This is a genomic window from Actinotalea alkalitolerans (assembly GCF_023369855.1).
Classification (GTDB): Bacteria; Actinomycetota; Actinomycetes; order Actinomycetales; family Cellulomonadaceae; genus Actinotalea.
Window position 1 is genome coordinate 173,015 of record NZ_JAMBPP010000004.1, and the last position, 185,151, is coordinate 358,165.

The window sequence follows — 185,151 nt, forward strand, 5'->3', positions numbered from 1 at the left end:
CCGGCATCAACGTCGGACGCGGCGGGGACGACACGCTGTTCGCGCTGGCCGCCGGTGCGGTGCAGTTCGGTGTGCGCCGCGGCCGCAAGGTCATCGACATCGTGACGGCTGACGCCTGACCCGATCCTCTTGACGAAGGGGCGCACCGGCACCGGTGCGCCCCTTCGTCGTCCTCCAGCACGTCCCTGACCGTCGAGAAAGGAGCACCTCGTGGCCACTTTCGTCGACCGCGTCGTCCTGCACGCATCCGGCGGGGACGGCGGGCACGGTGTCGCCTCGATCCGCCGCGAGAAGTTCAAGCCCCTAGCAGGTCCGGACGGCGGCAACGGCGGCAGCGGGGGCAGCGTGATCCTCGAGGTCGACCCGCAGGTCACCACCTTGCTCGACTACCACCACTCGCCGCACCGCCACGCACCGTCGGGCACCCAGGGCATGGGCGACCACCGGTCCGGATCCACCGGCGCGGACCTCGTCCTGACCGTACCGGACGGCACGGTGGTGAAGTCCCTGGACGGGAAGGTGCTTGCCGACCTGGTCGGCGCCGGTGCTCGCTACGTCGTCGCGTCGGGCGGGCGTGGCGGGCTGGGCAACGCTGCCCTCGCCTCGCCCCGTCGCAAGGCCCCTGGGTTCGCGCTCCTGGGCGAGCCGGGGACCTCGCAGGACGTCCTGCTGGAGCTCAAGACGATCGCCGACGTCGCGCTCGTCGGCTACCCGAGCGCGGGAAAGTCGAGCCTCGTCGCGGCCATCTCCGCTGCGCGACCCAAGGTCGCCGAGTACCCGTTCACCACGCTGGTGCCCAACCTCGGCGTGGTGCAGGCGGGCTCGGCGCGCTACACGGTGGCCGACGTCCCCGGCCTGATCCCGGGTGCGAGCGAGGGCAAGGGACTGGGGCTGGAGTTCCTGCGCCACATCGAGCGGTGCGCCGTGATCGTCCACGTGCTGGACTGCGCGACCCTCGAGCCTGACCGCGACCCGATCAGCGACCTGGAGGTCATCGAGGCCGAGCTCGCCGCCTACGCCGGAGACCTGGGCATCACGGGCGGGAGGGTGCCCCTGACCGAGCGCCCCCGCATGGTCGTCCTGAACAAGGTGGACGTGCCCGAGGCTCGTGAGCTCGCCGAGCTCGTACGCCCCGACCTCGAGGCCCGCGGGCTGCGTGTCTTCGAGATCTCCGCGGTGAGCCACGAGGGGCTGCGTCCGTTGACGTTCGCGCTGGCCGAGATGGTGGCCAGGTCGCGCGCCGACGCGCCGGCCGACGCCCCGACCCGCACCGTCCTGCGTCCGCAGGCCGTGGACGACGCCGGGTTCACGGTGACCCGCCACGAGAGCGGTGGACGGGTCTGGTTCCAGGTGCTGGGCAGCAAGCCCGAGCGCTGGGTGCGCCAGACGCAGTTCTCGAACGACGAGGCCGTGGGCTACCTCGCGGACCGTCTGGCCCGTCTGGGTGTCGAGGAGAAGCTCTTCGCCGCGGGTGCGGTCGCCGGGGCCGAGGTCGTCATCGGGCCGGAGAGCGATGCCGTCGTCTTCGACTGGGAGCCCACTCTGCTGACCGGTTCGGAGCTGCTGGGCGGTCCCCGTGGTACCGACCTACGCCTGGACGACTCCTCGCGGCCGACCCGGACGGACAAGCGCAACGAGTACAAGGAGCGGATGGACGCCAAGGCCGAGGCCCGCGCGGAGCTGTGGACCGAGCGGCAGAGCGGGATCTGGACCGATCCGGAGAAGGAGCAGTGACGCTCGGGCGTCGAGGACTGGCCACCGCCCCCCGGGTCGTGGTCAAGGTCGGGTCCTCGTCGCTCACCGGTACGGACGGTCGGCTCGACGAGGACGCCCTGCGTGCGCTGGTCGACGTGCTGGCCGCACGGCGATCGGCCGGCGGCCAGGTGGTCCTGGTGACCTCGGGCGCGATCGCCGCAGGGCTGGGTCCGCTGGGCCTGACGAGTCGTCCTCGTGACCTCGCCACGGCCCAGGCGACGGCTTCGGTCGGCCAGGGCCTGCTCGTGGCGCGCTACACCGCGGCGTTCGCCGCGCACGACCTGCGGGTCGGTCAGGTGCTGCTGACCGCCGAGGACACCGTCCGGCGTGGTCACTACCGCAACGCCCAGCGCGCCCTGGACCGGCTCCTGGCACTCGGGGTGGTGCCGATCGTCAACGAGAACGACACGGTCGCCACCGACGAGATCCGCTTCGGTGACAACGATCGCCTCGCAGCCCTTGTCTCGCACCTGGTGCGGGCCGACGCGATGGTGCTGCTGACCGATGTCGACGGCCTGTACACCGGCCCGCCCTCGGCGCCGGGCTCTCGTCGTATCGAGACGGTGAACGGCCCGACCGACCTCGAGGGCGTCGTGGTCAGCGCGCGGGGGAGCGCGGTCGGCACCGGCGGCATGGTGACCAAGCTGGCGTCGGTCACCATCGCGACAGGCTCGGGCATCCCCGTCGTGCTCACCTCGGCCGCCCAGGCCGCCGAGGCGCTCGCGGGCCAGTCCGTCGGCACCTGGTTCGCCGCGACCGGTCGGCGGGTCTCGACGCGCATGCTGTGGCTCGCCCACGCGGCTCACGCCGAGGGCCGCCTGGTCCTGGACGACGGCGCGGTGCGGGCGGTCGTCGAGCGACGGACGTCTCTGCTGCCCGCCGGGATCACCGCGGTCGAGGGCTCGTTCGAGGCAGGGGACCCGGTCGAGCTGGTGTCGGCAGCGGGTCTCGTGGTCGCGCGCGGCCTGGTGGCCTTCGGCTCGGTCGAGCTGCCCGACCTGCTCGGCAGCTCGACCCACGAGCTGCGCGAGCGGCTCGGTGCCGGGTACGACCGCGAGGTCGTCCACCGCGACGACCTGGTGCTCGTGCGACCTCGCCGCTAGGCCTATCCTGCGGCCATGGAACCGACCGCACCCCACCATCCTGACCGTCCTGATCACGAACGCGACGCGGTCCCGGACGAGGTGCGCGATGCGGTGCTGGAGGTCGCACGTCGCGCGCAGGTCGCGGCACGCGAGCTCGCGTCCGCGACCCGCGCCACCAAGGACGCGGCCCTGCACGCCATGGCCGACCACCTCGTGGCCGCCTCGCCGGAGATCGTCATGGCGAACGCCGTCGACCTCGAGCGGGGCAGGGCCGCAGGTACCTCCGAAGGGCTGCTCGACAGGTTGGCCCTGACCCCGGACAGGGTCGCGGCCATCGCGGACGCGCTGCGAGAGCTCGCGGCGTTGCCCGACCCGGTCGGTGAGGTCGTCCGTGGGTCGACCCTGCCGAACGGGCTGCGGCTGCGTCAGGTCCGCGTGCCGATGGGTGTGGTCGGCATGATCTACGAGGCGCGGCCCAACGTCACTGCCGATGCTGCGGGGCTCGCCCTCAAGAGCGGCAACGCGGCCGTCCTGCGTGGAGGCTCGGCAGCCTCGGGCTCGAACACGGTGATCGTCAAGGTGCTCTCCGACGCACTGGTCTCGGTCGGCCTGCCGGCCGACGCGGTGCAGTCGATCGACGAGCACGGGCGTGCCGGTGCGGTGGCGCTCATGCACGCCCGCGGCCTGGTCGACCTGCTGGTCCCGCGGGGTGGGGCGGACCTGATCCGAACGGTCGTGCAGGAGGCGACCGTGCCGGTCGTCGAGACGGGGACGGGCAACTGCCACGTGTACGTGGACGCCTCGGCCGACCCCGCGGTCGCCCTCCCGATCGTGATGAACTCCAAGACCCACCGGGTCGGGGTGTGCAACGCCGCCGAGACGCTCCTGGTGCACACCGACGCAGCAGCGGGGTTCCTTCCGGGGGCGCTGCGCGCCCTGGCGGAGGCGGGGGTCGTGCTGCACGGCGACCCGCGGACGGCCGAGCTGGCACCGGTGGGGGTCGACGTCGTCCCGGCCACGGACGAGGACTGGGCGACCGAGTACCTGTCGCTGGACCTCGCGGTGCGGGTCGTGACCGACCTCGAGGCGGCGATCGAGCACATCCGGACCTGGTCCTCGGGTCACACCGAGGCGATCGTGACGCGTGATCTGGCCGCCTCCGAGCGGTTCGTCGCGGCCCTGGACTCCGCAGCGATCATGGTCAACGCCTCGACCCGGTTCACCGACGGAGCGCAGTTCGGCCTCGGGGCGGAGATCGGCATCTCGACGCAGAAGATGCACGCCCGAGGGCCGATGGGGCTGCCCGAGCTGACCACGACGAAGTGGATCGTCAACGGCGACGGACAGATCCGGACCTGACCTCGGCGGACGTCGTCCCAGAGCGAACATCCGGCCCACGGGTCACCCGTACGGTCCATGGCGTGGGCCTCGTCCCGTCGTCCGGACGTGCGACACTGGGAGCACCGCCGTGCCCCGTCGCGCACGCGGTGAGCCGAACCACCAGGAGGTCGATGTGCACGCTGCCCTGCTCGCTGCGGAGGAGTCGGCGGAGGCCGTTCAGCACCTTCCCATGGTGCCCGAGGCCTACGGCCTGGTCGCCTTCGGAGGACTGATGGTCCTGCTCGCCGTCACCTACGCGTTCCGGAGCGTCGGCGCACGCCACTGAACGACCAGGAGGACGACTGCGGATGACTGAGCACCGGGCCCGGATCGGGGTGATGGGCGGGACCTTCGACCCCGTCCACCACGGCCACCTGGTCGCCGCGAGCGAGTCCGCAGCCCGGTTCGCCCTGGACGAGGTGGTGTTCGTCCCGACCGGTCGACCGTCCACCAAGCAGCACCCGGGTGTCACGGCGGCGGAGCACCGGTACCTGATGACAGTCATCGCGACGGCGTCGAACCCTCGCTTCACGGTGAGCCGGGTGGACATCGATCGGCCGGGACTCACCTACACGGTCGACACCTTGACCGACCTCCGAGCGCAGCGCCCTGACGCGGACCTGTTCTTCATCACCGGGGCGGACGCCGTCGAGCAGATCCTGACCTGGAAGGATGCCGAGCGGCTCTGGGGCATGGCGCACTTCGTGGCGGTCACCCGTCCGGGTCACACCTTGAGCCTCGACGGGTTGCCGACCGAGGCTGTCAGCCTGCTGGAGGTCCCGGCGCTGGCGATCTCGTCGACCGACTGCCGTGAGAGGGTGCGGGCCGACAAGCCCGCCTGGTACCTGGTTCCGGACGGGGTCGTCCAGTACATCGCCAAGCATGGTCTCTATCGGGGTGAGGATGTCTGACCAGCAGGAGTGGGGGGAGCGCCGGCGCCGGCGCGAGACCGAGCGACTTCGCGCACTGGCGGACGCCGAGCAGCAGCAGGCGGCGTCCTCCTCGACGTCGGGCGCCGGGGCGCAGGCTGGAGACCCAGGAGCACCTTCGTACCCGGCCGCGCCGCCGGCGCTGCCGTCGCGTCCTCTCTCTCGCCGGGAGCTGCGCGAACGTGCCGAGGCCGCGGCGTCGCAGGCGAGCCCTGCGCAGGAGCCCGACCCCGGGCCTCGCGCGCCCGTCGAACGACCGACGGCACAGCGCACCGCACCGGAGCAGGCGACCGTGCAGCGCCCGGCGATGGAGCGACTCACGCCGGAGCGGCCGTGGACGGACCGGTCGCAGAGCGGGGTCGCCGATCGTGCCCCGACGGAGCAGGCGGCCCGCCCGACCTCTCGCCGTGCGCTCAGGGCCCCGACGGCGCCCGCGGCGGACCGGCGTGACGCGGGCGAACGGTTGACCCCTGGCGTCCAGCCCCCACCCGTGACCGGCGGGATCCGACGCGTGTCGCCCGCGGGCAACCTCTCGTCGGTCGAGTCGGTGGGTACGCCCGGCCAGGCGAGCGGGCCGGCGGCGGCAGCGCGTGAGGGGGACCGTGGTGGCGCCCAGCACGGTGCCTCCCACCCGGCAGCCCGGTCGGCGGTCGCCTTCTCCCCGCAGGCCAGGGCGCAGGCGGTCCGGGCACAGGCCGCTCGCGCCCAGGCCGAGCGTGAGCAGGCTGCCCGCGAGAACGCCGAGCGGGCACAGGCCCAACGCGTCGACATCCAGCGGGCCGGGGCGGAGCGGGCCGAGGCAGAGCGCCTCCAGGCCGAGCGACTCCGGGTCGAGCGCGTCCAGCGCGCACAGCGGTCCGCAGGGCAGCGCGCCGAGCCGGACGGTGACGCCGCCGGTGGGCACGACCGCTCTGCTCGGCTCGGGGGTGCGCACCCCCAGCACCCCGACGTCCGACGCGCAGAGCCCCCGGTCGATCCGAGGAAGACATGGACCGGCCGGCAGGGGACCGAGGACCGTCCCGCGGCCCCGCGGGGGGGCGAGCGCCCGGGTGCGGCGCCGGCGATCCCGGGGCAGCGTCCCGCACCGTCCGAGCCGACCGACGGCGCCGGTGTCGCCACCCCGGAACCTGCGCCGACCTCGCGCCGTTTCGCCGTTCCCGGAGCACCTCCGGGCGGCTCGCGCCCGGCGCCCGGCGGTCGTTCGAGCTCAGCCGGGGTGCGCCCCGCAGCCTCGGGAGCCGCGTTCAGTACCGGGAGCCCGGGGCCGACTCCCGTCGCGGCCCCCGCGGTGGCCCGACCGACACCCGGCATGTCCAGCACCTCGGGTGCCGGGGTCCCGGCCGCGACCCGGTGGGACACCGCGACTGGGGCGTCGTGGATGCCGACAGCGCCGTCCGCGACGGACCGGACCACCCGGGACGGCGCGACGGGCCGGCTCCAGCCCGTCGTCCTGGTCCCCGCCGACGCCACTCCCCGGGTCGGTGAGACCCTCGGTGTCCTCAGCATGCCCGACCCCGACCCGCCGACGCCGGACTGGCCGACGGTCGAGCCGGCCACGACGAGCGGCCCGGTCTTCCCGACGCTGCCGGCCCAGCGCCCCACGCAGGGCGACCACGACGACGAGCAGGAGGTGCACGAGGACGACACCTCCGGGCGCCGCCACCCGTACACGTGGTTCCACATGCTCGCGCTGATCGTGGTGGCCTTCGTCCTGGGCATGCTGATCTTCATGCTCATCCTGCGGGACTCACCTCCCACGGCTGCTCCGACCGATGCGACGGCGGCGGCGATCCTCGCCCTCGACGTGACCGACCAACGAACTGGGGACTAGTGCCAGCCACCGAACGCGCTCTCGACATCGCCCTCGCAGCCGCCCGGGCGGCCTCCGCGCTCAAGGCCGACGAGATCATCGCCCTGGATGTCAGCGAGAGGCTCGTCCTGACCGATGTCTTCCTGATCGCCTCGGCGAGCAACGAGCGTCAGGTCTCCGCGATCGTCGACGCCGTCGAGGAGGCGCTGCGAAAGAAGGACGTCAAGGCCATCCGGCGGGAAGGACTGCGCGAGGCTCGCTGGGTCCTGCTGGACTTCGGCGACGTCGTCGTGCACGTGCAGCACTCGGACGATCGTGTCTACTACGCCCTCGAGCGCCTGTGGGCGGACTGCCCTGTCATCGACCTCCCCGAGGACGCGCGAGGCGGCGACGGGTCGGTGGAGCCTTCCGAGTGACCGCGGGGACGGTGCTGCTCTGGCGGCACGGGCGGACGGCGTTCAACGCCCAGGCCCGGCTCCAGGGCCAGGTCGACATCGAGCTCGACGAGGTCGGCCGGTGGCAGGCCTCCGAGGCCGCCGCCGAGCTCGCCCGCCGGGTGCGGCCCGACCGGATCGTCGCGTCCGACCTCGTGCGTGCGGCCGGTACGGCACGGGCGCTGGCGCAGGTGACGGGGCTTGAGGTCCACCTCGACCCGAGGCTGCGCGAGCGCAACTTCGGCGCCTGGGAGGGTCTGACGGGTCCCGAGATCGCCGAGCGGTGGCCCGAGCAGTACGCGGCGTGGCGGTCGGGGAACGACCCCGAGCGCACCGGTGCCGAGAGTCGCGCGCAGGTGGCCGAGCGGATGGCCTCTGCCGTGATCGCGCACAGCGCCGACCTGTCCGAGGACCAGACCCTCGCCGTGGTCTCGCACGGTGCGGCGATCACGCTGGGCATCACGACCCTGCTGGGCCTCGACCCGCACGGCTGGCGCGGGGTCGTGGGCCTGCACAACGCGCACTGGGCGGTGCTGCACGCGAGCACCGGCCACAGCGTGCCTGCCTGGCGACTCGGTGGGCACAACATCGGCCCGTCGGTCCACGTCAGCGACTGGAACGCGGGGCGTCGGTCGGAGTCGCTCCCGAGCAGCACCGAGGACGCGTTGCGGTCCTGACCTGAACCCGAGCCCGACGGGGTGACGTGACGGACCTCTCAGCGATCCGTCCGGGGTTGTGCACGGTGACGATTGGATCTGTCGCCCGACTTCCGCCTAGACTGCAGTTCGCCCTCCGGGGCAGCGGGGCTGTGGCGCAGCTGGTAGCGCACCTGCATGGCATGCAGGGGGTCAGGGGTTCGAGTCCCCTCAGCTCCACCGTACGAGCCGTCCTTCGGGGCGGCTCGTGGTGTTTCCAGGCTCGTCCTCGGGTGTACGTGCGGTGCGGTTGCTCGGGTGGTAGGCAGGGGCGATGTGGTTCGACACCTGGGCCGATCTCGGTCGTGTGCTCGCGGTGGGTTCGGCCGCGTACGTGACGCTCGTGCTGGTCCTGAGGTTCTCGGGCAAGCGCACCCTCTCGAAGCTCAACGCCTTCGACCTGGTCGTCACCGTGGCCCTGGGCTCGACCCTCGCGACGATCCTGCTCAGCGCGGACGTGTCCTGGGCAGAGGGTGCCGTGGCGCTGGTGCTCCTCGCCGTCCTGCAGCTGACGGTCTCGGCCACATCGGCCCGGATGCCGCGCGTGCGCTCCGCGGTCACGGCCCGACCCACCGTGCTGCTGCGTGACGGGGAGCCGCTCCAGAGCGCGCTCCGCAGGCAGCGGATCACCCTCGACGAGCTGCGGCAGGCTGCCCGCAGCACCGGTGTCGGCGGGCTGGACCAGGTCTGGGCGATCGTCCTGGAGAGCGACGGCACCCTGAGCGTGATCACCCGGTCGCAGCGGGGGGACGGCTCAGCCCTCGACGGACTGGCGTAGCGCCGACGCGCGGCGGTCAGGTCCTGCCCTGCCCGGGTGATCCAGGAAGTACGCGCCCACGGCGCCCGCCAGGGTCGCGAAGACCGCGACCGAGTACACCGCGAGCACCACTTCGAGGACGCGGCCGAACCCGTCCTGCGCGCCCCACGCCTGCCCCGTGACGGTGGCGAGCGCAGCAGAGTGCAGGGCGTCGCCATACGCCTCGTCGGGGCCCAGGAGGAACAGCAGCTGGCTGCTGGACAGCACGACCACCCCGGTGACCACGGCCAACCAGCCGATCCGGCCGGTGAGCAGACGGCCCGCCGAGCGGGAACCACGGACAGCGCTGGTCAGCACACCACCGACGCGGGCGACGCGCGTCAGACGCAGCAGGCTGATGGCTCTCGCGAACCTCAGGAACGGCACTGCGAGGAAGAGAACCTGCCACCAGTTGCGGCGCCAGAAGAGCCGCTGGTCCTTGGCGATGTACGCGCGCAGTGCCAGCTCGGCGACGAAGACCGACCAGAGCACCCAGCCGACCACCGCGAGGATGCTCGTGAGCCGGGGCCCCGTCGCGAGGTTCTGACCGAGCACCACGAAGAGCAGCACCAGGCCAAGGGCTCCCATCGGGGTGTCCAGGCGCCGAGCCAGTGCATCGGCCTCGCTCAGGTCTCGGCGTGGCGCGCTCTCGTCCACCATGCCTCCTCGTGCTGTCGTCGGGTTCTGGCACCCCACCCTCGTACGAGCGGCCAGGTTCCGCGAGGCCGCCACCGGGTCGCGTTCCTCGCGCTGCGGGCTAGCGTGGGAGCACGGCGAGGTCAGGGGGCGGGCGACATGGGATCGCGTGCGGTGCCGAGGTGGTCGGCCCGTCGGGTGCTCGAGCTGCGGATCCACGGCGTCGACAACGCCGCCCCGCACACCACCCTGGACCTGGGAGCCCGGGACGTCGAGCGGGTCGCAGGCGACGAGCTGGGCAGCTTCTGGCGTCCCACCCGGCGGGCCTTGCTCAGGACGGGCCCCGACCACCCGGGTCATGTCCCGCCCGGGGTGATCCGCGAGGTGTACTCGTGGGGTGGTCTGTCCCGCACGACGCCGCTCGCGGGGACCGGGGCACCTACTCCGGCCCAGGCCCTCGTGGGTGGGTTCGTCCGCCTGGGCTGGGCACTCATGCTGCCGTTCGGTCTGCTCAACGTGGCGTTCTGGAGTCGTCGTCTGGAGCCCGGAGGCCAGGCGAGCGGTTGGCAGGACGGGGTCGGCGCCGCAGCGACGCGTCTCTTCGCGCTCCTGCTCACCCTGCTCCTGGTCTCGACGGTCGGGGTGGTCGCCCTGGACCTGCTGGCGACGCAGTGCTTCGCGGGCGGGCAGCTCGCGTGCGAGCGCGTCCCGGGTGGCCTCGAGGCGCTCGCGTCGGCGACGCACGGTCAGCGCCTTGCGGTGGCGGGCCTGGTACCGGTCGCCGTGCTGGGCCTGGTCGCTCTGCTGTCGATGGTCTCCCGCACCCGGTACGAGCAGCTCGTGACCGTGCCGTCAGGTGGCGGCGCCAGGTCGCAGCCGCCGCTCGCCACGCACGGGTTCTGGTCGAGCGCGTGCCTCACCGCGGCGACGGCACGCCTGCACCTCGCCGGAGGGCTCTTCCTGGTGGTGCTGTCCACCGCATGGCACCAGGTGGTGGTGGCGGTCCACGGCTGCACGGCCGGTGCGGTCCTCGTCTGCGGGGTGGGCGTGCTCTCCTCTCCCTCGGCGGTGCCCTTCGGCCTGACCGCGGCTCTCGCGCTCGCGGGCCTGCTCGTGGTGGGGGTGGTGGTGGCCTCGCGTGCCTCGTGCCACCTGGCACGTCCCGGCGGGGCCGGTGCACGTGGGGTGGAGCGGCGGGCGAGCGTCGTCCTGGCGTTCGGCTCGCTGCTGATCGTCGCCCAGACCGTGCTCCTGGTCGTCGTGCCGCACGACGTGGGCGACACCGCGTTGCAGGGCTCCGCCGGCGTCCCGGTCGTGCTGACGGTGGCGATGCTCGGGATCGCGGTCCCGGCGTTGCGGTGGCGCGGAAGGGCGGGCCGCCGTCACGAGGCCTGGGGTGGTCGGGCACCGGGCGTCGTGCTGATCCTCGCCCTGGGCTCGGCTCTCGCCCTGTCCAGCCTCGTGGTCGTCGCAGCGGGCGACTGGCTCAACGGGCGCCGACCGGCGGGGGACCTGGCGCGCCAGGGCGACTCCCTCCTGGTGGTCCCACCGGTGCTGCTGTGGTTCGGGGTGGCCGCGCTGGTGGCCCTGGTCGGCGTCGGTGCGGTCGTCGGAGTCGCTGCGGCCCGTACCGCCCGCACCCTCGAGCCGGCGGGCAGCCTGGTCGATGCGGGCGCGGGGCCCGCGGCCGGGCGCAAGGGGGCTCGTGGCACCGCATCGTCGAGGTTCCTCGGGCGCGCGGGGGCTGGTGCGGCTCTCGGGCGGGCCCGACGTTCGGCTGCCCTCGCCCACCGCGCCGAACCCCTGCTGGGTGTCCTGGCGCTCGCCGTCGGGCTGAGCGTGGTCGTGGCGCTCGCGCTCGCGGCGACCGTCGGGCAGGGGGGCGACGGGCGACCCCTGGCGGGGGTCGCGGACCGTGCCGTGGCGGGAGCGAGCCTCCCGGGTCAGGTGGTGGGCGTGCTGGTCGACGTGGCGCTGTGGAGTGTCGGTGCGGTGGCGGCGCTGGTCGCGGTGTCGCTGGTCGGCGGGGTGATGATCGCCAGGAACCGCCCGCTGGGAGTGGTGTGGGACATCGTCTGCGTCCTGCCGCGTGCCGGGCACCCCTTCGGTCCTCCGTGCTACGCCGAGCGGGCGGTACCCGAGCTCGTCCATCGCTACGACGCCGCGCTGCGCGAGGGGTCGGGCAGCGGGAGGGTCGTGGTCAGCGCGCACAGCATGGGAGCCGTCCTGGCCGTCGCGAGCGTCATCGCGGCCCGGGTCGAGCTGGGGGCCGCTGCGGTGCGGCGCCTGGCGCTGCTGACCTACGGCACCCAGCTCGGGCCCTGGGCCGGTCGGCTCCTGCCTGAGCTCGTCGGGCCGGCTGCGACCGGCGCCGCTCCCGTCCGAGGCGCCCGGCTCTTCGCGCCCGACCCCTGGACGGACCTCGATGTCGCTCGAGGGCGACCTCGCGCCGTCACGGCCTCAGACGACCGCACGTGGACCCTGGTGGGTCTGCTGAGCGGGCGTGCGGGGTTGCGCTGGGTCAACCTGTGGCGCCGCACCGACCCCCTCGGGCTTCCCGTCGAACCCCGGTGCACCGACGCGCCGGGGGTGCGAGGGGTCGACCGTGCCGCCGAAGAGGTCGAGACCAGCGGGTACCTGCCGGTGGTCGCCGGGCACGGGGGTTACCCGCGGACGGCGGCCTACCGGACCGCGATGGAGGATCTGCTCAGAACGTTCTAGGGTCGCGGTGCAGGGACCGACCACCACCGGAGCCGTCGTGAACCACCCCGTCCGAATCGGTGTGCAGATCCAGCCGCAGCATGCCGACTACTCCCAGATCCGCCGTGCGGTCGCCGCCGCCGAGGAGGCGGGGGTCGACGTGTGCTTCAACTGGGACCACTTCTTCCCGCTGCACGGCGAGGCCGACGGCAAGCACTTCGAGTGCTGGACGATGCTCGCCGCGTGGGCCGAGGCCACCGAACGGGTCGAGATCGGCGCGCTGGTCTCGTGCAACAGCTACCGCAATCCCGAGCTCCTGGCCGACATGGCCCGGACCGTCGACCACATCAGCGGGGGACGACTGATCCTGGGCATCGGCTCGGGGTGGTTCGAGAGGGACTACGACGAGTACGGCTACGAGTTCGGGACGGCCGGGAGCCGGCTCGACGACCTGGCTCGGGCGATGCCGCGGATCCGGGCCCGGTGGGCGGCGCTCAACCCCGCACCCACCCGGGAGATCCCCGTGCTGATCGGGGGCGGGGGTGAGCGCAAGACCCTGCGGATCGTGGCCGAGCACGCCACCACGTGGCACAGCTTCGGGGACCTGGCCACCTTCACCCGCAAGAGCTCGGTCCTGGACGACTGGTGCGCGCAGGTGGGACGGGACCCCCACGAGATCGAGCGGTCCGTCGGCACCGGGGCGATGAGTTCCCCGGGGCCTGCGGCCGAGGCCTTCCGCCAGGCCGGCGTCGGGCTGTTCACGGTCGACGTGTCCGGGCCCGTCTACGACCTCGGGCCGCTGCGCGAGTGGATCGCGTGGCGTGATGAGGTCAACGCCTGAGAGAGCCGGCTGGCGGTCGGGTCGCCCGGTGTTCGCCCAGAGCGAACATGCCTGAGGGTTCGTGCCCCTGCCGAGCGGTGCCCGCCGGACGATAGGAGAGGGGAGGAGGACGGTCATGGAACAGCCAGCGGATCGCCGCCCGTCGGGCTCGGCCGGTCTCGGCCATCGCCTTGCCCGGTGGCTGCTCGTCGTCCTGGCGGTGCTGGTCCCCGCGGCGCTCTTCGGTGTGACCACCGCGCGGGCCGAGGCATCCCTCGGCCCGCACCTGGCGCGGTACGAGGTCACCACCGACCACCTGGTGACCGTCGACCTCGGACCGTTGGGCACGCTCGTCATCGACTCGCCACTCCCGTTGACGCTCGGCGCCCGGGTGGTGGTCCAGGAGATCCCCCGTGACGTGACCGCGGTCGAGCAGGCCGACACGCTCGCCGCGCTCGGGACCGACCTGGAGAGCTACGTGCAGTTCTTCAGCGGTCCGCAGGCTGCGCTGGACGTCGCCGTGCGCGCACTGGTGACCGATGCTGTCCGCCGCACCGTCCTGGCAGCTCTCGCCGTCGCGATCGGTGCCGGGCTGGTGCGCGTACTGCTGGGCCGTGCACGACGTGAGGAGCTGGAGGCGAGACTCGCCCCTCACCGTCGTGACACGGTCCTGGCCACCGGCATCGTCCTGGTCCTCGCTGCCACGGTCACTTCGAGCGACCGAGCCGAGCCGAGGCTGCCCGACGGCGCCCTGGCCTCGCGGGTGTTCGACGACACCCCGCTGGAAGGTGCGCGCCTGACCGGTCGGCTCGCCGGCGTCATCGACACCTACGGCGGCTACGTCGTGGAGGCGTACCTGGACAACGAGACCTTCTACGACCAGGCCAGGAGCAACCTCCAGGTCGCGTGGGAGGCGCGTGCTGCCGCAGATGCCGAGCTCGGCGCCCTGCGCGCCGCGATCCGCGACGGGAGCCCCCTCCCCGCCCCGAGCCCGCCCCCTCCCGCGACCGGCGAGCAGGACGAGGTGGACGGCCCGACGCCCGCACCGACGTCGAGCCCGAGCCCGACCCAGGGTGCGGAGGACGGAGACGACGACGCCGTGCCTCGGCAGGAGGCAGGAGCGCAGGGGACCGGCGCGGCGGAGGGCGACCAGGCGGTCGAGGCCTCCGACGGCCCTGAGGTCGAGCCGGTGACCCTGCTGGTCGTCTCCGACCTGCACTGCAACGTGGGGATGGCACGCGTCATCCGGGAGGCTGCCGAGCTCGGGGAGGTCGACGTGATCCTCAACGCGGGCGACACCACCGTCAACGGCACCGCGGTCGAGTCCTACTGCATCACCGCCTTCGCGGGCGCGGTCCCGCCGGGGGTGACGATGGTCGTCTCGGACGGCAACCACGACAGCGTCGAGACCTCGGCGCAGGAGCGCCGCGCGGGGATGACCGTCCTGGACGGGAAGGTCGTCGAGGTCGCCGGCCTGCGCATCCTGGGCGACAGCGACCCGAACGCCACCCGCATCGGTATCGGGACGAGCCCCGTCGGCGACGAGTCCGCAGGCCAGATGGGACGCCGGCTCGCCGAGGCCGCGTGCGCCGATCCCGACGGCGTCGACCTGCTCCTGGTGCACACCCCCTCGGTCGGGAGCTACCCGCTCGGTACGGGATGCGTCCCGGCGCAGGTCTCCGGGCACGCCCACCGCAGGATCGGACCGGTGTCCATGGGCGAGGGGGTGCGGTACGTGAGCTCGAGCACCGCGGGAGCGGCACACGGGCAGCCGACGGTGGGTCCGCTCAACGGCATCGCCGAGATGACGATCCTGAGGTTCGACCCGCAGAGCAGGCGCTTCCTGGACTACCGCCTGATCCGGGTCCACCCGGACGCCGCGGTGGACGTCGGCCTCGCACTGCGCTGGCCCGGGACCTCCGACCCGTGGCTGCGCCGCGGCATCCGGTGAGCACCGTCGTGCCTGGACGTCGCACCCAGGTACAGCGCGTACCGTGTCCTGACACCGGGTGGGACGAGCGACCGCCCTTGACCTTCCGTGACCGCAAGGAGCTCCGTGCGTCAGCGTCCGGCCGGGGGCCGTCGTCCCCTCCGCCTCCTGTGGTCGGTGCTCGTCGGAGCGTCGGCCCTGATCATCGTCCTCGCCGGCCCGTCCGCGGCTCATGACGTCCTCGAGTCGAGCGTCCCGGCGGCCGGCGCGGTCCTGACGGAGCAGCCGACCCAGGTGCTGCTCACGTACTCCGCGCAGCAGCTCGACCTCGGCGCGGGCGTGCAGGTGACCGGTGCGGACGGTGCGGGGTGGGCCGACGGCGACGTGGTCATCGCGGACCGCACGCTGACCCAGCCCCTGCGCGAAGGGATGCCCGCGGGCGTCTACACCGTGCAGTGGAGGTCGGTCTCGAGCGACGGTCACGCGATCGACGGTGACTTCACCTTCACCCTCGACCTCCCTGCGCCGACGGTCGAGGAGCCCGCCCCGACACCCGAGACGCAGGCGGGGACGGACGCCCAGGCCCCGGCGCCGACGCAGGAGCCCGAGCAGGAGACGATCTCACCGGTGGTCCCGGGCACCCCTGACGGGCCGTCGACCATGAGCCCGCTCCTGGTCGTCGGTCTCGTGCTGGGTGCGAGCGCGGCCGCGGTCACCGTCCTGGTGCTGCTGCGACGCAAGGGTGAGCGGTGAGTACCCAGGAGACCCCCGAGCGGCGGACGGGGGAGCCTGCACCGGTCGACCATCGCCATGCCTGGCGGTGGGTCGCGACCGTGATCGGCGTCCTGGTCCTGGGCATGGTGGCCGGGCCCTGGGCCTATGCCCGCTGGATCGCCCCGGACGCGCCCGGACCGTTCGCGCTCAGCACACCAGCTCCTGTCGAGGAGACCGAGGCACCGGTCGACGATCCTGACGACGACGTCGTCGAGGGGACATGGGTGGTGGGGGAGGGCTCGCAGGCCGGCTACCGGCTCGCCGAGGTGCTCTCGGGGCAGCCGGTCACCGTGGTGGGCCGTGGCAGCGAGGTCAGCGGCACCGTGGTCGTCGCCGGCGGGCAGCTGGTCGAGGCCCAGATCGTCGTCGGGGTCGCCTCGATCTCGACCGACGAGTCGGCGCGTGACGCCTACTTCCGCCGCGCGCTGGACACCAGCACGTACCCGGAGTCGACCTTCGTCCTGGACACGCCGGTGGACCTGGGCCCGCTGGCGTCGCAGGGGACCGCCGTCGAGCTGCAGGCCGTGGGGACGTTGACGCTGCGTGGTGTCGCCCGGCAGGTCACCGCGAGCCTGGAGGTCCAGCGCACCGCCGACGGCGTCGAGGTCGCGGGCCAGGTCCCGCTGACCCTGGCGGATCACGGTCTGACCGCACCGGACCTGGGTTCGGTCACGGTCGAGCCGACCGGCTCGGTCGAGCTGCACCTGCTGCTCACGCGCTGAGCACCGCGACGGCTGCTCCGTCCGCGCGGCCACCCGTATCTTCGGGTGTCCGAACTTTCGTTTGCCCCGGGAGCACGGGCAGGGTAGACAGACCCCATGCTCAGGCGCCGGCTCGCCAGTCTGCTGGTTCTCGCCGGCTGCGCCTCGGTCGGCTGCAGCGCCTCGGTGGACGCTGCGGAGCCGTCCGCCTCCCGCTCCTCGGCGGTGCCCGTGGTGCTGACCACCTTCACCGTCCTGGCCGACATGGTGCAGGTGGTGGGAGGACCGCAGGTGCAGGTCGAGTCCCTCCTCGAGGTGGGACGGGAGGTGCACGGGTACGAGCCCACCCCGGCGGACCTGCGGCGCGCCGCGGGGGCCGATCTCCTGATCGCGAACGGACTGGGGCTCGAGGGGTGGCTCGACGGCCTCCTCGCGCCCCTCGACCTTCCTCGGGTGACCCTGACCGACAGGATCGAGCCGATCCTCGTGCGGTCCGGGGAGTACGAGGGACTGGCGAACCCCCACGCATGGATGTCACCGGTGGTCGGCCAGCAGTACGTCGAGGCGATCGCCGACGCCCTCGCGACGCTCGCCCCCCGTCACAGCCGGCTCTTCGCCGAGCGGGCCGAGGCGTACTCGGTGACCCTCGACGAGCTCCATGACCAGACGGTCGAGCGGCTCGCGACGGTGCCGACGAGTGCGCGGGTCCTGGTCACCTGCGAGGGTGCCTTCTCCTACCTGGCCCGTGACGCCGGTCTCGAGGAGGTCTACCTGTGGGCGGTCAACGCCGACCGGCAGGGAACCCCCCGGCAGGTGGCGGACGCGATCACGACGGTGCGTGACCGCGGCGTCCCCGCGGTGTTCTGCGAGTCGACCGTCTCCTCGACCGGGCAGGAGCAGGTCGCCCGCGAGTCGGGCGCCACCTTCGGTGGCGTGCTGTACGTGGACTCGCTGTCCGAGGCGGACGGCCCCGTCCCCACCTACCTGGACCTGCTGCGCCACGACGTCGAGGTCATCGTCGCAGGCCTGACCCGGTCCCAGGAGGTGGTGGGGTGACCCCGGCGCTCCAGGTTCGCGGGCTGACCGTGCGCTATCGCGAGGTGCTGGCCCTGGACGACGTCCATCTCGCCGTGGCGCCCGGAGAGGCCTGCGGGCTGGTCGGGATGAACGGCTCGGGCAAGTCGACCCTCTTCAGGGCGGTGCTCGGACTGGTCCCCACGAGCCGCGGCGACGTCGAGGTGCTGGGTGGGTCCCCGCAGCACGCCCGGGCTCGGGGAGAGGTGGGCTACGTCCCCCAGACCGACGACGTCGACCGGGACTTCCCGGTCAGCGTGGCCGACGTCGTGCTCATGGGTCGCTACCACCTGATGGGGTGGCGCAGGCGTCCGCGCGCGGCGGACCACGCCGCGGTCGAGGCAGCCCTGGACCGGGTTCGGCTCACCGAGCTCGCGGGCCGGCAGATCGGCCGGCTCTCCGGGGGGCAGCGCCAACGAGTGCTGCTGGCACGCGCCCTGGCCCAGCAGGCCCGGGTGCTGCTGCTCGACGAGCCGTTCACCGGGGTCGACGCCGCGTCCGAGGCCGCGGTGAGCAGCGTCCTGCGCGAGCTCGTCGCCGACGGCTGCAGCGTGCTGCTCTCGACCCACGACCTGGCGACGCTGCCCGACCTGTGCGAGCGGTCGGTGCTGCTGCACCGGCGTGTGCTCGCCGAGGGACCGACGGCTCAGGTGCTCACCCCGGAGAACCTCGCGCTCGCCTTCGGCCTGGGTACGCCCGGGAGCGCCCGGAGGGGGACGGGAGCACGGTGAACCTCGACCTGGTGACCGAGGCGTTCGGGTTCGCCTTCATGCAGAGGGCCCTGCTCGTGACCGTCGTCGCGAGCATCGTGTGCGCGCTGCTGAGCTGCTGGCTGGTCCTGATCGGGTGGTCGCTGATGGGCGACGCCGTCTCCCACGCGGTGCTCCCGGGAGTCGTCCTGTCCTACCTGTTCGGTCTGCCCTTCGCCGTCGGGGCGTTCGTCTTCGGGATCGGTGCCGTGGCGTTGATCGGCACGGTGCGCGAGACCACCCGGCTCAAGGAGGACGCCGCCATCGGCGTGGTCTTCACCACGGTCTTCGCGTTCGGGGTCGTGCTGGTCTCGGTCACCCCGAGCCAGGTCGACCTGTCCCACATCCTGTTCGGGAACGTGCTGGGTGTCTCGGACGTCGACATCGTCCAGGTGCTCGTCCTGGGTGCGGTGGCCTTCGCGGTGCTCGTCCTGCTCCGTCGCGACCTGACGCTGTACTCGTTCGACCGCGTGCACGCGCACGTCATCGGCCTGCGGGCGCGGCGGACCGGCGCGATCCTGCTGGGACTCCTCGCACTCACCGTGGTCGTGGCGCTCCAGGCCGTGGGCGTGGTGCTCGCGGTCGCGATGCTGATCACCCCGGGAGCGACCGCCTTCCTGCTGACCGACCGGATCTCCCGGATGCTGCTGATCGCCCCGACCATCGCCGTGGCGTGCGCGGTCGTCGGCATCTGGGCGAGCTACGCGCTCGACGCTGCGAGCGCGGGTCTGGTGGTGGTGTGCCAGGGGCTCGCCTTCACCCTGGCCTACCTGTTCTCGCCGACCCAGGGGCTGCTGCGGCGGCACGGTGCGCTCAGGGCGGGTGGGCGCGGCCGGCAGCGGGCTCCCCTCTCCCTCACCGCCGCGGAGGGCACCGGGGTGGGTTCCGTGCTGCCGAGCGCGGAGACCGACGGGACACGGGCTCCGTGAGCTCGGCTCCACGAGCGGAACCGAGCCGCGCGGGCCAGGACTGCCTCAAGGCGATCTGGTCGGCTCAGGAGTGGACCTCCGCACCGGTCGCCACCTCCCAGGTGGCCGAGCGGCTCGGTGTCGGCGCACCGACCGTCTCGGAGACCGTGCAGCGGCTGGTCGGGCAGGGGCTCGTGGAGCACCGACGCTACGGTCCGGTCACGTTGACCCCGGCAGGGCGGGTGGTGGCCCTGAGGATGGTGCGGCGGCACCGACTGATCGAGACGTGGCTGGTCGAGCACCTCGGGTACGGCTGGGACGAGGTGCACGACGAGGCCGAGGTGCTCGAGCACGCGGTGTCCGACCTGTTCGTGGAACGGCTCGACGCGCTCCTCGGCCGACCCGTCCGTGACCCGCACGGCGACCCCGTCCCGTCGGCCGACGGACAGGTCGTGCTGCCGGACGCCGTGCCGCTGGCCGGCCTCGCCCCCGGGCAGCGCGGCACGGTGGCACGGGTCTCGGACGCCGACCCGGCGGTCCTGCGCGAGTGCAGGGCGGCGGGGATCGGGCTCGACGTGGTCGTCACCGCGCCCACCGACCTGTCCCTCGCGGCACAGCAGGCCGTCCGGGTCGTGCCGCAGGACTAGTCGTTCCGGCCCGGCGGGTATTGCCCTCCCATGAAGCGTGCATAGTCGCCGACCGCAGGTTACGCTTGCGTAGGTTCGTCGAACCGGATGTGCTGCCGACGGCACGCGTCACCCCCACAGCTAGTCCCACGAGCACCCCACGGCTAGCCCTGACAGAGTGGAAACGCACCGTATGGAAGCCAGCACCGCTTCGCACGACTCTGCCTCCTCGACCGTCACCAGGACCAGTCCGCGCGAGCGGCAGGTGAGCGAGTTCACCGCCCTGACCCGGACGGTCCAGGAAGCCGGTCTGATGCGTCGTCGGTACGGCTACTACTGGACCCGGTTCGTGGTGCTGACAGCGCTGCTGGCCAGCATCGGCGTCGCGTTCGTGCTGATCGGGGACTCATGGTGGCAGCTCGCGCTGGCCGCGGTGCTCGCCCTGGTGCTGGGGCAGGTCATGTTCCTCGGGCACGACGCCGCGCACCGGCAGATCTTCTCCTCGGGCAAGTGGAACGACTGGGCCAGTCTCGTCCTGGCCAATCTCTACGCGGGGATGAGCTACGGCTGGTGGCAGCACAAGCACAGCCGTCACCACGCCAAGCCCAACCAGATCGGTGCTGACGGCGACATCGACAACGGTGTCCTGGTCTTCACCACCGACAGCCTTCCCGCCGCACGGACCGGGCTCGCCGGCTGGTTCGCGCAGCGCCAGGGATGGCTGTTCTTCCCGTTGCTCCTCCTCGAGGGCCTGAACCTGCACATCTCGGGGGTCAAGACGATCTTCGGTCGAGGTGAGGTCAAGCGCCGTCCGATCGAGATCGCGTTCGTGACCCTGCGCCTCGGGGGCTATCTCGGTCTGGTGTTCTGGCTGCTCCCGGTCGGGATGGCGTTCGCCTTCATCGGGGTCCAGCTCGCCCTGTTCGGCCTGTACATGGGCGCTGTCTTCGCCCCCAACCACAAGGGCATGCCGATCGTCCCCCCGGACGCCAAGATCGACTTCCTGCGCCGTCAGGTGCTGATGAGCCGCAACGTCAAGGGTGGCCCGGTCGTCGACGAGTTCATGGGTGGGCTGAACTACCAGATCGAGCACCACCTCTTCCCCAACATGGCCCGCCCCCACCTGCGTGAGGTCCAGCCCATCGTGCGCGAGTTCTGCGCCTCTCGGGGGATCTCGTACACCGAGACCACCATGGTGAAGTCGTACGGCATCGTGATCCGCTACCTCAACAGGGTGGGACTGGCAGCTCGCGACCCGTTCCAGTGCCCGTTGACGGCGGAGTACCGCTCGGCGCGCTGATCCCCCTGCCGGGCAGCCCCGGACACCTGCCTCGGCCCAGGTCCACCACGGACCTGGGCCGACGTGCGTCCACCGACGGTAGCCTGGGCGGGTGCAGACGCAGGACGCCCAGACGGCCACCGACCCATCGACCCCGCACGTACCGGCAGCGACCGAGGCCGGCGGGGGCCCGCCCCTCTCGCCCTTCCGCTACACCGCGGACCTCGCGGCGCAGATCGAGCTCCGCTGGCAGGACCGTTGGGACGAGCGCGGCACGTTCCACACGCCCAACCCGTCCGGCCCGCTCACCGATGCTGCGGGGGAGCACGCGGACTCCGGGTCGCCGTCCTTCTTCATCATGGACATGTTCCCGTACCCCTCCGGCGCCGGGCTCCACGTGGGCCACCCGCTGGGCTACATCGCGACCGACGTGGTGGGACGCCACCGGCGCATGTGCGGCGACAACGTGCTGCACGCCCTGGGCTACGACGCGTTCGGACTGCCTGCCGAGCAGTACGCCGTCCAGACCGGCCAGCACCCCCGGGTGACCACCGAGGCGAACATCGCCACGATGCGCCGTCAGCTGCGCAGGCTCGGACTGGCCCACGACCCCCGGCGCACCTTCGCGACCACGGACTCCGACTACGTCCGCTGGACGCAGTGGATCTTCCTGCAGGTCTTCGGCTCCTGGTACGACGCGCAGGCCCCGCGCCCCGACGGCGGCACGGGTCGCGCGCGCCCGGTGAGCGAGCTGGTCGAGCAGTACGAGCAGGGCCTGCGGGCGACGCCCGACGGGCGTCCGTGGTCCGAGCTGGACGACGTCGAGCGTCGACGCGTCGTCGACGCCCAGCGGCTGGCCTACATGTCCGAGACCCCGGTCAACTGGTGCCCAGGTCTGGGCACCGTGCTGGCGAACGAGGAGGTCACGGTCGACGGGCGCTCCGAGCGCGGCAACTACCCGGTGTTCAGGCGGAGCCTGCGGCAGTGGAACATGCGGATCACCGCCTACGCCGACCGTCTGGCCGACGACCTCGACCTGATCGACTGGCCGGACAAGGTCCGTGCGATGCAGCGCAACTGGATCGGACGGTCCGAGGGCGCGCAGGTGACGTTCGAGGTGATCGGTGGGGCCGAGCTGGGGGTCTTCACGACCCGCCCGGACACCTTGTTCGGCGCGACCTTCATGGTCGTCGCCCCGGAGCACCCGCTGCTGGACGAGGTGCCGCCGGCCTGGCCCGACGGCACCCACAGCACGTGGACCGTCGGGCACGCGACGCCGATCGCGGCCGTCGCGGCCTACCGGGCGGAGGCCGCCGGCAGGTCGGCCGTGGAGCGGCAGGCCGACACCTCCAAGTCCGGGGTGTTCACCGGGCACCTGGCGATCAACCCGGTCGACGGTCGACCGATCCCGGTCTTCACCGCCGACTACGTGCTGATGGGCTACGGGACGGGCGCCATCATGGCCGTGCCCGGTGGGGACGAGCGGGACTTCGCCTTCGCCCAGGCGTTCGAGCTACCGGTGGTGCACACCGTGGCCCCTCCCGAGGGTTTCGAGGGCGGTGCCTGGACCGGGGACGGGTTGGTCGTCAACTCCACCTCGGCCGAGCTGTCCCTGGACGGCCTGGACGTGGCCACAGCCAAGGCCACCGTCGTGGAGTGGCTCGAGGCCCGAGGGCTGGGCACCGGTACGGTCACCTACCGGCTGCGGGACTGGCTCTTCAGCCGGCAGCGGTACTGGGGCGAGCCCTTCCCGATCGTCTACGACGAGCACGACCTGCCGATCGCGCTGCCCGACGAGCTGCTGCCGGTGGACCTGCCCGAGGTCCCGGACTACTCCCCGCGGACCTTCGCGCCCGACGACGCCCAGTCCACCCCCGAACCCCCTCTGGGACGCAACGAGGAGTGGGTCTCGGTGACGCTGGACCTGGGGGACGGGCCCCGGACCTACCGCCGCGACACCAACACGATGCCCAACTGGGCCGGCTCCTGCTGGTACTACCTGAACTACCTGGACCCGTCCCGGCGCGACGTGGTCGTCGACGCCGAGCTCGAGCGGTACTGGATGGGTCCAGGTCACAACGCGCAGACCGGGCCGAGCGGCGGGGTGGACCTGTACGTGGGTGGCGTCGAGCACGCCGTCCTGCACCTGCTCTACGCCCGGTTCTGGCACAAGGTGCTCTACGACCTGGGGCACGTCTCGAGCGTCGAACCGTTCCGGACGCTGTTCAACCAGGGCTACATCCAGGCCTACGCCTACGCCGACGCGCGTGGCCAGTACGTCCCGGCGGCTGAGGTCGTGGAGGACCAGGGCGTCGCGAGCGGGTACTCGTGGCAGGGCCAAGAGGTCTTCCGCGAGTACGGCAAGATCGGCAAGTCGCTCAAGAACAGCGTGACCCCCGACGAGATCTACGAGGCGTACGGTGCCGACACCTTCCGGCTCTACGAGATGTCCATGGGTCCGCTGGACCTGTCGCGACCGTGGGAGACCCGCGCGGTGGTCGGTTCGCAGCGCTTCCTCCAGCGGCTGTGGCGCAACGTGGTCGACGAGACCACCGGTGAGGTCACGGTCGTCGACGCCGAGCCGGACCTCGCCACGGCCCGCCTGCTGCACCGGACCATCGACGAGGTCCGGACCGAGATGGACGGCATGCGGTTCAACACCGCCATCGCCCGCCTCATCGTCCTGAACAACCATCTGACCTCGTTGGCGCAGGTCCCGCGCACGGTCGCCGAGCGGCTCGTGCTGATGGTCGCCCCGCTCGCGCCGCACATCGCCGAGGAGCTCTGGGAGCTGCTCGGACACCCGCAGAGCCTCGTCCGCGAGCCGTACCCGGTCGCCGACCCGGCGCTGCTGGTCCAGGAGACCGTGACGTGCGTCGTGCAGGTCCAGGGCAAGGTGCGCGACCGGATCGAGGTCTCGCCCGACATCGACCCCGACGAGCTCCGCGCCCTCGCCCTGGCGACACCGGGCGTCCAGCGCTCGCTGGACGGCCGAGGGATCCGCACCGTGATCGTGCGGGCACCCAAGCTCGTCAACGTGGTCCCGGACTAGGCGTGGTCAGCCCGGGAGAGGGTCGGCACGTCGCGGTCGTCACCGACTCGACCGCGTCGCTCCCGCCCGGGCTGATCGGCCACCCGTGCCTGACGGTGGTCCCGCTGTACGTCGTGGTGGACGGTGTGACCTACCGCGAGGGGGTCGACCTCGCGCCCGACCAGCTGCTCGAGGCGTTGCGGTCCGGAGCCCGGGTGAGCACCTCGCAGCCAGGCCCGGAGGTCTTCGCGCGCGCCTACGCACGCGCTGCTGCGCGCGGTGCCCGGGAGATCGTCTCGGTGCACCTCTCGGGAGACCTCTCGGGAACGGTCGACTCCGCGGGGCTGGCCGCCCAGACGACCGGTGTCCCGGTCAAGGTGGTGGACTCGCGCACGGTGGGCATGGGTCTGGGGTTCGCGGTGCTCGCCGCGGTGCTCGCCGCGACCGAGGGGTCCGACACGGGATCGGCCGCGCACGGTGCCGCGGTGGCTCGTGCAGCGAGGTCGCATGCCACCTCGAGCACGGTGCACTTCGCGGTCGACACCCTCGAGCACCTGCGGCGCGGAGGACGCCTTGGCGCCGTCTCGGCAGCGGTGGGGACGGTGCTGGGCCTTCGACCCGTGCTGGCGGTCGTCGGGGGACGCATCGATGTCGTGGAGAAGGTCCGGACCAGTGAGCGGGCGCGCACCCGGGTGGTCGAGCTTGCCGCGCAGGACGTCGCGGTGCGGCGAAGCCACTGCGACGTGGCCGTCCATCACGTCGGTGACCCCGACCTGGGCCGGCTCGTGGCTGACCGTCTGGTCGCCGTGTGCGGGAACCGGCTCGGACGGGTCGAGGTCGCCGAGATCAGCGCAGTGGTCGCGGCGCACGTGGGGCCAGGTCTGGTCGCCGTGGTCGTCACCGACACCGTCGCGTGAGGACCACAGCGCTTCGGCGCGCGAGGTGCTCCACAGCAGGTCCGGTCGTGGTGCGCCCGGGCTGACCGTCCTGCCTAGCGTCGGGTCGTGGCCGACGACCAGCACGACAAGGAGCACATCCGTTCTCGCCTCGTCGGGCTGGGGGTGCCCGGGCCGCCCGTCGGCGGTTGGGTCCCGCAGCGTCCTGTCGGCGGTGCGGTCGCACGGCCGATCACACCCTTGTCGGGTCCGGACGGCGGGACGACCGGTCCCGAGGTCACCGGCCCGGGCTCCGACCTGCGGTCACGGGCCCTCGCGGGAGCGGTGGCCGCCTACACGGCAGCGCACGGACACCCGCTCGAGCACGACGACGCCCAGGCGCGCGTCGGGCGGGCGCGGTGGTCGCTCCGCCCGCGCGCGGCGGTGGCAGCGGCTCTGGTCCTCGTGCTGCTGGGGGCCGCGGTCGTCTGGCGTGCCACGGCACAGGTGCCGACACTGGTGGTCGGTGAGAGCACCGCCCTCCCGGCCCTGCCGGTGCCCGACGCCCCCGCGGTCGGCGACCGGTTCCAGGACGGTCAGGCGGGGAGCGGCTCCGGGCCGGACGAGCAGGTCCCGGACGTGGTCGTCCACGTCGTGGGCAGGGTGCTCAGCCCGGGAGTCGTGCACCTCCCGGCCGGGTCCCGACTGGCTGACGCCCTCGAGGCCGCTGGAGGGCCGACGCCCGAGGCCGATCTCGCCGCGGTCAACCTGGCGCGAGTCGTCACGGACGGCGAGCAGGTCCACGTGCCGGCCCCGGGCGAGGCTCCACCCGTCCAGCAGCCGGCTGCGCCGGGGGCCGGCGACCAGGCGACGGAGGCCGGCGCTGCGTTGGACCTCAACACGGCGGACGCGGTGCAGCTCGACGTCCTCCCAGGGATCGGACCGGTCCTGGCGCAGCGCATCGTCGACTGGCGCGCACAGAACGGTCCGTTCACCTCGGTCGAGGAGCTCGGTGAGGTCAGCGGCATCGGGCCACGACTGCTCGAGGGCCTGCGGTCCGCGGTACGGACATGAGCGAGCCACCGGTTCCCGCAGACCTGCGGATGATCCCCGCCGCTGTGGCGGGATGGCTCGGCGCCGCGTGGGGTGTCGGCGCGTCGTGGGGATCGGTGAGGGTGGTCTCGCTCCTCGTGGCCGTGGTCGTCATCCTCCTCGGTGCGGTTCACGCCGTGGGCCGGGGGACGCCCCGCAGTGGTTCGGTGCGCATGGGCCGACCACGCAGGGTCACCGCCACCGCCTGGCTCGCGCTCGTCGCGCTCGCGGTGGTCCTGGCATCGTGCGCCGCCCAGCTGTCCACACGGGAGCGTGGTCTGCTCGCCGACCTCGTCGAGGGACGCGCCACCGCGACGGTGGTCGGTGTCGTGCGTTCGGACCCTGCCGTGATGGCACGTGACCGGCCCTGGGGACCCGTCCTCGGCCCGCCCGAGGTGGACGGGTACCGCATGACCGTCTCGGTCGAGCAGGTGACCGGCCGGGGTCGGTCCGGCGGCGCGGCGGCTGCTGTGCTCGTGCTCGCCGACGACCCCGAGGGTTCCCCGGACTACGGCTCCCAGGTCCAGGTGACGGGACGACTGGCACCTGTCGACCCGGGTTCGGACGTCCAGGGTCTGCTCGTGGCCACGAGCGTGGACCTCCTCGACCCGCCCGGGCCGGGCCACCGACGGGTGAACTCCGTCCGGGCGGCACTCCTCGAGGTGACTGCGGACCTGCCTGCCGACGCGCGAGGCCTGGTCCCGGGAGCCTCGATCGGCGACACCTCGCGACTGCCGTCGGACCTGGACGAGGCGATGAGGGCGACGAGCCTCACCCACATCACGGCGGTCTCGGGCGGGCACTTCGCCGTGGTCAGCCTGGCGGTGCTCTCGGTCACCGCGCTGCTCAGGCTGCCGCGATGGGCGCGTGCCGTCACATCGGCGTCGGCGCTGTGCGCCTTCGTGGTACTGGTGCGACCCGAGCCGAGCGTCGTCCGAGCGGCCGCGATGGGTGCGGTCTCGCTGATCGGGCTGGTCCTGGGTCGGCCCTCGCGGGCGGCACCGGCCCTGGCCTCGGCCGTCGTGGTCCTGCTGGTCCTCGACCCGTGGCTCGCACGGACCTACGGGTTCGTCCTGTCCGTGCTGGCGACGGCGGCTCTGGTGCTGCTCGCCCCGCCGCTCGCCGAGGTCCTCACCCGTTCGATGCCGAGGTGGGCGGCGTACGCGTTGTCGGTCCCGGTCGCTGCGCAGGCCGTGTGCGCACCGGTGGTGCTGCTCCTCGAGCCGGCGGTGGGTCTGTACGCGGTGCCGGCGAACCTGCTGGCCACCCCGGCGCTGCTGCCGGCGACGCTCTTCGGCGTCGCGGCCGCCGTGACGGCACCGTGGGCTCCCGCGGTCGCGGTCGCGCTCGCCCACGTCGCAGCGGTCGCCACGTGGTGGATCGCGCTGGTCGCGCGATCCGCAGCTGGTCTGCCCGGCGCACGGCTCGACTGGCCAGGCGACCTGATGGGTGTTCTTGCCCTGGTGCTGGTCACCGCCGTCGTCCTGGCGCTCGTGCTGTCGCGGGGCCGGGCGCTGGGCCGGCTCGGCGAGCATCGCACGGTGGGTGCGCTGGTGATGTGCGCCGTGCTCCTGCTGGTACCCCCGGTGCGGGGCCGTGTGCTGGAGGCCCTGCCTTCTGGGTGGCCGCCTGACCAGTGGCAGGCCGTGATGTGCGACGTCGGGCAGGGGGACGCCCTCGTGGTCCGGTCGGGACCGCGTGCTGCGGTGGTCGTCGACGTCGGTCCGCCGGGGGCCGCCGCCGACGAGTGCCTCGATCGGCTGGGTGTGAGCACGATCGACCTGCTCGTGCTGACCCACCACCACGCTGACCATGTCGGCGGGCTCGAGCCGGTCCTGGCCGGTCGGGAGGTCGTCCTGGCCGTGGTCAGCCCCCTGGGTGAGCCCGCGAGTCAGGCGGGTGCGACCCTCGAGGCCCTCGCGAGAGCCGGCGTCCCCACCGTGACCGGCCTGTCCGCACGAGCGCTCGCGGATGGTGACGAGCGTGACGACGGATCCGGGAGGCGGGCGACGGCGCGCTCGGGCGGCCGGGCCGGCTCGGTCGCCTGGCAGGTCCTGTGGCCCCATCGGGTTCCTCCGACAGGTGGTGCGGCGGGTGCCGAGAGCAGTGTCGCCAACGACGCGAGCGTGGTCGTCATGCTGCAGGGACCCGTCCTGGGTGTCCTTGCCCTGGGTGATCTCGAGCCCGACGCCCAGACCGCGCTGCTGCGCGACCTCCGGGCGCAGGGGATCGAGAGGCCCGCCGAGGTGGTCAAGGTCGCCCACCACGGCTCCTCACGGCAGTCGGCCGACCTGGCCCGGCTGCTCTCGCCGGTGGTCGCACTGATCGGTGCGGGGGAGGGGAACACCTACGGTCACCCGAGCCCGACGGCGATCGGCCTGTACGAGTCCACCGGCGCTGTGGTCCTGAGCACCGACCGGTGCGGGACCGTCGCGGTGTCCGACCGGGGCGGTGCTCTCGAGGTCGCCGGCACCTGTGTGTGACGGGCCGCCGTGCGCACACCTGCCGGTGGGGTCGCTGTCGGCCGCGCGTGGGAGGCTGTGCGCATGCCCCCTGGGATCCGTCGCCCTGCGTCGCCGTCGGCCCGCACCGCCTCCTGGGACGAGGTGACGGTCGCTCCTGTCGTGCTCGTGACGGGCAGTGAGCTGCTGCTCGCCGAGCGTGCGGTCGACCGGTTGATCGCTCAGGCGCGTACCGCCGAGCCGTCGCTCGAGGTGACGCGGATCGAGGCGGCCGGCTACCAGCCCGGCCAGCTGCGGGTCGCTACCAGCCCGTCGCTGTTCGACGAGGCGCGGGTGGTGGTCGTCGAGGGTCTCCAGAGTGCGACGGAGGTCGCCCTCGCCGAGGTCGCCGCTCAGCTCCTCGAGCCCTCCGAGGACGTCGTGCTGATCCTTCAGCACGGCGGTGGCGTTCGCGGCAAGAAGACCCTCGACGCGATCCGTGCCGCAGGGGCGGTGCTGGTGCAGTGCGACCCGATCAAGCGCGATGCGGACAAGGTGGCGTTCGCGGCGGCCGAGCTCGCACGTGCGGGCCGCAAGGCTGAGCCTGCCGCGCTGCGTGCGCTGGTCGAGGCCTGCGGCAACGACCTCCGTGATCTCGCCGCAGCGTGCTCGCAGTTGGTCGCCGACACCAGTGGTCGTGTCACGGCCGAGATGGTCAGCCAGTACCACGGCGGCAGGGTCGAGGCGACGGGTTTCCGTGTCGCTGACGCAGCCGTCGACGGTCGGTCCGGCGATGCCGTCGCACTTCTCCGGCACGCGTTGGCCACAGGCTCGGACCCGGTCCCGGTGGTCGCGGCTCTCGCGGCGAAGCTGCGCACGCTGGCCAAGGTCGCGGCCGCGCGTGGCCGAGGCATCGACCCGGTACGGGACCTCGGTCTGGCGCCGTGGCAGGTGGACCGCGCTCGCAAGGACCTGGTCGGCTGGACGCCCGAGGCGTTGGCCGAGGCGATCTCTGCGGTCGCTCAGGCCGACGCCGAGGTCAAGGGTGCCGGACGTGATCCTGTGTTCGCCGTGGAACGTGCCGTGCTGCGCGTGGCCGCCGCCGCCTCCTGAGGGCACCGCTGGGTCACCTGAGGCACTGCTGGGTCAACCGGGCCACCACTGCGCGCTCCCTCACCACAGGGGTGTCTGCGCGCCGTCACTGACCCGAGGTCCTTGGCGGGCGGCGTCCCCCTGCCACCCGGCCCCGGCCTGGCCTGCACGCGGAGCGCAGGTCTGACCGACCCGCGCCCACCTGTGCGCACCCGTGCCCACCCGCACCCAGGGTGCGTCCCGACGGCTGGGCGACGACGCCTGATCATGTGCCCGGAGTCATTCTGGATGTGACAGGCGAGATCCGGCTCGTCGAGCAACCGCGTCGGTGGCAGACATCGTTCACGGTCGATACGCGCGGATTATCCCTAAATCACCTCAAAAGTGCACCGGGAACTCGTCAAGTTACCAGGTCAGGAGTGGTGCATTTCCGGAGGAATGCTGTCATAGTGGTCATGACAACGCGATGCCGACGCGTCGCCATCTACCCGAGGAGAACACCATGTCCCGCATCGCCAAGACCTTCGCAGCGTCCGCCCTCGCACTCGGCCTGGCCTTCGCGGGTGCTGCCGTCGCGATACCTGCCGAGGCGGACCTCATCAACGCCGGTCCGGCAGGGTGCTGCCGCAACTGACGGCGGGTCGCACGGTGCATCCGATCCCGCCGAGGAACATTTCACCCGGACGGGCGACGTGGGAGCGGTGCGTCCGGCCGGAGTCACGGCTAGAGTTACCGACTGTGACTGAACTCTCAGAGCGTCTCCATGCAGAGCGCACCCGCGCAGGGCTGTCTCAGACCGCACTCGCCGGTGACGACTTCTCGCCGAGCTACATCTCGCTGATCGAGGCAGGGCGGCGGGTCCCCACCGACGGCGCTCTGAAGATCCTCGCGGACCGTCTCGGGACCACGTCGGACTACCTCCGTTACGGCGACAAGGCCCCCAGCGAGGAGAGGGCACGCCTGGAGATCGGCTTCGCCAAGCTCGCCCTGGCGAACGGTTCGCCGGAGGAGGCGCGCGACAGGCTCGAGCAGCTCGACCTGTCGACGATCGCACCTCGGCACCATCCTGAGGCGTTGCACGCGCTCGCCCGCGCCCATGAGGCGATGGGTGATCTCGAGCGGTCCGTCGAGATCCTCGAGCCGCTGCTCGCCGATGCCCGCACGAAGGGCCGCTGGCTCGACGCCGCGGTGCTCGCGACCGACCTCGTCGGCTCGTACCTCGAGGCGGGCGACCTCCACCACAGCGTCGAGCTCGGCGAGCAGGTGCTTGCCGAGCTCGAGCGGGAAGGTGTCTCAGGGACGGACGAGCACCTGCGTCTCGCGTCGACCCTTCTGTGGGCCTACCACCAGCGCGGCGACCTGCTCTTCGCCGCGCACCGGGCGGCCTCCCTGCTGAGGTTGGTCGACACGACGGGGACCCCTCGCGGGCGCGGGAGCATCTACTGGAACGCGGCGCTCATCGCCGAGGCCCGTCAGGACTACCACGAGGCCCAGCGACTCACCGAGCGGGCACTGGCCTATCTCTCCGAGGCCGCGTCGAGCCGCGACGTCCCACGCCTGCGGCAGGTCTACGGCTGGCTGCTCCTGCGGACCGATCCGCCTCGGCCCACCGAGGCGCTCGAGCACCTCGGCACCGCCGCTGAAGAGCTTGCCGTGGTGGGCTCCGAGGTCGATGTCGCGAAGTGCGACATCGAGCGAGGCCGTGCCTATCTGATGCTCGGTGAGCCGGCGGCAGCCCAGCGGGCGGCGCAGGATGCGCTCGAGCGGCTCGGGGAGAGCCCACGGCTCGACTCGTGCGACGCCCACATGGTCCTGGGCGACGCCTTGCTCGCCCTCGGCGACGACGAGGGCGCCAAGCGCTCCCTCCAGTGGGCCGCCGACATGCTCGGCATGATGGCGGCGAACAGGCAGTCGGCCGTCGTGTGGCGTGCGCTGGGAGACAGGATGCTGCGCCACCACGATGTCGCCGGTGCGGCCAACGCCTACGAGCGGGCGTTGAGCGAGGTTGGGGTTCGTCGCGCGATCACGCCGGTTCCGCCGACGCCGGTCGCGGACCGGTCCGACCAGCAGCAGGCCACCCGCTAGCGCCGGCCGCGCGCGCCGACCCGGCGTGCGCGGACCGCGGACCCGTGATCCGCACGAGGGCACAGGGCGCCGGTGACGTCGGCACGCAGGGGGAGTCGACGTCGCGGCGTGGTGCTCACGGTGGAGAGCGGCACCTCGGACCGGACGGCCGCATGACGCGAAGGCGTGCGAGACAGAGGACGAGACAGCGAAGGCGTCACCCGATGGGTGACGCCTTCGCTGTCTCGTCCGTGGTGCCGAGCTGCCTGGGCAGCCGACGGCTCAGAGGCCGGCGACCTGCTTGGCGAGTGCCGACTTGCGGTTGGCCGCCTGGTTCTCGTGGATGACGCCCTTGCTCACGGCCTTGTCGAGCTTGGTCGACGCCTCGCGGAGAGCGGTGGATGCGGCGTCCTTGTCACCGGCCGAGACGGCCTCCTTCACCCGACGCACGTGCGTCTTGAGCTCGGACTTGACCGCCTTGTTGCGCAGGCGGGCGATCTCGTTGGTACGGATGCGCTTGATCTGGGACTTGATGTTCGCCACGTGTGGACTTCCTATGTGTGTTCGCCGGAGCGATCTGACAGGTCGTAGAGGGCGTGCTCAGCCCCGGGACTGGGGCGTGGGGACACCCGCGGGAAGGAGCTGGGCTAGTGCCCGCCGACCTGGGCGGACACGCGAATCACGATAGTAGCAGTCGGACCACGACCCCAGCGACCTCCGCCTCTCGTCGGATCCGCCGGTGCTAGTCGAGGACGAAGGTGATCTCGAGCATGACCTGATAGGTCGTGATCTCCCCGTCGGTGACCTCGACCTTCTGCTCCTTGACCCAGGCCCCCTGCACGTTGCGCAGGGTCTGGGTGGCACGTGCGATCCCTTCGCGGATCGCGTCGTCGAAGCTGGTCTGCGAGCGCGAGCTGATCTGCGTGACGCGTGCGACGGTCGACATGACGCCTCCAGTGGTGTGACTGATCAACGGACCTCCAGCGTCCGCCCGGCGGCGCACGGCTGCAACAGGAGGCGTGCGGGGCCGGTGGCTGCTCCCCACGCGGGTCGTGGGACCATGGACGGGACGACCGGCGCACCGTGGTGCACCTGTCGCCGACCGCCACGACCTGCGAGCCACCCCGAGCCTGGAGCGAGCCCCCGTTGTCCCCGATCCCCAGCGCAGCGCTGAACGCGCGCATCCAGCCCGCGGCGACGCCGCCCGAGCTGCTGCGCAACTTCTGCATCATCGCCCACATCGACCACGGCAAGTCCACCTTGGCCGACCGCATGCTGCAGCTGACGGGTGTGGTCGACGACCGCGCGATGCGAGCCCAGTACCTGGACCGGATGGACATCGAGCGCGAGCGTGGCATCACGATCAAGTCGCAGGCCGTCCGCATGCCCTGGGGGGTCACCGGTCCCACGGGCGAGGTCGCGGCCTACGCCTTGAACATGATCGACACCCCTGGGCACGTGGACTTCACCTACGAGGTGTCGCGGTCGCTGGCCGCCTGCGAGGGCGCGGTCCTCCTGGTGGATGCCGCTCAGGGCATCGAGGCTCAGACACTTGCCAACCTGTACCTGGCGATGGAGAACGACCTCCAGATCATCCCGGTCCTGAACAAGATCGACCTGCCCGCGGCCCAGCCCGAGAAGTACGCCGAGGAGATTGCTGGTCTGGTCGGCGGGGACCCGGCCGACGTCCTGCGGGTCTCGGGCAAGACCGGAGCGGGCGTCCTGGAGCTGCTCGACCGCATCGTCGAGCTCGTCCCGGCGCCGCAGGGTGACGCCGCGGCACCGGCGCGCGCGATGATCTTCGACTCGGTGTACGACTCGTACCGGGGAGTGGTGACCTACGTCCGTGTGGTCGACGGCCACCTGAGCCCCCGAGAGAAGATCGTGATGATGTCCACCCGGGCGACCCACGAGCTGCTCGAGATCGGGGTGATCTCACCCGAGCCGTCGCCCACCAAGGGGCTGGGTGTCGGAGAGGTCGGCTACCTGATCACCGGGGTCAAGGACGTGCGGCAGTCCAAGGTCGGCGACACGGTCACCAACGCGAGCAAGCCCGCGGCCTCGGCCCTCGCCGAGTACCACGACCCGCGCCCGATGGTCTTCTCCGGTCTGTACCCGCTCGACGGCTCGGACTACCCGGTGCTGCGCGACGCGCTGGACAAGCTCAAGCTCAACGACGCGGCCCTGGTCTACGAGCCCGAGACGTCGGTGGCGCTGGGCTTCGGCTTCCGTGTCGGCTTCCTCGGTCTGCTGCACCTGGAGATCGTGCGGGAGCGGCTCGAGCGAGAGTTCGACCTCGCGCTGATCTCCACCGCCCCGAACGTGGTCTACGAGGTGACCATGGAAGACCGCGGGGTGATCACGGTGACCAACCCGAGCGAGTTCCCGGGCGGGAAGATCGCCGAGGTCCGCGAGCCGGTCGTCAAGGCGACGATCCTGTGCCCGAGCGAGTTCATCGGGTCGGTGATGGAGCTCTGCCAGACGCGCCGAGGTGACCTGCAGGGGATGGACTACCTCTCTGCCGAGCGGGTGGAGATGCGCTACATGCTGCCTCTCGCCGAGATCGTCTTCGACTTCTTCGACCAGCTGAAGTCCAAGACCCGCGGCTACGCCTCGCTGGACTACGAGCCGGTCGGCGAGCAGGCCGCGGCGCTCGTCAAGGTCGACATCCTGCTCCAGGGTGAGCAGGTGGACGCCTTCAGCGCGATCGTGCACAAGGACAAGGCGTACGCCTACGGCGTGATGATGGCCGGCAAGCTCAAGGACCTCATCCCGCGCCAGCAGTTCGAGGTGCCCATCCAGGCTGCGATCGGGGCGCGCGTGATCGCGCGCGAGACGATCCGCGCGATGCGCAAGGACGTCCTGGCCAAGTGCTACGGCGGTGACATCAGTCGCAAGCGCAAGCTCCTCGAGAAGCAGAAGGAGGGCAAGAAGCGCATGAAGACCATCGGTCGGGTGGACGTCCCGCAGGAGGCCTTCATCGCAGCCCTGTCCTCGGACGACTCGGGCAAGGACGCCAAGGCCAAGAAGTGAGCTCGTGAGTCCTGCGCTGCCCGATGGCGAGCCCGTGCCGCTGGACGGCGCGCTGCCCGCCTGGGTGCGACCCACGGCCGAGGTGGGTCCAGATCCGCACCGGGGGGTGGACCCACAGCTCGGGGTCTACGTGCACGTGCCGTTCTGCACGGTTCGCTGTGGCTACTGCGACTTCAACACGTACACCGCGAGCGAGCTCGGCGGGGGCGCGAGCCAGTCCGAGTACGCCGCGACCGCAGTCCGTGAGGTCGAGCTCGCCGCCCGTGTGCTGGACGAGGCCGGCCGGGGTGGCCGACCGGTCAGCACGGTCTTCGTCGGTGGGGGGACTCCCACGGTGCTGCCGGTCGACGACCTCGCGCGGGTGCTCGACGCGATCAGCGGCGCATGGGGACTGGCACCGGGGGCAGAGATCACGACCGAGGCCAACCCGGACTCGGTCACTCCCGCCTCGCTCGGGCAGCTCGCCGCCGCAGGGTTCACCCGCGTGTCCTTCGGCATGCAGTCCGCGGTGCCCCACGTGCTCGCCACCCTGGAGCGCACCCACGACCCGGACCGCGTCCCCGAGGCCGTGCGGTGGGCCAAGGACGCCGGCCTGTCGGTGTCCCTGGATCTCATCTACGGCACACCGGGTGAGTCGCTGCACGACTGGCGCCGCTCGGTGGAGGCGGCCGTGGCCTGCGAGGTCGACCACGTCTCCGCCTATGCCCTGGTCGTGGAGCCCGGGACCCGGATGGCTGCGCAGGTGCGGCGGGGTGTCCTGACGCTGCCGGACCCGGACGACCAGGCGACCAAGTACGAGCTCGTCGACGACCTGCTGACCGCGGCCGGCCTCGCGTGGTACGAGGTGAGCAACTGGGCCCGGACCCCCGAGGACGCCTGCCGTCACAACCTGGCCTACTGGCGGGGCGCGGACTGGTGGGGCGTGGGCCCGGGAGCGCACTCCCATGTCGGGGCGGGGGAGCGCGCGGTGCGCTGGTGGAACGTCAAGCACCCGCGGGCCTATGCGGGTCGGCTCGCCACGGGTCTGAGCCCTGCTGCGGGACGCGAGCTCCTGGGGTCCCCAGACGTGCGCCTCGAGCGGGTGATGCTGGGTGTCCGGATCCGCGACGGGCTGGATCTTGCCGAGCTCTCGGCGAGCGGGCGGACCGCGGTCGCCGGGCTGGTGGCGGACGGGCTGCTCGAGGGTGTCGCGGCGATCCGAGGGCGTGCGGTCCTGACCCGCCGGGGCAGGCTGCTGGCCGATGCGGTCGTCCGTGCGCTGACCGACTGACGTCGCCACCAGGGGTGGTCGCCAGCAGACCGGTCCGGGCGCGCCGAGGGCCGGCGACCGTGCGGTCGCCGGCCCTCGGCTGACGTGCGAGTGCTCAGCGCCTCACTTGATGAGGCGGATGTTCACCGGGTAGCGGTAGGCCTCGCCCTTGTTCGCTGCGACGGCGGCCATGATCATGAAGACCACCGCGACGATGAACGCCAGGAAGAGGATCGAGCCGATCCCGAGCGTGATCACCGAGATGATCGTGATGGCCACCGAGGCGATGAGCAGCGTGATCTGGAAGTTCAGCGCCTCCTTGGCCTGCTCCTCGAGGAACTGTCCGCGGCCCTTGAACACCAGCCACACCACCAGGGGCGGCACGATCGACAGGCCGATCAGCGGCAGGATGTGCGCCAGGGTCGCCCAGAGGCGCTGGTCGGAGTCGCTCAGCGGGGCGCCGGCGACCGTCGAGCCATAGGCCGGGGCGGGGGGAGGTGCGCCGTACTGGCCGCCGGGTGCCTGGTAGGCCGGGGGCGGCGCAGGAGCCGCCGGAGCCTCGTAGGCGGGGGGTGCCGGGGGTGGCGGCGTCTCGGGGGCCGGGGGCGGCGGCGGGGTGGGGTCGCCGCTGGGCTGCTGGTCGTCAGGAGGGGTCGTCGTCATGTCACTTCACCAGTTCGAGTGAGAAGGGGTACTTGTAGGCCTGCCCGCGGTTGACCGCCTGGTAGCCCATCACCGAGAAGATCACGGCGAGTACCCAGATCACGAAGTTCAGGAAGCTCGTGAACGGGATCACGAAGCTGAGGAACGACAGTGCCAGGTAGCCGATGAGCAGCGTGATCTGGAAGTTCAAGGCGGTCCGTGCCTCCTGGGCGACGAACGCGCTGCGGTCCTTGTAGACCAGCCAGATGATCAACGACGGGAGGAAGCCGAGGATGCCACCGAGGTGGGCGAACCCGGCCCACTGACGGACCTCGGCGTCGCTGAGCGGCGCGGCGGGGCCGGACGGCCCCGCGGGGGGTGGGGGCGGGTACGAGTCGGACATGTCGTGGGCCTTTCGGGTGGACCGGAATGCACCAGCGTGGTGCACAGAGGGTGCAGCGCAGGTGCGTTGCGTCACAGTGCATCCGAACACTAGCGAAAACGGACAGCACCGTGGGGTCGCCCGGGTGGCGCGCCGTCGATCATCCGGTGACGAAGTCGATGAGCTCCTCGACCCGGCCGAGCAGTGCGGGCTCCAGGTCGCGGTAGTCACGCACGACTCCCAGGATCCGCTGCCACGCGCGGGCGACGTCGGCCTGGTCCTGCGAGGGCCACCCGAGCTCGGCCAGGATGCCGCGCTTCCACTCGGTCCCGCGGTCGATCCTCGGCCACGCGACCAGACCGACCCGTTCAGGACGGACCGCCTGCCACACGTCGACGTAGGGGTGCCCCAGCACCAGCAGCGTTCCGGCCGGGGCCACGTGCATCGCCTCTGACGCGATCCGGCTCTCCTTCGAGCCCGGGACGAGATGGTCCACCAGCACACCCAGCCGACGTCCGGCGTCGGGCGCGAAGTCCCGGACCGCGGCGGCGAGGTCGTCGACGCCGTCGAGCATCTCGACCACGACCCCCTCGACCCGCAGGTCGTCTCCCCACACCTTCTCGACGAGCTCGGCGTCGTGCTTGCCCTCGACCCAGATGCGGCTGCCCCGGGCGACCCGCGCGCGCCGGTCGGCGACCGCCCGTGAGCCCGACGCCGTCCGAGCGGGTGGTGACGGTGCGGGAGGTCCCGAGGGCGCGGGGGTGAGCTCGACGGGACGTCCCTCGACCCAGAACCCGGGACCGAGCGGGAACGTGCGGGTCGCACCGCGCCGGTCCTCCAGGACCACGACCCGCATGCCACCCGAGACCTCGACCCGGACGACGGCGCCGACCCAACCCGTCGTCACCTCCTCGACCACCAGGCCAGGGGTCGCGGGCGTCGGTGCCGAGACCGGGCCGTGGCGGGCGGGCCCCCCTGCGAGCACGTCACGGCCGTACCTGTCCGACATCGATCCTCCTGAGGTGCCCGACGGCGGGTCGGTCGGTGCCCGACCGATGATGCCAGGACCCGACGTCGTGGGCATGCACGCGTGGACGGTGCCTGGGCAGCATGACCGCCCCGTCGGTGGTCCGTCGTAGGATTGGCACTCGAGGTCGTCGAGTGCCATCGGCGGGAGCGCCGCACCCGACCGCGTCGACGACCTCCCGGGAACGACGGACGGCGTGAGGAGGTGCGATGAGCGAGGACCGCAGGCTCGAGGTGCTCCGGGCGATCGTCGAGGACTACGTCCAGACACGTGAGCCCGTCGGCTCGCGGGTGCTCGTCGAGCGCCACGCCCTCGGGGTCTCCCCGGCGACCATCCGCAACGACATGGCCGCCCTCGAGGAGGGCGGCTTCATCGCGCAGCCGCACACCTCCGCCGGTCGTGTGCCGACCGACAAGGGCTACCGCCTCTTCGTGGACCGCCTCTCCACGGTCAAGGCGCTGTCGAGCCCTGAGAAGCGCGCGATCCAGGTCTTCCTCGAGGACGCGGTCGACCTCGACGACGTCGTGGACCGCTCGGTGCGGCTGCTCGCCCAGCTGACCCAGCAGGTCGCCGTCGTGCAGTACCCGTCTCTGCGGCGTTCCGCGCTGCGGCACCTCGAGCTGGTGCCCGTCGGCGACACACGGTTGCTCGTGGTGATCATCACCGACACCGGCCGGGTCGAGCAGCGCACCCTGGAGCTGACCTCGGCCGTGCCCGAGCAGGTCGTCCACGAGCTGCGCGCGCGGCTGAACGTCGCCGTGGCCGGGCGTCGGCTCGCAGACGCCCGGGCGCCGCTCGAGGAGATCGTCCATGCCTTCGGGGTCGTCGAGCAGCCGTTGGTCACCTCGGTGATCACCGTGGTCGAGGATGCCCTGGCGGAGGAGAGCGAGGAGCGCATCGTGATGGCCGGCACGGCCAACCTCGCGCGCAGCGGCACCGACTTCACCCAGACCATCCGACCAGTTCTCGAGGCGCTCGAGGAACAGGTCGTGCTCCTGCGGTTGTTGACCGAGATGGCGGAGGACTCCGCCGGTGTCACGGTGCGGATCGGCCGTGAGACGCAGCACGCCGGGCTCGCGGAGACCTCCATCGTCGCCGCGGGGTACGGGGCCGACGGGGAGACCGTGGCTCGCATCGGCTCGCTCGGCCCGACCCGGATGGACTACGCCGGGACCATCGCGTCGGTGCGAGCCGTCGCGAGGTACCTCTCGCGGATCCTTGCGAGCTGACCCGGAGCGACCAGACAGAGACCGTTCGTCCGCCCTTCGACCGGTGGGCCCTGCAGCCCGCACGTCCGCGACCGTCAGCAGAGAGTGACCAGTGAGCAGCAACTACTACGAGATCCTCGGCGTCAGTCCTGAGGCGAGCACCGACGACATCAAGAAGGCCTACCGTCGACTCGCCCGACAGCTGCACCCCGACGTCGCCACGGGCGACGGTGCGGAGGACCGCTTCAAGGACGTCTCACGCGCGTACGAGGTGCTGTCCAACCCCGAGAAGCGACAGATGTACGACCGCGGCGCAGACCCGGCGGCCCCGGGAGGCGGCAGCTTCGGTGCAGGCTTCGGCTTCCAGGACATCTTCGAGACCTTCTTCGGCGCCGGTGGGGGTGCGGCCCAGCGCGGCCCCGTGCCCCGGGCGCGCCGCGGGCAGGACGCCCTGGTCCGGCTGGACCTCGACCTCGCCGAGGCCACCTTCGGCGTGCACCGGGAGATCCAGGTCGACACCGCGGTGGTCTGCACCACCTGCAACGGGAGCTGCTGCCGCCCGGGGACGGCGCCACGCACCTGCGAGGTGTGCGCCGGACGCGGTGTGGTGCAGCGGGTGGCGCGCTCGTTCCTGGGTCAGGTCATGACCTCGTCTCCCTGCGCCGCGTGCCACGGCTACGGCACGGTGATCCCGGAACCCTGCCCGGAGTGCTCGGGCGAGGGTCGGGTGCGCAGCCGCCGGACGCTGAACGTCGACGTCCCCGCCGGGGTCGACACGGGGACACGCATCAAGCTGACCGGGCAGGGCGAGGTCGGTCCTGCCGGCGGTCCACCCGGGGATGTCTACCTCGAGGTGCGAGAACGCCGCCACGAGACGTTCGTGCGTCGCGGTGACGACCTGCACTGCACGCTCGAGCTGCCGATGACGGCTGCGGCCCTGGGGACAGTGCTCGAGCTCGACACGCTCGACGGCACGCGTGAGATCGACGTCCGTCCGGGAACCCAGCCCGGAGAGGTGCTGGTGCAGAAGGGTCTCGGGGTCGGCCGGCTGCACGTCGGCGGCCGCGGCGACCTCCACGTCCACGTCGAGGTCCAGGTGCCCACGATCCTCGACGAGGAGCAGGAGCGGCTGCTGCGCGAGCTCGCCACCCTGCGCGGTGAGGAGCGTCCTGCCTCGCGCTTCAGCCCGGCCAGCCCAGGGGTCTTCGCCAAGCTGCGCGACAAGTTCGCCGGTCGGTGAGCCGGCCCGGATGAGTGCACCTGTCTTCCTGGCTGATCCCGGGCGCCTGGACGGCTCACGGCCCGGGGACCAGTACGTGCTCGAGGGCGGTGAGGCACGGCACGCCGGGGTGGTCCAGCGTCGTCGAGCGGGGGAGCGGGTCGACGTCGTGGACAGCGCAGGCGTCCGTCTGCACTGCCGGATCTCCACGGTCGAACCCGGTCGGCTCGTGCTCGACATCGAGCAGCGCACCGATGAGCCCACCCACGGGGTGCACCTGGTGCTGGTGCAGGCGCTGGCCAAGGGGGACCGGGACGAGATGGCCATCGAGGCGTCGACCGAGGTCGGTGTCGATGCCGTGATCCCGTGGCAGGCGGGCCGGTCGGTGGTGGTGTGGCGTGGAGAGCGTGCAGCCAAGAGCCGCGCACGCTGGCTCGCGAGAGTCCGGCAGGCAGCCAAGCAGTCACGACGCGCCTTCGTCCCCGAGGTGGGTCACGCGGTGGACACGCCCGGCCTGGTCGCCCTGGTCGAGGCTGCAGTGGCCACGGGTGGTCGAGCCCTCGTCCTGCACGAGGAGGCACGCCTCCCTCTCGCCGCGGTGGACCTGCCGTCCGACGTCCGGCCGACCGACGACGCCGCCCCGCGCGAGGTGCTGGTCGTCGTCGGCCCCGAAGGGGGCATCTCGGCCGACGAGGTCGAGGCGCTCGTCGGGGCAGGGGCCCTCGCGGTGCGGCTGGGGCCGCACGTCCTGCGCACCTCGACGGCCGGTCCGGTGGCGGTCGCCCTGCTCGCCGAACGGCTCGGGCGCTGGACCTGAGCGCGCCTGACCGTCTCAGCCGACCGTGAAGTCGACCTCGACGAGGTTGAGGTAGGGGCCGAGGGTGCTCTCCCCGTCGGAGATGTCGGCCTCCCACACCTGCACCGTGTAGCTCCCGGGGGCGAGCTCGACGTCCTGGCTGTACGGACCGATCTCACCGTTGGCCCCCGCCGTGGTGAAGCCCTCCTGGACGGTCTCCTCGGTGCCGGCCACGAGCACCCTCCACTGCAGGGTCGCCTCGTAGGCGGTGCCCTCGCCCGAGATCGTCACGACCGGTCCCGTGACGGTCTCGCCCGGGGTCGGGGAGACGATCGAGTTCGGACCGTTGACGACGGGTCCTTCCGTGGCGGTCGGCGGGTCGGTCGGTTCGCTGGTCTCCTCGACGTCCGTCGGACTGGGCGAGGGCGTGTCGGTCGCGGTCGTCGTCGGCTCAGGGGACGGCTCGGCTCCCGGGTCGGCACCGGTCTGGCAGCCGGTCAGCAGGACCGCGCTGACGAGCAGCGCAGCGGCCGACCGTGCCGAGGGGAGAAGGGTGCGCACGGTGTGCTCCGTTCGTCGAGGCGATCTGGTCGCCCATCCTCGCAGGCTGTCGGCCCCGGACGGCGCTAGCCTGGCGGGATGTCGCCGATGAGCTCGCCTGACCCGATCACCTCGCCCGACTGCCTGTTCTGCCGCATCGTCGCGGGGGAGCTGCCCTCCACGGTGGTGGCGCGCCGTGAACGCACGGTGGCCTTCCAGGACATCGACCCCCAGGCGCCGATGCACGTCCTGGTGGTCCCGCGCGACCACTACGGTGACGTCGCCCAGCTGGCCGCGTCAGCCCCTGACGTCCTGGCCGAGGTCGTCTCCCTCGCCCAGGAGGTCGCGACCTCGGAGGCGGACGGGCAGTTCCGGCTCGTGTTCAACACGGGGACCGAGGCCGGGCAGTCGGTGTTCCACGCGCACGCGCACGTGATCGGCGGCGCGGCGCTGGGGTGGACCCCGGCCTAGGATGGGGCAGGGATGTGCCGCACCGGCCACCCGTCGACCACGAGGAGACCCAGGCCTGCGGGCCGTACCCATGGCACAGAGCAGCTTCGCCGGGCGTGAGCCGGGCGTCATCGACGTCGAGAACCGGATCGTCCTGCCTGCCCACCTCCCCGCGGTCGCTCTGCTCGGCCCGGGCGACGAGGTGCTGCTCGCGGTCGAGCGGGGCTTCCCGACCGTGCGGATCCATGCGCGGGGCGACGAGATCACCCTCGTCGGACCCGCCGGGGACGTCGGTCTGGCCTCACGGCTGCTCGACGAGCTGCTCGAGGTCGCCGCATCGGGCACCCAGCTGAGCGCCGAGGTGGTCGACCGATCGGTGGCGATGCTCACCGCGGCCCCGTCGAGCCGACCCGCCGAGGTGCTGACCCAGAACATCCTGTCGAGCCGCGGCCGCACCATCCGGCCCAAGACCGTGGGGCAGAAGGCCTACGTCGACGCGATCGACCGCCACACCATCACGTTCGGCATCGGCCCCGCGGGCACCGGCAAGACGTACCTCGCGATGGCCAAGGCCGTCCAGGCCCTGCAGGCCAAGCAGGTCAACCGGATCGTGCTGACCCGCCCCGCGGTCGAGGCGGGGGAACGGCTCGGCTTCCTGCCGGGCAGCCTGAGCGACAAGATCGACCCGTACCTGAGGCCGCTCTACGACGCGCTCCACGACATGGTCGATCCCGACTCGATCCCGCGTCTGATGGAGGCCGGCACGGTCGAGGTGGCGCCCCTGGCGTACATGCGCGGGCGGACGCTCAACGACGCCTTCATCATCCTGGACGAGGCGCAGAACACCTCGACCGACCAGATGAAGATGTTCCTGACGCGGTTGGGCTTCGGCTCGCGGGTGGTGGTCACCGGTGACGTCACCCAGGTGGACCTGCCGGGGGGCACGACGTCGGGCCTGCGGGTGGTCGAGGGGATCCTGGGGACGCTCGAGGACGTCGCCTTCTGCCGGCTCACGTCCGCCGACGTCGTCCGGCACCGGCTGGTCGGGGAGATCATCGACGCCTACGCACTGTGGGACACCCGGCGGGAGAGCACCCGATGAGCATCGAGGTCAACAACGAGTCCGGGCACGAGGTCGACGAGGTGGAGTTCGCTGCGCTCGGCCGCCACGTGCTCGACGCGATGAACGTGCACCCGCAGACCGACCTGTCGATCCTGCTGGTCGGGACGGACGTGATGACCGAGCTGCACGTGCAGTGGATGGACGAGCCGGGCCCCACGGACGTGCTCTCCTTCCCGATGGACGAGCTGCGACCCGGGAGCGCGGACGAGCCGACGCCGGCGGGACTGCTCGGTGACGTCGTGCTGTGCCCCGAGGTCGCCGCAGCTCAGGCGCGCGAGGCCGGCCACTCGACCACCGAGGAGCTCCTGCTCCTGACCACGCACGGCATCTTGCACCTCCTCGGCTACGACCATGCCGAGCCCGAGGAGGAGAAGGAGATGTTCGCGCTGCAGCGCCAGCTCCTGCTCACCTTCCTCGCCTCACGATGACCGGCGTACCCGTCGGTCTCCTGGGGGCTGTCGCGGGCCTGAGCCTGCTGCTCGCAGCCGCGCTGAGTGCGGGGCAGACGGCGGTGCTCCGGCTGGGTCGCGCGGCCCTGGGCGAGATGGTCGCCGCGGACCTCTCCGGGACGGCCCGGCTGCGTCGGGTGATGAGCGAGCCCCGCCGGGTGGCTGCCTCCGCGGCGACGGTCCGGGTGGTGCTCGAGTCGTCGGTGGCCGTGTGCGTGACACTGATGGTCGCCTCGACCGGACTGGTGTGGTGGGGGGTCGTGCTCGCAGCGGTCGGTGTCGTGGGAGCCGCAGCGCTGACCGTCGTGCGGCTGGGCCCCCGGACCCTCGGTCGGCACCATCCCGGGGCGACCGCGCGGGTGAGCGCCGGGCTGCTCCTGGTGGCCGACCGTCTGGTGGGTCTCCTGCGGCCTGGCGGGTCTCGTCCCCCGCAGGACCTCACCGACGAAGAGGTTCGCGCCATGGTCGACCGGGTCAGCGAGTCCGAGCACATCGAGGACGACGAGCGTGAGATGTTCCGCTCGGTGCTCGAGCTCGGTGACACGTTGACCCGCGCGGTGATGGTCCCGCGGACCGAGATGATCACCCTCGCCGCCGGCACACCGGTCCGCAAGGCGCTGGGGCTGTTCCTGCGGTCCGGGTACTCGCGGGTGCCTGTGGTCGGCGAGACGGTCGACGAGGTGGTGGGGGTCCTGTACCTCAAGGACGTGGTCCGCCACCGGCACCTGCAGCCGGGCTCCGACGACGACCCGGTCGACCCGCTGCTGCGCCCGGTGGTGTACGTCCCCGAGTCCAAGCCGGTCGACGAGCTCCTGCGCGACATGCAGCAGGGCGCCTCGCACATCGCGCTGGTCGTCGACGAGTACGGGGGCATCGCTGGCCTGGTGACCATCGAGGACGCGCTCGAGGAGATCGTGGGCGAGCTGACCGACGAGCACGACCGCTCCGGGCCGGAGGTCGAGGACCTCGGCGACGGCGCCTTCCGGGTGCCCGCGCGGCTCCCGGTCGACGAGCTGGGCGAGCTCTTCGACCTCGTCCTGGACGACGACGACGTCGACACCGCAGGGGGACTGCTGGCCAAGGCGCTCGGTAAGGTCCCTCTGGTCGGGTCGCAGGCCGGGGTCGCCGGCCTCGTCCTGACCGCCGACCGGGTCGAGGGCCGCCGCAAGCAGGTGTCCACGCTGCTCGTGCGCCAGGCACCGGCTGACGACCAGCACCACGACCAGCCCTCGACCACCTCGCAAGGAGCCTCACGATGACCGAGCAGCCCGCACCCTCCTCCTTCAGGTCGGGGTTCGTGTGCGTCGTCGGGCGCCCCAACGCCGGGAAGTCGACGTTGACGAACGCGATCGTCGGCCAGAAGGTCGCGATCACCTCAGGTCGGCCCCAGACGACGCGGCACGTGATCCGCGGCATCGTCCACCGGCCCGACGCCCAGATCGTGCTGGTCGACACCCCGGGGCTGCACAGGCCGCGCACCCTGCTCGGCGAACGCCTCAACGCGCTGGTCAAGGACACCCTGACCGAGGTCGACGCGGTGGTCTTCTGCCTGCCCTCGGACCAGAAGATCGGGCCGGGGGACCGGTTCATCGCCCAGCAGCTGACCGAGCTGGCCCAGGGCCGGACGGCGCCGCCGGTCATCGCGGTGGCCACCAAGGCCGACGCGGTCGGTCGGGGCAGGCTCGCGGAGCACCTGCTCGAGATCTCCGCTCTCGGGGAGTGGACGGACATCGTGCCGGTCAGCGCCGTCGACGGCTACCAGGTGGACACCCTGCTCGACGTCCTGGTCGCGAACCTTCCGCAGGGCCCCGCGCTCTACCCGGACGGTGAGCTCACCGACGAGCCGGAGGCGGTGATGGTGGCCGAGCTGGTGCGTGAGGCAGCCCTGGAGGGGGTGCGCGACGAGCTGCCCCACTCCCTCGCGGTGGTGGTCGACGAGATCACCCCGCGGCACGCCGAGGGTGACGACCCGGCGACCTCCGTACCGACGATGCTGGACGTCCGGGTGCACCTGTTCGTCGAGCGGGACAGCCAGAAGGCGATCATCATCGGCAAGGGCGGGAGCCGGCTCCGTGACGTCGGCAGCCAGGCCCGCCAGGGCATCGAGGCGCTCCTCGGGTCACGTGTCTACCTGGACCTGCACGTCAAGGTGCTCAAGGACTGGCAGCGCGACCCCAAGCAGCTGCGTCGGCTCGGGTTCTGAGTGAGGACGCGACGGGTCGCGAGGGCGCCCCGGTACTGCACCAGCAGGAACTAGACTCCGGCGGGTGCGGTACCGGATCGCTGTCTCGAGCGCAGTCGGCGTGGTGGTCCTCGGTCTCCTCGGTGTGGTGGCAGGGCCTGGCTGGGACCCGGTCCCGCTGACCGAGTCGATCGACGTCGAGACCTCCGACACACGCATCGGCGGTGTCCAGGACGCGGTGCCCGAGGGGACCTACGAGGTGACGACCCGGCTCGTCACGGTCCCGTTGGCCGGCTCGGAGGTCGAGGCGCTCATCAGCGAGCCGGTCGGAGCACCTGAGGGACGCGCCGCGGTGGTCTTCGTGCACGGTGCAGGCACCGGGCAGTACCGCGACGCCTTCGTGGACCACGGCCACGCGCTGGCCAGTGCGGGGATCGTCACGATGGTGCCGAACAAGCGCCTCGAGTCCTACACGGTGCGCTCGCGGGACTACGCGGCGATGGCCAACGACTACCTGCGCAGCGTCGAGCTGCTGCGTGACTGGCCGGGCGTCGACCCCGACCGGGTCGGCGTGTACGGCGAGAGCGAGGGCGGCTGGATCGTCCCGGTCATGGCTGCCGACAACCCGTCGGTGTCGTTCTCGGTCCTGGTGGCGACCGCCGTCGTCCCACCGCGGCAGCAGGCGGCGTTCGCGGTCGACTCGTACCTGCGCAGCACCGGGGTGCCCGCCGAGATCCTCCGGGCGATCCCTCGGTTCGTGGGGATGAACTTCCCTGGCGGCGGGTTCGAGTACGGACGGTTCGACGTGACCCCCTTCCAGCAGCGGATGCGTCAGCCTGCGCTCATCGTCTACGGCACGGGGGACGCTGCGATGCCCACCGTCCAGGGCGCGCTCCAGCTCATCGACGACCTGGGGACCGCGGGGAACGAGAGCTGGACGGTCCGGTACTACGAGGGTGCCAACCACGGCATCCGCGTCGACGGCGACCTGGTCCCAGAGTTCACCCGTGACCTGATCAGCTGGGTGCAGGGCCTGCCCGGCACCGCGCAGGCTGATCCGAGGGTCGCCGGCGCGGAGCCGTACCAGCGGTTCGTCGCTGCGCCTGTCGACCGTCCACGGTGGTACGCCGAGGGGGACCTGATCGTCGCGGCTCTGGGTGCCACGGCGGCTGCCCTGGCCCTCGGCCCGATCATCTGGGTGGTCCGTCGTCTGCGGGGACGCCGCGAGCGGACCCTCGCCGAGGGAGTGACCGGTCCGCTCGTCACGATGGCCGCCGGGTGCGTCCTGACCTTCGTGCTGCTCGTGGTCTACCTGTTCGTGGTGGCGAACCTCGCGCAGAACTACCGCACGAGCACCGTGGTGGTGCAGGGCGGCTGGTTGCTCATCCGGGTGCTCGGCATCGCGACGGTCGTCGCCGGCTCGGTCCTGGTGTTCCGGGTCCTGGACGGCCGGCGGACCAACGGTGTGCCCGCCGCGCTGACCACCTCGGGCGAGTGGACCCTCGCCGGTTCGGTGGGTGGGTCGGTCGCTCTTCTGGTGCAGCTCGCCTACTGGGGCGTCTTTCCCGCCTTCGCGTGACGCTGGACACGTCGCGGCCCCTGGGAAGTCGAGGACACCGGGGCCGCGGTCGCGCTACGGTCTTGCCGGCAGGCGCCCCCCGACGCTCGCCTCGGCCTTCCGGATCAGGTGCCCCGGCAGGTCGCCCCCTGCCAGCACGACGACGCCCGACCGGCGTGTCCGAGGAGCCGACGACATGAGCCCCGAAACGTTCACCGCGCAGCAGGCGGCCGACCCCGCGACGCCCGCGCAGGTGCTGGCCGACATCGCGGAGCAGCGACCTGACCTGCGCCCTGCCGTCGCGAGCAACCCGTCCGCCTACCCCGACCTGCTCGCCTGGCTGGGCTCGCTGCGCGACGCGGCGGTTGACGGAGCGCTCCAGGCCCGCTCGCGACGCGAGAGCCTGGGCATCGGTCTGCCGGTCGCCGCCGCCCCGGTCTGGGTCCCTGGGGCCGAGAGCCTTTCGCCGGTCCAGGGTGAGGCGCCCGGAACGCCTCTCGGCGGTGACCCGGGCACGCCCGTCGCTCCGTACGGCGGCTACGTCGCCGCACCCGCCCCGGCGTGGTCCTCGCCCGAGCACGGGGGACCGGCCGGCTCGTGGGCGGGGCAGAGCGGTCACGGTGGTCCCCCGGTCGCGTCGGGCGGCGGCTCGCGCCGGACGGTGCTGGTCGTGGTGGGGGTGCTCGCGGTCGTGCTGGTCCTCGCGGTCCTGGCGGTGGTCGGTGTGGTCCGGCTCATCGCGTCGGCCATGCCCGGCACCTCGTACGGCGACGACCCCGCGCTGGACGCGCTGTGGGACGCGTGCGCCGACGAGGAGTGGCAGGCGTGCGACGACCTGTTCCTCGAGTCGCCCTTGGGGTCGGAGTACGAGCGCTTCGGCGACACCTGCGGCGACCGGACCGGTGGGGGGCCCTCGTGCTCGGAGCAGATGGCCGGTCCTGCCCCCACGAGCACCGACGTCGACGCCTACGGAGACGACCCCGACCTCGACGTGCTGTGGGACGCGTGCGCCGCGGGTGACGGGCAGGCCTGTGATGACCTCTACCTCGAGGCTCCTCTCGGGTCGCAGTACGAGGACTTCGGGGACACCTGCGGTGGGACGAGCGACGGGTCGAGCTTCTGCGCCGGGTCGGCCGACGCCGGGGGCACGAGCTCGGAGGGCACGGCCGACGGGTACGGTGACGACCCGGTGCTGGACGTGCTGTGGGACGCGTGCGCCGCGGGTGACGGGCAGGCCTGCGACGACCTCTACTTCGACTCGCCGTGGGGGTCGCAGTACGAAGAGTTCGGGGACACCTGCGGAGGCCGCGAGGAGGGGGGCACGATGTGCGCGCCGTGAGCGGGGACTGGGGCCTCAGGGCGCCGCGGGGTACAGTGGCCGGGTGCGCGTGACCCAGCAGCATGGGCTGCTCCTTCGTCGCCGCGGCGGGGCCTGACAGACCGGTCCCTCGTCGCGGTGGTCGGTGTGCCGGTCGGTCCCCAGAGACAGCCCACCCCGAAGGACAGAACCGATGACCTCCAGCCCGTCAGACCGCACCACCCCTTCCTACGCCGAGCGCACCGCGCAACGGTCCTCACCGATGCCGGTGCACAAGTACCGTCCGTACCACGAGCAGCTCTCGGTCGAGCTGCCCGACCGCACCTGGCCGGGGCGCCACGCGCAGAGCGCTCCCCGCTGGTGCGCCGTGGACCTGCGCGACGGCAACCAGGCGCTGATCGAGCCGATGAACCCCGAGCGCAAGCTCCGCATGTTCGAGCTGCTCGTCGAGATGGGCTACAAGGAGATCGAGGTCGGGTTCCCGTCGGCCTCGCAGACGGACTTCGACTTCGTCCGGATGCTGATCGACGAGGACAGGATCCCCGACGACGTGGTGATCCAGGTGCTCACCCAGTCCCGTGAGCACCTGATCGAGCGCACGTACGAGTCGATCGCCGGGGCACGGCAGGCCATCGTCCACCTGTACAACTCGACCTCGGTGCTGCAGCGCGAGGTCGTGTTCCGTACCGACGAGGACGGCATCGTCGACATCGCCCTGGAGGGCGCGCGGCTCTGCCGCAAGTTCGAGGAGACCATCCCGCAGACCGAGGTCTACTACGAGTACTCGCCCGAGTCCTACACCGGGACCGAGCTCGAGTTCGCTGCCCGGATCTGCAACGCCGTCCTGGACGTCTTCGAGCCGACGCCCGAGCGGAAGGTCATCATCAACCTGCCGGCGACCGTCGAGATGGCGACGCCCAACGTGTACGCCGACTCGATCGAGTGGATGAGCCGCCACCTCAACCACCGCGAGAACGTGGTGCTGTCCCTGCACCCGCACAACGACAGGGGCACCGGTGTCGCGGCCGCCGAGCTGGGCTACCTGGCCGGGGCTGACCGGATCGAGGGCTGCCTCTTCGGCAACGGCGAGCGCACCGGCAACGTCTGCCTGGTCACCCTGGGGATGAACCTGCTCAGCCAGGGGATCGACCCGCAGATCGACTTCAGCGACATCGACCGCATCCGTCGCACGGTCGAGTACTGCAACCAGCTGCCCGTGGCCGAGCGCCACCCCTACGGCGGTGACCTGGTATTCACGGCGTTCTCAGGCTCCCACCAGGACGCCATCAAGAAGGGCTTCGACTCGATGGCCGCCCGGGCCGTGGAGGCCGGGTGCGGGATCGACGACCTCGTCTGGGCCGTTCCGTACCTGCCGATCGACCCGCGCGACGTGGGCCGCTCCTACGAGGCGGTGATCCGCGTCAACTCCCAGTCGGGCAAGGGCGGCATGGCCTACCTGCTCAAGACCGAGCGTCACCTGGACCTTCCACGCCGGCTGCAGATCGAGTTCTCGCGGGCGGTCCAGGCGTACACCGACACGCACGGGCAGGAGGTGTCCGCGGACGACCTGTGGCGCATCTTCACCGACGAGTACCTGCCGGCCGAGCCGGGCGGCGACCTTGCGCCGTGGGGCCGGTTCGCTCTGCGCGGGAGCCGTACCGACAGCGGTGAGGACGGGCCCGACCGGCTCTCGGTCGACCTGGTCGACGCGGGTGAGCGTCGCACGGTCGAGGGGGTGGGTACCGGCCCGATCGACGGCTTCGTCCGGGCCCTGGGCACCCTCGGCGTTCAGGTCGAGGTGCTCGACTATGCCGAGCACGCACTGTCGACCGGGGAGGACGCCACCGCGGCGGCGTACGTCGAGTGCGCCGTCGGCGACCAGGTCCTGTGGGGCGTCGGCATCGACCCGTCCATCACCACGGCCTCGTTCAAGGCGATCATCTCGGCCGTCAACCGCGCGATGCGCTGACCGGGTTCACCGGCCGTTCTCCCGTCGCCGGTAGGCGCGTCGGATGGCCTTCTGCCGTCCGGCGATCTCGGCTCGCAGGCGCGCGTCGGTGCGCGCTGCCTGGTGCTCGATCTCCCGCTGGAGCTTGCGGTAGCTCGTCAGGCGACGCTCGGGGAGAGCTCCTGACCGCACGGCGGCGAGCACGGCGCAGTCGGGCTCGGTGCGGTGGGTGCAGTCGGTGAAGCGGCACCCGCGCGCGAGCTCGGGGACCTCGGCGAAGACCTCGTCGAGGTCCTCGCGACCGCTCAGCCCGATCACCCGCATCCCTGGGGTGTCGAGCACCGCTCCACCGTCGGGAGCGAGGTGGAGCTCGCGGGTCACGGTCGTGTGCCGACCCTTGCCGTCGGAGCGCAGGCCAGCGGTCGCCATGACCGGGTGGTCGGCGCCTGCGACCAGGGCGTTGAGCAGGGTCGACTTGCCTGCGCCCGAGGCGCCGACCAGCGCCAAGGTCGAGCCTGCTGCCAGTCGTCCGTGCAGCGCGGTCAGGCCCTCGCCGTCGACCGCGGAGGTGGAGAGCACCTCGATCCCCGGCGTCAGCATCCCGACCGTGGCGGCGATCGCCCGCGGGTCGGGTACCAGGTCCGACTTGGTCAGCACGACGACCGGCTGGGCCCCCGAGGCCCACGCCAGGGCCAGGAGCCGCTCGAGGCGTCCTGGCACCGGGGCGGGGAGCATCCCTTCGACCACGGCGACGACGTCCGCGTTCGCGGCGAGCACCTGCTGCCGGGAGGAGCCCGCGACGACCTGAGCTCGGCTCAGGACGGTTCGGCGGGGGAGCACGGCATCGATGGTCGCCGTCGCCGTCCTGCCGTCCGGTGGGGACTCCGACGTGACCAGCACCCAGTCACCCGTCACCGGGGACTCGGCCGGGTCGTTCGCGGCCGCGCGGGCGAGCTCGGGAGCCCAGGTCGCCCGCTGGTGGACCAGGCCGTGCCCCCCCGCGAGGAGGAGGTCGCAGGATCCCGGTCCCGACCGGGTGACGCGCGCAGGTGCCGGTGGCGGCACCGTGTGCGGGCGCCCTTGCAGGGCCGTCTCCAGGACGAGGGACCAGGAACGGTCCCAGCCGAGGGGTTGCAGAGCAGCGGGGAGGGGGCGTAGGTCAGACACCTGGGTTCCTTCGGGTGGGCCCCGGTGCGCAGGAGGTCAGCGACAGGGGGCGGGGGAGGTGAGGGGCACGGTGCGGGTCTCCACAGCCATGGTCGGTACCTCCCGTCCTGAGTCGCTGTCGTGGGTGTCGTGCAGGTCTTCCCGACGGTAGTCCTGCGCCCGAGGACCTGTCTCCGGGTTTTCTCGTGGGTCCGCCGGGCGGCTGAGGTCCGGTCCCGACGGGTCGCGGCGGGGCTGGTCTGCTGGCGCGCCCCGTGGGCTGATGTCCCTGCGGAGAGGGACAATGGGCGGGTGAGTCTCTACCGTGACGAGGGCATCGTGCTGCGCGTCCAGAAGCTGGGCGAGGCCGATCGCATCGTCACGCTGCTGACCCGGCACCACGGGAAGGTGCGTGCCGTCGGCAAGGGGGTCCGCCGGACGTCCTCGCGGTTCGGGTCGCGCCTCGAACCCTTCATGGTCAACGACCTGCAGCTGCACACCGGGCGGAGCCTGGACATCGTCACGCAGGTCGAGACCATCGGTCCGTACGGCAGGTCGATCTGTCGGGACTACGCCCTCTACACCGCCGGGACCGCGATGCTCGAGACGGCCGACCGCCTGGTCGAGACCGAGCACGAACCTTCGGTCCAGCAGTACCTCCTGCTGGTCGCCGCAGTCAGGTCGCTGGCCGACCGGGCGCACGCCCCGGGCCTGGTCCTGGACTCCTACCTGCTGCGAGCCCTGGCGGTGGCGGGGTGGGCGCCGTCCTTCACCGACTGCGCCCGGTGCGGTGCCCCCGGTCCGCAGAGGTCCTTCGCGGTGGGCTCGGGTGGTGCGGTGTGCCCAGGGTGCCGTCCGCCGGGCGCCGCGTCGCCGGCGGGTGAGACGTTCGCACTGCTTGCGGCGCTCCTCACGGGTGACTGGCCGGTGGCTGATGCGAGCCACGAACGGCATCGTCGCGAGGCGAGCGGACTGGTCGCGGCCTTCCTGCAGTTCCACCTCGAGCGCACGCTGCGCTCGCTGCGCATGGTGGAGCGCGTGTGAGCCGGCGGACGGACCGCGCCGGGCGGGCGCTCCCCACGCACGTGGTCGTCCCCCCTCCGCCGCACCCTTCGGGGGAGCGCGCGCCCCGGGTGCCGGCCGATCTCGTGCCGCAGCACGTGGCGATCGTCATGGACGGCAACGGGCGGTGGGCCAACGCCCGTGGGCTGCCGCGTACCGCGGGTCATGCGGCCGGTGAGGCAGCGTTGCTCGACGTCGTCGCCGGTGCCATCGAGGTCGGGGTCAAGCACGTCTCCGCCTACGCCTTCTCGACCGAGAACTGGAAGCGGTCGCCCGAGGAGGTCCGCTTCCTGATGGGCTTCAACCGGGACGTCCTGCGCCGGCAGCGCGACACGATGCACTCCTGGGGGGTTCGGGTGCGCTGGGCCGGACGGCGTCCGCGGCTGTGGCGCTCGGTGATCACCGAGCTCGAGACCGCCGAGGACCTGACCCGCGGCAACGACGTGTGCACCCTGACGATGTGCGTCAACTACGGTGGACGGGCCGAGGTCGCCGATGCTGCCCGGGCGATCGCCCGCGAGGTGGCCGCGGGCCGGCTCAACCCGGACCGGGTCGACGAACGGACGGTCGCGCGCTTCCTGGACGAGCCGGACCTGCCCGACGTCGACCTGTTCCTGCGGACCTCAGGCGAGCAGCGCACCTCGAACTTCATGATCTGGCAGGCGGCGTACGCCGAGCTGATCTTCCTCGAGGAGTACTGGCCCGACGTGGATCGCCGGCACCTGTGGCGGGCGGTCGAGACCTTCGCCAGCCGGGATCGACGCTACGGCGGTGCGGTCGACACACCGGAGGTCGGGTCGTAGCGTCGCACCCATGACACTTGGTGTGGCGATGGTGACGTTCGACGCACGTGACGCGCGCTCGTTGGCAGGGTGGTGGGCTCGGCAGGTCGGCGGGGAGGTCCTGGTCGACGACGACGCGGAGTTCGTGGTGGTCGACCCCGGACCTGCGGGTGGGCCGCGACTGGCCTTCCAGCGGGTCGCCGAGCCCACGGTCGGCAAGAACCGCATCCACCTGGACCTCGAGACGGGGGATCGTGAGCTCGAGGTGGAACGGCTGCTGGGTGACGGAGCCCTCGAGGTCGCACGTCACGAGACGGCGGGGTTCGGGTGGGTCGTCCTCGCCGATCCCGAGGGCAACCAGTTCTGCGTCTCGCAGCGGCACTGACCTGCTCGTAGGTCGGTCCGTGGGGGTCGGAGGCCTTCTCTCGACCCTAGGGTCGAGAGGAGGAGACGACGTCGGTCGCGGGGTCGATGGCCTGCCGTGGCCTCCCGGGTCCGTCGACCGTCGCGCGACGCCGGCGGATGACCACGGTCGTGCCTGCACCGAGCAGCGCCAGCACGGCTGCCAGTGCCCACGGTGACTGCGCGGCCAACGCCACACCGCCGACGAGAGCTGCTGTCCCGCCGCCCGCCCACACGAGCGCCCAGGCGAACCAGCCCGGCACGCACCACATCGTGTACCGGAGCCACGCGATCCTCAGCAGGCCGGCGGCACCGTTGACCGCGGTCTGGAACCCGACCGTCAGGAACGACAGCGGGATGATCGGCATCCCGCGGCGCCTGATCGCTGCGACCGCGCGATGGGTTCGCTCACCGTCGAAGCGTTCGCGCCAACGGCTGCGCAGGACACCCGCGGCGATGCCGCGCCCGGTCCAGTAGGTGGCCTGGGAGCGTAGGGCCGCTCCGAGGACGAAGAAGAGGTAGATCGCGAGGAACGGCCAGTCCTCGATCCACCCGGGCATCAGCTGCCCTCGCGGCGGTGCCCTTCGGCAGCGCAGCGGGCGCAGGTGCCGAACAGCTCCATCGTGTGGTCGATGTCCTCGAAACCGTGCTGGGCCCCCATCTGGGCCGCCCACGTCTCCACGCTGGGTCCGTCGATCTCGACCGTCGCCCCGCAGACCCGGCACATCAGGTGGTGGTGGTGCCCGCGTCGGACGCACCGGCGGTACACCGACTCACCGTCCGCGGTCCGCAGGACGTCCACCTCACCCCCGTCGGCCAGGGACTGGAGCGTCCGGTAGACGGTCGCCAGACCGACCCCCTCGCCGCGGTCGCGGAGGATCTCGTGCAGCTGCTGCGCGCTGCGGAAGTCCTCGACGGCGTCCAGCACGTCCGCGACGGCCGAACGCTGCCGGGTCATGCGTTGCATCAACGGTCTCCTCAGGGAACGAGCTCCACGTCGTCGGCGACCTGGAGGTGGGGGTCTTCGGGGAGGTTGTGACGCCGCCCTCGTACCAGGATAGGCCGCAGGACGGACACCACGGCGTACAGCACGATCGCGAGCACCACGATCGTGGCGCCGGGGGCGGCGTCCTGCCAGTACGTGATGCTCAGGCCCCCGACGCAGACGGTCACCCCGATCGCCATCGCGGTGATCATCGTGCGGTGGAACGAGGTCGTCACGATCTGCGCGACCGCGACCGGCACGATCATCAGGGCGCTGACGAGCAGCAGACCCACGACCCGCATCGCGACGGTGACGGTCAGCGCGGCGATCACCGCGATCAGCAGGTTGAGCGCGCGGACGGGGATGCCTGAAGCGCGTGCGAACTCCTCGTCGTGGGAGACCGCGAACAGGGCGGTGCGCAGGCCCACCCCCACGCCCACGACGAGCACGGACAGGACCACGGTGAGGACCAGGTCTCCCTGGGAGACGGTCGAGATGGAACCGAAGAGGTACCCCATGAGGTTGGCGTTGGTCCCGCCCGCCTGGGAGATGATCAGGACGCCACCGGCGATGCCGCCGTAGAAGAGCAGGGCGAGCGCGACGTCGCCGCTGGTCCGGCCGCGCTCACGGACCAGCTCGATGGCCACCGCGCCGATGATCGCCGCGACGACGGCGCCGGGCACCGCGAGGGCGTCGTGCGGGGTGAGGCCCATGATGTTTCCCACGAGCCAACCGAGCGCGACGCCGGTCAGCGCGACGTGCCCGATGCCGTCCCCGAGCAGCGAGAGCCGCCGCTGCACCAGGTAGGTGCCCATGACGGGTGCGGCGAGCCCCACCAGGAGGGCGGCGAGGAGGGCCCGCTGCATCAGGGGGTCGCCGAGCATCCCGACGACCTCGTCCACGACGGTCATCCTCGCCACCTGACGTCCGGCTGCAGGACCACCGGACCGGTGTCAGCCGCGGCGAGGTCACCGTGCGGGTGCTCGTGGTCGTGGTCCGGTGCCGCGTGCTCACCCACGGGTCGCGGTGGCGGACCGTCGTGGACGATCGCCCCGTGACGCAGCACGACGGCGCGGCGGATCAGCGGTGCCAGGACCCCGAGCTCGTGAAGCACGACCAGGATGGTGGTGCCGGAGTCGACCAGGCGTCCGAGCGCGGCCGCGAAGGCGTGCTGGCTGGGCAGGTCGACCCCTGAGACGGGCTCGTCCAGGAGCAGCAGGTCGGGGGAGCGGACCAGTGCCCGGGCGATGAGCACCCGCTGCTGCTGACCGCCCGAGAGCTCGCGCACCGCGCGGTCGGCGACGTGCGCGAGGCCGACGAGCTCGAGGGCCTCGTGGGCGCGGGCGCGGGCGTCCCGGGCGGGGCGCAGCCGTCGGCCGTGCAGGCTGCCCGAGACGACGACCTCGCGGGCCGTCGCGGGGATCCCCGTGGCTGCGCCCGCCCGCTGGGGGACGTATCCGACGCGATGCCAGGGGACCGACCGACCGAGCGGGCTGCCCAGCAGCTCCACGGTGCCCCGCTCGGTGGGGACGACACCCACCAGGGAACGGACCAGGGTCGACTTGCCGGATCCGTTGGCGCCCAGCAGACCGACGACCTCACCGTCGGCGACGGTGAGGTCGATGTCGTGCAGGATCGTGGCGCCGCCGAGGCTGACCCGCAGCCCGGCGGCACGGACCGCAGCGGTCATGCGCAGCCGAGGCCGGCGCGCAGCGCAGCGAGGTTGGACTCCATGACCTCACGGTAGTCCGTCATGTCCTCGGCGAGCGTCTCGATGGGGTCCAGCACCCCGGTGTCGACGCCCAGGTCACGGGCCAGGATCTGGGTGACCTGCGGGTTGACGGCCGACTCGGCGTAGATCGTCGTCACCCCGTGCTCGCGGACGACGTCGCCGATCTCCCGGAGCCTGGCGGGCGAGGGCTCGGTCTCGGGGTCGATCCCGGCGATACCCACGTGCTGCAGGCCGAACCGGTCCAGGAGGTATCCGAAGGCGGCGTGCGGCGTGACCACAATCCCCCGCTCGCACTGGGCCAGGCCCTCGGCGAACTCCTGGTCGAGAGAGCTCAGGTCGGCCTCGAGGGCGTCCGCCCGGTCGAGGAAGGTCTGCGCGTGCTCGGGGGCGGCTGCACCCAGCACCCGGGCGACCTCGTGGCCCACGGCTGCCAGACGCTCGACGTCGAGCCAGAAGTGGGGGTCGAGCACCTCGCCGTCCGCGGCGTGCTCCTCCTCGGCGACCTCCTCCTCGGCGTGCTCCTCGCCCTCGTGGCCGTGCTCGTCCTCGGCGTGCTCCTCGCCCTCGTGACCGTGCTCGTCCTCGGCGTGCTCGTCGTCCCCGTGGTCGTGGTCGTGCAGGTCCCCGCCGCCGGTGTAGGGAACGAGACGGGCGGCCTGAGCCGTGTCCAGGAGGTGCTCGGGCTCACGCGAGACGATCGCCTCGTCGACCGCCGCCTGGAAGCCCGAGAGGTACACCACGACGTCCGCCTCCGAGACGGTACGGACCTGACGCGGCGAGAGCTCGAGGTCGTGGGGGTCGGCCCCCTCGGGGGTCATCGAGGAGACCGAGACGAGGTCGCCGCCCACCTGCTGGACGACGTACTCGAGGGGGTAGAAGGAGGCGAGCACCTCGAGCGTGTCCTGCTCGACCGCCTCGGTGTCCTGCGCGGGTGACTGCGGTGCCTGGCCTCCCGATGCCTCCGGCGTGCTTCCGCAGGCGGACAGGGTGAGGGCGCCGGCGGCGAGCAGCGCGAGCAGGGGGTACCGACGGGGGATCGACATGAGGATCATTCTCGTAGCCGATGAGAACGATTGTCAAACGCGCACGGGAGTCGCGCGGGTAGCCTGTGGCGACGACCGTGCCCGGCCGCCACACGCGGCAGGGGGTCGATCCTGTCCGCGCGAGCCACGTGCGGACCCGCCGATCTCTGGAGTGATCCCGTTGGCTGCAGCCCCGTCCCGTCTCGACGCCATCACGAACCTCGCCAAGCGACGGGGCTTCGTCTTCCCCTGCGGAGAGATCTACGGCGGTACGCGGTCCGCCTGGGACTACGGCCCCCTGGGCGTCGAGCTCAAGGAGAACATCAAGCGCCAGTGGTGGCGGGCGATGGTCACCGGCCGCGAGGACATCGTCGGGCTCGACTCCTCGGTCATCCTGCCGCGTCAGGTCTGGGTCGCCTCGGGCCACGTGGGGGTGTTCACCGACCCGCTCACCGAGTGCCTCAGCTGCCACAAGCGCTACCGCGAGGACCAGATGCTCGAGGAGTTCGAGGAGAAGAAGGGTCGTGCCCCCGAGAACGGGCTCGGCGACATCGCGTGCCCGAACTGCGGAACCCGCGGCCGCTGGACCGAGCCCCGTGACTTCAACATGATGCTCAAGACCCACCTCGGACCTGTCGAGGACGAGTCGGGCCTGCACTACCTGCGTCCGGAGACCGCGCAGGGCATCTTCGTCAACTTCGGCCAGGTCATGGCGACCTCCCGCAAGAAGCCCCCGTTCGGCATCGGGCAGATCGGCAAGTCCTTCCGCAACGAGATCACCCCGGGGAACTTCATCTTCCGTACCCGGGAGTTCGAGCAGATGGAGATGGAGTTCTTCGTCGAGCCTGGCACCGACGCAGAGTGGCACCAGTACTGGATCGACACCCGGACCGACTGGTACGTCGACCTCGGGCTCTCGCGGGACAACCTGCGCCTGTACGAGCACCCGGCCGAGAAGCTCTCCCACTACTCGACCCGGACCGTTGACATCGAGTACCGGTTCGGGTTCCAGGGCAGCGAGTGGGGCGAGCTCGAGGGCGTCGCCAACCGCACGGACTTCGACCTCAAGACCCACTCCGAGCACTCCGGCACCGACCTGTCCTACTTCGACCAGGCCAAGAACGAGCGCTGGGTGCCCTACGTGATCGAGCCCGCAGCGGGCCTGACCCGGTCGCTGATGGCCTTCCTGGTCGAGGCGTACGCCGAGGACGAGGCCCCCAACACCAAGGGCGGTGTGGACAAGCGGACCGTGCTCAAGCTCGACCCGCGGTTGGCCCCGGTCAAGGCCGCGGTGCTGCCGCTGTCCCGCCACGAGGACCTCTCACCGGTGGCCCGCGACCTGGCCGCCGAGCTGCGGCGCAGCTGGAACGTCGAGTTCGACGACGCCGGGGCGATCGGTCGCCGGTACCGGCGACAGGACGAGATCGGCACGCCGTTCTGCATCACCGTCGACTTCGACAGCCTCCAGGACCAGGCCGTGACCATCAGGTCGCGCGACACCATGGCCCAGGAGCGGGTGAGCCTGGACCAGGTCACGACCTACCTGGCCACACGCCTGGTGGGTGCCTGAGACGACGGCGGGCGACCGGGGGATGACGACGTCGGCGCACGGCCACGGGCCGGCCCCCCGTGCCACGCCGAGGGTGCGGCTGGTGCTGGCCCTGTCGGTCCTGCCCGCCCTGGTCCTGACGATCATCGGCCTGGTCACCCTGTGGCCCGGTGCCGACGACCGGGTCGACCGCATCCCCACGGTCGCCGAGGGAGGGTCGTACCTGCGGGCCGACGTCACGCGGGTGCTGCCTGAGGCGGGGCTGCTCGAGGTCGAGGTCGACGGTCTGGTCGAGCTGGCCTACGTCCCGCCCGAGGCCATCGCGGGAGGCGTCGAGGCCGGTGACCGGATCAAGCTGCTGTCGATCCCCCAGGCCCCCGACGACGGCGTGGCGTACGTGTTCGTCGACCACGTGCGCGACCTGCCGATCGGTGCGCTGGCCATCGCCTACGCGGCGCTGGTCGCGCTGGTGGCGCGGTGGCGCGGTCTGGCGGCCCTGGTCGGTCTCGTGGTCGCCCTGGGTCTGATCGCGGTCTTCACGCTTCCTGCTCTGCTCGCCGGGTACAACGCGCTCTACGTGGGTGTGGTGACCGCGTCTGCCGCGATGTTCGTGGTGCTCTACCTGGCCCACGGGTTCAGTGCGCGCACCACGACCGCGCTGCTGGGCACCCTCCTGGGGCTCGGCCTCACCGCCGTGCTGGCCGGCTGGGCCACCGGGGCCGCGCGGCTGACCGGGATGACCGGTGAGGACGCCCTGGTCCTGCCCTCCTTCGCCCCCGAGGCCGATCTGCGCGGCGTGGTGCTGTGCGGCATCATCCTGGCCGGGCTGGGCGTGCTCAACGACGTCACGATCACCCAGGCCTCGGCGGTCTGGGAGCTCAAGACCATCGCGCCGCACCTGTCGCCGGTCGAGCTGTTCCGGCGTGGCATGCGCATCGGGCGCGACCACATCGCCTCGACGGTCTACACGATCGCCTTCGCCTACGTGGGAGCCGCGCTGCCGGTCATGCTGCTGGTCAGCCTCTACGACCAGCCGCTGGGCGACACGCTGACCGCCGGCGAGGTGGCCGAGGAGGTGGTACGGACCCTCGTCGGTTCGATCGGTCTGGTCGCGGCGATCCCGCTGACCACGGCCATCGCGGTCGCGGTCGTCAGTGCAGGTGGCCGTGGGCAGGCGGCGCAGTCTGACGCCGTCGACCATGTCCGTGCACCGGGTCCGGCGCAGGAGCCGGCCCCGCGGTGACGACGACCGCGGCGATGAGGGTGGTCAGCGGGATGGCGAGCACCAGGCCGATCGACCCGACCAAGGTCCTGGCGATCTCCTCGGCGAACTCCCCGCTGCTGATGGTCTGCAGGAACGGCAGCTGGTACACCTGCAGCAGCAGCAGGATCGGCAGCGCCGCGCCAGCGTAGGCGAAGGCGATCGTGTAGACCGTCGAGGCGATGTGGTCCCGCCCGATGCGCATGCCCTGGGAGAACAGCGCACCGCGGGAGGCTGCCGGGTCGGCCGAGCGCAGCTCCCACACCGCGGAGGCCTGGGTGATCGTGACGTCGTTGAGCACGCCCAGCCCGGCCAGGACGACCCCGCACAGGAACAGGCCGCGCAGTGCCGTCCCGTCGAGCTGACCGGTGAGCATCGCGAGCCGGTAGCTGTCCTCGGTCGAGATGCCGGTCAGTCGCGCGGTGCTGGCCGCGGCCACTCCCAGAGCCGCGGTGACCGCCAGGCCCGCCATCGTGCCGAGCAGCGCGGTGGTGGTGCGTCGGGAGAACCCGTGGGCCAGGTAGAGGACGGCGAACATGATCGCCGAGGACCCGACCAGGCCGACCGTGAGCGCATCCCGCCCCTCCAGCAGGGCAGGCAGCATGAAGGTCGCGATGACCCCGAACGCCAGGGCCAGCCCGATCAAGGCCCGCAGGCCTCGCAGGCCCGCGACCGCCGTGACCACCAGGGCGAAGGCCCCGGCCAGGACACCGAGCGGGACGGTGCGTGCGAAGTCGTACCAGGCCCAGACCTCGGGCTCGGTCTCGGTGGCGAGGTAGCGGGCGAGGACGACCCTGGTGCCTGGCCCGAGGTCCGTGACCCCGAGGTTCACCGGGGCCCACACCTCGACGACCTCGCCGGTGGCGTCCGACGAGGTGACCTCGACCTCGACCAGCGTGCAGCGCACCCGGTCGGGGATGTCACCGTCCGGGGTGCGGTCCTCGGTCTCCCCGGCGCAGGACTCCGTGGTCGCGCTCAGGACCCGGCCCGTGGGGTACTCGGTGTCCACCGCGACGATCCCGGTGGACGGCGCCTGGGCGCTGGGCCACAGCAGCACGAGGCCGGCGGCGGTGGCGATCGCCAGGGGCAGCAGGATGGCGGCCAGCACGAGGCCCACCCGGTCCGGCCCGCGGGCGTCCGAGGTCGCCGAGGCTGGTCCGGGACGGGTCGTGGACCCGTCGGGGTCGAGGTCGTTCGTCGTCCGGGACACCCGCAGATCATTCCCGTGCGCGGGGGGCACGTCCAGGCCGACAGGCGGCGCGCCCGGTCCCGCACGCGCCGACGATGGGAGACTGGAGGGGTGACGACCCTCTCGGCGGCCGACCAGGCGCCCTCTCGTGCCGCTGCGGCGACGCCCGGCGCAGTGCTCCCTGCGCTCCGGATCGGACCCCTGACCATCGACACGCCGGTGGTCCTGGCACCCATGGCAGGCGTGACCAACCGGGCGTTCCGTCGGCTGTGCCGTGAGCACGGGGCCGGCCTGTACGTCGCGGAGATGGTGACCTCCCGGGCACTGGTCGAGCGCACCCCCGAGTCCATGCGGATCATCCGGCACGACGACGACGAGCGGCCGCGCTCGGTCCAGGTGTACGGCGTGGACCCGGCCACCGTGGGGGCCGCGGTGCACCTGCTCGCCGGCGAGGACCGCGCCGACCACGTGGACCTCAACTTCGGCTGCCCCGTGCCCAAGGTGACCCGCAAGGGTGGCGGGGCCGTGCTGCCCTGGAAGCGGGACCTGTTCGGGGCGATCGTCGAGGCGGCGGTCCGTGCGGCAGCGCCGCACGGGGTCCCGGTCACGGTCAAGATGCGCAAGGGCATCGACGAGGAGCACCTGACCTACCTCGAGGCGGGGCTCCGTGCCCAGGACGCCGGGGTGGCGGCGGTCGCGCTGCACGCACGGACCGCGGCGGACTACTACTCGGGCACGGCCGACTGGGAGTCGATCGCACGGCTCAAGGCTGCGGTGACCGACATCCCGGTGCTCGGCAACGGGGACATCTGGTCCGCGGAGGACGCCCTGGCGATGGTCGAGCAGACCGGGTGCGACGGCGTGGTCGTGGGACGCGGCTGCCAGGGTCGACCGTGGCTCTTCGCCGACCTCGCGGCGGCCTTCCACGGCTCGTCGGCGCGGGTGCGGCCCGGGATGGCCGAGGTCGCCACGGCGGTCCGTCGGCACGCCGAGCTGATGATCGAGGAGTTCGACGACGAGTCCAAGGCCCTGCGAGAGATGCGCAAGCACATGGCCTGGTACTTCAAGGGCTACGTGGTGGGCGGTGAGCTGAGGGCGAGGTTGGGGTTGGTGAGCACCCTCGGACAGCTCGAGGACCTCCTGGCCGAGCTCGACCTGGACCAGCCGTACCCGGGCGCGGGGGCTGAGGGGCAGCGGGGCCGGGCCGGGTCGCCCAAGAAGCCGTCCCTGCCCTACGGGTGGCTCGACTCACGTGAGCTCAGCGAGTCCTTCCAGCAGGCCCTGCAGGAGGCCGAGCTCAGCGTCTCGGGCGGGTGAGGGGCCGCCCGGCCCTACCTCGTCGGCTCCCCGGCTAGCCTGAGCGCCGTGCCCCGACGCCCGCGTGCAGGTCCCGGCGACCGGGACGGCGCTGTCGACGTCGTGCTGGTCGAGGCGGACGGTTCCATGGGTCCCGACCCTGCGGATGTGGCCGGTTCGCTCCCTCCAGGTGAGCGCGGCCGGTCCTCGGCCCGGCACGGTGGACGCGGGCGGGCCCGGGGTCTGGTCGTCCTGTCCGTGGTGGTGGCCCTCGTGGTGGGCGCCGGCTGGGTCCAGGACCGTGCCGAGCAGGGGCGGCTCGCTGCGCTCGCGCAGGTACCCGGCCTCGTGCCGCCGCTGGAAGGACCGCTCGAGGAGGTCTGGCGCACGACCCCGGGGACCTGGCAGATGATCGCCGGGGGGATGGTCGTCCGGGTCGACCCGCGTGGGGTGACCGCGATCGATCCGGTGACCGGCCGTGAACGCTGGACCCGGGCATGGCCCGAGGCCCAACCCTCTGACCTGACCTGCGGGACAGACGCCGTCGAGCCGGACGGCATGTGGCGAGCCGGAGGTGCCCTGCTGGAGGCTGACCACGTGTGGTGCGTCGTCCTGACGCCGGAGCCCGGTGTCGAGGCCGCGGTCCTCGCGCCTCCCGTCGTCGTGGTGCTGGATGCCCTGACCGGCGAGCAGGTGACCAGCTGGGACCTCGAGGGCACCCCCGTGCTGAGTCAGAAGGTCGGCCAGGACCTGGTCGTCGGGTTGCGAACCGAGCAGGGACGGCTGCGTGTCGTCCGTCACGACATCGCCACCGGTGAGCGCCGCTGGGAGTTCGTGAGCGACCAGGACGGGGCGATCGGCGAGCACGAGAGCGCCGGATGGTCGTTCGACGGCATCACGCTCGTCTGGTCCGGGTCGACGGAGATCGCCGTCGACCTCACCGACGGCAGCGTGGTCGAGGGGGGCGAGGTGCCCTCCGGCCTCTGGCCCGAGGAGTCGGCCGACCTCCCCGGTGGCGGGGTCGTCGAGTGGTCCTTCGGGGGCGAGACGTTCCGCAGCAGGGTTCTCGACCTCGACGGACAGCTGCTGTTCGAGATCGACGGGACGGTCTTCCCCGTCCCGGTCACCGACGGGTCGGTGCCGGAGATCCTGCTGGTCCTCCAGTGGGGCGTGAGCCCGACAGGTGAGGGACCTGGGGTGACCGGTGTGGACTCCGCCACCGGTGAGCAGGTCTGGGTGTCGCCCGTGGTGCCGGGATACCCGGTCGTGCAGATCGACGGGCTGGTCCTGCTACGGGGTGAGTCATCGGTCGACGCGGTCGACGTCACGGACGGGACAGGTCTGTGGACAGTGCCGACCTCCCCGACGTCGTTCTGGCTGCCCGTGAGCGACGGCCGCACCGTCCTGCTCCCGGCTCTCGCCGAGGACGGGACCGGGGACCGCGTGGTGGCTGCTGTCGACCTGCGCACGGGTCAGGAGCGGTGGCGCACCGACCTCCCCAAGAGGACGCAGATGCTCACCGCCGTCGGCGGGCGCCTGATCGCACTGACCGCTGGCGATCTGGTCGGTCTCGGCTGAACGACCTCGCCCGGGTGCCTGTGTGGCGTCCACCGAGGGGGTGCACGGCCTAGGGTCGGAGCATGCGTCAGCACCCGACGGCGGGGCCGGGCGCCGAGCACGTCGTCGAGGTCGAGCTGGTCGAGGACGACAGCACAGGTCCACCCGACGAGCGAGCCGGCGACGGTCCGCCGGGCGCTGCGCCCCGGTCGGTGGCAGGGAACGCCCCCGGGGCCGGCCGCGAGAGGTCGGGACGCCGCGGGGGCCTCCGGGCCCGGCACGGCGTGGTCGCTGTGGTGGCCCTCGCGCTCGTCCTGGCCACGGTGGTGCAGGTCCGGCAGGAGGCCGCGTCACGGGCGGCCCTGGCCGCCGTCCCCGGAGTGCTGTCACCCATGGTGTCGCCGCCCCGAGAGCTCTGGCGGGTCGCCTCGGTCGACGGGCAGGCCGAGGTCGCCGGCGACCTCCTGCTGCTCACGGACAGCGCAGGTGCGCGGCTGCGGGCGGTCGACCCGTCGAACGGTCAGGAGCGCTGGCAGCACGACTGGGGTCAGGCACGACCCGGCTCGGGAGGAGGGTCCTGCAGCGACGTCGCAGGCTTCGGCACCGCCACGGGTCCCTCGTACGCCAGGGGTCAGGAGACGCACGCGCAGGACGTCGCGCCCAGGATCCTGTGCCTGCGGGCGCAGCCCGAGTTCGCCGGCAACCTCATCGGGCTGTTCCCCCCGACGGTCGTGGTCGTGCTGTCGGGCACGGACGGCGAGGTCGTGGCGCGACGTGAGGTCCGTGGCAACCTCCTGCTCGTGCGGAGGATCGGTGATGACCTCCTGCTGGCATGGGCCGGGTCGGAGGGTGGGGTGACAGTGGTGCGGCAGGACCTCCGTACCGGGGAGGACCTGTGGGTCCACCGCAGCGAGCCGGGTGTGCTGGGGTCGGAGGGCGGGGCGCAGTTCGACGTCGTCCTCCACGAGGACGTGCTGACCCTCACCTCGCGAGGAGCGTTCTCGGTAGAGATCGCCGACGGCGCACCCCTCGGCCCGGCGGACGAGGCGCCGCGGCCGGGTCCTGACGACCTGACCTGGGTGTATGCCCAGACGGTGCTCCCTGATGGCCACCTGGTGCGGTGGGGCGCCCGGACCGCGACCTTCTCGACGGTCGAGGTGACCGCACCCGACGGGCGGGCCGTCCTGCGGGTGACGGGTGACCCCGCCTGGCCTCTCCCGCACGACGGCTCGGTCCCCGACGTCCTGGTGGTGGTCGCCTGGGACCGATCGGCCCTCGAGGGGTACGACGTGAGGTCGGGTGATCTGCTCTGGTCGGTCGAGGCGGCGTCGACCACCGACCCGGTCGCCCAGCTCGACGGGCGCCTGTTCCTGGTCGAGGACGACCAGGTTCGTGCGGTCGACGTGCACGACGGCACGACCGTGTGGCGGGCCGCCGTCGATCCGTTGCTCGCCTGGTCGGTCGCGACCGACGGGCGATCGCTGCTGGTGCCGGTTCCCCGGGGGCAGGGCGGGTCTGCTCAGCTCGCGGCCCTGCGCCTGGACGACGGGACCGAGCGGTGGCGCACCGAGCTGCCCCGCGGTACGCAACGCCTTGCGGTGGCGGCAGACCGCCTGGTCGCCGTGACCGGGAGCGTCGTCGTCGGTCTCGGCTGACCGCCGCCCTTCGGTCAGGTCAGGCGAGCCCAGACGGTCGTGTCGGCCGGGACGAGCACTGCGTCGTCGTCGGCCAGGGGGAGGTCTTGCGAGGCGTGCAGCAGCTGCAGGTCGGCTGGCAGGCGCAGCAGGTCCGGACCGAAGTTCGTGACCACCAGGACGTCGCGGTTGACGAACGCGAGCACCGAGCTCTCGGCTGAGCTCGGCAGACCGTCGACCCATGCCAGGGAGCCGGTGCCCAGACGGAACTCGCGGCGCAGGCGCAGCGCTGAGCGGTAGACCTCGTAGGTGGAGCCGGCGACGCCGCGCTGGGTGTCGAGCGCGTAGCGGGAGAAGGAGTCAGGCTGGGAGAGCCACGTCCGGCCGGAGGCGGAGAAGCCCAGCCCCGGCTCGCCGGAGGCCCAGGGGAGCGGGACGCGGCAGCCGTCCCGGCCACGCTCGGTGTAGCCCGAGCGCCACCAGGCCGGGTCCTGCCGCTCCTCGTCGTCCAGGGTGGTGTGCTCGGGCAGGCCCAGCTCCTCGCCCTGGTACAGGTAGGCCGAGCCGGGCAGCGCGAGCATCAGCAGCGTCGCCGCGCGAGCGCGACGCAGGCCCAGCGCCTCGTCGGGCTGCGGGTCGGCCGCGCCGATCCCGTTGGGCTTGGAGCCCGGGACCTCGAGCCCGAGCCTGCTGGCGTGCCGCACGACGTCGTGGTTGGAGAGCACCCAGGTGGTCGGCGCCCCGACCTCGTCGCTCGCGACCAGCGAGGCGTTGACCACCGTGCGCAGGTCCGGTGCACGCCAGAGCGTCGTGAGGAAGGAGAAGTTGAAGGCCTGGTGCATCTCGTCGGGACGGACGTAGCGGGCCAGGCGGCTCAACGGCTCGACCCAGGCCTCGGCCACCAGCGCGCGGTCGCCGTCGTACTCGGCCAGGACGGTGTGCCAGGCACGGTAGATGTCGTGGACACCCTCCTGGTCCCACATCGGGCCGGCGTTGCCCGCACCCGTCGAGCCGTCCTCGGAGCCGGCGATCCCTTCGTGGGCGCCGTCGATCATCGACGAGGTCCCGTCCCAGTCGGGCAGGCCGTCCTCCTTGACCATGCCGTGGGCCACGTCCACGCGGAAGCCGTCGACCCCACGGTCGAGCCAGAAGCGCAGGACGGCCTCGAACTCCGTCCGTACCTCGGGGTTGCGCCAGTCCAGGTCCGGCTGGCTGGTGTCGAACAGGTGCAGGTACCACTGGCCCGCGGTGCCATCAGGCTCGGTGACCCGTGTCCAGGCCGCCCCGCCGAAGACCGACGTCCAGTTGTTGGGCGGCTGCGAGCCCCCGGGACCGGTGCCGTCGCGGAAGATGTACCGCGCACGCTCGGGGCTCTCGGGTGCCGCGGCGAGAGCGGCCTGGAACCACTCGTGATCGGCCGAGGTGTGGTTCGGCACCAGGTCGACGATGACGCGGATGCCCAGGCCGTGCGCCCGGGCGAGCATCGCGTCGAAGTCCTCGAGGGTGCCGAAGAGCGGATCGACGTCGCGGTAGTCGGCCACGTCGTAGCCCGCGTCGTGCTGGGGGGAGCGGTAGAACGGCGACAGCCAGATCGCGTCGACCCCGAGCCGTGCGAGGTGGTCGAGCCGACTGGTCACACCGGGGAGGTCGCCGATGCCGTCCCCGTCGCCGTCGGCGAACGAGCGCGGGTAGACCTGGTAGATCACCGCGTGGCGCCACCACTCGGTCCGCCCCGTTCGGGGCGGGTGCACCAGGGTCGTGGTGGTAGGCGCAGCGGACGTGGTGGGTGAGGGCGTGAGCGTCACGTCGATCCAGTCTGGGTCGGGTTCGGGGTGCGGTGGGGGGCGCGCAGGCGGAGGTCGGGTGCCGGCTGCGGGGCGCAGGGTCTACGCGCCACCGTACGGCGTGGGCGTGGGCTGCGTCTCATGGACCGGGGACGGGTGCCGTCCCGGTCGACCTGCGGACGATGAGCTCGGGGTGGAACAACAGCTCGGCGCGCGGCACGCGCGTCCCGCTGATCTCGGACACGAGGGCGTTGACCGCTGCCTGCCCCATGCCCAGCACGGGCTGGCGGACGGTGGTCAGCGGCGGGTCGGTGAAGGCGATGAGCGGTGAGTCGTCGTAGCCGACCACGGAGATGTCCTCGGGGACGCGCAGACCGCGGGCCCGAGCAGCGCGGATGGCGCCCAGCGCCATGAGGTCGGAGCCGCAGATGATCGCGGTGTGGCCGGAGTCGATGAGCTCGCCCCCGGCGGCCTGCCCCCCCTCGACCGTGAACAGCGTCGTCACCACGTGGGTGGGGACCTCGGTCGCGCCCTCGCGCTCCATCGCTGCAGTGAACGCAGCGAGCTTGCGGCGTGCCGGTGTGTAGCGGTCCGGACCGATGGCCAGACCGATCCGCCGGTGTCCCAGCGAGGTCAGGTGCCGCACGGCGAGGTCGACCGCGACGGCGTCGTCGGCCGAGATGCTGGGCGCGTCGATCCCCTCGGCGTGGCCGTTGACCAGGACGATCGGCAGCCCTCGGCTGCGCAGCCGGTGATAGCGGTCGTGGGTCGCGGTGGTGTCGGCGTGACGCCCCGAGACGAACACGATGCCGTCGACGCCGTGCTCGAGGAGCATCTCGACGTACTCGTCCTCGGTGGTGCCACCGGGGGACTGCGTGCACAGCAGAGGGGTGTACCCGCTGTCCGAGAGTGAGGTCTCCACGACCTGGGCGAGTGCCGGGAAGACGGGGTTGCCGAGCTCGGGGACGATGAGCCCGACGAGACCCTTGGACCGTGTCCGCAGCTTCTCGGGCCGGTCGTAGCCCAGGACGTCGAGGGCTGCTAGCACGGACTTGCGCGTCTGCGTGGCCACGCCGGCCTTGCCGTTGAGCACCCGGGAGACGGTCGCCGTGCTGACGCCGGCCTGGTCGGCCAGATCCTTCAGTCGGGTGCGCACGGGCGGAAGCGTAGTGGACACGGGACCTCCTCGTCCTAGACATCCAGGCCCCGCGACCACTCGCGAAAGCGTTGCCTGAAAGTTACCGTAACGGCTTGCAAAGCGCGAACAACTCCGGTTAGCGTCACCGCATCAGGGCTGAGGTCGGCGGGGTCACCCGGCGGTCGAGGCCGAGAACCATGCGACTCATCTGGAGAACCCGATGCGACGGAGCATCCCCCTGGTGGCGGTAGCCCTCGGCGCCGCACTCACCCTCACCGCTTGCGGCGGCGACACCACCGAGACCCCCGAGGCTGCGCCCGAGGAGACCTCGACCGAGGCTCCTGCCGAGGGCGGCGCTCTCACCATCTGGGTCGACGAGACACGCCAGGCGGCGGTCCAGTCCGCCGCGACGGCGTACGAGGAGGAGACCGGCGGGACCGTCGAGCTCGTCCTGAAGAACTTCGAGGACATCCGGACCGACTTCCTCGCCCAGGTTCCCACCGGTGAGGGTCCCGACATCACCGTCGGGGCGCACGACTGGCTCGGCGAGATGACCGTGAACGGCGTCGTCGCCCCCATCGAGCTCGGCGACCTCGTCGACGCCTTCGAGCCCGTGTCGGTCGAGGCCTTCACCCAGGACGGTCAGGTGTACGGCCTGCCCTACGCGGTCGAGAACATCGGCCTGATCCGCAACACGGCGCTGGCCGCTGAGGCCCCCGCCACCTGGGACGACGCCGTCGCTGCCGGCCAGGCCGCGGGGACGACCTACCCGATCCTCATCCACCTGGGTGAGGAGGGCGACCCGTACCACATGTACCCGCTGCAGACCTCCTTCGGGGCCCCGGTCTTCGTCCAGAACGAGGACGGCTCCTACGCCCCCGAGCTCGCGCTCGGCGGCCCCGAGGGCACAGCCTTCGCCGAGTGGCTCGCAGCGCAGGGCGCGGCTGGCGTCCTCGACACGGCCGTGACCTACGACGTCGCCGTCGAGGCCTTCGCCAACGGCGAGTCGCCGTTCATCATCGCCGGGCCGTGGACCCTCGACTCCTTCGGGGACCTCGATCTCGCAGTCGACCCCATCCCGAGCGCAGGCGGCCAGCCCGCCCAGCCCTTCGTGGGCGTGGCCGGCTTCTACGTGAGCGCGCAGAGCGACAACGCGCTGCTCGCCAACGACTTCCTGGTCAACTACATGTCGACCGAGGAGGCCCAGCTCGCCCTGTACGAGGCCGGCAACCGCCCGCCGGCCCTGATCGCGGCGGCCGACACCGCGTCCGCCGACCCGATCACCGCGGGCTTCCGTGAGGTCGGCGCCGACGCCGTGCCGATGCCGTCGATCCCCGAGATGGGTTCGGTCTGGGCCTTCTGGGGAGTCACCGAGGCCGGCATCGTCTCGGGTGCCCAGGAGCCGGTCGCGGCCTGGGAGAAGATGGTCTCCGACATCCAGGGTGCGCTCGACTCCTGAGTCGAGGCCCGAGACCCGCGCGTCGCGCGGGACTGTACGACCGTGCGGCGCGCACCCGGTGGACCACCACCGGGTGCGCGCCGCACGCGGACCGCAACCCTGGCCCGTGCACCCCCGGTGCGGCGACGGCGCCGCCCCGACCACCTGCAGGACGCCGCCCGGTGGGTGGGGCGTCAGGCAACGCCCCACGACGACGCAGGACGTGGCTCGACGGCCCCCTGCACGGAGGTTTCGATGAGCTCGAACCAGGCCCCGCAGCTCCGGCCCCCGCAGGCCGGTCCCGGCGGCCCCGACGTGCGGACGTCGCACGCGACCAACTTCTCCAAGGGCTTCGTGGTCAAGCTCCTGCTGCTGGGCATGGTCAACGCCCTGGGCGTCTACGGGGTCCTCGCGGCCTGGGGAGCGGAGTCCTACGGGATCCTGTGGGCCATGGTCGCGCTGCTCGTGGCGGCCAACTACGTGTACTTCAGCAAGCGCGCCCTGCCGCTCAAGTACATCCTCCCCGGTCTGGCCTTCCTGCTCGTCTACCAGGTCTTCGTGGTCTTCTACACGGGCTACATCGCGTTCACGAACTACGGTGACGGCCACAACTCGGTCAAGGGCGACGCGATCGAGTTCCTGCTGATCTCCAACGAGCGTCGGCTCGAGGGCTCGGCCTCCTACCCGCTGACCGTGATCCGCGACGGGGAGGAGCTCGGCTTCGCGATCCTCACCCAGGGTGACGTGGTGCGGGTCGGCCGCGCCGAGCAGCCCCTCCAGGACGCGCCGGACGCCGTCGTCAGCGACGGCGTGGTCACCGAGGTCCCCGGCTACGAGATCCTGCCGCGCGGCGAGGTGCTGCAGCGCTCGGACGACGTGACCCGGCTGCGCGTGCCGCTGTCCGAGGACCCCGAGGACGGGTCGATCCGGACGCAGGACGCCCGCGCCGGCTACGTGTACGTCTCGACCCTGGAGTACGACGAGTCCGCCGACACGATGACCGACACCGTCGCCGGCACCGTCTACCGACCCAACGAGCGCGGTCAGTTCGAGGCCGAGGACGGTTCCCGGCTGCCTGTCGGCTGGCGCGTGACGGTCGGTGCGGAGAACTTCACCACGGCCTTCGCCGACCCCCGGTACTCGACCCCGTTCGTCAAGATCTTCGCCTGGACGGTCGCCTTCGCCGCACTGTCCGTGGTCACCACGTTCCTGCTGGGCCTGGCGTTGGCGATGGTCTTCAACGACCCCAGGCTGCGCGGCCGCAAGATCTACCGGTCGCTGCTCATCCTCCCGTACGCCTTCCCGGGCTTCCTGGCGGCACTGCTGTGGTCCGGCCTGCTAAACCGACGCTACGGCTTCATCAACGACGTGATCCTCAACGGCGCGCAGATCGGCTGGTTGACCGACCCGTGGTTGGCCAAGCTGTCGGTGCTGGGGGTCAACCTCTGGCTCGGCTTCCCCTACATGTTCCTCATCTGCACCGGGGCCCTGCAGTCCATCCCGCAGGACGTCACCGAGGCCGCGAAGATCGACGGTGCGGGCCGCATCCGTACCTGGCGCTCGGTGGTGATGCCGCTGCTGCTCGTCTCGACCGCCCCGCTGCTGATCTCCTCCTTCGCCTTCAACTTCAACAACTTCACCTTGATCTACCTGCTCACCGGGGGAGGTCCCCGGTTCTCCGACGCCTCGGTCCCGCTGGGCCACACCGACATCCTGATCTCGATGGTGTACTCGATCTCGGGCATCGACGGGAACGCCCCGAGGAACTACGGGCTCGCCAGCGCGCTGTCGATCGTGATCTTCGTGATCGTGGCCACGATCTCGGCCATCGCCTTCCGTCAGACCCGCAAGCTCGAGGAGATCAACTGACATGGCCGCCACCACAGACCAGCCAGTCGTCCTCCGGAACCGGATGAGCACCCGACGGTGGTTCTCCGAGCTCGGCTGGCGGCACATCGTCGGTGTGATCGCCGTCGCCTACGCGGGTTTCCCGCTGATCTACGTGCTCTCGGCCTCGGTCAGCTCGCGCGGGACGCTGACCGGCTCCAACCGTCTCTTCAGCGAGGTCGGCACCAGCAACTTCGCGGCGCTCAACGAGACGTACTTCTGGCACTGGATGGGCAACACCCTGATCATCGCGACGGCGACCGGGATCGGCACCGTCCTGATGGGGGCGGCCGCGGCCTACGCGTTCTCCCGGTTCCGGTTCACCGGCCGCCGCGGGGGGCTGACCGCGCTGCTGGTGATCCAGATGTTCCCGCAGATGCTCGCCTTCGTGGCGATCTTCCTCCTGCTGCTGGGACTGGGCAACGTGGTGCCGGTCCTGGGGCTCAACAGCAAGCTCGCGCTGATCTGCGTCTACCTCGGCGGCGCGCTGGGGGTGAACACATTCCTGATGTACGGGTTCTTCAACACCGTGCCCCGCGAGCTCGACGAGGCAGCCAAGCTCGACGGCGCCTCGCACGCGCAGATCTACTGGACGATCATCCTGCGGCTAGTCACCCCGATCCTGGCGGTGGTCGGGCTGCTCTCCTTCATCAGCTCCTTCGGGGAGTTCATCATCGCCCGGATCATCCTCCAGACCGAGAGCAACTGGACCCTCGCTGTGGGGCTGTACGGCTGGGTCTCCGCGCTGCTCGAGGCCAACTGGGGCCTGTTCGCCGCGGGCGCCGTGATCTCGGCGGTCCCGGTGATCCTGCTCTTCCTCTTCCTGCAGAAGTACATCGTGGGTGGGCTCACGGCGGGCTCCGTCAAGGGATGACCGTGCGGCACCTGCTCGACGAGCCCCACCACGACGGCAGCGCCCTGTACGTCCCGTTCGGGACCCCGGCCCTGGGCGACGTGGTCCCGGTGCGGCTCCGTGTGCCGTCGTCGTGCACCGAGACCGGGGTGCACCTGCGCACGGTGCACGACGGTGAGCCGGTGATGTCCACGGCACGGCTCGAGCGGGTCACCCCGCACGAGCGCTGGTACGTCGCGGACGTCGTGGTGCACAACCCGGTGACCGGCTACCGCTTCCTGCTCGACGAGCCCTCGGGGTACCGCTGGCTCAACGGCCGGGGCGTGCACGCCCGGGACGTCACCGACGCCGCCGACTTCCGGCTCATGGTGCACGAACCGGCCCCCGCGTGGAGCGCGGACGCCGTGGTGTACCAGGTGTTCCCCGACCGCTTCGCGCGCTCGGGGGCCGTTCGTGAGGTCCCCGACTGGGCCGAGCCGGCAGAGTGGTCCGACGAACCGGTCGGTGCGGGGCCGAGCACGCCGCGCCAGCTCTACGGCGGTGACCTCGCGGGGATCGAGGAGCACCTCGACCACCTCGAGCGGCTGGGCGTGGACGTGCTGTACCTCACGCCGTTCTTCCCCTCACGCTCCAACCACCGCTACGACGCCACCTCCTTCGACCACGTCGACCCCGTGCTGGGCGGTGACGAGGCCCTCGCCTCGTTGTCCCGGGCGGTGCATGCCCGTGGCCTGCGACTGATGGGCGACCTGACCACCAACCACACCGGTGCGGGCCACGAGTGGTTCCAGCGGGCGCAGGCCGACCGCAGCAGTCAGGAGGCGACGTTCTACCTCTGGACCGACGAGCCCCCGGGCTACGTGGGCTGGCTCGGCCACGACTCGCTGCCCAAGCTGGATCACCGCGCGCCGGAGCTCGCGGCCCGCCTGGTCCAGGGACCGGACTCGGTGATCGGACGCTGGCTGCGACCGCCCTACGCGCTGGACGGGTGGCGGATCGACGTGGCGAACATGACCGGCCGGTGGGGCGCCACCGACCTGACCCACGACGTGGCGCGGACCATCCGGTCCACCATGACCGAGGTCGCGCCGGACGCGCTGCTGGTCAGTGAGCACTTCCACGACTCGAGCGGTGACCTGCCCGGGGACGGCTGGCACGTCACGATGAACTACTCGGCCTTCACCCGCCCCGTGTGGGCCTGGCTGGCCTCGCCGGACAACCCGCGAACAGCCCTCGGCCTGCCGACGTCCTACGCCCGTCGCCCCGGTGCGACGGTGGTGGAGACGATGCGGGACTTCGACGCGGTGCACCCCTGGCGCACCGCGTCCCGCCAGTGGAACATGCTCGGCTCGCACGACACCCCACGGCTGCGGACGCTGGTCGAGGACCCGGCGCTGGTCGAGGTCGCCGTGGGTCTGCTGATGACCTACCCCGGGACGCCGGTGATCTTCGCCGGCGACGAGGTCGGTGCGACAGGGACGAACGGTGAGCACGGGCGGGTCACGATGCCGTGGGACGAGCCCGGGCGCTGGGACGGTGCGACCTTCGAGGTCTACCGCGCGCTGATCGCCCTTCGCCGGTCCTCGGCCGCCCTGCGCGCCGGTGGTCTGCGCTGGGCCGTCGTGGCCGACGACGCCCTGGGGTTCCTGCGTGAGACGGCCGACGAGCGGGTGCTGGTCGTGGTGGCCCGGGCTGCGTGGGAGGGCGTCGACCTCCCCGCGCACCTTCTCGGGTCGGGCCGGGCGCCGCAGACCCTCTACGGGCAGACCGACCTGCACGTGGGGGAGACCCTGCGGGTGCCGGGCGAGGGTCCGGGCGTCGGCGTGTGGCGGCTGTGAGGCGCCGGCGGGGTCCGGTCGGGGCACGTCGCACCTGGTGACTAGGGTTGGCCCCGTGCCATCACCAGCGCGGCCTGGCGCCGGGCCCACCGGCGCGCCGAACCTGATCGAGCCCGTCGACGCGGGGTACACCTCAGCCGACCGCGACCGTTGGCTCGACGAGGCCCCCAAGAGCAAGCAGCGGACCCCCTTCGAGCGTGACCGGGCGCGCATCCTGCACTCGTCCGCGCTCCGGCGCCTGGGCGCCAAGACGCAGGTGCTCGGGCCCTCGACGGACGACTTCGTGCGTACCCGACTGACCCACACCCTGGAGGTGGCGCAGGTCGGCCGCGAGCTCGGCAAGGCCCTGGGGTGTGATCCCGACGTGGTGGACGCAGCCTGCCTCGCCCACGACCTCGGGCACCCGCCCTTCGGGCACAACGGTGAACGGGCGCTGGCCGACGCCGCAGCAGCGATCGGTGGGTTCGAGGGCAACGCGCAGACGCTGCGGCTGCTCACCCGGCTGGAGCCCAAGGTCACCGACCCGGTCACCGGTCGGGCGGTGGGTCTCAACCTCACCCGGGCGAGTCTGGACGCCTCGGTCAAGTACCCCTGGACCGCGCCCGACGCCCCCGAGCGCACCGACGGCCTGCGCACGCTCAAGTTCGGCGTGTACGACGACGACGCCGAGGTCTTCAGCTGGCTGCGACGTGGTGCCCCGCGGCGCGTCCGCTGTCTCGAGGCCCAGGTGATGGACCTGGCCGACGACGTCTCCTACTCGGTCCACGACGTGGAGGACGCGGTCGTGGGTGGCCGGCTCGAGCTCGACGTGCTCGACGACGCCGAGGTGCGGGCACGCGTCGTGGCGGAGGTGCACGCCTGGTACGGCCGGGCGGTCGACGACGCCGAGCTCGGCGCAGCGATGGAGCGGCTGTCCGCGCTGACCTCGTGGGTGCGCGGCTACGACGGCTCGCGCCGCGCGCTCGCCGCGCTCAAGGACATGACCAGCCAGCTCATCGGGCGTTTCTGCGGCGAGGCGATCGCCGCGACCCGTGAGCGCTACGGCGACGGCACGCTGACCCGCTACGCGGCCCAGCTCGTGGTCCCCCCGCAGACGCTCGCGGAGATCCTCGTGCTCAAGGGGCTGGCCGTGACCTACGTGATGGGGCCGCGCGAGCACGAGCCGCTCTACCAGCGGCAGCGCGAGATCCTGCAGGACCTCGTCCAGGTGCTCGCCGAGCGGGCGCCGGTGTCGCTCGAGATCCCGTTCGCCGCCGACTGGGCCGACGCCGCCGACGACGGCGCGCGGCTCCGGGTCGTGGTCGACCAGGTGGCCTCGCTGACCGACGTCAGCGCCGCCGAGTGGCACGCCCGGCTGGTCCACCCGCCGCGTCGCTGACCGTCCACCACGGCAGCGACGTCGGCCTCGGGCGCAGCCGGCAGCGCCTAGACTCACGCCGTGGCAGGACGGATCCGACGCGAGGACGTGGGCGTCGTCCGCGAGCGTGCGCCGATCGAGGAGATCGTCGGGGAGCACGTCACCCTCAAGCCTGCCGGGGTCGGCTCGATGAAGGGTCTGTGCCCCTTCCACGACGAGCGCTCACCCTCGTTCCACGTGCGGCCCCAGGTGGGGTTGTGGCACTGCTTCGGTTGCGGCGAGGGCGGCGACGTCATCTCCTTCCTGCAGAAGATCGACGGCCTGGGCTTCACCGAGGCCGTCGAGTACCTGGCCGGCCGGGTCGGCGTCCAGCTGCGGTACGAGGAGGGCGGCGCGGTCCGTCCTGGGGACGAGCCGGGACGTCGTCAGCGGCTGCTCGAGGCTCACCGGGCGGCGGCCGCGTACTACGCCGAGCAGCTGCTGACCCCTGGAGCGGCCGTGGGGCGCACCTTCCTCGCCGAGCGTGGCTTCGACCGGTCGGCCGCTGAGCAGTTCGGGGTCGGCTTCGCACCCCAGGGCTGGGACCACCTGCTGCGTCACCTGCGGGGACGGGGCTACACCGAGGCCGAGCTCACCGCGACGGGCCTGATGAGCCAGGGGAACCGAGGGCAGTACGACAGGTTCCGTGGCCGGCTGGTCTGGCCGATCCGGGATGTGACCGGCGACGTCGTCGGGTTCGGTGCGCGGAAGCTGCTCGAGGAGGACCAGGGGCCCAAGTACCTCAACTCCCCGGAGACAGCGCTGTACAAGAAGGCGCAGGTGCTCTACGGCATCGACCTCGCCAAGCGGGAGATCGCACGGCACAAGCAGGTCGTGGTGGTCGAGGGCTACACCGACGTGATGGCCGCGCACCTGTCCGGGGTTCCCACTGCGGTCGCGACCTGCGGCACGGCCTTCGGTCCCGACCACGCGCGGGTCGTGCGGCGTCTGGTGGGCGACACCTCGGTCGGTGGTGGTGTCCAGCTCGCCTCGGGCGCCTCGACCGGCGGTGAGATCATCTTCACCTTCGACGGTGACGCCGCCGGACGCAAGGCCGCGCTGCGTGCCTTCTCCGAGGACCAGCGCTTCTACGCCCAGACCTTCGTGGCCATCGAGGAGAGCGGGATGGACCCGTGCGAGCTGCGACAGGCCCGCGGGCCCGAGGCGGTGCGGGCGCTGGTCGCCGGTCGCCAGCCGCTGTTCGAGTTCGTCATCCGCTCGACCATCGGCGCGCACGACCTCGAGACCGCCGAGGGGCGTGTCGCGGCGTTGCGCTCGGCCGCGCCCGTGGTGGGGAGCATCCGGGACGAGGCCCTGCGGCCTGAGTACGCACGGCTGCTCGCCGGATGGCTGGGCATGGACTTCGAGGGTGTCCGGCGGCAGGTCGCCGCGGCAGGCAGGGCCGGCGGCGGTGGACGTGAGCAGGTCTCGGGTGCCCGCCGCAGCGACCCGACGATGCCGGGCCCGGGTGAGCGCCCGGCGACCTCCGGTGGAGTCGACGGCGGCGCGCCCGGCCGGCCTATCGCTCCCGACCGCACGGACCCCGTCGCCAAGCTCGAGCGCAACGCCCTGGAGGCCGTGCTCCAGCACCCGCGTTACGTCGAGGCGTCGGCCTTCGACGCGCTCGCTGGCGACGCCTTCAGCGTTCCTGCCTTCCGGGCGGTGCACGAGGCCATCCGCGCGGCCGGTGGCGTCGGGTCCTCGACCGGTGCCGATGCGGCCGACGGCGGTGCGTGGGTCGAGCGCGTGCGCGAGGAGGCGGCCGGGACGGTCGCACCCCTGGTGACCGAGCTCGCCGTGACCCCTCTCCCGGAGGACCGTCCCGACGCGGTCGAGGACTACGTCCGGGGGATCGTGCGCAAGCTGGTGGACCTCGGGCTCACGCGCGAGATCGCTGATGCGCGGGGCCACCTTCAGCGGATGGACCCGGTGCGTGAGGCTGACGCCTACGGCGCAGCATTCGCCGAGCTGGTGGCGCTCGAGGGGCGACGTCGATCGCTGCGCGAGGCCGACTGACCCGTTCGTTCAGGAGACAGTGATCCGCGCGGCCGTCCCGGTGACGCGCACCCGGACGTCGTCCGCGGCGACATCGACCAGCAGCCGGCTCGGGGAGCCCATGTCCTCACCTTGGACCACCGTCACGCGGGCGGGGAGCGCGAGTGCGCCGAGCGTCCTCAGGTACCCGCCGAAGGCTGCGGCCGCAGCACCGGTGGCCGGGTCCTCGACCACACCTCCGGGCGGGAACGGGTCGCGAGCGTGGAAGAGCACGGCGGTCTCGGCGTGCACGAGGTGCACGGTGGTCCACCCTTCGGTGGCCATGAGCGCGTCGAGCGCCGGGTAGTCGTAGTCGAGGGCCGCCAGGCGTGCGCGGTCGCGAACGCTGAGCACCAGGTGGTCGTTGCCGGCGTTCGCGACGTGCACGGGGTAGACCGGGTCGAGGTCCGCGGCCTCCCACCGCAGGGCGCGGAGCGTGGACGCCACCTGCCCGGGGGACGCGGGCTGCGACCGTGTGGGCGCGCTGGTGAGGGTCGCGAGCAGCTCGCCCGTCGCGGCGGTCGCCGTCTCGACGACGATCGGCCCGGCGAGGGTGGTGAAGGTCAGGGTGCCGGGGCCGTCCCGATCGGCCAGGGCGACAGCGGTGGCCACGGTCGCGTGCCCGCAGAACACCACCTCGGCACGCGGGCTGAAGAACCGGAGCGGGACCGTGCCGTCCGTCGCCGTCGACCCGACGAACGCGGTCTCCGAGTACCCGACCTCGGCGGCGAGAGCGAGCCGTTCCGCGCGGTCGAGCGCGGAGGCGTCCAGGACGACCCCTGCGGGGTTGCCGCCGACCCCGTCGCGGGTGAACGCCGCGTAGCGCAGCACGGTGATCCCGGCCGTGCCGCCGGTGATCGACGCTGGCGTCTCCATCCAGGGATGGTAGAGCTTCATCGGTCGAGGGTGCGGTCAGGTCACCATCTCGGCGTACACGACGATGTTGTCCACGTAGTGCCGGGTGCTCGTGTCGAAGTCACCGCCGCACGAGATCAGCCGGAGACCGGCATGGTCGATGTCCCCGTAGACCTTGGCGGTCGGGAACTCGTCCTTCGCGTGCTGGCTGACCTCGGTCACCCGGAACGTCGCGACGGTGCCGTCGGTCCGGTGCACCCGGACCGTGTCGTCGACAGCGAGCGCACCGAGTCGGTGGAAGACCCCGGGCCCGGTCACCCAGTCGATGTGACCGGCGATGATCGCGGGGCCGAGCTCGCCCGGGGTGGGGGCACCGGTGTACCAGCCGGCCGGGAACGCTCCGGGTGGCACCTCCAGGCTGCCGTCCTCCTCCAGCCCGAGGTCCATCAGCTCGGAGTCGACCTCGATCGCCGGGATCTCGACCCGCACCGGCACCGACGCGGCCATGACGGCCGGCTCGGGTGGTGCCACAGGCTCGGCGGGCGCCGTGGGTGCCTCGGTGACCTTCGTGACGGTGTCGTCGCCAGGTTGCCGAGCCGGCGGTACCTCGGACGTCGGACCGCCCTGCCCTGCGCTGCATGCGCCGACCACCAGCAGAAGGGTGGCCGTCAGGCAGCCGATGGTGCGGTGCCGCCTGCGTGCCGCACGACGGCCCTGTCGTGGCGGGCGCGTGTCCGGCGAGCTCAGGTGCATGGGTCTCACGTGTCGAGGTGGCATGGTCGACGTGTGCGGGCGGCGATCCATGCGACGAGGCCGAGGCCCGACATCGTGACGGCGACAAGAGCGGACGTCTCGACCCGGGCGGGTGTGGTGCTCGATCCGTCGCCGGTCGCGACCCCGCCCCGAGGGGTGGCCGTGACCTGGGGGCCGGGCGCCGTGCTGGTCGCACCGTCCGGCGTGCCAGGCGGGACCGCGGTGCCGGTGGGGGGTGTGTCGCCGGGCGCGGGCGCGGGCTCAGGTGATGGGGGAACGACTGCCGCGCATCCCGGGAGGGTGATGACGTTGTTGATCAGGGTCACCTGGCCGGTCTGTGCGAGCGCGCGCCCCTCGAGGGTAGCGCCCGCACCGAAGGAGATGGTCGCTTCCGCGAGGATCGTCCCGGCGAACCGGCTGCCGGCCTCGATGGTCGCCGAGGTCGGGACGCGCCAGTAGACGTTGCAGGCGGTCGCCCCGTCGACGAAGGTGATCGAGCTGGCTGCGCCCGCGAGGAGGGTGGACAGGGAGCGGAAGATGAAGACGGCCTCCGGGTCGCCGTTGCCGTCGAGCGTCAGCTCACCGTTGAGCTCGATGACGCCGCCCGTGTCATAGACGCCGGGCTCGAGCGTGACGCCGCCGAGCTCGACACCGCCCAGCAGGTCGGGCTGCTGCGAGGAGGCAGAGCCGTAGGCGGTCACGAGGTCGGTCTTGGCCTGCTGGGTCACCGCGTCACCGCCGTGGTTCACCCCGTCCACGAGGGTGATCGTCCCCAGACCGGTGATGCTGGTCGTCGCGAAGCTCCCGATGTCACCTCCGAGCGTCGTCACACCCGTGTTGGTCACGCCGGCGCCCGCGAGGACGACGAAGGTCGAGGCGGCGCCGAGCGGTACTGGGGTCCCGAGCGCTGCGTGGGCGGCCGAGGGAACCGTCGCGAGTGCGGCCGCCAGGGCGAGAGCGGCGAGCGGTGTGGCGCGGATGACGCGGCTCGAACGGTCAGGAACGGGAACAGGTACGGGCACGGGATGTCCTTGTGAGGGAGGGCTGCGGCGTCGACGTCATGCTGACTCGAGCACCGCGGAGAGGGTCGGCGTCCGGCATCGTCGCCGTGAAGGAGGACGTCGGGAGGTGGAGGCGGAGAGTGGCTGTCGCAGGGCGATCAGTAGTGCCTCGAGAGAGCCTGCCTGCGCCGGACAGCGCCGCAACGACGCGGCGGAGAAAGGATGCCCATGCCTCCCCTGGACCGCCGGATCGCCACGGGCGCCGCAGCAGCGGCGCTGAGCCTCGCCCTCGTCGCCTGCACGGCTGACTCGGCCCCCGCCACCGATGATGCCGGCACCGACGGGAGCCCTGCCTCGGTCGAGCTCCGACTGGCCTGGTGGGGCTCGGACGCCCGCCACCAGGTGACGCAGGAGGTGCTCGATCTCTTCGAGGCCGAGTACCCGCACATCTCGGTGACCCCTGACTTCTCGGACTGGGACGGGTACTGGGACCGGCTCGCGACGGCGACCGCCGCGGGGGACATGCCCGACGTGCTCCAGATGGACGGCCAGTACCTCGCGACCTATGCCGAGCGCGGCGCCCTGACGGACCTGTACGGGCTGGAGTCCTTCACCTCCTCGCAGATCGACGAGGACGCCCTGGCGAGCGGTGAGGTCGGCGGTTCCCTGTACGGGGTCGTCAACGCCGTCAACAGCTGGGCGGTCATCGCCAACCGCACCCTGATCGAGGAGGCCGGGCTCGAGATGCCCGACGACACGACGTGGACCTGGCAGGACCTCGCAGACCTCTCGATCGCCCTCAGCGCTGCCACCGGGCCGACCGTGCACGGCCTGCAGGACTACGGGCTGACTCAGGGCACGATCGATCAGTGGTCCCGTCAGCACGGAGAGTCCTTGTGGACACCCGATGGTGGGTTCGGCGTGAGCGAGGACACGCTGGTCGAGTACTGGGAGCTTGCCCTGGAGCTCATCGAGGCCGGTGGTCTGCCCTCCCCGTCGGAGCAGGTCGAGCAGGCCTCCGCGACCCAGGACCAGAGCGGCACCGCGACCAACACCGCGGCGCTCGGCTTCTGGTGGTCCAACCAGCTCAGCGCGCTCTCGACGGCCAGCGGCCAGGACCTGACGCTGCTCCGACCGCCGCTCTCCCCGGACGGCCAGCGCGGCATCTGGTACCGACCATCGCAGTTCTGGTCGGTCTCGGCGAGCACCGCCCACCCCGAGGAGGCCGGGCTCCTGGTGGACTTCCTGGTCAACTCGACCGCTGCCGGTGAGGTCCTGCTCGCTGAGCGGGGGACACCCGGCAACGTCGAGGTGCGTCGTGCCATCGCCCCCCTGCTGGGAGACCAGGACCGGGCGATTGCCGAGTACCTCGATGACATCGGCGACGAGCTCGACGGTGTCGCCGAGCTCGCCCCGGCAGGGTCGTCGGAGTTCGAGAGCGTCCTGGTGCGGTACAGCTCGCAGGTGTACTTCGGCTCGATGACCCCGCAGGACGCGGCCGCCGGCCTGATCGCCGAGGTCGAGACGATGCTCGGGAGTGCCTGAGCGGCACCGCGAGCCAGGCCCGGAGACCAGAGCGCCCCGGTCGGTGCAGCGAACACCGGCCGGGGCTAGTCCCGCACCACTGAGTATGGAGCGGGACCTCGTCCAGCATGCCATGTGCGAGCGAGCACGCCCGACCACTGGTCGGCGCGCGGTCCTGGCGCCCCGGACGTAGTCTGCCTGGACCCTGCACACCCGGAGGACACCGTGGGACTCATCTCCGCCCTGCTCAAGGGCGCACTGCTCAAGAAGATCTTCGTGGCGGTCGCTGGACGCCAGGACCGCCGACGGCGCTGAGCGGCACGGGGCTGCAGGGCCTCGTCGGTGCCACGGCTCCCGGTCGTGGGGATCAGCAGACGATCAGGTCCGCGAGCTCCCTCGTCCGGGCGATGACCTCGGCGTTGCGCTGGTCGGAGCCCAGAGAGCGCTCGCGAGCATCCTCGGGCGACCGCCCGAAGCGCTCGTGCCGGGCCACGAGCCGCTCCATCCGGACGTCCTCGTCCGGAGCGACGTACCAGCACTCGTCGAGCAGGGACCGCACGGCCGCCCACGGGCCGTCAGGCACCAGGAGGTAGTTCCCCTCCGTGATCACCAGGGGGACGTCCTGCGGCACGGGGATGGAGCCGGCGATCGCCTCCTCGATCGAGCGGTCGAAGTGCGGCGCGTAGACGACAGGTTCGTCCGCTGCCCGCAGTCGACGCAGCAGAGCGACGTACCCCAGGGCGTCGAACGTGTCCGGCGCGCCCTTGCGGTCCCGGCGCCCCAGACGTGTCAGCTCGGCCTCGGCCAGGTGGAAGCCGTCCATGCTCACCAGGCGAGCGACGTCGGCGAGCTCGAGAGCGAGGGCTTCGGCGATCGTCGACTTCCCGGCCCCCGGGGGCCCGGTGATACCCAGGATCCGGCGCCCGCCGTCCGCGGCGAGCCGCCGCGCCCGCGCCAGCAGCGCGGGGTCGAGTGGTACTGCCTGGTCCTTCCCGGTCATCGTGACCCTCCTGCTGTGACGGTCCGGAGCCGTGGGTCCTTCGTCCAGGATCGTGGCCCGATGTGGCTGACCTTGAGCGAGGCCACGGCCACGGCGTGGTGCAGGGCCTCGACGGGCTCGACCCCGTCGGCGACGGCGAACGCGTAGGCCCCGTGCAGCACGTCGCCCGCGCCAAGGCTGTCGCGGGCACGGACCGTGGGGACAGGGACGGTGCCGGCGGCACCACGGGTCCACCAGCGCACCGGCTCGGCACCCGCTGACGCGGCGACGAGCACGGGGCCATGGGTGAGCTGCTCGGCGCCCGGCGTGGACCCGTCGGGGAGCCTGAAGACCGCTGAGCAGATCACCATCGTGGCCAGCGGGAGCAGGTCGGACAGCACCGGCTTCCAGCTGCCGGCATCCAGGACCACCGGCACTCCCGCGTCGTGAGCCACCCGGGCAGCGGCCAGGGCGAGGCGCGGGTGGTGCCCGTCGACGAGCACGACGTCGGCCCGCTGCACCAGGTCCGGCAGCACCGCCGGGACATCGACCTTCACCCCGGAGGCGTTGCGTGACACCACGGAGCGCTCACCCGTGGAGTCGACCACGGTGACGGCGGACAGCGGCGGTCGGCTGCGGCCGGTGGCGTCGGCGTCGACGAGCTCGACCCCGCACTCGTCGAGGTCGCCGTGGATCACGGCAGCGAGCGGGCCTCCACCGATCACGCTGAGCAGGGTCGCCCTGCCGCCCAGCGCCGCGAAGGTCACGGCCGCGTTGGTCGCGGGTCCACCGGCCGCGACGTCCGCGCGCGTGGAGACCACCTTCTCGTCGCGTCCCGGAGCCCGGTCGACCCGCTGGACCACGTCCACTGTCGCCAGGCCGACGAACAGCCCGCGAGGACCGGTCACCGCGGCGACTCCTGCTCCGGGAGGCCGTGGTCGGTCGCGCCGTCCGGTCCGGGCAGGGCCCGGCTCGTGGGCTCGCCCTGGACACCGGGCCGGTCCCGGCGACCGGCGCGCTCGTCGAAGTGGCTCCGACCGCCGACCTCGTCGGGTGTGGCTGCTCCGGTCATGATCGCCACGGCATCGGCCATCGTGTGGGTGCGTGGACTGACGACTGCCACCCGTGAGCCGAGGCGATGGATGTGGATGCGGTCGGCGATGTCGAAGACCTGCGGCATGTTGTGCGAGATCAGCACCACGGGCAGGCCCCGGCCGCTGATCCGCCGGATCAGGTCGAGCACCATGCCCGACTCGCGCACACCCAGCGCGGCCGTCGGCTCGTCCATGATCACCAGCCGGGTGCCGAAGGCTGCGGCCCTGGCAACGGCCACGCTCTGCCGCTGCCCGCCCGACAGGCTCTCCACGGGCTGGCGCACGTCCGGGATCCGCACACCCAGGGCGTCGAGCTGATGCTTGGCCTCGGTGCGCATCGCTCGGGCGTCGACCACGCGCAGCAGCGTACCGAGCAGCCCGGGGCGGCGGATCTCACGACCCAGGAACAGGTTGGAGGCGATGTCCAGGGCGGGTGCGACCGCGAGGTCCTGGTAGACCGTCTCGATCCCCTGGCCACGCGCCTCGAGAGGGGAGCGGAAGTGGACCGGGTGCCCCTCGAGCAGGATCTCGCCCTGGTCGGGGATCAGCGCACCGGACAGTGCCTTGACCAGGGTGGACTTGCCCGCACCGTTGTCACCGATGACGGCGAGCACCTCACCGGGCATCAGCTCGAAGTCCGCGTCGACCATGGCGCGCACGTGCCCGAAGGACTTGGTCAGCCTGCGGGCCTCGAGCACCGGGGTGGGACGGTCGTCCGTGTGCGTCGCGGCGTCGTCACGGCTCATCGAGCGGCCCTCCTTCGTGAGACCTGGTCCAGCGAGACGGCCACGATCACCAGGACACCTGTGGCGAGGTCCTGGTAGAGGTTGTCGATGCCTGCCTGGGTCAGTCCCGAGCGCAGGACGCCCACGATCAGTGTGCCGATCAAGGTGCCGATGACGCTGCCCCGCCCGCCGAACAGGCTCGTGCCCCCGATGACGACGGCCGTGATGCTGTCGAGGTTCGCGGTCTGGTAGGCGTTGGGGTCGGCGTTGGGGATGCGCCCCAGCGCCTGCCACGCGGCGATGCCGTACAGCGCTCCGGCGGCCATGTAGACCGACAGGATCGTCCGGGAGACCTTGATGCCCGCCAGCCGGGCGGCCTCGGGGGCGTTGCCCACGGCGTACACGTGCCGGCCCCAGGCGGTGCGGCTCAGGGCGAACCAGAAGACGGCGAACACGACGATCAGCAGCAGCGTGCCCCAGGTGATGCGTACGCCTCCCACGACGGTGCCTTGCCCCCAGAAGCGCAGCAGCGGATCGGTCACCGGGTAGCTGCGCGACTCGGCGTAGAGCCGGGCCAGCGCGAACACGACCGTGAGCATGCCGAGGGTGACGATGAACGGGGGGAGTCCCAGGCGGGTGACCAGCAGACCGCTGACCGTGCCGAGCACGACGGTGATGGTCAGACCGAGCACCAGGGCGAGCAGCGGATCGCCGCCACCCACGACGTACTTGGCCATGACGATCGTCCCCAGCACGGCGATCGCGCCGTTGGCCAGGTCGATGCCCGCGGTGAGGATGATGAGGGTCTGCCCCAGGGCCAGCGTCCCGATGACGATCGACTGCTGGAGGATCAGCGAGGCGTTGCCCGCTGTCGCGAAGGTGTCGGTGGTCAGGGTGAAGATCGCCACTGCTGCGACGAGTGCGGCGAGTGGCCCCAGCAGCGGGTTGCGCAGTGCGCGGCCCAGTGCCTCGCGGCGTTCGGTCGGGCCGGGTACCGATGGCGGGGGGTCGGCGGCGGTGGCGTCGGTCATCTGTCGTCCCTCTCTCGTGCCGGGTGTACGCAGCGTGGCGCGGACCCGTGGTGGGCGGGTGACCTGCTCACCCGCCCACCACGATCGGCGCTGGGCGTCACGGCGACATCCCTGCCGGCGTCACCGTGATGCTCGCCCTCGCGGTGTCAGCCCCAGCAGTTCTCCAGGCCCCACGCGGTGTCCTCCGACTCGATGCCGTCGACCGGCTCGTCGGTGATCACGACGCTGCCGGTGTCGACGAAGCCGGACGGCGGCTCACCGCCCTCGGCAGCCTGGATGATGGCATCGATCCCCTGACGCACCATCTCGGCGGGGAACTGCATCACGGTGGCCGCGTACCTGCCGTCGGCGACGTCCTGCACACCCTGGCAGCCGCCGTCGATCGACCCGATCGTCACCTGGTCGGTGAGTCCGCGCGCCTCGATGGCGGCGTAGCCGCCGCGGGCTGCGGGCTCGTTGATCGTGTAGACCGCGTTGACGTCCGGGTTGCGCTGGAGGAGGTTCTCCATTGCCGTCTGGGCCGTGTTCTGGTCACCCTGGGTGTTCTCCATGCCGAGGATCGCCGGGTCACCCTCCTCGAGCCCGAAGCCTTCGAGGAAGCCGTCGTGGCGGAAGGTGTCGACCGTGCCCCCCGCGGTGCCGTCGAGCATGATGAGCCGCGGCTCCTCGTCACCCAGCACGGCCCGGACGTAGGCGCCCTGGAGCCGCCCCGCCTCGTAGTTGTCTGTGGCGAAGGTGGCGTCCACGGCGTCCTCGGGCTCGGTCGCGGTGTCGAGCGCGATGACCACGATGCCCTGGGCGCGGGCCTGCTCGATCGCCCCGAGCACCCCGGTGGAGTTGTTGGGGGTGATCATGATGCCGTCGACACCCTGGGCGATGAGGTTCTCCATCGCCTGCACCTGGCCCTCGTTGTCGCCGTCGAACTCACCCGCGAGGGCGGTGATCTGGATGCCCTGCTCCTGGGCGTACTCCGCTGCGACCTCACGCATGGTGACGAAGAACGGGTTGGTCTCGGTCTTGGTGATGAGGCCGATGCTGATGTCTCCGCCGTCGCCAGGGGCCGCCTGGGTCCCGTCGGCGTCGGCGGGTGGGTCGTCGCCGCCACATGCGCTCAACCCGAGCGCGAGTACCGCGACGGCCGCTGCGGCGACCACCCGGCCCCTTGCACGTCGTGCTGGTCCACTGCTCGTCAGCTGCTTCGATCTCACGGAGCGCTCCTTTGCGTCCTGTGTGCCTGTGGGTCACACCACCGGGTGGATAGGGCTGAGTCAAGCAGGGTGAAGTCTGTGGCGCAAGCGTTTGCGCAATCGCTTTCTCGGGCACAATGCAGGGGTGACCACCATCACTGACGTGGCTCGGCGCGCGGGCGTCTCGGCGTCGACCGTCTCGCACGTGCTCAACGGCACCCGGTTCGTCGCCGCGCCGACCCGCGACCGCGTGCTCGAGGCCGTCGAAGCCCTCGACTACGTGCTGAACCACCAGGCGCGAGCGCTGGTGCGCTCACAGACGCAGCAGATCGGTGTCGCGATGTCGGCGCTGACGAACCTGTACTTCGGTGAGGTCGTCCACGCGATCGAGGAGGCCGCGAGCGCTGCGGGCTACACCATCGTGCTGGCCGACACCCACGAGGACCCCAGCACCGAGGAGCGTGTCGTGGGGGCCCTGCGGGAGCGTCGTCTCGACGGCCTGCTCCTCGCCCCGTCCGCGGGCTCGGCGTCGGTCCTGGACCGCCTGGCCAGGTCGGGTCTGCCGACGGTCCTGGTGGACCGCTCACCCGACGACCGGTTCGACTCGGTGTGCACCGAGAACGCCGCACCCATGGCCGAGCTCGTGGTCCACCTGGCCGAGCTCGGCCACCGGCGCATCGCGATGGTCGCGGGCATGCCCGGGCTGACCACGAGCGAGGAGCGGGTGGCCGGCTACCTGCAGGGTCTGGAGACCGCCGGCCTGCGGCGGGCACCTGAGCTCCTGGTCACCGGAGGGTCCGACGCCCGGCAGACCGCGCTGGCGGTGACCGCCCTGCTCGCGCAGGCGACGCCTCCCACGGCGATCGTCGCGGCCAGCAACACGATGGTCATCGCGACCATGCGCACCCTGCGTGCCCACGGCCTGAGCGTCCCCGGGGATGTCGCCGTCGTCGGGTTCGACGACTTCGAGTGGGCCGACGTGTTCTCCCCACGGCTGACGACGGTCGCCCAGGACACCACGTCGATCGGGCAGACGGCCGTCGACCTCCTGCTGCAACGGATGACCGGGACCGCCCGCGCGCCGCAGGCCCTGCGGGTCCCGGCATTGGTGCGCCACCGCGAGTCGTGCGGCTGCGCACCGGACACCGAGGCCGCAGTGCCCTGAGGGCCTCATCCGTGGGTCGGGACTCGGACGGCCCGATCCGCCGGCACGGGGGTGGCACGCCGCAGGCCCTTCCACAGCAGGTACCCGACCATCCACATCTCCCCGACGGCGGCCGGGACGGTGAGGGCGAACGACGCACCGGAGAGACCAGGTGCATGGGCGACGTAGGTGCCCAGGACGTAGCCGATGCCGCCCGCGACGAGGACCCGTCCGAGCGCTCGCGGCACGAAGCCGGACCGCATCGCGCACCAGCCCATCGGGATCAGCCACAGGCCGAAGAACAGGCCACCCAGGTCCCACGTTGTTCCGCTCAGCTCGTACAGCAGCTGGGTGGCGGCGGGGCCGTCGACGCCCCGTGAGCCATCGCTGAGCGCCACGTCCAGAGCCGTGGCCGTGAAGGCTGTCGCGACCAGGATCAGGACGGCGTTGACGAGTCCGAACGCGGCGATCGCCCCGGCGGCGAACGAGCTGACACCTCGGAAGAGCATGAAGAACCACACCGCCGCCAGGGCCTGGGTCAGCACGACCGTCAGGTCCATCGCGATCCCGAGGCGGGCGAGCGTCGTCTGCTCGACGAGGTTCGCAGTCGTCGCCACCGCGTCATCAGGGACGTAGAGCTGCTGGCGGATGACGAGGTAGGCGAGCATGCCGGAGACGGCGAGCCCCAGGTAGGAGAGGCCGGCCAGGCGGGCCGGGCGGGTCGGGATGGTCATGACTGCTCCTCAAGGGTGTGGTCGGGCGTGCTGGGGGGAGGCGGCGGCGTGGTGCCGGCGCCCTGAGCGGACGGAGGGTTCGCTTCTGAAGGTGGGCGTTCGAGTGCTGGGTCAGGTGGTCGGGCTCGGGGGGTCGTACTGGAAGACCTCGTCGAGCGTCCGGCCGAGGACGTGGGAGATCTGGAAGGCGAGCTCGAGCGTGGGGGAGTAGCGCCCGTGCTCGATCGCGATGACGGTCTGGCGGGTCACGCCGATCCGTCGGGCGAGCTCGGCCTGGGTGATCTCCCCGGCCTCGACCCGCAGTGCGCGGATCCGGTTGGTGACCCTGGTGGGCTTCGGGGTCATCAGAAGCCGCGCCGGTAGAGGCGGATCCTCGTGGTGGTCTCGGCGATCGCTCCGAGGGTGCCGACCACGAAGAGCAGGTTGCCGATCCAGAACGTGTCGGCGTCGAGCATCGCCAGCACGAGTGCTCCGACGAAGCCGGCACCGAGCACGGCGACCAGTGCCTGGTCGCCGCGGAGGCTGATCTCCTTGTCCCGGGCATCGGGCTCGGTCTCGACGTCGGGGAGGCGCACGGTCGTGTCGCCGTGCCCTACCCGGCAGAACGCGACGATGTGCCGGACGATCGTCGTGGTGATCGTCCCGGCGATCGTGAGGACGATCGTCAGGGCGACGGTCCCGAGCACCGAGACGCCCAGTGTCCACAGCATCGGCACGACCCACTCGACCTGGTCCACCGGCTGTCCGGCCAGGCGCACCGCCATGAGGGTCAGGTAGGTGCCGGACGTCAGGACCACCGTGACGAGGTAGGCCCAGACGGACCACTCGGTGCTCGTCATCACGACGGGCTCGTCGTCCTCGTCGGGGGTGAGATCGGCGTCCTGCATGATCGCTCCGATGTTAAGAATGCTTGACATCGCGAACGTAGTCCCGGCCCCGGAGCATGTCAAGAATCTTTGACCTACCTCGCTCGTCGACCAGCAGGTGCGGGAGCTGGTCGTGGTCGATCGGTCAGAGCAGGTCGAGGTCCTTCGCCGCGGCGGCGCGGGCTCGCTCAGCGATCGCGAGGGCCGCGCTCGCGGCCTCGCTCCCGCTCGCGGCCTCGGCCAGACGCTCCGCGACCGCGTCCTCCTCCCGCTCGGCCTCCACGAGGCGACGGCGCAGGTCCGCGGCTCGCTGCGTCAGGCGGGTCCGGCGTCGGGTCAGGTCCTCGATCCGCGCCTGGGCGTCGTCGAGATCGTGGCGGGCGACCGCAAGGTCCGCCTCGGCGTGTGCGAGGGCCTCACGCGCCGCCTCCCGTCGCTCTGCCCGTCGCTGCTCCTCCCGACGTCGGCGGGCCTCGTCCTCGGTCCTGCGCTGCTCCGCCTCGGCCTCCCGGCGTCGACGTCGCGAGGCGAGCTCGTCGTCGGTGCCGGTCGGGCCGGACTCGCGCCCGGTCGTGCTCCGCGTAGGAGCACGCGGCGCACGGGCCTCAGGTTCCTTGGACGGCGTGGCGCCGCCGCCGGGCAGCGCGATCGCGCCCGTCACGTCGACAGGTTCGAAGCCGGTGCTCGACAAGGATCGCAGCAGGCGACCGGAACGCACGGCGTCGGCCGCGGCAGCGTCCGCCATGCCGGCCCGCAGAGTCGCCTCGACGTCGCGGGCGACCGTCTCGCTCAGCCGTTGCCCGGCCTGCGCGGCGACGGCCTGCGCCTCTCGACGGACGGCCGCCACGAGACGGTGCCGCTGCCGGTCGAGCTCGCGGAGGTCGTCCCTCGAGAGGGCGGCCTGAGCCTCCTGCAGGGCCGTGCCGAGCGCGAGCAGCTGCTCGACCTGGTCGCGCCTGGCCCGCACGAGCTGGTTGACCGCCCACGCCGCCGTCGACGGCCGGCCGAGCCGCCGAACCTGGGTGGCCAGCTCTCGGTCGCCGTCGGCCCGCAGCGCCTTCGCGCGCGCATCGCGGGCCGCGATGAACTCGGGGAGGGGCACCGCGTACAGCTCGTCTGCGACCTCCGTCACGTCCATGGCCGTCCATCCTCGAGGCACCATCGCCGGGTGCCGTCGTCGGAACCGCGTCCTCAGCGGCTTGGCGTTGACGGAACCCTAGGACGGGGTGCCACCTGGAGCACACCGTCTGTCGGCACGCGGGTCGGCCGGACGTCCATCCGGTCCGCGCTCGGACGGCCCCGTTGCCGCCCCGCGGAGTCGGTCCTCGGTCTAGGGTCGAGCGACATGAACCAGGGCTGGCATCACCCGGGCGTGATGGGTGTTCTCGTCGCGGCGTCGGCGGCGTTGATCGTGACCGGGTGCGCGAGTCAGCCCTCGGCCCCCGCGGGCGCTCCGGCCGCGTCGGAGTCCCTGCAGGCCGACGAGCCGACGTCGGGCGTGGCCGAGCTCCAGGACGGCGCCCCGCCCCTGGCAGACGGGACGCTCCTGACCCACGAGCCTGAGGCGCTGGCCGAGGGCACGACCGCGTACCGCCTGACCAGTGGCGAGTACATCGTCCTCGACGTCACCCAGCCGTTGCCCGAGGTCGTCCGCGAGGACCTCGCGGCCCCGGTGCGCGACGGCGTCGAGGCCAGCCCGTCGAGCCAGGGCACCACCCCCGCCACGGCGGCGGTGATCGAGTCGCTCGAGCGCGCGGAGTCCACCGGCAGGACCGTCGTCCTCCTGTCCAAGGAGTACTCACCGCTCAACCCCGGCGAGGAACCAGGATGGATCTACTTCGGCCTGGCGAAGGTCGACGGGGAGTTCCGGATGGTGTCCGGCGAGGTGGCGTCCACGACCCGTGACGCCGCGCACGACGCGAGTCAGGCGTGGATCTCCTCCCGGCCGGACCCGGCGGCGCACGACCTTGTCGACGCGACAGCCGAGTAGCCGGCGAGGACCTCGTCGTCGGGGATCAGGCCCGCGACCGTCAGGTACCAGTCGCTGACGTGCGCCCAGGAGCAGCGGCAGTCGGTGGGACGGGCCACGGTCAGGTCGAGCCACGCTTCCGTCGACTTGGCCGCGGAGACAAGAGAGGGCCCTCGAGTGGGGCCCTGACCTGCGAAGACACTGTGCTCCCGCGACTGGACTCGAACCAGTAACCGGCACCTCCGGCCGTGACTGGTGCAACCAGCCACGATATGCTCCTGACCTGTGGTCTTATCGACCAGAGGCGGTGCACCGAGAGGCACCGAAAGGCACCGGATGCACCCCTGATTGGGCACGTATTGGGCACGAATCGGGCACGGAGGAGCAGTGATGGGTGGCAAGCGAGGGTTCGGGGCGATCCGCCGACTGCCGTCCGGTGCCTACCAGGCGCGGTACACCGGACCCGACGGGCTCCGGCACCAGGCGCCGTGGAGCTTCGCGACGAAGGAGCACGCCGACGTCTGGCTCGCCGGGCAGCGGACCGACATCTCCCGAGGGGTGTGGACCCCGCCTGGTGTACCCGGGCCCGACGAGGTTGCTCTGACGTTCGGCACCTATGCCGAGGCATGGGTGGCGGGCAGGGACCTGAAGCCTCGGACCCGGGCGCACTACGAGAGCATCTTGGCGACGCGCCTCGTTCCCGCGTTCGGGAAGCGGCCGCTGGACGCGATCAGGCCGTCCGACGTCCGGCTATGGCACGCCACCACTGACGCGACCAAGCCGACGATCCGGGCGCACTCCTACGCCCTGCTGCGGACGATCTTTGCCACGGCGGTCGCTGATGACCTCGTCCCCACGAACCCCTGCCGGATCGTCGGCGCCGGGACGACCAGGCGCGCCGGCAAGACGCGGCCGGCCTCGTTGGCCGAGCTCGAGGTCCTGGTTGCGGCGATGCCCGAGCGGTTGCGCCTGATGGTCCTGCTCGGAGCGTGGTGCGCGCTGAGGTTCGGCGAGCTGGCCGAGCTGCGCCGCATGGACGTCGACCTCAAGCGGGGCATCGTGCGGGTCCGCAGGGGAGTGGTGCGGGTCAGCACCGAGGTCATCGTGGGCACACCCAAGTCGACCGCCGGCGTCCGCGACGTCGCGGTTCCGCCACACCTGATGTCGGCGGTCCGGGCGCATCTGAATGCCCATGTCGGCGCGGAGACGGACGCGTTGCTCTTCCCGGCCAGCGACGGCCGGAACATGAGCCCGAACAGCCTCTACTGGCACTACTACCCAGCCCGTGTCGCGGCTGGGCGCCCGGACCTGCGCTTCCACGACCTGCGCCACACCGGCGCGGTGCTCGCCGCGTCAACGGGTGCCACCTTGGCCGAGCTGATGGCCCGACTCGGCCACTCGACCCCGGCGGCCGCGATGAAGTACCAGCACGCCGCTGCCGATCGCGACCGGGTGATCGCCGACGCGCTCTCTCGCCTCGCCTCGGCGCCGCCGTCGGGCTGATCTCAACCCCCGGTCGCTGCGCTTGGATGGGGTTCTGTCACCGGTCGGTGGCGGGCTGTTCGCGCCGCCACGATGTGGCGGCGGGTGCGGTGACGACTGCATCTGGATCGCGCCCCACGCGGTCCGCGTGACGGGAAGGCCGCAGTCGGCCAAGATGGTGACGTGACCAGCGACGCTCCCGCCTCGACCACTCCGGCAACCCGCCGGGTCGGGGTGATGCTCCCGCGCGACCTGCCCGCCGCCGAGGTGCTGCCCTTCGCGCGCCGCGCCGACGAGCTCGGGTTCGACGAGCTCTGGGTCGTGGAGGACCTCGGCTTCCGCGGCGGCGTCGCGCAGGCCTCGGCCGTGCTCGCCGTCACCGACCGCATCACGGTCGGGATCGGCATCGCGCCGGCCGCCGCGCGCCACCCCGCGTTCGCCGCGATGGAGATCGCGACGCTCGGCCAGCTCTTCCCCGGCCGCGTCATCGCCGGCATCGGTCACGGCATGCCCGACTGGATGCGCAGCCTCGGCGCCTGGCCCGCGAGTCCGCTGACGCTCCTAGAGGAGACCACGACGGCGGTGCGCTCCGTGCTGCGCGGCACCCCCGTCCCCCCGGGTCGCTACGTGACGGTCGACCACGAGGAGTTCCTCGAGCTGCCCGACGTCGTCCCGCCCCTCGTCCTCGGCGTGCGCGGTCCGCGGTCGCTCGCCCTGTCGGGCCGGGTCGCGGACGGCACCCTGCTCGCCGAACCCGCACCGCCCACCTACATCCGCGCCGCCCTCGGCCACATCGCGGCCGACGGACCGCACGAACTCATCACCTACGACGTCGCGCACGTGGACGACGATGGCGACGCCGCCCTCGAAGCCGTCCGCCCCGGGCTCGCCTACGTCGGCGAGCCCGACTGGGCCCCGCACCTGGTCAACCTGGACCTCGCCGAGGATCTCGCCGAGCTGCGCGGTCGGTGCGACTCGCCCGCCGCATTCGCCGCGGCCCTCCCGCTCGCGTGGGTCGACGCGCTCAGCCTGGCCGGCACGCCCGAGGCGGTGAGCGCGAAAATCGCCGCGCGGCACGACGCCGGCGCGACCAGCATCGTTCTCACACCCGTCGGCGAGGACCGCCTCGGACAGCTGGAGCAGCTTGCGCGCGTGCTCTGACACGCGGCGCCCTCGGTGGTTCGACCCTGAGCCCGTGGCAGATGCCACGGAGTTCGCGCTGCGACTCGATCGCGTCGCCCCGGCCACCGACCGTGACGCGCTGATGCAGCGCTACGCACCGCTGCCAGAGCCGACTTACTCCACGGCCACGCCCGCACAACAGGCGGCGGTCGACAGCAACCTGCCCTCCCAGCGCGTGGCGATGGTCGTTGAGCGGCTCGACGCGATCAGCGATCAGCGCTCCGACGTCGACCCAGGCCCCCGCGCTGCCGCCGCGTACGCGATGACGTTCGACCGGTCCGTCATCCACGACCCAACCTCGTTCGAACCGGCTGCTGACGGACTGCGCCTTGGGAAAGTTCGTGAAGTATCGCTCACCGGCGAGGGCGGCGACGACCCAGCACTAACTTGGTCATCGCCGCCCTGCCCGGGTATCAGCGGTTGGGGGTGTAGCCGGTGCGGTCGGCGTCGGTGATCTGACGCAAGGGCCGAGCGGGGTTGCCCGCGACGACGGTAGCGGCGGGAACGTCGCGTGTCACGACGCTTCCGCCGCCGATGATCGCCCCGTCACCGATGCTCACGCCGGGCAGGATGGTGACGCCGCCGGCGATCCAGACACCATTGCCGATGGTGATGGGGTTGGCCTGGCAGGCGCCAGCGACTCGCTCAGCGAGGTCCAGGACGTGGTTAGAGGTGTAGAGGCCGACTTTGGGTCCGATGAGGACGTCATCACCGATGGTGATGGGGGCGCCGTCGAGCATCACGCAGTCAAAGTTGGCGAAGAAGCGTTGCCCGAGGTGGATGTTCTTGCCGAACTCGCACCGAAAGGTGGGCTCGAAGTGTGCGCCCGCGCCGAAGCTGCCCAGCACTTCGCGCAGCAGGCGTTCGCGGTCCTCCTGCGGTTTGCCGAAGGTGGCGTTGTAGGCGGTGGTGGCCAGGGTCGCCTCCTGACGGGCCTGGATCAGCTCTGCGGTCAGGTCGTCGTAGACGGCTCCGGTGGCGATGTGGGCAAGCTGCTCAGCCAGCGTGGACACGGCTCTCCTCTTCTTGAGGTCTTGGTCTGTTGTGTCAGGAGCCGTCGCGCAGGTCGCCCAGGCGCGTGGCGGTGAAGGCGACGTCGCTGAAGCGCACGTCGCACTCCTGACCGTTGGGGCTCTGGGCCTCGAACCCGATCTGCGGCGCGCTCACGCCGAGGTTGAAGGCGCGGATGAAAGAGAAGACCTTGCCGTCGGTGGAGGCGTGGAAGGCCCAGACGTCATCGATGCGGGCGATGCGCAGCCACACGCGATCGGCGGGGACCAAGAAGCCGTTGGCGTCGTCGCTGAGCTCGCGGGTGACGACCGAGACGACCATCGCCTCCCCTTGGGGGGAGTACTCAAAGCACAACTTCGCCCAGTGGCGCTCGTCAGCCCAGATCAGCAGGACGCCGGCGTCGAAGGTCTGGGTGAACTGGACCTGGACTCGGGCGGTGAGGGTGAAGTCACCCGCAGGCGGTGTTCCCAGCAGGGTGACCGCGTTCATGAGGGACTGCGCAGCGATCCCGCCCTGGCCGGAAGGGTCCACGAACAGGTCGCTGCAGGGCTTGGCGCTGACCTCCACCCCGGTCGGGGTGGTGCGCCAGGGCCACGGTTCGGACTCTTGCAGGGCAAACGGCACTCCAGGCACACGCGTCCCGGTCACGAGCTCGTCTCTTTTCCTCGGGGAATCGTGGTGGGTTAGGGGCTCTTGGTGAACTTCATCGTGGGGTGGGGCACGATGCGTCGTACGGCCGAGAGAGCGTACATCTGCTCGCCCTGGAACCGCTCGTATGCGTCGCTGTCGGCAACCTCCACCCGGATGAGGTAGTCCACCTCCCCGTAGGTTCGGCGTACTTCGGTGACCTCCTGGAAGGCGGTGATGTGATCGTGACTGGATACGCGACGTCCGAGCTTGGCGGCTTTGGCCACCGTCTCTCCTTCGAGATCGGTGACCTCGACCAGACCGACCTACGACCGATCATCGACGAGCTCTCCGAGGTCGTCGAACATTTCCCACCAATCCGGAGGTAGGTCCAGCACGCACACTGGCGCGCTGAAAGCGGCATGACGGGACGCTCGTCGAACCTCACACCGGCGCCGATGTGCTTCATGTTCCGGGCGCAGTCCGAGGAGTCGCGAGGAACGCGGAGCAGGTTGCAGCGGTGCCGATGCCGATGAGCCAGAGGTCGACGGGCGCGTCCCATCCGGCGAGGAGCCGGGCCCACCAGGCGACGTCTCCGTCGGGTTCGGCGCCGGCGAACAGGACGCAGCCGACGTAGGCGAGCAGGATCATCGCTGCTGCGGGGAACGACGCTCGGCGGGCGATGAGGGCACAGACGCCAGCGGTGACGGCCAGGGTGCGCAGGCCAGCGAGGACTTGGGGTGGTGCGAGCTCGGCCAGGGCGCCGGCTGTGACGAGCAGCAGGGTCTGGGACAGCAGGAGTCCGACTCCGAGCGTGAGTCGCAGTGTGCGCATCGGGCGGGGTGAGAGGGCCTCGAGGTGAGGGTCGGCTGGGCGCACGGCGAGTGCGATGACGCTGCCCAGCAGCATGGCGTGGATGGTGCTGACGGTCAGGAGCAGGGACGGTCCGCGCATCTGCGGGGTGGGGATCGCGCCGGTGAGGGCCGCGGCCGCCACGGTGAGCGCGATGCTGACGGCGAGAGCGAGGACGGTGTCGCGTCGTGCCAGCCACACGAGGTACGGCGGGCTACCCACAGCGTGCCCGAATGGTGTCGTAGGTCGTGGCTGCCTCGGCGGGGGTCAGGTCCCCTGCGATGCGATCGGCGAACAGACTCCAGAGCTCTTGGTGTGCCTCGGGATGACCCATCGGGCAGTCGTCGAGCAGCTCGACCACCCTCGTCTCGAGCATCACCTGTCGGAGCTCTGCCACCTCGGGTTGTGGGTGAGGCGTCTGCACCTCGAGGTCTTCGGGCGCCTGCAATGGCACGAAGGTCTGGACGTACCGGCGGGGCTGCACGGGGAGCCCGGTAGTTGCGGTGTGGACGTCGCGCGCTGCCGCTTCCCACGTCGGTGTCTGATGGGCTTGATCTGCCCAGAGGCAGATCGGGCTGGCGCTCGCTGTGCACACGACGCCGGCGGGGTTGGTTCGGCCGAACCAGTTCGGCGCACCAACGACAAGGACATGTCCCGCAGCGAGGACCGTCACGGCCGTCGCGAGCAGTCGTAACCCCGAACCGGCGGGCTGCTGGCGGTGCAGCCGTTGCAACCAAGCGATCGTCACGGACCCGAAGACGAGGGCGGCGCCCGTGACATAGGCGGCCAGACCGGCGAAGGAGATCGGGTCGGGGACCGATCCGGGGAACCAGGACTGGTCCACGAACGGGCCGAGCAGGAAGTGCGCACGCCCGAACTGGAGGTTCAACGACAAGCTGCTGCTCCAGAGCGTCGCCGCGTAGGGGAGCGGAGCGAAGACGATGAGGGCGGCGTGATGACGAACGAGCGCCCCGGCGAGCAGTCCCGATCCGTAAGTCGCGGCGACCGAACCACAGGCCACCGGCACCGCGAGCCAGGAGTCCCACCGGAAACCACCACCGTGGGCCGCCGTCGCAGCGAAGGCAGCTGCAAGCGCCACCAGCAGCCCGGTCCACAGCAAGAGCAGGTCCCCGGCGCCCTTGACCGCGATCACTGACGTGACCGATCGGGTCCCTCGCCGCAGCAAGGTGTGCTCATCGCGGGCCAAACTGCTGCCGGCTAGGAAGCCGGCAGCCACCGACAGGCATCCGGCGATCGCGAACCCGAACACCGTGGCGTAGGACGCGGTGTTCTGCGCCCGGCCCACCCACACGGACGTGGTCGGTTCCGTCACCACGGCCAGCAGCACGCCGGTCACCGCGATGAGCGCAGCGGGCAGGACCGCGCTGGAGGAACCCGAGAGCGCCGCGGCCAGACGCCACGTCTTCACGGCGTCGGGCCCTCGCCGAGCAAGTCGCTCATCCGTACCGGGTCCCCGCCACGGTGATCCCGGCTCGTCACAATCTTGCCGTCGCGCATCACGTGCACCCTTGCGTCATGCCGGCTGATCTCCGCCTCCTCGTGCGAGGACATCACCACGATCGCGCCGCGCTCGACCAACCGGTTGATCACCGCGTGAACCTGCTCGCGGGCGTCGTGGTCCAACCCCGAGGTCGGCTCATCCAGCAGCACGAGCAGGGGGTCGTGAGCGAGCTCGACCCCGAGGCCCACGCGGCGCTGCATCCCGCCAGACAGTCGCCCCACCCTGGTCGCGCGGACCTCCGCCAACCCGACCTCGATGAGCAGCTCTTCGCTGCGTCGCGCCAGGTGGCTGGGCGGGACACCGTGCATCCACGCCCCGTACCGCAGGAACTCCTCCACACGGGTTCGCCCCCGCAGCCCGAAATCTTGGCGCAGATACGCTGTCGGCGCTCTCAGGTGTCGGCCGGCCCCGTTCGACCCGAGCGGCTCACCATCGAAACTCACCGTCCCATGGGTGACCGGCAGCACCCCGGCGAGCACCTTCAGCAGGGTCGACTTGCCGCTGCCGTTCGGCCCCACCAAGACCGTGACCCCGCTGCTGAAGACGAGGGAGTCGATCTCCACCCGGGCACCACCACGACGTAGGTAGGCGAACCGCAAGCCCTCCACCGAGACGGTGTGCGTCACCGGTACACCGCCTCTACTTCAGATGGGACCCAACACCTGCTGATGGTGGCAGCATCCACATCAAGATCTTGGGCGGCACGCTTGAGCCATCCGCCGGCGTCGGCACGAAAATGAGGCGCAGGTGAGTGGGCGCCAACGTCCCTGCGGGCGGCAGATCCGGGCGAGCGTAGCCGCCCTCAACGCGGCATGAGCGCGCGCTTGGTGGGCGTTGACGTCGGCCGCTAGAACGGCCGCCGTAGGGCGTGTGCCAGGGTGACAGCCATGGCACACGGTCCTGATCAACGCTTCGCCCAAGGGCAGGCAAGACCACTCTCTTGGCGAACCAGCCGGCAAGCCTGCTGTCACCGGCTCCCGCAGCGACCCCGCCACATTCGGCCCTTCTAGCTGAAGTCGGGTCGAGGCGCCTCTGGACGCCAGTACCGCGCGCCGACCGCGAAACCGGCGGAGACCGCCACAAGCCCTACGACGACCAACGGGTGGACCTGGGCTCCGGACAGGAACAGCGAGGGGACGAGGAGCATGAGGATGCTCGCGCTCACGGCGAGGCCGACGATGCACAAGGCGCTGAGCGCGGTCGGGCTCGGCCACCAGCGATCTCTCGAGCTCTCCATGCGAACCAGGGTAGGGGCCCAGACTGCGACGTGGGTCCTCTCGCCGTCCCGGTCACCGATCGTCTGCGGTGACCACTGCGGGACGTCCGCGTCGATGCTAGGTCCGGCCCCGCCTCACACCGCAAGGAACCATCAGCGGCATGGGCGACGTCGAACCTCGACCGCTGGTGCTTCACAAGCGATGGAAGCTACGTCCCGACATCCGCCCGGACGACGTCGTGCGGCTGACGCCCCGACCCGGAGGGCGACGCGGATATCGCCACGATCACGCGGCAGTAGATCAGACAAGCACACCGACGTACCGATCGCGGCATGACCGCGCGCACCTGTCGCCATGTGCTTTAGGAAAGTGCGCGGGGCTTCATCGCGCGACTGGCGCTTCGGGTAGCTGGCGACCGGTCGGGTACTCAACCCATGTTCCAGGCCCGACCGCCGGGCAGGCGCCCTCCGCGGCGCGGCGAACCGCCCAGGCGTCCGCCGGGAGGTCGCGAGCACGGAGCACCTGGTCGACGTCGACCTCACGGACGACTCGTTCATCGTCAAAGCGGACGTCGAAGGAGATGACGCGGCGGACTCGTCCAAGAAGGGACGACCTCCGTTTCGCCGTCGCCCGAACCGCGACGGGCAAATCATGCGCGGGCATGTACGCCACGCTAGCGCGGCCGCGATCTCATCATCCAGAACGCGCGTGCGGCTACCTGAGCGTCATCTCGTCGCGGCATGAGCGTGCGTTCACGACATGGGCGATGCTGACCGGCGCTAGTGTCCACTCATGGCTGTTCTGGGTGTGCTGATGCCTGTGGTGCTGAACGGTTCTGATCGTCGCGGCGGTGGGTTACGTAGTTGTCAGGCGAGCTGTCCGCGACGGCATCCTCGACGCTCGACGACTCGAGCGAGAGCACCCCGAACTCAGCGAGGAGCCCGCGTGGAAGCGTTGGCAGCGGTCCTGACTCAATGACCGGGGCGGCGCCGGCCACCTTCGCGAGAGTGGCGCGCTGCGTCGGCGGCAGATCCGGGCGAGCGTAGCCGCCCTCACCGCGGTCGGACGCTAGCGCCGACAGTGGCATGACCGGGTGGTCCTCCCGGCTCTCAGTTCAAGGGCCGCCAAGGCCACTTCCACCTGCGCGTCCGTTCGGGTGAGGGTGGTCCGGGAAGGGCCAAGATCGAGGCTCTGACCTGATCGAACGTCTCGATGAAGCGGCGGACCTCTGACTCGTACTGGGGCCGGGAGAAGATCAGGGGGCCTGCGAACATGGGGTCGTCGTCGTCATCTTCGTCGGTCTCGTCGTTGACGTCCCATGCGGAGTCGCGCCAGACGACCGTCTCAGCAGTCCACTCGAGTGCTGCTGTGATTGCGCCACACCCGAGATCCACGCACACCGGACAGACGTAGAGGGGGATCCGGCCGCTGGCCAGCTCTGGTGGGTGCTCTCCCATCAGCTGGAGCACCTCGTGGGGCATCCCTGCTGGCCAGTTGTGCACCAGCACCGAGACGTACTCGCCGACCACTGAACCCGCCAGGTCTTCGGAGGAAGCCTCGGTGAGGATGTGGCGCAGTGACCGCCCATCGACCACCGGCTCCCAGGACCGCTGCCCGTGCGTCGGCGACTGATCAGGCACGAAGGCCAGTTCGTTCACCATGCCCGATCCTGCACCACGCCCACGCCAGCAGGGACGGTCCTCGGCGGAACCCGAGCCGTAGGGCGACACTTGCGCGGCGCGGCATGAGCGTGCGGGCAATGATCGATCGGTGAGGAACTGCGATGAGCCGGCCGGCGCTGGGACCATGAGCAGGTGCCGAGTATCCAGGAGTTGCGTGACCGATTGGCGGCGGAGCTCATGGGCGTCTGCGCGCGAACGGGCTTGTACACGCCGACGACCGGTCATGCCGAGGGGTTGTGCTGGCAGCTGCTGAAGCAGTTGGCGTATATCGACGATTGCGAGGACCAGTACACCGTCGCGTTGCGCCGCCACTCGGATGCGGACTTCGGTCCGCTCGGGGCGTCGTCGATGGGCGACTGGTTCCTCGATGGATGGAGGCCAACACGCTCGGGGGCGGCCGAGGTGGTGGCCTGGTACGCCGAGTTGGCGGCAGGCTTCGGCTGGATAGCGGTGCCCCGGGCGTCGCCGGACGAGTGGAAGCAACTACTCGACGCCGCGACTGCGCCCGGTGGTCTTGACGGGTGGCTGGCAGAGCCGCTGATCGCCGAACTCCCGGAACCGTCCTTGGTCGTCGATCGACGCATCCACTGCTACGCCCCGCCCAACGACGGTCGGTGGCTCTTCATCGACACGACGGAAGTCGGACCGCCATGGGACCACGGCCGGGCGCCGGTGCGAAGCATTCGGCTTCCTGGCGCCGGCAGGATGTTCGACCGGACAATCCTCACAGGAAAGGGCGCCGAGCTGCTCGCATCAGCGAACCACGCGCCGGGAGAGCACGCGCCCCGCGTGGAGCAAGCGCCATGACCGTCTGATGGCAGGTGTACCCGTCAGCGGCATGAGCGGATGCCTCTGAGCTGCGGCTCGGTCAACACCAGTCGTGTCACTGCTGGCCGGCGAACTTGGCGTCACATGCCGTAGAAGTGAATCCGGTCCACCTCTGGGAGACCGAGGACTTTCGAGATCTCGGCGTTGCGCCGCGCGCTGCCTGTGCCCACTGAGATCTGCCGCAAGGTGGGATGGCCGAGCAACGGCGTGACGTGCGAGGCCCGCAAGTGCGGCATGTCGATCAGCAGCACCTGCTCGAGTGCCGGCGCGTGCGCCAACGATGTGAGGTCGTCGAGCGACCTGCACTTCTCGATCATCACCGCGCGCAGCCGGGTAGCACCTGAGAGGTTCGGAAGCCGCTTGAGGTTGCTCATGTAGGCCAGGTCGAGCCGCTCAAGGGCCGGGAGATTCGAGAGGTCGGGAAGATCTTCGACGGTTCGCAGATAGACCAGTTCGAGGAACCGCAGGCCGGTGAGCCCGGCGAGCTGTGCGCTCCCCTGAGCGAGCGACCCGTGGGCGATCTCCAGGTGCCACAGCTTCTGGGCGTGGGCGAGGGGGCGCAGGTCCAAGTCCGGCCGCTGGTAGAGCTGGACCTGCTCCAGCGCTGAGAGTGAGCCGAGCGCGTCCATGTCGCTCAGCGCTCCCGGACCGCCAAGGTGGAGCTCGGTCAGTCCTGGGAAGCGCGCGACCGGGAGGAGGGACGGGCGGCGTACCCAGATAGCGCTCAGCGCCAGCCTCTGCAGGCCGGTCGGGAGATGCCGCAGGCCGGCAAGTGAGTGGATGCGATCACCGAGGTTCACCCTCACAGTTGTGGCGCGCGCAGCGTCGCTGAGGAACTCGAGACTGTCGACGCCGAGGGGCCCGCTCGCGTAGAAGTCCCTGTTCGCTGGCACGCCGACATCGTGCCAGGGCCGCACGGCCATCGGCAGGTCCGAGCGCGCGGCACGCGGCATGAGCGTGCGGGCATCGCGGCCGCGCACGCGGCAAGATCAGCCGCGGTCGTTCTCCTCGAGGTAGACCAGGCTGTTCCCCTGTGGGTCGCTGAAGTGGAACATCGGCGGCACCCCGTCCCAGCGGAGCACCTCGTCGTTGTGCAGGATGACGCCCTCGACGCCGCTGAGCTGGGCGTGCGCGGCATCGGCGTCGGTCGTACCCATGCGGACGGCGATGGGAAGTGGGCTGTCCGGCGGTAGAAGCACGACGCTCACCTCGGACCCGGGCGGGCGTACCTCGACCATCCGAGCTCCGGGCATCGCCTCGGTGTCGAGGACCAGCTCGAAACCGAGCACACTGGTGTAGAAGGCCAGGGCCGCGTCCTGGTCGGCAACCGGTAGGGAGACGCTGAGCACTCGTGTCGTGGTCATGAGAGGTAGACCGGGCCGCCGGGCCGAAGTCATCGACTCGACCGAAGGTACGGGCGGAACGGCTCACACCGGCAGCGACCGGCGGGCGCGACGCTTCCCGCGGTCCAAGCATCAGATCATCCAGGAGCGGCTGCGACAGCTCGTGGAGCGCCCTGGCGCCCGCCACGGACGGCCAATGCCTGCCCGTGCTCGACCTCACTCGGGAGTATGTGGCCAGCAACCTCCGCGAAGCGGGCTGGCGCCTCCGAGCCCAGCGCGTCGCCGAGGCGCGTCGGGGTCCGCTGCACAGGTAGGTGCCAGTCGGGCGCAGGGGAGGAACGGTCATCGGCACGAGCGCGTTCGGCGGCATGAGCGCGCGGACCTCGGCGCTGCCACAGCGCAGGGTTCGGGAGGGGGGCCGCCACAGCCAGGACGGTCGAGGTAGTTTGCGGAAGTGCGTCAAGTGATCTTCATGTGCGGCCCCGCGGGTTCGGGCAAGTCGACGATCGCGCGTCAGCTTGAGTCCGAGGGCATGACCCGGCTGTCCTTCGACGACGTGGCGTGGCAGCGGGGGCATCGCTCGATGCCAGTTCCTGACGAGGTCCATCGCGAGATCGAGGCCGACCTGCGTGCACACCTGATCGACCTCGTCACGCGCGGCGTCGACGTGGTGCTCGACTTCTCGTTCTGGTCCCGGAAGATGCGGGACGACTACCGCGAGCTGCTCAAGCCGCTCGGGGTCGAGCCCGAGACGATCTACCTGGCGACCTCACGCGACGTCGCGCTGACCCGCGTGCGTGAACGGGCAGCTGCACACCCCGACGACTTTCCGCTGACCGAAGCGCTTGCCGCTGCGTACTTCGACCACTTCGAAGCGCCGACGATCGCGGAGGGTCCGCTCAAGGTCATCGAGTAGACGCGCGGCCCGCGGCATGAGCGCGCGGCCGTCAGTCTCCGGATGTGGCCGAGTCGAGCTGCTCGCGGGCGCGCGCCAGTAGCCCGTGCGGATCATGCACGATGCGGTGTCCGTCGCCGAGCACGCGATGGGTACCTGGGTCGAGCGAAAGTCCAGCCCAGGATGGAGAGGTCAAGCCGAGCTCGACCAGCAATCCGGACGTCAGCCGAAAGCGGCGTTCGAGTACCGGGCCCCATGTCGCACAACGCACCAGGTCGCTCTCGGGCCGCAGGCTTGTGAACCACGTTTCGTCGGCAGCCAGGTCGGAGAATGCAGGCGTCAGAATCACGACGTCCACGTCGCTCACCTCATGCGCTTGCCCGCGGGCGCAAGAACCGACGAGCGCAATGGCCTCGATGTCGTCGCGCGACGTAGCCCACCCGGCAAGATCCGCCAGGAGACGCTCGACCTCCAGATGACGGCTCTCCGACGGTGCACTCACGCCTTCGATCATGGCATGCCCGCTTGCGATCCCCTGAACGAAGACGGGCACCTCGGCATCCGCGCACACGCGGCATGAGCGTGCGTTCACGACATGGGCGATGCTGACCGGCGCTAGTGTCCACTCATGGCTGTTCTGGGTGTGCTGATGCCTGTGGTGCTGAACGTTCTGATCGTCGCGGCGGTGGGTTACGTAGTTGTCAGGCGAGCTGTCCGCGACGGCATCCTCGACGCTCGACGACTCGAGCGAGAGCACCCCGAACTCAGCGAGGAGCCCGCGTGGAAGCGTTGGCAGCGGTCCTGACTCAATGACCGGGGCGGCGCCGGCCACCTTCGCGAGAGTGGCGCGCTGCGTCGGCGGCAGATCCGGGCGAGCGTAGCCGCCCTCGACCCGCGGCAGAAGAGGGCGCGGAATATGTGCTTCGCTACTGTCCAGGCATGACTGCCCTGCTGGGAGGAACCGCCAACCCGCTTGGGGCCGTCGTGCAGTTCATCTATGCCCCCATCAGCCATGTGGCCGAAGCGCTCGTCTCGGCTCTCGCTGTCATCCCGGCGAGTGCCCCGCTGCCGGACGCACTCAGCCTGCTGCTGCCGCTGGAGAGCCCATGGTCGCGGATCCTTCTCGCACCGTGTGGCGCTTGGACGGCGGTCGTCAACAACGGGCTGCACGGTGGCGACTCAACCGCGCCCGGGCCCGCGACCAGTCGGGCGCTGAACGTGCAGTGCGTCGTGGCCAGCGCTGTCCCTCGGTATGGACCCGGTCACGAGCAGACCCAGTTGGAGGTCTTCGGCCCTGAGGGCGAGCCGCCGTTGATGTACAGGCGCTCGCTCTCCGCCACGGCCACCGACGGGCGATGGGAGTGGTACGAGTCGGGAACGCCGTTCGAGTTCGAGGCCACTGAGCGTTACACCGCCCGGCGAAAGCGCGACCGTTTCGACCGCGAGCTGCTATTGGACTATCTCGAGCACCTGGGTATCCCCGCACGCACCGACAGCGCATACGGGCCAGCAGTCCTGCTCCAAGAGCGGGCCCAGTACGAGCGCCGCACCATGACGCTGGACGAGGCCCGCGCCGACTTCAGGTAGTGCTCGCTCATCGGCAGATCCGGATACCGTCAGCGCCATGCTAGACGGCTCCTACGGGCCCGATCACGGCCCTGACGCAGCGACCGCCGCGGCCCGAACGGGCGCCCTCGGCACGTAGTGCAAGAGGAGTATTCGCGTGGTCAGAGCCTTGGCATGAGCGCTGAGCGGAGGTCGCTGCTCATGCTCAGCTGCGGTTCAGGGTGTCGGGTGGTCGTCGGTGTCGAGGTCAGTTAGGAGTGCGTGGCAGGCGTCGCGGAGGCGCTTGAGGGGCTGTCCGATGGTGGCGTGGACGATCTGGGCGTCGAGCTTGTAGTAGTGGTGGCCGATGAGGTCGCGCATGCGGGCGATGTCCGACCAGGGCACCTCAGGACGTTCCGCCGTGAGAGTCCCCGACAGCGCCTTGACCGCCTCGCCGATCGTGAACACGTGAAACTGGATCGCGGCGAGCACCACGGCGGGCGCGTCAAGATCCTCCGACAGTCGCTGTCCCGCGGCCCGGGCCCGGTCGATCGCCTCGATGGCACCGAGGATGTCGCGCAGCCGCTCGCCATCGCCCCGGCTCACAGCGGCACCGCCTCGGCCAGTGCGGTGGCCGCGACGTGCGGGGCGAGGGCGTCTGCGGGTGCGACGTCGACCCGTTCGCCGAGCAGGGCGCTGAGCTCGTCGGCGATCGCCGCGAGGGGCAGCAGGCCGTGGGTGCGCACGTCGAGGTCGACCAGCAGGTCGATGTCCGAGTCGGGCCGGTCCTGGCCCCGGGCGACGGAACCGAAGACCCGCACGTTGCTGGCGCCGTGGCGCTGGGCGATCTTGAGGATCTGGTCACGGTTCGCCCGGAGCTTGGCCATCCGCGCGGTCCGCACGTCCAGGTGACGTGGTGCGTCCGTGACGGCCAGCTCGAGCCGGGAACCCATCACCGCGAGCAACCGGTCCAAGGTCGCCACAGAGGGTGACGCGGCGCCCGCCTCGTAGCGAGAGACCGCCGGCTGTGAGGTGCCGGCGCGCTGGGCCAGGGCGGCCTGCGACAACCCTGCACGTCGGCGGGTCGAGCGGATCAATGTCGCTGCGTCCACACGGGCATCATACCGGTACCGATATGCCCTGTGGAAGCGCGATGTGAGAGCGGCGTCTGACGAGCGCGTCAGCCTGACGCACTGGACGTTCTGCCTGACGCGGCCTCCAGACGCCTGACGCGGGCCGGGTGGCGTGTGCGTCGCGTCTTCTCCCACTTGGTGCACCCCAGTCCTGCAAGGGGTCGGTGCGGTGGCGTCCCCTCATGTTGGTCGTCTTCGTGCACCCGTACATGTAGGGGCTTCTCACCTCGGGGAGGGGGTCGTTGTCGGTGATGGGGATGCACAAGCTGGTGGCCGGGGCCGGGTATGCCTACCTGACCCGGCAGGTCGCGGCCGGTGACGCGTTCCTGGGCGCCGGTGAGCCGTTGGTGGCCTACTACGAGGCCACGGGCACCCCGCCGGGCCGGTGGCTCGGGTCGGGCCTGCGCGGCCTCGGGGGCGACGGCGCCCGGGTGCGGGTCGGGGACGTGGTCTCCGAGGCGGGGATGGTCGCGGTGTTCCGTGACGGGCACGACCCGGTCACCGGGACCGCGTTGGGGCGCTCGTTCGTGGGGCAGGTGCGGCCGGTGGTGGGATTCGATCTGACGTTCACCCCTCCGAAGTCCGCCGCAGTGCTGTGGGCGTTGGGCGACGAACGGACCAGGGCCGCGGTCGTGGGCGCGCATCACGCGGCGCTGACCCAGGCGTTGGGGTTCGTCGAGCACGCGGTGGTCCGCACCCGGGTCGGTGCTGCAGGGTGCCGTCAGATCCGGACCCGGGGGATGGTCGCGGCCGGGTTTGATCACTACGACACCCGTGCGGGGGATCCGGGGCTGCATACCCATGTGGTGCTGGCCAACAAGGTCCAGGGCCCCGACCGGGTCTGGCGGTCCCTGGATGGCAAGACCGTCCACGCCGCGACCGTGACGGTCTCTGAGCTCTACGACGGACTGGTCGCCGATGAGCTGCACCGACGCCTGGGCGTGTCCTGGTCCCACCGGCCACGCGGGGCCGGGCGCAACGACGCCTTCGAGATCAACGGCATCGACGACAAGCTGTTGCGCGAGTTCTCCTCGCGGGCCGACCGGATCCACGAAGCCGAGCTCGACTGGGCTCAGACCTTCACCTCGACCCACGGGCGGGCACCGAACCGGGTCGAGACCATCAAGGCCAGGGCGCACCTGACCCGGGCCACCCGCCCGGCCAAGGTCATCCGGCCCCTGGCGGACCTGTTCACCGAGTGGGCCAACCGCGCCCGCGCCTGCACTGGTCTGGAACCCCGCGATCTGGCTGCTCGGGCGCTGGTCGGGGACTACACCCGAGGGCTGCACGCCCACGACGTGGGCCCGCTGGTCCGCGACGCCCTGATCACCCAGGTCCTCAAAGACGCGGGCGAGCACCGCTCGGTCTGGTCGACCTGGAACCTGGGTGCGGCCGCGGCCCGGGCGACCAAGACCCTGCGCATGGCCACCCCCCGCCAACGCCAGCTCCTGCTGAACCAGCTGACCAAGGCCGCCGCCGGGCGGTGCGTGCACCTCGATGCTGGCCGCGACCCGGCCAGCGTCCGGGTGGGTGAGGCGCTGTTCACCACCGTCGAGCTGCTCGGGGCCGAACGGGTCCTGCTCGAGGCCGCCGAGACCGTCGACTACCCCCACCCGCTGTATGGGTGGGACGCCGAGGCCCTGCCCCGCTCGCCCCACCTGGCCGGCCTGACCCCTGACCAGGCCGCCGCGGTCCAGGCGGTCATGACCTCCCCGCACCGCCTGGACGTGCTGGTCGGCCCGGCCGGGACCGGCAAGACCACCACCCTGGCCGCCCTGACCCAGATCGCCGCAGAGCACGGGCGCAAGGTCATCGGCCTGGCCCCCTCCGCCTCCGCCGCCCACACCCTGGGCTCCGCAATTGGTATCCCGACCGAGACGACCGCGAAGTGGTTGCACGAGGCGTGCGGGCCCGGGGCGGCGGCCCGCGCGGTCGTCCACGACCAGGCCGTGGCCGACCGGGTCGACCCGACCCTGGACCCGCGGGCCCGGGAGGCCGCCAACCAGAAGATGTGGCAGACCCGCATCGAGCAGGACGCGTGGCGGTTCACCATGGGCCAGGTCGTCATCGTCGACGAAGCCTCCCTGGCCGACACCCGGACGCTGGCGACCCTGGTTCAGCTCGCCGAGCAGGCCAACGCCAAGGTGCTGCTGGTCGGGGACCACTACCAGCGCGGGCCGGTCGGGGCCGGTGGGGCGTTCGGGATGCTCGCCCGCCGCGGCCCCACCGCCGAGCTCACCGCCCTGCACCGGTTCACCCACCCCTGGGAAGCCCGCGCGACCCTGGAGCTGCGCCACGGCCAACCCCGCGCCCTGGACACCTACGCCGCGCACGGCGCCATCCACGACGGCGACCTCGACCAGGTGATCGACACCGCCCTGGACGCCGCCCAGGCCGCCACGACCACCGGGCGGGTCGCGCTGCTGCAGGCCGCAGACCTACGCACCGTGCGCGAGCTCAACGCCCGCGCCCGCCAACGCGCAATCCTCACCGGAAGTGCCCACCTCGACGGAGTGGCTCTGCGCGACGGGCTCGTCGCCGGCATCGGGGACCGGGTCATCACCCGCCGCAACGACCGACGCCTGCGCACCGCAGACGGGTACGTCCGCAACGGCGCACTGTGGCACGTCACCGCCACCCACCCCGACGGATCCCTCACCATCGCCCCCGCGCAGCCGCGGCAGGCGAGCCACGCCCGGCCCGGCAACCGCGACGCACACTCCGACACTCGGGGCGACCGGCAGGCCGGTGTCAGCGGCCGATTGGTGCGCTTGCCCGCGGCCTACGCCGCCGAGCACGTCGAGCTCGGCTACGCCATCACCACCGCCCGCTCCCAGGGCCTAACCGTCGATGAGTCCCACACCATCGCCACCCCGACCATGGCCCGCGAAGACCTCTACGTCGCCCTGACCCGCGGGCGCCACGCCAACCACGTCTACGTCCCCACCGACCTGACCGACCACTGCCCACCCGACATCCCCGGCACCAGCCACCACGCCCCGCCCACCGCACGGCAAGTCCTCGAGCGGATCCTGGCCACCAGTCACGCCGAGCTCTCCGCCACCGAGACCTGGGCCACCTTCCACCCCCTGGACCGCGCCCCCGTGCCCCCACCCGGGCGACCGGCCAACCAGAACCCCCGCTACATCGAACGACTCCAAGCCGACGGCCTCCTGCCCCGCGCCCGCCCCCGGACGTCGTCGTTCTCCGGCCCGGCCTACAGCCCAGTCGCGCCCGCCCGTGTCATCGACAGGCTCGGCCTATGACCGTCGACGCCAACCACGCCCGCCCAGCCCAACCGCCCTTGGAGGACCCCATGGCCATCACCACCACCGACCCCCGCACCCCGTTCCTCACCGTCGCCCAGGCCGCCGACGAGCTCGCCGTCACCCAACGCTTCATCCGCAAGCTCATCGCCGACGGCCAGCTCCGCGCGGTGAAGGTTGGCGCCCGCGTCGTCCGCATCCGCAGGACCGACCTCGAGGACCTGCTCCGACCCGCACGCACCGTCCCGCAACGCGGCCGGCGGTGACCACGGGGGAGCACGGCATCGACTGAGGCGGCAAGTGGCAGACGGGGCGGGGCACGCTCCGCTGTCACCAAGGGGCCGCTGCCAAGGAGAGCGGAGGGCGTAGGTGGTGCACTGACGCGCGGCGCCCCTCGGCGGACGGTCCGCATGTCGCCGTGTCCGGTGCCGTGGAGGGCATCAGCATGCGCCCCGCAGAGGTGCCGGTCGGCCCTGTCAAGGTGGTCGGGCGACCCAAGATCCTGATTTCGATTGGGCACGTATTGGGCACGGCCACAAGAAAGGGCCCCTGGAAAGGGGCCCTGACCTGCGAAGACACTGTGCTCCCGCGACTGGACTCGAACCAGTAACCGTCCGATTAACAGTCGGATGCTCTGCCAATTGAGCTACGCGGGATCGCGGTTCGCAATGCTACCCGATGGCGGGGGGTGTCCTTGCACCGCTCGCGCGTGGGTGCCTGGTGCTCTGGGCGCAGGTCAGCGCAGCCCGGCAGCCTCGCGGACCCGTGCCTCGGCGGCGTCGACCAGACCGGCGGTCGTGGGGTCACCCAGGTCGACCGTGCCCGGCCCGATCACCTGGCTGATGATCTCGCCGTCGGCGGTGCGGCGCAGGGCGACACGCACGACGGTCCCGTCGGTCAGGGTGACCTTCTCGCTGTGGACCACCGACGACTGCACCTGACCGTGCACGGCACGGGAGAGCTCGACCGACGTCACGTCAGCCAGGTGCAGGACCGTCGGCTCGGAACCGTCGACCCATGTCACGCTGAGCGTGGCTGCCTCTGCGTCGAGCCCGGCGTGGTCGACGTCAGCCCACGGGCGCCGGAACGCAGCCTGGCCGGGGTGCGCGCCACCGTCGGGCGCGGGCGCGGGCGCGGGCACGACGTGCAGTGCGCGAGTGGTCGCGACCGCCCATCCGTCGACCAGCTCGCCGATCCCCAGGACCTTGTCGCCACGGACGAGGTCGAGTCGTGCGCGGACGTCGTCGGGCAGCTGTGGTGAACGTCGGAACCTGGCCATGGACTCAACCTAACCCCGGGTAGCCTGGTCGCTCGCGGGCCAGTAGCTCAGCCGGTCAGAGCAGCGGACTCATAATCCGTCGGTCGTGGGTTCAAGCCCCACCTGGCCCACCCGTACCCACCCGTACCCGTATCCATCCGGACTGCCACCCGTACCTGCCGATCCACACACCGGAACGCCTCGTGGACGGCTCGCCGGTGCGCATCTGCCAGCGGGGCCTGGCATGATCCGAACGAGTGTCGAGCCGGACGGAGATCATCATGAGGCGTGTCACAGGCGCCGGCGTCGTCGCGTTCTCGCTGCTCCTGGTGGGCTGCGGGGGAACCGGCGGTCCTGATCCGGACCCGCCCGGCCCCACGGCACCGTCACCCACGGTGTCTCCGGCTCAGGAGACGCCCGAGCCCACGGTCTCCTCGTCGGGCGACGCGCGCCCGGCCCTGGAGGACCTGGTCCTGAGCACCTCGGGCCTCGGGCCGCTCGAGATCGGGGAGCCTCCGGCGGAGAACTCGGGGGCGGCGATGATCACCTGGGACGCCGAACACTGCGAGGTCCTCGGGGAGGAGTACGCCGAGCCCGGACGATGGGTGCCCGCGGGCTACGAGTGGGACGTCGTCTACAGCGGCGAGCAGGCGCAGCCGTTCTACGTGGACGCCACGGACGAGGCCGTCTACCGCATCGATGTGATGAGCGTCTCGCCGGCCACGGGCGAGGGGATCCGTATCGGCTCCTCGCTCGAGGAGCTGCAGGAGGCGTACCCGGAGCTGGAAGGTCCCTTCGAAGGACCCGTGTCCCGGGTCTGGTGGTTGCAGGACGAGGACGGCTCCCTGGTCTTCGAGACACAGGGCGAGCAGGACGGGCTGCGACCTGCGGGCACGCCCGAGAGCGTGATCCTGGTGCGGGTCCTGGTCCCGGACTACTCGCCCGAGTTCGCGACCGCGAACAGCGGCGACGTCGCGGGGGCCTGCTTCTGAGCTCCTCCGCGTCCGCGGTCCCGCCCACGGATCAGCCGACGGCGGGGGCGTGTCGTTCGAGGAACGTGTAGACCTCGGTCTGGTCGACCCCTGGGAACGCACCGGTGGGCAGGGCCGCGAGCATGCTGGCGTGGGGTCGGGCGCTGGGCCACGCGCGGCCCGCCCAGCGATCGGCGAGCGGGGCGGGGGGCAGCCGGCAGCAGTCCGGCTCAGGGCAGCGGGACCGGGCGCGCTCGACCGTCTCGCGACCCTGGAACCACCGCACGTGCTGGAAGGGCACGCCGACGCTCACCGAGAAGTCGCCCTCAGGGGACCCCTGGACGCGTGAGGTGCACCAGTAGGTTCCCGCCGAGGTGTCGGTGTACTGGTAGTAGGGGCTGAACCGGTCCGGGATCGAGAACACCACGCGTGCGGTCCAGCGACGGCATACCGGCTGTCCCTCGATGGCGCCCAGCGGGTCGCTCGGGAACCGCACGCCGTCGTTCTCGTAGGCCTTGTGGAGCGTGCCGCTCTCGTGGACCTTCATGAAGTGCACCGGGATGTCCAGGTGCCGTGTCGCAAGGTTCGTGAAGCGGTGCGCAGCGGTCTCGTAGGTCACGGCGAAGGCGTCACGAAGGTCCTCCAGCGACAGCCGGCGGGCCGCTCGCGCCTCGCGCAGCATCTCCACCGTGCCCTCCTCGGGCAGCATCAGTGCCGCCGTGAGGTAGTTGGTCTCGACGCGCTGGCGAAGGAAGTCGCCGTACCCGGTGGGCTCCTCGTGGCCCAGGACATGGCTGGCGATGGCCTGCAGGACGGGTGAACGCGGGTCGCTCGACGTGGTCAGGGTGTGCGGCAGGTAGACGCGACGGTGCTCGAGGTCGGTGACCGACCGGGTCGAGTGCGGCAGGTCGTGCACGTAGTGCAACGAGAAGCCCAGATGGGCGGCGATCTCGGCGGTCGTGCGCTGCGACAGCGGACCGCCGGCATGGTCGACGGCCGCGAGCAGCGTGCGGGCGTGCTCCTCCAGGTCGGGGAAGTAGTTGTCCTGGGCGCGCATCGTGGCTCGGAGCTCGGCATTGGCCCGCCGGGCCTCCTCGGGGGTCGCGGCGTTCTCTGTCAGGAGGCGCTCGACCTCTCGCCGGAGCCCGACGAGCGCCTCGAGCGCGTCGGTGGGCAACGACCGGCCGACCTTGACCTGGGCGAGGTCGAGCGAGGTGAACAGCGGACCGCGCTGGGCGCGCTCGAGCTCGATCTCCAGCGCCGCGCGACGGCTCGGCGCCTGGGTGCTCAGCAGCTCCGTCAACGGCACCCCGAGCGCCGAGGCGACCTGCTGGAGCAGGGACACCTTGGGTTCCCGACGTCCGTTCTCCAGGACCGAGATCTGCGAGGCCGCCCGCCCGACGGCGGTTCCCAGCTGGTCGAGGGTCATGCCGCGAGCGGTGCGCAGGTGCCGGATCCGGCGACCGATCACCAACGGGTCCACCGCGGAGATGTCGTCGGACGGGGCGTGCGAGGCCGCCGCCACGGACGACGGACCCGTCGGTGTCGTGCGGGAGGTGGCGTCGGAGCCACGGGGGAGGGGGTGCTCGATCAGGGCCATGGTCCACCGTCGCACCGGGCAGCAGGTGAGCGCCACCTTCCCGTCCGCAGAATTTTCGCTGTTCTTCTCAATGCCGGAGGGGTGAAGAGGTGTTGACCTTGCGTCACGGTGGTGGCACAGCCGGATCCCAGCCCGAGACGAAGGAGCATCCCGTGACCACCACCGCCACCTCTCCCTCCCCGCCCACCCGTACCGACTCGCGCATCCCCCCACGCCCCGGAGACCAGGTGCAGACGCCGGACGAGCTCGCCCAGGAGTGGACGGACGACCCGCGCTGGGCCGGGGTCCGGCGTGACTACAGCGCCGAGGAGGTGATCGCGCTGCGCGGGTCGGTCCGCGAGGAGCACACGCTCGCCCGCAGGGGGGCCGAGCGCCTGTGGGAGCTCCTGCACACCGAGGAGTGGGTGCCGGCGCTGGGGGCGCTGACCGGCAACCAGGCCGTCCAGCAGGTGCGCGCAGGGCTCAAGGCGATCTACCTCTCGGGGTGGCAGGTCGCGGCCGACGCGAACCTCTCGGGCCAGACCTACCCCGACCAGAGCCTGTACCCGGCGAACTCCGTGCCGGCCGTGGTGCGTCGCATCAACAACGCCCTCCTGCGCGCCGACCAGGTGGAGAGCACCGACTCCGCCGGACGGCCGTCGACCGAGTGGCTGGTCCCGATCGTGGCCGATGCCGAGGCGGGATTCGGTGGTCCCCTCAACGCCTACGAGCTGATGTCGGCGATGATCACCGCGGGGGCTGCCGGGGTCCACTGGGAGGACCAGCTCGCCGCGGAGAAGAAGTGCGGTCACCTGGGCGGCAAGGTGCTGGTCCCCACCTCGCAGCACGTGCGGACGCTCAGCGCTGCCCGTCTGGCTGCCGACGTCGCCGGGGTGCCCACCGTGGTCGTGGCGCGCACCGATGCACTGGGCGCCGACCTGCTGACCTCGGACGTCGACCCTCGCGACGCGCGGTTCCTCACCGGGGAGCGCACCGCCGAGGGCTACCACCGGGTCACCCCGGGCCTGGATCCCGTCCTCTCGCGGGCCGAGGCCTACGCGGAGTACGCCGACCTGCTCTGGGTCGAGACCGCCGAACCGGACCTGGGTCTGGCGCGGGAGTTCGCCGAGCGGATCCACGACCGGTTCCCCGGCAAGCTCCTGGCCTACAACTGCTCGCCGTCCTTCAACTGGCGCGCGCACCTCGACGACCCCACGATCGCCCGGTTCCAGCGGGAGCTCGCCTCCTACGGTTACGCCTTCCAGTTCATCACCCTGGCCGGCTTCCACGCCCTGAACCACTCGATGTTCACCCTCGCGCGGGGGTACGCCGAGCGGGGGATGAGCGCCTACGTCGAGCTCCAGGAAGCCGAGTTCGCCTCCGAGGTCGACGGCTACACGGCGACCCGTCACCAGCGTGAGGTCGGTACCGGGTACTTCGACCGGGTGGCCACGACCCTCAACCCCTCGAGCACCACGTTGGCACTGTCCGGCTCGACCGAGACCGCGCAGTTCGGGGCGCACCGATGAGCCTCACCCAGGCTCGTGCTGCGACCCCCCACCGTCCACCGCCGGCCCTGCCGGCAACGTCCACCTGTCCTCTTCTCAGGAGCACACCATGACCACGACCGCACCCCCGTCCACGACCGCACCCCCGACCACCAGGTCGACCCCGTCAATCGACGTCCTCGGCCCGCAGGTCCCGGGCTCGTCGGAGATCCTCACCCCGCAGGCGCTCGAGTTCCTCACCGAGCTGCACACCCGCTTCCTCGGCCCGCGCCACGACCTGCTTCTCCAGCGCCAGCACCGACGGACCAGGTTTGCCAACGGCGTGGACCCCGACTTCCTGCCGCACACGGCGCACCTGCGCCAGGACGGCTCGTGGAAGGTCGCCGGCGCCGGGCCCGGGCTCGAGGACAGGCGCGTGGAGATCACCGGACCGACCGATCGCAAGATGACCGTCAACGCGATGAACTCCGGTGCGCAGGTCTGGCTCGCCGATCTCGAGGACGCGACCTCGCCGACCTGGCAGAACGTCATCGGGGGTCAGCACAGCCTGTTCGACGCGCTGCGCCGCCAGATCGACTTCCGCTCGCCCGAGGGCAAGGAGTACCGCCTCGGCGAGAGCACACCCACGGTCGTCATGCGGCCCCGCGGGTGGCACCTGGTCGAGAAGCACCTGTGCTTCACCGACCGCGCGGGGCAACGCACCGCGGCCTCGGCGAGCCTGGTCGACTTCGGGCTCTACGCGTTCCACAACGCACGGCACCTGATCGAGACAGGTCGTGGCCCCTACTTCTACCTGCCCAAGCTCGAGAGCCACCTCGAGGCGCGACTGTGGAACGAGATCTTCACCTTCACCCAGGAGCACCTCGGCATCGCTCATGGCACGATCCGCGCCACGGTCCTGATCGAGACGATCACCGCGGCCTTCGAGATGGAGGAGATCCTCTACGAGCTGCGCGAGCACTGCGCCGGGCTCAACGCCGGGCGCTGGGACTACATCTTCAGCGTCATCAAGAACTTCCGCAGCCGTGGTCCCCGCTTCGTCCTCCCGGACCGCGCCCAGGTCACGATGGCGGTGCCGTTCATGCGGGCGTACACCGAGCTGCTCGTCGCGACCTGCCACCGTCGCGGTGCCCACGCGATCGGGGGCATGTCTGCCTTCATCCCCAACCGGCGTGACCCGGAGGTCACCACGCGGGCGCTGGACCAGGTCAGGGCCGACAAGCAGCGGGAGGCCACCGCTGGCTACGACGGCACCTGGGTCGCTCACCCCGACCTGATCCCGGTCGCCCGCGAGGTCTTCGACCGGGCGCTGGGGGAGCGCGCGAACCAGCTCGACCGGCAGCGTGAGGACGTGCAGGTGACCGCCGCTCAGCTGCTGGACATCGGCTCGGCGGGCGGGCTGGTCACCGACGGCGGCGTGCGTGGCAACGTCTCGGTCGCAGTGCGCTACCTCGAGTCGTGGTTGCGTGGCACCGGGGCCGCCGCGATCGACAACCTGATGGAGGATGCAGCGACAGCCGAGATCTCGCGCTCGCAGATCTGGCAGTGGATCCACCAGGGCACCGTCACCGCACAGGGAACCACGATCACCGCGGCCCACGTCGAGCAGGTTCTCCGGGAGGTGCTGGCCTCGACCGCGAGGCACGAGGGTGACAGGTTCGACGATGCCGCAGCGGTCTTCCGTGAGGTGGCGCTGGGCGAGGAGTTCCCCACGTTCCTCACGCTCACCGCGTACTCGCGCTACCTGGTGCGGCAGGCGGCCGACGAACGGGCCGACGACGCGGCCTGAGCAGGAGCCAGAGCTGCCGCGGCCCGGGCAGGAGCTAGAGCTGCTGCACGGTCGAGAGCAGGAACAGCAACGACCCGGCGGCCAGGGCGGCGACAGCGGCGCGGAAGGTCACCTTCTCCGCGTCGCGTCGTCCGTCCTGGCCGTGGCGGTAGGCGACCGCCAGGGCGCCGGCACCGCCGATCGTCAGGAGCCCACCGAGGGCCAGCAGCAGCAGGTGCACGCGCACAGTCTGCCCGGCCTTCGCATCGCGGGGAAACCTCGACGCCGCGCGGGGCGTGTCCTCTGCGCTGGGCAGGCCTCTCAAGGCAGACGACGAGGGACCCGCGGCACGCGTGGTGCCACGGGTCCCTCGTGGTCTGAGGTCCCGGCCGGTGACGGGTGGCGCCCCGACTGATCAGTAGCTGGCCGAGCCCGTCCCGTCGGTGCTCGAGTCCTCGCTCTTGGGGCGCACCGAGTCCGTGGCGGACCTGACCGCTCCGGAGACCTTCTCCTTGATCTCGGGGCCCTTCTCGCGCACCAGGTCCCCTGCGCGCTGCTCGACGTCGGCGATGCCCTCCTGGACACGCTCGTCCTCCCAGAGCCGGGTGGCCTGCGCGCGGATCTTCTCGAACTGCTCCCGACCCGCACGGGTACCGAGCACGTAGCCCACCGCGCCGCCGATGAGGAATGCTGCCTTCGTCCGCATGGTGACGTCCCTTCGTACGGATGATGCGCCGGATGGCGCTGGTCACCCTGCGAGCCTAGGGGCCGGACCCGGTCGCCGCGCGCCCAGCCGGTGTCCGGGATGCTCGGAGCGGACCAGCGCAGACGGTCGCGCCTGAGCGCACGCGCACGGTGCTCATGGGAGCATGGACCCATGGCGATGAGAGAGATCCGCACGGTAGGTGACCCCGTGCTGCGCACCCCGTGCGACCCGATCACCGAGATCGACTCACGGGTGCGTTCGCTGGTCGAGGACCTCCTGGAGACCGTCGACCACGAGGGCCGCGCCGGCCTGGCAGCCAACCAGATCGGGGTGGGGCTGCGCGCCTTCTCGTGGAACATCGACGACGACCTCGGCTACGTCCTGAACCCGCGGCTGGTCGAGGTCTCCGACGAGGAGTACCAGGACGGTGACGAGGGCTGCCTGTCGGTCCCGGGCCTGTGGTACCCGACCAAGCGTGCCTGGTACGCCCGGGTGGTCGGCGAGGACCTCGACGGGAACAGGGTCGTCGTGGAGGGCACCGAGCTGATGGCCCGGTGCCTGCAGCACGAGGTCGACCACCTCGACGGCATGCTCTACCTCGACCGCCTCGAGCGTTCGGTGCGCAAGAAGGCCATGCGGGCCATGCGGGAGCAGCTCGCCTGACGGCAGGCACGTCCCCGGGGACGGTGCCGGCGGGGCGGCTGGCGCGAGCAGCCCCTGATCAGGCATGCTGTCACCAGCACACCGCGCGTCCGTGCTGCCCTCCCGTCACGGGGTGAGGTCGTTGGGGAAGACGACCCTCGACCCGTCAGGAGGAACGACATGGCTGGTGCCATCGCCCGCGGTGTACTTCTCGTGCACTCCGCGCCCCGTGCCCTGTGCCCCCACATCGAGTGGGCGGCCGGCGGGGTCCTCGGCGCGCGTCTGTCCCTCGACTGGACCGAGCAGCCCGCCGCCCCCGGGATGTTCCGTGCCGAGCACTCCTGGCAGGGGGTCCAGGGCACCGGTGCGCGGCTGACGTCAGCGTTGCGGGGCTGGGCGCACCTGCGCTACGAGGTGACCGAAGAGGCCAGCTACGGCTCGGACGGCGCACGCTGGAGCCACACCCCTGAGCTGGGCATCTTCCACGCCGCGATCGACGTGCACGGCAACACGATGGTCCCTGAGGACAGGATCCGGGCCGCTCTCGAGCACGCGGCCGACCCGGCTCGGCTCCGTCGGGACCTGGACCTCGCCCTGGGGCAGGCCTGGGACGACGAGCTCGAGCCGTTCCGGTACGCGGGTGCCGGTGCGCCCGTGCGGTGGTTGCACCGCGTGGGCTGACCCGCGCTGCTGCCGCCACGAGCCCGACCTGGGTCCAGCGCGGTGGCGTGCCCTGACAGCAGGAGGGCCACATCGTGGCACGAGCGTCGGGCAGAGGTCAGACGCTGGTGACCACGAGCGCGACGTTGTGGCCCCCGAAGCCGAAGGAGTTGTTGATCGCGGCGACCTGCCCGCTCGGCAGCGGTCGAGGCGTGTCCCGTACCAGGTCCACGACGAGGTCCGGGTCGGGCTCGGTGACGTTGATCGTCGGAGGGGCCGAGCGGTCGACCAGCGCGAGAACCGTGAAGATCGTCTCGAGCGCACCGGCCCCGCCCAGCAGGTGACCGGTCATCGACTTCGTGGCCGAGAGCGCGACCTGGTCGGCAGCGGCACCCAGGACGTCGCGCACGCTGCGCGCCTCGATGAGGTCACCGACGACGGTCGAGGTCGCGTGGGCGTTGACGTGGACGACGTCCGAGGGCGAGACCCCGGCACCCTGGAGCGCCTGGCGCATCGCGGAGGTCTGCCCGCGGCCCGACGGCTCGGGCGAGGTCATGTGGTAGCCGTCGGAGCTGAGCCCCACCCCGGCGAGCCGGGCGTAGACACGCGCACCACGTGCTGCGGCGTGCTCGGCGCTCTCCAGCACGACGATGCCCGCGCCCTCACCGAGCACGAAGCCGTCCCGCTGCACGTCGTAGGGCCGCGAGGCGCCCGCGGGGTCGTCGTTGCGGGTCGAGAGGGTCCGTGAGGCGGCGAACGCTGCCAGCGGCATGGGGTGGATCGCGGCCTCCGTACCGCCGGCCACCACGACGTCGGCGCGTCCGGTACGGATCATCTCGACCGCGTAGCCGATGGCTTCGGCGCCCGAGGCGCAGGCCGAGACCAAGGCGTGCGCCCCGGCCCGGGCTCCGAGCTCGAGCTCGACGTAGGCAGCAGGCGAGTTGGGCATGAGCATCGGGACGGTCATCGGGAGAACTCGCCGGGCGCCCTTCTCCCGCAGGGTGTCCCAGGCGTCCAGAGTGGTCCAGATCCCACCGATGCCCGACGAGACCACGGCACCCAGTCGCTCGGGATCGACCTCGGGGCTGCCTGCATCGGCCCACGCCTCGCGGGTGGCGATGATGGCGTACTGGGCCGAGGGGTCCATCCGCTTGATCTCGGGTCGGGGCAGCACCTCGGCCGGCGCGACCTTGAGCTGCGCGGCGAACGAGACCGGGATCTCGTAGGTCGTGGCCCAGTCGTTGTCCAGGGTGCGCGCACCCGACTCCCCGGCCAGGGCGGCCCGCCAGGTGCTCGCGACGTCTCCGCCGAGGGGGGTCGTGGCGCCGAGTCCGGTGATCACGACGTCAGGTGCGGTGCTCATGGGGGCTCCTAGCGGGCGAGGGTGGGGCCACCCGCAGGGGCGCGTGTCGCTGTGCGCGACCGCACCCCTGGCGGGTTGACCTCGGTCAGTGAACTGCTGGCGTCAGGCCTGCGCGCCGTTGATGAAGGCGACGGCGTCCCCGACGGTCGCCAGGTTCTTGACCTCGTCGTCGGGGATCCGCACGGAGAACTTCTCCTCCGCGAGGGTGACGATCGTCATCATCGACAGCGAGTCGATGTCGAGGTCGTCGGTGAAGGACTTCTCGGGCAGGACGGAGTCCGTGGGAAGACCGGTCTCCTCGCTGACGATCTCGGCCAGTCCGGCCAGGATCTCCTGCTCGCTGTGCGCCATCGTTGTCTCCTTGTGTGAGTGGATGTCAGTGCCCGAACGGGCGTTGACGATTGTCCCCGGGTCCCGGCGGTGGGGCCGCTGGGCGCGCCGTGGGTCAGGGCAGCACGACCACCTGGGCCGCGTAGACCAGTCCCGCCCCGAAGCCGATCTGCAGGGCGAGTGCCCCGGGGGCCACCTGTCCCTCCCGGAGCAGCCGCTCGGTGGCCAACGGGATCGAGGCCGCCGAGGTGTTGCCGGTGTCCGCGATGTCCCGCGCCACCACGACCGACTCGGGCAGCTTGAGCTGCTTGATCATCTGGTCGATGATCCGCATGTTCGCCTGGTGCGGGATGAACGCGTCGATGTCCTGGGCGGTGACCCCGGCCGCAGCCAGTGCCTTCTCGGCCACGGGAGCCATCTGCCAGACCGCCCACTTGAACACGCTCGCGCCCTCCTGGCGCAGCGTCGGCCACCCGGCGTCGTGCTGGACGGCGTCCTGCCAGGAGTGCGTCTGCTTGATCAGCGGAGCCTGCGCGCCGTCCGAGCCCCAGACGGTCGGGCCGATGCCCGGGGTGTCCGAGGCACCGACCACCGCGGCCCCCGCGCCGTCGCCGAGCAGGAAGGAGATCGAGCGGTCGGCCGGGTCGATGAAGTCGCTCATCTTCTCGGCACCGATGACCAGGACGTTCCGGGCGTTGCCCGATCGGACCAGCGCGTCGGCCTGCGCGATCCCGTAGCAGTAGCCCGCGCACGCCGCCGAGATGTCGAAGGCCGCTGCCGGGGTCGCACCGATCCGGTCGGCCACGACGGCCGCGCCGGCGGGGGTCTGGTGGAAGTAGGTCACCGTGGACAGGATCACCGCGTCGATGTCCGCCCCGGTCAGCCCGGCGTCGTCCAGCGCGGCACGCGCGGCGCCCTCGGCCAGGTCGAGCACGTCGGTCGAGCCCCCGGCGCGGCGACGGGTCACGATGCCCGTCCGCTGCCGGATCCACTCGTCAGAGGAGTTGATCGGCCCGGCGACGTCGTCGTTGGTCACGACGTTCTCGCCACGCACGCCGCCGATACCCAGGATGCGGGAGTACGGCTGGACGGCGGCCTGGGTCAGCCTGGGTGTGGTCACGCCGGGTCCTCCTGCTCAGGGGTGCCGGACGCCGTGGTGTGGCGGGCGACGAGGTCACGTGCGGCGTCCAGGTCGGCCGGCGTCTTCACCGCGACCGTCTCGACACCCGGGAGGGTACGGCGCGCAAGGCCCGTCAGGACACCCGCGGGCGCCAGCTCGACGAGCCCGGTCACGCCGAGGTCCAGCAGCGTGCGGCAGCACTCGTCCCAGCGGACGGGTGCCACGATCTGTGCCGCGATCCGTCGCAGCACATCTCGTCCCGCACCCAGGCCCGACCCCTGGCCCGGGGCGGCGAGGTCGGTGTACGCCGCGCCGTCCGCGTTGGAGAGCAGGGTCACGGTGGGGTCCGCGGGCCGGTGCGCGTCCAGGACAGCGCCGAACTCCTCGCGGGCACTGGCCATGTACGGGGTGTGGAAGGCGCCGGCGACCTGCAACGGGATGACCCGCGCCCGTGCGGGCGGGTTTGCTGCCAGGTGTGCGAGACCCTCGAGCGAGCCAGCTGCGACCACCTGGCCACCACCGTTGACGTTGGCCGGGTGCAGGCCGGCCGCAGCGATGGCGCTGAGCACCTCGTCCGGCTCGCCACCGACGACCGCACTCATCCCGGTGCTCTCCTGGGCGGCGGCGTGGGCCATCGAGCTGGCCCTCGCCGTGACGAGGCGCACGGCATCGGTGTCCGTCAGGACCCCTGCCACCGCCGCGGCGGTGAGCTCTCCGACGGAGTGACCCGCGGTGACGTCCACGAGCTCCGCCGCATCACGACCGTCGAGCAGTGCGCGCAGGGCGATCAGGGAGGCCGACACGATGAGGGGCTGCGCCACGGCCGTGTCCCGGATGGTCTCGGCGTCCGACGTCGTGCCGTGGGCCAGCAGGTCCGACGACGACACCCAGGAGAAGGCCTGCACCTGCTCCTCGACTCCCGGCAGCTCGAGCCACGGGGTGAGCAGACCGGGGGACTGGGAGCCCTGACCAGGGCAGAGGACGGCGAGCACCAGACCACTGTGCCGGGCGGTCGGCGCCGCGCGAGCATCCGACAGGTACCAACCTTGCCGGGAGGTGTTGTCCAGAACCTACAAGCGGCCCAGCCGTCCCAGGGCGAGCGCCGTCTGCAGCACGTAGGCCTCGCGGGCGTCCAGGGGATCCCACCCGGTGACCTCGGCGACCTTGCGCAGGCGGTAGCGGACGGTGTTGGGATGCACGTACAGCACCCGGGCGGCCGCCTCGAGCGACCTGCCGTGCTCGACGTGCGCGGCGAGGGTGTCGAGCAACGAGCCACCGGCCTCGACCAGTGGACGGTAGGCCTGCCCGATCAGGGTGCGCCGGGCCGAGGTGTCGCCGACGAGCACCCGTTCGGGGAGCAGGTCGTCGGCCAGGACCGGACGAGGGGCGGCAGGCCACGCCGGAGCAGCCAGCAGCCCGGACAGCGCCGCGGCCGCCGACCTCCCGGCCTCGTCGAGGGTCGGGACGGACGGCCCGATCACCACCGGCCCTGGTCCGAACCGGCCCAGCAGGGTGTGCGCCGCGGCCCGCAGGTCCCCCTCGCCGCCCAGCACCACGACGAGGCGGTCGCCCTGGATGCCGACCAGGGCGTCCCCGGCGGCCCGGCGGGTGGCGCGGCGCAGCTCGGCGGTGCGGACCTCGTCGAAGGGGTCGGTGGTGGTGCCGACCATCACCAGGGCGTTGCCGTGCCCGCTCCAGCCCAGGGCCGCGACCCGGGACCGCAGGGCGTCGTCGGCGTCGTCGCGGACCAGCGCGTCCACCACGAGTGCCTCGAGCCGGGCGTCCCAGGCGCCGCGGACCTCCGCTGCACGCGCGTAGACCTCGGCTGCCGAGAAGGCGACCTCGCGGGAGTACCGCAGCACTGCCTCGCGCAGGTCGCGCTCGGCACCCGGTGCGGCCAGCCTGTCGCAGTGGTCCTCGACCACCTCGACGATCAGGCGGACCAGCTGGAGGGTGTGCTGCAGAGAGATCGACCGGGTGAGCTCGGGCGGGGCGGCGGCGAAGATCTCGCTCGCACCTCGTGGCGGCGTCGCGGGGTCGGAGAACCAGGTGATGAAGGACGAGATCCCGGCCTGCACCACGAGCCCCACCCAGGACCGGTCCTCGGCGGGCAGCGCGCGGTACCACGGGAGGTTGTCGTCGAGCTTGCGCAGGGCGGCCGCCGCGAGCAGGCCGCTGCCGTCGTGCAGCCGACGCAGGGTGTGTGCCTGTTCCCTCGGCGCAGAGAGAGCCATGGCTCGGAGCATAGGGGGTCGGTGCCGCTCGGGTGGGGACGTCCGTTGTAGAGAGCCCACAAAGCGTGGGGGCGCCGCGGCCGACTGAGCGGTCTGACAAGTGGTCCGGGTCATGTACGGCTATGGTCGGGGTATGGCTTTGCTCCCCAGGCTCCGACGACTCATCCGGCGGCCCGTGTCCGCATCGACGGTCGGCCGCAGACGTCCGACAGCGGTCCGCAACCGGGACACGATCCATGAGGACTCGGTGCGCGCGATGCTGTCCGACGACCCCAACGACGTGCGCGCGTTCCGGGCCCTGGCGGAGATCGTCCGGCGGCGTGCCGCCGAGGTCGGGCACGACGGCGACCCGTTGACCGCCCCGCAGGACGAGGTGGAGAAGCAGAGGGCCGCGGACCTCGCCGTGTGGGCACTGGCCGAGGAGCTCGCGGGGAACCCGCGGGCCTGGCACCCCTTGATCGAGCTCGCCCGGCTGTCGCTGCACGAGGACCACGAGGGTGCGATCCGGCGCCTCAACACCGCGGTCGAGCGCGAGCCCACGGGGGTGGCGCTGATCGAGAGCCTCGTCGTGCTGCGCGAGGGTGGTGAGCCCGTCGAGGCGCTCAACCTCGGGGTGGGCCACTGGCGGGTGCGCGACCACCGGCCAGAGGTCGCACGCCACCTGGTGCTCGCGGCGATCGAGGCCGGTCGGCCGATGGACGCGCGGCACCACCTGCAGGCGCTCGACCTGCACCCTGACACCAAGGCCGTCGCTCCGCTCAAGGCCGAGCTCGCCCAGCTGGTCGCCCAGGCCGACACGGCGGCCTCGGGGTCCTGACCCTGGGCGTCGCGCTCCGACGCCGAGCCCGACACCGAGAGGCCCCGCCGACCATCAGGTCGGCGGGGCCTCTCGTGCGTGACGGTCAGGTCAGGAGTCGCCACCCGCCATGCCCGAGGCGCCGGCCCGGACGTCGTGGATCTGGTAGCGCTCGATCGCCTGTGCCGCTGCGTCCGAGGCGACCTCGCCGCGGCGGCCGAGGAGCTGCAGCACCTTGACCACCGTGGACGGACCGTCGATCTTGAAGTGGCGACGTGCCGCCTGCCGGGTGTCGCTGAAGCCGAAGCCGTCCGCGCCGAGGGTGGCGTACTCACCCGGGATCCAGGCACGCACCTGGTCGGGCACCATGTGGTCGAAGTCGCTCGTGGCGACGAACGGGCCCTGCGCGTCGCGCAGCTTCTCGGTCAGGTAGGCCGTGCGGGGCTCCTCGCCCGGGTGCAGGAAAGCCTGCGCGTCGGCGGCCAGGCCGTCGCGGCGCAGCTCGTTCCAGCTGGTCACCGACCAGACGTCAGCCCGCACCCCCCAGTCGTCGGCGAGCAGCTCCTGGGCCTCGAGGGCCCACGGAACCCCGACGCCGGAGGCCAGGATCTGGGCGCGCGGCCCCTCTCCCTCGGCGACCGAGATGCGGTGGATGCCGCGCAGGATGCCCTCGACGTCGACATCCTCCGGCTCGGCCGGCTGGGTCATCGGCTCGTTGTAGACCGTCAGGTAGTACATGACGTTGGGGTCCCGAGGGTCCTCCCCGTACATGCGCTGCAGCCCGTCGCGGACGATGTGACGCAGCTCGTACCCGTAGGCGGCGTCGTAGGAGACCACCGCCGAGTTGGTCGCCGCCAGGATCGGCGAGTGACCGTCGGCGTGCTGGAGCCCCTCACCGGTCAACGTGGTGCGACCCGCGGTCGCCCCGATGATGAACCCTCGGGTCATCTGGTCGCCGGCGGCCCAGAACTGGTCCCCGGTCCGCTGGAACCCGAACATCGAGTAGAAGATGTAGAACGGGACCAGGACCTCGCCCTGGGTGGCGTAGGAGGTGCCGACGGACTGGAAGGCCGCTGCCGAGCCGGCCTCGTTGATCCCGGTGTGCAGGATCTGCCCGGACTCGGACTCCTTGTAGCTGAGCATCAGCTCGCGGTCCACGGCGAGGTAGTTCTGGCCCTGGGTGTTGAAGATCTTCGCCGTCGGGAAGATCGAGTCCAGGCCGAACGTCCGGGCCTCGTCGGGGATGATCGGGACGATGCGGTGCCCGAACTCCTTGTCCTTGATGAGGTCCTTGAGCAGCCGCACGAAGGCCATGGTCGTGGCTACGTGCTGCTGACCCGATCCCTTGGCCAGGATCTCGTAGGTCTTCTCGGGCGGCAGGGTGACCGGGGCGTAGGTGCTGCGGCGCTCCGGGACGAACCCTCCCAGCGCGCGTCGACGCTCGAGCATGTACTTCAGCTCGGGGGAGTCCTCCCCGGGGTGGAAGTACGGCGGTGCGTAGGGGTTGGCCTCGAGCTCCTCGTCGCTGATCGGGATCCGCAGCGAGTCCCGCAGGGTCTTGAGGTCGTCGGCCTTGAGCTTCTTCATCTGGTGCGTGGAGTTGCGCCCGGCGAAGTTGGTGCCCAGGCCGTAGCCCTTGATCGTGTGAGCCAGGATCACCGTCGGCTGCCCGGTGTGGGCCACGGCTGCGGAGTAGGCCGCGTAGATCTTCCGGTAGTCGTGCCCGCCACGCTTGAGCGCCCAGATGTCGTCGTCGGTCATCTTCTCGACCAGCTGCTTGGTCCGCGGGTCGCGGCCGAAGAAGTGCTCGCGGATGAAGGCGCCGTTCTCGGCGCGGTAGGTCTGGAAATCACCGTCGGGCGTGGTGTTCATCAGGTTCACCAGCGCGCGGTCCTTGTCGGCGTTGAGCAGCGCGTCCCACTCGCGGCCCCAGACGACCTTGATCACGTTCCAGCCCGCCCCGCGGAAGAACGCCTCGAGCTCCTGGATGATCTTCCCGTTGCCGCGCACCGGTCCGTCGAGGCGCTGCAGGTTGCAGTTCACGACGAAGTTGAGGTTGTCCAGGCCCTGCTGGGCAGCCTGCTGCAGCATGCCGCGGCTCTCGGGCTCGTCCATCTCCCCGTCGCCCAGGAAGGCCCAGACGTTCTGCTGGCTGGTGTCCCGGATCCCACGGTTGTGCGTGTACTTGTTGACCCACGCCTGGTAGATCGCCGAGGCGGGACCCAGGCCCATCGAGACGGTGGGGAACTCCCAGAAGTCGGGCATCAGCCGCGGGTGGGGGTAGGACGACAGCCCGCCCTGGGGTGCCGAGACCTCCTGGCGGAAGCCGTCGAGCTGGTCGGCGCTGAGCCGGCCCTCGAGGAACGCCCGGGCGTAGACGCCGGGGGCGGCGTGGCCCTGGAAGAAGACCTGGTCGCCACCGCCGGGGTGGTCCTTGCCGCGGAAGAAGTGGTTGAGCCCCACCTCGTACAGCGTGGCCACCGAGGCGTAGGACGAGATGTGCCCGCCGACGCTGATCTCGGGCCGCTGAGCGCGGGTCACCATGACCGCCGCGTTCCACCGCAACCAGCTGCGGTAGCGGCGCTCGACGACCTCGTCGCCGGGGAAGTACGGCTCCTCGTGCACACCGATGGTGTTCACGTAAGGGGTCGCGAGCGAGGTCGGGACGGCGACGTTGCGCTCCCGTGCCCGCTTGAGCAGGTTGAGCAGCACGTAGCGCGCGCGTGGTCCGCCCCGCTCGTCCACCAACCCGTCGAAGGACTCGATCCACTCACCGGTCTCGTCGGGATCGATGTCCGGGACCTGGCTGAGCAAGCCGTTGATCAGCGGGCCCGTCGTGTCACGTGCAGCCACCAGCAACCTCACCTCTCGTACGCACCGCCTGCAACCCGGTCAGGTCGTGGCTGATGCTGTCTCGGCCCGGTCCGGGCGCGCGCGGTCGCGCGTGCTCTCGCCGGTCGTGAGGACCATTGTCGGCCGTCCGGGGGAAGAAAGTCACACCAGGCCACAGTGCGGATGCCCACGACGGGGCTCCGGTCGGCGACACTGTGCGGAGACCGTCCTACGGACGGGCCTGCGGTGTGGCGCTTGCCACAGGCAGGGTGAATGCTGTGGGCTTACCTCGCACCGCCCGACGGGCGCGGCCAGGATCGGCCGAGAGCATGACGACGAGCAGCAGACGAGAGGAACGGCACACACAGTGGGAGCGACCGCGGAGCCTGCAGGCGGCCAGGACGGGTCCGGGGCGCACAAGCTCGGTCTGTCGACCGGGCAGGTCGTCCAGGAGTACGGGTACGACGACGACGTCGACCAGGACCTGCGTCTGGGGATCGAGGAGGTCACAGGCACCGAGCTCGTCGACGAGGACTACGACGACGTCACCGACGCCGTGGTGATCTGGTGGCGCGAGGACGACGGCGACCTCACCGACGCCCTCGTGGATGCTCGGACCATCCTGGACGACGCCGGCTCGATCTGGTTGTTCACCCGCAAGCCCGGACGTGACGGCCACGTGAGCCACAGCGACATCGAGGAGGCGGCCACCACCGCCGGCCTGCACGCCACGAGCACCCTGGCCATCGCCCTCGACTGGTCGGCCACGCGACTGGGAACCCGCGGTCGCGGTCGATGAGCGGCACGGCGGTCCCGACCACCCCCGGTGCCGGGGTTCCCGCACCGGGTGACCCGGCACCCGACTTCACCCTCCCCGACACCCATGGGACACCGGTCACGCTGAGCGGCCTGTCGGGTGGCCCGGTCGCGGTGGTCTTCTTCCCGTTCGCCTTCTCCGGTCTCTGCGGGAGCGAGCTGTGCGAGCTCCGCGACAACCTCGAGGACTTCCAGGCGGCCGGGGTGCGGGTCCTGGGGATCTCGTGCGACCCGCTGTACTCGTTGCGCGCATGGTCCGAGCAGGAGTCGTTCGGGTTCGACCTGCTCTCGGACTTCTGGCCGCACGGCACGACCGCGCGCTCCTTCGGCGTCTTCAACCCTGAGCAGGGGCTGGCCGAGCGGGGGAGCTTCCTGGTGGACGCCGCCGGCACGGTGCGCTGGAGCGTGGTGAGCCCACGGGGCCAGGCGCGGCAGATCGCCGACTACCGGGCGGCCCTGGCGGGGCTGTGAGGCGGCGGGCGGCACGCGGGTAGGCTGTGGCGCCGTCGGGCCTGTAGCTCAGTTGGTCAGAGCGCCGCGCTTACACCGCGGAGGTCGTCGGTTCGAGACCGGCCGGGCCCACCGTCGTGCCCACGGGCACGCACGGCCTCGCCCGAGGTCGGGTCCCGCGGCTTCCGGGTAGCGTTCGACCGGTGAGCCCTGCACCCGCTGAGAGAGAACTGCCACCCACCCTCGCCACGGTCGTCGCGAACCTCGACCGGCGGTACCCGCCAGGGACGGCGGAGGACTGGGACGCCGTCGGGCTCGTCTGCGGTGACCCGGTCCAGCACGTGGAGAAGGTCCTGTTCGCGGTCGACCCGACGGCGGACGTCGTCGAGGAGGCGCTCGCCTGGGGCGCAGACCTCCTGGTGACCCACCACCCCCTCCTGCTGCGCGCCGTGCACTCGGTGGCAGCCACGACCTTCAAGGGCGCCCTGCTGCACCGGCTGGTGCGCGGTGGCTGCGCGCTCTACGTCGCTCACACCAATGCCGACGCGGCCGACGACGGCGTCGCGCACGCGCTGGCCGAGGCCGTCGGGCTGCAGGACCTGCGACCGCTCGTCCCGCTGCACCAGGAGGCTCTCGACAAGGTGGTGGCGCTCGTCCCCGACGGCCATGCGGAGGCCCTCGTCACGGCGCTCTCCACCGCGGGTGCCGGTGAGCTCGGTTCGTACAGCCGTTGCGCCTGGACCACGACGGGGGTGGGCACCTTCGTCCCCGGCGCCGATGCGACCCCGTTCGTCGGCGTGGCCGGGCAGGTCGAGCAGGTCAGCGAGACCCGGGTGGAGATGATCGCCCCGCGCAGGCTCCGCGACCGGGTGGTCGCTGCGCTGCGTGCCGCTCACCCGTACGAGGAACCGGCCTTCGACGTCCTGGAGACCGCCGCGCTGCCAGGCTCGGTCGGGACCGGTCGGGTGGGGGTGCTGCCGCACCCGGTCACTCTGGGTGCGTTCGGAGACCAGGTGGCCGCGGCACTGCCGGCGACCGAGCAGGGCGTCCGGATCGCAGGTGACCTCGACATGCTCGTGCGGACCGTGGCCGTCGTCGGCGGTTCCGGTGACTCGCTGTTCGACGCGGTCCGTGCCAGCGGGGCGGACGTCTACCTGACTGCTGACCTGCGGCACCATCCGGCGTCCGAGCTGCGCGAGAGGGCCGAGTTCGAGGCCCGCCAGACCGGCGCCAGGGGTCGCGCCGGGGTGCCCTACCTGGTCGACGTGGCCCACTTCGCGAGCGAGTGGCCGTGGCTCCCGCGCGCAGCGAGGGCACTCGAGGCGGATCTGAGACAGCCCGCGGGCACTACGGTGGAGACCCGGGTGAGCACCCGCCGCACCGATCCTTGGACAGCGAGGATCTCCTCGCCCACCAGGCCTTCCCCGCCCGCCACGTCCGGAGGACACCGCCCGTGACCACAGCCCCCGTCGCCGACCAGCATCGGCTCCTCGAGGTCCAGGCCCTGGACACGCGCCTCCAGCAGCTCGTGCACCGCAGGACGAACCTCCCCGGTCACGCCATCGTCACCGACCTGGTCTCGCGCCTCGAGGACGTCGAGTCCGCGCTCGTGACCTCGCGCACGGCAGCCGGTGACCTGCGTCGTGAGCTCGCCAAGGCTGAGGGGGACGTCGAGCAGGTGCGTGCACGGGCGGCACGTGACCAGGCGCGGATGGACTCGGGCTCCGCGAGCGCCAAGGACCTCCAGGCGCTCACCAGCGAGCTCACGGCACTGGGTCGGCGTCAGGCCGAGCTGGAGGACGTCGAGCTGGCGATCATGGAGCGTCTGGAGTCGCACGAGACCGCGCTCGCGGGTCTGACCACCGCACGTGACGGGGTGCTCGAGCACACCGAGCAGGCCCGGTCCGCCCTCGCCCGTGAGGTCGCGGCGATCGACGAGGAGATCGCGGCGGTCCAGACCGAACGCGAGTCACTCTCCCAGGGACTCGACGCCGGGCTGGTCGCGCTCTACGACCGGCTGCGCGAGAGCTCGGGTGGTCTGGGAGTGGCTCTGCTGCGCGGACGCCGGTGCGAGGGCTGCCGGCTCGAGCTCAACCCGAGTGACGTCGCGAAGATGATGTCCGCCCCGGTGGACCAGGTCGTGCGGTGCGAGGAGTGCAGCCGGATCCTCGTGCGAGCGGCGGACCCTGCTCGATGAGCTCGCAGGGACGTCGGCTGGTCGTGGAGGCCGACGGCGGCTCGCGGGGCAACCCGGGACCGGCCGGCTACGGGGCTGTGGTGCTCGACGCCCGGACCCGCGAGGTGCTCGCCGAGCGTGGTGACTTCCTCGGTGTCGCGACCAACAACGTGGCCGAGTACTCGGGCCTGGTGGCCGGTCTCGAGGCCGCGCGGGCGATCGACCCCGAGGCCGAGGTCGAGGTGAGGATGGACTCCCGGCTGGTCGTGGAGCAGATGGCCGGCCGCTGGAGGGTCAAGCACGCGGACATGCAGCGGCTGGCCGACCAGGCACGAGCCGTGCTGCCGGTCGGGCAGGTCACCTACACCTGGATCCCGCGCTCGGAGAACGCGGTCGCGGATGCGCTCGCCAACGAGGCCATGGACCTGCGCGCGGTGGTCGTCCGGGACCACGGGCCCTCGACGGGTCACGACGACACCGGATCGCGCGCCGACGGACCACCGGCGCAGGACGAGCCCGGACGTGCGGCGCGACCGGCCCTGCGGGAGCGGAGACCCTCGGGCTCGGCCATGCGCTTCGACGACACGGAGCCGGTCACCGTCGTGCTGATCAGGCACGGTGAGACCACCCTGACGCGCAGCAAGGCACTGTCCGGCTCGTCGGTGCCCGGTCCGCCACTGGCGGCAGCAGGTCGGGTCCAGGCGGCGCGGGCGGCGGACCTGACCTTCCGGATCGGCCGGTCGATCTTCACCGACCTGCCGCACCCCGGGGTCCTCCTCGCCTCACCGATGGTCCGCACGCAGGAGACCGCCGGGGCGGTGGCTCGCAGGCTGGGCCTCCCGGTCGCGCTCGCCGAAGCCTTCGCCGAGAGCGACTTCGGCGACTGGGAGGGCCTGTCGGTCGAGGCCGTCGAGGACGGGTGGCCCGGCCACCTGCGCCGCTGGTACGAGGAGCCCTCGGTCACCGCGCCCGGTGGGGAGTCGCTCGAGGACGTCGGCCGGCGGGTCAGGGCGGGCCTGCAGGAGCTGGTCGACGGCGGTGTCGATCGCACCGTGGTCGTGGTCAGCCACGCGATGGCCATCCGTGCGGCGATCGGCGTGACGCTGGGCATCCCCGCGACGGCGTGGTGCTGGCTCCGTGTACTTCCCGCGTCGGTCTCGGTGCTGCGCTGGTGGCCCGACGGCACGCGTGAGGCCGTCGTCATCGGCCTGCCGACCGAGGCCTGACGGCGCCCACCGCCGTCGGCGGTGGGATCAGGACCGGTGGCCGGTTCAGGCGACCAGGAGGGTCAGCACGTGCTGGCCGCCCGGGCCGGGGGTCAGCTCGGCGCCCTCCAGGCAGGACCCGGCGAGCTCCTGCGCTGCACCGAGCAGCTCCAGGGGGGTCTGCGGCTCGTCCGCCGCACGGGTGAGCAGGTGCCGGGTCAGCAGGCCTCGGGTGTGCTTGGCGGCGTGCGAGACGACCGTCCGGCGACCCTCGACCTCGCGGACCACCGAGACGTTCACGCGACCGGGCCCTGTCGAGGGGGCCCTCCAGGCGGCGGCGTAGGAGGCCGACCGGCAGTCGACGACCAATCGATCGGCCGCGAGCGGGTCGAGCACCTTGGCCAGTGGTGCTCGCCACGAGGACGCCAGGGGGCCGACCCCCGGCAGGGCGGTGCCCATGGACAGCCGGTAGGCGGGGATGAGGTCGGACGGACCGACGACCCCCCACAGTGCCGAGACGGTCAGGACGCCTCGCTCGGCACGTTCCCTGGCCCGGTCGTCAGGCAGGTCGTCGAGGCCGGCCGCCCCGTACAGCACACCCGTGTAGACCTCAGCCGCCGGCGCCACGGGCTCCGATCGCAGGCGCGTGTTGCGCAGCACCTCACTCGCCAGGGTCGGGCCGGTGCCGAGCACCTGTGCCGCGGCCGAGGACCGGCTCACCCGGATCAGGGCGGCCAGGACGCGGCGGCGGTGGGCCGAGAGGGATCGACCGCTCAGCACGGACAGGTCGAGCCTGTCGCCCGACACCGGGGCGGTCTTGCCCTCGGACGGGGGGAGCAGCACGAGCACGCTGCAGGCTAGCCGGTCGCCGCGGTACGGCCGCCATCGCCCACGCGCCGACTACGGTGAGATCGGTCACGGTGAGCGACGAGGGGTGTGGGTGGCGATGGTCCAGGTGACGTTCTACGGGCGGCGGTCTGCGTGGGCGGCCCGCACGACCGAGCTCTCCGACGCCGTGCACCGCACGCTGACCGGCGAGTGGGGGATCCCCGAGGCCAAGAGGTTCCACAGGTTCGTGCTGCTCGACGACACCGAGATCGTCGCCCCGTCCCGCGGGCCGGGCTACCTGGTCGTCCAGATCGTCTGCTTCTCGGGGCGCAGCCACGCGGCGGTCCGGCGCCTGCTCCACGCGTTCACCGACGACGTCGTGCCGGCCCTCGGCCTGCCCGTGGACGATCTCGAGGTCGTCGTCATCGAGAGCCCTCCGAGTCACTGGGGGATCCGCGGGATGATCGGGGACGAGCTCGCACTGGACTACCGGGTCGAGATCTGACTCTGACCCCGCCGCAGGCGTCGGGGCAGTCGAGGACGGAGACCGACGGGTCGGGCAGCGGCTAGGCTGTCGAGGTGGATGAGTCGGCCAGGCGGCCGCGTCGAGTGTGGTTCGCCACCTCGCCGAGGAACGTCCGGGCTCCACAGAGCAAGGTGGTGGGTAACACCCACCCGGGGTGACCCGCGGGAAAGTGCCACAGAGAAGAGACCGCCCCTGCCGCCTCGGCGGACGGGGTAAGGGTGAAACGGTGGTGTAAGAGACCACCAGCGTGCCGGGTGACCGGTGCGGCTCGGTAAACCCCACCTGGAGCAAGGCCAGACAGGGAGCGTTCGAGGGCTGCTCGCCCGAGCTCCCGGGTAGGCCGCTGGAGGCGTACGGCAACGTGCGTCGTAGATGGATGGCCGCCACCCGTGTGCGGGCAACCGCGTGCGGGGACAGAACCCGGCGTACCGGCCGACTCATCCGCCCTCAGGGGCTCGACCTGCTGATCACCGCCATGGTGCAGCGGGAGATGCAGACCAGCCTCCCGTCGTCGTCGGTGATCCGGATCTCCCAGACCTGGGTCCGACGGCCGAGAGCGATCGGTCTCGCGACGCCGGTCACCCACCCGGAGGTCACGGGCCGAAGGTGGTTGGCATTGATCTCCATGCCGACGGAGCTCGCCCGGTCGCGGTCGACCGTGAAGGTCGACGCCCAGCTGGCGAGGGTCTCCGCCAAGGTGACCGACGCGCCGCCGTGCAGGACTCCCATGGGTTGACGGGTACGGTCGTCGACCGGCATCCGTGCGCTCAGGTAGTCCTCACCGACCTCGAGGAGCTCGATGCCGAGACGGCCGATCAGGCTCCGACCGGACAGCTCGTTCGCGACGGCCAGGGACGGGACGCCGTTCCAGATCGGCTCGACGGGCCGGGCGAGGGCGATGGAGGGCGCTTCCGTGCGTGCCGTGCCGTTCATTCGCCAAGACTCAGGTGTGCGCGCGCCGCCTGCCAGGCGGCTCGATGCCCGAGGTGCGCTTGATCGGTCCATGTCACTGCCTCCTGCTCGCGTGGACGACCAGGTACTCCCAGTCGAGGACCAGGTGGTCGCGCGGAGCGTCGGGGCGGGCAGAGGCGACCGCGTGGGCGAGCAGGTCGGCGCGAAGGGTCGCCCGGCCCTCGGGGCTGAGACTCGCGGCCGCGGTGTGGGTGGGGCCGTAGTAGGCGAGGAAGAGGTCGACGAACGCCGCGGCGTCGGTGAAGCGTTGGGTGACCGAGTGCACCGTCGACCGCACGTCGGTGACACCGGCGCCGAGGAGGTCGGCGACGGTCTCGGTCGTGCCCCAGCGCAGCGGTGACTGGGTGACCGCCGGTGGTGGGACGTGACGGCCGACGATCCCGAACATGCCGCCGACGAACCCGCTGGGAGTCCAGCTGGCCAGCCCGATCTGCCCCCCGGGCCTGGTCACCCGGACGAGCTCGGCCGCCGCGCGCTGGTGGTCGGCGGCGAACATGACACCGATCGCGGACAGCACCACGTCGAACGACCCGTCGGGGTACGGCAGCTGCTCGGCGACACCATCGGTCAGGTCGAGGTCGAGCTGCTCGGCGGCTGCTCGCGCCCGGGCGATGCCCACGAGGGCCGGCACGTAGTCGAGCCCGGAGGCGCGGGCGCCCTGACGGGAGGCGGCGAGAGCTGCGTGGCCCGTCCCGGTGGCGACGTCCAGGACGCGCGCGCCGGGACGGATGCCGGTCTCGGTGACCAGGGTCTCCGCGACGGGCACGGTGAGCGCAGCGATCTTGTTGTAGTCGCCGCTGCTCCAGACCTTCTGCTGGCGGTCGCGCAGGGCGTCGAGGACGACAGCGTGGGTCTGGGCAGGGGCGGTGTCGGTGTCAGTGGCCATGGGTGTTGCCTCTCCGTGGGTGGTTGTCGGGAACTGAGATCGAGCGGGGTTCAGCTGGTGGTGAGGCACTCGGCCCACACGTGGGCGGTGAGCCCCGAGCTGGGGTGCTGGTTCCACAGCTCGACGCTCCAGCCGGAGCCGTCGACGGCGGCGGCGGACGCGACGACGCGGGTGAAGCCCGTGCTCTCGCTGGACAGTCCGCCGTCGATGGCCGTGGAGCCGGCAGGGCAGGGTGCTGTCGCCGTCGTGCGTGAGATCGGCGCGACGGCCACGGACTCCGTCGTGTACTGGGGCCCGTCGGGGAGCTGCTCGACGGGTCGGTCCGTGATCGCCATGGCGGCGGCAGTGCTGCCGGCGAGCACCACGAGGAGGATCACGGCCGCGAGCAGCAGGAGGCGGCCGTGGCGCATGGTGGTCCGGGTCATGGTGGTCTGGTTGATCGTGCTGGTCATCGTGCTGCCCTTCTCTGTCGGGTCTTGACGGACGGGTGATGGGGGTGGTCGGTCGGGCGCGCGACGGCGCGGAGCACCCGCTCGTCGGCGACCTGGAGGAAGGCGCGGCAGAGGCCACTGACGTGCGTGACAGGGGCCTCAGCGGGTGGGGTACGCGGTCGACAGGATCAGACGGAGTGCCTCGACGAGGGACGCACTCGAGCGCCGGATCGCCTCAGGCGTCGGCCGAGCAGGAGCAGTCGGTGCCGTGATGCGGGTGGACGTCCTGCACCGAACCGCGGACGTCGAGCTGGACCTGGCAGCAGGAGGTGACAGCCTCCCGGAGGCCACGTCGTCCCCGCTGGACGCGTGACTTCATCCCGGAGACCGAGATGCCGGCGGCTCGCGCCGCTTCCACCTGGCTGCGCCCGTCGAGGTCGACCAGCTCCACGGCCGCCGCCTGGTCGGCCGGAAGCAACCGCAGGAGCGGCCGGACGCACGACGCCAGCCCGGCGAGCGCCTGTTCGGCGTCGGCATCCTCGTCGGTGGTCGGAGCCGACGCGGCCCGTTCGGGGAGGGCGTCGGTGGCGATCTCACGGCGGTGGACCGCTGAACGGTAGTAGTCGGTGATCGCGTTGCGCGTCACCGTGTAGAGCCACGCCAGGACGGTTCTGCGCTCGCGGTCCCCGGCGGTGTCCTCAGTCAGCCGGTGGGCCACCATCTGGCTCTGGGTCAGTCGCAGCGCGACCAGCTGCAGGATGTCGTCCGCGTCCTCAGGTCGGCTGACGCGGCGGCCGATGAACGCCCGGAGCCCGCCGGCGAACTCTCGCCAGGCCGCCTCGACCACTGCCGCGTCCGACAGGTCCGGACGCTCGGGGAGGGTGATCGTCGTCATGCCGGGTGTGCTCATCTCGGTCCTCTCTCGACCCTTGACCACGGTAGGCGCGGTCAGGCGCAGCTGACACCCCTAGAGACGAGGCTGCGCCGCGACGGACGCAGGCCTGCTCCGCGACGGTTGCGTCCCTTCGCCAGGTCCTCCGTCACAACACGTGTCGAGCTGTCCACCGGAAGGAGCCCCGTGATGACCACCGAGCACCCGTCTTCCGCCTTCGAGGATGCGACCCTCGCTGCGGATGCCATCGGCACCGATGCCTGCTGCTCGGTGGAGCAGCGCGCCACCTGCTGCGGTCCTGGGGAGAAGGGCGGCTGCTGTGACGTCGAGCAGGCCGTCGGCGGAGGCTGCGGCTGCCGATGAGCGCGGTCGTGCGCACCACCGAGGCAGTCGGGGTCGAGCCGGCTGCCGATGGACGCAGGGCGTCAGCGGTCGATCGGCGCGGCCAGGTCCGCGCGCGCCCGATGCTCGGCGGGGTGCGGCGCCGTGAGCGCGTCGCTGATCAGTGAGCAGGTCGGCGCTGCAGGCAGTGACGCGGGTCGACCGACCAGGAAGCCCTGCACCGCGTCGGCGCCGAGCTCGCACCACTGCCGCAGGTCGTCCTCCTCCTCGATGCCCTCGACGACGAGCTGCGCGCCGGTCCGGTGCACGAACTCGATGAGCGCGCCGCCCAGGGCCTGGCGGACGGGGCTCGAGCAGACGTCCTGGGTGAGCGAGATGTCGAGCTTGATGATGTCGGGACTCAGCTGCACGATGTGCTGCAGGCTCGAGAAGCCTGCACCGGCGTCGTCGACCGCGATCGACACGCCGGCTTCGCGCAGGGCGGTCAGCGGACCGCTGAGCAGCTCGTAGTCGCGGATGGCCGCGTGCTCGGTGAGCTCCAGGATCACCCCCTCGGACCCACGCGAGACCAGGAGCTCGTGCAGCCGGGGATGCGCGAGGGTCGCGGGGGAGGCGTTGAGGGACAGGCCGACCCCGGGCGGCAGGCTCCGAGCGGCGTCCAGCGCGGCCTCGATCGCGGCCATCTCGAGCTCTGCGCCCAACCCGGCCTGCTCGGCGGCCGCGAACCAGAGGTCGGGGGTCCGGCGGGGTTCGGTGTCGAACCGTGTCAGCGCCTCGACCGCGAGGAGACGACCGTCGTCGAGGGAGTAGATCGGCTGGAAGACGGGGTGGAAGGACCGGCTGCGCAGGACCTCGCCGACGAGCGGCACGAGACCTGCGTCGAGCACGAGGGAGGGGGACTCGGGACCGACGATCATCTCGCGCAGCTCGTGTGCGACACGTTCGTTGTCGACCCGACGACGCAGGCTCAGGCACAGTCCGGCGAGCGCTGCCACCCCGAGGAACATCGTGGCGCGGACGATCATCCCGGTCAGCGCCTGCGGCTCGTTGCTCACGCTGTCGAGCGGCATCAGCGGCCCGCACAGCACGGCGGCCACGACGGCGGTGCCGGTCGCGCCTCGGATCCCGAAGGGGAGCGCCGCGAGGATGATCGGGAGGTAGAAGAGGTGCGGGGTGCCGGACCGGGTCCCTCCCGCGGCCTGCACCACGCCCCACGCGGCGGCGAGCAGCGCGGCGATGACCAGGGCGGCGGTCCACCACCGGGCGTCGACCGCTCGGCTCACGACCCGGTCGAGTGCGCCGCGCAGGCCTGCGTCCTGGCTCGGGACGTACGGGGGGCGTCGAGCGTCTGGGGTGCTCGCTGCCGTCCTCACGCATCACCCCTCGGGCCCCTGGTGGGCCAGGGTGGCCACCGCTCGCCACATCATGGTCATGGCGGTGATGACAATGCACGTAACGTGCCGGGTGAAATGGTCTCTACCAGGCCCGTGCCAGGCGTGGTGAGCAGTCACGGGAGGGTCGACCGGGAGGTCAGCGGGCGTCGTCCTCCGAGCCGAGCGGCACCGGCTGGTCTGTCTCTGGGGTGTGAGGGGTCTCCTCGTCCTGGAGCGGGCCGCTGTCGGGGTGCGGGTCGGGATCGACGGCCTTGGTCGGCAGGTCGGGCTGGGTCGGGTCGAAGCTGTCGGGGATCTTGTCGGTCATGGACCCACGGTGGCACCGCAGACGGGGGAGCGCATCCCGATCCGTGCTGCCGGGTCGAGAAGGACGCGGTCGCCCGGGGCGGCTCGGGGTCCGTGCGATCGGTGGGCCGGCGGGGTATCGTTGCGGTTGCGTTCTCCTGTGCCCGGACCCCGCCGTGGCGACCGCTCCACGAGGTGGTATCGGCCAGCAGCCCCTGATGCTGTCGGTGCCGCTCCCGACGGCCAAGGGATGGCACATGCACGACTCGACGGATGCTCCGGTCGGTGGGATCTCACTGACCGAACGACACGACTCCACGGTCGTCCACCTGTGGGGTGAGATCGATGATGCGTTGCGGCACCAGGCGGGCACTGCCCTCGCCGAGGCGCTCGACCGCGACCGTCCGGTGGTTCTGGACGCCGGCCGTGTCACCTTCATCGACTCGACGGGGATCGCCTTCCTCATCCAGTTCTGCACGATCGGCCGCGAGGAGGGCCTGGCGGTGACCCTGCGAGAGCCGCCGCCGATCGTCACCGACGTCCTGGAGATGCTGGGTCTGGCCGGGATGTTCGCCGAGCCGACCTCGGTCTCGTCGGATGGTGTGCGTGTCGACGCCGGGATCGACCCGCCGGGTACGGCCTCGTGAGCTGAACGTCTCGGAGGCGGTGGGCGCGCTCGCCCTGAGGGCACTCAGGAGGGTTCGTCGAGGTGCCCGGCGTCGCGGTGCGGACGTTCCTTGTGCGCGGTGCCGGCCTCGAGGTCGATGTGCCACGGGGGCTCGCTGTCTCCCGGTGTGACCAGGCCGTGACGCCGGGTCTCGTTCTCCTCGTGCAGGTAGCGCGCCGTCGGCTGGAACACGTCGATCAGAGCACCGAACGCACCGGACCCCGAGCCGTGGGTGGCGGGGCGCCGTGCGGCACGCGCGCGACCGGGGGTGCGGAGGGCGACGAGACGGTCCAGCAGCACCAGGAGCAGCGCCCCAGCTGCCACGACCCCCACCCAGGCGTCCATCCGGGTCTCAGTGCAGGCTGGTGCCGCGTGCGGCCAGTGCTGCGGCCCCGACGATCCCTGCGGCGTTGCGCAGCTCCGCGGGGACGATGGGCGTGCGCAGGTCGAGCAGCGGCAGGAAGTTCTGGTGCTTCTTCGACACACCACCACCGACGACGATGAGGTCAGGCCACAGGAGGTCCTCGACCACCCGGAAGTAGCGCTGCAGCCGCTTGGCCCACTGCGCCCAGTCCAGGTCGTCACGTTCGCGCGCGGAGTCCGCGGCGCGGCTCTCGGCGTCGTGGCCGTCGATCTCCAGGTGCCCGAGCTCGGTGTTGGGCACGAGGGTCCCGTCGACCACGAGGGCTGAGCCGATGCCGGTGCCGAGGGTGACCACCAGGACGACTCCGGAGTGGCCGCGCGCCGCGCCGTAGAGGGTCTCGGCGTACCCCGCGGCGTCGGCGTCGTTGTACGCGTGGACGACTCGGCCGGTGGCCGACGCGACCACCTCCGTCACGTCGGTGCCGATCCACGAGTCGTCGACGTTCGCCGCGGACCTGGCCACCCCGTGCTGGATGACCGCCGGGAAGGTGACCCCGATCGGCAGGTCGTGGGGCAGGTCGAAGGAGTCGACCAGCTCGGCGACCGTGGCGGCGACCGCCGCGGGGGTCGAGGGGCTGGGGGTGGGGATCCTGACGCGGTCTGCACTGAGCTCGCCGACGACGAGGTCGACGGGTGCCCCCTTGATGCCGCTCCCGCCGATGTCGATGCCGAAGGCGCGTGTGGGGTGGTCGGAGGTGCTCGTCGCGGGCGTCATGGCAGGGTCAGGATCTCCGCTCCGGTCTCGGTGACGACCAGGGTGTGCTCGAACTGGGCGCTCCGCCTGCGGTCCTTGGTGACCACCGTCCAGCCGTCGTCCCACATCTCCCACTCGTGGCTGCCCAGGTTCAGCATCGGTTCGATGGTGAAGACCATGCCGGGCTCGATGACCTCGGCGTGGTGGGGGGCCGAGTCGTAGTGCGGGACGACCAGCCCGGAGTGGAAGGCCTCACCCACACCGTGGCCGGTGAAGTCACGCACGACGCCGTAGCCGTGACGTCGGGCGTAGGCCTCGATGACCCGACCGATGACGTTGATCTCCCGTCCGGGCGCCACGGCGCGGATCCCGCGCATCATCGCCTCGTGGGTGCGCTCGACCAGGAGCCGGGACTCCTCGTCGACCTCACCCACCAGGAATGTCGCGTCGGTGTCGCCGTGCACCCCGTCGAGGTACGCGGTGACGTCGACGTTGACGATGTCACCGTCCTGCAGCACGGTCGAGTCCGGGACGCCGTGGCAGATGACCTCGTTGACCGAGGTGCACAGCGACTTCAGGAACGGGACCTGCTGGGGGTGCGGCTGGTAGTGCAGCGTCGAGGGGTAGGCGCCGTGGTCGCACAGGAACTCGTGCCCGACGCGGTCGAGCTCGTCGGTGGTCACCCCCGGGGCGACGTGACGGCCGACCTCGGCCAGGGCCTGCGCGGCGATCCGCGAGGCCACCCTGATGCGCTCGACGGTCTCGGCGTCCTTGACCTCCGAACCGGTGAAGCGCAGCTCCCGGTCCTTCCCGACGTACTCGGGGCGGGGGATGTGCGGTGGGACGGCGCGGACCGGGCCGACCTTCCCGGGGACGAGGGTTCCGCTCGGCGCGTGCGCGATGGGCATGCCTGGCAGTCTACGGACCACGGGCGTGCACTGCGCCTGGGTGGTGGTGCCGCTGCGTGCGGCCGTGAGAGGACGAGGGCGTCATGGGCGGATCGGACGAGCAGGGGACGACACCGGCGGACGGTACCGGGCATGGCTCGGGCGACTACTACTTCGATCCCACGACGGGCGAGGTCACGCAGGGCAAGGCCCGCTCGTGGACCGGTCGGATGGGCCCGTACGCCACCCGCGAGGAGGCCCAGCGAGCGCTCGAGAAGGCCGCCGACCGCACCGACGCGTGGGACGAGGCGGACCGTCGGTGGCGCGAGGACGACTGAGCCCGACCGGCCCCGCGCGGACGGCTCACTCGGCGAAGGTGTGCTCCTGCGCGGGGAACGCCCCGGACCTGACGTCCTGCGCGTAGGCGCGTGCGGCCTCGGTGAGCACCGCGCCGATCTGGGCGTACTGCTTGGCGAAACGCGGTGACCAGTCGGTCATCCCGGCCATGTCCAGCCAGACCAGCACCTGCCCGTCGCAGGCCGGTCCGGCGCCGATGCCGATCGTCGGGATGGACAGGACCTCGGTGATCCGTTCGGCAAGGGGCGCCGGCACCATCTCCAGGACGACGGCGAAGGCTCCCGCTTCCTGCAGCGCGAGGGCGTCCTGCGAGAGCTGCTCGGCGGCGTCGTCGCCCCGGCCCTGGACGCGCTTGCCCCCCAGGGCGTGCTCGGACTGCGGGGTGAACCCGAGGTGGCCCATCACCGGGATGCCGGCTTGGGTGACCTTGTGGACGTGCTCGGCGACCCGGCGTCCGCCCTCGAACTTCACCGCGTGGGCGCCGGCCTCCTTCATCAGGCGGACGGCGGTGGCGTGGGCCTGCTCGGGGGAGGACTCGTAGGACCCGAACGGCAGGTCGGCGACCACGAGCGACCGGCGCACGGCACCGGTCACGGCACGCGTGTGGCGGATCATGTCCTCCACCGTGACCGGCAGCGTGCTCTTCTCGCCCAGGATGTTGTCGCTCACCGAGTCCCCGACCAGCAGCACGTCGATGCCTGCGGCGTCGAAGATCCGGGCCGTCGGCGCGTCGTAGGCCGTGAGCATGGTGATCCGCTCGCCACGCTCCTTGGCCTCGCGCAGGTGGTGCACCCGGACGCGCCGCAACGGGGCGGTGTGCTCGGCGTGCGCGGCCCCGCCCGCGGGGAGCGTCCCTGCGGGGGTCGTCATCTCACTCATCGACTGGTTCCTTCGGTTCGCGCCACCGGTTGGTGACCGGCAGCCTACGGTCCCGCCCGAAGGCCAGGGCGGTCACCTTGGGTCCGGGGGGGTACTGGCGGCGCTTCCACTCGGCGGCGTCGACCAGCGAGAGCACCTTGTCCACCACGGCCGTGTCGAAACCACGGGCCAACAGCTCCGCACGGCCCTCGGCGTGCTCGACGTAGGCGTCGAGCACCTCGTCGAGCAGGTGGTAAGGCGGTAGGGAGTCCTCGTCGACCTGTCCCGGTCTCAGCTCGGCCGACGGCGGCTTGGTGATCGAGCTCTCCGGGATGGGTGGGAGCAGGCCGTTCGTCAGGGCGTCGTCGTTGCGCCATCGTGCCAGCGCCCACACCCGTGACTTGTCCACGTCCTTGAGCGGGGCGAACCCGCCGACGGCGTCGCCGTAGATGGTCGAGTAGCCCACCGCGAGCTCGGACTTGTTGCCGGTCGCGAGCACGAGGTGGCCCTCGACGTTCGAGATGCCCATCAGGATGACGCCTCGGACGCGTGCCTGGACGTTCTCCCCGGCGAGCCCGGGCAGCTCCATCTGGCTCTCGAACGCATCGACCATCGGACCGATCGGCTGCACCCGGTAGTCCGCGCCCAGCCGCTCGGCCAGGTCGGCTGCGTCGCCCCGTGAGTGCTCGGAGGAGTGGCGTGAGGGCATCGACACCCCCACCACGTTCTCCCCGCCCACGGCGTCTGCCGCGATCGCCGCGACCAGGGCCGAGTCGATACCGCCGGACAGGCCGAGCACCACCGAGCCGAACCCGTTCTTCGTCATGTACCCCCGCAGACCCGTGACGAGCGCGGAGTAGACCTCGGCGTCGGTGCCCAGCGGTGCTACGAGGGCGCCCCGCATCGCCGTGCCGTCCTCCGCGAGGTCCCAGAGCAGCAGGTGCTCGACGAACTGCGGCGCACCTGCGACGGGGTTGCCCTCGGCGTCCACCACGAACGAGCCGCCGTCGAAGACCAGGTCGTCCTGGCCTCCCACCATGTTGACGTACACCACCGGCGCGCGGACCTCGCGAGCCCGCCGGGCGGCGAGCTCGGCGCGCACATGCCCCTTGCCTTCCTCGTAGGGCGAGCCGTTGAGCACGACGAGGAGATCGGTACCCGTACCGTCCATCAGCGGCAGCGGCCCACCGTCCTGCCAGATGTCCTCGCAGATCACCACGCCGACCCTGCGGCCCTCGACCTCCACGACGCACGGCGAGGTGCCAGGCTCGAAGATCCGGTACTCGTCGAACACCCCGTAGTTGGGCAGGTGGTGCTTGTCGTAGCGGGCGACGACCTCGCCCCGGTGGACCACGACGGCCTGGTTCGTGGGACGGCCGCTCGCGCTGCGACCCAGGGTCCCCAGGACGACGGCGACCTCGCCGAGCCCGGCGTCGACCAGGGCCGAGGTGAGCGTGTCGAGGCTGCGCTCGGCCGCGCGGGCGAACGAGTCGCGCAGCGCGAGGTCCTCGATCGGGTAGCCGGTGAGGGTCATCTCCGGGAAGACGACCAGCCGGGCGCCCTCGGCCGCGGCCGACCGCGTCCAGTCCAGGACGGCCCGGGCGTTGCCCTCGACATCCCCCACGCAGGTGTCGATCTGGGCCAGTGCGATACGCAGCGCTGCCATGGTCGCCACCCTAATCGTGCTGATCTACGGCTCGCAGGTCAGACGTGTCACCTGACAGTCACACGGGTGAGGCAGGATGGCCCCATGGACAGGCAGCAGGAGTTCGTTCTCCGCACGGTCGAGGAGCGGGACATCCGCTTCATCCGTCTCTGGTTCACCGACGTGCTCGGGATCCTGAAATCGGTCGCGGTGGCACCCGCCGAGCTCGAGTCCGCCTTCGCCGAGGGCATCGGGTTCGACGGCAGCGCGATCGAGGGCCTGACCCGGGTGTACGAGGCCGACATGCTGGCCAAGCCGGACCCGTCGACGTTCCAGGTCCTGCCGTGGCGAGGCGAGCGCCACGGGACGGCACGGATGTTCTGCGACATCCAGACACCCGACGGCGAGCCGTCGCTGGCCGACTCCCGGTACGTGCTCAAGCGTGCGCTGTCGCGGGCCAGCGACAAGGGGTTCACGTTCTACACGCACCCCGAGGTCGAGTTCTACCTCTTCGAGAACCCGGCGGACCCCGACAAGCCGTTGGTCCCGGTGGACACAGCGGGCTACTTCGACCACGTCTCGCGCGGGACCGCGCACGACTTCCGGCGCGCGGCGATCACGATGCTCGAGTCGATGGGGATCTCGGTCGAGTTCTCCCACCACGAGGCCGGCCCGGGGCAGAACGAGATCGACCTGCGCTACGCCGACGCCCTCACCACTGCGGACAACATCATGACCTTCCGCACCGTGGTCAAGGAGGTCGCGCTCGAGCAGGGCGTCTACGCCTCGTTCATGCCCAAGCCGATGGCCGACCACCCCGGTTCCGGCATGCACACGCACCTCTCGCTCTTCGAGGGTGACCGCAACGCCTTCCACGAGCCGGGCGCGCCGATGAGCCTGTCGGTCACCGGGCGCCGCTTCATCGCCGGCCTGCTCCACCACGCCGCGGAGATCACTGCGATCACGAACCAGTACGTGAACTCCTACAAGAGGCTCTGGGGAGGCGCCGAGGCGCCCTCGTACATCTCGTGGGGTCACAACAACCGGTCGGCGCTGGTCCGGGTGCCGATGTACAAGCCGGGCAAGGGCAACTCCTCCCGGGTCGAGTACCGGGCCGTCGACTCCGCGACCAACCCCTACCTCGCCTTCGCGGTGATGCTCGCGGCCGGCCTCAAGGGCATCGAGGAGGGCTACGAGCTGCCTGACGGTGCCGAGGACGACGTCTGGGAGCTCACCGATGCCGAGCGTCGCGCGCTCGGGATCGAGTCGCTGCCGTCGTCGCTCGACCAGGCGATCGCGATCATGGAGAAGTCCGAGCTGGTCGCCGAGACCCTCGGCGAGCACGTGTTCGACTTCGTGCTGCGCAACAAGCGCCAGGAGTGGGACGGGTACCGTGCCCAGGTGACGCCGTACGAGCTGAAGCGGTACCTGTCGGTCCTGTGAGCACGGACAGCGTCGGCGGACGTCCTGGAGCGCGGCCCGAGGTCTCGCTGCGGATGCGGCTGACCCGCGGCGGCTTCACCGACTCGAGCCGCGCGCTGACGCTGCTCGCCGACGCGGACCTCGTCGCGCTGCTCGGTCCCCTCGAGGAGAGCTCGCCGCTGCGCGAGTCGCTGCTGGACGGCCTGTCCCGCACGGCGTCGCCCGACGACGCCCTGCTGGCGCTGACCCGCCTCGCGGCGACGGTCACCGCGACGGGTCCCGCGCTCGCGCAGACGGTCCGTACCGGTCTGGCGAACGAGGGCCTGCTGCGCACCAGGCTGCTCGCCGTCCTCGGGGCGTCCTCGGCACTGGCCGACCACCTCGCGCGGCACCCCGGCGACCTCGCCGCCCTCGAGGAGCCGACGGCAGTCGGGGCGGACAGCCGTGCGGTGCGTGCCGAGCTGCTCGCGGCGGTCGGAGCCGACCCGCAGGCTTCCCCGGTCGCTACGGTGACCGGCTCGCAGGGCGTGGACGCGCTGCGTCGTGCCTACCGCCGCAGGCTGCTGCGCATCGCCGCGGCCGACCTGACCAGCGAGGAGCCGCTGTCGCTCCTCCCCGCTGTCGCGGCGGCGCTGGCGGACCTGGCGGCCGCTGCCCTCGAGGGCGCGCTCGCCCTGGCCAGGTCCGAGCTCCCCGACCACGGTGAGGGGGTGCGGCTTGCGGTGATCGGCATGGGCAAGTGCGGCGGTCGTGAGCTCAACTACGTGAGCGACGTCGATGTGATCTTCGTGGCCGAGCCCGCGGAGGGGGTCGACGAGTCGACGGCGCTGACGGCCGGCGCGCGGCTCGCCACGGTGCTGAGCAGGGTGTGCTCGGCGGCCTCGACCGAGCCGGCGCTGTGGCCGGTCGACGCCGCGCTGCGCCCCGAGGGCAAGAACGGCCCGCTGGTCCGCACGGTCGCGAGCCATGTCGCCTACTACGAGCGCTGGGCCAAGACCTGGGAGTTCCAGGCCCTGCTCAAGGCGCGCACGGTGGCCGGAGACCTCGAGGTCGGCCGGGAGTACTGCGACGCGTTGTCGCCGATGGTCTGGACGGCGGTCGAGCGGGAGAACTTCGTGGAGGACTCCCAGGCGATGAGACGCCGGGTCGAGGACCACGTGCCCGCCGCCGAGGCCGACCGCCAGCTCAAGCTCGGGGTGGGAGGGCTTCGGGACGTGGAGTTCACGGTCCAGCTGCTCCAGCTCGTCCACGGTCGGGCCGACGAGTCGATCCGTAGCCCCAACACCCTCAGCGCGATCGCCGCGCTGTCGGCGGGCGGCTACGTGGGCCGCGAGCACGCCGCGCGGATGGCGGTGTGCTACCGGCTGCTCCGCGCCCTCGAGCACCGGATCCAGCTGCACCGGATGCGACGCACCCACCTGATGCCGACGGCCGATGCCGACCTGCGCCGGCTCGCCCGGTCGGTGGGCATGCGCAGCGGTGGCGCGGAGGAGCTGGGGGAGCGATGGCGCTCGGTGCGTCGCGAGGTGCGGCACCTGCACGAGGAGCTGTTCTACCGTCCACTGCTGCCGGCCACCGCGCAGCTGTCCCGGGAGGAGGCCAGCCTGGCGCCCGAGGCGGCGCGCGCCCGGCTCGCGGCGATCGGCTACCGCGACCCCTCGGGTGCCGTCCGCCACATCGCCGCACTCACCGAAGGGGTGAGCCGGCGGGCCGCGATCCAGCGACAGCTCCTGCCGGTGCTGCTGGGTTGGTTCGCCGAGGGCAGCGACCCCGACGCCGGCCTGCTGGCCTTCCGCAGGCTCTCCGACGAGCTCGGGACCACCCACTGGTACCTCAAGCTGTTGCGGGACTCGGGCTCGGCGGCGCACCACCTGGCGTGCGTGCTCTCGACGTCGAAGTACGCGGCCGACGCTCTCGCGCGCTCCCCGGAGTCGGTGGCCTGGCTCGCCGACGACGCCGAGCTCGCGCCCCGTGACCGCGCCCGGCTCGCGGCCGAGGCCGACGCCGTCCTGACCCGACAGGACGACGCGACCGGGGCCGCCACGCTGCTGCGCGCCCTGCGGCGCCGGGAGATGGCGCGCACCGCTGTCGCCGAGGTCCTCGGCCGTCGGTCGGTGACCTCGGCCGCTCACGCGCTGACCGCGGCGGCCGAGATCGTCCTGGTCGGGGCGCTACGGATCGCGGAGTACGAGGCGAGGCACGGGCCCGAGGGCCTGCTGACGCGTACCTCGATCATCGCGATGGGCCGGCTGGGCGGTCGTGAGCTGGGCTACGGGTCGGATGCCGACGTGCTCTTCGTGCACGACCCTCTGCCGGGGCAGGACGAGGCGCGGGCCCAGGCGCAGGCGGTGGGGATCGCCGCGCGGGTGCGGGCGCTGCTCGGCGCCGTCGGGCCTGAGCCCACCCTGGAGGTCGACGCCGACCTGCGTCCCGAGGGGCGCAACGGCCCGCTCGCCCGCACGCTGGCGTCCTACCGGGAGTACTACCAGCGGTGGTCCTCGCCCTGGGAGAGCCAGGCGTTGCTGCGCGCGCGACCGGTGGCGGGTGACGAGGAGCTCGGGCAGAGGTTCGTCGACCTCGTCGCGCCGCGCCGCTACCCGGTCGGCGGCGCCGACCCGGGCACGGTGCGCGAGGTGCGGCGGCTCAAGGCCCGGATGGAGTCCGAGAGGCTGCCCCGAGGCGTTGATCCGACCCGTCACCTCAAGCTCGGCCGCGGAGGGGTCAGCGACGTCGAGTGGACCGTGCAGCTGCTCCAGCTGCGTCACGGGCATGAGATCCCCGCGCTGCGCACCCCGTCGACCCTCGAGGCCCTCGAGGCGGCCGAGGACGCGGGTCTGGTCGAGCCGTCGGACGCCGAGACCCTTCGTGAGGCCTGGGTGCTCGCGTCCCGGCTACGTGATGCCGTCGTCCTGTGGACCGGACGCACGGGCGGGGCCGCTGCTGACGTGCTGCCGCACGACCGGCGGGCCCTCAGCGGACTGGCCCGGCTGCTCGGGCACCCGCCGGGTCGCGGGGCCGCGCTCGAGGAGGACTACCTGCGTACGGCCAGGCGGGCGCGGGCCGTGGTCGATCACGTCTTCTACGACTGATCACCGGACGCGCGACGGGTGCCAGCGGCCAGCCCTCTGGTACCGCCTTCGATCTTCGGGCACGTGTCGGTGATCACGGCCAGCCCGGCCAGGAGGGCGCGCTCCTCGGCCTGCGGGTCGTGGACTCCCAGCTGGAGCCACACGGCACGTGCCCCGATCGCGATCGCCTCGTCGATCACGGACCCGGCGCGCTGGGAGTTCACGAAGACGTCCACCACGTCGATCCGGCCGGGCACGTCGGTCAGCCGGGGGTACCCCTGGGCGCCGTGGACGGCTTCGGCGCGCGGGTGCACCGGGACGATCTCGTGCCCGAGCGCCTGCAGGTAGGCGGCGACGCCGTGCGCGGCGCGCCGGGCGTTGGTCGACAGCCCGACCACGGCCCAACGCCCCGGCACGGTCAGCAGGCTGTCGATCACGGCGGTCGGGTCGTCGTCCATGGGCCCAGCCAAACACACCGGTGGACGGGGCTGCCGGGACTCACGTCGCCAGCAGGTCGCCGTGCGCCGCGAGCCGGTCGAGCACCTCGTCCGGCCCGAGCTGGACCAACCCCGCGGTCACCTCGTCCCAGTGGCGTGGCGCCGCGACCATCGGGTGGTCCCGACCCCGCAACGAGTACGGGGTGACCGTGGTCTTGGCGGGATGGTTCTGCGACCAGTCGATCAGCACCTTGCCCGGTCGCACCGAACGCTTCATGGTCGCCAGCACCAGGGCGGGGTGCTGGGCGGCGAGGTCGTGCGCCACCTGTCGTGCGTACTCGCGCACCTGCATCGCCGTGCGCCGGCCGTCGAGGCGGGCGTAGAGCTGCATCCCCTTGCTCCCGCTCGTCACCGGGACCGACTCCGTGAGGCCGTCGTCGGCCAGCCGGTCCGCCACGAGGTGCGCGACCTGAGCGCACTCGTCGAGGCCCGCGGGCGGTCCCGGGTCCAGGTCCACCACGAGCCGGTCCGGTGGGCGGACACCACCTCGTGGGCCGACACGCCACTGCGGGGTGTGGAGCTCGATCGCGCCCTGGTTGGCCGCCCAGACCAACCCGGCGAGGTCGTCCAGGAAGGGGAAGTCCACGGTCGTCCCCTCGTCGTCGCTCCCCGGGCTCGCGTGCAGCACCTGGTGACGGAGCCACTCGGGTGCCCCCCTCGGCGTGTTCTTCTCGAAGAACCGCTCACCGTCGACACTTTCGGGGAAGCGGATCCGTGTCACGGGCCGGTCGCGCAGCTGGGGGAGGATCGCGTCGGCGACCCGCGAGTAGTAGTCGATCATCTCGGCCTTGGTGAACCCGGTCGACGGGTAGAGCACCCGGTCCAGGTGCGTGAGCCGCACCCGGCGTCCGCCGACCTCGACCCACTGGGGCTGCTGATCGGGGCTCATGCGTCCTCCCAGGGGTCGACCTCGGTGTCCTGGCGCAGCCCGCGCACCACGGGGTGGCGCAGCCGACCGATGCGTGTGCGGTGCAGGTAGGAGACGTCGACAGTGACGGCCGGTTCGCACCAGGTCGTGCCGCGCCGGTCCACCTCGGGGATGCCGTCCAGGGCAGGTTGCGGGCGCTCCAGACCGACCAGGGCGAGGGCGACGTCCTGTCCGCGTCGCCCGGCCAGGCCGCTGCCCGCACGCCCCAGGTAGCGCCAGGCGCCGTCGCGGTCGGGGGCGGCCAGGAGCAGGGAGCCGAGCCGGCCGGGCGTCACACCCTCACCGGGTGGCCGGGTCCCGTGCCCGACGCCCTCTGCCCGCCACCCGACGACGACGGCCGTACGGACCGACCGGTGGGCCACCTTGACCCAGTCAGGGCTGCGTCGTCCCGGCTGGTACGTCGAGGTCCGCCGCTTGGCCACCACCCCCTCGAGACCGTGCTCACGGGTCACAGCCCACAGGTCGTCCACATCGGGGTAGACCGGCGACAGGTCGCAACGCGGGGGTAGGGTGAGCCGTTCGAGGGTGGCGCGGCGATCGGTGAAGCCCCGGCGGGTCAGGTCCACGCCGTAGAGCGTGAGGACGTCGAAGACCACGAAGGTCACGGGTGCGCGACGTGCGAGGGTCGCTGCCTGGCCGGCCTCGCGGACGTGCATCCGTTCGGCGAGGGCCTCGAAGGAGGGGCGGCCCCCGGACATGGCCACGACCTCTCCGTCCAGCACCGCTCCCTGGACCTCGGTCAGACCACCGAGCTCGGGATAGGCCACCGTCACCTCACGACCGGACCGCGAGACGAGGCGCAGATCCCCCTGGGTGGTGTCGGCGAGCACCCGGACACCGTCCCACTTGACCTCGTACGCCCACCCGGGCCCGCGCGGAATCTGCTCGACAGAGGGCGCTGGGGTGGCGAGCATGGGCTGCACGGGTCCATCCTGCCCAGGAAGGTGCGTGACGGCACCCGGTCCGTGCCGCCCTGCCCCAGGGCGGTGAGGCGGGTGGTCGGAGCCCGACCACGGGCGGGCACCGAGCGAGGAGGACGAGATGCGCGCGATCTGGAAGGGCGCTGTGGCCTTCGGGCTGGTCAACGTCCCGGTCAAGGTCTACGCCGCGACCGGTGAGAAGTCGGTGACCCTCAACCAGGTGCATGCCGAGGACGGCGGACGCATCCGGTACCGCAAGGTGTGCAGCGTGTGCGGCGAGGAGGTCACCGCGGACGACATCGCCAAGGGCTACCAGACCGACGACGGTCGGATGGTCGTCCTCACCGATGAGGACCTCGACGAGCTCCCGCTGTCGACCGAGCGCGAGATCGCCGTCCTGGAGTTCGTCCCCGCCGACCAGGTCGACCCGATCATGCTCGCCAAGACCTACTACCTCGAGCCCGAGAAGACAGCGGCCAAGCCCTACGCGCTGCTCCGGCAGGCGCTCGCCGAGACCGACCGGATGGCCGTGGTCAAGGTGTCCCTTCGCCAGCGTGAGTCCATGGCGGTGCTGCGGGTCCGTGACGACGTCATCTGCCTGCAGACGCTGCTGTGGCCCGACGAGGTGCGTGAGGCGGACTTCCCGGTCCTGGAGGCCGATGTCCAGGTGCGGCCCCAGGAGCTGCAGATGGCCTCGTCGCTGGTCGAGTCCCTCGCGGCGGACTTCGACCCGAGCGCCTTCGAGGACTCCTACCGGACCGCGCTGGAGTCGCTGATCGAGTCCAAGGTCGCCACGGGGAGCACCGTGCGGCCCGAGGCGGGCGAGGAGACGGCCGAGGAGGGCGGTGAGGTCGTGGACCTGCTCTCGGCCCTGCAGCGCAGCGTCGAGAAGGCGCGCGACGCGCGCGCGGGTCAGGAGGCGAAGAAGGGGACCTCGGGGTCCACGCGGAGCACGGCCAGGAAGTCGACCACGCCCGGCGCGTCATCGGCCACCCCCGCGAACGAGACGTCGGGCACCACGAAGAAGGCGCCCGCTGCGCGCAAGGCGCCCGCTGCGCGCAAGGCGCCCGCTGCGCGCAAGGCTCCCGCTACCAAGAAGACTCCGGCCGCGGCCAAGACGGCCGCCCCGAAGGAGGCCGGCGAACCGGCGAAGAAGACCGCCTCACGTCGCAAGGCGTCCTGACGGGTGGCGCGCCCGGCTGCCGGTCCGGACGGCGCGCAGGACAGGGTGGTCTCCGCACTGCACCGGATCGCTTTCCTGCTCGAGCGCGAGCAGGCCTCGTCCTACCGTTCGGCTGCCTACCGCGGGGCGGGGGACGTGCTGCGGTCCCTGGATGCCCAGGCCTTCGGTGAGCACGAGCGCGACACCTCCTGGCAGGGGCTGCCAGGGGTGGGTGCGCGTACGGCCGAGGTGATCGTCGCGGTGCTGCGCGGCGACGTCCCCGCGGTGCTCCGCGATCTCGAGAGCTCGCTCGCGGACCGCCTCGCGGGTGCCACCCCGGCGGGCCGCGAGCTGAGGGCCGAGGTCCGCGGCGACCTGCACGCCCACACCGAGGCCAGCGACGGGAGCGCGTCGCTGCAGGACATGGCGCTCGCCGCGATCGAGATCGGCCACGACTACCAGGCGGTCACCGACCACTCCCCGCGGCTGACGGTGGCCAACGGCCTGTCGGCCGAGCGCCTTCGACGCCAGGTCGAGCGGATCGCGACCCTGAACACGGTGCTCGGACCCTTCCGGCTCCTCACCGGGATCGAGGTCGACATCCTCGACGACGGCTCCCTGGACCAGGAGGCGGACCTGCTGGCCCGTCTCGACGTGGTCGTCGCCTCGGTGCACTCCAAGCTGCGGATGGACCGGGCGCCGATGACCCGGCGGATGGTTGCCGCAGTGACGGGTCCCTCGGTCGACGTGCTGGGTCACTGCACGGGCAGGCGGGTCCGGGGTCGCGAACGCCCTCCCAGCGACTTCGATGCCCAGGCGGTCTTCGCCGCTTGCGCCGAGCACGGTGTCGCGGTCGAGGTCAACAGCCGTCCTGACCGCAAGGATCCCCCTGACGAGCTGATCGCCGTCGCGGCCGATCTGGGCTGCCTGTTCACGGTGGACTCCGACGCGCACGCCCCCGGTCAGCTCGACTGGCTCGTGGACGGGTGTGACCGGTTGGCGGCGCACGAGGTCGATGCCGACCGTGTGGTCAACACCTGGTCGGTCGAGCGACTGCTGGAGTGGACGGGTCGCCGGTGACACGGGCCGCGCCGTCGGCCGAGCAACCATCGGTGTCTCCCCCCTTCTGGCACGGCACGAACGGGGTGATACTGGGCCACAGGCACGAGTGCGAACCGGTACTGCGACGAACCACCGAGGAACGGCATGGGGGACGACGAGCCAACGGCGCCCATGGGACCGCGCGCCCTTGGTGCGCGCGGATCTCGGCTCCGGGCTCGCCCGAGGCGGCCTCGAGGACGCCACCGCGCGGAACGGCGGTCGGGCCTGCGTCCAGCGGTCTCGACGCTGGTCCTGGCGTTGATGGTGCTGCCGGCGACGAACCTCTCCAGCGCGGTGGCGGTCGCCGAGACCACTCTGACCGTCGCGCGCCACTCGACGGTCCCGACCCGGGCGGAGGTGGCGGCTGCGCAGTCCGCCCGTCGGGCGGCTGAGGCCCGGGCCACGGCGCTCGTCGAGGTGGACGAGGCGCTCTCGGTCGCGCGCACCGCGCTCGACTCGGCCCGCGATGTCCTGCCAGCCGCGCTGCCGGGCGTCGACCAGGCCCTGCTCGCGGAGTACGAGGAGGCTGTCAGCGACCTCACGGTGACCGTGCGCAACGGGCCCGGTGCTCTCGCGACGGCACCGGCCGCTCACGGGAGCACCGTGCCGGTCTCGCAGGCCGAACCTGGTACGCCCGCGCCTGAGGCCCCGGCGGTCGTCGCGGAGGACGAGGAGAGTGCCGACCAGCCGCAGACCTCCCTCGACACGCTGCCGGACGAGCCCACGACGACCCCGTTGGCAGAGATCGACGCCAGCCGCAGGGTCGCGGCGGCGGCACATGACCTGCTGCAGCTGGCCGAGGAGGTGCAGCGGGCGAACGAGGTGGCGCTCGAGCGTCTGGTGTCGACCGAGGCGGTCGCCGACCTGGCCGTCACCGTGTCGGCGGAGTTCAAGGAGTCCGTGGTCGAGCTCAGTCCGCTCGAGGACGACGAGCGGTCCGTCAGCGTGGTCCGGGTGCAGGTGCTCGACCCGTCGGCCGATCCGTACCCGAACGGGCAGATCCCCCTCGAGGCACTGTGCAGCCTGAGCTTCGCACCGGACTTCCTGCTCCGGTGTGACGCCGCTGCGGCTCTTGAGGACCTCAACGTGGCCTACCGCACCCACTTCGGCAGCGACCTCCAGGTCGTCAGCGCCTACCGGACCTATGAGCAGCAGGTCCACCTCAAGCAGACGCGCGGGTGGCTCGCCGCCCGGCCCGGGACCTCGACCCACGGCCGCGGTCTGGCCGTGGACCTGGCCGGGATCGGCGGACTCGGGCAGTTCGACACCCCGGGGTACCTGTGGCTCCGGGAGAACGCGCCGTCGTACGGCTGGCACCACCCCGAGCTCATGCGACCCGGGGGCGGCGGGCCGCCCGAGCCGTGGCACTGGGAGTTCGGGACGGTCTGACCCGGCCGCGGCACGCCGGGAGCAGCACCGGGGGGTCGCGTGCTCACCCGCCGGTGAGGACGCGCTCGAACCGGCGCAGCTTCGTCACTGCCCAGGTGTAGTGGCTCGCTGTCGCCGAGACGAGGTACGCGCCGAGCGACGTCGTGCCGGTCCACGGGTAGAGCCTCTTGGTGAAGAGCTCGGCGTCCGTGTGCCGGCCGATGAGGTCCTGGATCTGTCGATGCGAGGCGTCGAGGTCAGCCCGCACGACAGAGAGGTCGACCTCCTGGTACCGCTCCCAGATCTCCTGGTTGAGCGCGGGCAGCGTGCGCCACGTGTGGCCAGGGGCAGGGATGGCGGGACGCAGACCCCGCGAGCCCTCGTCGTACCAGCCGAGCATCATCAGGTGCCACGCGTGCAGGTGACCGAGCACGTCACGTACGCACCGGTCCCGGTCCTCGAAGGGGAAGGGGGCCTGCAGGGCCGTCCGGGGCAACCGGTCCAGCACCGTGGCCAGGGCGGTGTACGCGCGGTCGCTCGAGGCCAGCAGCTCATCACGGGTGGTTGCTCTGGGCATGGTGCGCGCTCCGGGTCGGCGCTGGTCTGACCTTCTCAGCATCGCCCTCGACCGCGTCGTGCGTGGCGGACGAAGGGCCCACGGGATGACCGAGGTCCGGCAGGCGCGCCGGACCCCGGTCACCACAGGGGCGACCGGGGTCCGGGACGTGCGGCTCATCGGCTCACGGCGACCGCCGTGAGCAACGACGATCAGCAGTCGTAGTACATCTCGAACTCGTGCGGGTGCGGCCGCAGCCGGATCGGCGTGATCTCGTTGGTGCGCTTGAAGTCGATCCACGTCTCGATGAGGTCGGGGGTGAAGACGTTGCCCTCGGTCAGGTAGTCGTGGTCGGCCTCGAGCGCGTTGAGCGCCTCGTCGAGCGACGCGGGGACCTGCTGGATCGAGGCGTGCTCCTCGGGGGGCAGCTCGTAGAGGTCCTTGTCGACGGGCTCGGGCGGCTCGATCTTGTTCTTGATCCCGTCCAGGCCGGCCATCAGCATCGCCGAGAAGGCGAGGTAGGGGTTGGACGAGGCGTCCGGGACCCGGAACTCGATGCGCTTGGCCTTGGGGCTCGAGCCGGTGACCGGGATACGCACGCACGCGGAACGGTTGCGGGCCGAGTAGACCAGGTTGACCGGAGCCTCGAAGCCCGGGACGAGCCGGTGGTAGCTGTTGACGGTGGGGTTGGTGAAGGCCAGCAGCGAGGGGGCGTGCTTGAGCAGACCACCGATGTACCAGCGCGCGGTGTCGGACAGGCCGCCGTAGCCCTTCTCGTCGTAGAAGAGCGGCTCCCCGTCCTTCCACAGCGACTGGTGGACGTGCATGCCCGACCCGTTGTCACCGAAGAGGGGCTTGGGCATGAAGGTGGCCGTCCGGCCTGCGGCGTGGACCACGTTCTTGACGACGTACTTGAACAGCATCACCTTGTCGGCAGACTTGGCGAGCTCGTCGAAGCGGTAGTTGATCTCCGCCTGCCCGGCGGTGCCGACCTCGTGGTGGGAGCGCTCGACCTCGAGGCCGAGCGCGTCCAGGGCCAGGCAGATCTGGTCACGCAGGTCGGCGAAGTGGTCGACCGGCGGGACGGGGAAGTAGCCGCCCTTGTAGGGGGTCTTGTGGCCGAGGTTGCCACCCTCCTCCTTGCGGCCGGTGTTCCAGGCCGCCTCGATGGAGTCGATGTGGTAGTAGCTCTCGGACTGGCTGGTGTGGAACCGGATGTCGTCGAAGATGTAGAACTCGGCCTCGGGGGCGAAGAACGCGGTGTCGGCGATCCCGGTCGACTTGAGGTACGCCTCGGCCTTCGCGGCGATCTGGCGCGGGTCACGGCTGTAGGGCTCGTCGGTGTACGGGTCGACGATCGACATGTTGATGTTGAGCGTCTTCTCGGTCCGGAAGGGGTCGAGATACGCCGTGTTCAGGTCGGCGATGAGCTTCATGTCCGACTCGTGGATCGCCTGGAACCCTCGGATCGACGAGCCGTCGAACATCTGGCCCTCGGTGAAGAACGAGGCGTCAACGGTCCCGGCCGGCACGTTGAAGTGCTGCATCACACCCGGCAGATCACAGAACCGGACGTCGACGAACTTCACGCCCTCGTCCTTGATGAAGGCCATGACCTCATCGGCGTTGCTGAACATCCGCTGCTCCTTGTTCTCGGGGATCTCGGGCTCTTCGGCGTCGAAGGTCGCCGCGTGCTCGGTGCTCCGAGGCTAGGGCGTGGGGGTTTCCTTGCCGTGTACCTCGTGTTTCGGCCGCGTTACCTGGTCCCCGCCGTCCGCCCGTCCTCGTCGGTGGTCGCTGCTGGCCCGCCGCCGGCCAGTCGATAGTCTTGCCCGATGGCGTCGCGACGGGAGGACCTCGGGTCCTGGCTGGAGGGTACCCCCGGAGGCGAGGGTTCTGGCGGCTCGTCCCGCCTGGGGCTGCCGGCTGCCGGACCCGGCTCGCTGGCTCCGGTCCCACGACGCCTCGTCGGCCTGGTCGTCGACTGGGTGCTCAGCACCGCGGTGGCCACGGCGTTCCTCTCGACGCACGCGCTGATGCCGCTGGCCGTCTTCGCCGTCTCGACCCTTGTGCTCGTCGCGACCCTGGGGAACACGATCGGTCATCGACTCGTCGGGCTGCGGGTGGTCCGTCTGCAGGCCACCGCCAGGGTCGGGGGAGCCGAGCCTGTCCCGCCGCCGGGTCTCGTGCCGGCGCTGGTGCGCACCGCGCTGCTCTGCCTGGTGATCCCCGCGGCGATCTGGGACGGCTCAGGTCGGGGCATGCACGACGTCGCGGCGGGGACGGCCGTGGTACGGCGCTGAGAGGTCAGCGGCCCCGCATCCCCTTGCGGTCGGGACGCGCCTTATAGGGGTCGACACCCTTGGGCAGGGGGAGCCGGGCTCCGCCGAGCGATCGGAGGCGCTTGATGACCTCGGAGGTCTCCTGCTTGGTCAGCTTGGACTTGAGCCGCTGGACGCGCCGGGGGAGCTTGCGCAGCGGGACCTGACCCTCCTCGCTGCCTGCCTGGATCAAGATGATCGGGACGTTCGGCAGCACGCGGGCGATCTTCTTGCGCTCCGACTCCAGGAGCTTGGGGACGCGGGACGCGGGGCCTTCGCTGACCAGGACGACGCCTGCCCGCCCGACACCCCGGAACACCAGGTCCTGGGTGCGGGGGTCGATGGTGACCGGTTCCTCGGGGAAGTCCCACCCTCGGCGGATGGTCCCCAGCGCTGCCCGAGCGGCACCCGGCTGACCCTCGAGGTTGCTGTACGCGGCCGTCTCGGCGCGTCGCGCGAGGATGAACATCCCCGCGAGAAGGGCGACCGGCAGGCCGACGAAGAGCGCGTAGATGGTCCGGTTGGTCGCCATGCCGATGACGAAGGCGACCGCGAGGATCCCGAAGAAGGCCGCCAGGATCCACCACGTCACCGCGGGGTCCATCTTCCGCGTCATCGTGTAGGCCTGCCAGACCTGGTGGTACCACCGGGTCTTCTTGACCTTGCGCGGCTTTCCGTCGGCGCCGGGCGCGGAGGAGGGTGCGGAGTTCTTACGGGCCATGACCCGAGAGTCTAGTGGGCCGCGGCGGCTGATCCGGCGCCGCGTTCCGGGACCCGGGCGAGCGGGCGGGCGAGCGCAGGCTGCGTGGGGATCAACGGGCGAGCAGGCTCGACGCCTCCTGGCGTGCGGTACGCACCTCGGCGAGGTGGGCCAGGGCCGGGGGGATCTCCCGGCCACGACGGCTCATCGCCTGCCCCCACAACCGGCCCGCGCGGTACGACGACCGGACCAGGGGACCGGACATGACCCCGAGGAACCCGATCCGCTCGGCCTCCTCGGACAGCGCGACGAACTCCTCGGGCTTGACCCACCGGTCCACCGGGTGGTGGCGCACCGAGGGACGCAGGTACTGGGTGATGGTGAGCAGGTCGCACCCGGCCTCGTGCAGGTCGACCAGGGCGGCGGCCGCCTCGTCGTAGGTCTCGCCCATGCCGAGGATCAGGTTGGACTTGGTGACCAGGCCCGCCTCCCGAGCAGCGGTCAGGACCGACAGGGACCTGTCGTACCGGAAGCCCGGTCGGATCTGCTTGAAGATGCGCGGAACGGTCTCGAGGTTGTGGGCCATCACCTCGGGACGTGAGGAGAACACCTCGGCCAGCAGCTCGGGGATGGCGTTGAAGTCGGGGATGAGGAGCTCGACGCCGGTGCCGGGGTTCAGCGCGTGGATCTGGCGGACGGTCTCGGCGTAGAGCCATGCGCCGCCGTCAGGCAGGTCGTCACGCGCCACGCCGGTCACCGTCGAGTAGCGCAGACCCATGGCCTGGACCGACTCGGCGACGCGTCGCGGCTCGTCGGCGTCGAAGTCCGCGGGCTTGCCGGTGTCGATCTGGCAGAAGTCGCAGCGCCGGGTGCACTGGTCGCCACCGATGAGGAAGGTGGCCTCGCGGTCCTCCCAGCACTCGAAGATGTTGGGGCAGCCGGCCTCTTCGCACACCGTGTGCAGGCCCTCGGACTTCACGAGCTTCTTCAGCTCGGTGTACTCGGGTCCCATCGTGGCGCGGGTCTTGATCCACTCGGGCTTCTTCTCGATGGGTGTCTCGGCGTTGCGGGCCTCGACCCGCAGCATCCGGCGGCCTTCGGGTGCGATCGTCACTCGTTCACCTTACGTCAGTCGTCCCACGACAGGGCATCGGGCGGGATCGGCTCCCAGGAGAGGTCAGGAGGCGACCCGCGTCGCGGCGAGCAGGGGGCTCAGCGCGGTGTCGAGATGGCGACGGAGCAGGGGGTCGACCTCGTGCAGAGAGACCCGTCGACCCAGCTCGACGCTGAGCGAGGTCACGTCGGCGTCGGAGATGCCGCACGGCACGATCCGCGTGAACGCCTCCAGGTCGGGGTCGCAGTTCAGCGCGAGCCCGTGCATGGTCACCCCTCTGGCCACCCGCACGCCGATCGCGGCGACCTTGCGCTCGCGACGGACGTCGTCGGCGTGCAGCCACACCCCCGACCTTCCCTCGACCCGGTGGGTCGTCAGGCCGAGGTCCCTGCAGGTGCCGATCACCGCGCCCTCGAGTGCGCGCACGTAGGCGACGACGTCGACCGGCTCGGCGAGACGGACGATCGGGTACGCGACGAGCTGACCCGGCCCGTGCCAGGTGATCTTGCCGCCACGGTCGACGTCGACCACGGGCGTGCCGTCCGTCGGTCGGTCCCACGTGGCCGTCCGCCGACCGGCCGTGTAGACGCTCTCGTGCTCGACCAGGAGCACCGTGTCCGGCCGGGTGCCCTCCGCCACGGCGGCGTGCACCTGGCGCTGCAGGTCCCACCCCTGCGCGTACCCGACCAGCCGGTCACCCAGGGACAGCTCGACGAACTCCATGTCAGGCACGTTACCCGTGCGCACCGGGCTCGACCTGGCCGCGCAGCCGACCCAGGGGGGAGTACTCGCCCGGTGCGGGGTCGTTCGCGTGGGGGCGTTCGGCGAGCATGACCGCCAGGAGCTCACGGAGCTGGGCGATCTGCCCGGCGCTGAGGCCGCGCACCGTCATCTCCTCGGCGATCCGGCGGTCACCGGCCTCGCCGAGAGCGGTCCGACCGCTGTCGGTGAGGGTGACCTCGTGGCGTCGCCGGTCGGCGGGGTGGGGGTGGCGGGCGACGTAGCCGGATCGTTCGAGTCGGGCGACCACGCGACTCATCGTCTGCTCGGTGACACCCGCGGCGTGGGCCAGCTCCCGCTGGGAGAGTGGCGCCCGGCTCAGCAGGAACAGGACAGGCAGGCTCGCGTGGTTGAGCTCCCACGTCTCCAGGTGGGCGTTCCAGTCGCGCTCGATCCGCCGGGCGACGGCCGAGAGCAGTCGTCCGGTGGGCCACTGGTCGAGCTGTTCCGTCATCTGCCCTGGTGCACCCTCCTGCTGCCCGCGGTTGTGTCGTGAGCCTAGATGACTGCATGATACTCAGCATGCTGAGCAATTCGAGGTCCCGAGGTCAGGGTGCGCTGCGCGGTCTCGGCGTCCTGGGCATCCTGCTGGTGTGGCTCACGGTCGCCGGGTTCGGTGGCATGGCGCAAGGCCGACTGGGCGACGTCCAGGAGAACGACGCGGCCGCCTTCCTGCCGGCCAACGCCGAGTCGACCCAGGTCAACGAGCTGCAGCAGGCCTTCGCCGAGGACGCCTCGCTGCCCGCCCTCGTCGTGGTCGAGTCCGACACGACCCTGACCGAGGGGCAGCTCGCTCGAGCACAGGCCTTCGCGTCGTCTCTCGCGGACCTGCCTCTGGGACCGGACGCGGTGCTGGGGGACGTGCTCCTCGCCCCCGTGGTCGTCGTGCCCTCCGAGGACGGCCGCGCGCTGCTGCTCCCGGTGAGCCTGGACAGCGCTGCGGCCAACGAGCAGATCGGTGAGGAACGGGTCGTCAACCAGGTCGTCGAGATGCTCCGCGAGGCGGCCGCCGCCGATCTCGTCGGAGACGGTCTCGAGGTGTGGGTCACCGGCCCGGCAGGCTTCATCGCCGACCTCGTCACGGCCTTCGGCGGGATCGACAGCCTTCTCCTCCTGGTGGCCCTGTCCGTGGTCCTGGTCATCCTGGTCCTGGTCTACCGGTCGCCTGTGCTGCCCTTCGCGGTGATTCTCACCTCGGTCTTCGCCCTGACCGCCGCGGCCCTGGTCGTCTACCACCTGGCCGCGGCCGGGATCCTGGTCCTGAACGGGCAGAGCCAGGGAATCCTGTTCATCCTCGTGGTGGGCGCCGCGACCGACTACTCGCTGCTGCTCGTGGCCCGCTACCGCGAGGAGCTGCGCAAGGTCGCGTCACCGTTCAGCGCGATGCGCCGCGCCCTCCGGGCCTCGATCGAGCCGATCGCGGCCAGCGCGGGCACCGTCATCGCCGGGCTGCTCTGCCTGCTCCTGTCCGACCTGACCTCGAACTCGAGCCTCGGCCCGGTGGCGGCGATCGGGATCGCCGCGGCGTTCCTCGCCGCCCTGACTCTGCTCCCCGCGCTGCTCCTCGTCGCAGGGCGGCGATCACGTGGCGTGTTCTGGCCGCGCATCCCGCACCTGGGCTCCGAGGCCGACGGCACTGCACCCGGCGTCGAGAGCCTCGGGGGTCTTGAGGCGCGATCGGGCCTGTGGGGCCGTGTGTCCCGTCTCGTCGGCCGTCACGACCGCCGGGTGTGGGTGTCCACCGCGATCGTCCTGCTCGCGGCGTCGGCGTGGCTGCCCACGTTCCGTGCCGACGGCACCAGCGAGACCGACGTGTTCCTCACCGATGTCGACTCGGTGACCGGTCAGGAGGTGCTCGCCACCCACTTCGACGCCGGCGACGTGCAGCCGGTGGTCGTCATCAGCCCGGAGACCGACGCGCAGGCGGTCCTGGCCGCCGTGCAGGAGGTCCCCGGTGTCGCCGAGGCGATCGTCGTGGTCGAGGCCTCGGGCCCCCCGGGGGCACCGCCGGCGCCCGACGCACCGGCGGTCGTCGTGGACGGCCAGGTCAGGATCGACGCCACCACCGTCGCCGCGTCGCAGAGTCAGGAGGCCGTCGCCGTGGTCGGGGACATCCGTGCCGCCGTGCGGGAGGTCTCCGACCAGGCCCTGGTCGGCGGCGCCGCGGCCGAGCGGCTCGACACCCAGCTCACCAGCACCCGGGACCTCTTGGTCATCGTGCCCACCGTGCTCGCGGTGATCCTGCTGGTCCTGGTGGGCCTGCTGCGATCGGTGGTTGCCCCCGTGCTGATCGTCCTGGCGAACCTGCTCTCCTTCGGCGCGACCCTGGGAATCGGCGCCCTCGTCTTCAACCACGTCCTGGGGTTCCCCGGAGCCGACGCGGCTGTACCGCTCTACGCCTTCGTCTTCCTCGTGGCCCTGGGCATCGACTACTCGATCTTCCTGATGACCCGCGTGCGCGAGGAGTCGTTGACCCACGGGACGCGCGAGGGGGTGCGACGCGGCCTGTCCGTCACCGGCGGTGTCATCACCAGCGCCGGGGTGGTTCTGGCGGCCACCTTCGGTGCGTTGGCGGTGCTGCCGCTGCTGTTCCTCCTCCAGCTGTCGTTCCTGGTCGCGCTGGGAGTGCTCATCGACACGCTCGTGGTGCGGACCCTGCTCGTGCCTGGCCTCGTCCACGACGTGGGTCGGGCATCCTGGTGGCCATGGAAGAACAAGGTGCCACCGGACCGCTCCGTGTCGGGCTCGTCGGGTACGGCGACGCCGGTCGCGGAATCCACGCTCGTCTCCTGACAGAGGTGGGTCACCGCGTCACCGACGTGGTGGTCCGTGCCCCGGCGCGTGCGGCCGCCGCACGCCTGGACTGGGACGACGTGAGGGTGCACCCCGACCTCGGTCGGCTGATCGAGCGTGCAGCGGACCTCGACGTGGTCGTCGTCGCCTCACCCACCGGACGGCACGTCGAGCACGCCCTGGCACTGATCGACGCCGGGGTGCCGGTCGTGGTCGACAAGCCACTGGCTCTGGACGCCGACTCAGCACGAGGGGTGGTCCACGCCGCGCGGCAGGCCGGCGTACCGCTCACGGTCTTCCAGAACCGGCGGTGGGACAGCGAGCAGCGCACCCTGCGGGCGCTCCTCGAGCGCAAGGCCCTGGGTGAGGTCCACCGGTTTGAGCGTCGGTGGGAGCGATGGCGACCGGTCCCCAAGGACCGCTGGAAGGAGAACGCCGTGGGTGACGGTGGCGGACTGCTGCTCGACCTCGGTGCCCACCTGGTGGACTCGGCCGTCCAGCTCTTCGGCCCGGTGGACGAGGTGTACGCCGAGCTGCGTGCCCTGACCACACCGACCGAGGACGACGTGTTCCTCGCGCTGACCCACAGGTCCGGGACCCTGAGCCACCTGACGGCGGGTGGTCTGGTCGGCGCGCCGGGGCCGCGGACCCGGGTGCTCGGGTCGGCCGGGGCCTACCTGGTGACCTCCTTCGAGGGGGAGCCCACACCCTTCGATCGGCTCTCGCCCGGCCCGGGTCAGGAGGGCTGGCTCGTGCACGGCGACGTGGTCGAACCGGTGCCGCAGGCCCCGGGAGGTCATGGAGACTTCTACCGTTCGGTCGAACGGTGGCTCCGGGCGGGGGAGCCGGCGCCGGTGGATCCCCAGGACGTCGTGCACACCGCGAGCGTGCTGGACACCGCGCGCCTCAGCGCCGTCTCGGGGGCACGGGAGCCCGTCCCGCCGGTCTGATCGGAGATGTGGACAACCCCTGCGGGAGGCCGTGACCTGCTGACATGGTCGGGTGACCGACATGCTCCCACCACCCGAGCTCCTGACCGCGCTGGCCTCGCGTGGGCTGCACCTCGCCGGGCCGCTCGGCTCCGGGGGGCAGGGTGTCCGGTGGAGCGTCCGTGACGCGTCCGGGACGCGCTGGGCGGTGACGCCGGTGGTGCCCCGGTCGCCCGGGCACGCTGACCGGATCGTGGAGCGGGTGCGACGTCTGGAGACGGTCGTCCACCCGCACCTGGCCCGGATGGGGCAGGTGCTCCGGCTCGGTGAGGGTGATCTGGCGGTGCTCCACGAGCCGGTCGAGGGAACCGATCTGGCTACGGCCCACCTTGTGCGCACCGCGTGGTCACCCGGCGAGGTCGTGACGGTCCTGGTTCCCGTCGCGGGCGCCCTCGCGGCGCTCCACGAGGCCGACCTGTGCCATGGCGACGTGTCACCGTCCAACATCGTGCTCACGCCGGATGGCCGGGCGGTCCTGGTGGACCTGGTGCTGGGCGACGACGAGAGCGAGGGCGGAACTCCGGGGTTCGCCCTCGCCGACCGGGACGCGGGCGCCTCCGCGGCGGGTGATGTCCACGCGCTCGCGAGCGTCGGCCTGCACCTGCTCGACGACGCCGGCGGCATCGCCCGCGCGGAGGCAGGGCAGGGCCATCGGGGATCGGCGGCTCACGGTGCCGACGAGCGCCTCCGATCGTTGCTGCACGCGGTGGTCGCGGCACCGCCAGGTCCCGGCCCCTGCGCTGCAGGGCTGGCTACGGAGATCTACGGCGCATGCCCGGCAGAGCCGGTGACCGCACCCGACCCTGCGGTCCTCGCCCGCGTCGCCCTGAGGCGGCTGGTCGAACCTGGAGAACCCGCCGTGACATCCCGACGAGCCTGTCGGGGGGCGTGGTGGTCACGTGGTTCGTCAGGTCGGCCCGGGTCGCCCGGTTCGCGGGCCGGAGGTGGACGTCATCGACGTGGCAGGTCGCGCGCCCCGGTGCTCCTGGTGGTCTCCACGATGCTCCTGGTGGTGTGCGCGGCGACCGTGGGCGCGCGGGTGACCAGCGTGCGCGACAGCGCGACGGGTGATCGACGGGACGGGGAGGCCGCAACCCGGAGCGTCGTCCAGGTCGGCCCCGGTGCGCCCTCCTCACCGGTCGTGCATCCCGTCCCGGCAGCCGTCGAGCTCACCCGGAGACGTGCAGCGGCACTGGGCGCCCGGGACTCCGAGATGCTCGCCCAGGTCACCGTCCCTGGATCGTCCGCCGCGTGGCAGGACGAGGGTCTGCTGCGCTCCCTGCTGCGGCACCGCGAACCCCTCACCGTGGTCGCGACCGTGGGTCGTGCCAGGCTCGTGGACCCGGGGCCGCTGGAGGGCGGGAGCACGCGCTCGGACGCGGTGCAGGTGCGCGTCACCTCGACCACGACGGCACGTGTCAGGCCGGCGGGCCTGTCCTGGATCTCGGGGACGTCCGGCCCCTCGACCGTCGTCCTCACGCTCCGTCCCGACGGCGACTCCTGGCGGGTCAGCGAGGTGCGTCAGGACGGCGCGTGACCCACTCGGCGGCCGAGGTCAGGTCCGGGTGCGTGTGCCGGAAGCCGGTCGCGGCGAGCACGGTCGGTACCGCGCGCTGAGAGGACAGGATGTCGTCGGCGAACTCGCCGATCGCGATGCGCAGTGCGACGCGTGGGACGCTCACCACGGCGGGCCGGTGCAGCGCACGAGCGACTGCCCGGATCACGTCCCGCTGCCGTGCCGGTGCGGGGGCCGTGAGGTTGACCGGCCCGCTCACCTCGGCCGTGAGCAGGTGCTCGATCGCACGGACCTGGTCGGGGAGCGTGATCCAGCCCCAGAAGTTCTGACCGGGACCCAGAGGTCCGCCCACCCCGAGGCGCAGCAGCGGCAGCAGGCGGCCGAAGGAGCCACCGGTGCGGGACATCACGATCCCGGTCCGTAGGTGGGCGACCCGTGTCCCTGCTGCCTCGGCTGGGGCCGTGGCCGCCTCCCAGGACCGGACGACGTCCACCAGGAAGCCCTCGCCCGGCGCCGAGCTCTCGGTCACCACCTCATCGCCTCGATCGCCGTAGACACCGACGGCAGAACCTTGCAGCAGCACCGTGGGAGCCTCGTCACCTAGGTCCGCGATCCGACGGGCGAGGAGTGCCGTCGGCCCGGTGCGGGAGGTGAGGATCGTGGATCTGTAGGCCGCGTTCCAGCGGTGGTCGCCGAGCCCGGCCCCACCCAGGTTGACGACGGCGTCGACGCCGGCCAGCGCGGCGGGGTCCAGCTCGCCGGCGCCCGGGTCCCAGCGGATCTCGCGAGAGCACCGGGGTTCTCGGCGGACCAGCCGACGCACCTGGTGCCCCTGCCCTGCGAGATGCTCGACGAGGGCCGAGCCGATCAGCCCCTGGGATCCCGCCACGACGATCTGCATGGGCACACGGTATGCCAGCGGGGCCCGGACCGTGTTCCGGTCCGGGCCCCGCCGAGGTGGTGCTTCACCCGGTGTCAGGCACCGACCTCGGACTCGAAGTCCCCGTCCTCGATGCGCTTCTTGACCGTGGCCAGGTAGCGCGAGGCGTCAGCCCCGTCGACCAGGCGGTGGTCGTAGGAGAGCGAGAGGTAGCACATCGAGCGGATCGCGATGTACTCGCCGCCGTCCTCGTCGGTCGCGACCACGGGCCGCTTGACGATCGCGCCGGTACCGAGGATCGCCGAGGTTCCGCCCGGCACGATCGGCGTGTCGAAGAGCGCACCCCCGGAGCCGGTGTTCGTCACGGTGAACGTCGCACCGCTGAGCTCGTCAGGGGTGACCTTGTTGTCCCGTGTCCGCGTGGCCAGGTCGGCGATCTTGCGGGCCACGCCCGCCAGGTTCAGGTCACCGGCATCCCGGATCACGGGCACGAGCAGCCCGCGCTCGGTGTCGACGGCGATGCCGACGTTCTCCTGGTCGTGGTAGGTGATCTGGTTGCCCTCGAGCACTCCGTTGACCTTCGGGTGGGCCTTGAGAGCCTCGGTCGCGGCGAGCACGAAGAACGGCAGGAACGTGAGGTTGACGCCTTCGCGGGCCTTGAAGTCGTTCTTGGCCCGGGTGCGCAGACGAGCGACCTTGGTCACGTCGACCTCGACCACGGTGGTCAGCTGTGCCTGGCTGTGGAGCGCCTCGACCATCCGCTCGGCGATGATCTGCCGCAGGCGGCTCGCCTTCTCGGTCTTGCCCCGCAGCGGTGAGACGGCAGCCGCCGCCGGCTTGGAGGCGCTCTGCGCGGGCGCGGCCTGCTGAGCGGCGGCACGGTCGGACTTCTCCTTGTCCGCCTTCGCCCTCTCCTCGCGCTCCTTCTGGGCGCGCTCCGCTGCCTCGAGCACGTCCTCCTTGCGGATGCGGCCGCCGACACCGGTGCCGGACAGTGATGACAGGTCCACGCCCTTCTCGGCCGCGAGCTTGCGGACCAGGGGGGTGAGATACCCGCTCGCGCCGCCCGAGGGGGCGGGCTCGACGGGCTCGGACCGGTCGCCACCCGAGGGCTCCGACACCGGGTTCTCCTGCTGGGCGGGGGCCTCGGGGACCGCAGCCGTCACTGCCGAGGCCTGGGTCTCGGAGGACGGTGCGACCTGCTCAGGCTCGGCCTCTGCCGTTTCGGCGGGCGCGGGTGCCTGCTCCTGCGCCGGGGGCGCGGAGGTCTCCTGCGTGGACCCGCCCGAGCCGGCCGACGATCCCGAACCGACACGTGCGAGTGCGGTCCCGACATCGACGGTCTCGTCCTCCTGCACCAGGATCTCGGTCAGCGTGCCGGCGAACGGCGACGGGATCTCGGTGTCGACCTTGTCGGTCGAGACCTCGAGCAGCGGCTCGTCGACCTCGACCGTGTCACCGACCTCCTTGAGCCAGCGTGTGACCGTCCCCTCGGTCACCGACTCGCCGAGCGCGGGCATCGTGACGTCCTCGCTGGCGCCACCGGTGTCTGCAGCCTGCTCGGCAGCGGGCTGAGCCTCCTGCTCCGCCTCGTCGGTGACCTCGGGGGGCACCTGTGCGGCCTGCTGCTCTGCGGCACCTGCGGCACCGTCGGAGGCTTCGGCACCCTCGGCGGACGAAGGCTCCTCCTGCTGGTCGTCCTGGGTGTCAGGGGCGTCCGAGGAGTCCTGTCCGGACGAGCCCTCCGAGGGTGCCTCGTCGGCGGAACCGATGGTCGCCAGAGGAGTGCCGACGTCGACGGTCTCGTCCTCCTCGACGAGGATCTCGGTCAGCGTGCCGGCGAACGGCGACGGGATCTCGGTGTCGACCTTGTCGGTCGAGACCTCGAGCAGCGGCTCGTCGACCTCGACCTGGTCACCGACCTGCTTGAGCCAACGGGTCACTGTGCCTTCGGTCACGCTCTCGCCGAGCGCGGGCATCTGCACGGAGTCAGACATGACCTCGTGTCTCCTTCGGTCGGGGATCAGTTGTGGGCGTGCAGGGGCTTGCCGGCGAGAGCCAGGAAGGCCTCTCCGAGTGCTTCGTTCTGCGTGGGGTGCGCGTGCACGAGGGCGGCGACGTCCTCGGGGTAGGCCTCCCAGTTGACGATGAGCTGACCCTCTCCGATGAGCTCGCCGACCCGGGCACCGATCATGTGCACGCCGATCACGGGGCCGTCCTTCTGCCGGACGAGCTTGACGAAGCCGGCCGTCCCCAGGATCTGGCTCTTGCCGTTCCCACCGAGGTTGTACTCGAGGGTCTCGACGCCGTCAGCCCCGTGGAGCTCCTTGGCCTTGGCCTCGGTGACCCCGACCGAGGCGACCTCCGGCTCGCTGTAGGTCACGCGGGGGATACCCGACTCGATGATCGGCTGGGGGTTCAGGCCGGCGATCTGCTCGGCCACGAAGATGCCCTGGGCGAAGCCACGGTGCGCGAGCTGGAGCCCGGGGACGATGTCACCCACGGCGTAGACGTTGCCCACGCCGGTGTGCAGCCGCTCGTCGGTCAGGACGAAGCCCCGGTCGAGCTTGACGCCCTGTTCGGCGAAGCCCAGGTCGTCGGTGCGCGGGCCACGGCCGACCGAGACCAGCAGCAGGTCGGCGTCGAAGGTCTTGCCGTCCTCGAGGGTCACGTGCACGCCGTGGTCGTCCTGCGTGACGCCCTGGAACCGGACACCGGTCGAGAAGTTGATGCCCCGCTTGCGGAACGCACGCTCGAAGGCCTTGCTGAGTGCGACGTCCTCGTTCGGGATGAGGTTGGGCAGTGCCTCGATGATCGTGACGTCGGCACCGAAGGACTTCCAGACGCTGGCGAACTCCGAGCCGATCACCCCACCGCCCAGGATGATGGCCGAGGACGGCACGTGATCGAGCTCGAGCGCGGCGTCCGAGGTGATGACGCGGCCACCGATCTCCAGGCCAGGGAGCGAACGCGAGTACGAGCCGGTCGCGAGCACGACGTTCTTGCCCTTGTACGGCTCTCCGTCGACCTCGACGGTGTCGGACGAGACCAGTGTCCCGTGCCCTTCGACCAAGGTGATCTTGCGCGACTTCACCAGGCCCTGGAGCCCCTTGTAGAGGCGGCCGATCACACCGTCCTTGTAGGCGTGCACCGCGGCCATGTCGATGCCCTCGAAGGACGCCTTGACGCCGAAGCGCTCGCTCTCCCGGGTCGCATCGGCGAGCTCGGCGGCGTGCAGCAGCGCCTTGGTGGGGATGCAGCCCCAGTGGAGGCAGGTGCCCCCGAGCTTGCCCGACTCGATGAGGACGACCTGGAGGCCGAGCTCGGCGGCGCGCAGGGCCGTGGCGTAGCCACCGCTCCCTCCGCCCAGGACGACGACGTCGTAGACGGGGGGACTGTCAGCCACGATGGGACTCCTCAGGCGCAGACGGTGGGTCGGTCGGCGTGCTGCCGACCATCTTGTCATCACCGGAGGACGAGCGGGAATCGAGAGCCGATCCTGGGTCCTTGCCCAGGTCCGCCGCCTCCGGCGGAATCATCCTACGTGTCATCGGGACGTAGGCTGAGCAGATGCGCTGGCTCTCACGTCGCCGTCCTCGGACGGGCGACCCGACCCCCTCGCCGAAGCAGGCCCAGCAGGCGACCCTCGACCATCTCCGCCAGTTCGTCCAGACCCGGGTGGGCGTCGAGGCGTACATCGAGCCGGTGACCAACGTGACGCAGACGACCATGGTCCTGATCGCGACCACCGGGGAGTGGACGCGCCGCCGCGTCCCCGATCCTGGGGTCGCCCGAGACATCGCCCGCGCTCTGAGCATCCCGGTCTACGACGTCCAACTCACGGGCTACCCGCAACGGATGCGGGACTGGAACGCGCGGCGCCGCAGCCCCCGCCGGTAGGGCGCCCGATCGGGCAAGCGCCTGTCAGGCGGCGCAGGCCGCGGCCCCTGCCGGCGCTGACTCAGTCCGACGTGCTGCGTGCCGGCGCCTCGAGCAGCGAGAGCAGCGTACGGACGCCGACCCCGGTGCCGCCGACGGGCGTGTAGCCGTGGGCCGACGCCTCGTTGAAGGCAGGACCCGCGATGTCCAGGTGGGCCCAGGGTGTCGAGCCCACGAACTCGCGGAGGAACAGGCCCGCGGAGAGCATGCCGCCGAAGCGGTCCCCGATGTTCGCCAGGTCCGCGACCGAGGACTTCAGGCCCGCGCGCAGCTCCTCGGGCAGGGGCATCGGCCAGAACTGCTCACCCGAGGTCTGCGCCGCCGCGACGACCTCGGCGCGCAGGTCGTCGGTACCCATGACCGCCGAGACCCGGGTCCCGAGCGCCACGACCTGTGCGCCCGTGAGGGTCGCGATGTCGATGACGGCGTCGGGCTTCTCCTCGCACGCGGCGACCAGCCCGTCGGCCAGGACCAGTCGACCCTCGGCGTCGGTGTTGAGGACCTCGACCGTCGTCCCGCCACGCTGGGTGATCACGTCAGAGGGCCGCTGGGCCGTGCCGGAGGGCATGTTCTCGGCCAGGCAGAGCCAGCCGGTGACCTTGACGGGAACCTCGAGGGCGGCTGCCGCGAGGACCGTGTGCAGCACCGCTGCCGCGCCGGCCATGTCGGACTTCATCGCCTCCATCCCCTTGGCGGGCTTGAGCGAGAGGCCGCCCGAGTCGAAGGTGATGCCCTTGCCGACCAGCGCGACCGACCGGGTGGCCTTGGACGGTGACCAGGTCAGCTTGACCAGCCGCGGCCCACGCGACGAGCCCTGGCCCACAGCCACGAGACCGCCGTAGCCGCCGGCAGCGAGTGCCTTCTCGTCCAGCACCGAGACCTTGATCTTGGTTCCCTTGACCGCGGCCCTCGCCGCGTCGGCGAAGGCTGCCGGGAAGAGGTCGATCGGTGCGGCGTTGACCAGGTCGCGCACGCCGTGGACCGCTGCGGCGAGCACGACGGCACGCTCGACGGCCCTCTTGGCGGCGTTCTCGCGGCCCCGAGGGGTGACGACCTCGAACCTGCTGGGCGGTCGAGGGCGGTCGGCCTGGTCGCGGTAGCGGGTGTACTCGTACGCGCCGAGCAGGGCACCCTCGACGATCGCGGCGACCGAGTCGACGTCGTCAGCGGGAAGTGCGAAGCCCACGGACGCAACACCTGCGAGCTGCCGCGTGGCAGCCCCTGCGGCCCGACGCAGGCCCTCGGGCGTGAGCGAGGCCGTGGCCGGCCCGGTACCCACCAGCACGAGCACCGGTGCGGTCAGGTGCCCTCCCGAGGGGAGCCGGTGCACGGAGTCCTGCTCACCGGTGATGCCCAGGGCACGGGCGCTGCCCGTCACGAGGGTGCGTAGCTCGGTGGGCAGGGTGTCAGCCCCGACGAGGGCGACCCCCGCACCGGACGAGGCGACCGCGACCACAAGGGCGTCGACGGCGAGGCGGGCAGGGTCCTTGGAGGTCAGTGTCGGTGCAGCCACGGCTCGATGCTAGCCCGCGAGCGGTGCCCTCGGTGACGCCACGTATCCTCGACGCCGTGTGGACACCCCTTGCCCTGACGGTCGTCGCGGCCGCACTGGCCGTCGGCACGTGGGCAGCGTGGCGGGCGGCGCGCGACCAGCCGGTGATCCTGCGCCAGCTGATCGCCGCCGGGGTGGTGGAGGCCCTTCTCGTGGTCCAGCTGCTCGTCGGCATCGGGCTCGCCCTCGCGGGGACGACGGCGCCGGACGGTCCGACGTTCTGGGGCTACCTCGTGACCACGCTGTTCATCCTGCCGGTGGCGGCCGCGTGGGCCTTCGCCGAGCGAAGCCGGTGGAGCTCGGTGGTGCTGCTGGTCGCTGCCCTGACCGTCGCCTTCCTGCAGTACCGCATCCTGCAGGTCTGGGCCGGGGCATGAGCCCGACGTCGACGCGCACTGCGAGCGGTCCCGGTCGGCTGCTGGTGGCCGTGTACGCCGTGCTCGCGCTGGCGGCCACCGCGAGGTCGACGGTTCAGGTGCTGCGCGACCTTGACGAGGCGCCGTTGGCCTACCTGCTGTCGGCCGGTGCCGCAGCCGTCTACGTCGTGGCGACCGTCGCCCTGGCCAAGGGATGGCGCTCGGTGGCCTGGGTCGCGGTGAGCGTGGAGATGGTCGGGGTGGTGGTCGTCGGCGCCCTCTCGACGGTGGCACCGGAGCTGTTCCCCGAGGCGACCGTCTGGTCCGGCTTCGGGTCTGGTTACGGCTACGTCCCCCTCGTCCTCCCCGTCCTGGGATTGGTGTGGTTGCGACGGACGGCCCCCCTCGACACGGTCCCGGAGGGATAGGTTGGCGGTCGTGTACCGCCTTCTCTTCACCCAGGTCCTGCGGCGGATCGACCCCGAGCGGGCCCACCACCTGGCCTTCCTCGCGATCCGGTTCGTCGCCGCCGTCCCGCCGTTGCGTGCCCTGGTGCAGCGGCGGTGCGCACCCCCGGGGATGCCGACCGCCCGGGTGCTCGGTCTGGACGTGCCGGGCCGGTTCGGTCTCGCTGCTGGCTTCGACAAGGACGGCGTGGGCATCCGCGGACTGACGATGCTCGGTTTCGGCTTCGTCGAGGTCGGCACGATCACGGCCCACGCCCAACCGGGCAACGAGCGACCGCGGCTGTGGCGGGTCCTGGACCAGCACGCGGTCCGCAACCGCATGGGGTTCAACAACGAGGGCGCCGCCGCGGTCGCCGCCCGGTTGCGTCGCGTCCGGGCGACCCGGTGGGGGCGGTCGGCCGTGGTGGGCGTCAACATCGGCAAGAGCAAGGTGACCCCCGCGGCGCAGGCGGCCCAGGACTACGCGACCAGTGCCGGTCTGCTCGCCCCGGTCGCCGACTACCTCGTGGTGAACGTGTCCTCACCCAACACCCCTGGCCTGCGCTCGCTGCAGTCGGTCGAGCACCTCCGGCCGATCCTGCAGGCGGTGCGCTCCGCCGCGGACGGTGCGACCCCGGTGGCACGGACCGTGCCGCTCCTGGTGAAGATCGCCCCCGACCTGTCCGACGCGGATGTCGACGCCGTCGCCGAGCTGGTCCTCGAGCTCGGCCTGCAGGGGGTGGTGGCCGTCAACACCACGATCGACCACGACCTCGGTGAGGGCGGACTGTCCGGCCCCCCGCTCCTGGGCCGGGGACTTGAGGTCGTGCGTCGGCTGCGTGAGCGGCTCGGAGACGGGCCGGTCGTCATGGGCGTGGGAGGGATCACGACCGTCGACGACGCGCGCGCCTACCTGGCGGCCGGTGCCGACCTCGTCCAGGGCTACACCGGTTTCGTCTACGAGGGCCCTTTCTGGGCCGGTCGGCTCAACCGTGAGCTCGCGAGGACCCCGCTCGCCGGAGCCGTCCGGTGAGCAGGCCCTCGTGGGCGTGGCTGCTCTTCGACGCCGAGGACGGACCCCTCGACCGGCCCCTGAGCCCGACGTTCACCAACCGCTTCGATGCCGAGTCGTGGCTCGGTGAGACCTGGCGTGACCTGGCGACGCAGGACGTCGCACGCGTCAGGCTCGCGCAGGACGGTGACGTGATCGGCGACACGGTCGAGCTCCGCCGCGGCTGACGGTGGGACCAGGACGGCCGGCAGCAGGTCGTCACACGGCGGTGCCCAGTACGGTCCCCGCGGCGGGCGAACCGAAGGGGGCGTCCAGCCCCAGGGTGCCCCAGGCGCGAGCGAGAGCACGGACACCCTGCTCGATCTCACCCGTGGGCTGACCGAACGGGAGCCTGAGGCGGTCCTCGAACGAGCCGTCCGCCCCGAAGCTCGGTCCGGGAGCCACGCGTACGCCGTGGTGGAGCGCGGTCGCCGCCAGTGCGGACGAGACCGGGGCACCCAGATCGGCCCACAACGACAGCCCGCCTGCCGGGCTGCTGACCCGCCAGGTCGGCAGGAGCCGCGCGAGCAGGTCACGCAGACCGTCACGCTGCACCCGCAGTGCGGCACGTCGCGACGCCAGGATCTCCTGGCCGTCGGTGAGCAGCTCGTGAGCGACCAGCTGCTCGAGCACTGCTGTGCCCAGATCGTCCCGGGCGCGCTCGCGGGCCAGGCGTGCGACGAGCTCGCGGCTCGCGCGGATCCACCCGACCCTCAGACCGCCCCAGTAGCTCTTGGAGGTCGAGCCGATCGCGACCAGGCCACCGCCCGGCGCACCGCCCAGGAAGGGCGCGGGTCGTGGCCCGGTCAGCGTGAGGTCCGTGAGGGTCTCGTCGGCGATGACGATCGTGCGGTTCCGGGCCGCGATCTCCCGGACACGTGCGCGCGCCGACACGCTCATGCTCAGCCCGGTGGGGTTCTGGTGGTCGGGGATCAGGTAGACGGCGCGAGGAGAGCTCTGGCGGATCGTGGACTCGAGGAGGTCGACGTCGAGCCCGTCGAGCCCCACCGGCACGGGGACCGGCCTGGCTCCCAGGCTGCGGACGGTGGCGATCGCGTTCGAGTACGTCGGGTGCTCGACGACCACCCGGTCGCCTGGGCCGACCAGGGTGCTGAGCAGCAGGCTGATCGCCTGCTGCGCCCCGCTGGTGATGAGGATCTCGTCGGGTCGCGTGGGTGTGCCGCGCCGGGTGTGCTCGGCAGCAACGGTCTCACGCAGCACGTCCAGGCCGAAGTAGTGGTAGCCGCGTCCGTCCAGGTACCTGGGCAGCTCACCGAGCGCCCGCAGGTATGCGCCGTGCAGCCCCGAGGGTGAGGCGGAGGCGGCGATCGTGAGGTCGACGACGACGTCGGGCGGGTGCGTCGTGGAGTCGCTCGTCCTGCGGGTCCGTCCACCCGACGGCAGGGTGGTGACGGTCCCCGACCCTCGGCGGCTGGTGAGGAACCCGGCGTCACGGAGGTGCTGGTAGGCGGCTCCGGTGGTGGTGCGCGACAGGCCGAGCGCCGAGGCGAGCTCGCGTTCGCTGGGCAGACGGGTGCGCAGCGGCACCGTCCCGTCCAGGACGGTCCGCCGGAGCCCGTCGGCCAGGGCGAGGTAGGCGGGTCCTGCACGGCGCCACGAGCCGAGGAGCCGGACGAGCTGGGGGGTGGCCATCCGGCGCTCGACGGATGATCCGTGCTCGGTGATCGTCACGGGTCCACCTTCATCCAAGTGGCTATGGAAGACAAGGCCACCCGCACGCCACTCTTCGGGGATGACCTTCGATCAGGCCACCGTCCTGCCTTCACGTCGGATCCCCCGCAGGACCCTCCAGCTGATGGCCGGTCTCGTGCTGTACGCCGCATCGATCTCGATGCTCGTCCACGCAGGCCTGGGCAACATGCCCTGGGACGTGCTCAGCCAGGGGATCTCGCGCCAGCTCGGCTGGTCGCTCGGGACGGTCACCATCGTCGTGAGCATCGCGGTGCTGCTGTGCTGGGTCCCGCTGCGGCAGCGGCCGGGCTGGGGGACCGTGGCGAACGTCCTGGTGATCGGCCTGCTCGTGGACCCGTTCCTGGCCCTGCTGGCCCTGGTGCCCGAGCCTGTGCCGCTGTGGGGGGCGATCGCCCTGACCGTGGGCGGCATCCTGGCCAACGGGGTCGCGACCGCCTGCTACATCGGGGCGCGGCTCGGACCAGGACCCCGCGACGGCCTGATGACCGGACTGGTGACGCGCACCGGGGGCTCGGTCCGCGTGGTGAGGTTCGGCATCGAGGGCGTGGTCGTGCTGGGTGGCTGGCTGCTCGGCGGGACCGTGGGCCTGGGCACCCTCGGCTACGCCGTGGCGATCGGACCGCTGGTCCACGCCCTGCTGCCCCGGTTCACCGTCCGGGCCGGCACGGTGGGCGAGGTCGGCGCGACCCCGGAGCCCGCCGGCGCCACCGGTGCGTCGGTCGGCCACCCGGCCTGAGCCGGGGCTGAGCGGGTCAGGCCGCGTGCGCCGGTCAGGACGGCGTCGGAGACCGTCGCGAGGCTGGTCCGACGCCGTCCTGAGAGCGCTCAGACGGGGCGGGCCGCTGGGGAGTTCGCCGCGGTCATCGCCGGGTCGCGCACCACGACGTCACCCAGCACCTCGTCGATGCGCACCATGAGCTCGGCCGGGATGTCCACGCCCGAGGCCTTGGCGTTCTCGGTGACCTGCTCGGGCCGGGAGGCCCCGATGATCGCCGCGGCGACGTTGTCGTTGGCCAGGACCCAGGCGAGCGCCAGCTGCGCCATCGACAGGCCCAGCTCCTGGGCGATCGGCTCGAGACCCTGGACCGCGCCGAGCACCTCGTCGTTCATGAAGCGTTCGATCATGCGGGCGCCGCCCTTGTCGTCCGTCGCCCGAGAGCCGGCGGGCAGGTCCTGGCCAGGCTTGTACTTCCCGGTCAGGACACCCTGCGCGATCGGCGACCAGACGATCTGGGACAGCCCGAGCTCGCGGGAGGTCGGCACGACCTCCTCCTCGATGACCCGCCACAGCATCGAGTACTGGGGCTGGTTCGAGATGAGCTGGAAGCCGAGCTCCGCGGACAGCGCGCGTCCCGCCCGGATCTGGTCGGCGGTCCACTCGGACACGCCGATGTACAGCGCCTTGCCCTGACGCACGACGTCGGCGAAGGCCTGCATCGTCTCCTCGAGCGGGGTCTCGGAGTCGAAGCGGTGCGCCTGGTAGAGGTCGACGTAGTCGGTGCCCAACCGTGTCAGGGAGGCGTTGATCGACTCCATGATGTGCTTGCGCGACAGGCCGACGTCGTTGGGGCCCTGCGGGCCGGTGGGCCAGTAGACCTTGGTGAAGATCTCGAGCGACTCGCGGCGCTCCCCGGCGAGCGCCTCGCCGAGCACCGACTCCGCGACCGTGTTGGCGTAGACGTCGGCGGTGTCGAAGGTGGTGATGCCCACGTCGAGCGCTGCGCGCACGCACGCCTTGGCGGCGTCGTTCTCGACCTGCGAACCGTGGGTGAGCCAGTTGCCGTAGGCGATCTCGGAGATCTTCAGACCGCTGTTGCCCAGATATCGATGAGTGACCATGCCTGCACCCTAGGTCGCCGGCGGGCGGCGCACCTGTTCGTCGGCAGCTTCAGCCGGGGAACTCGCCGCGCTTGACCTGCGGACGCGGCAGCCGGGTGCGGCGGATCTGGAACGACCGCAGCACGCCGTACATCACGGTGCCCTTGACGACCTTGTCCGCACCGAACTTCTTGTTCAGGCCCCTGCGCAGCGACCGGCCGAGCAGGAACGCGTCGATCATCGCGACGATGACCACGAGGTAGAGCACCCCGAGCACGACGATCCCGGCCTGCGGGTTGCTGCTGGCCAGGAAGGTGGCGAAGACCACCACCATCGAGACGGGCAGGAAGAACTCACCCACGCTCCACCGGGCGTCGACGTGGTCGCGCACCCATCGGCGGACCGGACCCTTGTCACGGATCGGCAGGTAGCGCTCGTCACCGGTCTGCATCGCGCGGTACTCGCGGTCGCGGACCTCGCGGTTCTTGGCCTTGGCGTTCTTCATCGCCGACCTGCGGTCGCTGGGCACCAGCGGGCGCTTGCGTGCTGCCTCGGCCTGGCGTCGCTTCGGGGTCGGTCGTCCCTTGCCGGCGGTGCCGGGCGCCGGCTCCCGGACCTCGGGCTCCGGCGGGTCCGAGGATGCGGCTGCGGGATCAGGCGTCGACCTGTTGCGGGAGAACACGTGCTCAGGGTAGTCGAGGTCACGGGTAGCGTTGACGGCGTGAACCCGACCTCGCCCACCGCAGGCCCGTCGACCCTTCGCCCCACCTCGCAGGTCCTGCGTGACCGGGTGGCCGAGGCCTTCCCGGCGGTGCGCGCCGACCTCGAGGCGCTGGTCAGGATCCCCAGCGTGTCGAGCACCGCGTTCGACCCCGCCCCGCTGGGACGCAGTGCCGACGCCGTGGCCGCCCTGCTGCGCGGGGCCGGGATGCCTGAGGTGCAGGTCCTCACCGCGACCAGGTCGGACGGCCTGGTCAGCGCACCGGCCGTGGTGGCCCGTAGGCCCGGGCCGGTGGGCGCACCGACGGTGCTGCTCTACGCCCACCACGACGTGCAGCCGCCGGGGGAGGAGGCCGAGTGGACCTCGCCCGCCTTCGAGCCCACCGAGCGGGACGGGCGGCTCTACGGCCGGGGTGCCGCGGACGACAAGGCCGGTGTGATGGCGCACGTCGGGGCCCTGCGCGTGCTGGGTGACGATCTCGGTGTCGGGGTGACGGTCTTCGTCGAGGGCGAGGAGGAGATCGGCTCACCGACCTTCGGAGACTTCCTGGCCGTCCACCGTGACCTGCTCGCCGCCGACGTGATCGTCGTGGCGGACTCGAGCAACTGGCGGGTCGGGGTACCCGCCCTGACCACGAGCCTGCGTGGGCTGGTCGACTGCGAGGTCGAGGTCGCCGTGCTCGAGCACGCGGTCCACTCCGGGATGTTCGGCGGGCCGATCCTGGACGCACCGACTCTCCTGGCACGGCTCATCAGCACGCTCCACGACGAGGACGGCAGCGTGGCCGTGGCGGGACTGCCCGCGGCTCCCGAGCCCGTGGTGACCTACGACGAGGCAGACCTGCGGGCGGACGCGGGCGTGCTGCCCGGCGTCCGGCTCGCCGGGACCGGGTCGTTGGCCGGACGGCTGTGGACCAAGCCCGCGCTGTCGGTGATCGGACTGGACGCCACGAGTGTGGCCCACTCCTCCAACACCATCGGCCCCCGGGCATCAGCCAAGCTCTCGCTGCGCATACCCCCCGGCCAGGACCCTGCCGAGGCCGCGGTCGCCCTGCGCCGGCACCTGGAGTCCCACGCACCCTTCGGTGCGCGGGTCACCGTGCGCGACGGGGAGCTCGGCAGGCCGTTCCAGGCACCGGCCGACTCCCCGGCGATGCGGGCCGCGCGCGAGGCCTTCGCCGAGGCGTGGGGCACCGAGCCGGTCGACATCGGGCTGGGAGGATCCATCCCGTTCATCGCCGACCTCCTGGAGGTCTTCCCTGAGGCGGCGATCCTGGTGACCGGGGTCGAGGACCCTGACTCACGCGCGCACGGTGCGGACGAGTCGGTGCACCTGGGTGAGCTCGAGCGGGTCGTGCTGGCTGAGGCGCTGCTGCTCACGCGCCTCGCCCGGCCCTGAGGCGGTCGGGCCCGGACACCGTGCTCACCCGGTGCGGTGGGCGACATCGACCGCCCGGGCCCAGGCGGCGACGTCCGCCGGGACGTCGGGGCTCTCGGGCGATCCGCCGAGCAGCCCGACGACCTCGGGGGCCGGGATCCGGCCACCTCCGCGGGACAGGAAGCGCCCGGCGACCAGGCCGCGGGCGACGCTCTCGCTGCCGCGGGTGAAGACCTGCTCGAGGTACACCACCCTCTCGTCCCAGCCGACGACCCGCGAGGTGATCTCGAACCGGTCCCCGAGCCGTAGCGAGCGTCGGTAGGTCATGGTCGAGGCAGCCACGACGGGGTACCAGCCTCGCTCGCGAAGCAGTCCGACGGCGCCCAGGTCGGCCAGGTAGTTGCTCCGCGCGATGTCCATCATCTGCAGGTAGACACCGTTGTTGACGTGCAGGTAAAGGTCGAGGTCGCCGGGGTGGACACGCATCCGGGACACCGAGGGGTCCAGGACCCCCTGTCCGGGAACCGCGCGGCGCGGACGGGTCGTGGCCAGGGCGAGCTGGATCTGTCGGGTCACCGTCGGGATGCTACCCAGCGGGCCCCGCCGGGCGCCTGGGGGTCAGACCGGAGGGCTCGGGTCGTACTGGATGCCCCGCCGCACGGCGCGGGCCATCTCGACCGAGTCGAGGCGTGCGACCAGGTGCAGCGCCATGTCGATGCCCGCCGAGACTCCCGCCGACGTCACCACGTCACCGTCGTCCACGAAACGCGCCTCGGTGTCCGCCAGGACGCTGCGGTCGATCTGGGCGAGCTCGTCGAAGGCGCTCCAGTGCGTGGCGGCCGGGCGTCCGGCGAGCAGGCCCGCGGCCGCGAAGACCAGGGCACCGGTGCACACCGAGGTCATCAGGGCGGTACGGGTGCGCATCGTCCGCACCCAGCCCAGGTGATCGGCATCGGCCAGCAGCGTCCGCGTCCCCTCACCGCCCGGGTAGACCAGCACGTGCAGGGTGCCGACATCCTCGGCGGACAGGTCCGGGACGATCCGTAGCCCTTTGGCCAGCCGGACGCCCGCTCCGTCCCACGAGAAGGTCACCACCTCAGGCCTGAGCTCGCTGCGACGTGCCCACCACGAGAGCACCTCGTAGGGGCCCACGACGTCGAGCTCCTCGGCGTCGTCGAAGACGAAGACGCCGACGCGCAGCGGTCGTGCCGTGGCCATGTCCACCACCTGGTCAGAGTCCGGGAAGGGCGAGCATCTGGTCGAGGGCGACCCTCGCCCAGTGGGCGTCGTCGGCGTCGACGACGATGCGGTTGACGGTGCGACCCTCGAGGAGCGACTCCATCACCCACACCAGGTGGGGCAGGTCGATCCGGTTCATCGTCGAGCAGAAGCAGACGGTCGAGTCGAGGTAGTGCACGTTCAGGTCCGGGTGCGTCGCGGCGAGCCGACGGACCAGGTTGAGCTCGGTCCCGATCGCCCAGGACGAGCCCGGCTCGGCGGCGTCCAGGGCTCGGACGATGTACTCGGTCGAACCCACGAGGTCGGCCGCCTGGACCACCTCGTGGGTGCACTCGGGGTGCACCAGGACGGTGACCCCGGGGACGCGTGCACGGACGTCGGAGACGTTGCGTGCCGAGAACCGGCCGTGCACCGAGCAGTGCCCGCGCCACAGGATCATCCGTGCCGCGCTGAGCTCGGCGGGCGAGAGCCCTCCACCCGGACGGCGCGGGTCGTAGACGACGCAGTCCTCGAGGGACAGGCCGAGCTCGCGGACCGCGGTGTTGCGACCCAGGTGCTGGTCGGGCATGAAGAGCACCTTCCCGGTGCCCTCGAGGCCGCCGACCCGGTCGAAGGCCCAGCGCAGCGCGACCTGCGCGTTGGAGGAGGTGCACACCGTCCCCGCGTGGCGCCCGGTGAAGGCCTTGATCGCCGCCGAGGAGTTCATGTACGTCACGGGGACGGTCTGGTCGGCCACGCCGACGTCGGTGAGCACGTCCCAGGCCTCCTCGACCTGCGAGATGGCCGCCATGTCTGCCATCGAGCAGCCGGCCGCGAGGTCGGGAAGGATCACCGTCTGGTCGTCGGAGGTGAGGATGTCGGCCGACTCGGCCATGAAGTGCACGCCGCAGAAGAGGATGAACTCCGCCTCGGGTCGTGCGGCCGCCTCGCGCGCGAGCTTGAACGAGTCGCCGGTCACGTCGGCGAGGGCGATCACCTCGTCCCGCTGGTAGTGGTGCCCCAGGACGAACGCCCGTTCACCCAGCGCAGCACGCGCGGCGCGGGCCCGCTCGACGAGGTCGGGGTCGCTCGCCGCAGGGAGCGACCCCACGCACTCGACGCCCCGCTCGGAGGCAAGATCCGCGCCCTGGCCCAGCAGGAGCAGTGCGGGGGAGGCTGCAGGCTCGACGAATCCGGGGTTCTGCACAGCTGTGGTCACTGTCAGATCTTCCCACAGGCACCCGAGGGCGCAGCAGGGCGGTACCACTGCGGCAGGATGGTCCGGTGCGCATCCTCGTGGCCCCCGACTGCTTCACCGGAACGCTGAGCGCGCAGCAGGCCGCCGAGGCGATGGGTGCGGGGTGGGCCGACGGCGCGCCGCACGACGAGGTCACGGCGCTGCCGCTCGCGGACGGCGGACCGGGCTTCGTGGACACGGTGCACGGCGGTCTGGGTGGCGAGCTGGTCCCCACGACCGTGACCGGTCCCCTCGGCGGCCAGGTCCCTGCCGTCATCCTGCTCGTGCCCTCGCCCCACGGACCGGTGGCCTACCTCGAGTCCGCGCAGGCGGTCGGGCTCCACCTCGTCCCGGACGGGCAGCGCGACCCCACCCGCACGACGTCGGTCGGCGTGGGGGAGATGCTGCGTACCGCGCTCGGGCTGGGTGCACGCCGGGTCGTGGTGGGTCTGGGCGGCTCGGCGACCAACGACGGTGGGGCCGGACTGCTCGCGGGCCTCGGGCTGCGCGGGGACCTGCTGCGCGCAGGTGGCGGCACCCTGGGACACCTCGCTCCCGAGGACCTCGCGGACCTCGCGGCGTTGCGCCGTGAGCTCGCTGCTGTCGACCTGGTGGTCGCCTGCGACGTGGACGTCCCGCTGCTCGGTCTGCACGGGGCGAGCGGTGGCTTCGCGGCGCAGAAGGGCGCGACCCCGGAGCAGGCGCAGCACCTCGAGCGTCAGCTGGGTCACTTCGCGCACCTGGTCGACGCGGTGGTCTCGGCCGACACGTTGCGCCGGGACCTGCTTGCCGCGCCGCCGCCCGGCGTCGGAGCGGCGCGCGGTGGCGCGGGGCGGGCTCTCGCGCAGCTCGCGGGCGCGGGCGCGGCAGGGGGTCTCGGCTTCGCCCTGGCGGTGCTGGGCGGGCGACTGCTCGCCGGCTCCGACGTCGTGGCCGACGCGATCGGGCTCTCGTCCGCGATCGCCCAGGCGGACCTGGTGGTCACGGGTGAGGGGTCGTTCGACTGGCAGTCCCTGCACGGCAAGGCGGTCTCTGCGGTCGCCTCGCGAGGGCTGACCCACGGCGTCCCGGTGGTGGTCGTCGCCGGCCAGGTCCTGATCGGTCGGCGCGAGTGGGGGGCAGCGGGCGTCGCGGGCGCCTACGCCGTCGCCGAGGACCCTCACGACCTCGACCACGCGATGGCCGATCCGGCCGGGACCCTTCGCGCGCGAGTGGCACGGGTCGCCCGCACCTGGTCGAGGTGAGCCTCTGCACGACAGCGTCTCCCTCTGCACGACACCGTCTCCAGCGGCGTCGCAGGGGACGTCGGTCGCACCCGTTCCCACGGGCAGGACGTACCCTGGACGGGAACACGCGCGTCGCGTGTGCTGTTGCACTGACGACAGCCCCCGAGATCCTGCGGAGACACCATGAGCGAGACCACCGAGACCGCAACGCACGGCGTCGAGCTGAGCGACGTCGCCGCCGGGAAGGTGCGCGCCCTGCTGGAGCAGGAGGGCCGTGACGACCTGCGTCTGCGCGTGGCCGTGCAGCCTGGCGGCTGCTCAGGCCTGATCTACCAGCTCTACTTCGACGAGCGCGTGATGGACGGTGACGCGATCCGTGACTACGACGGCGTCGAGGTCATCGTCGACCGGATGAGCGTGCCGTACCTCGACGGAGCCTCGATCGACTTCGCCGACACGATCGAGAAGCAGGGCTTCACGATCGACAACCCCAACGCCGGCAGCTCGTGCGCGTGCGGCGGTTCGTTCGCCTGAGCCGAGCCTTGCTGTCCCGCCCGGAGGGCCCCTGCCACGGGCAGATTCCAGGGGTCGTAGCAACACCGCTGGTTGGTTATGCGGACAGTAGTTCACCAAGACGCTCGGCTGGGTT

General features: G+C 71.7%; 178 protein-coding genes, 4 tRNA genes, 1 other RNA gene and 3 pseudogenes (1 of these 186 running past the window's edge). 102 read left to right on the top strand and 84 right to left on the bottom strand.

Annotated elements, in window-relative coordinates:
* The 11 genes from rpmA to M1R94_RS06055 all read left to right on the top strand — a co-directional run.
* Window positions 1–119, top strand: the 3' portion of a protein-coding gene (rpmA, locus tag M1R94_RS06005) for a 50S ribosomal protein L27 (protein WP_249380760.1). Its footprint begins 139 nt before the window's first position; only the last 119 of its 258 coding nucleotides appear in the window; its start codon lies beyond the left edge, outside the window; the stop codon is at window positions 117–119.
* 91 nt (window positions 120–210) lie between these two features.
* Window positions 211–1,734, top strand: coding sequence for a GTPase ObgE (gene obgE, locus M1R94_RS06010; RefSeq protein ID WP_249380761.1), 1,524 nt, complete (start codon window positions 211–213; stop codon window positions 1,732–1,734).
* A complete protein-coding gene (proB, locus tag M1R94_RS06015; RefSeq protein ID WP_249380762.1) occupies window positions 1,731–2,858 on the top strand; it encodes a glutamate 5-kinase in 1,128 nt (375 codons plus the stop codon). Before obgE ends, proB begins: the two co-directional genes overlap by 4 nt.
* Before the next feature lie 15 nt (window positions 2,859–2,873).
* Window positions 2,874–4,199, top strand: a complete 1,326-nt coding sequence (locus M1R94_RS06020; RefSeq protein ID WP_249380763.1) for a glutamate-5-semialdehyde dehydrogenase — start codon at window positions 2,874–2,876, stop codon at window positions 4,197–4,199.
* 109 nt (window positions 4,200–4,308) lie between these two features.
* Entirely contained in the window at window positions 4,309–4,506 is a 198-nt protein-coding gene (locus tag M1R94_RS06025; RefSeq protein ID WP_249380764.1) for a hypothetical protein, read from the top strand.
* A 22-nt stretch (window positions 4,507–4,528) separates the two neighbouring features.
* Window positions 4,529–5,131 (top strand): nicotinate-nucleotide adenylyltransferase, encoded by a 603-nt coding sequence (nadD, locus tag M1R94_RS06030; protein WP_249380765.1) that lies wholly within the window; start codon window positions 4,529–4,531, stop codon window positions 5,129–5,131.
* Window positions 5,124–6,980, top strand: coding sequence for a hypothetical protein (locus tag M1R94_RS06035; protein ID WP_249380766.1), 1,857 nt, complete (start codon window positions 5,124–5,126; stop codon window positions 6,978–6,980). Before nadD ends, M1R94_RS06035 begins: the two co-directional genes overlap by 8 nt.
* Window positions 6,980–7,375 (top strand): ribosome silencing factor, encoded by a 396-nt coding sequence (gene rsfS / locus M1R94_RS06040; RefSeq protein WP_249380767.1) that lies wholly within the window; start codon window positions 6,980–6,982, stop codon window positions 7,373–7,375. Before M1R94_RS06035 ends, rsfS begins: the two co-directional genes overlap by 1 nt.
* The gene (locus tag M1R94_RS06045; RefSeq protein WP_249380768.1) at window positions 7,372–8,070 is read left to right on the top strand and encodes a histidine phosphatase family protein; all 699 of its coding nucleotides are present in this window, start codon (window positions 7,372–7,374) and stop codon (window positions 8,068–8,070) included. Before rsfS ends, M1R94_RS06045 begins: the two co-directional genes overlap by 4 nt.
* 125 nt (window positions 8,071–8,195) lie before the next feature.
* Window positions 8,196–8,268, top strand: a tRNA-Ala gene (locus M1R94_RS06050).
* Window positions 8,269–8,362: 94 nt separating this feature from the next.
* Window positions 8,363–8,866 (top strand): DUF421 domain-containing protein, encoded by a 504-nt coding sequence (locus M1R94_RS06055; RefSeq protein WP_249380769.1) that lies wholly within the window; start codon window positions 8,363–8,365, stop codon window positions 8,864–8,866.
* On the opposite strand, the gene M1R94_RS06060 is transcribed toward M1R94_RS06055, so the two are convergent.
* A complete protein-coding gene (locus tag M1R94_RS06060) occupies window positions 8,843–9,544 on the bottom strand; it encodes a hypothetical protein (RefSeq protein WP_249380770.1) in 702 nt (233 codons plus the stop codon). The genes M1R94_RS06055 and M1R94_RS06060 overlap by 24 nt on opposite strands.
* A gap of 150 nt (window positions 9,545–9,694) precedes the next feature.
* Here M1R94_RS06060 and M1R94_RS06065 point away from each other — a divergent pair, with 150 nt between their 5' ends.
* The 17 genes from M1R94_RS06065 to M1R94_RS06140 all read left to right on the top strand — a co-directional run bounded on the left by M1R94_RS06065 (window position 9,695) and on the right by M1R94_RS06140 (window position 31,697).
* Window positions 9,695–12,241 carry a hypothetical protein gene (locus M1R94_RS06065; protein ID WP_249380771.1) on the top strand — a complete coding sequence of 849 codons (2,547 nt, stop codon included), beginning with the start codon at window positions 9,695–9,697 and terminating at the stop codon, window positions 12,239–12,241.
* A 37-nt stretch (window positions 12,242–12,278) separates the two neighbouring features.
* On the top strand, window positions 12,279–13,061 hold the full coding sequence (locus tag M1R94_RS06070) for an LLM class F420-dependent oxidoreductase (protein ID WP_249380772.1): 783 nt from the start codon (window positions 12,279–12,281) through the stop codon (window positions 13,059–13,061).
* A gap of 115 nt (window positions 13,062–13,176) precedes the next feature.
* Window positions 13,177–14,991: a metallophosphoesterase family protein gene (locus M1R94_RS06075; protein ID WP_249380773.1), complete on the top strand. Its 1,815-nt coding sequence runs from the start codon at window positions 13,177–13,179 to the stop codon at window positions 14,989–14,991.
* Window positions 14,992–15,096: 105 nt separating this feature from the next.
* Window positions 15,097–15,723 (top strand): copper resistance CopC family protein, encoded by a 627-nt coding sequence (locus M1R94_RS06080; protein WP_249380774.1) that lies wholly within the window; start codon window positions 15,097–15,099, stop codon window positions 15,721–15,723.
* The gene (locus tag M1R94_RS06085) at window positions 15,720–16,466 is read left to right on the top strand and encodes a YceI family protein (RefSeq protein ID WP_249380775.1); all 747 of its coding nucleotides are present in this window, start codon (window positions 15,720–15,722) and stop codon (window positions 16,464–16,466) included. Before M1R94_RS06080 ends, M1R94_RS06085 begins: the two co-directional genes overlap by 4 nt.
* Before the next feature lie 96 nt (window positions 16,467–16,562).
* A complete protein-coding gene (locus tag M1R94_RS06090; protein WP_249380776.1) occupies window positions 16,563–17,501 on the top strand; it encodes a metal ABC transporter substrate-binding protein in 939 nt (312 codons plus the stop codon).
* Window positions 17,498–18,250 (top strand): metal ABC transporter ATP-binding protein, encoded by a 753-nt coding sequence (locus M1R94_RS06095; RefSeq protein ID WP_249380777.1) that lies wholly within the window; start codon window positions 17,498–17,500, stop codon window positions 18,248–18,250. The genes M1R94_RS06090 and M1R94_RS06095 overlap by 4 nt, the downstream gene beginning before the upstream one ends.
* Window positions 18,251–18,288: 38 nt before the next feature.
* Complete coding sequence (locus tag M1R94_RS06100; RefSeq protein ID WP_283253030.1) at window positions 18,289–19,197, top strand: metal ABC transporter permease; 909 nt, start codon at window positions 18,289–18,291, stop codon at window positions 19,195–19,197.
* Window positions 19,194–19,823, top strand: a complete 630-nt coding sequence (locus M1R94_RS06105; protein WP_249380779.1) for a metal-dependent transcriptional regulator — start codon at window positions 19,194–19,196, stop codon at window positions 19,821–19,823. Before M1R94_RS06100 ends, M1R94_RS06105 begins: the two co-directional genes overlap by 4 nt.
* Before the next feature lie 172 nt (window positions 19,824–19,995).
* A complete protein-coding gene (locus tag M1R94_RS06110; protein ID WP_249380780.1) occupies window positions 19,996–21,102 on the top strand; it encodes a fatty acid desaturase family protein in 1,107 nt (368 codons plus the stop codon).
* A gap of 91 nt (window positions 21,103–21,193) precedes the next feature.
* A complete protein-coding gene (leuS, locus tag M1R94_RS06115) occupies window positions 21,194–24,133 on the top strand; it encodes a leucine--tRNA ligase (RefSeq protein ID WP_374109433.1) in 2,940 nt (979 codons plus the stop codon).
* Between the two features lie 2 nt (window positions 24,134–24,135).
* Complete coding sequence (locus M1R94_RS06120; RefSeq protein WP_249380781.1) at window positions 24,136–25,029, top strand: DegV family protein; 894 nt, start codon at window positions 24,136–24,138, stop codon at window positions 25,027–25,029.
* Between the two features lie 87 nt (window positions 25,030–25,116).
* Complete coding sequence (locus M1R94_RS06125; protein ID WP_249380782.1) at window positions 25,117–26,061, top strand: helix-hairpin-helix domain-containing protein; 945 nt, start codon at window positions 25,117–25,119, stop codon at window positions 26,059–26,061.
* The gene (locus tag M1R94_RS06130; protein ID WP_249380783.1) at window positions 26,058–28,562 is read left to right on the top strand and encodes a ComEC/Rec2 family competence protein; all 2,505 of its coding nucleotides are present in this window, start codon (window positions 26,058–26,060) and stop codon (window positions 28,560–28,562) included. Before M1R94_RS06125 ends, M1R94_RS06130 begins: the two co-directional genes overlap by 4 nt.
* A 63-nt stretch (window positions 28,563–28,625) precedes the next feature.
* Window positions 28,626–29,633: a DNA polymerase III subunit delta gene (holA, locus tag M1R94_RS06135; RefSeq protein WP_249380784.1), complete on the top strand. Its 1,008-nt coding sequence runs from the start codon at window positions 28,626–28,628 to the stop codon at window positions 29,631–29,633.
* A gap of 481 nt (window positions 29,634–30,114) precedes the next feature.
* Complete coding sequence (locus M1R94_RS20265) at window positions 30,115–30,246, top strand: hypothetical protein (protein ID WP_283252986.1); 132 nt, start codon at window positions 30,115–30,117, stop codon at window positions 30,244–30,246.
* 104 nt (window positions 30,247–30,350) lie between these two features.
* A complete protein-coding gene (locus tag M1R94_RS06140) occupies window positions 30,351–31,697 on the top strand; it encodes a helix-turn-helix domain-containing protein (protein ID WP_249380785.1) in 1,347 nt (448 codons plus the stop codon).
* 261 nt (window positions 31,698–31,958) lie between these two features.
* On the opposite strand, the gene rpsT is transcribed toward M1R94_RS06140, so the two are convergent.
* Window positions 31,959–32,219, bottom strand: coding sequence for a 30S ribosomal protein S20 (gene rpsT / locus M1R94_RS06145; RefSeq protein WP_249380786.1), 261 nt, complete (start codon window positions 32,217–32,219; stop codon window positions 31,959–31,961).
* A gap of 199 nt (window positions 32,220–32,418) precedes the next feature.
* Entirely contained in the window at window positions 32,419–32,622 is a 204-nt protein-coding gene (locus tag M1R94_RS06150; RefSeq protein ID WP_249380787.1) for a dodecin family protein, read from the bottom strand.
* A 200-nt stretch (window positions 32,623–32,822) separates the two neighbouring features.
* Here M1R94_RS06150 and lepA point away from each other — a divergent pair, with 200 nt between their 5' ends.
* Complete coding sequence (gene lepA / locus M1R94_RS06155) at window positions 32,823–34,709, top strand: translation elongation factor 4 (RefSeq protein ID WP_283252987.1); 1,887 nt, start codon at window positions 32,823–32,825, stop codon at window positions 34,707–34,709.
* 4 nt (window positions 34,710–34,713) lie between these two features.
* Window positions 34,714–35,979 carry a radical SAM family heme chaperone HemW gene (gene hemW / locus M1R94_RS06160; protein WP_249380788.1) on the top strand — a complete coding sequence of 422 codons (1,266 nt, stop codon included), beginning with the start codon at window positions 34,714–34,716 and terminating at the stop codon, window positions 35,977–35,979.
* A gap of 102 nt (window positions 35,980–36,081) precedes the next feature.
* Here the strand turns inward: hemW and M1R94_RS06165 are convergent, their stop codons facing one another.
* The 3 genes from M1R94_RS06165 to M1R94_RS06175 form a co-directional block, all read right to left on the bottom strand.
* Window positions 36,082–36,621, bottom strand: coding sequence for a DUF4870 domain-containing protein (locus M1R94_RS06165; RefSeq protein ID WP_249380789.1), 540 nt, complete (start codon window positions 36,619–36,621; stop codon window positions 36,082–36,084).
* A 1-nt stretch (window position 36,622) separates the two neighbouring features.
* Window positions 36,623–37,003, bottom strand: coding sequence for a DUF4870 domain-containing protein (locus tag M1R94_RS06170; protein ID WP_249380790.1), 381 nt, complete (start codon window positions 37,001–37,003; stop codon window positions 36,623–36,625).
* Between the two features lie 139 nt (window positions 37,004–37,142).
* Window positions 37,143–37,991 (bottom strand): DUF3097 domain-containing protein, encoded by an 849-nt coding sequence (locus tag M1R94_RS06175; RefSeq protein ID WP_249380791.1) that lies wholly within the window; start codon window positions 37,989–37,991, stop codon window positions 37,143–37,145.
* A gap of 227 nt (window positions 37,992–38,218) precedes the next feature.
* Here M1R94_RS06175 and hrcA point away from each other — a divergent pair, with 227 nt between their 5' ends.
* From hrcA to M1R94_RS06190, 3 genes are all read left to right on the top strand, one after another.
* Window positions 38,219–39,238: a heat-inducible transcriptional repressor HrcA gene (gene hrcA / locus M1R94_RS06180; RefSeq protein ID WP_249380792.1), complete on the top strand. Its 1,020-nt coding sequence runs from the start codon at window positions 38,219–38,221 to the stop codon at window positions 39,236–39,238.
* Window positions 39,239–39,329: 91 nt separating this feature from the next.
* Window positions 39,330–40,457, top strand: a complete 1,128-nt coding sequence (gene dnaJ / locus M1R94_RS06185; protein WP_249380793.1) for a molecular chaperone DnaJ — start codon at window positions 39,330–39,332, stop codon at window positions 40,455–40,457.
* Window positions 40,458–40,467: 10 nt separating this feature from the next.
* Entirely contained in the window at window positions 40,468–41,253 is a 786-nt protein-coding gene (locus M1R94_RS06190; RefSeq protein WP_249380794.1) for a 16S rRNA (uracil(1498)-N(3))-methyltransferase, read from the top strand.
* 15 nt (window positions 41,254–41,268) lie between these two features.
* Here the strand turns inward: M1R94_RS06190 and M1R94_RS06195 are convergent, their stop codons facing one another.
* Window positions 41,269–41,793: a Gmad2 immunoglobulin-like domain-containing protein gene (locus tag M1R94_RS06195; protein ID WP_249380795.1), complete on the bottom strand. Its 525-nt coding sequence runs from the start codon at window positions 41,791–41,793 to the stop codon at window positions 41,269–41,271.
* An 87-nt stretch (window positions 41,794–41,880) separates the two neighbouring features.
* Between M1R94_RS06195 and M1R94_RS06200 the strand changes: the two genes are divergently transcribed.
* The 8 genes from M1R94_RS06200 (at window position 41,881) to leuA (ending at window position 50,821) form a co-directional block, all read left to right on the top strand.
* The gene (locus M1R94_RS06200) at window positions 41,881–42,243 is read left to right on the top strand and encodes a histidine triad nucleotide-binding protein (protein WP_374109439.1); all 363 of its coding nucleotides are present in this window, start codon (window positions 41,881–41,883) and stop codon (window positions 42,241–42,243) included.
* A gap of 70 nt (window positions 42,244–42,313) precedes the next feature.
* Window positions 42,314–43,324 (top strand): PhoH family protein, encoded by a 1,011-nt coding sequence (locus tag M1R94_RS06205; RefSeq protein WP_249380797.1) that lies wholly within the window; start codon window positions 42,314–42,316, stop codon window positions 43,322–43,324.
* A complete protein-coding gene (gene ybeY, locus M1R94_RS06210; RefSeq protein WP_249380798.1) occupies window positions 43,321–43,773 on the top strand; it encodes an rRNA maturation RNase YbeY in 453 nt (150 codons plus the stop codon). The genes M1R94_RS06205 and ybeY overlap by 4 nt, the downstream gene beginning before the upstream one ends.
* Window positions 43,770–45,053, top strand: coding sequence for a CBS domain-containing protein (locus M1R94_RS06215; RefSeq protein ID WP_249380799.1), 1,284 nt, complete (start codon window positions 43,770–43,772; stop codon window positions 45,051–45,053). Before ybeY ends, M1R94_RS06215 begins: the two co-directional genes overlap by 4 nt.
* The gene (gene era / locus M1R94_RS06220) at window positions 45,050–45,997 is read left to right on the top strand and encodes a GTPase Era (protein WP_249380800.1); all 948 of its coding nucleotides are present in this window, start codon (window positions 45,050–45,052) and stop codon (window positions 45,995–45,997) included. The genes M1R94_RS06215 and era overlap by 4 nt, the downstream gene beginning before the upstream one ends.
* Before the next feature lie 64 nt (window positions 45,998–46,061).
* On the top strand, window positions 46,062–47,555 hold the full coding sequence (locus M1R94_RS06225; protein WP_249380801.1) for an alpha/beta hydrolase family protein: 1,494 nt from the start codon (window positions 46,062–46,064) through the stop codon (window positions 47,553–47,555).
* 175 nt (window positions 47,556–47,730) lie between these two features.
* On the top strand, window positions 47,731–48,873 hold the full coding sequence (locus M1R94_RS06230; RefSeq protein WP_249380802.1) for a variant leucine-rich repeat-containing protein: 1,143 nt from the start codon (window positions 47,731–47,733) through the stop codon (window positions 48,871–48,873).
* 172 nt (window positions 48,874–49,045) lie between these two features.
* Window positions 49,046–50,821 (top strand): 2-isopropylmalate synthase, encoded by a 1,776-nt coding sequence (gene leuA / locus M1R94_RS06235; protein ID WP_249380803.1) that lies wholly within the window; start codon window positions 49,046–49,048, stop codon window positions 50,819–50,821.
* Window positions 50,822–50,827: 6 nt separating this feature from the next.
* Here the strand turns inward: leuA and rsgA are convergent, their stop codons facing one another.
* Entirely contained in the window at window positions 50,828–51,967 is a 1,140-nt protein-coding gene (rsgA, locus tag M1R94_RS06240; RefSeq protein ID WP_249380804.1) for a ribosome small subunit-dependent GTPase A, read from the bottom strand.
* A 291-nt stretch (window positions 51,968–52,258) separates the two neighbouring features.
* Here rsgA and recO point away from each other — a divergent pair, with 291 nt between their 5' ends.
* Genes recO through M1R94_RS06255 form a run of 3 tightly spaced genes read left to right on the top strand, consistent with a single transcriptional unit; the run spans window position 52,259 to window position 54,175 of the window.
* Entirely contained in the window at window positions 52,259–52,990 is a 732-nt protein-coding gene (recO, locus tag M1R94_RS06245; RefSeq protein ID WP_249380805.1) for a DNA repair protein RecO, read from the top strand.
* Window positions 52,987–53,811 carry an isoprenyl transferase gene (locus M1R94_RS06250; protein WP_249380806.1) on the top strand — a complete coding sequence of 275 codons (825 nt, stop codon included), beginning with the start codon at window positions 52,987–52,989 and terminating at the stop codon, window positions 53,809–53,811. The genes recO and M1R94_RS06250 overlap by 4 nt, the downstream gene beginning before the upstream one ends.
* Before the next feature lie 10 nt (window positions 53,812–53,821).
* Window positions 53,822–54,175, top strand: a complete 354-nt coding sequence (locus M1R94_RS06255) for a VOC family protein (RefSeq protein ID WP_249380807.1) — start codon at window positions 53,822–53,824, stop codon at window positions 54,173–54,175.
* 46 nt (window positions 54,176–54,221) lie between these two features.
* Here the strand turns inward: M1R94_RS06255 and M1R94_RS06260 are convergent, their stop codons facing one another.
* Genes M1R94_RS06260 through M1R94_RS06280 form a run of 5 tightly spaced genes read right to left on the bottom strand, consistent with a single transcriptional unit; the run spans window position 54,222 to window position 57,952 of the window.
* The gene (locus M1R94_RS06260; protein WP_249380808.1) at window positions 54,222–54,752 is read right to left on the bottom strand and encodes a DedA family protein; all 531 of its coding nucleotides are present in this window, start codon (window positions 54,750–54,752) and stop codon (window positions 54,222–54,224) included.
* On the bottom strand, window positions 54,752–55,159 hold the full coding sequence (locus M1R94_RS06265; protein WP_249380809.1) for a Fur family transcriptional regulator: 408 nt from the start codon (window positions 55,157–55,159) through the stop codon (window positions 54,752–54,754). The genes M1R94_RS06260 and M1R94_RS06265 overlap by 1 nt, the downstream gene beginning before the upstream one ends.
* An 11-nt stretch (window positions 55,160–55,170) precedes the next feature.
* Complete coding sequence (locus M1R94_RS06270; protein ID WP_249380810.1) at window positions 55,171–56,088, bottom strand: metal ABC transporter permease; 918 nt, start codon at window positions 56,086–56,088, stop codon at window positions 55,171–55,173.
* Window positions 56,085–56,867, bottom strand: a complete 783-nt coding sequence (locus M1R94_RS06275) for a metal ABC transporter ATP-binding protein (protein ID WP_249380811.1) — start codon at window positions 56,865–56,867, stop codon at window positions 56,085–56,087. The genes M1R94_RS06270 and M1R94_RS06275 overlap by 4 nt, the downstream gene beginning before the upstream one ends.
* Window positions 56,864–57,952: a metal ABC transporter substrate-binding protein gene (locus M1R94_RS06280; protein WP_249380812.1), complete on the bottom strand. Its 1,089-nt coding sequence runs from the start codon at window positions 57,950–57,952 to the stop codon at window positions 56,864–56,866. Before M1R94_RS06280 ends, M1R94_RS06275 begins: the two co-directional genes overlap by 4 nt.
* Window positions 57,953–58,112: 160 nt before the next feature.
* Here M1R94_RS06280 and M1R94_RS06285 point away from each other — a divergent pair, with 160 nt between their 5' ends.
* Both M1R94_RS06285 and M1R94_RS06290 read left to right on the top strand, forming a co-directional pair.
* Entirely contained in the window at window positions 58,113–59,501 is a 1,389-nt protein-coding gene (locus M1R94_RS06285) for a glycine--tRNA ligase (protein WP_249380813.1), read from the top strand.
* A complete protein-coding gene (locus M1R94_RS06290; RefSeq protein ID WP_249380814.1) occupies window positions 59,494–60,723 on the top strand; it encodes a YibE/F family protein in 1,230 nt (409 codons plus the stop codon). The genes M1R94_RS06285 and M1R94_RS06290 overlap by 8 nt, the downstream gene beginning before the upstream one ends.
* On the opposite strand, the gene M1R94_RS06295 is transcribed toward M1R94_RS06290, so the two are convergent.
* A complete protein-coding gene (locus M1R94_RS06295; RefSeq protein ID WP_249380815.1) occupies window positions 60,632–61,951 on the bottom strand; it encodes a YibE/F family protein in 1,320 nt (439 codons plus the stop codon). The genes M1R94_RS06290 and M1R94_RS06295 overlap by 92 nt on opposite strands.
* Before the next feature lie 90 nt (window positions 61,952–62,041).
* Here M1R94_RS06295 and dusB point away from each other — a divergent pair, with 90 nt between their 5' ends.
* From dusB to M1R94_RS06310, 3 genes are all read left to right on the top strand, one after another.
* The gene (gene dusB, locus M1R94_RS06300; protein ID WP_374109434.1) at window positions 62,042–63,247 is read left to right on the top strand and encodes a tRNA dihydrouridine synthase DusB; all 1,206 of its coding nucleotides are present in this window, start codon (window positions 62,042–62,044) and stop codon (window positions 63,245–63,247) included.
* 48 nt (window positions 63,248–63,295) lie between these two features.
* Window positions 63,296–64,804 (top strand): outer membrane protein assembly factor BamB family protein, encoded by a 1,509-nt coding sequence (locus M1R94_RS06305; RefSeq protein ID WP_249380816.1) that lies wholly within the window; start codon window positions 63,296–63,298, stop codon window positions 64,802–64,804.
* Between the two features lie 62 nt (window positions 64,805–64,866).
* On the top strand, window positions 64,867–66,438 hold the full coding sequence (locus M1R94_RS06310) for an outer membrane protein assembly factor BamB family protein (RefSeq protein ID WP_249380817.1): 1,572 nt from the start codon (window positions 64,867–64,869) through the stop codon (window positions 66,436–66,438).
* A gap of 14 nt (window positions 66,439–66,452) precedes the next feature.
* Here M1R94_RS06310 and M1R94_RS06315 read toward each other — a convergent pair whose 3' ends face one another.
* On the bottom strand, window positions 66,453–68,222 hold the full coding sequence (locus M1R94_RS06315) for a glycoside hydrolase family 13 protein (RefSeq protein ID WP_249380818.1): 1,770 nt from the start codon (window positions 68,220–68,222) through the stop codon (window positions 66,453–66,455).
* Between the two features lie 118 nt (window positions 68,223–68,340).
* A complete protein-coding gene (locus M1R94_RS06320) occupies window positions 68,341–69,357 on the bottom strand; it encodes a LacI family DNA-binding transcriptional regulator (protein ID WP_249380819.1) in 1,017 nt (338 codons plus the stop codon).
* 202 nt (window positions 69,358–69,559) lie between these two features.
* Between M1R94_RS06320 and M1R94_RS06325 the strand changes: the two genes are divergently transcribed.
* The 6 genes from M1R94_RS06325 (at window position 69,560) to dnaG (ending at window position 78,767) form a co-directional block, all read left to right on the top strand.
* The gene (locus M1R94_RS06325) at window positions 69,560–70,798 is read left to right on the top strand and encodes a sugar ABC transporter substrate-binding protein (protein ID WP_249380820.1); all 1,239 of its coding nucleotides are present in this window, start codon (window positions 69,560–69,562) and stop codon (window positions 70,796–70,798) included.
* 234 nt (window positions 70,799–71,032) lie between these two features.
* Complete coding sequence (locus M1R94_RS06330) at window positions 71,033–72,646, top strand: ABC transporter permease subunit (RefSeq protein WP_249380821.1); 1,614 nt, start codon at window positions 71,033–71,035, stop codon at window positions 72,644–72,646.
* A 1-nt stretch (window position 72,647) separates the two neighbouring features.
* Entirely contained in the window at window positions 72,648–73,538 is an 891-nt protein-coding gene (locus M1R94_RS06335) for a sugar ABC transporter permease (RefSeq protein ID WP_249380822.1), read from the top strand.
* A complete protein-coding gene (locus M1R94_RS06340; protein ID WP_249380823.1) occupies window positions 73,535–75,355 on the top strand; it encodes a glycoside hydrolase family 13 protein in 1,821 nt (606 codons plus the stop codon). Before M1R94_RS06335 ends, M1R94_RS06340 begins: the two co-directional genes overlap by 4 nt.
* A gap of 103 nt (window positions 75,356–75,458) precedes the next feature.
* On the top strand, window positions 75,459–76,733 hold the full coding sequence (locus M1R94_RS06345) for a deoxyguanosinetriphosphate triphosphohydrolase (protein ID WP_249380943.1): 1,275 nt from the start codon (window positions 75,459–75,461) through the stop codon (window positions 76,731–76,733).
* A gap of 60 nt (window positions 76,734–76,793) precedes the next feature.
* On the top strand, window positions 76,794–78,767 hold the full coding sequence (gene dnaG / locus M1R94_RS06350; RefSeq protein ID WP_249380824.1) for a DNA primase: 1,974 nt from the start codon (window positions 76,794–76,796) through the stop codon (window positions 78,765–78,767).
* A 9-nt stretch (window positions 78,768–78,776) separates the two neighbouring features.
* Here dnaG and M1R94_RS06355 read toward each other — a convergent pair whose 3' ends face one another.
* The 3 genes from M1R94_RS06355 to M1R94_RS06365 form a co-directional block, all read right to left on the bottom strand.
* Window positions 78,777–79,661 carry a PhzF family phenazine biosynthesis protein gene (locus tag M1R94_RS06355; protein ID WP_249380825.1) on the bottom strand — a complete coding sequence of 295 codons (885 nt, stop codon included), beginning with the start codon at window positions 79,659–79,661 and terminating at the stop codon, window positions 78,777–78,779.
* Between the two features lie 36 nt (window positions 79,662–79,697).
* The gene (locus tag M1R94_RS06360) at window positions 79,698–80,147 is read right to left on the bottom strand and encodes a class F sortase (RefSeq protein ID WP_249380826.1); all 450 of its coding nucleotides are present in this window, start codon (window positions 80,145–80,147) and stop codon (window positions 79,698–79,700) included.
* A gap of 251 nt (window positions 80,148–80,398) precedes the next feature.
* Window positions 80,399–81,415: an ice-binding family protein gene (locus tag M1R94_RS06365; RefSeq protein WP_249380827.1), complete on the bottom strand. Its 1,017-nt coding sequence runs from the start codon at window positions 81,413–81,415 to the stop codon at window positions 80,399–80,401.
* A 207-nt stretch (window positions 81,416–81,622) separates the two neighbouring features.
* Between M1R94_RS06365 and M1R94_RS06370 the strand changes: the two genes are divergently transcribed.
* Window positions 81,623–82,939, top strand: a complete 1,317-nt coding sequence (locus M1R94_RS06370) for an ABC transporter substrate-binding protein (protein ID WP_249380828.1) — start codon at window positions 81,623–81,625, stop codon at window positions 82,937–82,939.
* A 346-nt stretch (window positions 82,940–83,285) separates the two neighbouring features.
* Here M1R94_RS06370 and M1R94_RS06375 read toward each other — a convergent pair whose 3' ends face one another.
* The 5 genes and pseudogenes from M1R94_RS06375 to M1R94_RS06395 form a co-directional block, all read right to left on the bottom strand.
* Window positions 83,286–83,918: a nucleoside/nucleotide kinase family protein gene (locus M1R94_RS06375; RefSeq protein WP_249380829.1), complete on the bottom strand. Its 633-nt coding sequence runs from the start codon at window positions 83,916–83,918 to the stop codon at window positions 83,286–83,288.
* On the bottom strand, window positions 83,915–84,805 hold the full coding sequence (locus M1R94_RS06380; protein ID WP_249380830.1) for a PfkB family carbohydrate kinase: 891 nt from the start codon (window positions 84,803–84,805) through the stop codon (window positions 83,915–83,917). The genes M1R94_RS06375 and M1R94_RS06380 overlap by 4 nt, the downstream gene beginning before the upstream one ends.
* Before the next feature lie 146 nt (window positions 84,806–84,951).
* Window positions 84,952–85,737 (bottom strand): annotated as a pseudogene (locus tag M1R94_RS06385) (ATP-binding cassette domain-containing protein); the annotation flags it as partial.
* Window positions 85,734–86,747, bottom strand: a complete 1,014-nt coding sequence (locus tag M1R94_RS06390; RefSeq protein WP_249380831.1) for an ABC transporter permease — start codon at window positions 86,745–86,747, stop codon at window positions 85,734–85,736. The gene M1R94_RS06390 and the pseudogene M1R94_RS06385, both read right to left, overlap by 4 nt.
* Before the next feature lie 146 nt (window positions 86,748–86,893).
* The gene (locus M1R94_RS06395) at window positions 86,894–87,955 is read right to left on the bottom strand and encodes a substrate-binding domain-containing protein (protein WP_249380832.1); all 1,062 of its coding nucleotides are present in this window, start codon (window positions 87,953–87,955) and stop codon (window positions 86,894–86,896) included.
* A gap of 124 nt (window positions 87,956–88,079) precedes the next feature.
* Here M1R94_RS06395 and M1R94_RS06400 point away from each other — a divergent pair, with 124 nt between their 5' ends.
* Window positions 88,080–89,099 carry a LacI family DNA-binding transcriptional regulator gene (locus M1R94_RS06400; protein ID WP_249380833.1) on the top strand — a complete coding sequence of 340 codons (1,020 nt, stop codon included), beginning with the start codon at window positions 88,080–88,082 and terminating at the stop codon, window positions 89,097–89,099.
* Between the two features lie 5 nt (window positions 89,100–89,104).
* Here the strand turns inward: M1R94_RS06400 and M1R94_RS06405 are convergent, their stop codons facing one another.
* From M1R94_RS06405 to M1R94_RS06420, 4 genes are all read right to left on the bottom strand, one after another.
* Complete coding sequence (locus tag M1R94_RS06405; RefSeq protein WP_249380834.1) at window positions 89,105–89,812, bottom strand: DUF4386 domain-containing protein; 708 nt, start codon at window positions 89,810–89,812, stop codon at window positions 89,105–89,107.
* Between the two features lie 111 nt (window positions 89,813–89,923).
* On the bottom strand, window positions 89,924–90,157 hold the full coding sequence (locus tag M1R94_RS06410; RefSeq protein ID WP_249380835.1) for a helix-turn-helix transcriptional regulator: 234 nt from the start codon (window positions 90,155–90,157) through the stop codon (window positions 89,924–89,926).
* Complete coding sequence (locus M1R94_RS06415; protein WP_249380836.1) at window positions 90,157–90,729, bottom strand: hypothetical protein; 573 nt, start codon at window positions 90,727–90,729, stop codon at window positions 90,157–90,159. Before M1R94_RS06415 ends, M1R94_RS06410 begins: the two co-directional genes overlap by 1 nt.
* A 94-nt stretch (window positions 90,730–90,823) precedes the next feature.
* Window positions 90,824–91,816: a hypothetical protein gene (locus M1R94_RS06420; protein ID WP_249380837.1), complete on the bottom strand. Its 993-nt coding sequence runs from the start codon at window positions 91,814–91,816 to the stop codon at window positions 90,824–90,826.
* Between the two features lie 207 nt (window positions 91,817–92,023).
* Between M1R94_RS06420 and M1R94_RS06425 the strand changes: the two genes are divergently transcribed.
* From M1R94_RS06425 to M1R94_RS06440, 4 genes are all read left to right on the top strand, one after another.
* Complete coding sequence (locus M1R94_RS06425) at window positions 92,024–92,668, top strand: hypothetical protein (RefSeq protein WP_249380838.1); 645 nt, start codon at window positions 92,024–92,026, stop codon at window positions 92,666–92,668.
* Between the two features lie 369 nt (window positions 92,669–93,037).
* Window positions 93,038–94,150: a tyrosine-type recombinase/integrase gene (locus M1R94_RS06430; protein ID WP_249380839.1), complete on the top strand. Its 1,113-nt coding sequence runs from the start codon at window positions 93,038–93,040 to the stop codon at window positions 94,148–94,150.
* A gap of 162 nt (window positions 94,151–94,312) precedes the next feature.
* Window positions 94,313–95,290 (top strand): LLM class flavin-dependent oxidoreductase, encoded by a 978-nt coding sequence (locus M1R94_RS06435; protein WP_308199879.1) that lies wholly within the window; start codon window positions 94,313–94,315, stop codon window positions 95,288–95,290.
* A 34-nt stretch (window positions 95,291–95,324) separates the two neighbouring features.
* On the top strand, window positions 95,325–95,765 hold the full coding sequence (locus M1R94_RS06440; RefSeq protein ID WP_249380840.1) for a hypothetical protein: 441 nt from the start codon (window positions 95,325–95,327) through the stop codon (window positions 95,763–95,765).
* A gap of 19 nt (window positions 95,766–95,784) precedes the next feature.
* Here M1R94_RS06440 and M1R94_RS20890 read toward each other — a convergent pair.
* The 9 genes and pseudogenes from M1R94_RS20890 to M1R94_RS06480 form a co-directional block, all read right to left on the bottom strand.
* Window positions 95,785–95,919 (bottom strand): annotated as a pseudogene (locus M1R94_RS20890) (sugar O-acetyltransferase); the annotation flags it as partial.
* A gap of 234 nt (window positions 95,920–96,153) precedes the next feature.
* A pseudogene (locus tag M1R94_RS20895) lies at window positions 96,154–96,324 on the bottom strand (maltose acetyltransferase domain-containing protein); the annotation flags it as partial.
* 34 nt (window positions 96,325–96,358) lie between these two features.
* The gene (locus M1R94_RS06450) at window positions 96,359–96,970 is read right to left on the bottom strand and encodes a DUF1349 domain-containing protein (RefSeq protein WP_249380842.1); all 612 of its coding nucleotides are present in this window, start codon (window positions 96,968–96,970) and stop codon (window positions 96,359–96,361) included.
* 35 nt (window positions 96,971–97,005) lie between these two features.
* Window positions 97,006–97,236 (bottom strand): Lrp/AsnC ligand binding domain-containing protein, encoded by a 231-nt coding sequence (locus M1R94_RS06455; RefSeq protein WP_249380843.1) that lies wholly within the window; start codon window positions 97,234–97,236, stop codon window positions 97,006–97,008.
* 178 nt (window positions 97,237–97,414) lie between these two features.
* Window positions 97,415–98,023: a hypothetical protein gene (locus tag M1R94_RS06460; protein ID WP_249380844.1), complete on the bottom strand. Its 609-nt coding sequence runs from the start codon at window positions 98,021–98,023 to the stop codon at window positions 97,415–97,417.
* Window positions 98,016–99,230, bottom strand: a complete 1,215-nt coding sequence (locus tag M1R94_RS06465; RefSeq protein ID WP_249380845.1) for a hypothetical protein — start codon at window positions 99,228–99,230, stop codon at window positions 98,016–98,018. The genes M1R94_RS06460 and M1R94_RS06465 overlap by 8 nt, the downstream gene beginning before the upstream one ends.
* Window positions 99,227–99,949 (bottom strand): ABC transporter ATP-binding protein, encoded by a 723-nt coding sequence (locus M1R94_RS06470; RefSeq protein ID WP_249380846.1) that lies wholly within the window; start codon window positions 99,947–99,949, stop codon window positions 99,227–99,229. Before M1R94_RS06470 ends, M1R94_RS06465 begins: the two co-directional genes overlap by 4 nt.
* A 380-nt stretch (window positions 99,950–100,329) precedes the next feature.
* Entirely contained in the window at window positions 100,330–100,560 is a 231-nt protein-coding gene (locus M1R94_RS06475; RefSeq protein WP_249380847.1) for a hypothetical protein, read from the bottom strand.
* Window positions 100,561–101,649: 1,089 nt separating this feature from the next.
* Complete coding sequence (locus M1R94_RS06480) at window positions 101,650–102,201, bottom strand: hypothetical protein (RefSeq protein WP_249380848.1); 552 nt, start codon at window positions 102,199–102,201, stop codon at window positions 101,650–101,652.
* Between the two features lie 153 nt (window positions 102,202–102,354).
* Here M1R94_RS06480 and M1R94_RS06485 point away from each other — a divergent pair, with 153 nt between their 5' ends.
* Window positions 102,355–103,029: a hypothetical protein gene (locus tag M1R94_RS06485; protein ID WP_249380849.1), complete on the top strand. Its 675-nt coding sequence runs from the start codon at window positions 102,355–102,357 to the stop codon at window positions 103,027–103,029.
* A 101-nt stretch (window positions 103,030–103,130) separates the two neighbouring features.
* Here M1R94_RS06485 and M1R94_RS06490 read toward each other — a convergent pair whose 3' ends face one another.
* On the bottom strand, window positions 103,131–104,030 hold the full coding sequence (locus M1R94_RS06490) for a leucine-rich repeat domain-containing protein (protein WP_249380850.1): 900 nt from the start codon (window positions 104,028–104,030) through the stop codon (window positions 103,131–103,133).
* A gap of 9 nt (window positions 104,031–104,039) precedes the next feature.
* Complete coding sequence (locus M1R94_RS06495) at window positions 104,040–104,414, bottom strand: VOC family protein (protein ID WP_249380851.1); 375 nt, start codon at window positions 104,412–104,414, stop codon at window positions 104,040–104,042.
* Window positions 104,415–104,847: 433 nt separating this feature from the next.
* Here M1R94_RS06495 and M1R94_RS06500 point away from each other — a divergent pair, with 433 nt between their 5' ends.
* Window positions 104,848–105,309: a P-loop nucleotide/nucleoside kinase family protein gene (locus M1R94_RS06500; RefSeq protein ID WP_249380852.1), complete on the top strand. Its 462-nt coding sequence runs from the start codon at window positions 104,848–104,850 to the stop codon at window positions 105,307–105,309.
* A gap of 31 nt (window positions 105,310–105,340) precedes the next feature.
* Here M1R94_RS06500 and M1R94_RS06505 read toward each other — a convergent pair whose 3' ends face one another.
* Window positions 105,341–106,045, bottom strand: coding sequence for a nucleotidyltransferase domain-containing protein (locus tag M1R94_RS06505; protein WP_249380853.1), 705 nt, complete (start codon window positions 106,043–106,045; stop codon window positions 105,341–105,343).
* Between the two features lie 182 nt (window positions 106,046–106,227).
* Here M1R94_RS06505 and M1R94_RS06510 point away from each other — a divergent pair, with 182 nt between their 5' ends.
* On the top strand, window positions 106,228–106,875 hold the full coding sequence (locus M1R94_RS06510; RefSeq protein ID WP_249380854.1) for a hypothetical protein: 648 nt from the start codon (window positions 106,228–106,230) through the stop codon (window positions 106,873–106,875).
* 195 nt (window positions 106,876–107,070) lie between these two features.
* Here the strand turns inward: M1R94_RS06510 and M1R94_RS06515 are convergent, their stop codons facing one another.
* Together M1R94_RS06515 and M1R94_RS06520 are read right to left on the bottom strand one after the other, a co-directional pair.
* Entirely contained in the window at window positions 107,071–107,439 is a 369-nt protein-coding gene (locus M1R94_RS06515; protein ID WP_249380855.1) for a HepT-like ribonuclease domain-containing protein, read from the bottom strand.
* The gene (locus M1R94_RS06520) at window positions 107,436–107,945 is read right to left on the bottom strand and encodes a helix-turn-helix domain-containing protein (RefSeq protein ID WP_249380856.1); all 510 of its coding nucleotides are present in this window, start codon (window positions 107,943–107,945) and stop codon (window positions 107,436–107,438) included. Before M1R94_RS06520 ends, M1R94_RS06515 begins: the two co-directional genes overlap by 4 nt.
* A 278-nt stretch (window positions 107,946–108,223) precedes the next feature.
* Between M1R94_RS06520 and mobF the strand changes: the two genes are divergently transcribed.
* Both mobF and M1R94_RS06530 read left to right on the top strand, forming a co-directional pair.
* Window positions 108,224–111,232 carry a MobF family relaxase gene (gene mobF / locus M1R94_RS06525; protein WP_249380857.1) on the top strand — a complete coding sequence of 1,003 codons (3,009 nt, stop codon included), beginning with the start codon at window positions 108,224–108,226 and terminating at the stop codon, window positions 111,230–111,232.
* A gap of 50 nt (window positions 111,233–111,282) precedes the next feature.
* Window positions 111,283–111,498 (top strand): excisionase family DNA-binding protein, encoded by a 216-nt coding sequence (locus M1R94_RS06530; protein ID WP_249380858.1) that lies wholly within the window; start codon window positions 111,283–111,285, stop codon window positions 111,496–111,498.
* Between the two features lie 317 nt (window positions 111,499–111,815).
* Here M1R94_RS06530 and M1R94_RS06535 read toward each other — a convergent pair.
* Window positions 111,816–111,888: transfer RNA gene (locus tag M1R94_RS06535), tRNA-Asn, on the bottom strand.
* Between the two features lie 80 nt (window positions 111,889–111,968).
* Window positions 111,969–112,511, bottom strand: a complete 543-nt coding sequence (locus tag M1R94_RS06540; RefSeq protein ID WP_249380859.1) for a hypothetical protein — start codon at window positions 112,509–112,511, stop codon at window positions 111,969–111,971.
* Window positions 112,512–112,547: 36 nt separating this feature from the next.
* On the opposite strand from M1R94_RS06540, the gene M1R94_RS06545 reads away from it, so the two are divergent.
* Window positions 112,548–112,621 (top strand) — tRNA-Ile (locus M1R94_RS06545).
* A 150-nt stretch (window positions 112,622–112,771) separates the two neighbouring features.
* Window positions 112,772–113,482, top strand: coding sequence for a hypothetical protein (locus M1R94_RS06550; protein WP_249380860.1), 711 nt, complete (start codon window positions 112,772–112,774; stop codon window positions 113,480–113,482).
* Window positions 113,483–113,513: 31 nt separating this feature from the next.
* Here the strand turns inward: M1R94_RS06550 and M1R94_RS06555 are convergent, their stop codons facing one another.
* Window positions 113,514–115,061, bottom strand: a complete 1,548-nt coding sequence (locus M1R94_RS06555) for a helix-turn-helix domain-containing protein (RefSeq protein WP_249380861.1) — start codon at window positions 115,059–115,061, stop codon at window positions 113,514–113,516.
* Window positions 115,062–115,213: 152 nt separating this feature from the next.
* On the opposite strand from M1R94_RS06555, the gene aceA reads away from it, so the two are divergent.
* Together aceA and aceB are read left to right on the top strand one after the other, a co-directional pair.
* Window positions 115,214–116,569 carry an isocitrate lyase gene (gene aceA / locus M1R94_RS06560; RefSeq protein WP_249380862.1) on the top strand — a complete coding sequence of 452 codons (1,356 nt, stop codon included), beginning with the start codon at window positions 115,214–115,216 and terminating at the stop codon, window positions 116,567–116,569.
* 88 nt (window positions 116,570–116,657) lie between these two features.
* The gene (gene aceB / locus M1R94_RS06565; protein WP_249380863.1) at window positions 116,658–118,337 is read left to right on the top strand and encodes a malate synthase A; all 1,680 of its coding nucleotides are present in this window, start codon (window positions 116,658–116,660) and stop codon (window positions 118,335–118,337) included.
* A gap of 34 nt (window positions 118,338–118,371) precedes the next feature.
* On the opposite strand, the gene M1R94_RS06570 is transcribed toward aceB, so the two are convergent.
* Window positions 118,372–118,557, bottom strand: coding sequence for a hypothetical protein (locus M1R94_RS06570; protein ID WP_249380864.1), 186 nt, complete (start codon window positions 118,555–118,557; stop codon window positions 118,372–118,374).
* Window positions 118,558–118,731: 174 nt separating this feature from the next.
* Window positions 118,732–119,022 (bottom strand): YtxH domain-containing protein, encoded by a 291-nt coding sequence (locus M1R94_RS06575; protein WP_249380865.1) that lies wholly within the window; start codon window positions 119,020–119,022, stop codon window positions 118,732–118,734.
* Between the two features lie 171 nt (window positions 119,023–119,193).
* Between M1R94_RS06575 and def the strand changes: the two genes are divergently transcribed.
* Together def and M1R94_RS06585 are read left to right on the top strand one after the other, a co-directional pair.
* On the top strand, window positions 119,194–119,685 hold the full coding sequence (gene def, locus M1R94_RS06580) for a peptide deformylase (RefSeq protein ID WP_249380866.1): 492 nt from the start codon (window positions 119,194–119,196) through the stop codon (window positions 119,683–119,685).
* Window positions 119,686–119,844: 159 nt separating this feature from the next.
* Window positions 119,845–120,345, top strand: a complete 501-nt coding sequence (locus tag M1R94_RS06585) for a DUF3145 domain-containing protein (protein WP_249380867.1) — start codon at window positions 119,845–119,847, stop codon at window positions 120,343–120,345.
* A gap of 97 nt (window positions 120,346–120,442) precedes the next feature.
* Here M1R94_RS06585 and M1R94_RS06590 read toward each other — a convergent pair whose 3' ends face one another.
* From M1R94_RS06590 to M1R94_RS06610, 5 genes are all read right to left on the bottom strand, one after another.
* Window positions 120,443–121,687 carry a beta-ketoacyl-[acyl-carrier-protein] synthase family protein gene (locus M1R94_RS06590; RefSeq protein WP_249380868.1) on the bottom strand — a complete coding sequence of 415 codons (1,245 nt, stop codon included), beginning with the start codon at window positions 121,685–121,687 and terminating at the stop codon, window positions 120,443–120,445.
* 102 nt (window positions 121,688–121,789) lie between these two features.
* On the bottom strand, window positions 121,790–122,038 hold the full coding sequence (locus M1R94_RS06595) for an acyl carrier protein (protein WP_249380869.1): 249 nt from the start codon (window positions 122,036–122,038) through the stop codon (window positions 121,790–121,792).
* A 94-nt stretch (window positions 122,039–122,132) separates the two neighbouring features.
* Window positions 122,133–123,137: a beta-ketoacyl-ACP synthase III gene (locus M1R94_RS06600; RefSeq protein WP_249380870.1), complete on the bottom strand. Its 1,005-nt coding sequence runs from the start codon at window positions 123,135–123,137 to the stop codon at window positions 122,133–122,135.
* Window positions 123,134–124,129: an ACP S-malonyltransferase gene (locus M1R94_RS06605; RefSeq protein WP_249380871.1), complete on the bottom strand. Its 996-nt coding sequence runs from the start codon at window positions 124,127–124,129 to the stop codon at window positions 123,134–123,136. Before M1R94_RS06605 ends, M1R94_RS06600 begins: the two co-directional genes overlap by 4 nt.
* A gap of 78 nt (window positions 124,130–124,207) precedes the next feature.
* A complete protein-coding gene (locus M1R94_RS06610) occupies window positions 124,208–125,371 on the bottom strand; it encodes a PucR family transcriptional regulator (RefSeq protein ID WP_249380872.1) in 1,164 nt (387 codons plus the stop codon).
* Between the two features lie 133 nt (window positions 125,372–125,504).
* Between M1R94_RS06610 and M1R94_RS06615 the strand changes: the two genes are divergently transcribed.
* Window positions 125,505–126,188 (top strand): tetratricopeptide repeat protein, encoded by a 684-nt coding sequence (locus M1R94_RS06615; RefSeq protein ID WP_249380873.1) that lies wholly within the window; start codon window positions 125,505–125,507, stop codon window positions 126,186–126,188.
* Between the two features lie 90 nt (window positions 126,189–126,278).
* Here M1R94_RS06615 and aceE read toward each other — a convergent pair whose 3' ends face one another.
* A complete protein-coding gene (gene aceE / locus M1R94_RS06620; RefSeq protein ID WP_249380874.1) occupies window positions 126,279–129,020 on the bottom strand; it encodes a pyruvate dehydrogenase (acetyl-transferring), homodimeric type in 2,742 nt (913 codons plus the stop codon).
* A gap of 346 nt (window positions 129,021–129,366) precedes the next feature.
* On the opposite strand from aceE, the gene M1R94_RS06625 reads away from it, so the two are divergent.
* The 6 genes from M1R94_RS06625 to M1R94_RS06650 all read left to right on the top strand — a co-directional run bounded on the left by M1R94_RS06625 (window position 129,367) and on the right by M1R94_RS06650 (window position 133,667).
* Window positions 129,367–129,798 carry a DUF3052 domain-containing protein gene (locus M1R94_RS06625; protein WP_249380875.1) on the top strand — a complete coding sequence of 144 codons (432 nt, stop codon included), beginning with the start codon at window positions 129,367–129,369 and terminating at the stop codon, window positions 129,796–129,798.
* On the top strand, window positions 129,795–130,286 hold the full coding sequence (locus tag M1R94_RS06630; protein ID WP_249380876.1) for a peroxiredoxin: 492 nt from the start codon (window positions 129,795–129,797) through the stop codon (window positions 130,284–130,286). The genes M1R94_RS06625 and M1R94_RS06630 overlap by 4 nt, the downstream gene beginning before the upstream one ends.
* A 37-nt stretch (window positions 130,287–130,323) precedes the next feature.
* Window positions 130,324–130,397, top strand: a tRNA-Val gene (locus tag M1R94_RS06635).
* A gap of 71 nt (window positions 130,398–130,468) precedes the next feature.
* Window positions 130,469–131,722, top strand: coding sequence for a Nif3-like dinuclear metal center hexameric protein (locus M1R94_RS06640; protein WP_308199880.1), 1,254 nt, complete (start codon window positions 130,469–130,471; stop codon window positions 131,720–131,722).
* Window positions 131,719–132,462, top strand: a complete 744-nt coding sequence (locus tag M1R94_RS06645) for a zinc ribbon domain-containing protein (protein ID WP_249380877.1) — start codon at window positions 131,719–131,721, stop codon at window positions 132,460–132,462. Before M1R94_RS06640 ends, M1R94_RS06645 begins: the two co-directional genes overlap by 4 nt.
* Window positions 132,459–133,667, top strand: coding sequence for a bifunctional RNase H/acid phosphatase (locus M1R94_RS06650; RefSeq protein WP_249380878.1), 1,209 nt, complete (start codon window positions 132,459–132,461; stop codon window positions 133,665–133,667). Before M1R94_RS06645 ends, M1R94_RS06650 begins: the two co-directional genes overlap by 4 nt.
* Before the next feature lie 45 nt (window positions 133,668–133,712).
* Here the strand turns inward: M1R94_RS06650 and M1R94_RS06655 are convergent, their stop codons facing one another.
* Window positions 133,713–134,495 (bottom strand): YaaA family protein, encoded by a 783-nt coding sequence (locus M1R94_RS06655; protein ID WP_249380879.1) that lies wholly within the window; start codon window positions 134,493–134,495, stop codon window positions 133,713–133,715.
* Window positions 134,496–134,592: 97 nt separating this feature from the next.
* Here M1R94_RS06655 and M1R94_RS06660 point away from each other — a divergent pair, with 97 nt between their 5' ends.
* Together M1R94_RS06660 and rnpB are read left to right on the top strand one after the other, a co-directional pair.
* The gene (locus M1R94_RS06660; RefSeq protein ID WP_249380946.1) at window positions 134,593–134,979 is read left to right on the top strand and encodes a tautomerase family protein; all 387 of its coding nucleotides are present in this window, start codon (window positions 134,593–134,595) and stop codon (window positions 134,977–134,979) included.
* Window positions 134,980–135,058: 79 nt separating this feature from the next.
* An RNA gene (rnpB, locus tag M1R94_RS06665) (RNase P RNA component class A) lies at window positions 135,059–135,444 on the top strand.
* Between the two features lie 3 nt (window positions 135,445–135,447).
* On the opposite strand, the gene M1R94_RS06670 is transcribed toward rnpB, so the two are convergent.
* From M1R94_RS06670 to M1R94_RS06685, 4 genes are all read right to left on the bottom strand, one after another.
* Complete coding sequence (locus tag M1R94_RS06670) at window positions 135,448–135,933, bottom strand: PaaI family thioesterase (RefSeq protein ID WP_249380880.1); 486 nt, start codon at window positions 135,931–135,933, stop codon at window positions 135,448–135,450.
* Between the two features lie 73 nt (window positions 135,934–136,006).
* Window positions 136,007–136,858 carry a class I SAM-dependent methyltransferase gene (locus M1R94_RS06675; protein ID WP_249380881.1) on the bottom strand — a complete coding sequence of 284 codons (852 nt, stop codon included), beginning with the start codon at window positions 136,856–136,858 and terminating at the stop codon, window positions 136,007–136,009.
* A gap of 50 nt (window positions 136,859–136,908) precedes the next feature.
* Complete coding sequence (locus M1R94_RS06680; protein WP_249380882.1) at window positions 136,909–137,310, bottom strand: hypothetical protein; 402 nt, start codon at window positions 137,308–137,310, stop codon at window positions 136,909–136,911.
* A gap of 214 nt (window positions 137,311–137,524) precedes the next feature.
* A complete protein-coding gene (locus M1R94_RS06685) occupies window positions 137,525–138,199 on the bottom strand; it encodes a sigma-70 family RNA polymerase sigma factor (RefSeq protein ID WP_249380883.1) in 675 nt (224 codons plus the stop codon).
* Between the two features lie 171 nt (window positions 138,200–138,370).
* Between M1R94_RS06685 and M1R94_RS06690 the strand changes: the two genes are divergently transcribed.
* Complete coding sequence (locus M1R94_RS06690; protein ID WP_249380884.1) at window positions 138,371–138,544, top strand: hypothetical protein; 174 nt, start codon at window positions 138,371–138,373, stop codon at window positions 138,542–138,544.
* A 62-nt stretch (window positions 138,545–138,606) separates the two neighbouring features.
* On the opposite strand, the gene M1R94_RS20660 is transcribed toward M1R94_RS06690, so the two are convergent.
* Together M1R94_RS20660 and M1R94_RS06700 are read right to left on the bottom strand one after the other, a co-directional pair.
* Window positions 138,607–139,896, bottom strand: a complete 1,290-nt coding sequence (locus M1R94_RS20660; RefSeq protein WP_249380885.1) for an EAL domain-containing protein — start codon at window positions 139,894–139,896, stop codon at window positions 138,607–138,609.
* A gap of 157 nt (window positions 139,897–140,053) precedes the next feature.
* On the bottom strand, window positions 140,054–140,224 hold the full coding sequence (locus tag M1R94_RS06700) for a chromosome partitioning protein (protein ID WP_249380886.1): 171 nt from the start codon (window positions 140,222–140,224) through the stop codon (window positions 140,054–140,056).
* A gap of 235 nt (window positions 140,225–140,459) precedes the next feature.
* On the opposite strand from M1R94_RS06700, the gene M1R94_RS06705 reads away from it, so the two are divergent.
* Window positions 140,460–140,849 (top strand): STAS domain-containing protein, encoded by a 390-nt coding sequence (locus M1R94_RS06705; RefSeq protein ID WP_249380887.1) that lies wholly within the window; start codon window positions 140,460–140,462, stop codon window positions 140,847–140,849.
* A gap of 44 nt (window positions 140,850–140,893) precedes the next feature.
* On the opposite strand, the gene M1R94_RS06710 is transcribed toward M1R94_RS06705, so the two are convergent.
* The 3 genes from M1R94_RS06710 to map are packed head-to-tail and all read right to left on the bottom strand — an operon-like array spanning window position 140,894 to window position 142,894.
* Window positions 140,894–141,214: a DUF6191 domain-containing protein gene (locus M1R94_RS06710; RefSeq protein WP_249380888.1), complete on the bottom strand. Its 321-nt coding sequence runs from the start codon at window positions 141,212–141,214 to the stop codon at window positions 140,894–140,896.
* 7 nt (window positions 141,215–141,221) lie between these two features.
* Entirely contained in the window at window positions 141,222–142,007 is a 786-nt protein-coding gene (gene ppgK / locus M1R94_RS06715; protein ID WP_249380889.1) for a polyphosphate--glucose phosphotransferase, read from the bottom strand.
* Entirely contained in the window at window positions 142,004–142,894 is an 891-nt protein-coding gene (map, locus tag M1R94_RS06720; protein ID WP_249380890.1) for a type I methionyl aminopeptidase, read from the bottom strand. The genes ppgK and map overlap by 4 nt, the downstream gene beginning before the upstream one ends.
* Before the next feature lie 83 nt (window positions 142,895–142,977).
* On the opposite strand from map, the gene M1R94_RS06725 reads away from it, so the two are divergent.
* On the top strand, window positions 142,978–143,211 hold the full coding sequence (locus tag M1R94_RS06725) for an SPOR domain-containing protein (protein WP_249380891.1): 234 nt from the start codon (window positions 142,978–142,980) through the stop codon (window positions 143,209–143,211).
* A gap of 25 nt (window positions 143,212–143,236) precedes the next feature.
* Here the strand turns inward: M1R94_RS06725 and panB are convergent, their stop codons facing one another.
* Together panB and M1R94_RS06735 are read right to left on the bottom strand one after the other, a co-directional pair.
* Window positions 143,237–144,109: a 3-methyl-2-oxobutanoate hydroxymethyltransferase gene (gene panB, locus M1R94_RS06730; RefSeq protein ID WP_374109435.1), complete on the bottom strand. Its 873-nt coding sequence runs from the start codon at window positions 144,107–144,109 to the stop codon at window positions 143,237–143,239.
* Entirely contained in the window at window positions 144,102–145,754 is a 1,653-nt protein-coding gene (locus tag M1R94_RS06735) for an NAD+ synthase (protein WP_249380892.1), read from the bottom strand. The genes panB and M1R94_RS06735 overlap by 8 nt, the downstream gene beginning before the upstream one ends.
* 84 nt (window positions 145,755–145,838) lie before the next feature.
* Here M1R94_RS06735 and glnA (M1R94_RS06740) point away from each other — a divergent pair, with 84 nt between their 5' ends.
* The gene (glnA, locus tag M1R94_RS06740; RefSeq protein WP_249380893.1) at window positions 145,839–147,176 is read left to right on the top strand and encodes a type I glutamate--ammonia ligase; all 1,338 of its coding nucleotides are present in this window, start codon (window positions 145,839–145,841) and stop codon (window positions 147,174–147,176) included.
* 53 nt (window positions 147,177–147,229) lie between these two features.
* Window positions 147,230–150,244 carry a bifunctional [glutamine synthetase] adenylyltransferase/[glutamine synthetase]-adenylyl-L-tyrosine phosphorylase gene (locus tag M1R94_RS06745; RefSeq protein ID WP_249380948.1) on the top strand — a complete coding sequence of 1,005 codons (3,015 nt, stop codon included), beginning with the start codon at window positions 147,230–147,232 and terminating at the stop codon, window positions 150,242–150,244.
* Here M1R94_RS06745 and M1R94_RS06750 read toward each other — a convergent pair.
* The 3 genes from M1R94_RS06750 to M1R94_RS06760 are packed head-to-tail and all read right to left on the bottom strand — an operon-like array spanning window position 150,235 to window position 152,562.
* Window positions 150,235–150,681, bottom strand: a complete 447-nt coding sequence (locus M1R94_RS06750; RefSeq protein WP_249380894.1) for a CoA-binding protein — start codon at window positions 150,679–150,681, stop codon at window positions 150,235–150,237. The genes M1R94_RS06745 and M1R94_RS06750 overlap by 10 nt on opposite strands.
* Window positions 150,682–150,721: 40 nt before the next feature.
* Entirely contained in the window at window positions 150,722–151,609 is an 888-nt protein-coding gene (gene ligD, locus M1R94_RS06755) for a non-homologous end-joining DNA ligase (protein WP_249380895.1), read from the bottom strand.
* A complete protein-coding gene (locus M1R94_RS06760; protein ID WP_283253059.1) occupies window positions 151,606–152,562 on the bottom strand; it encodes an ATP-dependent DNA ligase in 957 nt (318 codons plus the stop codon). Before M1R94_RS06760 ends, ligD begins: the two co-directional genes overlap by 4 nt.
* Before the next feature lie 127 nt (window positions 152,563–152,689).
* Between M1R94_RS06760 and ku the strand changes: the two genes are divergently transcribed.
* From ku to M1R94_RS06775, 3 genes are all read left to right on the top strand, one after another.
* On the top strand, window positions 152,690–153,751 hold the full coding sequence (gene ku / locus M1R94_RS06765) for a non-homologous end joining protein Ku (protein WP_249380897.1): 1,062 nt from the start codon (window positions 152,690–152,692) through the stop codon (window positions 153,749–153,751).
* 3 nt (window positions 153,752–153,754) lie between these two features.
* Window positions 153,755–154,810, top strand: coding sequence for a PHP domain-containing protein (locus M1R94_RS06770; RefSeq protein ID WP_249380898.1), 1,056 nt, complete (start codon window positions 153,755–153,757; stop codon window positions 154,808–154,810).
* A 282-nt stretch (window positions 154,811–155,092) separates the two neighbouring features.
* Window positions 155,093–156,220, top strand: a complete 1,128-nt coding sequence (locus M1R94_RS06775; RefSeq protein ID WP_249380949.1) for a M15 family metallopeptidase — start codon at window positions 155,093–155,095, stop codon at window positions 156,218–156,220.
* A gap of 43 nt (window positions 156,221–156,263) precedes the next feature.
* Here the strand turns inward: M1R94_RS06775 and M1R94_RS06780 are convergent, their stop codons facing one another.
* Both M1R94_RS06780 and glnA (M1R94_RS06785) read right to left on the bottom strand, forming a co-directional pair.
* Window positions 156,264–156,776: a ClbS/DfsB family four-helix bundle protein gene (locus tag M1R94_RS06780; protein WP_249380899.1), complete on the bottom strand. Its 513-nt coding sequence runs from the start codon at window positions 156,774–156,776 to the stop codon at window positions 156,264–156,266.
* Between the two features lie 191 nt (window positions 156,777–156,967).
* A complete protein-coding gene (gene glnA, locus M1R94_RS06785; protein WP_249380900.1) occupies window positions 156,968–158,392 on the bottom strand; it encodes a type I glutamate--ammonia ligase in 1,425 nt (474 codons plus the stop codon).
* A 198-nt stretch (window positions 158,393–158,590) separates the two neighbouring features.
* On the opposite strand from glnA (M1R94_RS06785), the gene M1R94_RS06790 reads away from it, so the two are divergent.
* The gene (locus M1R94_RS06790) at window positions 158,591–159,058 is read left to right on the top strand and encodes an RDD family protein (RefSeq protein ID WP_249380901.1); all 468 of its coding nucleotides are present in this window, start codon (window positions 158,591–158,593) and stop codon (window positions 159,056–159,058) included.
* Between the two features lie 4 nt (window positions 159,059–159,062).
* Here the strand turns inward: M1R94_RS06790 and M1R94_RS06795 are convergent, their stop codons facing one another.
* The 4 genes from M1R94_RS06795 to M1R94_RS06810 form a co-directional block, all read right to left on the bottom strand.
* Entirely contained in the window at window positions 159,063–159,797 is a 735-nt protein-coding gene (locus M1R94_RS06795) for a DUF4191 domain-containing protein (RefSeq protein ID WP_249380902.1), read from the bottom strand.
* Between the two features lie 91 nt (window positions 159,798–159,888).
* Window positions 159,889–160,890: a lipoyl synthase gene (gene lipA / locus M1R94_RS06800; RefSeq protein WP_249380903.1), complete on the bottom strand. Its 1,002-nt coding sequence runs from the start codon at window positions 160,888–160,890 to the stop codon at window positions 159,889–159,891.
* A gap of 63 nt (window positions 160,891–160,953) precedes the next feature.
* Entirely contained in the window at window positions 160,954–161,613 is a 660-nt protein-coding gene (gene lipB, locus M1R94_RS06805) for a lipoyl(octanoyl) transferase LipB (protein WP_249380904.1), read from the bottom strand.
* Window positions 161,614–161,623: 10 nt separating this feature from the next.
* On the bottom strand, window positions 161,624–162,124 hold the full coding sequence (locus M1R94_RS06810; RefSeq protein WP_249380905.1) for a MarR family winged helix-turn-helix transcriptional regulator: 501 nt from the start codon (window positions 162,122–162,124) through the stop codon (window positions 161,624–161,626).
* Between the two features lie 68 nt (window positions 162,125–162,192).
* Here M1R94_RS06810 and M1R94_RS06815 point away from each other — a divergent pair, with 68 nt between their 5' ends.
* Genes M1R94_RS06815 through M1R94_RS06825 form a run of 3 tightly spaced genes read left to right on the top strand, consistent with a single transcriptional unit; the run spans window position 162,193 to window position 166,989 of the window.
* Complete coding sequence (locus M1R94_RS06815; protein WP_249380906.1) at window positions 162,193–164,463, top strand: MMPL family transporter; 2,271 nt, start codon at window positions 162,193–162,195, stop codon at window positions 164,461–164,463.
* Window positions 164,376–165,413 (top strand): Gfo/Idh/MocA family protein, encoded by a 1,038-nt coding sequence (locus tag M1R94_RS06820; RefSeq protein WP_249380907.1) that lies wholly within the window; start codon window positions 164,376–164,378, stop codon window positions 165,411–165,413. Before M1R94_RS06815 ends, M1R94_RS06820 begins: the two co-directional genes overlap by 88 nt.
* A gap of 52 nt (window positions 165,414–165,465) precedes the next feature.
* Window positions 165,466–166,989 (top strand): protein kinase family protein, encoded by a 1,524-nt coding sequence (locus M1R94_RS06825; RefSeq protein ID WP_249380908.1) that lies wholly within the window; start codon window positions 165,466–165,468, stop codon window positions 166,987–166,989.
* Here the strand turns inward: M1R94_RS06825 and M1R94_RS06830 are convergent.
* From M1R94_RS06830 to lpdA, 3 genes are all read right to left on the bottom strand, one after another.
* Window positions 166,961–167,869, bottom strand: a complete 909-nt coding sequence (locus M1R94_RS06830) for a TIGR01777 family oxidoreductase (protein ID WP_249380909.1) — start codon at window positions 167,867–167,869, stop codon at window positions 166,961–166,963. The genes M1R94_RS06825 and M1R94_RS06830 overlap by 29 nt on opposite strands.
* A gap of 74 nt (window positions 167,870–167,943) precedes the next feature.
* Window positions 167,944–169,845 (bottom strand): 2-oxoglutarate dehydrogenase, E2 component, dihydrolipoamide succinyltransferase, encoded by a 1,902-nt coding sequence (sucB, locus tag M1R94_RS06835; RefSeq protein ID WP_249380910.1) that lies wholly within the window; start codon window positions 169,843–169,845, stop codon window positions 167,944–167,946.
* Between the two features lie 26 nt (window positions 169,846–169,871).
* Window positions 169,872–171,314 (bottom strand): dihydrolipoyl dehydrogenase, encoded by a 1,443-nt coding sequence (gene lpdA / locus M1R94_RS06840; RefSeq protein ID WP_374109436.1) that lies wholly within the window; start codon window positions 171,312–171,314, stop codon window positions 169,872–169,874.
* Between the two features lie 104 nt (window positions 171,315–171,418).
* Here lpdA and M1R94_RS06845 point away from each other — a divergent pair, with 104 nt between their 5' ends.
* Window positions 171,419–171,748 carry an oxidoreductase gene (locus M1R94_RS06845; protein WP_249380912.1) on the top strand — a complete coding sequence of 110 codons (330 nt, stop codon included), beginning with the start codon at window positions 171,419–171,421 and terminating at the stop codon, window positions 171,746–171,748.
* A 61-nt stretch (window positions 171,749–171,809) separates the two neighbouring features.
* On the opposite strand, the gene M1R94_RS06850 is transcribed toward M1R94_RS06845, so the two are convergent.
* Entirely contained in the window at window positions 171,810–173,300 is a 1,491-nt protein-coding gene (locus M1R94_RS06850; protein WP_249380913.1) for a leucyl aminopeptidase, read from the bottom strand.
* 32 nt (window positions 173,301–173,332) lie between these two features.
* On the opposite strand from M1R94_RS06850, the gene M1R94_RS06855 reads away from it, so the two are divergent.
* The 4 genes from M1R94_RS06855 to M1R94_RS06870 are packed head-to-tail and all read left to right on the top strand — an operon-like array spanning window position 173,333 to window position 175,380.
* On the top strand, window positions 173,333–173,716 hold the full coding sequence (locus tag M1R94_RS06855; protein ID WP_249380914.1) for a hypothetical protein: 384 nt from the start codon (window positions 173,333–173,335) through the stop codon (window positions 173,714–173,716).
* The gene (locus M1R94_RS06860; RefSeq protein WP_249380915.1) at window positions 173,713–174,123 is read left to right on the top strand and encodes a hypothetical protein; all 411 of its coding nucleotides are present in this window, start codon (window positions 173,713–173,715) and stop codon (window positions 174,121–174,123) included. The genes M1R94_RS06855 and M1R94_RS06860 overlap by 4 nt, the downstream gene beginning before the upstream one ends.
* A gap of 10 nt (window positions 174,124–174,133) precedes the next feature.
* Window positions 174,134–175,174: a quinone-dependent dihydroorotate dehydrogenase gene (locus tag M1R94_RS06865; RefSeq protein ID WP_249380916.1), complete on the top strand. Its 1,041-nt coding sequence runs from the start codon at window positions 174,134–174,136 to the stop codon at window positions 175,172–175,174.
* Window positions 175,171–175,380, top strand: coding sequence for a hypothetical protein (locus tag M1R94_RS06870; RefSeq protein WP_249380917.1), 210 nt, complete (start codon window positions 175,171–175,173; stop codon window positions 175,378–175,380). Before M1R94_RS06865 ends, M1R94_RS06870 begins: the two co-directional genes overlap by 4 nt.
* Before the next feature lie 31 nt (window positions 175,381–175,411).
* On the opposite strand, the gene yczR is transcribed toward M1R94_RS06870, so the two are convergent.
* Entirely contained in the window at window positions 175,412–176,884 is a 1,473-nt protein-coding gene (yczR, locus tag M1R94_RS06875; protein WP_249380918.1) for a MocR-like transcription factor YczR, read from the bottom strand.
* Between the two features lie 61 nt (window positions 176,885–176,945).
* Between yczR and yczE the strand changes: the two genes are divergently transcribed.
* Window positions 176,946–177,641 (top strand): membrane protein YczE, encoded by a 696-nt coding sequence (gene yczE / locus M1R94_RS06880; protein WP_249380919.1) that lies wholly within the window; start codon window positions 176,946–176,948, stop codon window positions 177,639–177,641.
* An 89-nt stretch (window positions 177,642–177,730) separates the two neighbouring features.
* Here yczE and M1R94_RS06885 read toward each other — a convergent pair whose 3' ends face one another.
* The gene (locus tag M1R94_RS06885) at window positions 177,731–178,744 is read right to left on the bottom strand and encodes an aldo/keto reductase family protein (RefSeq protein WP_249380920.1); all 1,014 of its coding nucleotides are present in this window, start codon (window positions 178,742–178,744) and stop codon (window positions 177,731–177,733) included.
* A 49-nt stretch (window positions 178,745–178,793) separates the two neighbouring features.
* Window positions 178,794–179,405 (bottom strand): DUF3043 domain-containing protein, encoded by a 612-nt coding sequence (locus M1R94_RS06890; RefSeq protein WP_249380921.1) that lies wholly within the window; start codon window positions 179,403–179,405, stop codon window positions 178,794–178,796.
* A gap of 39 nt (window positions 179,406–179,444) precedes the next feature.
* On the opposite strand from M1R94_RS06890, the gene M1R94_RS06895 reads away from it, so the two are divergent.
* Window positions 179,445–180,842, top strand: coding sequence for a dipeptidase (locus M1R94_RS06895; RefSeq protein WP_249380922.1), 1,398 nt, complete (start codon window positions 179,445–179,447; stop codon window positions 180,840–180,842).
* Between the two features lie 24 nt (window positions 180,843–180,866).
* Here M1R94_RS06895 and M1R94_RS06900 read toward each other — a convergent pair whose 3' ends face one another.
* Genes M1R94_RS06900 through nadA form a run of 3 tightly spaced genes read right to left on the bottom strand, consistent with a single transcriptional unit; the run spans window position 180,867 to window position 183,258 of the window.
* A complete protein-coding gene (locus M1R94_RS06900; protein ID WP_249380923.1) occupies window positions 180,867–181,397 on the bottom strand; it encodes an acyl-CoA thioesterase in 531 nt (176 codons plus the stop codon).
* A 42-nt stretch (window positions 181,398–181,439) separates the two neighbouring features.
* Window positions 181,440–182,039, bottom strand: coding sequence for a DJ-1/PfpI family protein (locus M1R94_RS06905; RefSeq protein WP_249380924.1), 600 nt, complete (start codon window positions 182,037–182,039; stop codon window positions 181,440–181,442).
* A gap of 13 nt (window positions 182,040–182,052) precedes the next feature.
* Complete coding sequence (gene nadA, locus M1R94_RS06910) at window positions 182,053–183,258, bottom strand: quinolinate synthase NadA (protein WP_374109437.1); 1,206 nt, start codon at window positions 183,256–183,258, stop codon at window positions 182,053–182,055.
* Between the two features lie 65 nt (window positions 183,259–183,323).
* On the opposite strand from nadA, the gene M1R94_RS06915 reads away from it, so the two are divergent.
* The gene (locus tag M1R94_RS06915; RefSeq protein WP_249380925.1) at window positions 183,324–184,520 is read left to right on the top strand and encodes a glycerate kinase family protein; all 1,197 of its coding nucleotides are present in this window, start codon (window positions 183,324–183,326) and stop codon (window positions 184,518–184,520) included.
* A 165-nt stretch (window positions 184,521–184,685) separates the two neighbouring features.
* Complete coding sequence (gene erpA / locus M1R94_RS06920; protein WP_249380926.1) at window positions 184,686–185,036, top strand: iron-sulfur cluster insertion protein ErpA; 351 nt, start codon at window positions 184,686–184,688, stop codon at window positions 185,034–185,036.
* Window positions 185,037–185,151 lie beyond the last annotated feature (115 nt).

What these genes read in the sequence shown, in the direction of transcription:
- M1R94_RS06020 (WP_249380763.1), top strand. Translation starts at nt 2,874, where the DNA reads ATGGAACCGACCGCACCCCACCATCCTGACCGTCCTGATCACGAACGC.
- nadD (WP_249380765.1), top strand. Translation starts at nt 4,529, where the DNA reads ATGACTGAGCACCGGGCCCGGATCGGGGTGATGGGCGGGACCTTCGAC.
- M1R94_RS06035 (WP_249380766.1), top strand. Translation starts at nt 5,124, where the DNA reads ATGTCTGACCAGCAGGAGTGGGGGGAGCGCCGGCGCCGGCGCGAGACC.
- M1R94_RS06055 (WP_249380769.1), top strand. Translation starts at nt 8,363, where the DNA reads ATGTGGTTCGACACCTGGGCCGATCTCGGTCGTGTGCTCGCGGTGGGT.
- M1R94_RS06060 (WP_249380770.1), bottom strand. Translation starts at nt 9,544, where the DNA reads ATGGTGGACGAGAGCGCGCCACGCCGAGACCTGAGCGAGGCCGATGCA.
- M1R94_RS06075 (WP_249380773.1), top strand. Translation starts at nt 13,177, where the DNA reads ATGGAACAGCCAGCGGATCGCCGCCCGTCGGGCTCGGCCGGTCTCGGC.
- M1R94_RS06090 (WP_249380776.1), top strand. Translation starts at nt 16,563, where the DNA reads ATGCTCAGGCGCCGGCTCGCCAGTCTGCTGGTTCTCGCCGGCTGCGCC.
- M1R94_RS06100 (WP_283253030.1), top strand. Translation starts at nt 18,289, where the DNA reads ATGCAGAGGGCCCTGCTCGTGACCGTCGTCGCGAGCATCGTGTGCGCG.
- M1R94_RS06110 (WP_249380780.1), top strand. Translation starts at nt 19,996, where the DNA reads ATGGAAGCCAGCACCGCTTCGCACGACTCTGCCTCCTCGACCGTCACC.
- M1R94_RS06130 (WP_249380783.1), top strand. Translation starts at nt 26,058, where the DNA reads ATGAGCGAGCCACCGGTTCCCGCAGACCTGCGGATGATCCCCGCCGCT.
- holA (WP_249380784.1), top strand. Translation starts at nt 28,626, where the DNA reads ATGCCCCCTGGGATCCGTCGCCCTGCGTCGCCGTCGGCCCGCACCGCC.
- M1R94_RS20265 (WP_283252986.1), top strand. Translation starts at nt 30,115, where the DNA reads ATGTCCCGCATCGCCAAGACCTTCGCAGCGTCCGCCCTCGCACTCGGC.
- M1R94_RS06150 (WP_249380787.1), bottom strand. Translation starts at nt 32,622, where the DNA reads ATGTCGACCGTCGCACGCGTCACGCAGATCAGCTCGCGCTCGCAGACC.
- M1R94_RS06165 (WP_249380789.1), bottom strand. Translation starts at nt 36,621, where the DNA reads ATGACGACGACCCCTCCTGACGACCAGCAGCCCAGCGGCGACCCCACC.
- M1R94_RS06170 (WP_249380790.1), bottom strand. Translation starts at nt 37,003, where the DNA reads ATGTCCGACTCGTACCCGCCCCCACCCCCCGCGGGGCCGTCCGGCCCC.
- M1R94_RS06175 (WP_249380791.1), bottom strand. Translation starts at nt 37,991, where the DNA reads ATGTCGGACAGGTACGGCCGTGACGTGCTCGCAGGGGGGCCCGCCCGC.
- hrcA (WP_249380792.1), top strand. Translation starts at nt 38,219, where the DNA reads ATGAGCGAGGACCGCAGGCTCGAGGTGCTCCGGGCGATCGTCGAGGAC.
- M1R94_RS06190 (WP_249380794.1), top strand. Translation starts at nt 40,468, where the DNA reads ATGAGTGCACCTGTCTTCCTGGCTGATCCCGGGCGCCTGGACGGCTCA.
- M1R94_RS06200 (WP_374109439.1), top strand. Translation starts at nt 41,881, where the DNA reads ATGAGCTCGCCTGACCCGATCACCTCGCCCGACTGCCTGTTCTGCCGC.
- M1R94_RS06205 (WP_249380797.1), top strand. Translation starts at nt 42,314, where the DNA reads ATGGCACAGAGCAGCTTCGCCGGGCGTGAGCCGGGCGTCATCGACGTC.
- ybeY (WP_249380798.1), top strand. Translation starts at nt 43,321, where the DNA reads ATGAGCATCGAGGTCAACAACGAGTCCGGGCACGAGGTCGACGAGGTG.
- M1R94_RS06215 (WP_249380799.1), top strand. Translation starts at nt 43,770, where the DNA reads ATGACCGGCGTACCCGTCGGTCTCCTGGGGGCTGTCGCGGGCCTGAGC.
- era (WP_249380800.1), top strand. Translation starts at nt 45,050, where the DNA reads ATGACCGAGCAGCCCGCACCCTCCTCCTTCAGGTCGGGGTTCGTGTGC.
- M1R94_RS06230 (WP_249380802.1), top strand. Translation starts at nt 47,731, where the DNA reads ATGAGCCCCGAAACGTTCACCGCGCAGCAGGCGGCCGACCCCGCGACG.
- leuA (WP_249380803.1), top strand. Translation starts at nt 49,046, where the DNA reads ATGACCTCCAGCCCGTCAGACCGCACCACCCCTTCCTACGCCGAGCGC.
- M1R94_RS06255 (WP_249380807.1), top strand. Translation starts at nt 53,822, where the DNA reads ATGACACTTGGTGTGGCGATGGTGACGTTCGACGCACGTGACGCGCGC.
- M1R94_RS06260 (WP_249380808.1), bottom strand. Translation starts at nt 54,752, where the DNA reads ATGCCCGGGTGGATCGAGGACTGGCCGTTCCTCGCGATCTACCTCTTC.
- M1R94_RS06265 (WP_249380809.1), bottom strand. Translation starts at nt 55,159, where the DNA reads ATGCAACGCATGACCCGGCAGCGTTCGGCCGTCGCGGACGTGCTGGAC.
- M1R94_RS06270 (WP_249380810.1), bottom strand. Translation starts at nt 56,088, where the DNA reads ATGACCGTCGTGGACGAGGTCGTCGGGATGCTCGGCGACCCCCTGATG.
- M1R94_RS06275 (WP_249380811.1), bottom strand. Translation starts at nt 56,867, where the DNA reads ATGACCGCTGCGGTCCGTGCCGCCGGGCTGCGGGTCAGCCTCGGCGGC.
- M1R94_RS06280 (WP_249380812.1), bottom strand. Translation starts at nt 57,952, where the DNA reads ATGTCGATCCCCCGTCGGTACCCCCTGCTCGCGCTGCTCGCCGCCGGC.
- M1R94_RS06310 (WP_249380817.1), top strand. Translation starts at nt 64,867, where the DNA reads ATGCGTCAGCACCCGACGGCGGGGCCGGGCGCCGAGCACGTCGTCGAG.
- M1R94_RS06325 (WP_249380820.1), top strand. Translation starts at nt 69,560, where the DNA reads ATGCGACGGAGCATCCCCCTGGTGGCGGTAGCCCTCGGCGCCGCACTC.
- M1R94_RS06330 (WP_249380821.1), top strand. Translation starts at nt 71,033, where the DNA reads ATGAGCTCGAACCAGGCCCCGCAGCTCCGGCCCCCGCAGGCCGGTCCC.
- M1R94_RS06335 (WP_249380822.1), top strand. Translation starts at nt 72,648, where the DNA reads ATGGCCGCCACCACAGACCAGCCAGTCGTCCTCCGGAACCGGATGAGC.
- M1R94_RS06340 (WP_249380823.1), top strand. Translation starts at nt 73,535, where the DNA reads ATGACCGTGCGGCACCTGCTCGACGAGCCCCACCACGACGGCAGCGCC.
- M1R94_RS06355 (WP_249380825.1), bottom strand. Translation starts at nt 79,661, where the DNA reads ATGGAGACGCCAGCGTCGATCACCGGCGGCACGGCCGGGATCACCGTG.
- M1R94_RS06360 (WP_249380826.1), bottom strand. Translation starts at nt 80,147, where the DNA reads ATGGCCGCGTCGGTGCCGGTGCGGGTCGAGATCCCGGCGATCGAGGTC.
- M1R94_RS06370 (WP_249380828.1), top strand. Translation starts at nt 81,623, where the DNA reads ATGCCTCCCCTGGACCGCCGGATCGCCACGGGCGCCGCAGCAGCGGCG.
- M1R94_RS06375 (WP_249380829.1), bottom strand. Translation starts at nt 83,918, where the DNA reads ATGACCGGGAAGGACCAGGCAGTACCACTCGACCCCGCGCTGCTGGCG.
- M1R94_RS06390 (WP_249380831.1), bottom strand. Translation starts at nt 86,747, where the DNA reads ATGACCGACGCCACCGCCGCCGACCCCCCGCCATCGGTACCCGGCCCG.
- M1R94_RS06405 (WP_249380834.1), bottom strand. Translation starts at nt 89,812, where the DNA reads ATGACCATCCCGACCCGCCCGGCCCGCCTGGCCGGCCTCTCCTACCTG.
- M1R94_RS06410 (WP_249380835.1), bottom strand. Translation starts at nt 90,157, where the DNA reads ATGACCCCGAAGCCCACCAGGGTCACCAACCGGATCCGCGCACTGCGG.
- M1R94_RS06415 (WP_249380836.1), bottom strand. Translation starts at nt 90,729, where the DNA reads ATGTCAAGCATTCTTAACATCGGAGCGATCATGCAGGACGCCGATCTC.
- M1R94_RS06420 (WP_249380837.1), bottom strand. Translation starts at nt 91,816, where the DNA reads ATGGACGTGACGGAGGTCGCAGACGAGCTGTACGCGGTGCCCCTCCCC.
- M1R94_RS06425 (WP_249380838.1), top strand. Translation starts at nt 92,024, where the DNA reads ATGAACCAGGGCTGGCATCACCCGGGCGTGATGGGTGTTCTCGTCGCG.
- M1R94_RS06430 (WP_249380839.1), top strand. Translation starts at nt 93,038, where the DNA reads ATGGGTGGCAAGCGAGGGTTCGGGGCGATCCGCCGACTGCCGTCCGGT.
- M1R94_RS06475 (WP_249380847.1), bottom strand. Translation starts at nt 100,560, where the DNA reads ATGGAGAGCTCGAGAGATCGCTGGTGGCCGAGCCCGACCGCGCTCAGC.
- M1R94_RS06480 (WP_249380848.1), bottom strand. Translation starts at nt 102,201, where the DNA reads ATGGTGAACGAACTGGCCTTCGTGCCTGATCAGTCGCCGACGCACGGG.
- M1R94_RS06495 (WP_249380851.1), bottom strand. Translation starts at nt 104,414, where the DNA reads ATGACCACGACACGAGTGCTCAGCGTCTCCCTACCGGTTGCCGACCAG.
- M1R94_RS06510 (WP_249380854.1), top strand. Translation starts at nt 106,228, where the DNA reads ATGACTGCCCTGCTGGGAGGAACCGCCAACCCGCTTGGGGCCGTCGTG.
- mobF (WP_249380857.1), top strand. Translation starts at nt 108,224, where the DNA reads ATGCACAAGCTGGTGGCCGGGGCCGGGTATGCCTACCTGACCCGGCAG.
- M1R94_RS06530 (WP_249380858.1), top strand. Translation starts at nt 111,283, where the DNA reads ATGGCCATCACCACCACCGACCCCCGCACCCCGTTCCTCACCGTCGCC.
- M1R94_RS06540 (WP_249380859.1), bottom strand. Translation starts at nt 112,511, where the DNA reads ATGGCCAGGTTCCGACGTTCACCACAGCTGCCCGACGACGTCCGCGCA.
- M1R94_RS06550 (WP_249380860.1), top strand. Translation starts at nt 112,772, where the DNA reads ATGAGGCGTGTCACAGGCGCCGGCGTCGTCGCGTTCTCGCTGCTCCTG.
- M1R94_RS06555 (WP_249380861.1), bottom strand. Translation starts at nt 115,061, where the DNA reads ATGGCCCTGATCGAGCACCCCCTCCCCCGTGGCTCCGACGCCACCTCC.
- aceB (WP_249380863.1), top strand. Translation starts at nt 116,658, where the DNA reads ATGACCACGACCGCACCCCCGTCCACGACCGCACCCCCGACCACCAGG.
- M1R94_RS06575 (WP_249380865.1), bottom strand. Translation starts at nt 119,022, where the DNA reads ATGCGGACGAAGGCAGCATTCCTCATCGGCGGCGCGGTGGGCTACGTG.
- def (WP_249380866.1), top strand. Translation starts at nt 119,194, where the DNA reads ATGGCGATGAGAGAGATCCGCACGGTAGGTGACCCCGTGCTGCGCACC.
- M1R94_RS06585 (WP_249380867.1), top strand. Translation starts at nt 119,845, where the DNA reads ATGGCTGGTGCCATCGCCCGCGGTGTACTTCTCGTGCACTCCGCGCCC.
- M1R94_RS06590 (WP_249380868.1), bottom strand. Translation starts at nt 121,687, where the DNA reads ATGAGCACCGCACCTGACGTCGTGATCACCGGACTCGGCGCCACGACC.
- M1R94_RS06595 (WP_249380869.1), bottom strand. Translation starts at nt 122,038, where the DNA reads ATGGCGCACAGCGAGCAGGAGATCCTGGCCGGACTGGCCGAGATCGTC.
- M1R94_RS06610 (WP_249380872.1), bottom strand. Translation starts at nt 125,371, where the DNA reads ATGGCTCTCTCTGCGCCGAGGGAACAGGCACACACCCTGCGTCGGCTG.
- M1R94_RS06615 (WP_249380873.1), top strand. Translation starts at nt 125,505, where the DNA reads ATGGCTTTGCTCCCCAGGCTCCGACGACTCATCCGGCGGCCCGTGTCC.
- M1R94_RS06630 (WP_249380876.1), top strand. Translation starts at nt 129,795, where the DNA reads ATGAGCGGCACGGCGGTCCCGACCACCCCCGGTGCCGGGGTTCCCGCA.
- M1R94_RS06650 (WP_249380878.1), top strand. Translation starts at nt 132,459, where the DNA reads ATGAGCTCGCAGGGACGTCGGCTGGTCGTGGAGGCCGACGGCGGCTCG.
- M1R94_RS06660 (WP_249380946.1), top strand. Translation starts at nt 134,593, where the DNA reads ATGGTCCAGGTGACGTTCTACGGGCGGCGGTCTGCGTGGGCGGCCCGC.
- M1R94_RS06670 (WP_249380880.1), bottom strand. Translation starts at nt 135,933, where the DNA reads ATGAACGGCACGGCACGCACGGAAGCGCCCTCCATCGCCCTCGCCCGG.
- M1R94_RS06675 (WP_249380881.1), bottom strand. Translation starts at nt 136,858, where the DNA reads ATGGCCACTGACACCGACACCGCCCCTGCCCAGACCCACGCTGTCGTC.
- M1R94_RS06680 (WP_249380882.1), bottom strand. Translation starts at nt 137,310, where the DNA reads ATGACCAGCACGATCAACCAGACCACCATGACCCGGACCACCATGCGC.
- M1R94_RS06685 (WP_249380883.1), bottom strand. Translation starts at nt 138,199, where the DNA reads ATGAGCACACCCGGCATGACGACGATCACCCTCCCCGAGCGTCCGGAC.
- M1R94_RS06690 (WP_249380884.1), top strand. Translation starts at nt 138,371, where the DNA reads ATGACCACCGAGCACCCGTCTTCCGCCTTCGAGGATGCGACCCTCGCT.
- M1R94_RS06700 (WP_249380886.1), bottom strand. Translation starts at nt 140,224, where the DNA reads ATGACCGACAAGATCCCCGACAGCTTCGACCCGACCCAGCCCGACCTG.
- M1R94_RS06705 (WP_249380887.1), top strand. Translation starts at nt 140,460, where the DNA reads ATGCACGACTCGACGGATGCTCCGGTCGGTGGGATCTCACTGACCGAA.
- M1R94_RS06710 (WP_249380888.1), bottom strand. Translation starts at nt 141,214, where the DNA reads ATGGACGCCTGGGTGGGGGTCGTGGCAGCTGGGGCGCTGCTCCTGGTG.
- ppgK (WP_249380889.1), bottom strand. Translation starts at nt 142,007, where the DNA reads ATGACGCCCGCGACGAGCACCTCCGACCACCCCACACGCGCCTTCGGC.
- map (WP_249380890.1), bottom strand. Translation starts at nt 142,894, where the DNA reads ATGCCCATCGCGCACGCGCCGAGCGGAACCCTCGTCCCCGGGAAGGTC.
- M1R94_RS06725 (WP_249380891.1), top strand. Translation starts at nt 142,978, where the DNA reads ATGGGCGGATCGGACGAGCAGGGGACGACACCGGCGGACGGTACCGGG.
- panB (WP_374109435.1), bottom strand. Translation starts at nt 144,109, where the DNA reads ATGAGTGAGATGACGACCCCCGCAGGGACGCTCCCCGCGGGCGGGGCC.
- M1R94_RS06735 (WP_249380892.1), bottom strand. Translation starts at nt 145,754, where the DNA reads ATGGCAGCGCTGCGTATCGCACTGGCCCAGATCGACACCTGCGTGGGG.
- glnA (WP_249380893.1), top strand. Translation starts at nt 145,839, where the DNA reads ATGGACAGGCAGCAGGAGTTCGTTCTCCGCACGGTCGAGGAGCGGGAC.
- M1R94_RS06745 (WP_249380948.1), top strand. Translation starts at nt 147,230, where the DNA reads ATGCGGCTGACCCGCGGCGGCTTCACCGACTCGAGCCGCGCGCTGACG.
- M1R94_RS06750 (WP_249380894.1), bottom strand. Translation starts at nt 150,681, where the DNA reads ATGGACGACGACCCGACCGCCGTGATCGACAGCCTGCTGACCGTGCCG.
- ligD (WP_249380895.1), bottom strand. Translation starts at nt 151,609, where the DNA reads ATGAGCCCCGATCAGCAGCCCCAGTGGGTCGAGGTCGGCGGACGCCGG.
- M1R94_RS06760 (WP_283253059.1), bottom strand. Translation starts at nt 152,562, where the DNA reads ATGCTCGCCACCCCAGCGCCCTCTGTCGAGCAGATTCCGCGCGGGCCC.
- ku (WP_249380897.1), top strand. Translation starts at nt 152,690, where the DNA reads ATGCGCGCGATCTGGAAGGGCGCTGTGGCCTTCGGGCTGGTCAACGTC.
- M1R94_RS06775 (WP_249380949.1), top strand. Translation starts at nt 155,093, where the DNA reads ATGGTGCTGCCGGCGACGAACCTCTCCAGCGCGGTGGCGGTCGCCGAG.
- M1R94_RS06780 (WP_249380899.1), bottom strand. Translation starts at nt 156,776, where the DNA reads ATGCCCAGAGCAACCACCCGTGATGAGCTGCTGGCCTCGAGCGACCGC.
- glnA (WP_249380900.1), bottom strand. Translation starts at nt 158,392, where the DNA reads ATGTTCAGCAACGCCGATGAGGTCATGGCCTTCATCAAGGACGAGGGC.
- M1R94_RS06790 (WP_249380901.1), top strand. Translation starts at nt 158,591, where the DNA reads ATGGCGTCGCGACGGGAGGACCTCGGGTCCTGGCTGGAGGGTACCCCC.
- M1R94_RS06795 (WP_249380902.1), bottom strand. Translation starts at nt 159,797, where the DNA reads ATGGCCCGTAAGAACTCCGCACCCTCCTCCGCGCCCGGCGCCGACGGA.
- lipB (WP_249380904.1), bottom strand. Translation starts at nt 161,613, where the DNA reads ATGGAGTTCGTCGAGCTGTCCCTGGGTGACCGGCTGGTCGGGTACGCG.
- M1R94_RS06810 (WP_249380905.1), bottom strand. Translation starts at nt 162,124, where the DNA reads ATGACGGAACAGCTCGACCAGTGGCCCACCGGACGACTGCTCTCGGCC.
- M1R94_RS06815 (WP_249380906.1), top strand. Translation starts at nt 162,193, where the DNA reads ATGCTGAGCAATTCGAGGTCCCGAGGTCAGGGTGCGCTGCGCGGTCTC.
- M1R94_RS06820 (WP_249380907.1), top strand. Translation starts at nt 164,376, where the DNA reads ATGGAAGAACAAGGTGCCACCGGACCGCTCCGTGTCGGGCTCGTCGGG.
- M1R94_RS06830 (WP_249380909.1), bottom strand. Translation starts at nt 167,869, where the DNA reads ATGCAGATCGTCGTGGCGGGATCCCAGGGGCTGATCGGCTCGGCCCTC.
- sucB (WP_249380910.1), bottom strand. Translation starts at nt 169,845, where the DNA reads ATGTCTGACTCCGTGCAGATGCCCGCGCTCGGCGAGAGCGTGACCGAA.
- lpdA (WP_374109436.1), bottom strand. Translation starts at nt 171,314, where the DNA reads ATGACAAGATGGTCGGCAGCACGCCGACCGACCCACCGTCTGCGCCTG.
- M1R94_RS06845 (WP_249380912.1), top strand. Translation starts at nt 171,419, where the DNA reads ATGCGCTGGCTCTCACGTCGCCGTCCTCGGACGGGCGACCCGACCCCC.
- M1R94_RS06860 (WP_249380915.1), top strand. Translation starts at nt 173,713, where the DNA reads ATGAGCCCGACGTCGACGCGCACTGCGAGCGGTCCCGGTCGGCTGCTG.
- yczE (WP_249380919.1), top strand. Translation starts at nt 176,946, where the DNA reads ATGACCTTCGATCAGGCCACCGTCCTGCCTTCACGTCGGATCCCCCGC.
- M1R94_RS06885 (WP_249380920.1), bottom strand. Translation starts at nt 178,744, where the DNA reads ATGGTCACTCATCGATATCTGGGCAACAGCGGTCTGAAGATCTCCGAG.
- M1R94_RS06905 (WP_249380924.1), bottom strand. Translation starts at nt 182,039, where the DNA reads ATGGCCACGGCACGACCGCTGCGCGTCGGCGTCTTCGTCTTCGACGAC.
- erpA (WP_249380926.1), top strand. Translation starts at nt 184,686, where the DNA reads ATGAGCGAGACCACCGAGACCGCAACGCACGGCGTCGAGCTGAGCGAC.